We start from the raw sequence: 221170 nt of genomic DNA, 5'->3' as shown, positions 1-221170 counted from the left end.
GCCCCCGCCCGGCACCCCTGTTTTTTCCGGGGCCGCGCCGGCCGGGCGGGGTCCGGGCCGGCACGGCGCTGCCCGCGGAGGGGCAGTTCTGGTGGCGATCGTTCCTGTCATCCTTTCCGGCGGCACCGGCACGCGGCTCTGGCCCCTGTCGCGGGAGAGCTATCCGAAGCAATTCTGGCCGCTGGTCTCCGACCGCACCATGCTGCAGGAGACCGCCGAGCGCGCCGTGGGCCCCGGCTTCGCGCCGCCCGTCGTGGTGTGCAACGAGGCGCACCGCTTCCTGGTGGCGGAGCAGCTCCGCGCCACCAAGGCGGCCACGCCACGCATCCTGCTGGAGCCGGTGGGCCGGAACAGCGCCCCCGCCATCGCCGCGGCGGCGCTGCTGCTGCGGCAGGAGGATCCGGAGAGCGTGCTGTGGCTGATGGCGGCCGATGCCGCCATCGCCGACGTGCCGGCGCTGCATGCGGCGCTGGACCGCGCGGTGGTGGCAGCCAAGGCCGGGCACATCGTCACCTTCGGCATGCGGCCGACGGCGCCCGAGACCGGCTATGGCTATATCGAGGCCGGGGCGGAGCTGGGCGAGGCGCCGGGGGTGCTGGCCGTCGCCCGCTTCGTCGAGAAGCCGGATGCGGCGAAGGCGGCGGATTTCCTCGTCGGCGGCCGGCATCTCTGGAATTCCGGCATGTTCGTCGCCACCGCCGCGACCCTGCTGGCGGAGCTGGAGCGCTTCGCGCCCGAGGTGGTGCGGGCGGTGGCCGGGGCGCTGGAAGGGGCGAAGCGGGACCTCGACTTCGTCCGGCTGGGGGCGGAGGCCTTCAGGGCGGCGCCGGCGATTTCCATCGACTATGCGGTGATGGAGAAGACCGCGCGGGCGGCGGTGGTGCCCGCCGCGATCGGCTGGTCGGATCTCGGGAGCTGGGCCTCGCTGTGGGAGGCGGCGCCGCGGGACGAGGCGGGCAATCACGCCCAGGGGCCGGTGGAGCTGGTGGACAGCCGGGGCTGCTATGTGCGCTCCGAGGGGATCCTCACCGGCGTGGTCGGGCTGACCGACATGGTGGTGGTGACCACCGAGGATGCGGTGCTGGTGATGCCCCGCAGTCGCGCCCAGGACGTGAAGCTGCTGGTGGACCGGCTGCGCGCGGCCGGGCGGCCGGAGGCGACGCAGCACCGCCGGGTGTACCGCCCCTGGGGCCATTACGAGGGGCTGATCCAGGGCGAGCGCTTCCAGGTGAAGAAAATTCAAGTTCGGCCGGGGCAGAAGCTTTCCCTGCAGAAACACTTCCACCGGGCGGAGCACTGGGTCGTGGTGAACGGCACCGCCGTGGTGCACCGGGATGGCGAGGAGATCCTGCTGCGGGAGAATGAGAGCGTCTACCTGCCGCTGGGCTGCGTCCACCGGCTGGAAAACCCTGGCATGATCCCGCTGACCCTGATCGAGGTGCAGGTCGGCGCCTATCTGGGCGAGGACGACATCGTGCGGCTGGAGGACACTTACGGCCGGAGCTGAACCGGGCCGCCGCCGCTGGGGGCCGGCCTTTCTCCGGGCTGGCCGGCCCGGCGGCGGCCGGGGAGCCTACTCACAGAGTATTAACGGGACGTGGAGGGACGTTTCGGCTACTCTCGCGCGAAGGTTGTTCAACCACGAGCGGTACGCGTAAAACGTGTGGATCATGTCCCCCCGAGCCCGAACCGGCGTCATTGTGGTCATGGTCCTGCTGCTCGGGCTGCTGGCCTCGCTTGCCGGCGGCGTCGTGCACTTCTCCGAGGCCGGGCGTCCGCCGGGGAGTGAGAGCGCGGCGCGGCAAGGCGGGGAAAATCAGGTGCAGCCTTACGACCCGCTGCGCTGACCGCCTTCGCCGCGGGCGGCTGCACCACCGTCGGCGGCAGCCGCCACGGCGGCCACAACCCACCCGGCACGCCCCAGCCCAAACCAACCGCCACACCTGCCCCGCGCCAGGCCCCCCGCATCACGCGACGGCCGGCACATTCTCAACAGGAATGGGAACCCCGGGGAATGGGCGCGGTAGGGATTGAACCTACGACCCCCGCCGTGTGAAGGCGATGCTCTCCCGCTGAGCTACGCGCCCGAGGTCAGGGCTTCCTAGGGGGTTCGCCCTCGGCAGTCAACATCATGGGGCCATAGGGAGCCGGCCGGGCTCGCGCGGCTCCGCCATGCCGTGGCGTGGGATTGACACAGGCCCCGGGGGCCGATGTTCAGGCTGCAGGCCTGGCGATGATGGCCGAGAACGTGCCGGTGGCGGATTGCCCTTTGCGGCGCAGCATGCCCCTCCCCTATCATCGCCGCATGCGGAGATGCCTGCGGCCATCCCTGCTCTGCCTTGCGATGCTTGGCGCCATGCCGGCCCAGGCGGCGCCGCTGCTCGCCCGCTACGAGGTCAGGGCGGCCGGCCTGCCGGTGATGGAGGTGGAGGCGCTGCTGGAGCTGGACGGGCCGCGCTACTGGGTGCGCACCCGCATCCGCACCGTCGGCGTCGCCGCCCTGTTCTCCACCAGCGACCAGGTGACGCTGGCGACCGGCGCCTGGCAGGGCGTGGTGCCACACCCGGAGTCCTACCGGGTGGCCGGGATGTGGCAGGGCGGCCCGCGCCAGGTGGCGATCGACTGGACGCAGGCCGGCATGCCGCGCCTGCAGGCGCTGGTGCCGGCGGAGACAGGCGAGCGGGAGGCGGTGCCGGACTCGCTGCGCCGGGGCACGATGGACGCGCTCTCCGCCCTCGCCCTGCTGGCCCGCACCGTGGCCGCCACCGGGCGCTGCGACGCCACCGCCCATGTCTATGACGGCCGGCGGCGCGCCGACTACACCGCCCGGACGGAAGGGCCGGCGCCGATCCCGGAAGGAGCCGGCTGGCGGGGCCAGGCGCTGCGCTGCGGGCTGGAAGCGAAGCTGATCGCTGGCCGCCGGACCGACCAGGACCCGGAGGAAGCGCAGCGGCCGCAGCCGGCCACGGCCTGGATGGCCGATCTCGGCCAGGGCCGGCCGCCCTTGCCGGTGGCGGTGGACCTCCCCTCCCGCTGGTTCGGCAGCGTGCGCGCGCGGCTGCTGGGGGTGGAGACGCCGCCGCCCCAGCTCCTCGCCTCAGAGCTGGCGGAATTCCCCCAGCAGCGAAGGTAGCGCGGCGGGGGTTGCGGCGATGGCGGCGGCGCCCTCGGCCATCTCCGGCAGGCCATAGCCCCAGGCGGCGAAGATGGCGGGCAGGCCGGCGCCCCGGGCCGCGGCGACGTCGTTGCGGTGGTCGCCGATCATCACCGCCTGGGCCGGCGTGGCGCCGGCGGCGGCGATGGTCGCCAGCAAATGGGCCGGATCCGGCTTGCGCGTGGGAAAGCTGTCGCCGCCGCCGATGGCGGCGAAGCGGGCCGGCAGGCGGAGGGCGGCGAGCAGCGCCTCGGTCGCCGCCACCGGCTTGTTGGTGCAGAGGGCGAAGCGCCAGCCGGCAGTCGCCAGCGCCGCCAGCGCCGCGGGAATGCCGGGAAAAGGGCGCGTTTCCGCCGCGGCATGGGCGGTGTAGTCCGCGGTGAAGGCGGCGAGCGCGGATTCCTCGAAGGCCAGGCCGCGGGCGGCGGTGGCGCGCTGGACCAGGACGCGGACCCCATCGCCGATCATCCGCGTGACCTCCGCCCGGGTGAAGCCGGGGCGGCCGAGTCGGGCCATCAGCCGGTCCAGCGCGGCGTGGATGTCGGGCGCGCTGTCGACCAGCGTGCCATCGAGGTCGAAGACGGCGAGGGGCGGCATGGCGCCAGCCTCGCCCGGCCGGGCGGCGGACGCAATGCGGCAGCGCGCTGCGGGCCCCATGGCCAGGCGCCGCGCCCGGACATGCTGCCCGGGCGCGACCGGTGGCCACATCGTCCGGGGCGCGGCCGATGGCGCGATGCGCGGGGATGATCGCTGGCCGCACCGTCCGGACGCGACCCGTGCCCGCATCGCCCAGGCGCGACCCGTGGCCGCCGCCCCGGCACGCCCCGATGGCGGCAACGCCCCGGCCCAACCCAGGGCCACGGCGTATCGCGGAGAGATCGCTTGCCTCCGCCGCGCCGTCCCGTCACATGCGGCAATCCATCTTGACCGGGCAATCCTTGCCGGCCCCGCCCGCGACCGCCTATCGGAGAGACAAGATGCCTGCCGCCGCCATCATCCTCGCCGCCGGTCTCGGCACGCGCATGCGGAGCGCCGTCCCGAAGGCCCTGCACCCGGTGGCCGGGCGGCCGATGCTCGGCCATCTCATCGCCAGTTGCGAGCAGGTCTTCGACCGCATCGTGGTGGTGGTGGGGCCGGACATGCCGGCGCTGGAGAAGGCGGCGCGGCCGCATGCCACGGTGGTGCAGGCGGAGCGGCTCGGCACCGGCCATGCGGCGCTGCAGGCGGCCCCGCTGCTCGCCGATTTCCCGGGCGACGCCGCGGTGCTCTATGCCGACAATCCGCTGATCCCGCCCGCCACGATCCGCCGCCTGCTGGACCGGCGGGCGGAGGCCGGGCTGGCGCTGCTGGCCATGCGCCCGGCCGATCCCGGCCGCTATGGCCGCGTGGTGCTGAACCCGGCCGGCGAGGTGGCGCGGGTGGTGGAATGGGCGGATGCGACGGAGGCGGAGCGCGGCATCGCCCTCTGCAATGCCGGCGTGGTCTGCGCCGAGGCTGCCTCGCTGTTCCGCTGGCTGCGGGAGGTGCGGCCGCACAATGCCAAGGGGGAATACTACCTGACGGACATCGTCGGCCTGGCGGTGGCCGAAGGCCAGAGCGTGGTGGCGGAGGAGGCGGCCGAGGCCGACCTCGCCGGCGTCAACAGCCGGGCCGAGCTGGCGGTGCTGGAAGCCACGGTGCAGCAGCGGCTGCGCGAGGCCGCCATGGCCGGCGGCGCGACCCTGCTGGCGCCGGAGACCGTCTTCCTCGCCTGGGATACCAGGCTGGGCCAGGACGTGACCGTCGGGCCGAACGTCGTCTTCGGCCCCGGGGTGACGGTGGAGGATGGCGTCGAGATCCGCGCCTTCTCGCATCTCGAGGGCTGCCTGGTGCGGCGCGGCGCCATCATCGGCCCCTTCGCCCGGCTGCGGCCGGGGACGGAGATCGGCGCCGCCGCGCATGTCGGCAATTTCGTGGAGTTGAAGGCGGCGCTGCTCGGCGACGGTGCGAAGGCGAACCATCTGAGCTATCTTGGCGACGCAACCATCGGGGCCGGATCGAATATCGGCGCCGGGACCATCACCTGCAATTATGACGGCGTTAACAAGCATCGGACGGAAATCGGCGCCGGCGCCTTCATCGGCAGCGACACCGCGCTGGTGGCGCCGGTGAAGGTGGGCGACCGTGCCCTGGTGGCGGCCGGCAGCGTCATCACGGAGGACGTGCCGGCGGATGCGATGGCGATCGCCCGCGGAAGGCAAGCGGTGAAGCCGGGGCGCGGCTTCCGCGGGAAGCGGCCGGAGGCGGGGAAGGCGGCGGACGGCCTGGTGCGGCCGGTGCACAACAAGGAGAGCTGAGCGGATGTGCGGCATCGTCGGGGTGATCGGCAAGGCTCCGGCGGCGCCGCTGCTGCTGGAGGCGCTGCGGCGGCTGGAATACCGCGGCTATGACAGCGCCGGCATCGCCACCCTGGTGGATGGCCGCATCGAGCGGCGGCGGGCCGAGGGCAAGCTGGGCAACCTGGCCGCGGCGCTGGAACGCGCGCCGCTCTGCGGCACCACCGGCATCGGCCATACCCGCTGGGCGACGCATGGCGCGCCCACCGAGCGCAACGCGCACCCGCACAGCACGCATCGGGTTTCCGTGGTGCATAACGGCATCATCGAGAACCATGCCGAGCTGCGCGCCGAGCTGGAAGCCAAGGGCGCCGTCTTCGAGACGGAGACGGATACCGAGACTTTTGTTCGCCTGGTGGATGACTACCTGGCGCATGGCGAGGGGCCGCAGGCCGCCTTCGCCGCGGCGCTGCAGCGGGTGCATGGCGCCTTCGCGCTGGCCGCCATCTTCGCCGGGCATCCGAAGCTGCTGCTGGCGGCGCGGCAGGGCGCGCCGCTGGCGGTGGGGTTCGGCGAGGGGGAGATGTTCGTCGGCTCGGACGCGCTGGCGCTCGCCCCGCTGACCCGGCGCATCGCCTATCTGGAGGAGGGCGACTGGGTCGCCATCACCGAGGAGGGCGCGCGCTTCCACGATGCGTCGCATGCGCCGGTGGAGCGGCAGATCGTCATCACCGCCGTCTCCGGCGCCGCGGTGGGCAAGGGCAATCACCGCCACTTCATGGAGAAGGAGCTGCACGAGCACCCGGCAGTACTGGGCGACACGCTGCGGCAGTATCTGGACCCCGGCACCCAGGCGGTGCGGCTGCCGCGCCTGCCCTTCGACCCGGCCGAGGTGCCGCGGCTGACGATTTCCGCCTGCGGCAGCGCCTTCCTCGCCGGCATGGTCGGGCGCTACTGGATCGAGCAGCTGGCGCGGCTGCCGGTGGATGCGGATGTCGCCAGCGAATTCCGCTACCGCAACCCGCCGCTGCCGGCGGGGGGCGCGGCGATCCTCGTCTCCCAATCCGGCGAGACGGCGGACACCATGGCGGCGCTGCGGCTGCTGAAGGAAGGCAAGCAGCGCGTGCTCGCCGTGGTGAACGTGCCGGAGAGTTCGATGGCGCGGGAGAGCGATGCGGCGGTGCTGACCGTCGCGGGGCCGGAGATCGGCGTCGCCTCCACCAAGGCCTTCACCGCGCAATTGGCCGTCATGGCCTGCCTCGCCATCGGTTTCGGCCGGGCGCGCGGGCATGTCTCGGCCTCGGATGAGGCGAAGCTGACCGCGGCGCTGCTGGAAGTGCCGAGCCATGCGGCGGAGATCCTGGCGCGGGATGCCGAGATCCAGGCGCTCGCGGTGGAGGTGGCGAAGGCGCGGGACGTGCTGTTCCTCGGCCGCGGCTCGCTGTTTCCCATCGCGCTGGAGGGCGCGCTGAAGCTGAAGGAGATCAGCTACATCCATGCCGAGGGCTATGCCGCCGGTGAGATGAAGCACGGGCCGATCGCGCTGATCGACAGCAAGGTGCCGGTGATCGCGCTGTGCCCGACGGGACCGTTGTTCGAGAAGACGGCGAGCAACCTGCAGGAAGCGGCGGCGCGCGGCGGGCGGATCATGGCCTTCACCGATCCGGATGGCGTCGCGCCGCTCTCGCGCTTCGCCGAGCGGGTGATCGCGCTGCCGCGCGTGGGGGCGTTCTCCACGCCGATCCTGCACGCCATTCCGGTGCAGTTGCTGGCCTACCACGTCGCGGTGCTGAAGGGCACGGATGTGGACCAGCCGCGGAACCTGGCGAAGAGCGTGACGGTGGAGTGACCATCTTGGGGAAGGGCGTCGCGCCGTAAGGCGCGCCTCACGGCGCGACCCTTCCCCAAACCCCTACCCGCAAAGGGCCGAAGAGCCCTTTGAACCCTCGAATTTCAGACCCGTCGGTCGAGACGCAAAACTCAAGGTTTCCAAAGGCCCTTCGGCCTTTGGCAGAGGGAGCTCGAGGGGGACAGCGTCCGCCTCGATCACGCCGCCCGCCGCCTCGCCAGCGCCGCCTGCACCGCCGCCGGTTCCGGCCCGCCCGCCATCCAGTCCAGCAGCTCCACCGTATGCGCCACGGGCAGCGCGTCGCCGGCCAATTGCGTCAGGCAGCCGATATTCCCCGCCGCGATCAGGTCGGCGCCGGTGCGCGCCAAATTGCCCAGCTTCCGCTCCCGCAACTGCCCGGCGATCTCCGGCTGCAGCAGGTTGTAGGTGCCGGCGCTGCCGCAGCAGAGATGCCCCTCCGCCGGCTCCTTCACCTTGAAGCCCGCCCGCGCCAGCAGCTGCTTCGGCGGCGCCACGATCTTCTGCCCATGCTGCAGCGAGCAGGCGGCATGGTAGGCCACCGCCAGCCCCGCCGGCGCCTCCCGCTTCGGCGCATAGCCGAATTTCACCAGCAGCTCGGAGATGTCGAGCGCGATGGCCGAGATGGCCTCCGCCCTTTCTTTCCAGGGCGCCGGCTCCTCGCGGAACATGAAGCCGTAATCCTTCACCGTGGTGCCGCAGCCGGAGGCGTTCACCACCACCGCATCCAGCCCCTCCCCTGCCAGCTCCGCATGCCAGGCTGCGATATTGGCGCGGGCCAGCGCCATGGCCGGGTCGTGGTCGCCCATATGGTGGTTCAGCGCGCCGCAGCAGCCCTGCCCCGCCGTCACCACCACCTCGATCCCCATCCGCGTCAGCAGCCGGATGGTCGCGGCATTGATCTCCGGCGCGATCACCTGCTGGGCGCAGCCGGTCAGCAGCGCCACGCGGCCGCGCCGCTCGCCCTCCGCCCTGTGCACCTGCGGCGCGGCGGCGGGATCGGCGGCCGGCAACCGCGCCGGCGCCAGGCGCAGCATCGCCCGCAGCCGTTGCGCCGTCATCGAGCCGCCGGGGATCAGCCCGGCGAAGGGCCGCGCCAGCCTTGCCGCCAGCAGCGCCAGGCGGAACCGCCCCGGATGCGGCAGCACCCGTGCCAGCACCCGCCGCAGCAGCCGCTCCGGCCAGGGGCGGCGGTAAGTGTCCTCGATATAGTGCCGGGCATGGTCGACCAGGTGCATGTAGTGCACCCCCGAAGGGCAGGTCGTCATGCAGGAAAGGCAGGAGAGGCAGCGATCGACATGCCGCACCACCTCCTCGGTGGCGGGGCGGCCGCTCTCCAGCATGTCCTTGATGAGGTAGATGCGGCCGCGCGGGCTGTCCAGCTCGTCGCCCAGCAGGGCGAAGGTGGGGCAGGTGGCGGTGCAGAAGCCGCAATGCACGCAGGTGCGCAGGATCTGGTTGCTCTCCCGCGTATCGGGGTCCTTCAGCTGGTCGGCGGTGAAGCTCGTCTGCATGCGGCCTCGCGGTTCGAGCCCTCGGTATAGGCCGGGCCCGCCTTCCAGGCCAGCCGCCGGGCGCCTGCCATCCGTCGCCTCCCACGCCTCCCGTTGCCCTTCCGCGGCTTTGCCGCGGAAGGCTGTGCGAGGCGCCGCTCGGCCGGGGAAACCGGCCCCCCGCGGCGTTGCGCCGCAACGTCCTGGGGATCAAGTCAGCGCGACGCGGGCGTCGCCTTGGCCTCCGCCACCGCCTGGCGCAGCAGCAGGACCAGCGCCTTGGCCAGGCAATCATTCAGCTTGTCGGCGGTCGCCACCTTCGCCTCCCGCGGCGCCCGCTCCAGATCCACCTCCTCGGCATCCGCCCAATGGCGCATCACCTCGTAGCGGCGGAACAGCGGCACGGCATGGGCGGCGGCGACCAGCCGGATCGCCTCGCGATAGGCATCCACATTGGAATTGGTACGAAGGAAGCGGGAGAATTGCGGGTCGATCAGCACCGCATCGCCGCCCGCCGCCCTCACCTTGTCGAGGCCGGCATGCAGGGTCTCGACCATCTCCTCCACCTCCAGCCCGCGCGCCGCCTCCACCGTGCCGGTCTGCCACAGCACCAGGTCGAAGCCGTGCTTCGCCAGCTCCTCCCGCAGCAGGGCGGCGCTGTCCTGGGCGGTGGCGGCGCGCTGGCCGCGCACCACGAATTCCAGCCGCAGGCCGGGGCGGCGCGCCGCCAGCATGGCTTCCAGCCGGGCCGGCCAGGCGGCGGCGGGGCCGCTGGTGCCGGGCCCGAGGACCGAGGCGGAGCCCACCACCAGCACCCGCAGCGCGCCGGCGGCGGCGGCGCGGGCCACGGCGGGCAGCGGTGCCCCGGGCTCCAGCAGCTCCGCCGGCGCGCCGCAGGCCGGCGCCTGTGCCGCCAGCCCATGGGGCAGCAGGCACAGCGACAGCAGCAGTAGTAGGCGGGACCAGCTCCGGCGGGTCATGGCGCGGAATTGGTAAGAGAGGCGGCAGCCCTGGGCAAGGCGGCAGCGTCCTGGCCGGGCGGCGGCCGGGTCGCCGCCTCCCGCAGCCGGTACCAGGCGCCGATCGCCCCTACCCCCACCAGCAGGGCCAGCCCGGCCAGGTTCACCGCAAGCTGCATCGGCCAGCGGTCGGAAAGCTCCAGCGCCAGCCGGCCGAGGAAGGAGAGGAAGATGCCGACGCAGAACACCGGCAGCCCGTGCTGGCCCATCAGCACGAAGGGCAGCGCCGCGCGGCTCCGCACCCAGCCGGCGCCGATCGGCACCAGATGGGCGAGGAGATAGGTGAGCGCCAGGATCGAGACCAGCCGCAGCGGGTGCAGCCCGGTCTTGTCCACGGCGGATAGCAGCTCCGCCACCCGCTCCGGCAGCAGCAGCGCCGTGGTGTCGGATTCGGCCTGGGTGATGAGGCTGGCCGCGGCGCCGAGCAGCAGCAGCAGGCCGGCCAGCACCGCCAGGGCCGGGTGGAAGGGCACCGCCAGCCGCCCGGCCGGCCGGCCCTCCGGCGGGCGCGGCACATAGCCCAGGGCGCAGCCGATGAAGAACAGGAATTGCCAGGCCAGCGGGTTGAAGAACCAGCCGCCGCCGGTCCAGCTCGGCAGGTTCACATCCGCCAGCCGCACCGCCAGGTACAGCCCGGCGGAGAGCCCCAGCAGCAGCCCCGGCACCCGCAGCAGCGGCAGCGCCGGCAGCAGCAGCATCAGCAGCACGATGTAGAGCGGCAAGATGTCGAGGAAGGCCGGCTGGAAGCGCAGCAGCAGCGCCTGCAGCAGCGCCAGGTAGGGCTGCTCCGCGAACACGTCGAGGTGCAGCTCGTCCAGATAGGCGGTGGTGTCGAGCGCCGCGGCGGAATAGCCGACCTGGGCGGTGAAGACGACGAAGAGGAAGATATGCGCGACGTAGAGCGTGCCGATCCGCCGCGCCAGGGAGGCGGCGGCGAAGGTGAATCCGCGCCGGTCCAGCTCCGAGCCGTAGGCCAGGCCGGCGGCATAGCCGGCCAGCAGCACGAAGGCCTCGGTCGCGTCGCAGAGCGCAATGTTGCGGAGGGTGAGGAGGCCGAGCCAATTGCCCGGCACATGGTCGATGAAGATGCAGGACAGGGCGAGGCCGCGGAACAGGTCCACCCTAAGGTCGCGCCGGCGCCCGGTGCGGGCGGCCGGGCTTTCCGCGCCGCGGACGAGACTCCGCATCGACACCTCCGGCGCCGATGGATGCGGGAGAGGGCGGCGGCATGCAAGCCCCGATCGCCTTTCGCCGCGATGATGAATCCTTCAACCGTCCCGGGGCGTTGCCAGGCGCATGGCTGACCCGGGCGGCGCGGGGACGCCTGCGCCCGATTCGCGCTGGCCAAGCGCGGGCGGCCGCGCCATTTTGGCGGGATGCGTCTCGTTTTTGCTGCCATGCTCCTGGCCGGGCTGCTGGCCCTGGCCCCCGCCCGGGGCGAGGAAGGCTGGCCACAGCCCTGCCCGGCCGCGCCGAACCAGTACCTGGCCCTGCCGAAGGCACACGCCGCCCTGGCGGCGGGGAAGAAACTCACCATCCTGGCCTTCGGTTCCTCCTCCACCGAGGGCTCCGGGGCCAGCGACCCGGCCCATGCCTATCCCGCCCAGCTCGAGGCCCGGCTGCGCGCCGCCTTCCCCGGCCATGAGGTGCAGGTGCTGAACCGCGGCAAGGGCGGGCAGGAAGTCGCCGAGATGCTGGCGCGGCTGGAGGGCGACGTGCTGGCGGCGCACCCCACCCTGGTGATCTGGCAGGCCGGGGCGAATGCGGTGCTGCGCGGCATGGCGCCGGAGCAGTTCAGCGCCGCCATGGCGCTCGGCATCGCCCGCATCCGCGCCAGCGGAGCGGAGCTGGTGCTGATGGACAGCCAGCGGGCGCCACGCATTCTCTCCGCGCCGAATTGGGAGCGTTTCGATGCGGCGCTCGGCCAGCTTTCGCTGGACAGCCAGGTGCCGCTCTTCTCCCGCGCCACGCTGATGCGCGCCTGGGCGGAGGCAGGGACGCCGAGTGACGCGATGCTGGGCCCGGACGGGCTGCACCACAATGACCGTGGCTATGCCTGCCTGGCGGAAGCCCTGGCGCGGTCGCTGACCGAGGCGCTCGGCCCGGCACGGATCGCGGGGCGCTAGGTATCTCCCCACGCCGCCGCTGCGCGGCGCCGCGGGGGCCCCGGAATCGCTGGACTCCCCGCGTCTCGCACGGCCTGCCGCGGCAAAGCCGCGCAGGACAACAGGCAGCGCGGTTGCGGTGGGCGCGGTTGCGGTGGGCGCGGCCGCGGCCCCGGGCGGCGAAAGGCCCCCTGTCCCTCACCCCCTCGCCCGCAAGATCAGCCCCGCCGAGGTCACCGGAAAGCCCCGCACCGAAAGCCGGAGATGCGGCGGAAACACCACGCCCAGCGGCGAGCTCGCCTCGCCGAAGGGCGCCAGATCCACGAAGCGGTCCAGCATCCCGGCGCCATGCCCCTCATCCAGCGGCAGCAGGGTGTGGCCATGTGCCGCCACCCGGGCCGCCAGCGCCTCGACGTGCCGCCGCTGGTACAGCACCGTCACGCCGCGGCCGATGGTGCCGCCCAGCCCGTCCAGGTTGAACTCCGTGGTATGCACCGCGATGCCGCCCGGCCTCAGGCATTCCATCGCCTGCTCCACGAAGCGCCACCCCGCCTCCAGGCTGCCGAGATGCTCCAGGGCGCAGACCGACCACAGGCAGTCGAAGCCGCCCTGGCGCAGCTCGGCCGGGATGGCGGCCATGTCCGCCGGGCGGAAGCTCACCAGCCGGTCGAATTCCTCCCGCGCCAGCAGCTCCGGCCGGAACAGCGCCGCGGCGGCGCTGCCATGCTGGCCGGTCTCGATCCAGTCGCGGGCGCGGGCATCCTCGCCGGCCAGGTCGGTGGCCACCACCTCCACCCCCTGGGCGGCGAGGATCGCCGGCAACGCCTCCCGCCCCACCGCGAAGCCCAAAGCGCGGCGGCCGGGGGCGAGCATCCCCGCCTCCCACAGCGCCTGCAGGACGAAGCCATCCTCCCACAGCTTGCGGTGATAGACCGGCGGCGTGCCCAGCACCCGGCACCAATGGCGGAACCAGGGCGCCTCGATATCCGCCTGGCGGCAGGTGCGGCTGGTGAGCCCCGCTTCGCTCGGCCCCTCCGGCACCGGCGCGGCGGGACCGGCGAGGCCGGCGGCGTAGTGCCGCTGCGCCAGCTCCGCCCCCAGCACCTTCACCGACCAGCGGGTCAGCTCATGCTCCCGCTCCCAGAGCAGGCGGGTATCGCCCAGCAGTGGCAGGCGGCGATGACGCTGTCGCCAGCGGGCGAGGTGACGGAGCAGGCGGGCGATCATCCAGGCGATGTGCAGCGGCGGCGGCAAACTGTCCATCGGGCGGAACGGGCTCCGCCCCCGAACCGCCGGCTGCCCCCGCACCCTGTCGGTGGGCGAATGCCGCCCCCTCCCCCGCTGGCGGGGGAGGGTTGGGGTGGGGGTGGCTTCCCGCGCGACCTGCGGCCCCCGGCCCGATGCTTGCCGATCAGGGCGGCCGGCACCCCCACCACCACCCCCAACCCGACCCTCCCCGCCAGGCGGGGGGAAAGCAGGCCGGTCAGCTATCCAGCCGGATCCCCAGCTCGCGGATCAGCGGCCGCCATTCGGCGCTCTCGCGCTTCACGAATTCCTGGAACTCCGCCGGGCTCCAGGGCGCGCTCTCGATGCCGAGGTCGTGGAACCGCACCTGCACGTCAGCCGCCGCGACGCCGGCGCGCAGCCCGTCGGCCAGCTTCTCCACCACCGCCGCCGGCGTGGCGGCCGGCACGCTCATCCCCTGCCAGCCATAGGCGATGGCCGTGGGGAAACCCAGCTCCCGCAGCGTCGGCACCTCGGGCGCCTTCGGGCTCCGCGCCTCGGAGAAGCAGCACAGCGTCTTCACCCGGCCCGAAGCGATGAAGGGAATGCCCGTCGCGCAGTCGATCACCACGCTGTCCACATTGCCGGAGAGCAAATCCTGCATCGCCGCCGGCCCGCCGCGATAGGGCACATGCGTCGCCTGCAGCCCGGTGCGCCGCTTCACCATCTCCATCGCCAGATGGTGCGGCGAGGCCACCGCCGGCGTCCCGTAATTCGGCGCCCGCGCCTTCGATTGGGCGACGAACTCGGCAAAATCCTTCACCGGGCTGTCCGGCCGCACCACGATGAAGAGCGGGAAGCGGCCGATGAAGCCCACGCCGCGGAAATCGCGGTCCGGGTCATAGGGCAGCCGGCTGTAGAGCGCCGGGTTGTAGGTCAGGATGCCGTTGTCGACATGCATCAGCGTATAGCCATCCGGCGTGCTGCGGGCGACGGCCTCGCTGGCCACCACCGCGCCGCCGCCCGGGCGGTTCTCCACCACCACGTTCTGGCCGAGCCGCGTGGCGATATGCGCGCCGATCAGCCGGGCGAAGGTGTCGCTGGCGCCGCCCGGCGGGTAGCCGACGACCCAGCGCAGCGGCCGGTCCGGGAAGCCCTGCGCCCGCGCCGGCCCCGGCATCGCTGCCAGCCCCGCCAACCCCGCCACCAGCTCCCGCCGTCCCAGCATCGCGCCCAGCCCCGCTTTCATTCGCCGCCGGCATCTAACCGGAATTGCCGCGCCGCGTCACCGCCCCGGGCGGGAAGCCGGCTTGCGAGCCGCCCGGGCGCGCCCGTAGCGCCGGCCCGCCCGGGGCGGTGAAGCCCGGCTCAAGGACCGCCGCCGGAGCGGCCGCCATGGTCAGCCCGGCACGGGCCCGGCGAGGCCCAGCAGCGCGATCATCGCCGGCAGGGTGATGGCGGAGAGCAGATGCTGCAGGGTGATGATCGCCGCCATCAGCTTCGCGTCGCCGCCCATGGCGCGGGCCATGACATAGCTGGTGGTGGCGGTCGGCAGCGCCATGAAGATCAGCGCATTGGCCAGCGCCAGCGGCGCCAGCCCGAAGACATGGCCGAAGAGGAGGGTCAGCGCCGGCATCCCCAGCAGCTTCAGGCAGGCCGTCGCCAATTGCAGGCCGAGCCGGTCCTTGAGCGTCGCCAGCGACAGCGCCGCCCCGACGCAGAGCAGGCCGAGCGCGATCGAGGCCTGGCCGAGCGTCGCCAGCAGCGGCCTGAGGCCGGGCGGCAGCCCGCCCAGCGCCGCCACCGAGAAGCCGATGATGCAGGCCAGCAGCAGCGGGTTGGTGGCCAATTGCCGCGCCACCCGCCCCGGCGTGGGCCGCGCCCCGTCCGGCCGGCCGAGGGCGAAGACCAGGATCGTCAGCACCTGCACGCAGGGCACGATGAGGCCGGTGGCGACGGCGCCGAGGCTGGTGCCGGCGCCGCCATAGAGCCCGGCCACGACGGCGAAGCCCATGAGCTGGTTGAAGCGGATGCCGCCCTGGAAGACCGAGGTGGCGGCCGGGTGCAGCGTGCCGAAGGCGCGCGCCAGCACCAGGCTGAGCCCGCCGCCCAGCAGCAGCGCCAGCCAGATGACCAGCGCCATGGCGCCGAGCGGCAGCGCCGCCAGATCGACGGCGGAGATGGCCGAGACCAGCAGGGCGGGCAGCAGCGCCCAGAAGACCAGGCGCTCGATACCCGCCCAGACGGCGTCCTCCCGCAGCAGCCAGCGGCGCAGCAGCGCGCCGGCCAGCAGCATGCCGAAAGGTGGCAGGAAGACGTTGAGGTAGAGGATCAAGGCCCGGCCCTTCTGGAGCGCGACCGCGCGTCATGCGGCCGCCGCGCAGCGTGAATCATGCGGCGGGGCAAAAGGCCAGAGCCCCGGGCTGGGATGGAGGGGGCGAAGGGCTTGCGCCCCGGCCACGCCGTGCGGCCGGGGAGGAGGATCGCGCCGGCTGGGCCGGCCAGCGGAGCCGCGCCTTTTTTGCACCGGGCTTCAGGCCGGTTGCCCGGGCAGCCCGGTCGCTCCGGCGGCGCGGCTCGACGCGCCCTGCAGGCCGCGGCGCCCTGGGGGGCCGGCCTCAGGCGCCAGTGCCGCCGGGCAGCCCGCCGCCGGGCGGGCTGGCGATCTCGGAGAGGCAGGCCGCCTCCGTCCGCGGCGCCGGGCCATTGGCCCTGGCGGCGGCATGGGCCACGCGCAGCCCCGCCCGCCCCTCCCGGTACAGCACCAGGTCGAGGGCGCAGGCGGCGGCGGTGTAGAGCCAGATCTCGCCCGGCCCTTCCGGCCGGCGCAGCGCCGGCTCGCCGAGGCGGAGCCGCAATTCGGCCGGGTTGAGGCCGAGCAATTCGGCGGCGCTGGCGGGCGGGCCGGCCTGGCCGCTACGGGTCGGGCCGGTACGGGACGGGCCGGTAAGGACGGGCTGCAGCAGCGGCGCGGCGGGCTCGGCCGGCGGCCCGGCCGCTGCCGCGACGGCGACGGGCGCCGGTGCATCGGCCAGGCCCGCCGAGGGTCGGACCACCCCCGGCCCCGCCCCGGCCCCGATGGCCGCCAGGCTGGCCTGGCCGCTCTCCAGCGCCTGCTGCAACGCCTCCCCCTGGGTTCCGGCCGCGCAGCCCAGCAGCGGCAGCAGCAGCAGCAGGCGAAGGCGGGACAGCGGCGGCGCCATGGCGGGCGGGGTCCGGCGGGAAAGGCCAGGCCAGGGCCTGGCCCGGTTGCGACGGTGGGGTCAGCTCTCCGCGGCGGCGGCCGGCAACCGTACCGGCGGGGCGGCGCCTTCCGTGATCATCTCCATCTTGCCGGAGACCTGGCCGCCCTCCTCCACCTGCAGCTTGCGGTAGCGGGCGGTGCCGGTCACCCGGCCGGTGGCGCGGATGACGAGGCTGCCGCGCGTGGTGATGGTGCCGTCGAACAGGCCGGCGATCTCGGCATCCTCCACCTGCACCTCGCCCTTGAAGACGCCGGCCTGGGCGACGAAGAGCTCGGTCGCCTGGATCATCTGGCTTTCCACCGTGCCTTCCACCACCAGCCGCTCGGCATCCGTCACGGTGCCCTGGAGGCTGATGCCGCGCCCGACGACCAGGGTGCGGCGCTCCGCCGTCTCGGCTCGCGGGGCCGGCCGGGCCGGCACGCCCACCGGGGCCGGGCGGGCGCCGAGGGTCGGGACGGGGGCGGCGGTGGGCTTGGGGGCGACGGTCATGGCGGGCGCGTCCTTGGATGATGGGCGGAAGGGCGGCACGCCGAGCTCGGCATCGCGAGCCGCGCTCGGCGCCGGGGCCTGAGGCACGGCCGGCTGGGGCGCCGCCCCCTCCTCACGCTTTCGGCTGAAAATGGACATGAAGCCTTCCCTCGATCGGCAACTGGCGGGGTTCTCGGCACGGTCCGCGCACGCGGCCCCGGTGCCCCCGGGCTAACATGCGCCCTCCCCCGCACACAACACGCGGCACCTTCATCCGGTGATTTCCGTCGCGGCGGCACGCCTGTCCGCATGCAGCAGGTGAGTCATCGCCGCGGTGCCGAGCACCGGCACCAGCAGATTCACCCCCGGCAGTAGAGCGAGGCCGCCGAACACCGCGCCGAGGGCGAGCACCTTCGCCTCGCTCTGCCGTCGCAGCCGCTGCGACTCGGCAACCGTGCAGCGCCGTTGCGCCACCCCTTCGAACAGCCCATGGCCCAGCGCGACGGCCGAAATGCCCCAGAGCAGCAGGGCGCCGAGCGGCGGCACCAGCAGGCCGAGCGGCAGCGCCAGCAGGGAGAGCAGGCCGAAGCGCAGCGCCAGCCCAAGTCCCGCCCAGGCCTGGGCGGCGAGGCCGGCCCCGGCGGCGGGCGGCAGGTCCGGGTAGAAGCGCCGCTCCACCGCCGCCGCCACCGGGTCCAGGAACAGCCCGGTCAGCGCCAGCACCGCCGGAACGAAGAGCCAGATGGCGAGGCCGAAGGCGGCCAGCCCGCCCAGGGCGCCGATGATGGTGGCCAGCCACCCCTCCCCGCCCACCAGGCTGGCGCTGAGCCAGGCGCCGAGCGCCGCGAGGCCGAGGAAGGCGGCCAGCGCGGCGAGGCAGCCCTTCAGCAGCGGCCAGAGGAAGGCCGGGTCGCCGATCTGGCGCAGGGTGAGGGCGAGCGGAGCGAGCATCGGGGCGTTCCGGAGGTTACGGCAGGAGGTTGCGGCGTCCGGACACGGGGGCTATCCCGCCCGGCACCCGGCCGCAACGCCGCCAGATGCGAGGTTGTCCCCAGATGAGCGAGCCCTCCCTCGATATCCTCGGCATCGGCAATGCCATCGTCGATGTGCTGGCCCGCGCCGAGGACGGATTCCTGGAGCGGGAGAACCTGGCCAAGGGGGCGATGCGGCTGATCGGCGCCGAGCAGGCCGACTCGCTCTACGCGAAGATGGGGCCGGGGGTGGAAAGCTCCGGCGGCTCGGCGGCCAATACCTGCGCGGTGGCGGCAGCGCTCGGCGCCCGGGTCGGCTTCCTCGGCAAGGTGGCGGATGACGCGCTGGGCCAGGTCTTCGCCCATGACATCCGCGCGGCCGGGGTGCATTTCCCCACCGCGCCGCTCAAGGCCAAGGGGGAGGGCTACGCGCCGACGGCGCGCTGCCTCATCCTGGTCACCCCGGATGCGCAGCGGACGATGAACACCTATCTCGGCGCCTGCGTGCAATTCTCCGCGGCCGATGTGGACCCGGCGGAGGTGGCGCGGGCCAGGGTGCTGTACCTGGAAGGCTATCTCTTCGACCCGCCGGCGGCCCAGGCGGCCTTCTACGAGGCGGCGCGGATCGCCCACCAGGCCGGGCGGCAGGTGGCGATCAGCCTTTCCGACGCCTTCTGCGTGGAGCGCCACCGCCAGGCCTTCCTGCGCTTCGTGCGGGAGGAGGCGGATATCCTCTTCGCCAATCAGAGCGAGCTGGCGGCGCTGTACGAGACGGAGGATTTCGCGGCGGCGGCGCGGCTGGCGGCCGCGGATGTCGGCCTGGCGGCGCTGACCCGCAGCGAGCAGGGCAGCATCATCCTGGCCGGGGAGGAACGGCATGCCGTGCCGGCGGCGCCGGTGAAGGTGGTGGACACCACCGGGGCGGGCGACGCCTATGCGGCGGGGTTCCTGGCGGCGCTGACCCGGGGCCTGCCCTTGCCGGAATGCGGCCGCTGGGGGTCGGTGGCGGCGGCGGAGGTGATCTCGCATTTCGGGGCAAGGCCGCAGGCGGATCTGCAGGCGCTGGTGGCGGGGAAACTGCCGCCGGGGGCGCGGCCGGTGGCTGATACGCTGGGGTGATTGGCGGGCGCCGCCCTTACCGCCGGCAGCAGGCACTCCTTCTGCACCTCCGCGGGGGGCGGCCCCCCCAACCCGGTGTGGGTTTTGGGCCCGTGGGTTCAGCCAGCAGACTCAAGGCGGGGGGCCGAGGAGCCGAAGCCCCATCTCAGGCGATGCCAAGCAGCCAGATCAGCCCGAGGCTCAGGCCGGCCAGCACCAGCAGCGCACCCAGGGCGGCGGCGCTGACCCGGCCGCTCAGGCGCTTCAGGCTGCGCAGGTCCACGCCGAGGCCGAGCGCCGCCATGGCCGCGACGCTCAGCCCATGCGCCAGCGTGCCGAGCGGGGCCGCCGCCGCCTCCGGCAGCAGCCCCGCTGCCCGCGCCAGGGCCAGGCCGAGAAAGCCCAGGATGAACCAGGGTACGAAACGGGTCAGGGACCGCACGCCACCGGCCGGCGTGCCACAGCGGCCCCAGAGCGAGAAGAGCAGCACCATCGGCCCCAGCATCAGCACCCGCAGCAGCTTCACCGCCGTCGCGAGCTGCACGCTGAACGCCCCGGCCGGCGCCGCCGCCGCCAGCACCTGCGGCACGGCATAGACCGTCAGCCCCGCCATCACCCCGTATTGCGCCTGGGAGAGATCCAGCACCGGGATCAGCAGCGGCAGGGTCAGCACCACCAGCACGCCGAGCACGGCGGTGAAGGCGATGGCCGCCGCCACGTCGCGCGCCTCCGCGCCGATCACCGGCGCCACCGCGGCGATGGCGGAATTGCCGCAAATGGAATTACCGCAGGCCACCAGCATCGCCAGCCGCGGCGAAAGCCCCAGCGCCCGCGAAAGCCCGTAGCCGAGGCCGAGGGTCAGCAGCACCAGCAGCGCGACGGCCGGCACCAGCCCGGGCCCGGCGGCCGCCACCAGCCGGCCATCCAGCGTGGCGCCCAGCAGCATCACCGCCACTTCCAGCAGCGTCTTGCCGGTAAAGCCGATGCCCGGCTGCCAGCCCGGCCCGATCTGCCAGAAGCTGCGCAGCACGCATCCCAACAGGATGGCGATGACCAGCGCATCCAGCGCCCGATGCCCGGTCAGCGCCCATTCCACCCATTCCAGCCCGTAGGCGGCCAGCGAGACGGCAAGGCAGAGCAGCACCCCCGGCGCCAGGCGCTGGAGGTGGGAGGCGACACTCGACATGGAGCTGGGGTCCCGCGACGGCGCCGGGAAGCGCCCCGGCCCCTATGCTGAAGACCCGGCCGGTCTATAACTCAAATACATTATCTCCATACATCCATGGCGTCTGGTTATGGCCCTCAACCTGCATCTGCTCCGCCTTTTCGCCGCCGTTGCGGCCCATGGCGGCTTTTCCCGCGCCGCCGCCGCGCTGCATCTCAGCCAGCCCGCCATCTCCAAGGGGGTGCGGGAGCTGGAGGGGCGGCTGGGCAGCCCGCTGCTGGAACGCGGCCCGGGCGGGGTGCGGCTGACCGAGGCCGGCCAGGTGCTGGCGCGCCACGCCGCCACCCTCTTCGCCGCGGAGCGGGCGGCGGAGGAGGAGCTGGCGGCGCTGGCCGGGCTCGACCGCGGCACGCTGCATCTCGGCGCCAGCACCACCATCGCGACCTACCTGCTGCCGGAGATCGTCGGCGCCTTCCACCTGGCGCATCCGGCGGTGGAGCTGCGGCTGACCAGCGCCAATACCCTGGCGATCGCCGAGACGCTGGCGGCGCGGGAGCTGGATATCGCCCTGGTGGAGGGGCCGGTGGAGCTGCCGGGGATCGAGGCGGCCTTCTGGCAGGAGGATGAGATGGTGCTCATCGCCTCCCCCGGGCACCGTCTGGCGGGGGAGGCGGCGCCGGTGCCCGCCGCCGCCCTGGCCGCGGAGATCCTGCATGTGCGGGAACCCGGCTCCGGCAGCCGGGAGGTGGTGGATACCGCCCTGGCCGCGCATGGCGTGGTGCCGCGGCAGCGGCTGGAGATCGGCAGCACCGAATCGATCAAGCATCTGGTGGCGGCGGGGCTCGGCGTCGGCATCGTCTCCGCCGCCGCGGCCTTCGACCAGATCGCCCTCGGACGGCTGCGGGTGATTCCGCTGCGGGACCTGGTGATCCGCCGCAACCTCAACCGCCTGCGCATCCCCGGCCGCCAGCCCAGCCCTGCCGCCCGCGCCTTCGACGCGCTGCTGGATGCCGGCGGCGCCTTCCTCGGCCGCCGTGGCTAGAGCGGGATCGGTTGAGCTGCGCTCACCCGCCCCGCTCTAGCTCATTGTTCGGTCGCGTGATTCACGGTTTCGGTCGATTCGACCTCAACCGATCACGCTCTAGAGCAGCTTGTCTCCGATCAGGTGATTTCCACCTGATCGGATATTGCTCCAGGGGGGGCAGGCGGCGCGGCGCCTCCGCCGCGGCCCGGGCCGAAGCCCCGCCATTTCCCCTCGCATTTCCCGCGCCGAACGCCTATCTGTGCGCCGCAACATGCCGCCAGCCCGCGCCGCCTGGCCCACGCCCCCCGAGACAGGGCGCTGGGACGGCGCGGTTTTGCGTTGCGGCACTCAGTGGAATCGGATCCCCGATGGAACTCCGCAACGTCGCCATCATCGCCCATGTCGACCATGGCAAGACCACCCTCGTCGACCAGCTCCTGAAGCAGGCCGGCGCCTTCCGCGCCAATCAGCAGGTGGCCGAGCGCGCGCTCGACCGCAACGACCTGGAGCGGGAGCGCGGCATCACCATCCTGGCCAAGTCCACGGCAGTGGAATGGAAGGGCGTGAAGATCAACATCGTGGACACGCCCGGCCACGCCGATTTCGGCGGCGAGGTGGAGCGCATCCTCTCCATGGTGGATGGCGCCGTCGTCCTCTGCGACGCCGCCGAGGGCCCCCTGCCCCAGACGAAGTTCGTGCTGACCAAGGCGCTGGCCCGCGGCCTGAAGCCGATCGTCGTCATCAACAAGGTGGATCGCCAGGACGCCCGGCCGGACGAGGTGCATAATGAGGTCTTCGACCTCTTCGCCGCCCTCGGCGCCACCGATGAGCAGCTCGACTTCCACACCCTCTTCGCCTCCGGCCGCCAGGGCTGGGCGGACACCTCGCTCGACGGTCCGCGCAAGGACCTGGCGCCGATGTTCGACCTGATCCTGAGCCATGTGCCGGCGCCGAAGGTGGAACTCGACAAACCCTTCGCGATGAACGCGACGATCCTGGAGAGCGACAATTTCCTCGGCCGCATCCTGACCGGCCGGGTCGAGCAGGGCGTGGCGCGGGTGAACATGCCGGTGCGGGTGCTGCGCCAGGACGGGACGGTGGTGGAGAGCGGGCGCCTGACCAAGCTGATGACCTTCTCCGGCCTGGAGCGCGTGCCGGTGGAGGAGGTGCAGGCAGGCGACATCATCGCCATCGCCGGCCTCGCCGACGCCACCATCCCGGACACCATCGCGGCGCCCGAAGTGACGGAGCCGGTCCCCGCCATTCCGGTGGACCCGCCGACCCTGGCCATGACCTTCCGCATCAATGACGGCCCGCTCGGCGGCCGCGAGGGCAAGAAGGTGACCAGCCGGCAGATCCGCGACCGGCTGTTCAAGGAGACCGAGGGCAATGTCGCCATCAAGGTGAAGGTCTCGGACGAGGTCGATGCCTTCGAGGTGGCCGGCCGCGGCGAGCTCCAGCTCGGCGTGCTGATCGAGACCATGCGCCGCGAGGGCTTCGAGCTGACCATCGGCCGTCCCCGCGTCCTCACCCGGTTGAACGAGGCGACCGGCGAGCGCGAGGAGCCCTACGAGGAAGTCCTCGTGGACGTGGATGAGGGCTATTCCGGCGTGGTCGTCGAGAAGCTCTCCATCCGCAAGGGGCAGATGCAGGACATGCGGCCCTCGGGCGGCGGCAAGATCCGAATCACCTTCGAAATCCCGTCGCGCGGCCTGATCGGCTACCATGGCGAGTTCATGACCGACACCCGCGGCACCGGGCTGATGAACCGCCTCTTCCTCGGCTACCGGCCCTGGGCGGGCGTGATCCCGGGGCGGCGCAACGGCTCGCTCATCTCCAACGAGGATGGCGAGGCGGTGCAGTACGCGCTGTTCTATCTGCAGGAGCGCGGCACGCTCTTCGTCGATCCTGGTGTCAAGGTCTATGAGGGGATGATCCTCGGCGAGCATTCGCGCGAGAACGACCTCGACGTGAATCCGATCAAGGAGAAGAAGCTCACCAACATCCGCGCCGCCGGCAAGGATGAGGCGCTGCTGCTGACCCCGCCGCGCCGGATGAGCCTGGAGCAGGCGATCGCCTATATCGAGGATGACGAGCTGGTGGAGGTGACGCCCTCCGCCATCCGCCTGCGCAAGCGCTACCTCGACCCGCATGAGCGGAAGAAGCACGCCCGTCGCGCAGAGAGCGAGGCGGCCTGAGGCACTCCCCACGACGTTGCTGCGCAACGTCGTGGGGGCCCCGGACTACGCCCCGCGTCATCGCTGCGCGATGCCGCAGGGGCCCTTCGAGGCGCTCCAAGAGCGGCGCCTCGCACAGAGCCTGCCGCGGCAAAGCCGCGGCAGGGCAACGACAGGGTGGGGTTGAGGCGGAGCGCCTGAAGCCGGGCGGCGGTGGCGGGCTCAATTCAGCCGCTGCCGCAGCTCCTCCATCACCAGGCGGATGCGGCGGGCCGCCTCGCCTTCCGGTTCCAGCTCCAGCGAGCGTTCCAGGCAGGACAGCGCCGCCGAGATGCGGTCCAGGCGCTGGTTCATCAGCCCCGCCTCCCGCCACAGCACCACCGCGTCCGGCGCCAGGCGCAGCATGTCCTCGGTGCAGGCCAGCGCGCCGGCCATGTCGCCGCTGCGCAGCCGCCGCAGCTTGATGTTGTTCTGCAGCCGCAGCAGCACCTGGCGCTTGTCCATCGGGCGCAACAGGCCGGGGCGCAATTCCGCCCGCTCGCCCTCGATCCGCTTGATCAGGATGCGCAGGTCCGGCGCCGAGAGGCCCGTGCCGCCATCGAAGACATCGACGATGGCCTGGCCGCTGCGCCCCTCGATCGCCAGCAGGAAATGGCCGGGGAAATCGATGCCATGCGCCGCCCAGCCCGCCGCCTCCGCCGCATGCAGCCAGATGATGCCGAGCGCGACCGGCAGGCCCAGCTTCCGTTCCACGACGCGGATGAGGTTGGCATTCGCCAGATCCTCGTAATTGCGGCTGTCGCCGGCAAAGCCGAAGCGGGCGTGGATCACCTCCGCCAGGGCGGCGCGGCGGCGTTCCGCATCGCCCGCATCGGCTTCCTGATCCGCAGTGGCGGCGGCGACGGCGGCCTGGGCCAGGCTGGTGAGCTGTGCCGCGGCGCCGCGCCAATCCGCCTCCGGCGCATCGATGCGCGCAAGCTGCAGCGCCACGGCGCCAAGGTCGAGCTCCGCATCGGGCAAGGTGCCTGCGGCCTCCAGCGCGGCCCGCGCCTCGGCCTCTGGGGTCTGAGCCATGCGCGCACTCTTGCCCCGGGGCGGCGCCAGGGCAAGCGCCACGCGTGATCAATGCGAAGCGGGAACCATCCGGCCCAGCTTCCGGCCGCCGAAGATGTGGACATGGAAATGCGGCACTTCCTGCCCGGCATCCGCACCCATGTTGGAGAGGATGCGGTAGCCTCCCGCCTCCAGCCCCAGCGCCCTGGCGGTGGCGGCAACGGCGCGCCAGAAGCCGGCGATCAGCTCCGCCGGCGCCGCCGCGTGGAAATCCGCGGTGCTGACATAGGGGGCCTTGGGGATGACCAGCACATGCACCGGCGCCTGCGGGTGGATGTCGTGGAAGGCCAGGGCCCACTCATCCTCATGGACCTTCTTGCAGGGAATCTCGCCGCGCAGGATGCGGGCGAAGATGTTGCCCTCGTCATAGGGGGGCAGGCCGGTGACGGACATCGGTTGCGGCTCCTCTGCTTGGCGGGGGCCCCGCCCCCGGAACCCCCGCCGGGGAGGGGACCCCTCCCCGGGCCCCGGTGTGAGTCGGCGGGTTCAACCCGCGGGTCTGAAACTCAGACCGGGGTCCGGGGCCAGGTCCCGGCCCCGGCGGGGATCGAACGCATGCGTTCGATGGGGGCAGCGCCCCCTGCGAGGCTCAGAACTCCCGCGGCGGCCGCGGCCGCCTTGGCGGACGCGGGCCGGTACCGAACTGGTCCTGCTGGTGAGACGGCATCCGCCGTTCCCGCGGCGGCGGCGGCGGCGCCGCCAGATCCGCCTCCAGCTCCTTGATCTTGCCGGCGATGGAGGTGCGCAGCTCCGGCGAGGTGTGCGGCTTCAGGCTGCGGATGGTTTCCTTCAGCTCCGCCAGCAGGCGCACCTTCTCCTCCCGCGTCCGCTTCAGCGGTCGGTTGTCGGAGAATTGGCCGTCATAGGAACGCATGTGACTGTGACTCCCCGGGCATGGTTATGGGCGGGGCGTCAAGCGCCCCGCCGCTTGCCGGCGCAGCCTAGCAGATCGCCGCGCCGGGTTTCGGAAAAAGCCGCGCCTCAGATATCCAGCATCAGCCGGCGTGGATCCTCGATGCTCTCCTTCACGCGGACCAGGAAGCTGACCGCTTCCTTCCCGTCCACGATGCGATGATCGTAGGAGAGGGCGAGATACATCATCGGCCGCACCTCGACCTTGCCGTTCACGACCATCGGCCGCTCCTGGATCTTGTGCATGCCGAGGATGCCGCTCTGCGGCGGGTTCAGGATCGGCGTGGACATCAGGCTGCCGTAGATGCCGCCATTGGTGATGGTGAAGCTGCCGCCCGCCATCTCCTCCAGCTTCAACTGCCCGTCGCGGACGCGCTTGCCGAAGCCGCCGATGGTCTTCTCGATCTCGGCGAAGCCCATCTTGTCCGCATTGCGCAGCACCGGCACCACCAGCCCGTTCGGGCCGCCGACGGCGATGCCCATATGCACGAAGTGCTTGTAGATGATGCTGTCGCCGTCGATCTCGGCGTTCACCGCCGGAAATTCCTTCAGCGCCGCGACGCAGGCCTTCACGAAGAAGGACATGAAGCCGAGCCGGACGCCGTGCTTCTTCTCGAAGACGTCGCGGTATTCCGTGCGCAGCGCCATGGCGGCGCCCATATCCACCTCGTTGAAGGTGGTGAGCATGGCGGCCGTGTTCTGCGCCTCCTTCAGCCGCCGCGCGATGGTGATGCGCAGGCGGGTCATCTTCACCCGCTCCTCGCCCGCCTCCTCGGCGCGGGGCGCGGCGGGCTTGGCGGCGGGGGCAGGCGCCGCCGCCGGGCGGGCCAGGAAGTCCAGCACGTCGCCCTTGCTGATGCGGCCATCCTTCGCGGTGCCGGTGCCGATCTGCTCGGCCGTCACGTTGTTCTCCGCCATCATCTTGGCGGCGGCGGGCAGCGGCGCATGGGTGCCGGAAACGGGCGCGCCGGGCACCGCCACCGGGCCGGCCGGCACGCGCGGCGCTTCCACCTTGGGCTGCGCCGCGGCGGCGGGCGCCGGGGCCGGCGCCGCCGGGGCGGGCTGCGGCCTGGCCGGGGCAGCGCCGGCGCCGGCGCCGCCGATCACGCCCAGCACCGCGCCAGGCGCCACTTCCGCGCCCTCATCCGCCGAGATGGATTCGATGACGCCGGCGGCCGGCGCATTCACCTCCACCGTCACCTTGTCGGTCTCCAGCTCGACCAGCGGCTCATCCACCGCCACGGCCTCGCCGGCCTTCTTCAGCCAGCGCGCCACCGTTGCGCTGGAAACGCTCTCGCCCAGGGTGGGCACCAGGATATCCGTCGCCATATCTCGCTACCTTCCCGCGCCGCGCTGCGCCTTAAAGGCCCAGCGCCTGCCGCACCAGGGTTTCCTGTTCCTGTCCGTGCACCTTGGCGAGGCCGGTGGCCGGGCTCGCCGCCTCGCGGCGGCCGACGAATTCCGGCCGCTTCGCCGCGATGTCCAGCTCCTTCAGCACCTTCTCCAGCCGCCGGTCCATATAGGTCCAGGCGCCCATATTCTCAGGCTCCTCCTGGCACCACACCACCTCGGCGCGCTTATAAGGCGCCAGCGCGGATTTCAGGCCGGCGGTCGGGAAGGGATGGAGCTGCTCCACCCGGATCAGCGCCACATCCTTGATGCCCTTGTCGCGGCGTTCCTGCAGCAGGTCGTAATAGACCTTGCCGGTGCAGAGCACGACCCGCTTCACCTCCTCCTCCGGCGCGATCGCGTCGATCTCCGGGATCACGTAGCGGAAGGCGCTGCCCGGGCCGAAATCCGCCAGCGAGGAGACCGCCAGCTTGTGCCGCAGCAGGGATTTCGGCGTCATCAGGATCAGCGGCTTGCGGTAGTTCGCCTTCAACTGCCGCCGCAGCGCGTGGAAGTAATTCGCCGGCGTGGTCAGGTTGCAGACGCGGAGATTCCGCTCGGCGCAGAGCTGCAGGTAGCGCTCCAGCCTGGCGGAGGAATGCTCCGGCCCCTGCCCCTCGTAGCCATGCGGCAGGAGCATCACGAGGCCCGACATGCGCAGCCACTTGGTCTCCGCGCTGGCGATGAACTGGTCGATGATGACCTGGGCGCCATTGGCGAAGTCGCCGAATTGCGCTTCCCACAGCACCAGCGTGTGCGGGTCGGCCAGCGAGTAGCCGTAATCGAAGCCGAGCACGCCGAATTCGGAGAGCAGGCTGTTGAAGGCTTCGAATTTCGGCTGGCCGTCGCGGATGTTGTTCAGCGGGACGTATTCCGCCTGGGTCTTCTGGTCGACGAGATAGGCGTGGCGATGGCTGAAGGTGCCGCGCTGGACATCCTCGCCGGAGAGGCGCACGCGATGGCCTTCCAGCAGCAGCGTGCCGAAGCCGAGCGCCTCGCCGGTCGCCCAGTCGATGCCCTCGCCGCTCTCGATCGCCTGCTTCTTGGCCTCGAGCTGGCGGGTGATCTTCGGGTTGACGGAGAAGCCCTCCGGCACCCGCGCCAGCGCGCTGCCCACCTCGCGCAGCGTCTCCAGCGGGACGGCGGTGGCGTGGAGCTGCTCCACCTCCTCGCCCACCGCCACGGCCTTCAGCCCGGACCAATGGCCTTCCAGCCAATCCGCCTTGTTCGGCTTGAAGCTCTGCGCCGCCTGGTGCGCTTCCTCAAGCTTCTGGTTGAAGGCGTCCAGCACCGCCCGGCTCTCCTCGGCCGGCACCGTGCCCTCGGCGGCCAGGCGCTCCGCATAGAGGGTGCGGGTCGTCTTCATCTCGCGGATCCGGCCATACATGATCGGCTGGGTGAAGGCCGGCTCGTCGCTCTCATTATGGCCGTGGCGGCGGTAGCAGACGATGTCCACCACCACGTCGGTGGCGAATTGCTGGCGGAATTCGGCGGCGAGGCGGGAGACGAAGACCACCGCCTCCGGGTTGTCGCCATTCACATGCCAGATCGGCGCCTGCACGCTCTTCGCCACATCGGTGCAGTAGAGGCCGGAATAGGCATGCACCGGCACGGTGGTGAAGCCGATCTGGTTGTTGGTGACGATGTGGATGGTGCCGCCGGTGCGGTAGCCGATGAGCTGGCTCATCGCCAGCGTCTCATACACCACGCCCTGGCCGGCGAAGGCGGCATCGCCATGCAGCAGGATGCCCATGACGGAATGCCGGGTCTTGGTGTCCCCCGACATGTCCTGCCGCGCCCGCACCTTGCCGGCGACCACCGGATTCACCGCTTCCAGATGTGAGGGGTTGGGCTGCAGCGAGAGATGCACCATGCGCCCCGCCACCTCGACATCCGTGCTGGTGCCGAGGTGGTACTTCACGTCGCCCGAGCCCTGGACGTCGTCGGGGTTGGCGCCGACGCCCTTGAACTCCGAGAAGACCTGGGTGAAGGGCTTCTTCACCACGTTCACCAGCATGTTCAGCCGGCCGCGATGCGCCATGCCGATGGCGATCTCGTTCACCCCCGCCGCGGCTGCGGTCTCGATCACGGTCTGCACCGCGGGGATGGTGCTCTCGCCGCCTTCCAGGCCGAAGCGCTTGGTGGAGACGTATTTCCTCGCGCAGAAAGCCTCGAAGCCCTCGGCTTCCGTGAGCTGGGAGAGGATGCGGCGCTTCGCCGCGGCGTCGAAGGCGCGGACCCAGGGGGCGCCTTCCATGCGCTGCTGGATCCAGGATTTCTGCTCCGGATCCTGGATATGCATGAACTCGACGCCGATCGGCCCGCAATAGGTGGCGCGGCAGACTTCGAGGATCTGGCGGACCGAGGCGGTCTCCAGCCCCAGCACGCCGTTGATGAAGATCGGCCGGTCCAGATCGGCCTCGGTGAAGCCCCAGAAGGCGGGGGAGAGTTCCTGGTGCGGCTTCGGCTGCTGCAGGCCGAGCGGGTCGAGCTGCGCTTCCAGATGGCCGCGCACCCGGTAGCTGCGGATCAGCATCAGGGCGCGGATGGAATCGAGCTGCGCGGCGCGGATGGCGGCCGGGTCCGCCGCGGCGGCGGGGGCGGGTTTGCCGTCCTTGCCCCTGGCGGTGGGCGGCGCCTCCGGCTCCGGCGCGAAGCCGCCGCGCGGGCGGGGCGCCCAGGAGGCGCCGAGCGCATCGGTCAGCACGGCGCGCGCATCATCGTTCAGCGCGGCGAAAAGCTCGGCGAAGGAAGGATCGACGCTGCCGGGATTCTCCACCCAGCGGGCATAGGTATCGGCGAGATAGGCGGCGTTGGCGCCCGTCATCGCGCTGGCGAGAATGTCCACTCCGGCCATGTTCTTCTCCCTGCCGGCCCATCCTCGGCCGGCGGTGCACTGCATCATGCGCGGAAGCCGCGCGGGGATGCCGCGCGGGGCACGCGCGGACCTGAACAGCGTTCCGGCGCCGCGCGGACCTCAGATAGGACGCCGGCGCCGGTTAACATAGGGTCTCACCCCCGCTTTTGCGGCGGGTTCGGCCCGCCGCCCTGGCATTCCCCCTTGCCCTGGCGCCTGGCGAAGGGCCGGGACGCTTTCCGGGGCCGGTCCCGCCGGGACCGCGCCCTCCCCACACCTAGCCCTTCAGCGCCCGCACCATGGTGGAGCCGAGCGCCGCCGGGCTGTCCGCGACATGGATGCCGGCCGAGGCCATGGCTTCCATCTTCGCCGCCGCCGTGTCCTTGCCGCCGGAGATCACCGCGCCGGCATGGCCCATGCGGCGGCCCGGCGGGGCCGTGGCGCCGGCGATGAAGCCGACCACCTTCTTGTTCGGCTTGCCCGGGCCGAAATTCTCGCGGCGAAGGTATTCGGCGCCGATCACCTCGGCCTCGCCGCCGATCTCGCCGATCATGATGATGGACTTCGTCTCGTCGTCCTTCAGGAACATCTCCAGCACATCGATGAAGTCCAGCCCCTTCACCGGGTCGCCGCCGATGCCGACGCAGGAGGACTGGCCGAGCCCGGCCGCCGTGGTCTGCGCCACCGCCTCATAGGTGAGGGTGCCGGAGCGGGAGACGATGCCGACCGAGCCGGCCCGGTGGATATGGCCCGGCATGATGCCGATCTTGCACTGCTCCGGCGTGATGACGCCCGGGCAGTTCGGCCCGACCAGCACGGATTTGGAGCCGCTGAGCGCCCGCTTCACCCGCACCATGTCGAGCACCGGAATGCCCTCGGTGATGCAGATGACGAGGGGGATCTCGGCGTCGATCGCTTCGAGGATGGCGTCCGCCGCGAAGGGCGCCGGGACGTAGATGACCGAGGCATTGGCCTGGGTCTTCTCCACGCACTCCGCCACCGTGTCGAAGACCGGCAGGTTCAGCTCCGGGTGCATGGTGCCGCCCTTGCCCGGCGTGGTGCCGCCGACATAGGTGGAGCCATAGGCGATGCCCTGGCTGGCATGAAAGGTGCCCTGGGCGCCGGTGAAGCCCTGGGTCATCACGCGGGTGTTGCGGTCGACGAGAACGGCCATGGCGTTACGCCCCCTTCACGGCGGCGACGACCTTCTGTGCGGCGTCAGCCAAATTGTCGGCGGGGATGATGGCGAGGCCGCTCTCGGCCAAGATCTTCTTGCCGAGCTCGACATTCGTGCCCTCGAGCCGCACGACGAGCGGCACGGACAGCGACAGGTTCTTGCTGGCCTCAACGATCCCCGAGGCGATCATGTCGCACTTGGCGATACCACCAAAAATGTTCACCAGGATCGCCTTGACGTTGGCGTCGGAGGTGATGATCCGGAACGCCTCCGTCACCCGCGCCGCATTCGCCGTGCCGCCAACGTCCAGGAAGTTCGCGGGCGAGGAGCCGTAGAGCTTGATGATGTCCATGGTCGCCATGGCAAGGCCGGCGCCGTTCACCATGCAGCCGATCTCACCGTCCAGCGCGACGTAGTTCAGCTCGTGCTTGGTGGCGTCCAGCTCCTTCGGGTCCATCTCGCTGTCGTCGCGCAGGGCCTCGAGGTCCTTGTGGCGGAACAGCGCGTTGTCGTCGAAGGAAACCTTGGCATCCAGCGCCACGATGTCGCCCGCGCCGGTGACGACCAGCGGGTTGATCTCGACGATGGCGCAGTCGAGTTCGAGGAAGGCGCCGTAGAGGCTGGTGACGAACTTCGTGAAGCTGCCCACCTGCTTGCCGGTCAGGCCCAGGCCGAAGGCCAGCTTCCGCGCATGGAAGCCGGAGATGCCGGAGGCGGGATCGACATGTACCTTCAGGATCTTCTCGGGGTGGTTCGCCGCCACCTCCTCGATCTCCATGCCGCCCTCGGTGGACGCCATGATGACCACGCGGGAGGTGGAGCGATCCACCAGCAGGCCGAGATACAGCTCCCGCTTGATGTCGCAGCCGGCCTCCACATAGACGCGGGACACGAGCTTGCCGCCCGGCCCGGTCTGCTTGGTGACCAGCGTATGGCCGATCATCGCCGCCGCGGCCGCCTTCGCCTCCTCCGGCGACTTGGCCAGGCGGACGCCGCCCTTGCCGTTCGGGTCATCGGCGAAGCGGCCGGCGCCGCGGCCGCCCGCATGGATCTGCGACTTCACCACATAGACCGGCCCGGGCAGCTTCTTCGCCGCCGCCTCCGCCTCCTCCGGCGTCCAGGCCACATGACCTTCCAGCACCGCGACACCGTAGCGCCGCAGCAACTCCTTCGCCTGGTATTCGTGGATGTTCATGCTGGGCTGGCTCCGCCGGAGGAGGGATGGATCAAACGCCGAGCTTCTTGAAGTCCTCGATCAGCTTCTTCACCGCATCGCAGCTCTTGTCGAAGGCGGCCTTCTCCTCCGGCGTGAACTGCACCTCGACGATCTTCTCCACACCCTTCTCGCCGATCACGACGGGTACGCCGACATAGAAGCCCTTCTGGCCGTACTCGCCATTCAGCAGCACGGCGCAGGGCAGCACCCGCTTCTTGTCCAGCAGGTAGCTCTCCGCCATGGCGATGGCGCTGGCTGCCGGCGCGTAGAAGGCGGAGCCGCGCTCCAGCAGCTTCACGATCTCGCCGCCGCCATTGGCAGTGCGGTTCACGATGGCGTCGATCTTCTCCTGCGTCGTCCAGCCCATCTTGATGAGGTCTGGCACCGGGATGCCGGCGACGGTGGAGTAGCGGGTCAGCGGCACCATGGTGTCGCCATGGCCGCCGAGCACGAAGGCGGTCACGTCCTCAACGCTCACCCCGAATTCCTGGGCGAGGAAGAGGCGGAAGCGGCTGCTGTCCAGCACGCCGGCCATGCCCACCACGCGCTCCGGCGGCAGGCCCGACTTCTGCTGCAGCACCCACACCATCACGTCCAGCGGGTTGGTGATGCAGATGACGAAGGCGTTCGGGGCGTAGGTCTTGATGCCCTCGCCCACCTTGGCGATGACCTCGGCATTCTTGGTCAGCAGATCGTCGCGGCTCATCCCCGGCATGCGCGGGAAGCCGGCGGTCACGATGCAGACATCGGCGCCGGCGATGGCGGCGTAGTCGCCGGTGCCGGCCATGGCGGAGTCGAAGCCGTCCACGGGACCGGACTGCATGATGTCCAGCGCCTTGCCCGCGGCAACGCCCGGGAAGACGTCGAACAGGACGACATCGCCCAGTTCCTTGAGGCCGATCAGGTGAGCGAGGGTGCCACCGATATTGCCGGCGCCGATCAGCGCGATCTTCTTGCGGGCCATGACGCGTCCCTATGCCTGTGGGGGCTATGCGAATGCTGCGCCGCTTCCTAGCCCGGCCCGGAAAGGGCGACAAGGCGCGGTGCTGGCGGCGCTGCCCTGCGCGTCGGGTGGGGCCGGCACAGTCGGGTAAGGGCAGGAAAAACAAGGAAAAGATCGGGGGCGCTGCCCCCGAACCCCTGCCGGGGAGGGAACCCCTCCCCGACCCCGGTCGGAGTCCTGGACCCGGGGGGTCCAACCAGCAAACCCAAGGGAAAAGCACCGCAGGTGGCCCCCGGGGAGAGTCAGGCGCAGAGCCTAAACGCCGCCTCGGGCAAATGCTAATATTTTCGGCATTCGCCCGATATTCCCGGCTTACAGCCCAAATATACGCCGTATAAGCTAAGGTTCTGCCCACTCTCGCGTCACTTTCTGCCCGGGCACCGCGATTCGGCGCGCCAAGCCGGTTGGCGGCCCGCCCCGCCCGTGATCCCCTTCGGATACCGCCGCATCGAAAAGGGGCCTTCCGCCATGCCCAGGCGCATGCACCTCGCCCTCGACATCTCCTGGACCCAGGTGGAGACCCTCTGGCGCGACCCGGGAAGCTGGGTCGGCCCCAACTACCCCGATCCCGGCCTGTTCGAGGAAGTGGCCCGCACCTGCGAGCGCGGGCTGTTCGACATGATCTTCTTCGGCGACGGCACCGGCATCCCGAACACCTGGAAGGACGACATCGAGGACGCCGCCCGCTGGGGCGTCGCCTGGCCGCGCATGGACATGTCGCCCTGGATCACCCTGATGTCCCGGGTGACCAGCCATGTCGGCTTCGGCCTGACCTATTCCTCGACCTTCATGCACCCCTTCTACACGGCGCGGCTGCTGAACAGCCTGGACCATGTGACGAACGGGCGCATGGCGTTCAACGTCATCACCTCCCAGCGCCGCTCCGACTACCAGAATTACGGCCATGACGAGCTGGTGGAACACGCCGTCCGCTACGACCGGATGGAGGAGTTCGTCGATGTCTGCAAGGCGCTCTGGGCCAGCGTCGAGCCCGGCGCCTTCCTCTGGGACCGCAAGACGGGGCAGGTGGCCGATCCGGCGAAGGTGAAGCCCATCCACCATGAGGGGCGCTTCTTCAGGGTGCGCGGGCCGCTGAACGCGCCGTCCTCGCCGCAGGGGCGGCCGGTGATGATCCAGGCTGGCGGCTCCCCCCGCGGCACCCGGGCCGCGGCGCATGTGGCGGACCACGTCTTCGCCGCCACGAAATCCCTGCCGCTGATGGCGAAGCAGCGGGCGGAGCTGGACGAGATCCTGCGCGAGAAGGGCCGCGACCCGTCCCAGGTCGGCATCGTCTGGTCCACCAAGGCGATCGTCGCCGAAACGGCCGCCGAGGCCGCGGCGATGAAAGAAAAGATCATCGAGGCAGTGCCGGAGGAAGCGGTCGGCGTCTGGCTCTCCCACAATAGCGGCTTCGACATGTCCACCCTGCCCTCCCGCTTCACCCTGCGGGAATTACAGGAGCGGATCGTGGCGGCGAATGCCTCCCCGGTCGGCTTCGTCGGGCTGCTGATCGCCGAGCATGGCGAGGATGGCGAGGTGACGCGGGAGGAATTCTTCCAGCACGGCCTGCGCGCCGCCACCGGCTACAGCAACACCCGCACCGGCACCGCAGCGCAGATCGCCGATCGGCTGGAGGAGGTGTTCGAGGCGACGGGCGAGCGCGGCGGCTTCATGCTGGGCCACAGCCAGGGCGGGCCGCGGGTGCAGCTGCAGAACCTGGTGACGCTGCTGGTGCCGGAGCTGCAACGCCGCGGCCGCTTCCGCCGCCACTACGAAGGCCGGACCCTGCGGGAGAATCTGGCGCCATGAGCGATATTCCCGCCCCTGGGCCCACGGCCGGCGCCGCACCTGGCGCTGCCCCCCTGGCCCGCCGCCTCGCCCTGCCGGAGCCGGCGCGGCTGCTGAACATCCTGCTGCCCCTGCTGCTGCTGGCCGGTGTCGGCTTGGCCTGGTGGGGGGCGGTGAAATTCTTCGCCATCCCGGAATACCTCCTCCCCTCCCCCATCGCGGTCGCACAGAAGATCGCGGAGGACGCCCCGCTGTTCTGGCGCCACACCAAGGCGACGGCGGCGGTGGTGCTGCTGGGCTTTCTGGTCAGCGCCGTGCTCGGCATCGGGCTGGCGCTGGCGGTGGTGCTGAACCGCACGCTGGAGCGGATGCTGATGCCGCTCATCGTCGGCTCCCAGACCATCCCGAAGGTCGCCATCGCGCCGCTTTTCGTCGTCTGGCTGGGATTCGGCCTGCCGCCCAAGGTGGCGGTCACCTTCCTGATCTCCTTCTTCCCCGTGGTCGTCGCCTCCGTTACCGGGCTGAAGGCGGTGGAGGCGGACATGCTGGACCTGGTCCGCTCCATGGGCGCGGGCGCGGTGAAATCCATCCTGAAGGTGCGCATTCCCACCGCGCTGCCGCAGATCTTCGCCGGGCTGAAGATCGCCATCTGCTCCGCCGTGGTGGGCGCCATCGTGGCGGAATTCGTCGGCTCGGATGTCGGGCTCGGCTATCTGCTGCTGACCTCCACCGCGACCCTGGACGGGCCGCTGGTGTGGTCCGCGCTGCTGATCCTAGTGGCGATGGGCATCGCGCTCTTCGTCGCCGTCGTCCAGCTCGAGCGGCTGGTCATCCCCTGGCACGTCTCCATCCGCAACGCCGGCTGAGGAGCAAGAGATGAGTTTCCGTATCACCCGGCGCGGGTTCGGCGCCACGCTGCTCGCCGCGCCGCTCGTTGGCCCCTTGGCCGCCCCGGCCGTCGCGCAGGGCCGCACCGCCGCCAGCCTGCGGCTGGACTGGGCGCTGTCCGGCTACCAGATCCCCTTCTACTGGGGGGTGGAGAAGGGCTTCTTCGCCGAGGAGGGCATCGAGCTCGACGTCCGGGACGGCTCCGGCTCGGCCAAGGCGGTCAATCTCGTCCAGGCGAAGGAGGACACCTTCGGCATGGCGGATTGCATGGTGACGGCGAATTCCGTCGCCCGCGGGGTGAAGGCGAAGAGCATCTTCGTCATCGTGCAGAATGGCGGCTCGGCCATCGTCTCCTGGGCGGAGAAGCCGATGCGGACGCCGCAGGAGATGATCGGCCGCAGCCTCGCCGCCGCGGCGGACCAGAAGACGACGCTGGACCTGCTGCTCTCGGCCAACGGCATCCGCCCGGACCAGGTGACGCTGCGCATCGTCGCCGTCGCGGCGCGCAACACGGTGTTCTACCAGGGGCAGGTGGAGGGCATCGTCAGCACCGTCATCGGCTCGCCCATGGACATGGTCGTCGCGGCGCGGGAGGGGAAGGGCAAGCCGATCCACATCATGCCCTTCGCCGATTTCGGGGTGAAGTCGATGAGCCAGGGGCTGCTGGTGCATGACGACACCATCGCGCAGAACCCGGACCTCGTCCGCCGCTTCACCCGCGCCGCCTCCCGCAGCGTCGCGGATTGCGTGCCGGCGGCCAACCATGACGCAGCGACGGACGTGGCGATGCGCCGCTCCCGCGCCCCGGCCAACCGGCGGGATTCGGTGAAGCTGCAATGGGAGCTGACGGTGCCGCGCCTCTATACCGCGGCGACGGAGGGCAAGCCGCTGGGCTTCACCACCGATGGCGATTGGGAGAATTGCCTGAACCTGCTGGTGCAGAGCGGCGCCATCACCGCGAACCAGAAGGTGCCAGTGAACACCATCTACACCAATGCGTTCATCCCGGCATGAGCGAGGTGCTGGAAGCAGCCCGGACGGTGACCGCCGGGAGGCCGGTGATCGCGCTGGAGGGGGTCGATCTCGCCTACCGCTCGAAGCGCGGGGCGGTGACGGCGCTGAGCGGCATCGAGCTGGCGGCGGCGCCGGGGGAGTTCCTGGCGGTGGTCGGGCCGTCCGGCTGCGGCAAGAGCACGCTGCTGAAGCTGGTCTCCGGCCTGCTGATGCCGAGTGCCGGCGCGGTGCGGGTGAAGGGGGCGGGGGTGACGGGCCCCTCGCCGGAGGTCGGGATCGTCTTCCAGTCGCCGCTGCTGATGCCCTGGCGCAGCGTGCTGGAGAACATCCTGCTGCCGATCGAGATCCGGGGCATGGACAAGGCGGCCTATCTGCCGACGGCCAAGGCGCTGATCGAATTGGTCGGCCTGTCCGGCTTCGCCGACCGGCATCCGTGGGAGCTTTCGGGCGGCATGCAGCAGCGCGTCGGGCTGTGCCGCGCCCTGGTGCATGACCCGGAGCTGCTGCTGATGGATGAGCCCTTCGGCGCCTTGGATGCGATGACGCGGGAGCAGATGAACGGTGAGCTCCAGCGCATCTGGATGGAGCAGCGCAAGACGGTGCTGCTGATCACCCATAGCATTTCGGAAGCCGTCTATCTGGCCGACCGCGTGCTGGTGATGAGTCCCCGCCCCGGCCGGATCATCGGCGACATTGCGGTGGATTTGCCGCGCCCCCGGACGCTGGACATGACGGAGACGGTGGGTTTTGCGCAGGTGGCGAACCGGGTGAGGCGTGCGTTGAGTGCGTCGGGCGGTATTGACTAGACGGCTCCGGACTCAAGGTTTCCAATGGCCTTTCGGCCTTTGGTAGGGGGAGTTTGAGGGGGACGACGTCCCCCTCAAACCGTCCGCAGCGCCTCGTAGGCTGCCCTGACCAGCACCGGCCCATGCTTCCGTTCCAGCCTGCGGATGGTGAAATGCGCCGTGGCGATGCCGCGGAAGTGCTCCAGGAAGGCGAGGTTCACCGCCGCCCCGCCTGCCGCGCCGATCACCGGCGCCGCCTGGGCGGAAAGCTTCACCGCGACCGGCGCCCCGAAGCGCGCCGCGACGGCGCCGAGGAAGCCCGGCAGCAGCCCGGCCAGCCCTCGCCCCACCGCGCCCTGCAAGGTTTCCGCCAGGGCCAGGCGCAGGGCGAAATAGCCGCTTTCCGCCGCGTCATCCGTCGGGTCCCTGCCGCCCAGGGCGAAGACCTTCAGGCATTCCGCCTGGGCTTCGGCGCGCGACAGGTCTTCCCCCTGCTCCGCCGCGATGGCCGCCACCTGGCGCAGCAGCAGGGTGGTGGAGACGGGCAGTTCCAGCAGCGTGCCCGGCAGGCCCAGCGCCCCGCCGGCAACGCCGGAAGCCGCCAGCAGCCCGCGATGCAGCCAGGCGCCGGAGAGCGGCGTGGGATTGCGCGCCGGATCGCTCTTCAGCGCGGTGCGCATGGCCACTTCCAGCGCGCGCTGCACCGCCGCCATCAGCAGGCGCTGGGCCGGCAGCGGCAATTGCCGCCGCAGCGAGTCGACGGAGCTGCCGACCAGGCTGGCCAGGCGCATGGGGAGGGAGACGCCCTCCAGCACCGCCAGGGCGGATTCCAGCTCCTGCTGGGCCTCGGGCGGCAAGGTGGCGGGGACGGGCAGGGTTCGGTCGCTCATCGGCAGGGCAACAACCTTCGGGATGGCGCCGGGTTCGCCGGCCCGGCAGGATGTGGGGAGGAGCCCGGAGACACGCCATGGATGGCAGCCTCGCCCCCAGCCAGATCCGCACCGCCTGCCCGCATGACTGCCCCAGCGCCTGCGTGCTGGAGGTGGAGAAGCTCTCGCCGACGCGGATCGGCCGGGTGCGCGGCTCGGCCGCCTATGACTACACGGCCGGCACCTGCTGCGCGAAGGTGGCGCGGTATGCGGAGCGGGTGCATCACCCGGGGCGGCTGGCGCGGCCGCTGCTGCGGGTGGGCGCCAAGGGCGAGGGGCGCTTCGCCGAGATCGGCTGGGACGAGGCGCTGGACCGGGTTGCGGAAGCGTTCCGCGCCGCCGCGGCGGAGTACGGTCCGGAGGCGGTCTGGCCCTACCACAGCGGCGGGACGCTCGGCGTGCTCTCCCGCTGGGGGATCGACCGGCTGCGGCATGTGATGGGGTATTCGCGGCAGATCTCCACCATCTGCATCACCCCGGCGCAGATGGGCTGGAAGGCCGGCATCGGCGCCGCCCGCGGCAGCGACCCGCGGGGGGTAGCGGAGGCCGACCTGATCCTGATGTGGGGCGGCAACCCGGTCGCCACCCAGGTGAACCTGATGAGCCATATCCAGCGGGCGCGGAAATCGCGCGGGGCGAAGCTGGTGGTGATCGACGCCTATCGGTCGCCGTCCATCGAGGCCGCCGATCTGGGGCTGGTGCTGCGGCCGGGCACGGATGCGGCGCTGGCGCTGGCGCTGATGGCGGCGGCGCTGGAGGCGGGGGCGGCGGACCGGGACTTCCTGGCGCAGCACACCGACTGGTCGGCGGAGGTGGAGGCGCATATCCGCAGCCATTCCATCCCCTGGGCGGCGGAGGTCACGGGGCTCAGCGAGGCGGCGATCGCGGAGCTGGCGCGGCTCTACATCGAAACGCCGCGGCTGTTCCTGCGCGCCGGCGTCGGCTTCACCCGGCACCGCAACGGGGCGGCGACCATGCATGCCGTCTCCTGCCTTGCCGCCCTGACCGGCGCCTGGGCGAAGGAGGGCGGCGGCGCCTTCTTCTACGCGCTGGATGGCTGGGGGCTGGATACGCGGCTCGCCTGGGCCAGCGACCGGATCGACCCGAAGGTGCGGGTGCTGGACCAGTCCCGCATCGGCGCGGTGCTGAATAGCGAGGCGGAGGCGCTCTGCGGCGGGCCGCCGGTGAAGGCCATGCTGATCCAGAACGCCAACAGCGCGGAGGTGGCGCCGGACAGCCATGCGGTGCGCCGCGGCCTGGCGCGGGAGGACCTGTTCCTCGCGGTGCATGAGCAATTCCTGACGCCCACCGCCGCCTTCGCCGATATCGTCCTGCCGGCGACCACCTTCCTTGAGCAGAACGACATCACCATGGGCCTCGGCCACACGGCGCTGACCGTGGCGCCGCAGGTGATCGCGCCCTATGCCGAGGCGCGGTCCAACCATGCGGTGGTGCAGGGGCTGGCGGCGCGCCTCGGGGCGGAGCATCCTGGCTTCGGGATGAGCGATGTCGAGATTCTGGATTCGACGCTCCGCGCCTCCGGCCATGGCGGCTGGGCGGAGGCGGTGGCGCAGGGCTTCCTGCCGGTGGCGAATGCCATCCCCTCGGGCCCGGCCTTCGCCGGCTTCCCGCAGCCGGACGGGCGCTTCCGCTTCCGCCCGGATTGGGCGGCCCTCGGCCCCTATGGCGGGGAGATGCCGTCCCTGCCGAGCTACTGGCAGAAGCTGGAATGGGCGGGGGCGGACACGCCCTTCCGCCTGATCACCCCGCCGGCGCGCAGCTTCCTCAACACCAGTTTCACCGAAACGCCGGGTTCCAAGAAGCGCGAGGGGGCGCCGGTGCTGCGGGTGAACCCGAAGAATGCGGCGCGGCTCGGAATCACCGATGGGGCGACGGTGCGCATCGGCAATGCGCGCGGCGCGCTGACGCTGAAGGCGATGCTGTTCGACGGGGTGCTGGAAGGGGTGCTGGCGCTGGAAGGCATTTCTCCCAGTGCCGATTTCCCGGAGGGCATCGGGGTGAACGCACTGGTCGGCGCGGACCCGGTGGCGCCGGCCGGGGGCGTGGCGTTTCACGATATCGCGGTGTGGCTGCGGCCGGCTTAGCCGATAGCTGTTCCTACTGCCCATCTGCCGCCGGAGAGGGCTGTGCCTTCCGTCAGGAACCCTGGCGCGACCGGATGTTGTCGCGAAGCCAAGCGGCGAAGCCTTCCTCCGGCAGGTCGCCGGCGGCGAGGTCGAGCATGGCGGCGATAGCCTCGCCCTCGGCCAGCTCGGTCACCACGCCGTTCCGATCCAGGAAAACAATGGCAGCGATGAAGGCGGTACGCTTGTTGCCATCGGCGAAGGGATGGTTGCGCACGATCCCGCCGGCATAGCCTGCCGCCAGCCGGCAAAGATCCCCTTCGCCTTCATAGGCATGCAGGTTCTGCGGACGGGCCAGCGCACTGTCCAGCAGCCCGTGATCTCGGACACCGGCCAACCCGCCATGCTCCGCCAGGGCCGCGCGGTGCAACAGCAGCAGAACTTCGCGGTCCAGCCAGTGCGGCTCGCCACTCACTTTGCCAATTCGCGCAGGACATTGCGGTATTTGCGCATCACCTCGCGCCCGATGCGCAACTGCTCCTCCTGCTCGGCGGTCAGGCGCGTCAGCGTCAGGCCTTCGGGAGTCTCGATCGCATGCAGGGTATCCCCCTCCTGCAGGTTCAACCGCGCCAGCAACTCCTTCGGCAGCACCACCCCCACCGAATTCCCGATCGCGCGCAGCTTCAGCGTGGCCATGGCGGCAGCCCCTTCGTGTCCACGCAGGTTATAACACCCCCGGCCCATCCCAGGCCAGGGAAAGTTATAACACTCGTATCTACAGAATATACCGGCTGAGATCCGCGCTCCCCGCCAGCGGCGCCACCTTCTCCTGCACATAGGCCGCATCCACCGGCACCGTCTCGCCGCCGCGGTCGCTGGCGGTGAAGCTGATTTCCTCCAGCAGCCGCTCCAGCACCGTCGCCAGGCGCCGCGCGCCGATATTCTCCACCTTCGCGTTGATGTCGGCCGCCAGGTCGGCGATGGCGTCCACCGCATCCTCCTTCACCTCCAGCGTCACCCCCTCGGTGCCCAGCAGCGCGACATACTGCTTGATGAGGGAATGCTCCGGCTCGGTCAGGATGCGGCGGAAATCCTCCCGCGTCAGGGCGGAGAGCTCCACCCGGATCGGCAGCCGGCCCTGCAGCTCCGGCAGCAGGTCGGAGGGCTTCGACAGGTGGAAGGCGCCGGAGGCGATGAAGAGGATGTGGTCCGTCTTCACCGGCCCATGCTTGGTGGTAACGGTGGTGCCCTCGATCAGCGGCAGCAGGTCGCGCTGCACGCCCTCGCGGCTGACATCGCCGCCCCGCACCCCGTTCTCCGAGGAGCCGCGGGCGATCTTGTCCACCTCGTCGAGGAAGACGATGCCGTTGTTCTCGGCGTTCGCCACCGCCTCGCGGGTCAACTGCTCCTGGTCCAGCAGCTTGTCCGCCTCGTCCTTCAGCAGCGCCTGGCGCGCCTCGGCGACGGTCATCTTCCGCGCCTTGGTGCGGCCGCCGAACATCTTGCCCAGCATGTCCTGCATGTTCTGCATCTGCAGCCCTTGCGCGCCCGGCAGGTCGATCATGCCGATCGGCATGCCGCCGCCGGCATCGGCCACCTGCACCTCCACCTCGCGGCTCTCGAGCTGGCCCTCGCGCAGCATGCGGCGGAATTTCAGCCGCGTCTCGCCGGAGGCCCCCTCGCCCACCAGCGCCGTCACCAGCCTTTCCTCCGCCGCCAGCTCCGCCTTGGCCTGCACGCCCTTGCGGGAGGCTTCGCGCGTCTGGGTGATGGAGACCTCGACCAGGTCGCGGACAATGCTCTCCACGTCGCGGCCGACATAGCCGACCTCGGTGAATTTCGTCGCCTCCACCTTCAGGAAGGGCGCGTTGGCCAGCTTCGCCAGGCGGCGGGCGATCTCCGTCTTGCCGCAGCCGGTCGGGCCGATCATCAGGATGTTCTTCGGCACCACCTCCTCGCGCAGCCCCTCCGGCAGTTGCTGCCGGCGCCAGCGGTTGCGCAGCGCGATGGCGACGGCCCGCTTGGCGTCATGCTGGCCGACGATGTAGCGGTCCAGCTCCGAGACGATCTCGCGCGGGGAGAGGTTCACGGCTTCCAGCATCAGGCGGCGTCCAGGGTTTCCAGCACGATATTGCCATTGGTGTAGACACAGATGTCGCCGGCGATCTTCATGGCCCGGCGGCAGATCTCCTCGGCGTCCATCCCCTCCACCGGCAGCAGCGCCCGGGCGGCGGCCAGGGCGTAATTGCCGCCGGAGCCGATGCCGATGACGGCATCCTCCGGCTCCAGCACATCGCCCTGGCCGGTCAGCAGCAGGGAGCGGCGGGCGTCGGCGACGGCCAGCAGCGCTTCCAGCCGCCGCAGGTAGCGGTCGCTGCGCCAATCCTTGGCGAGTTCGACGCAGGCGCGTTCGAGCTGGTCCGGGAAGCGTTCCAGCTTCGCCTCCAGCCGTTCCAGCAGGGTGAAGGCATCGGCGGTGGCGCCGGCGAAGCCGGCCAGGACCTTGCCATTGGCGATGCGGCGGACCTTGCGGGCATTGCCCTTCACCACGGTCTGGCCGAGGGAGACCTGGCCGTCCCCGGCCATGGCGACCCGCCCGCCCTTGCGGACGGAGAGGATGGTGGTGCCGTGCCAGCCGGCGAGGTCCGGTGCGGCCTGGGAGTAGGGGGTAGGCATGGCAGCCATGTGGCCCTTTCCCCCGCCGGCGGCAACCGGGGCGGGCCGAACGGCCGATCCGCCCTCCTTCCCCGCCCTCCTTCCCCGCCCTCCTTCCCCTTGGCCTCCTCTCTTCACCCCTTTCCCCACTCGCCTCCCCCTCCCCTTCCATCCCGGTTGCTCCGCCCCCCCTGCCGGCGTATCTCCTCGCCGATGTCCGCCCCTCGCACCGCCACCCTCACCCGCACCACCTCCGAGACCGCCATCACCGCCACCATGGTGCTGGACGGCACCGGCGCGGTCAGCGTCGCGACCGGCATCGGTTTCCTCGACCATATGCTGACGGCGCTAGGCCGCCACGCCCTCATCGACCTGGACATCCAGGCGGCGGGCGACCTGCATATCGACGACCATCATACGACTGAGGATGTCGGCATCGTCCTCGGCCAGTGCCTGCGCCAGGCGCTGGCGGAAAAGCGCGGCATCCGCCGCTACGGCCACGCCCTCATCCCCATGGATGAGGCGCTGGCGGAAGCCGCCATCGACATTTCCGGCCGCCCCTTCCTCGCCTGGTCCGTGCCCTTCCAGCGCGACAAGATCGGGACGATGGATACCGAGCTGTTCGAGGAATTCTTCCGCGCCTTCGCCTTCAATGCCGGCATCACCCTGCACCTGACCTTGAAGGCAGGCACCAACGCGCACCATGTGGCCGAGGCCTGTTTCAAGGCGCTGGCCCGCAGCCTCCGCATGGCGGTGGAGCTGGATCCGCGGGCCGCGGATGCGATTCCCTCCACCAAGGGGGTGCTGGAGGCCTGATGCGCGTCTGGACCGTCCATCTCCCGCCCGAGGCCGAACGCCTTGCGCGGGCCGGCAGCGTGCCGCCCACCGGCCCGGCTGCCGCCGCGCCCGCCCCCCGGCCTGGCCCGGCGGCGCGGCCCGCTTTGATGCTGCGGGAAGGCTTCGCCTGGGGTGCCTTCCTGTTCGGCCCGTTCTGGCTGCTGCGCCACCGGCTGTGGTGGGGGGCCATGGCCTGGCTCGGCCTGGTCCTGCTGCTGGCCGTCCTGGCGCCGGGCTGGGCCGTGCTGCCCAGCCTGCTGGCCGGGCAATTCCTGCTCGGCGCCATGGCGCAGGATCTCCGCGCCGCCGCCCTCGCCCGCCGCGGCTACGCCCTGGGCGCCGTGGTCGCCGCCCGGGATGAGGCGGAGGCGCTGCGCCGCCTGCTGGCCGCCCGCCCCGCCCTCGCCCTCCCCCTGGCCGCCCCTCTCGCCGCCGCCTCGGCATGAGCGCGAAGCTGCCCATCGCGGTGGTCGATCCCGGCTCCGGCAACCTCGCCTCCGTGATGCGGGCGCTGGAACGGGCCGCCGCCACCGCCGGTATCCCCATCGCCGCCGCGGTGACGCGGGAGGCGGAGGCGGTCCGCCGCGCCGACCGCATCATCCTGCCCGGCCAGGGCGCCTTCGCCGCCTGCATGCGCGGCCTGCTCGCCTTGCCCGGCATGGTGGAAGCGCTGAACGAACGCGTCGCCGCCGGCGCCCCGCTGCTCGGCATCTGCGTCGGCATGCAGGTGATGGCGGAGCGCGGCCTCGAGCACGGCGTGACCCCGGGCCTCGGCTGGATTGCCGGGGACATGGCGCCGATGGCGCCGAAGGATGAAGCCGGCGCCCCCCTGCCCCTGCCGCAGATGGGCTGGAACACGCTGGATTTCCCCGCCGGCCGCCACCCTTTGCTGGCCGGCATCGCCCCCGGCGAGCATGCCTATTTCGTCCATTCCTACGCCCTCCAGGGCGGCCGGCAGGAGGAGCTCCTGGCCACCACCGACTATGGCGGCCCGGTCGTCGCCATGGTCGGACGCGGCAATATCGCCGGCACTCAGTTCCACGCCGAGAAGAGCGCGACGGTCGGGTTGCGCCTCCTCGGCAATTTCCTGCGCTGGACGCCATGAGCGAGACCTCTCCCACCCATCTCCTGGTCGAACGCGTCACCGAGCTTTCCGACCACGACATGGCGGAGCTCTGCGAGGCGACCGATGCCGCCATCATCGAGGGCGGCGGCTTCGGCTGGATCGAGCCCCAGGGCCGCGCTGCCCTGGAACGCCATTTCCGCGGCGTGCTGCTGGTGCCGGAACGGGAGCTGTTCATCGCCCGGCTGGACGGCATGGTGGTGGGCAGCGCCCAGCTCGTCCGCCCGCCCCGCAACAATGAGGCGCAGGCGATCGGCGCCACCCTGACCCATGCCTATATCGCCCCCTATGCCCGCGGCCATGGCCTCGCCCGGCTGATGCTGCGGCGGGTGGAGGAGCGCGCCGCCGCCCTCGGCCACCGCGTCCTCAACCTGGATGTGCGGGAGACGCAGCAGACCGCGATCAACCTCTTCGAGGGCATGGGCTATATCCGCTGGGGCACCCATCCCGCCTATGCGCGGGTGCGCGGCCAGACCGTCGCCGGCCATTACTATTACAAGCCCCTGGAGCCGGGCCGTGGCCGCAGCACCGGCCAGGTGCTGGGGCTGAACCAATAGGTCCCGCGATGGCGAAGCTCACCCTCTACCCCGCCATCGATTTGAAGGGCGGCCGGGTGGTCCGGCTGAAGCGGGGCGAAATGAACCAGGCCACGGTCTATGGCGCCGACCCCGCCGCTCAGGCCGCCGGCTTCGCGGCTGCCGGCTTTGCCTGGGTGCACGTGGTGGATCTGGACGGCGCCTTCGCCGGCCGCCCGGCCAATGCGGCGGCGGTGCAGGCGATCCTCGCCGCCGTGCAGGGGGGGGCCGGGGGCGTCGCCGGGGGCATCAAGGTGCAGCTCGGCGGCGGCATCCGCAGCATGGCAACGGCCGAGGCCTGGCTGGCCAGCGGCGTCAGCCGGATCATCCTCGGCTCGGCGGCGGTGAAGGACCCGGATTTCGCCCTGGCGGCCTGCCGCGCCTTTCCCGGGCGCGTGGCGCTGGGCATCGACGCCAAGGGCGGCATGGTGGCGACCGAGGGCTGGGCGGAGGTGAGCACCCTGCCGGCCGAGACAGTGGCGAAGCGCTTCGAGGATGCCGGGGCGGCGGCCATCATCTACACCGATATCGACCGCGACGGGATGCTGGGCGGGGTGAATGTCGCGGCGACGCTGGCGCTGGCCCGTGCCGTGCGGCTGCCGGTCATCGCCTCGGGCGGCGTCGCCTCGCTCGCCGATCTGGAAGCCCTGGCGGCGGTGGCCGCCGAGGGGATCGAGGGCGTCATCATCGGCCGCGCGCTCTATGACGGGCGGGTGGATCCGGCGGCGGCGCTGGCCCTGACGGGGGGCTAGAGCGGTTTCACGCTGACTGTGCAGCGCGGGGGCTCCTGGCCTCGATCCCCTCCCGCCGCAACGCCGCCTGGGCGGCACTCCAGAACAGCTCGATGCTGAATTCGAAGCGTTGGATGGTCGCGTCCACCAGCAGGTCGTCGCTGGCCGGGTCGCGGGCCAGGGCCGCCCCGAACCGGTCCAGCGCCTGGGCGACCTGCCCGAGCCGCTCCCGCAGCGCCGCCACCGCCTCGCCGCTCATGCCGCCCGCCGCTCGAACAGCGGCACATGGGTGCGCAGGATCGCCTGCCGCAGCTCGCTGCCCTCCGGCAGCGCATCGAAGCGCACCAGATCGATGGACAGCAGCGTATCCGCCCCTTCCACGATCGCCTCCGCCGCCGTCCAATCCGCCGCCGTCGCCCGGGGGCAGAGCAGCGCCAGGTCGATATCGCTCCGGTCCCGCGCAAAGCCGCGCGCCCGGCTGCCGAACAGCCAGATGGCCTCGACAAAGGGCAGGTCGCGCAGCGCCTGCAGGAAACGGTATTCAGTCAGGGGTCGTTCCATTGGCGCAGGTCATGGCCCGGGGATAGGCTCCGGCCAGCCTATCAGGGGGAAACGTCCCATGCGAATGCCCGCCCTCGCCCGCCGCGCCCTGCTCGCGGCCCTCCTCGCCGCGGCACCCGCCCTGGTCCCCGCCCTGGCCCAGGCCGCCGAGCTCCTCGTCATGACCTCCGGCGGCTTCGATGCCGCCCTCGGCAAGCTCGCCCCGCAATTCGAGGCGGCGACGGGCCACCGCATCACCATCATCCGCGGCTCCTCCATGGGCGTCTCCCCCACCGCCATCCCGGCCCGGCTGGAGAAGGGCGAGACCACCGATGTCGTCGTCCTCGCCGCCCCGGCGCTGGACCGGCTGGTGACGGCCGGCCATGTCCTCCCCGGCAGCCGCACCGATCTGGTGGAATCGACCATCGGCATGGTGGTCCGCGCCGGCGCCCGCCACCCGGACATCTCCACCGTGGATGCCCTGCGCCGCACCCTGCTGGAGGCGAAATCCATCGGCTATTCCGCCAGCGCTTCCGGCACCTACCTCTCCAACGAGCTATTCCCCCGGCTCGGCGTCGCCGAGCAGGTGATCCCGAAGGCGGTGCGGGTGGTGACGGACCGCGTCGCCAGCCGCGTCGCCCGCGGCGAGCTGGAGATCGGCTTCCAGCAGGTGAGCGAGCTGCTGCCCGAGCGCGGCACCGACTTCGTCGGCGAGATCCCGCGCGAGGTGCAGCAGGTGACGATCTTCTCCGCCGGCCTTGCGGCGAAGTCGCAGCAGCGGGAGCTGGCGCGGCAATTCATCGCCTTCCTGCAGGGGCCGGAAGCGCGGCCGACCATCGCCGCCACCGGGCTGATCCCGCTGCCGCGCTGACGGCATGCGCTGACGACCGGATAATGACGCGGCAACATCGCTTGACCTGGGCGCGCATCCCCGCCATGGGGGCCGACCGGCGCGCTCTTCCTGGCGCGTCGCGTGGCGCGCCCCTTGCGTGCCTTGCCGGAGGCCCCCCAAGCGATGCTCGCATTGCGCGTCATCCCCTGCCTGGACGTGAAGGAAGGCCGCGTCGTGAAGGGCGTGAACTTCGTCGCGCTGCGCGATGCCGGGGACCCGGTGGAGCAGGCCCGCGCCTATGACCGCGAAGGCGCGGACGAGATCACCTTCCTCGACATCGGCGCAACGCATGAAAATCGCGACACGATGTACGACGTCGTCTCCCGCACCGCCGCCGAGGTCTTCATTCCGCTGACCGTCGGCGGCGGCGTGCGCAGCGTGGAGGATTGCCGCCGCCTGCTGCTCGCCGGCGCCGACAAGGTCAGCATCAACAGCGCCGCGGTGGCGGAGCCCGAGCTCGTCACCCGCGCGGCGGAGGCCTTCGGCAGCCAGGCGATCGTCGTCGCGGTGGATGCGCGGCAATCGGCACCGGGGCGGTGGCCAGGGGGATGGGAAGTCTTCACCCATGGCGGCCGCCGCGGCACCGGCATCGATGCCGTGCAATGGGCCGCGCGCATGGCGGCGGCGGGCGCCGGGGAGATCCTGCTGACCAGCATGGACCGGGACGGCACGAAATCCGGTTTCGACCTGGAGCTGCTGCGCGCCGTCCGCGCTGCGGTACCGGTGCCGATCATCGCCTCGGGCGGCGTCGGCACGGTGCAGCATTTCGTCGAGGGGGCGAGGGCCGGGGCCAGCGGGCTGCTCGCCGCCAGCGTGTTCCACTATGGCGAGTTCCGGATCGGGGATGCCAAGGCGGCGCTGGCCGCCGCCGGCCTGCCGGTGCGGCCGCTGCCGGCGGAGGCCGCCTGATGCCGAAAAGCCCGAAGAAGAAAGCCGCCAAGGCGGCCAGCCTGCCGATGCCGGAAGCGGTGGCGGCGCCCGCCAAGACCAAGAAGCCGCCGAAATCCGTCCGCTCGGTGGAGAAGCGCATCCTGGCGCCGCTCGACATCCCCGCCGCGGATGGCGACGCCACGGTGCTGGACCGGCTGTGGCAGACGGTGGAGCAGCGGCGCCTTTCCGGCGATGTGAACCATTCCCATTCCGCCCGGCTGATGGCCCGCGGCACCGCCAAGGTGGCGCAGAAGCTGGGCGAGGAAGCGGTGGAATGCGTCATCGAGGCGACGCAGGGCCACCGGGCCGAGACGATCCTGGAGAGCGCCGATCTGCTCTACCACCTGGTGGTGGTGTGGGTGGATGGCGGCATAAGGCCGGAGGAGGTCTGGGCGGAACTGCACCGGCGCCAGGGGATCAGCGGAATCGTCGAGAAGGCGGCGAGGCCGAAGGGGATCGTCAGGGCGGCGAGGACGACGAAGCTGCCGTGAGGTGACGGGGCTCCGCCCCCACGCCCCCGGCAGGAGGCGCTGCCTCCTGCACCTCCGCCGGGGACCGGACCGGTCCCCGGACCCCGGTCTGGGTTCCAGACCCGTGGGTCCAACCAGCAGACTCAGGGCGGGGTCCGGGGCCAAGCCTCAGCCCCGGCGAGGGGTGGCGGCACTGCCGCCAACGGGCAGAGCCCCTGCCGGGGCCCGGGGCAGCGCCCCGCCTACCGCTGCGCCTCGATCGCGTCCCAGATCGCCCCGGCCAGGTTCACCCCGTCGAAGCGGGCGATCTCCTGCAGCCCGGTCGGCGAGGTCACGTTGATCTCCGTCAGATAGCCGCCGATCACGTCGATGCCGACGAAGATCAGCCCGCGCCGCTTCAGCTCCGGCCCGATGGCGGCGCAGATCTCCTGCTCGCGCGGCGTCAGCGTGGTCTGCTCCGGCCGGCCGCCGACATGCATGTTGCTGCGCGATTCGCCTGCCGCCGGCACGCGGTTGATGGCGCCCATCGCCACGCCATCCACCAGGATGATGCGCTTGTCGCCCTGGCGCACCTCCGGCACGTAGCGCTGCACCATCAGCGGCTCGCGCGAGCGTTCGGTGAACATCTCGATCAGGCTGTTCAGGTTGGAATCGCCGGGCTTGATGTGGAACACCCCGGCGCCGCCATTGCCGAAGAGCGGCTTGATGATGATGTCGCCATGCTTCTCCCGGAAGCGCAGGATCTGCCGCCGGTCCGCCGTCACCAGCGTCTCCGGCATCAGCTCGGGGAAATGCAGGACGAAAAGCTTTTCGGGGGCGTTGCGGACGCTGGCCGGGTCGTTCACCACCAGGGTCTTCGGGTGGATGTGCTCCAGCAGGTGGGTGGCGGTGATGTAGGCCATGTCGAAGGGCGGGTCCTGGCGCATCAGCACCACGTCGCAGGTGGCGAGGTCCAGCTCCGCCGTCTCGCGGAACTGCCAATGGGCGCCGTGCTTGCGCTCCACCGTCACCGGCTCCGCCTGCGCCACCAGCCGGCCGCCGGCCAGGGCCAGGTCGCGGACATGGTAGTGGTACAGCGTGTGGCCGCGCGCCTGGGCTTCCAGCATCAGGGCGAAGGTGCTGTCGGCGTCGATGTTGATGGACTGGATCGGGTCCATCTGCACGGCGACGCGGAGGCTTCGGGACATGGCGGTCTCCATGGCAGACCCCCCTTGGGGGGTTTGTCGCACCGTTGCTGCCATGCCCTTGGGGCGAACGCCAGAGGCCGTCGCCATCTGTCGGCCGGTTGAACCCACGGGTCCAGGACTCAGACCGGGGTCCGGGGCCAGGTCCTGGCCCCGGCGGAGGTGCAGGAGGCGGCGCCTCCTGCTGGGGGCGCGGGGGCGAAGCCCCCGATTACTCCGCCGCCGCCGCGGCGGACCCAGCCTCCGCCCCGGCCCGCCGCGCCAGCAGCAGCACCACCCCTGCCAGCACCAGCACCGCCGCCTGGGCGCCGATTCCCTGCCAGCTCGGCGAGACGCCGATATCCACGACCCAGTCGGGCAGGTCCGCCGGCTCGAACCCCACCATCGCCTGTTCCTGGAATTCCTGGATGGCGGCGCCGACCAGGCGCGCGGCCATGAGCAGCAGGAAGAGCGAGGTGGCCTTGAACAGCGGCCCGAGCGGCAGCCGCACCGCCGCCCGGTTCAGCACCACCCACAGCACGGCGAGCCCCAGCGAGGCCACCAGCAGCCCGACCACCATGCCGCCCCAGCCACCATCCTGCGCCAGGGCGGCCAGGAAGAGGATGGTTTCCGCCCCTTCCCGGAACACCGCCAGGAAGCTGATGGTGCCGATGGCGATGGCAACGCGCCTGGCCGCCAGCGCCGCCTCCGCCTGGCGCTGCAGACTCTGCTTCCAGCCGCGCGGGTCGGAGCGCCGCCAGAGCCAGCCGCCGGTCCAGAGCATGATGGCGGCGGCGAGCAGGCAGGTGATGCCCTCCACCGTGTCGTCATGCACCCCGTCGCGCCAGGCGATGTAGGCGGCGGCGGTGGCCAGGCTGGCCAGCAGGCCGAGGCCGGCGCCGCCCCAGAGGGCGCCCATCCGCTCCGGCGCCATGCGGCGCAGCAGGGCGGCCAGGGCGGCGAGGACCAGGATGGCTTCCAGCCCTTCCCGCAGCAGGATCAGGGCGGCTTCGACGGCGTTCGACATGGTGGCCTGCAGCTTCTCTGCAATTGCGAATGATTATCAATTGGACCCTAGCGCCGAACCCCGTTCGCGTCGCGTGAAATTCCGCTCATGCGCGATGGATCGCCCCTGTCGGGGTCAGACGGGCAGGGTCACCAGCGCCAGCAGCCCCCCGGCCGGGCGGTTGCGCAGCACCACGTCGCCGCCATGGCCGCGCAGGATGTTGCGGGCGATGGGCAGGCCGAGCCCGGTGCCGCCGGTCTCCCGGTTGCGGCTGCCCTCCAGCCGCTTGAAGGGCTGGAACACCGCTTCCAGCTCGCTCGGCGGAATGCCGGGGCCCTCATCCTCGATGCGGATCTGCGCGGGCTGGCCAGGGGCGGCGGGGGGCAGCACCGTCACCTGCGCGGCATTGCCATAGGCCAGGGCGTTGCCGATGAGGTTGGCCAGCGCCCGCTTCATCGCCACCGGCCGCACCTGCACCACCAGCCGCTCCGCCCCAGCATAGCTCAGCGCCTCGGCCTGCTCCGGATGGGCATCCGCCGTCTCGTCCAGCACGGTGCGGCAAAGTGCCGCCAGGTCAAGGGCGGAGGTCGGCTCGGCCGCGGAATCGTCCCGGGCGAAGGCCAGGGTGGCGGCCACCATCGCCTCCATCTCCTCGAGATCGGCCAGCATCTTCCGCCGCTGCTCGTCATCCTCCATGAACTCGGCGCGGAGGCGCAGCCGGGTGATCGGCGTGCGGAGGTCATGCCCGATGGCGGCCAGCATCTGGGTGCGGTCGCTGACGAAGCGGCGGATGCGCTCCGCCATGGTGTTGAAGGCGCGGGCGGCGGTCGCCACCTCGCTTGGCCCGGCCTCGGGCAGGGGGGGCGCGTTCACGTCGCGGCCCAGCCGGTCGGCGGCCTCGGCCAGCACCCGCACCGGCCGGGTCAGCCGCCGGGTCGCCCACCAGATCAGCAACCCGCCGGCCAGGGTCATGGCCAGGAAGGCGACGAGGAAGGTTTCCGAATGCCAGGGCCGCGGCGGCGGCAGCAGGATGTGCAGGTTGAGCCATTCCCCGCTCGGCAGCCGCAGGGAGACCAGGAATTCCGGCGAGCCCGGCCCGCCCCAGGAGGTGATGACGTCGCGCGGCCGGAAGCGCGGCGGGCCGAGGCCGATGACATCCAGCCGCAGCATGCCGAGAATGGGCGGCGGCAGGGCGGGCTGGTCGCGCCGCGCTCGGGGCTTGTCCTCCAGCGTCACCTCCAGCCCCTGGGGCATTTCCAGCTCGGCCAGCATTTGCTGCCGCCGCTCCGGCGGGGCGAGGATGACGGTGCGCCAGGCGCTGATGGCGCGCGCCGAGATCTCCCGCCCCTGGGAGAAGCGCTGCAGATCCACCCGGTCCAGCGCATGGATGGTCAGCCCCAGCGCCTGGATGACGGTGAGGGAAAGCAGCAGCACCAGGGAGGTGCGGCCGGCCAGGCTCTGCGGCCAGAGCCAGGGCAGCCGCCAGCGGGAAGAGCCTGGGGAAGAGCCCGGGGAGGAACCGGGGGCCTGGCCCGGGGAGGGCGGCGGCTCGCCCGCCTGCTGGTTCCGGGACCGCTCGGGCGCGGCCCCGCCCGCCTCGCTGTCCGAGGTGGCGGCGCTCAATTGCGGTCCACGGTGGCGGCCAGGACGTAGCCGCCGCCGCGCACCGTCTTGATGAGGTTGGGGTTGCGCCCGTCATCCTCCAGCTTGCGGCGGAGGCGGGAGACGGCGACGTCGATCGCCCGGTCGAAGGGCCCGGCCTGGCGGCCGCGCAGCAGATCCATCAGCATGTCGCGGGTGAGGACGCGGTTTGGGCGCTCCACCAGCACCTGCAGCAGCTCGTATTCGCCGCCGGTCAGCGGCACCTCCACCCCGTCCGGGTTCACCAGGCGGCGGCGGGCGGGTTCCAGCACCCAGCCGGCGAAATGGATGGCCTTGGGCGGCGGCTCCTTCGGCCCGCTGCCCTCGCCGCTGGCGCGCCGCAGCACGGCGCGGATGCGGGCCAGCAATTCGCGCGGGTTGAAGGGCTTTCCCAAATAGTCGTCGGCGCCGAGTTCCAGGCCGACGATGCGGTCGGTCTCCTCGCTCATCGCGGTCAGCATCACGATCGGCACCTCGGCCTGGCTGCGCAGCCATTTTGCCAGATCGAGGCCGCTTTCGCCCGGCAGCATCAGGTCCAGCACCACCAGATGGTAGCGGCCGAGCGGCCAGAGCTTCCGCGCCTCCTTGGCGTCCCGCGCGGCGGAGACGCGCATGCCCTGGCGCTCCAGGAAGCGGGAGAGGAGGTCGCGGATCTCCCGGTCATCGTCGACGACCAGGATATGGGGCTGAGGTTCCATGGCTGCCGTTACATAACAATCCTGCGGGGATTTCACCTGCCCGATATTTCCCCAAGTTGCCGACTCCCGTGGCAGTAGCAGAGTGTTGCAATTCGGCACGCCCTGGGGGTTCTGGCGGCAACATGGCGGGCCGACGTGGGGGGTGTGGCCCCGACCCATCCCCGTCAATGGGCCGATGCGCTACAGGCGGCGGGGATGGTTCCCCTCTCCTCCCGTCCATCCCCGCCGCCCCCCTCCCCGTTCCCCTTGCCGCCCCCCTGGGCGGTGGCCGGGCTGGCGGCGCTGGTGGCGGCCGACCCGGCGCTGGCGCCGATCGAGGCCGCCGCCGGGCCGCTGCCCTGGCGCAGCCGGCAGCCGGGCTTTCCCGGGCTGCTGCGGGCGATCTGCGGCCAGCAGATCAGCAACCAGGCGGCGGCCGCGATCTGGAAGCGGCTCTCCGCCCTGCCGGGGGCGCTGGAGCCGGCGGGGCTGCTGGCCATGGACGACGCGACGCTGTGCGGCGTGGCCGGCCTGTCCCGGCCCAAGGCGGCGCATGCGCGGGCGCTCGCCACCGCCTGCCTGGACGGGCGGCTGGACTTCGCCGCGCTGGCGGCGCTGCCGGATGCCGAGGCGGTGCGGTGCATGGTGGCGGTGAAGGGGCTCGGTCCCTGGACGGCCGAGATCCACCTGCTCTTCGCCGAGCAGCGCCCCGACATCTTTCCAAGTGGCGACCTGGCCCTGGCGGCGAGTGCCGCGCATCTGCTGGGGCTGGCGGCGCGGCCGACGCCGAAGCTGCTGGCGGCGATGGCGGCGGCGCGCTGGGCGCCGTGGCGGTCGCTGGCGGCGCGGCTGTTGTGGCACCATTGGCGCTTCGTCACCGGGCGGCCGGTGGTGGAGGATGGGTAGGCCGACCCGACCCGTCCTCCGGACCTCCATGGTCCCCGCCCGTCGCCGAGGGCATGGCCCATTGTCGCCTCGCCCGCCCCTCGCTGGCCGAAGGCGCTTCTCGGCGCCTTCGAGACCGTCGAAGGCGACCTTTCGCCAGAGCCATGGGGCCCGATTTCAAGTCAAGGGTGCCACGCAGCGGCACCGCGCTCGCGCGGCGAAATCCTTGACTTGAGATCGGCCCCATGGCCTGGGCCTGGGCGGCGTCGCGCGTGCATGGGCGCGCCCGGACGGAATGTCCTTGATGGTGCGGCCCCCGGGGATGGTGAAGCCCGAAGCGCCGCTGGTGGCCTGCTTGTCCGCTGCGTTCGCTGGAAATCCAGCGAACTTCGCGGACAGGGCATCAGAGCATTTTCAAACCCGGCGGAATCGCCGGACGACTCGGAAAATGCCGCTAGAGCGGGATCGGTTGAGCTGCGCTCGCCCGCCCCGCTCTAGCTCATTGTTCGGTCGTGTGATTCACGGTTTCGGTCGATTCGACCTCAACCGATCACGCTCTAAACAAAGGGCTGAAGCGGGTTCGCCGAGTGCAGGCGAGGTGAAGCCGCTCTAGGGCTCGCCCAGCACGGCGTCGAGCGGCCAGGGGATCGGCTCGCCCTCCACCACGAACTCCACCTCGCCCTCATCCTCCCCATCCCAGGCCCGGGACAGCGCCAGCCCCAGCACCGCCAGCCAGGCAGAGCCGCCCAGCGCCGCCGTGACATGCGCCTGCAAGGTGCCGCGGTCGTCATGCAGCCGCAGCACGTGATGGGTCCAGATCACCTCGCCCTGGCTGCCCTCGCCATCCTTCGCATCCGGCGTCAGGATGCGCAGCACTTCCCGCACCCTGCCATCGGTGCGGATCAGCCGCGCCACCCGCCAGGGCTCCTCCACCGTGTTGTGGGTGGTGTATTCGGGCTCGATCGGAATCATGCGCGCCTCATCCGGGAGGCGGGCCGCCGCCGGGCGCGCAACGCTGCTCCCCCTGCCTCGCCCAGGGCATGATCCCTTCGCTCGCGCTCGCGGCTCATGCCCCGGATCCTTGTTCGGTCGCGTGATTCGCGCCCACGGCGAGTCCACCGGAAGCGATCACGCCCTACAGGGGCGGGGCGGCATCGAAACCATCCGCCACCACCCCACGCGGTTGAATGTACGCATAGGGTACACGCGGCAGGAAGCGTCCCGTGCCTGGTTTCGCCTGCACAACGCCGTCACGCATCACCACCTCGCCGCGGCGCAGTGTCGCCACCGGCCAGCCGGTGACCTCCAGCCCCTCATAAGGCGTGTAGTCGATCGCGTGCTGCATCAGCGCGTTGGTCAGAACCATTTTCTTCGCCGGATCCCACAAGGCGAGATCGGCATCCGCGCCGACCGCGATCACGCCCTTCCCCGGCAGCCCCATCAGCCGCGCCGGGTTGCTCGCCGTCAGCCGGACGAATTCGTCGAGGCCGATTCGCCCCTTGGAGACGCCCTCCGAGAACAGGATGGGCAGCCGGGCGGCCAGCCCCGGAATGCCGTTGGGGATGTCGCGGAAGGACGCCCCGTGCCCGCTCGCCTGCTTGCCGGCGCCGGGCCTGTTCATCGAGAAGCCGCAATGGTCGGAGGAGACGACATCCAGCGTGCCACGCCGGATCATCTCCCAGATCTGCGCCTGCTCCTCCCTGCTGCGCGGCGAGGGGCTGCACATGAAGGCGGCGCCGGCGAAGCCGGGCCGGTCCATGTCGGCCGCGGTCAGCGCCAGGTATTGCGGGCAGGTCTCGCCCCAGACCTTCACGCCGCGATACTGCGCCCGGGCGATCTCCTCCGCCGCCTCGGCGCAGCTCACATGAAAGACCTGGATCGGCTGGTCCACCAGCTCCGCCAGGGCGATGGCGCGGTGCGTCGCCTCCCGCTCCACCACCGGCGGGCGGGACCAGGCATGGTATTTCGGCGCGGTCAGCCCGGCCTTGAGCAGCGCCTCCGTGCGCCAGTTGATCGCCGCGTAATTCTCGCAATGGACGGTGACGAGGCAGCCATGCCGCCGCGCCGTGACCAGCACGCGGAGATATTGCTCATCGGTCAGGTGCAGCGGCTCATAGGTCAGGAAGACCTTCAGGCTGCGGATGCCCTTCGCGACGATCTGCGGCACCTCCTCCTCCAGCACGCCGGGGAAGGGGTCGGCGATGATCTGGTGGAAGCTGTAATCCAGCATGCCGCGCGCGGCGCGCTGCTCGTAATCGGCGAGGCGCGGCAGGATGCCCTCGCCCTTCCATTGCGGCACGAAGCAGACGACGGAGGTGGTGCCGCCGGCGAAGGCCGAGGTGCTGGCGGAGACGAAGCTCTCTTCCTGCACCGTCACCTCGGGCGGCGCCGCGCCCTCCTGGGCGCTGGTGTAGCCGCCGCGGGCGGGTTCCTCGATATGGCAATGGGTGTCCACGCCGCCGGGCAGCACCAGCAGCCCGCCGGCATCGAGGACGGACTCGGCATCGGTGATGCGCTCCGCCAGCGCGGCGATGCGGCCGGCCTTGATGCCGATATCGCAGCGCGTGGTGCCGAAGCCGGTGGCGACCAGCCCGCCCCGCACGACCAGATCATACTCCGCCATGGCTGCCTTCCCCGCTTTGCGCCGCGGATGATGCAACCCGCGCGCCGCGGGCGCCAAGCCGCTTCCCCGCCCTTGCCCGCCCCTGGGCGGCGCGCCGGCGCCCCGGCCGCGCCTTGGTCTGCGCTTCGTCCTGCATCCGCCCGCGGCCCTGGTCGGCACGCCACCCGGCCCCTCCGCCGCCTTGGTCGGCCTCCGGACCGGCATCGGTCGGCGCCCTGCCCACCATCCTGGTCGGCACCCTGCCGCCTCCTGGCCGGCACCCCGTCCGGCGCCCGCCCACCATCCTGGTCGGCACCCTGCCGCCTCCTGGCCGGCACCCCGTCCGGCGCCCCGCCCACCATCCTGGTCGGCACCTGCCGCCTCCTGGCCGGCGCCCCGTCGGCGCCCCGCCCACCATCCTGGTCGGCACCTGCCGCCTCCTGGCCCGGCGCCCCGTCCGGCGCCCCGCCCCACCATCCTGGTCGGCACCCTGCCGCCTCCTGGTGGACGCCCCGTCCGACGCCCGCCCACTTCCCGGTCGGCATCCCATCCGGCACCCCGCCCCCGTCCTGGTCGGCGCCTCGTCCGGCACCCCGCCCGCCGAGTTGTCCGGCAACACCGCTCGCCCCTGGGCAAGGGCGCGGCGGGACGGCACTCTGCCCGGCATGGCAATGAGCGCGTTCCTGGTCGCTTGCTGGCTGGCCGGCGGCGTGCTGGCCCTGCTGGGCTGCGCCTGGACCCTGTACCTGCTGCGCCGCCCCCAGCCCCAGCCAGCGACCGAGCCGCCCGTGCTGGTGGTGGTGCCGGTGCGCGGGGCGGTGGGGCTGCCACGCTTCCTGGAAGGGCTGGCGGCGCAGGATTGGCCGGGCTTCCGCGTGGCCTTCGCCGTGGAATCGGAGGCCGACCCGGCCGTGCCCCTGCTGCGCGCCGCCCTGCCGGGGCGCAGCCGGTTGGTCGTCGCCGGCCCGGCCGGGCAGCGCGGCCAGAAGGTGCAGAACCTGCTCGCCGCCCTGCCCGCCCTGCGGCCGGAGGATGCGGCGCTGGTGACGCTGGACGCGGACACCGCCCCCCCGCCCGGCATGCTGCGCGCCCTGCTGCGGCCGGTGCTGACGGGGCAGGCGGAGATCGCCTCCGGCTATCGCTGGACCCTGGCGGCCCCCAGCAGCGGATGGATCGCCGGCTGGGCGGCGCAAAGCCTGGCGCTGATCGAGGCCTGCATCGGCGCCCTGCCCCGCTGCGCCGCCTGCAACCTCTGCTGGGGCGGGGCCACGGCGATCCGGGCGGACGCCCTGGCGCGGCTGGACCTGCCCCGCCTCTGGGACCGGGCGCTCTCGGACGATCTGACGCTGACCCGGGCCGCGCGGCGGCTGGGCATGGTGATCTACGCCCCGCTGATGGTCCGCCCGCCGGGCGAGGTCTCGGGCGATGCCGCGACCAGCCTGGCCTTCGGCATCAGGCAGTACCGCCTGCTGCGGCTGCATCTGCCCTGGGCCTGGGCGCTGGCCGGGCTGGCGGCCTGGCTGCCGGTGCTGGGGGTGGGGGCGGCGCTGCTGGGCGGCCATTGGGCCGCTTTCCCGGTGGCGCTGGGGCTGCAGGCCGGGCGGGGCTGGCTGCGCCGGCGTCTCGCCGCCCTGGTGCTGCCGCCGGCGGCCGCCGCGCGCGTGCCGGCATGGCAGCCCTGGTTGGCCCCGCCCGCCGCGCTGCTGCACCTGGCGGCCTGGCTGGGCAGCGCCCGGGGGCGGGAGATCGCCTGGGCCGGGCGGCACTACGCGCTGGATGCGGCGGGCGACGTCACCCGCATCGCGCCCGAGCCGGCGGCGGAGACAGGCCCGGCACGTCCCCCAGCCCCTCTCACGCCCCCGTGAACCGCACCCCTGCGGGCTTTACCGCGACGCCCCGCAGGCGGAAAATTCCACCCCCGTTCCACCCGGCCGAGGCCGCCCGCATGCGCGCAGCCCTGCTTCTGCTCCCGCTCCTCCTCGCCACCCCGGCGCCGGGCCCGACCCTGGCCCAGATGGTGCCGCGGGAACGGCCGAGCGGCACCTGCCGTTACGACGTCGCTTTCGAGCATCTCGGCATCCACAACGTCATCGGCGCCGGCAATTACTACCATGCGATCGTCATCCTCGGCGGCCCGCGCGGCGCCGCCTTCGAGGGCAACCCCTCCGGCCGCGCCCCCGGCTGGGGCGTCCTGCTCGGCCGCCAGCGGGATCTGGCGCGGGAACCGCTGAAGCCCGGCCACATCCTGCAGGATGGCGGCACGCTCTATGACAATTGCCCGCGCCTGATCGCCCGCGCCCAGGCAGTGGCGCGAGAGGTGACGGCGGGCCGCCTGCCCTACACCCCGGTGCCGGAACTCAACATCAACGGGGTGAACAGCAACAGCTTCGCCTATTACCTGGTGCGCAAGCTGGGCGGCGTGCCGCCCGCCGCGCCCTTCCCGCCTGCCTATGGTTGGGTGCCGGGCTACAATGCCGGCATCGCCGATTGAGACGCGCCGCCACCGGCAAGAGGCCCCGCCGGAGCAAGCGCCAGCGACTCCGCCCGCCCGCCTTGCCCCGCCTCTCCCCCGGCCGCTAAACCCATCCGCATGGCCCCCCGCCCCGTTCGCATCGCCTCTTCGCTGCTCGCCGCCGATTTCGCCCGCCTCGGCGAGGAAGCCCGCGCCGTCGCCGCCGCCGGCGCGGATTGGCTGCATCTCGACATCATGGACGGCCATTTCGTTCCCAATATCAGCTTCGGCCCGGTGGTGGTGAAGGCGCTGCGCCAGCACGCCGCCATCCCTTTCGACGTCCATCTGATGATCAGCCCGGCCGACCCCTACATCCCCGCCTTCGCCGAGGCCGGCGCCGACATCATCAGCCTGCATCCGGAAGCCGGGCCGCATCTGCACCGTTCGCTGCAATCCATCCGGGCGCTGGGCAAGCAGGCGGGCGTGGTGCTGAATCCGGCGACGCCGGTCAGCGCGGTGGAGAACGTGCTGGACCTCACCGACCTCATCCTCGTCATGTCGGTGAATCCGGGGTTTGGCGGCCAGGCCTTCCTGCCCTCCCAGCTCGCCAAGATCGCCACGCTGCGGGCGATGATCGAGGCTTCGGGGCGGGAGATCGCGCTGCAGGTGGATGGCGGCGTCACCGCCGAGACCGCGCCGCGCTGCATCGAGGCGGGCGCCGATGTGCTGGTCGCCGGCACCGCGGTGTTCGGCAAGCCGGATTATGCCGCCGCGATTGCCGCGTTGCGCGAAGGCGCACCCGCAAAAATGCGCGAAGGCGCACCCGCAAAAATACGCGAAGGCGCACCGGCAGGAAGGCGCGAAGGTGCAGCCGCAGAAATGCGCGGCGGCGCACCTGCCGGATCGCGCGGCAGCGCGCCTGCCGCGCAGCGCGACAGCGCGCCTGCCGGCGCGACGCGGGGGCAGGGCTGATGCGGGACCTGCTGCGCGGCACCAGGCGATTCCTCTCCGGCCTCAAGCCGGTGAAGGTGCCGGACGCCCCGGCGCGGGCCTTCCGCGACCTCTGGCCCGGCGATGCCGCGCGCGGCGCCAAGCTGCTGCGCGGCGAATTCGAATGGCTCGGCACCACGCGGCGGCTGGACCCGGTCTCCGGCGACCCGGCGGAGGGCTGGGACGCGGCTTCCGGCCCCGTCATCTGGCGGGCGGCGGCGCATGGCTTCGCCTGGCTGCGGGATCTGCGCGCCCTCGGCACCGACCCGGCCCGGATGCGCGCCCGCGACCTGGCGGAGGATTGGCTGCTGCGCGGCGCGCAGGAGCCGCTGGCCCAGGCGCCGGAAGTGGCGGCGGCGCGGGTTTCCGCCTGGCTCGGCCATTGGGATTTCTTCGCCAACACGGCGGAGGACGGCTTCCGCCGCAAGCTGCTGGTCCGCCTCGCCCAGGATGCCCGCGGCGTGGTCGCCGCCTTGCCCGCCGAGGCGATGCATCGCGGTGCCCTGGTCACGCTGAAGGGCGCCATCGCCGCCGCCGTGGCGCTGGAGGAAGAATCCTGGATGCAGCGCGCCCTGCGCTTCCTGCCGGGCGAGCTGGAGCGGCAATTCCACCCCGATGGCGGGCATGTCGAACGCTCCCCGGCGCAGCTCCTGCTGGCGCTGCAGGATCTGATCGAGATCCGCAACCTGCTGCACGGCGCGGGTATCAACGCGCCGCCTTTGCTGGCCACGGTGCTGGAGCGCGCCGGCCAGGCGCTGCGCCTGTTCCGCCATGGCGATGGCGGCCTCGCCCATTTCAACGGCACGCGGGAGGACGGGGCGGCGCTGGTCGATCTCGTCCTGACCCAGGGCCAGGCGCGCGGCCGGGCGCCGCTGCTGCTGGAGGAGACGGGGTTCCACCGCTTGCAGGCCGGGCGCACCGTCGTCATCGCCGATGCCGGGCCGCCGCCGCCCGGCCGCGCCAAGGACGGCCCCTCCGGCCTGCCGCGCGGCGCCGACCGCACCAGCCATGCCGGGACGCTGGCCTTCGAGATGTCGGTGGGGCGCGACCGGCTGGTGGTGAATTGCGGCGCGGCGCCGGCGGCCGAGAGCGAATGGCGCGACGCGCTGCGCGCCTCCGCCGCGCATTCCACCCTGGTGCTGGCCGATACCAACAGCAGCGAACTGCGCGAGGAAGGGCTCGGCCGCCGGCCGGAGCGCGTCGAGGCCGACCGGCATGAGGCGAATGGCGCGCAATGGCTGGAGGCCAGCCATGATGGCTGGCGCAAGCCCTTCGGCGCGCTGCATCGCCGACGGCTGTACCTGGCCGAAACGGGCGACGATCTGCGCGGCGAGGACACGCTGGAGGTGAGCGAGGGCGGCGCGCCGCTGCCCGGCTTCGTGCTGCGCTTCCACCTGCACCCGGCGGTGGTCGCCAGCCTGCAGCAGGATGAGAGCGCGGTGCTGCTGCGCCTGCCCTCCGGCCAGGGCTGGCGGCTGCGCGCGAAGGGGGCGCGGGTCGGGATCGAGGACAGCGTGCATCTTGGCGCCGAGGCGCGGCGCACCAGCCAGATCCTGCTCCAGGCCGAGGCCGGGGAGGACACCATCCAATGGGCGATCAGCCGGGTGGGGGCGGGCGAGGCGCCGACGGGCTGAACGGCGGGGAACCGGTCATAGCGAAAGGTTCCCGCTGGCGGCGAGGCTGCGCAGGAGCGCTTGCGTTCGGCATTTTCGGAAGATTGACCTATAACCCGGACCCCTGGCAGGCGATATAGGAATATAATCCTTACTATTTCCATTCAAACGGCTATCGGGCTGGCCAGGAGGTGCCGCCGATGGCCTTGGTCATATCGACACCGAATGATCTACGGAACGCTGTCGGAGATCCGCGCTACTGGCAGCAGGGCAACCCGGAGCGGTCGGCCTTCAGCGCCTGGGTGACGCGCGGATTCCAGGCGATGTACGGCGGCGATGCTCCGGCCGAAGGCCGGGGGGATGGTCTTCGTCCGGGCCTATACCCGAACCCGCGACGGGCATACCGAGCATGTCGGCGCCCACACCCGCCATGCCCCGGCGCGTCAGGGCGACGAGGCAGGGCTCGAGGGCGATCAGACGGGACCGACCCGCCTCGCCGCGGCACAAAAAGTCGGGCCAAACGGCGAGCCCTTGCGGCTGGGGCAGCGGCCGGAGCCCGTGCTCGGCGGTGGCAGCCCGATACGGAGCGGGGCGCCGCCGCAATCGCCGCCGCAGTCATTGCCCGCGGCGCCGAGGCCGTTGCTGCCTTCGCCATCGACACCGGACGGCTCCGTTCCGCCGCCCAACGCGTGCCGGATTGGAATAACAGGGTGAAGTTCCGCGAGGGCGGCGCTGAACAGCGTCAAGCCGATTTTCAGGCATTGGGTCCCACCAATATCCGGACCAACAGCGATGGCGTAACGGTTGGCAACCTGCCGGACGGAACGCGAATCATCCTGCGCACGAGCCGCGACAACGGAATGACCCTTGAGCACCGTTCGGACTCAAGGGGCATCATCTTCAAGCTCCGCTACTGATCGATCCGGAGACTGCCATGACAACGCAAGATCGTGCCGATCCGCCCAGCCTCGCCATCGCTGAGTATCTCGATGCGGCCAGCTTCGAACGCGCCGGGGACGCCGCGTTGCAGCGACGCCTCCAGGAGCTGGCCTGGGCAATGGTCGAGCCGCTGCCGGACCGCGCGAAAGGCACCGAACTGCCGGTCCTCGCCTCGACCTGGCTGCGGGCGCATGGCTGGTCCGTGCTCCTTCTTCCCCGCGACGAGGAGGAGAGATGATCGACCCGCGCATCGCGGCAGCCATCCTCGCTCGCGGTCAGCGCCGGGTGCTTGGTGCCTCCGTCGATCCCGGCCGTCCCGCGCCCAGGGCGGTCTGGCGGTTTCCGCCGGACGCCTATCGGCGCTACCTCCTCGGCCACACTGGCGGACTCAATCTGGTCTTCCCCGAGGACCGCAGCTTCGCCCTGCTCTCCGACGATGATAACAGCATCGCCATCGGCGGCCCGGCCGACTTCGTCCGCGATGCCGTGGGCGGCGATGTCGCCGCCGCGCGGCAGCTCTTCGACCGCTGGCCCTTGCACCCGGAACGGCAAGGTGGGCCACCCGCCTGGTACCGGCAGATGATGGCGCATTACGCGCCCTTCCTGCTGGGCGGCTGAAGCCGTAAGGGGGGCGCCATGGCCGCCCCCCCGCTGAAGATCGCCGAACTCACCAATGTGGATTTCTCGCTCCGCCACTTCCTGTTGCCGCTGATGCGCGGCGCCCGGGCGCGGGGGCATGAGGTGGTGGGGCTCTGCGCCGAGGGCCCGCTGCTGGACCTGCCGCGCGCCGAGGGCTTCCGCATCATCCCCGTCCCTATGGCGCGCAGCCTGAACCCGCTGGCCCAGGCGCGCTGCCTCGCCGCGCTGCGGCAGGTCTTCGCGCGCGAGCGCTTCGACCTGGTGCATGCGCATATGCCGATCAGCGGGCTGCTGGCGCGCGCCGCGGCGAAATCCGTGGGCGTGCCGCACATTGCCTATACCTGCCACGGCTTCCTGTTCAACCAGCCCGGCCCCTGGTGGCGGCGCAAGCTGTCCCTCGGCCTGGAATGGGCGGCCGGGCGCATCACCGACACCTATCTGACGGTCAGCGAGGAGGAGGCCGGCGATGCCCGCCGCCTCGGCATCCACCCGCGTGCCACCGCGGTGCTGAACGGCCGCGATCCCGCGCTCTTCCACCCGGACGCCGGGGCCCGCGCCGCGGTGCGGGCGGAGCTGGGCGCGGCGCCCGGCGATTGCGTCATCGTCGCCGTCTCCCGCCTCGTCCGCCACAAGGGCTATCCGGAGCTGCTGGCGGCCATGGAGCAGGTGCCGGAGGCGACGCTCTGGGTGGTCGGCGAACGCCTCGCCTCCGACCATGGCGAGGACCTCGACCCCGCCTTCGCCCGGGCCGAGGCGGTGCTGGGGCGGCGCTTCCGCCGCCTCGGCTACCGGCACGACGTGGCGCGAGTGCTGGCGGCGGCCGATGTCTTCACCCTGCCCTCGCATTTCGAGGGCCTGCCGATGTCGGTCATCGAGGGCATGCTGTGCGGCTTGCCGGTGGTGGCCACCGATATCCGCGGCCCGCGCGAGATGGTGGTGGAGGGGGAGACGGGCTTCCTGGTGCCGCCCATAACGGTCGCGCCCCTGGCGGCGGCGCTGCGGCGCCTGGCGCGCGACCCGGCGCTGCGCGCCCGCATGGGCGAGGCCGGCCGCGCCCGGGCGATGGAGCGCTTCGACGAGGCGAAGGTGGTGGCGCGGACCTTGGACCTGCTGGGGCTGTGAAAGGATGGGGGCTCCGCCCCCATACCCCCGGCAGAGGGCGCTGCCCTCTGCACTCCCGCCGGGGACCGGACCGGTCCCCGGACCCCGGTGTGAGTTTTGCGGTTCAACCTGCCGACTCACACCGGGGTCCGGGGAGGGGTCTCCTCCCCGGCGGAGGTGCAGGGTCGCGGAGAGCCCCCATCACCCCTCCCACAACACCGACCGGTCGATCGCCGCCAGATTCGCCCGCCCGGTCAGCGCCATCGCGATCTCCAGCTCCGTGCGCAGGATCTTCAGCACATGGATCACCCCGACCGGCCCGCCCACCGCCAGCCCGTACACGCAGGGCCGCCCGACCAGCACCGCCTGCGCGCCCAGCGCCAGCGCCTTCAGCACGTCCGTGCCGCGGCGGATGCCGCCATCCATCAGCACCGGCAGCCGGCCGGCCACCGCCTCCGCCACCCCCGGCAGCGCCTCGATGCTCGCCGGCAGCGTGTCCAGCGCCCGCCCGCCATGGTTGGAGACGATGATCCCGTCCACCCCCTCCGCCATCGCCCGCGCCGCATCCTCCGCCGCCATGATCCCCTTCAGCAGCACCGGTAGCCGCGTCAGGCCGCGCAGCCAGGCGATGTCCCGCCAGGTCGCCGCGCTGTCCAGCATGCCCCGGAACACCTCGCTCTCCGCCGGGCCGGCGCGGTTCGGCGGCGGCGGCGCCATCTCCCGCAGATTGACCGGCTCGATCCCCGCCGGCAGGCGGAAGCCGGCCCGCTGCTCGGTGTTGCGCAGGCTGACCGGGGCATCGACGGTGACCACCAGCGCCTGGTAGCCGGCCGCCTCGGCGCGGCGGATCAGCGCCGCGGTGAAGCCGCGGTCGGGCTGGATGTAGAGCTGGAACCAGAGCGGCCCCCGTGCCCCTTGCGCCTTGGCCACTCCGGCGATGTCCTCCAGGCTCTGGCTCGCCTGGGTGCTGACGACCATGCCGGCGCCGATCGCTGCGGCGCCGAAGGCCATGGCCGTCTCGCCATCCGGATGCACCAGGCGCTGGAAGGCCACCGGGGCCAGCAGGATGGGGAAGGCCAGCTCCTGCCCGAACAGCGTCAGCCGCGTATGGGCGCCGGCCATCTCCGCCAGCACCCGGTTCCGCAGGCGCAGCCGGCCGAACGCCGCGCGGTTGGCGGCGAGGGTCAGCTCGTCGGCGCTGCCGCCGGCGATATAGGCCCAGGCCTCGGCCCCGATTCGCCGGCGGGCTTCCTGTTCATAATCCGCCAGCGCGACGGTGCCGGCGGGGATGGGCGGGGACGCGTACATGCCGAAGGGCCTTCCCTGCGCTGCGGCGCCGGCCCCCGGGCGCGATGCGGTGGCGCCCGCAGGCTGCCTGGGCCGTTTCCGGCCGCCTACCTCACGCTGTTCGGCGAAGCGCCGCAAGCGGTGTCGCCCCAGGCCCGTATCGGCCTAACCGCGCCAGGCGGAGACGGGGCCGGATGTGCCTGAGCCGGCGATTCACGGCCTGGGCGCAGGCAGCCAGCCTCCCCGCCCCAGCCCCGCGCAAGGCGGGTGGCGTGGTGGCGGGGCTGCCCGGCGCATGCCGCGGCGGCGCCAAACACACGACCTGCCCGGCCCGCCACCCTGCCCTGATGACTCTCCGCCCGCGGCCCGCGACCCACCGCCACGCCCCCGGCGCAGTGACAATTCTGCAACATCAACGAGGGGAGTATTCGCAGGTGCAGCAGCGCCCGGCCCGTCGGTGCCGTTGGCCGATTGCTCGATTGTCATTCTGCAACTAAGAGTGACTCGCATTTGCAGAGTATGAGGGACGGAATGACACAACGCGCTCAGCTCCTAGGCAGCGCCTCCCAGGCCGCGCTGACGGTCGGGCTGGCCCTGGCGATCGCCAGCACCGCCAAGGCCCAGACCCCTGCCGCCCCGGCGCCGGAAGCCCCGACGGTCCGCCTGCCGCAGCTTGAGATCGAAGGCCAGGAGCCGCCCAACACGCTGCGCCGCAGCACCGGCGTCTCCCGCCTGCCCGGCACCGTCCAGGACACCCCGCAGACGATGAACGTCGTTCCGCGTGAACTCCTGGAGCAGCAGAACGTCGTCACCCTGGACCAGGCGTTGCGCAACGTCCCGGGCATCACCGCCACCATCGGCGAGGGCGGCGGCGGCGTGAATGGCGACCAGTTCCGCATCCGCGGCTTCACCTCGCAGAACGACGTCTACACGGACGGGCTGCGCGATTTCGGCACCTACACCCGCGATGCCTTCAACTACGAGAATGTCACGGTGCTGAAGGGCCCCTCCGCCACCAGCTTCGGCCAGAACACCATCGGCGGCGCCATCAACATCGCCACCCGCACGCCGCAGCTCGGCAGCTTCTACGCCGGCAGCCTCTCCATCGGCCAGAACTCGCTCTACCGCGGCACCATCGACGTCAACCAGCAGATCAACGAAACCACGGCGATCCGGCTGAACGCCATGGCGCATTACAACCGCCTGCAGGATCGCAGCGACGTCGATTCCGGCCGCTGGGGCATCGCCCCCTCCATCGCCTTCGGCCTCGGCACCAACACCACCTTCACGGTGGAGTACATGCATTTCCAGGATAACCGGACGCCGGATTACGGTGTGCCGGTGGTGACGCCGCCGGGTGGGACCATCGGCAAGCCGGTGACCGAATTCGGCGTGCCGCGCCAGTCCTGGTACGGCTGGAACCTGGACCGCGACGACGTATCGGTGGACCGGGTCACGGCGCGCTTCCGGCATGTCGCGAATGACTGGCTCACCGTCTACAACGACACCCGAATCGGCTTTGCCACCCGTGAGTTCGCGGCGACGCCGGCGAGCTGTCCCGCCACCTCGCCCACCTTCTGCCTGCCGACCCTGTTCGGCCCCAACCCGAGCTCGGCCGTGGCCAGCCGCGGCGGGCCCGGCCCGTTCCGCCAGGAAACCTGGGGGGCGCAGAACGTCACCACCGCGGTCGCCCGCTTCACCACCGGCCCCTTCCGGCATGAGGCGACCCTCGGCCTCGACGCCTGGTTCCAGAACGACGAGCGCACCAGCTTCTCCTACAGCCCGAGCGCCCGGCCGACACCGAACCTCTTCAACCCCAGCCACTCCTCGGCCGGCTACACGATCCTCCCCGGCACCGGGGCGAATGTCCGGGAGATCAACCAGCGTCACCTCGGCTTCTTCCTCACCGACCGGCTCTGGCTGACGCCGCAGCTCTCCGTCATCGGCGGCGTCCGCGTCAGCAACTTCGACATCGACCAGAAGCTCTACGGCAACGCCAACCCCACCACCAAGCTCTCCTCCAACTCCACCTTCGCCGATCCGCGGGCCAGCCTGGTGTGGGAGCCGACGCCGAGCCAGACCTACTACTTCTCCTACGCCACCTCGACGAGCCCGCCCGGCTCCTTCGTCAACACGCTGCAGAACACCTTCTCCGCCACCACGCCGCTGGAGCCGGAGCGGAACACCAGCTACGAGATCGGCGCAAAGATCGGGCTGTTCCAGAACCGCCTCGGCCTCTACGGCGCGCTGTACCGGATCGAGAAGGGCAACGCCTTCCTGACCGATCCGAACACCGGCGACCTGCTCCAGACCGGCGACGAGCAGCGCAACCAGGGCGTCGAAATCGGCCTGACCGGCCTCATCACCCCGGACTGGGCGATCAACGCCAACTACACCTACATGGACAGCGAAACGACACGGTCCGCCACGGCGGCCAATGTCGGCAAGCGGGTGCAGTACGTGCCGCGGCACGCTGCGGCCTTCTGGTCCACCTACGAGTTCTTCCGCGACACGCCCTACCAGTTCACCTTCGGTGGCGGCATCACCTGGCGCAGCCAAGCCTACCTGAATGCCGGCAACACCGCGGAGGTGCCGTCCAACTTCACCCTGGATGCGCTGATCTCCCACAATTTCGGGGATCGCAGGCAGTGGCGGGTGGCGCTGAATGCCTATAACCTGACGGATGAGCTGAACTACGACAACCTGTTCGGCAACCGGGTGAATCCCTCGGCCGGCCGGACCTTCATCGCCAGCCTCGCCGTCGTCTACTGAGCTGGGTCGCGCCGTCCCCCTGGCGGCGCGACCTGTCCTCCGCCCGCCGCGCCTCCCTTTCCATCCGGGTGCGGTGAGCGGAGAACCCGGACGGCCCATGCGGGCCGCCCGCCCTGGAGCATGCGGCCTTCGCCTTCGCTCACGCCGCATGCTCCAGGCCCTCGTCCGGTCGCGTGGTTCACGCTGCCGGTGGAGGCGATCCCACGCGCTCTGGCGCCTGCCGCGTTTGCCTCCATTTGCGCCGCACGCTTCGGCCCTGGCCTCGCCGCGCGCTTCGCGCTTCCGGTTGTGCCAGGTCCGGGCGATTGCGCCCGGCGCACGCGGCCGCCGGCCTCGCCCCCGCCGCCCGCACCGGGCCTTTGTCAGACCGCGTGATTCGCGCTTCCGGCCGGGGCGGTTTCAGGCGATCACGCTCCGCACGGCCGCCCCGGCCGCGCCAGCCGCAGGAGCCCTGCCCATGCTCGTCCAGATCCGCCAGGTGCTGACCCGGGAGGAAGTGGCGCATTGCCGCAAGGTGCTGGAAGCCGCAGCCTGGGCCGATGGCCGCCAGACCGCCGGCGAGCAATCCGCCAAGATCAAGCTGAACCTGCAGATCCCGGAGAACAGCCCGGCCAGTCGGGAGCTCGGCGACCTTGTCCTGCGCGCGCTCGGCCGCACGCCGATGTTCTCCTCCGCCGCGCTGCCGCTGCGCGTCTATCCGCCGATGTTCAACCGCTACGACACGGGCATGCATTTCGGCGCGCATGTGGACAACGCCATCCGCTACGTCCCGGGCACCAACGGCTTCCGCATGCGGGCGGATGTCTCGACGACGCTCTTCCTCACCGACCCCGATGCCTATGAGGGCGGCGAGCTGGTGGTGGAGGACACCTATGGCAGCCATGCGGTGAAGCTGCCGGCCGGCGACATGGTGGTCTATCCTGCCACCAGCCTGCACCGGGTGAACGAGATCACCCGCGGCAGCCGCTGGGGCTGCTTCTTCTGGAGCCAGTCCATGGTGAAGGATGACGGCCAGCGCGCCTTCCTCTACGACATGGACATGGCGATCATCGGCCTGCGCCAGGCCCTGCCGGACGACCACCCGAGCGTGCTGGCGCTGACGGCGAGCTACCACAACCTGCTGCGGCGCTGGGCGGAGATGTAGGAGTAGGCGGGGGCTCCGCCCACAACCCCGGCAGCCGTGCGATTCAGGGGTTCGGTCGATGCGGCCTCAACCGATCCCGCTCCAGGCCGCCACCTCCACCGGCGCGCCGCCCTGGGCGAGCGACTGCACGATGGCCTCGAAAGCGGCGACATTCGCCACCGCATGGTCGAGCGGCAGGGGATAGGGGGCGCGCCCTTCGGCCGCGGCGGCGAAGGCTTCCAGCTCCGCCCGCAGCGTATCCGCCTTCGGCGCGGTAAGCCGCTCCGGCACGCGGCCGCTCTCGCGCAGCACCACCTCCGTCTCGCTCACCGCTTCCACGCTGCCGCGCTCGCCGAACAGATGCAGCCGCCAGACCAGCGGCGTGGCCCGCACCATGGCCAGCGTGCCGGAGATGCCGCAGGCGAATTCCAGCAGCACCGAGAGGCTGTCGAGCGGCCCGGGCGGCGGCTTCCGCATCACATGCAGGGTGGAAACGCGCTTCGCCGGCCCGACCAGGGCGGTGAAGGCATCGATCACATGCACCCCGGTACCGGTCATGCCGCCGGCCGGCGATTCCTCCGGATCGGCGCGCCAGGGGGCGAAATTGCGGGAGGAATTCTCGTTGCTCGAATGCCCCTCGATATGCAGCAGCGTGCCCAGCCGTCCCTCCGCCAGGATGCGCTGCATGAGGAGGAGGCTCGGCAGGAAGCGACGGTTATGGCCGACTGCCAGCGGCACGCCGGCGGCCTGGCAGGCGGCCACCGCCGCCACGGCATCTTCCCGCGTCAGGGTCAGCGGCTTCTCGCAGAACACCGGCAGGCGCCGCGCCGCCACCGCCTCGATCAGCGCGCGGTGGGAGCGGTGCGGGGTGGCGATGACCACGGCCTGCACCTCCTTGTCCGCCAGCATCGCCTCCAGGCTGGTGGAGAAGCGCAGCCCGTATTCGGCGGCCACCGGCGCGCCGGCCGCCGCATGGCGGCTCATGGCATGGACGAAGCGGATGGCGCTGCTGCCGCGCGCCGATTTCAGCAGCTCCTTGCCCCACCAGCCGGTGCCGATGATGCCCGCGGTGATCATGGCGCGTTTCCTTCCCCGATAGGGCTGATAGGCTAAGCCCAATCGCCCGGGGCCGGAAACCGACGGGCGCGCTGTCGGAGGAAACGACCGGAATGCGCCGCATCCTGGCCCTGCTGCTGGCCTGCCTGGCCGCCTCGCCCGCCCGGGCGGCCTGGCCGGAGCGTCCGGTCACCGTCATCGTCCCCTTCGGCCCGGGCGGCGGCGCCGACATCGCCGCACGCAGCCTGGGCCGCTGGCTGGAGGGCAGGCTGGGCCAGCCCTTCGTCATCGTGAACCGCGCCGGCGCGGGGGGCGAGATCGGCTTCGCCGCCCTCGCCCGCGCCGCGCCGGACGGGTACACGATCGGCGTCGTCACCCTGCCCAACCTGGTCACCATCCCGATCGAGCGGCGGGCGCAATATGCGGTCGAGCAGCTCATCCCCATCGCCAACCTGGTGGACGATGTGGGCGGCGTCTTCGTCCGCGCCGACAGCCGGTTCCGCAGCCTCGCCGATCTGGTCGCCGCGGCGAAGCGGGAGGCGGGCGCCGTCTCCTTCGGCACCACCGGCATCGGCACCTATGCGCATTTCGGCATGCTGGCGCTGGAGGCGCAGGCGGGGGTGACGCTGACGCCGGTCGCCTATAGCGGCACCGCGGCGATGCGCGCGGCGCTGCTGCAGGGGGACCTGCAGGTGGCGGGGATCAGCATGACCGATGCGGTGGCGGAGCTGCAGGCCGGGCAGGTCCGCGCCCTCGGCCAGATGGCGGCCGAGCGCTGGTCCGGCGCGGCGGAGGTGCCGACCTTGCGGGAGCAGGGCTTCGACGTGGTGCTGAGCTCCATGCGCGGCTTCGCAGCCCCGGCCGGCATGCCGGCGGCGGCGCTGCGGCGGCTGGCGGCGGAAATCGCGGCGGCGGCGGCCGACCCGGAATTCCGCCGCCTCGCGGAGCGGCAGGCGATGCCGCTGCACTACCTGGACGAGGCGGGCTTCGCGGCGGAGATCGCGGCGCAGCAGGCGCGCTTCCAGGCGCAGTGGCGGGCGAAGCCCTGGCGGGAGTGAGGGGAGTGCGCGGGGCGGCCAAGGATTGGGGGCTCCGCCCCCAAACCCCCGGCAGGAGGTCGTCGCGGGCAGTGCCCGCGACCCTGCACCTCCGCCGGGAGGAAGAGCTTCCCCCGGACCCCGCCGGGAGTTTGCGGTTCAGCCATCGGGGGCGCAACCCGGACCGGGATCCGGCGCCAGGTCCTGGCCTGCGATCGGCCTGGGCGGGCGGCAGGGCGCGCCAGCCGCGCATCGCCCGGCCTCGCCGCCCCGCCCTTCAGCCGCTACTTCGTGACGAAGGCCTTCTCCACCACATAGGTGCCGGGCTTGCTGTTATTGCCCTCGACGAAGCCGCGAGCTTCCAGCAGGGCGGTGACGTCGGCGTTCAGCGCCTCGGAGCCGCAGATCATCACCCGGTCCTGCTCCGGCGACATCACCGGCAGGCCGAGATCGGCGAAGACCTTGCCGCTTTCCATCAGCGTGGTGATCCGCCCCTGCACCGGAAAGGGCTCCCGCGTCACGGAAGGGTAGTAGATCAGCTTGCCGCGCAGCATCTCGCCGAGGAATTCATGCGCCGGCAGCTCCTTCGAGATGTAGTCGCGATAGGCCAGCTCCTTCACCTCCCGCACCGTGTGGCAGAGCACAACCCGCTCATACTTCTCGTACACGTCCGGCTCGCGGATCAGCGACATGAAGGGGGCGAGGCCGGTGCCGGTGGCGAGGAACCACAGGGTCTTCCCCGGCAGCAAATTCTCGGTCAGCAGCGTGCCGGTGGGCTTCCGGCCGATCAGCACCGTATCGCCCGGCCGGATATGCTGCAGGCGGGAGGTGAGCGGGCCGTCCTGCACCTTGATGGAGAGGAATTCCAGCTCCTCGTCCCAGGGCGGGCTGACCATGGAATAGGCCCGGACCAGCGGCTTGCCGTTCACCAGCAGGCCGATCATGGCGAATTGCCCCGCCACGAAGCGCAGCGCCGGGTCCCGCGTGCAGCGGAAGGAAAACAGCCGGTCCGTCCAATGATGCACCCAGGTCACGGTCTCGCCGAAGAAGGCGGGGGGGATGGCGGGCTTCGGGGCCGGGGCGATCATGTCCATGACCGCGCTTCATGCTGCAGCGCGGCGGGAATCGCAACCAGGCAGGACGCGGATCCGCCATGCGAATCCTCTTGCGGGGCGGCAGATGAACATTACATTGCACTCAGGTCATCAAAATGGCCTGGGAGGCTCCGATGCCCGTCTTCGAATGGCCTGTTCTGGACCTGAATGAGGTCGTCGCCTGGGCGCTGATCGCCGGCGGCTTCGCCTATTGGGCTGCCCGCACCCTCGGCCCCTCCGCCGCGGCGGTCACCGCCGCGCTGGTGGCGCTGGCGGTGAAGACGGCGCTGTTCGAGGCGAGCTAGCGTCCCGAGTCCGCAGTCCTGCGGATTTCGCGGGCAGGACACCAGCCCCGGCGCGGCGTCGGCCCGCCTGCCTCGGCCTTCCCGATGGCGGCAACGGGCCCCTCGCCGGCCCCGGCTAAAGCTGTGCCGCGATGGCGGCCTTGTCGATGACGGACCAGACCTGCACGATCCGGCCCCCTCGGAATTCGTAGAACACGTTCTCCGCGAAGACGACGCGCCTGCCATTGACGGGGAGGCCGAACAACACCCCTGCCGGATGGCAGTCGAAGCGCAGCCGGCTGGCGAGGCGCGGCGGCTCGGCCAGCAGCAGCTCGATCTCGAAGCGCAGATCCGGAATCGCCCGGACATCCGCCTCCAGCATCGCCCGGTAGCCCGGCAGCCCGAGCGGCCGGTCGTTGTGCCGCACCTCCGGATCGACGAATTGCGCGAGGTCGGGCCAGTCCCGCCGGTTCAGGCAGGCGATGTAGCCGCGATAGGTGTCGGCGAGGTCGGCTGGCGTCATCGGGCGGTCTCCGGACCCATCCTGGGCAAGAAAGGACGGCGTGCCGGCCGGGTTCGCCTCCGACGGTGACGGGCGTCGCCCGGCCGCCATCGCCAGGCCGCGGCCGCGGCCGCGGGCGACAGCGGCCGGCGCCCGGCCCGGCCTGCGTAAGACCCGGGCCACTGACCCGCACCCGTCACGGATCCGACACGCCACTGACACGCCCCGCCATTAGACCCCCGCCATCACCGATGGGGGAATGACATGCGCGCCATCCTGCTCGCCGCCGGCCTGGTCGCCGCGGTCTCCGGCACCGCCCGGGCCGATCAGCGCTTCGACGCCACCCTGGCCGGCCATGCCATCCTGCCCGCCGCCACCTTCGCCCAGCCCCCCGCCGATGCCCCGCCGGCCCTCGCCACCTCCGGCCGCTTCACCGGCCCCGGCAATCTCCGCATCGAGCAGCGCGGCAGCCTGCCGGGCGATACCGGCGCGGTGCATGGCCGCCGCCCCACCGGCCTCTCCCTGCCCTTCCAGGGCCAGCCGGTGCAGGGCTTCTCCGGCATCAAGCCGGTGGCGGGCGAGGCCGGCGCCTATTGGGTGCTGACCGACAACGGCTTCGGCAACCGCCGCAACTCCGCCGACACCATGCTGATGTTCCACAAGCTGCGCCCGGATTTCCGCGCCGGCACCGTCGCGGTGGAACGCACCATCTTCCTCTCCGACCCCAACCGGGTCGTGCCCTTCCCGATCGTCAACGAGACCTCCGACCGCCGCTACCTGACCGGCGCGGATTTCGACCCGGAGAGCATCCAGCCCGTGGCCGACGGCTTCTGGATCGGCGAGGAATTCGGCCCCTTCCTCATCAAGGTGGATCTCGAGGGCCGGGTGCAGCGCCTCGTCCCCACGAAGCTCGGGGAGGAGGAGATCCGCAGCCCGGACAACCCGGCGCTGCAGCTCCCGGCCAGCCCCACCGGCACCGTCGCCTTCCGCTCCCAGCGCAGCGGCGGCTATGAGGGCATGGCGCTCTCCCCGGATGGCAGCCGCCTCTACGCCCTGCTGGAGAAGCCGCTCTTCCAGGCCAATGGCCAGGTCGAGGGGCAGTTCCTCCGCATCCTGGAGCTGGACACGGCGCGCGGCGAATGGACCGGCCGCAGCCTGAAATACCGCTTCGAGCCAGGCGGCGTCTCGATCGGCGATTTCAACATGGTGGATGAGCGCCGCGCCCTGATCATCGAGCGCGACGACGGCGAGGGCGACCCCTCCCTGGCCTGCGCCGGAGGTCCGAATCGGCCGGCCGAAAACACCCCGCCCGCCTGCTTCCCCAGCCCGGCCCGGCTGAAGCGCATCTACCTGGTGGATCTGCAGGCCACGGACTCCGAGGGCTTCGTCCGCAAGATCGGCCATATCGACCTGATGGCGGTGCGCGACCCGGAAGGCCTCGGCCGCGGCCATGGCGACCGCGCCGCCAGCGTGCCGAATGACCGCTTCACCTTCCCCTTCTTCACCATCGAGAACGTGGCGGTGGTGGATGCCGACCACATCATCGTCGGCAACGACAACAACCTGCCCTTCAGCGCCGGCCGCCGCCTGACCGCCGCCGACAGCAACGAGCTGATCCTGCTGCGCGTGCCGGAACTGCTCCGCGCCCGCTGAGCCGGCCCTGGCCTGCGATCGACCTGAGCCTGCACACTGGCAGGCCAGGCCGTAATCGCCGGCGCAAAATGCCTGTACCGGGCTTACAGAGTCGGGCCGGTACGGGTCCAGGGCGGCTGCGCCGGCGCCCCTGCCGGGCGCGGCTGCCACGAAGAATTTCGCCGTGCCGCCGCGGCCCCGTTGCCGCGGCGCAGGCTTTGCGACACTTTCGGAGGGCTCACCGCCGGAGGAGTTGCGATGCCCGACCACAGCCCCGATCCCTTCGGTGCCTTCATCCCCGGGCCGCGCGCGGCGGTCGCCGGCGCCCCCGCCGGCCCGCTGCACGGCCTCGCCTTTGCGGTGAAGGATCTTTACGACGTCGCCGGCTACCCGACGACCTACGGCAACCCGGACTGGGCCCGCACCCACCCGCCGGCCGCCGCCACCGCCCCCATCGTCACCGCCCTGCTGCAGGCCGGTGCCAATCTCCGCGGCAAGACCAGGACGGTGGAGCTGGCCTATGGGCTGACCGGCGAGAACATCTGGCACGGCACGCCGCTGAACCCGAAGGCGCCGGAACGCTTTCCTGGCGGTTCCTCCTGCGGCTCGGCCGCTGCCGTCGCCGGCGGGCTGGTGGATTTCGCCCTCGGCTCCGATACCGGCGGCTCGGTCCGCATCCCGGCCAGCTATTGCGGCATCTTCGGCATCCGGCCGAGCTGGGGCGCGATCAGCCTGGCCGGCGCCTGCGGCCTCGGCCCCTCCTTCGACACGCCGGGCTGGTTCGCCGCGAGGGCGGAGGTGCTGCAGCGCGTCGGCGCCGTGCTGCTGCCGGAGGATGTGCCCGCCGCCACGGGCCCGCTGCTGAAGCCGGGCGAACCCTGGATGAATGCCGAGCCGGCCGCCGCCGCTGCCCTGGCGCCGGCGATGGCGGCCCTGGAAGGGCTGCTCGGCCCCACCATCAGCCTGGCGCTGGTGCCGGAGACTCTCGGCACCCTCTATGAGCATTTCCGCTGCGCCCAGGCGGAAGAAGCCTGGGCCACGCTGGGAAGCTGGGTGGCGGCCGCCAACCCGGAATTCGGCCCGGGGGTGAAGGAGCGCTTCGCCGCGGCGCGGGAGATGGACCCGGCCAAGGCGGCGGCCGGCCGCGCCTTCCGCCGCCCCTTCGCGGCGCGGATGCGGGCGCTGCTGGCCGGCGGCGCGGTGCTGGCCTACCCCACCTCCCCAAGCCCGGCGCCGAAGCTGACGGCCAGCCCGGCGGAGCAGAACGGGGTGCGGGAGCGGACCATGGGGGTGACGGCCATTGCCGGGCTGGCCGGCCTGCCGGAGGTGTCCGTGCCGGTCGGGCTGGCGGATGGCGCGCCGGTGGGGCTTTCGCTGGTGGCGGCGCCGGGGCGGGACCGGGCGCTGCTGGCGCTGGCGGCGAGGCTGGCGGGGGCGCTCGGCCTGGCGGGGTGAGAGGGTTGGGGGCGCTGCCCCCAAACCCCCGCCGGGGGGTGGACCACCCCCCGGACCCCGGTGTGAGCTTTAGACCCTTGGGGTGAAGCTGCCGGCTGGCACCGTCCAATCTGGAGGCTAGTGCGTGATCGCCGCAGGGCGGAACGCCCGGAGGCGTGAATCACGCGCCAGGACAAAGGGCTAGTGTCCTGCCCGCTGCGTTCCAGCGAACGCAGCGGACAAGCAGGCCGCTGAAAACCAAGGCTAGTGGCCTGAGAACGAAGTCCGCAGGACTGCGGAAGCGGGCCACTAGGCCCTGACCTTCCTGCGCACCAGCTTCTCCCCCTCCCGCACCCACAGCACCGTGCTCGCCACCGCCAGGCAGAGCAGCCAATCCCCGGCATCCAGCGGCACCGTGGAAAAGGCCTGCTGCAGCACCGGCAGGTAGAGCACCGCCGCGTGCAGCCCGAGCGACAGCCCCACCGCCCCCCAAAGCCAGGGATTGACGAAAAGCCCGGAGAAGGCGCTGCGCTCATCCGACCGCGCATTGAACACGTTGAAGAGCTGAAACAGGGTCAGGGTGGTGAAACCCATGGTCCGGGCCTGGTCCAGCCCGCCATCGCCGGGGATCAGCCCGCCCGGCAGCCCGGCATCCAGCACCAGCAGCGTCCCCGCCGCCATCACCAGCCCGACCAGGGCGATGCCCCACCACATCCAGCCGGTGATCACCCCCTCCCCCCGCGGCCGCGGCGGCCGGGCCATGAGCCCCCGATCGGCGGGGTCCAGGCCGAGGGCGAGCGCCGGCGCCCCGTCCGTCACCAGATTGATCCAGAGGATCTGCGTCGCCAGCAGCGGCAGCACCAGCCCGCCTTCCGCCTCGGCGGTCAGGCCGATCACCCCGGCCAGCAGCACGCCGAGGAACATCGTCAGCACCTCGCCGATATTGGAGGAGAGCAGGTAGCGGAGGAATTTCCGGATATTGGCGAAGATCGCCCGGCCCTCCTCCACCGCCGCGACGATGGTGGCGAAATTATCGTCCGCCAGCACCATGTCCGCCGCCTCGCGCGAGACATCCGTGCCGGTGATGCCCATGGCGATGCCGATATCGGCGGTCTTCAGCGCCGGCGCGTCATTCACCCCGTCGCCGGTCATGGCGACCGTCGCGCCGTCCCGCTGCAGCGCCTGGACGATGCGCAATTTGTGCTCCGGATCCACCCGGGCGAAGATCGAGACCTCCTGCACCGCCGCGTCCAGCGCGGCATCGGGCAGCCGGGCCAGCTCCGCCCCGGTCAGCGCCCGCCCGCCCTCGGCGATGCCGAGTTCCGCGGCGATGGCGGCGGCGGTCGCGGGGTGGTCGCCGGTGATCATCACCGGCCGGATGCCGGCGCCCTTCGCGCGGGCCACCGCCGCCTTCGCCTCCGGCCGCGGCGGGTCGATCATGCCGACCAGGCCGAGGAAGACGAGGTCCCGCTCGCTATCCGCGTCCAGCGCCGCCGCCCCGGCGGCGGGCATCGGGCGGCAGGCGATGCCGAGGGTGCGCAGCGCCTCCCCCGCCAGCGCCTCATTCGCCGCCAGGATGGCGGCGCGGCGTTCCGGCGTCAGCGGCCGCTCCGCCTCCCCCGCCAGCTCCGCCACGCAGCGCCCCAGCAGCACATCGGGCGCGCCCTTGGCGAAGATCACGCGCTGCCCGGCCTCGCCATGCAGCGTGCTCATCAGCTTGCGCTCGGAGGAGAAGGGTAATTCCGCCAGCCGGGGGAAGCAGGTCGCCAGCGCCGCCTCCTCCAGCCCCAGCTTGCGGGCGGCGACGAGCAGCGCGCCTTCGGTCGGGTCGCCCTGCACCGCCCAGCCGCCCTCGCGCGGCCGCAGCCTGGCATTGCTGGCGCATTCGGCGGCGGTGAGGCAGCGGCGCAGCTCGGCCAGCAGCGCGCCCTCCGCCGGACCGCCCGCCGCGCGCCGCACCTCGCCCTCGGGCGCGTAGCCGGTGCCCTCCAGATGCACCGTCCCGCTGGCGGTGACGATGCGGCGGACCGTCATCTCGTTGCGGGTCAGGGTGCCGGTCTTGTCCGAGGCGATGACATCGGCGGAGCCCAGCGTCTCCACCGCGGCGAGGCGGCGGATGATGGCGCGGCGCCGCGCCATGCGCTGCACCCCGATGGAGAGCACCGCCGTCACCACCGCCGGCAGCCCCTCCGGCACCGCCGCGACGGCCAGCGCCACGCCGAGGATGAGCACGTCGAACACCGCCCGGGCGCCATGCACCTCCTCGACCGCCAGGATGGTCCCGACCATCACCAGGGCGATGAGGATGACGAGGCGGCCGAGCATCCTGCCGGTGCGGTCCAGCGCCTTCTGCAGCGGCGTCGCCTCCTGCGGCGCCGCCTTCAGCAGCCCGGCGATGCGGCCGAGCTCCGTCTGCATGCCGGTGGCGGTGACGACCGCCTGCCCGTGGCCATAGGTGGCGGCGGTGCCGCTGAAGAGCATGTTGGTGCGGTCGCCGGGCGCCGCCTCGGCCTCCAGCGCGGCGGGGTCCTTCGTGACCGGCAGGCTTTCGCCGGTCAGCGCCGCCTCCGCCACCTGCAGCGCGGCGGCGTGCAGCAGGCGGGCATCGGCGGGGATGGTGTCGCCTTCCTCGACGAGGATGAGGTCGCCCGGCACCAGCTCGGCGGCGGGGAGGTCCTGCGGCTCGCCCTGCCGCACCACCCGGGCGCGGGCCGCCGACATCTGCCGCAGCGCCGCCACCGCCCGCGCCGCCCTGGCCTGCTGGACATAGCCCAGCAGGGCGTTGAGCAGGACGATGGCGAGGATCGCCAGCGCCTCATAGGGCAGGGCGGAGTCCCGCTCGGCCAGCCAGAGCCCGGCCGAGACCAGCGCGGCGGCCAGCAGCAGCAGGACGAGGACATCGCGGAACTGGTCGAGGAAGCGGAGCCAGGCGGAGCGTTCCGGCGCCGCGGCCAGCTCGTTCCGGCCGAAGCGGGCGAGGCGGCGCTGCGCTTCCGCCTGGCTCAGCCCCTGGCGGGCATCGGTGGCCAGGGCGGCGAGGACCGCCTCGGCGGGTTGCAGGTAGGGGGGTGGCTGGTCCTGTGGCGCGTGACTGTCCTGCATGGGATTCCCGGCCCTGGCATGATGCGGCCGGACCAGACCCGATGTCGGCCGGGCTGTCGAGGCTTGCCGGGGCGATTTCGAGGTCGCCGGCTGGCCCCCCCCGCCCCGGCCCTCCCCCCGCAAGCGGGGGAGGGAGGCGGCAGGTCCGAAACTCGGACCGGGGTTCGGGGCCAGGTCCTGGCCCCGGCGGGCGTGCAGAGGGCAGCGCCCTCTGCCGGCGGCCCGGGGGTGGAGCCCCCGATGTTCACCCCAGCCTGGGCATCGCCACCGCCATCCGCCCCACCCGGGCCTTGAACAGCCTTGCGTAAGCCTCCCCGCCGCTGATCCGCTTGCCCAGGTTCAAGACCGAGCCCTTGCCGGTGCCGTTCAGCACCGCCGCCTCCGCCGCCAGCGGCAGGTAGCCGCCCGCCTTGGCGTGGGCCAGCATGGCGGCGCAGGGGATGACCAGCTCGCTCTGCTGGAACAGCCGGTCCCAATCCGCATTGCTGCTGGCGGTCAGCACCGCCTCCGGCGCCTGGCCGGCCCAGCGCTCCCGGTACTCCGCCACCAGCGCCTGCGGCCCGGCATAGGCCTGGATGAAGCTGACCAGCGGCCGGTAGGCCTCGCGCCAGGTGGTCTGGATCAGGCCGCGGCCGCGGAATTTGCAGAAATCCGCTTCCATCACATAGCCGGTCACCGCCGGGTCCGGCTGGAAGGGGGTGCTGCCCTGCGGGTAGGCGGTGCCGTCCCAGACCCGGTCCTTGCTGCCCGCCAAGGCGGCGCCCAGCGGCTTCTTCCCATGCGCCGCGTTGAAGGCCGGGTCGCGGAACAGCCTGCCGGCGGTGATGTTGGGCGGCTGGTTGTAGGACCGCTTCACCCCGGGGATGGCGTCGAACAGATAGGCGAGGCCGGGATGCCCCGTCCGCCCCATTTTTTCGGTGATCGGCCGGAAGCTGCCCCCGGTTTCGTTGATCATGATGGCGGTGAGGGCCAGCACCTCCATCAGGCTGGCGGGGCGCTGGGCCAGCAGGGCGGTCCAGGCGGCGGCGAAGCCGGCGGCGGCGCCGGGCGCCATGTCCAGCTTCTGCCATTCCTCGCGCCGGGCGAGTTTCGCGCTGAACCAGGCGGTGAATTCCTGTCCCAGCACCTGCTGCAGGAAGGCCTGAAATTCAGGGCCGGAGGTGAAGCGGCGGGCGGCGGCGGTAGCGAAGGCGGCGGGGATGTCCATGGCGAGGGGGGCCTCCTCCTCCGGAACGTAATAGGAACATACTTCTGCCGCAAGAAAAACCGTTCCAGCTCCGGCGGCCACTTGCGAGTCCACTCGCAAGCGGGCCAGATGCCGCACCACTGGCCCGGACCCCCGCCATGCGCCGCCTGCTGCCTACCCTGCCGTTCCTCCTCCTTCTCGGCCTCGCACCCGCCGGGGCGGAGCCGGTGCGCTTCATCGCCTTCGGCGACATGCCCTATTGCCGCGGCATCACCACCGGGGAGTGCACCGATGTCGGCCGGCTGACCGCGCTGGTGCGGCAGTTCGGCCAGCAGGCACCGCACGACTTCTCCATCTTCCTCGGCGACACCAAGGGCGGGAACGAGCCCTGCTCCGAGGCCATCCTGCTGCGGCCCTTGCGCTGGCAGGGCGCGCCCGGCTGGATGGCGGTGGCGGAGAAGCCGCTGATCTACACCCCTGGCGACAATGAATGGACGGATTGCCGCGCCGGCCCGAACGACTCCCTGGATTGGGCGCCGGCGCTCGATCTGCTGCGGCGGCATTTCTTCGCCGGGCCGCCGCTGCTCGGCGCCGCGCGGCAGGAGGGGCTGCCGGAGAATTACCGCTGGACGACGGACGGGGTGCTGTTCGTCACCCTGCACATCCCCGGCAGCAATAATGGCCGCCCCGCCACCCCCGCCGACCCCTACCCGGCGCCGCTCCGCACCGGGGCGGCGGCGCAGGCGGAATACGACTCGCGCAACCGGCTGAACCTGGCCTGGCTGGCGGAGACGGTGCGGGCGGCGGCGGCGCCCGGGGTGCGCGGCCTGGTGATCGCCACCCAGGCCGATCTGTTCTACGCCGAGATCTGCGGCAGCGGCTGGGACAGCGGGCTGCGGGAGAGCCGCGAGGCGATCTTCGCCGCCGCCCGGGCGCTGGCGCCGAAGCCGGTGCTGCTGCTGCATGGCGACAGCCACCTGCTGGTGCATCAGGACGCCACGCACGACCCGCTGCGGGACATGCCGGCCAACCTCACCCGGCTGATGGTGCCGGGGGAGCGGGACGTGCAGGCGGTGGCGGTGGCGTTCGACCCGGGCGAGCCGGAACCGCTGCAGCTCCGGCTGCTGGGGGAGATCGGCACCCCGCCGCAGGAGGCGCCGCGCGGGTGCCCGGATTACGAGCGGCTGACGGCGGCGGCGCGGGCGCGGTGGCGCTGAGCCGGAAGGGGCTTTGCCCCTCCCGGACCCACCCCACCAAAGGCCGAAAGGCCTTTGGAAACCTTGAGTCTGGGCCTCGCGGGTCCAGCCGGCCGATGCCAGGGGCCAGGTGAAGGCCGAGAAGGGGCGCAGCGCCGGCCCTTCGTCAGGTCGGCCCGGAGGTCGTCAGTGGGCCCCTGCGGTCAGCCCGTGATCTGCACCTTGTTCGGGTAGAAGGCCAGGTGGGCGTCGATCGGGGCCACGGCGGGGTAGGGCGATTCATAGGTCCAGACGGCGTTCTCCGCCTGCTGCCCGCCGGCCTGGATGCCGAAGTAATTGCAGTCGCCCTTATAGGGGCAGTAGGTGGTGTGGTCGGTGCGGGCCAGCTTCTCCATCCGCGCATCCTCCCGCGGGATATAGAGGACCGGCGGGTAGCTGGCCTCCTTCAGCTCCAGGGCGCGGCTGGTCTCGGCGATCACCTCGCCGCCGAACCGCACCGTCACCTTGCCGGCATGCGGCGCGATGGTGATGGGATGGTCCGGTCCGGGCAGCTTCATCTCGGGCATGGGGGGAACTCCTGCTGTCCGGAAGCCGTGCGGCCTCCGGGGGCCACAAGGCCCTGGTGGCGAGCTCGGAGGGGGCAAGGCCCGCTGCGAGACCTGGCCAGCACTTGGCGGCGGACCCGCCGCCCCGCAAGTCACCCCACCCGATAGAACGCCTCCGCCGTCCCGCTGAGCGCCGGCCCGGCCAGCGCCTCCCCCAGCACGGCGCGCAGCAGCGCGATATCCGCCGGCGAGAAGGGCCGCGCCGCCCGCACCGAGGGCAGGTCGGTGGCGAACATCAGCGCGTGCGGCGCCCGCGCCGCGATGCGTTCCAGCGCCCGCGCCACGTCGAGCTGCACCCGGCCGAAACCCGTCGCCTTCACCCTGGCCCCCGCCGCGGCCAGGTCCAGCACCACCGGCAGCCCCGCCTCCGTCATGCCGAGATGGTCTATGGCCAGCGCCGGCAAGGCGGCGAGGGCCGTCACCGCCGGCGCCAGCATGGCGGCATCGGCATAGATCTCCGCATGCAGCCCGCAGGCGGCGGCGCGGGCGGCGTGCCCGGCGACGGTGAAGGGGTCCGGCCACTGGCCGCGATAGAGGCTGTAGCGCAGCCCGCGCACGCCAGCGGCTGCCAGCGCCGCCATTGCCGCCTCATCCATCCCGGCCTCGGCCTGGGCCACCACCACATAGCGCGGGCCGAGGGCGGCGGCGGCGCGCAGCAGCGGCCGGGGATCGCCGCCCTGCACGCTGCCGGCGACGATCGCCCCGCCGGAAAGGCCGAGCGCGGCGGCGGTCTCCTGGTACTCCGCCACCTCATAGGGCGGCGGCACATGCCCGGCATTGCCGGGCATCGGCACGTCGGCCGGAAAGACGTGGAAATGCGCGTCGAAGATGCCGGTCATGGCGGTTCCTGGTCCTGTCCTCGCCGATGATGGCGCTGCCCGGCTTCGGCCTCCGGTGCCGAGGACGCCATCGCGTCCGGGCGCGCAAATGCGCGCCCGACGCCGCGTCGGAGGCGCGCCCCCCGGCGCGACGCCGGGCGCACCCCAAGCCACCGCCACGGTCCGGCTTTCCTGTCAAGGACTTCGCCGCGTCGTGCGACTGGCCCGCCTCTGGCGTGACGCGCGGTGCCGCTGCGCGGCATCCTCCCGCCGCCGCCGACCGCCCCGGGGCCGGCGGCGGAGGTGCCGGGCCCGCGCGCATGGTCGCCTTCGACGGCGTCGAAGGTGCCTTCGGCCGGCTAGAGCAGATTGCCGGAGGGCGGCATCGCCCGGACGCGTGAATCTGCTCTACAATCCATAAGCTAGAGCGGTTTCGCGCTGCACAGTCAGCGTGAAACTGCTCTAGAGCGGGATCGGTTGAGCTGCGCTCACCCGCCCCGCTCTAGCTCATTGTTCGGTCGCGTGATTCACGGTTTCGGGCGATTCGACCTCAACCGATCACGCTCTAGGAGGCCTGGGGCTGGACGGCCTGGGTGTTCGCCCCGCCCAGCCCGCCCTTCAGCGTCACCGGGATGCGCATGTAGTGCACCCCGTTCGCCTCGGCCGGGGGGAAGCGGCCGGCGCGCATGTTCACCTGGATGGAGGGCAGCAGCAGCAAAGGCGGCGCCAGCTTCGCATCCCGCGCCTCCCGCTGGGCGACGAATTGCTCCTCCGTCATGCCGGCATGCACATGCGGGTTGCGCGCCCGCTGCTCCGCCACCGTGCTCTCCCAGGCGAATTCGTCGCGGCCCGGCGCCTTGTAGTCGTGGCAGGTGAGGATGCGGGTCTCCGGCGGCAGCGCCAGCAGCTTCTGGATGCTGCGCCACAGCGTCCGCGCATCGCCGCCGGGGAAATCGCAGCGGGCGGTGCCGTAATCCGGCATGAAGAGCGTGTCGCCGACGAAGGCCATGTCCTCCACCAGATAGGCGACGCAGGCCGGGGTGTGGCCGGGCACGTGCAGCACCGTCAGGGTGAGGCCGCCCAGGGCGAATTCCTCGCCATCGGCGAAGAGGCGGTCGAAATCGCCGCCTTCCGGCAGCACATCCCCGGCGCCGAAGACCGGGCGGAAGATCGCCTGCACCTCCCGGATATGCTCGCCGATGCCGATCCGGGCGCCGGTCTTGGCCTTCACATAGGGGGAGGCGGTGAGGTGGTCGGCATGCACATGGGTCTCCAGCACCCAGGCGATGCTGAGCCCTTCCTCCGCCGCGGCGGCCAGCACGGCGTCGGCGCTCCTGGTGTCCGCCTCGCCGCTGCGGTTGTCCCAGTCCAGCACCGGGTCGATGACGGCGCCGAGGCGCGTCGCCGGATCCCAGAGCAGGTAGGTGACGGTGTTGGTCGCCTGGTCGAAGAAGGCCCGGAGTGCAGCCGCCATCAACGCCTCCAGCTTAGGAATGACGGGGCAGGGTAGCAGATGGGCGGCGTGGCCGGGGGCGTCGTTGCGCGGCACGGAAGCAAGTTGAGGGGAAAGGAGGGGTTCCGCCCCCGCCGCCCGGGGAGAGGGCGCTGCCCCCTGCACCCCCGCCCGGGGTTGCCCCCCGGACCCCGGTCTGAGTTTCCGAACCGCGGCGTCAATCCTCCGGCAGGTCCAGGTCGCCGGGGCCGAGCGGCCGCTGCATCAGCACCAGATCCAGCCAGCGGCCGAATTTCAGCCCCGCCGCCCGCATCACCCCGGCCTTGCGGAAGCCCAGCGAAACATGCAGGCCGATGGAGCCGACATTCTCGGAATCGCCGATTAGCGCGAAGATCTGCCGGAAGCCGGCCGCCTCAGCGCGCTTCAGCAGCTCCGCCACCAGCGCCTTGCCCACCCCCTGGCCGCGGACATCGTTGCGGACATAGATGCTGTCCTCCGCGGCGAAGCGGAAGGCGGAGCGGTCGCGGAACTGGGCGTAATAGGCAAAGCCGATGATGCCCTGGCCCGGCTCCTCGGCCACCAGCCAGGCCCAGCCCTGGCCCTGCACCTTCTGCAGCCGGTCCGCCATCTCCGCGGCATCGGGCGGCACTTCCTCGAAGGTGCCGGTGCCGTGCAGCACATGGTGGGCGTAGATGGCGGTCATGGCCGGCAGGTCGGCCGGCTCGGCATCGCGGATCGGCATGCGCGGGCTCCCTGCCGGATTCGTATTCGCTTTAAGCGAAGCGCTTCTAGAGCATGGTCACGCCGGCTGGGAACAGTCAGGTGACCGTGTCCGGGAAATATGCAACCGGACAGATTGCCATTCCCGCCAGGACGGGGCTGCTTTGGCCCTGGGCTCCGCCCCCTGCCCGCGGGGGAGCTTCCCCGGTCCGCCGGGGCCAACTCTGGTCCGGCCCCCCAACCGGGATCCGGGGCGTGGCTGCCGGCCGTCCCCGGCGGGGGACAGGGCAGAGCTGCCGATCTCTTCCCCGGCTGCCCTTTCGATGGACAGGGCCCCGCCCCGGCGCTAGGGCCCCGCCGTGCCCCCTCTTGCTGACCTTCCGGCCCTCAGCCTGGCGGAGTTCGACTTCGCCCTGCCGGAGCGGCTGATCGCCCAATCCCCCGCCCGGCCCCGCGACGCGGCGCGGCTGCTGCATGTCCTGCCCGACGCCCTGGAGGATCGCGGCGTCCGCGACCTGCCCGCTTTGCTCGCCCCTGGCGACCTGATGGTGGTGAACGACACCCGGGTCATCCCCGCCCGCCTTCGCGCCCGGCGCGGCGAGGCGCGGCTGGAGATCCTGCTCAACCGGGCCGAAGCGGGCGGCATCTGGGAGGCGCTGGTGCGCAACGCCCGCCGCCTCCGCCCCGGCGACGTGATCCGCATCGAGGGCGCCGCGGACTGCACCGCCACCGTGCTCTCCCGCGGCGAGGACGGCACGGCGCGGCTCGATTTCGGCCCCGATCCGGCACGGCTGGCCATGGTACTCGACCGTGCCGGGGAGATCCCCCTGCCGCCCTATCTGGACCGGCCGGCGGGACCGCGCCCGGAGGACCAGGAGGATTACCAGACCCTCTTCGCCCGCCATCCCGGGGCGGTCGCCGCCCCCACCGCCAGCCTGCATTTCACGCCTGCGCTGATGCAGGCGCTGCGCGCCCGCGAGGTGGGGCTGGCGACGGTGACCTTGCATGTCGGCGCCGGCACCTTCCTGCCGCTGCGCGCCGAGGATCCGCGCCAGCACAAGCTGCATGCCGAATGGGGCGAGATCACGCCGGACGCGGCCGAGGCGATCAACGCCACGCGGCGGCGGGGCGGGCGGATCATCGCCATCGGCACCACCGCGCTGCGGCTGCTGGAAAGCGCCGCCTCGGACCAGGGCATCCTGCCCTTCCGGGGTCTCACCGACATCTTCCTGCTGCCCGGCCACCGCTTCCGCAGCGCCGATGCACTGCTTACCAATTTCCACCTGCCGCGGAGCACGCTCTTCATGCTCGTCTCGGGTTTTGCCGGCACGGCGCGGATGCGCGACGCCTATGCCCATGCGATCGCGCAGGGCTACCGCTTCTACAGCTATGGCGATGCCTCGCTGCTGTGGAGGGCGGCATGACCCTGCGCTGGACCCGCACCGGCCAGGACGGCGCCGCCCGCGCCGGCGTGCTGCACACCGCGCATGGCGAGGTGGAGACGCCGGTCTTCATGCCGGTCGGCACCGCCGGCACGGTGAAGGCGATGACCGCCGATGCGGTGCGCGCGACCGGCGCGCGCATGATCCTCGGCAACACCTACCACCTGATGCTGCGCCCGGGGGCGGAGCGGGTGGCGCGGCTCGGCGGGCTGCACCGCTTCGCCGATTGGCACGGGCCGATCCTGACCGACAGCGGCGGCTACCAGGTGATGAGCCTCTCTGAGTTGCGCGACATGGATGAGGGCGGCGTCACCTTCCGCAGCCATCTGGATGGCTCGAAGCATCGCCTCACCCCGGAGCGGAGCGTCGAGATCCAGCGGCTGCTGGATGCCGATGTCACCATGTGCCTCGATGAATGCACGCCCTTCCCGGCGACGGAGCAGCAGGCGGCGGACTCCATGCGGCTTTCCATGCGCTGGGCGAAAAGGTGCCGCGACGCCTTCGTGCCGAAGGATGGCTACGGGCTGTTCGGCATCGTCCAGGGCAGCACCTACCCCGGGCTGCGGGCGGAAAGCGTGGCGGCGCTGACCGAGATCGGCTTCGAGGGCTATGCGGTGGGCGGCCTCGCCGTGGGCGAGGGCCAGGCGGCGATGTTCGCCGTGCTGGACTGCACCACGCCCCTGCTGCCGCAGGACGCCCCGCGCTACCTGATGGGCGTCGGCACGCCGGCGGATATCCTCGGCGCGGTGCGGCGCGGCATCGACATGTTCGACTGCGTCATCCCGACCCGCAGCGGCCGCACCGGCCGCGCCTATACCAGCCGCGGCGTGCTGAACCTGCGCAACGCGAAACATGCCGAAGATGCGCGCCCGCTGGACCCCGATTGCGGCTGCCCCGCCTGCACCAGGCATTCGCGTGCCTATCTGCATCACCTCATCAAATCCGAGGAGATGCTGGGGCCGATGCTGCTGACCTGGCACAACATCCACTATTACCAGCACCTGATGCGCGGCCTCCGCGGCGCCATCCTGGAAGGGCGGCTGGAGGCTCATGCCGCCGCGCTGGAGGCCGCCTGGGCGGCGGGAGACGGCGCCCCGGCGGCAGGGATGGCGGCACCGCCGTCGGAGCCGGAACCAGCCGTCGCCGACGCGCCGCCCGAGGACGCCGCCACCGCCACGCTGGCCGAGGACCGGGAGGCCCTGCGATGACCGAAGCCACCACCGACACCTCCGGCCTGACCCTACTGGGCCGCCCCGCCGGCGTCCCGGCGAGCCCCGAGGCGGCGAAGCTGGAACGCGTGCCCAACCCGCATCCCGGGGAGCGCTATCTGGTGCGCTTCGCCGCGCCGGAATTCACCTCGCTCTGCCCGCTGACCGGCCAGCCGGATTTCGCCCATCTGGTGATCGACTACATCCCCGGCGACTGGCTGGTGGAGAGCAAGTCGCTGAAGCTCTACCTGAGCGCCTTCCGCAACCACGGCGCCTTCCACGAGGCCTGCACCGTGGCCATCGCCCGGCGGCTGGTGGCGGAGATTTCTCCGAGTTGGCTGCGCATCGGCGGGTACTGGTATCCGCGGGGCGGCATGCCGATCGACGTCTTCTACGCCACCGGCCCGGCGCCGGAGGGGGTGTGGGTGCCGGAGCAGGGGGTGCCGCCCTATCGGGGGCGGGGTTGAAATCCGCTACGCTGATAGCGTAGTAAGCCATGCCGGTGCGCTGGACCATCCGGGAGATCGAGGTCGAGCTCGTCGCCTCGGAAACGGAGCACCCGATCGCGACGCTGCTGGTGGCGACGCCGGCGGACCGGCTCCGGCTAATGGGCGTGCCGGAATGGATCGGCCGCCGGATAACGCTGCGCCGCGCCCATATCCAGGCCGATCACGGCTTCGGGCCGAACAGCCTCGGCCCCGCCGGGATGCGGCATCTGGCGTTGCTGGTGATGGAGGTTCTCGATGTCGACGAACTCGTCCTTGTGGGAGAAATTCGCACAACGGGTGCCGGTCCGGGACATCGACCGCGTCCCTACCGGTTCACCCGAGCGCTACCGGCTTGAGCCGACCGCCCCCCTCACCCGCACCATCTCCGCCGTCCATGCCCTGGCCCGCCGCCACATGCGCATGGCGGAGGCCAAGCGCGCCATCGAATGCCTGATGCATGGCGCCCCCGCCGTCATCGTCGAGGTGCCGATGGTGGAGGACAGCGCGGCGCTGGAAGCCGAGCTGCGCGACTGCCAGCTCGCCGTCACCCGCCTGCAAGCCGCGCCGGAGGAGCCGGATATCCGCGCCCTGCGCGACGCCATGCAGGTGACGCAGGAGGAATTCGCCCAGCGCTTCGGTCTCGACGTCGCCGCCCTGCGCAATTGGGAACAGGGCCGCACCCGCCCCGACACCGCCGCCCGCACCCTGCTCCGCGTCATCGCGCGGGACCCGGCGGCGGTGGAACGCGCCCTGACCGCGGGATGAAAGAGCCGATCCGGGCCGAGGCGCTCCGCCTCGGCTTCACCGAATGCCGCTTCACGACGGCCACCCTGCCGGCGGCGGCGCGCGCCCGGCTGGACCGCTTCCTCGCCGAGGGCATGCATGGCTCCATGGGCTGGATGGCGGAGCGCGCCGCGCAGCGCGGCCACCCGCAATCCCTCTGGCCGGAGGCGGTGAGCGTCATCGCCCTCGGCCTCTCCTACGCCCCGGCGGGCGACCCGCTGGCGACCCTGGCGCAGCCGGACCGCGCCACCATCAGCGCCTACGCCCAGGGGAAGGACTACCATGACCTCGTGAAGTCCCGCCTGAAGGCCCTCGCCCGCTGGATGGTGGCGCGCTGGCCGGACTCCGCGCTGAAGGTCTTCGTCGATACCGCGCCGGTGATGGAGAAGCCGCTCGCCGCCCAGGCCGGGCTCGGCTGGCAGGGCAAGCACACCAACCTCGTCTCCCGCCGCCATGGCTCCTGGCTCTTCCTCGGCGAGGTGATGACCACCCTGGCGCTGGAGCCGGACCCGCCGGAGCGCGACCATTGCGGCTCCTGCCGCGCCTGCCTTGCCGCCTGCCCGACCGACGCCTTCCCCGCCCCCTACCGGCTGGATGCCCGCCGCTGCCTCAGCTACCTGACCATCGAGCACAAGGACCCGATCCCCGAGGAATTCCGCGCCGCCATGGGCAACCGCATCTATGGCTGCGACGACTGCCTGGCGGTCTGTCCCTGGAACAAATTCGCCCGGGCCCATGCCGAGCCCGCCTTCGCCCCGCGCGAGGCGCTGACCGGGCGCCGCCTGGCGGAATTCGCCGCGCTGGACGATGCGGGGTTTCGCGCGCTGTTCAGCGGCAGCCCGATCAAGCGCATCGGCCGCAACCGCTTCGTGCGGAACGTGCTGATCGCCATCGGCAATAGCGGCCTGCCCGCGCTGCGCGCCACGGCCCAATCCCTGGCGGAGGACTCCGACCCGGTCGTGGCCGAAGCCGCCCGCTGGGCGGCCCAGCGCCTGGTGGCCTCAGCACCGCCCCCACCCTCCCACGCCTCCGGCGCGGGCCCGTTGGCGGCAGCGCCGCCAACCCCCCGCCCCGCGGGGGAGGGTTGGGGTGGGGGTGCGCCCGCCGCTATCCTCCCGGCATGACCGACCACGCCCTCGTCCTCTTCTCCGGCGGCCAGGATTCCGCCACCTGCCTCGCCTGGGCGCTGGAGCGTTTCCCGCAGGTCGAGACCATCGGCTTCGATTACGGCCAGCGCCATCGCGTCGAGCTCGAGGTGCGCGCCGCCTTCCGCGACCGCGTCGCCGGCGAGAACCCGCGCTGGGCCCCGCGCCTCGGCCCCGACCACCTGCTGACGCTGGACGCGCTGCGCGAGGTCTCCGACACCGCCCTGACCCGCGAGACCGAGATCACCATGCAGGCGAACGGCCTGCCCTCCACCTTCGTCCCTGGCCGGAACCTGCTCTTCCTCACCTTCGCCGCCGCGCTCGCCTATCGCCGCGGCCTGCGCCACCTCGTCGCCGGCATGTGCGAGACGGATTATTCCGGCTACCCGGATTGCCGCGACGACACGCTGAAGGCGCTGCAGGTCGCCATCAACCTCGGCATGGACCGCCGCTTCGTCCTCCACACCCCGCTGATGTGGCGCGACAAGAAGGCGACCTGGGAGCTGGCCGAGCGCCTCGGCGGTGCCCCGCTGGTCGAGGCCATCCGCACCGAGACGCATAGCTGCTACCTCGGCGACCGTTCCACCCTGCATCCCTGGGGCTTCGGCTGCGGCGCCTGCCCCGCCTGCGAGTTGCGCCGGCGGGGCTGGGAGGCCTATGCCCCGCCGCATGCCTAGCCTCGTCTTCCGCCGCCGCACCGCCACGGCCCACCGCCTGCTCTCCGGCGGCTCGGAGCCCTGCGCCGTGCCGCCTAGCCATGACGCGGCGGTCACCGTGATCCTCCGCGCCACCACCCCCGGCACGCCGGATGGCAGGGCGAACATGGTGGAGCCCTTCGCCCGGACGAAGCCGACCTGGCACCGCCGGATCGACCGCCATATGGACCATGCGCCGCAATTGGCCATCACCAGCGGTGAGCGAAACGCATCGCCGCACGCCGCAGAGCCGGCCGCATGAGCTACGCGGTGAAGGAGATCTTCGCCACCCTCCAGGGCGAGGGCGGCCAGGCCGGGCGGCCTTCCGTCTTCTGCCGCTTCGCCGGCTGCAATTTGTGGTCCGGACGTGAGGAAGACCGCACCGCCGCCACCTGCACCTTCTGCGATACCGACTTCATCGGCATGGACGGCCCCGGCGGCGGCCGCTTCGCCGAGGCCGCCACGCTGGCCGCCGCCATCGCCGCCGCCTGGCCCGGCGGCCCGCGCCACCGCCATGTCGTCTTCACCGGCGGCGAGCCGCTGCTGCAGCTCGACGCCCCGCTGATCGCGGCGGTGAAGGCGGCAGGCTTCGCCGTCTCGGTGGAGACCAACGGCACCATCGTCCCGCCCGAGGGCATCGACTGGCTCTGCGTCAGCCCCAAGGCCGGCGCGCCGCTGAAGCTGCGGGCCGGGCAGGAGCTGAAGCTGGTCTTCCCCCAGCCCGGCCTCGATCCGGCGGCGTTCGAGGCGCTGGACTTCCAGCATTTTTTCCTGCAGCCGATGGACAGTCCGCAGCGCCTTGCGCATACCCAGGCCGCCATCGCCTATTGCCTGCGGCATCCCCGGTGGCGGCTTTCCCTGCAGACCCACAAGCTCATCGGCATCCCATGACAGACGCCCGGCGCCGGGCCGAGGGCCTGCTCTTCCTCGCCGGCTTCGCGGCCTGCATCCCGGCGGCCAATTGGCTCATCCAGCATGTCGGCACCTTCTGCGTGCCGCAGGGTCCCTGCCTCATCCCCGTGGCGCCGGGGCTCATGGCGCCTTCCGGCGTGCTGATGATCGGCCTGGCTTTGGTGTTGCGGGATCTGGTGCAGCGGCGACTTGGCCTTCCTGCCGCGGCCGGCACCGTCATTGCCGGCGCGCTGCTCTCCGGCCTGGTGGCGCCGCCTTCGCTGGTCATCGCCTCCGCCGCCGCCTTCCTGCTGAGCGAAGCCGCCGACCTGCTGGTCTATACGCCCTTGCAGCGGCGGGGGCTGGTGCTGGCGGTCGCGGCCTCCAGCCTGGTGGGGCTGGTGGTGGACAGCTTCGCCTTCCTCTGGCTGGCCTTCGGCAGCCTGGACTTCCTGGCGGGGCAGGTGGTGGGAAAGCTGTGGATGGTGCTGCTGGCGCTGCCGCTGATCCATTGGCTGCGGCGGCGGGATGCGAGGCTGGGCGTCACGCCGGCGTAGTTGCGGGGAGCCCTGCTCCCTGCAAACTCGCCTCGCCGCAGGCCGAACGGCCTCTCGAAACCCTGGGTCAGCGCCTCAGCCGAGGTGCCAAGCAGCACCGGCCAGGCGCGCGACGCGCAGGCGGCAGCCATCTTCCCTGGCGTCGTGCTGCTGATAGCGGGCGTGAATACGCCCATTTGTGCGGCGAGGCACCGCCTGTCGCCCGTCCATGGCTTCGCCGCGGAAGGCCGTGCGCGGCGCCGAATGCGGAGCGAGGCCGGGTGCCCGCGGCGTTGCGCAGCAAATGGTGGGGCGGCTCAATCGTCCAGCATGTTCTCCTTCAGCGTGCGGTAGCGGTATTCCGTGCGGAAGCGGCCGCGGCGCTGCAATTCCGGCACCAGCAGATCGGCGATGCCGATGACGTCCTGCGGCATGGACACGACATGGCCCAGCATGAAGCCACCGCGCTCGCCGGTGGCGATGAAGGCTTCCTCCAGCCGATCGGCGATCTGCGCCGGCGTGCCGGCGAGCGTGGTCTCGTAATTCACCACGTCGCGCAGCCCGTGCTCGAAGAATTCGGCGCGCGTCAGCACCGTGTCCGGCCCCAGCTTCTGCGACAGCTCGTGCAGCAGCCCCATGGGCGAGGCCTGGCTGGCGACGATCTCCGCATGCAGCTCCCGCAGCGAGAAGCTGGCGGGCAGTTTCGAGAAATCGTAGCCGCAATTATAGGAGAGATAGGCGCCGACCGCCTCGGGCGGGATGGCCTGCAGCAGCAGGTCGCGCCGGCGCAGCGCCTCGGCTTCCGTCTCCGCCACCACCAGCGGCGTCTGCCAGAGGATGCCGCATGTCTGCGGGTCGCGGCCCAGCGCCACCAGCGCCTCATCCAGCTTCTGGCGCTGCTTCACCTGCAAGGCCAGCGCCATGTCGGCGCCGAAGACATGGTCCGCGACATAGGCCGAGGCACGGATGCCGCGCGGGGAGCCGCCGGCCTGGATCAGCATCGGCCGGCCCTGCGGCGAGGGCGGGGTGTTCAGCGGGCCGGTGACCTTGAAGAAGCGCCCCTCATGCCGGACGTCATGCACCTTGGCGGGGTCGCCGACCTGGCCGGTTTCGCGGTTCCACACCATCGCATCCGGCTCGGCGCTGTCCCACAGCTTGCGGCAGACATCGACGAATTCCTCCATGCGGTCGTAGCGCGCGGAGTGGTCCATCAGCTCGTCCATGCCGAAATTGGCGTAGTCCGAGCGACGGGTGGAGGTGACCATGTTCATCGCGATGCGGCCGCCGGTGATGTGGTCCAGCGTGTTCATCAGCCGGGCGATGTAATAGGGGTGCAGGAAGGTGGTGGAGTAGGTGAGGCCGAAGCCGACGCGCTGCGTCACGCGGGACATGGCGACGGCGATGGGCTGCAGATCCTGGCGCGGCCAGTTCACCCCCCATTCCACCGCGGCGTCGCGGCTGCCGCGCCAGGTATCCGGCACGCCGGTGCCGTCGCCGGAGAAGATGATGTCGAGGAGGCCGCGCTCGGCGATGCGGGCCAGCTCCTCATACATTTCGATATCGGGGAAGGTGCGGCCGGGCCAGGCGCCGGGCATGCGCCAGCGGCCCGCCATATGCGAGTAGGAGAAATCATAGCCCAGATGCATCCGCCGCTTGGCCATCGCCGCGCCCTTCACCCACTGGGGCGATATTGGCAAGCGGCGTGCCAGAACGAGGGGGACGCTGTCCCCCTCGAGCTCCCCCTGCCAAAGGCCGAAGGGCCTTTGGAAACCGTGAGTCTTCGACCCGTCGGTCGAGACGCCAAACTCTAGGATTCAAATGGGGTTGGACGCACTGCGTCCAACCGGCCCTTGGCGGGTGGAGTTGAGGAGGGTCGCGCCGCAAGGCGCGCCTTACGGCGCGACGCCCTCCTCAACCCGCCGCCAGGGCCGCCGCCACGCGCCGCGCAAACGCCGCCGGGTCCCGCGGCGCGTCGCCATCCTGCACCCGCGCCAGGTCCAGCAGCAGCCCCGCCTGCTCCGCCAGCGCCGCATCGCCTTCCGGCAATGCCGCCAGCTTGCGCAGCAGCGCATGGCGCGGGTTCACCTCCAGCACCGGCAGCGCGCCGGCGCCGCCGCGCCCGGCGCGGCGCAGCAGCCGCTGCATCTGCAGATCCGGCCCGTATTGCGGCGCCGCCAGCACCGCCGCGCTCTCCACCAGCCGGTCGGTGCCGCGCACCTCGGAGACCTCTTCCTTCAGCACCTCCTGCAACCGCGGCAGCAGCGAAGTCAGGTCCGCCGCCTCGCCCTCCGGGGCCGCGCCCTCGACCTTGGAGAGATCGACGCTGCCCTGGGTGATGCTGCGGATCGGCTTGGCCTCGAATTCGCCCAGGCGTTCGGGCCAGAAGGCGTCGATCTGGTCAGTCAGCAGCAGCACCTCCACGCCCTTGGCGCGGAAGCCCTCGAGCTGTGGCGAGGTCTTCAGCACCTCGGCATCGTCGCCGAGCAGGACATAGATCGCCTCCTGCCCCGGCTTCATCCGCCCGATATAGTCGGCCAGCGAAACCCAGCCCTCCACCGCCGAGGAGCGGAAGCGCAGCAGCGCAGCCAGGTCCTTGCGGTGCTCGGCATCCTCCCAGACGCCTTCCTTCAGCACCGGGCCGAAATTCTCCCAGAACCCGGCATAGGACTCGGCCTCCTTGGCATTGCTCTTCAGCTCGCCCAGCACGCGGGTGGTGACGGCGCGGCGGATGCGGGCCAGGGCCGGCGTCGATTGCAGCATCTCCCGGCTGACATTCAGCGGCAAATCCTCGGTATCCACCACGCCCTGCACGAAGCGCAGCCAGGAGGGCAGCAGCCCGGCGCTGTCGGTGATGAACATGCGGCGGACATGCAGCCGCACATGGCTCTCCCTATCGCCCTCCACCGCGGCGAAGGGCTTCATGCCGGGGATGAAGAGCAGGGCGGCGAACTCCACCGTGCCCTCGGCGCGCCAGTGCAGCGTGGCCCAGGGCGTGTCGAAGGCATGCGCCACATGGCGGTAGAATTCGGCGTACTGCTCCTCCGTCACCTCCGCCTTCGGCTTGCGCCACAGCGCGGTGCCCTCGTTCGCCGGCTCCTCCTTCCCGTCCTGCAGGATGGTGATGGGGATGGTGATGTGGTCGGCCCATTTGCGGATGATGCTCTGCAGCCGCAGCGGCTCCAGGAACTCCTCCGCATCCGGCTTGACGTGCAGGACGACGTCGGTGCCCGGCTCCTCGCGCGTCGCCGGGGCCAGGGTGTATTCGCCCTTGCCTTCGCTGGCCCAGAGCCAGGCCTCCTCGCTGCCGGCGCGGCGGGACGTCACCTCCACCCGCTCCGCCACCATGAAGGCGGAGTAGAAGCCGACGCCGAATTGCCCGATCAGGCTCGGCTTCTCCGCCGCCGGCGCCTCCGCCAGGCGGCGGGCGAAGGCCAGCGTGCCGGAGCGGGCGATGGTGCCCAGATGCTCCACCAGCTCCGCCTTGCTCATGCCGATCCCGGGATCGGAGAGGGTGATGGTCCGCGCCGCCTTGTCCGGGAGGATGCGCAGCTTCGGCTCGGCCGGCAGGCCCAGCGCCTTGTCGGTCAGCGCCTCGAACCGCCGGCGGTCCACCGCGTCCGCGGCGTTCGCCACCAGCTCCCGCAGGAAGATCTCACGTTCCGAATAGAGCGCATGCACGACGAGATCGAGCAGGTGCCCCACCTCGGCGCCGAATTCATGCCGCTCCAGGGTCTCGCTCACGGCCGCAATCCTCCGATGCTGTCAGGGCGTGGCCGCTTGCGGCGGATTCGCCGGAAAGCGAGACTCACACCATCCGATGATGGCCCGGGGCCTGCGGCGAAGGCGGCAGGCTCCAGGCGCGGGCGGCCGGCGATATGCGGCGGGCGCCGCCCGGTTTCAAGCCGCTGCCGCCAGCCGAGGAATGCCCTTGATGCCCGAGACCGCCCCCCGCCGCACCGCCCTGGTCCACCGCGTGCCGGCCCGCCATCCGGGCGATGCGGCCGCCGTCGCCGCGCTGTTCGACAGCGGCGCGATGCGGCCGGAGGAGGTGGTGGCGATCCTCGGCAAGACCGAGGGCAATGGCTGCGTCAACGACTTCACCCGGGCCTATGCGGTGGAGGCGCTGAGCTGGATGCTCGCCGCCCGGCTCGGCAGCTCGCCGGAGGCGGTGCAGGCGCGCATCGCCCTGGTGATGTCGGGCGGGACGGAGGGCGGGCTCTCGCCGCATTTCCTGGTCTTCGGCGTGCGTGAGGCCGCCGCGCCCGCCCGCCCCCCGGCCCTGGCGCTGGGCACCGGCTTCACCCCGGACCTGCCGCCGGAGGCGCTGGGCCGCCTCGCGCAGGTGCAGGCCACCGCCGCCGCGGTCCGCGCCGCCATGGCGGCGGCCGGCATAACGGACCCGGCGGATGTCCACTACGTCCAGGCGAAATGCCCGCTGCTGACCAGCGAGCGCATCGCCGCCGCCGAGGCGCGGGGTGCCACGGTGGCGACGGAGGACACCTACCATTCCATGGGCCTCTCCCGCGGCGCCTCCGCCCTCGGCGTCGCCCTGGCACTGGGCGAGGTCCCGGAGGCGGCGCTGACGGAGGCGGCGATCGGCGCCGACTGGTCGCTCTTCTCCGGCCGGGCAAGCTGCTCGGCGGGCATCGAGCTGCTGCGGGGCGAGGTGGTGGTGCTGGGCAACAGCCCGGCCTGGGCCGGCGACCTGACCGTCGCCCATGCGGTCATGCAGGACGCCATCGACCTGCCCGCCGTGCAGCAGGCGCTGCGCGGCGCAGGGCTGGAGCCCGGCAGCGGCCAGCTCCCGCCCGGGGAGGCCGCCCGCCTGGTCGCCGTGCTGGCCAAGGCGGAGCCCGCCTCCACCGGGCGCATCCGCGGCCAGCGCCACATCATGTGGGATGACAGCGACATCAACGCCACGCGGCATGCGCGGGCGCTGGTCGGCGGGGTGATCGCCGCGGCGGTGGGGCGGACGGACCTCTTCGTCTCCGGTGGGGCGGAGCATCAGGGGCCGGATGGCGGTGGGCCCGTGGCGGTGATCGCCCGGCGCCGCGGGTAGGGCCACCCTCCCCGCCGGTTCCGGCAGGCGGCGGAAAGCGCCTGGCCCGGTGGCCGCCTACCCCTTCCCTTTCCCCGCCATGGCCGGGCTTGCCCCGACGATCCCGCGAAAGTGCCGGGCAGGAAGCTGCCCGGGCACGACGCCGGGAAAGCCGGACCGCGTTCTTCCGAAGCCTGCCCTACCGCGCGGTGCAGGCCGGATCGTCCGGCATCTGCCCGGGGCCGCCGCCCAGCGCCAGCCGCCATTGCGTCCGCCCATCCGGCCGCACCGCGGCGCCCACCGTATGCGGCTTCTGGTCCACCGGGCCGGGCCGGTTCTCGTCCCGCACCTGGATGCGCATGCCGCCATTGGCATCCTGAAAGGGCGCCCCGATGCTGAGGGCGGGCCAGACCCGCAGCCTTGCCGTATCCACCCGCAGCGGGAAGCCGAAGCCGGCGGTCGGGATGGTGGTGTCCGCAAGCCGCGGCTGGCACTGCACCATCCGCCCGTTCACATACCACCAGGTGGTGGGGAAGGCGGCCGCCTTGCCATGCAGGGTGAAGCGGCCATTCGCCCAGGTCAGGGCGAATTCATTCCACACCCAGGGGACGTGGTAGGGGGAGCCGATGGCAAGCCCCACCAGATCCGTATGCTCCCCGGCGCGGAAGCGGATGAGGCCGTTGGCCAGCAGCCTCTCCCCCGCCGGCAGCTCCAGCACGCCATTGGGATGCCGCCCGGCATAGATGCCGGAGAGCATGCTGACCTCCCCCGGATAGGTGATGGGGTCGTTCAGCGGCGCGAATTCCGGGCCGCCGATCAGCGCGCCCAGATAGGTCGGCGGGAAGCGGTTGCGGTCGAAGGGTGGCGTCCAGCCGCCATCGGTGACGGCGTTGCCGATGCTGACCCGCAGCGGCTCGCCGCTTCGCGCATCCTGCGTCACCGTCACCCGGGCGGCGAGCAGGGAGCGGTAATCCTTCCTCGCCATGAAGGCCCGCACCGGGCCGAGCTGCCTGGGAGGCGGGGCATTCGCCGTGGCGATCAGGCCGAGATAGGTCTTCAGGATCCATTGCGGCTGGTAGGCCAGCACCTCCTGCGGCGCCAGGAACCCGTTGGCGAAGCCGAGGCCGAGGGGCTGGGTCTCGAAAGGGTTGGGCGTCGCGCTGATCCAGCCGATGGCGGTGATGTCGAAGCTGATGGTGGTGGTCTGCGGCGGGGGCGGCGGCGTCGGGGCGCGCTGCGGCGGCGGGCGGCCGCATTCGCCGCCGAAGGGGTTCTGGTTGCCGGTGCCGGGATAGCCATAGGGGCCGGGGCGCGCCGGCATGCCGGGGGAATTCTGGCAATAGACGGAATTGTCGTGGCGATAGCCCTGATGGCTCTGCGCCAGGGCCTGGCCGGCAAGCAGCAGGAAGACGAACAGCCAGCGCACGGGACCCTCCCGGCGGAGAAGATATCCTCGTACCCGGAACGGAACCACCGGGCATTGAGGGGAGCTCTGCTCCCCTCAAACTCCCCTCGCCAAAGGCCGAAAGGCCTTTGGAAACCTTGAGTTGGGCCTAGCGGGTAACTCAGGCCTTGGCCGATTGCGCACGCATTTGTGCAATGGTCTGGCGGTTCGTCACCTGCTCGGGGTTGGTGCGCACCTCCACCACGGCGGGCTTGCCGCTGGCCATGGCGCGCTGCACGGCGGGGACGAGCTGGTCCGTCGCCTCCACCACCTCGCCATGGCCGCCGAAGCTTTCGATGAACTTCGCAAAGTCCGGGTTGGTCAGCATGGTCGCGGAGACGCGGCCCGGATAGTGCCGCTCCTGATGCATGCGGATGGTGCCGTACATGCCGTTGTTGAAGACCAGGATCACCGGCGCGGCCTTGGCGTGGAAGGCCGTCGCCAGCTCCTGCCCGGTCATCAGGAAGCCGCCATCGCCGACGAAGCCGATGACGGTGCGGTCCGGATGGGTGATCTTGGCGCCGATCGCCGCCGGCACGGCATAGCCCATGGCGCCGTTGGTGGGCCCCAGGAAATCCTGGCCCTCGCTCACATGCATGAAGCGCGTCGGCCAGGTGGCGAAATTGCCGGCATCGGTGGTGAAGATGGTGTCCTTCGGCAGCGCCTTCTCCAGCGCCTGCAGCGCGACGGCCAGGTTCAGCGGCCCCTCATACTCCGGCGCCTTGGCCTGGGCCTCGCGCGCCGCGCGCAGCTCGGCCCGCCAGCCGCTCCAGGCCGGCTTCGCCACCGGCTTGGCCGCCTTGGCCGCGAGCGCGAAGGCGTTGAGGTCCGCGGTGATGCCGAGCGCCGGACGATAGACCCGGCCGATCTCCGCCTGCTCCGGATACACATGCACGATGGGCGTCGCACCGGCCATGTCGAACAGCGTGTAGCCCTGGCTCACCGGCTCCCCGATGCGGGTGCCGATGGCGAGGAACAGGTCGCAGCCCTTCGCCGCCTTCACCAGCCCGGCATCCGCGCCGACGCCGAGATCGCCGACGAAATTCGGATGGGTGCCGTCGAACAGCCCCTGGCGGCGGAAGCTGACGGCCACCGGGATGTCGTTGGCCACCAGGAAGTCGCGGATCGCGGCGCGGCCTTCCGGCGTCCAGCGGCTGCCGCCCAGCACCGCGAGCGGCTTCTGCGCCTTCCCCAGCAGCTCCATCAGGCGGGGGATCGCCTCCGGCGCCGGGTGCGGCGGCAGCACAGGGGCGGGGGCGAGGTCCTGCACCACCGCCATCTCCCGCTGCATCTCCTCGGAGATCGCCACCACCACCGGGCCGGGGCGGCCGGAGGTGGCGACGTCGAAGGCATGCGCCATCAGCTCCGGGATGCGCGCCGCGTCGTCGATCTGCGTCACCCACTTCGCCAGCGGGGCGAACATCTTGCGGTAGTCCACCTCCTGGAAGGATTCGCGATCCGTCTCCTCGAAGGGGATCTGGCCGACCAGCAGCACCAGCGGCGTGCTGTCCTGGAAGGCGACATGCACGCCGATCGCCGCATGGCAGGCGCCGGGGCCGCGCGTCACCACCGCGACGCCGGGCTTGCCGGTCAGCTTGCCATAGGCCTCGGCCATGTGGACCGCGCCCGCCTCGAACCGGCAGGTGGTGGTGGCGATGCGGTTGCGCTGGGCATAGAGCCCGTCCAGCAGGTCCAGATAGCTCTCCCCGGGGACGCAGAACACATGCTCCACCCCCTGGGCCACCAGCGCATCCGCCAGGATATGCCCGCCGAGCCTCGCTTCCGCCATCTGTCGCTCCCCCGGTCCTTACGATCCGTCCGGGCTGGTCTAGCGCGGCGCGGGCGGGGCGTCACCCGTGAGCGCTGCCCCCGGACGCCGCAGGGGGCGCTGCCCCCTGCACCCCCGCCGGGGGGTGGACCACCCCCCGGACCCCGGTGTGAGTCGGCAGGTTCAACCATCGTGTCGGAACTCAGACCGGGATCCGGGAGGTGGTCCAGTCCTCGGTGGGAGCTGGCGGCGCTGCCGCCGACGGGCAGTGCTGCCTGGCAAAGGTTGGGGGCGGAGCCCGCCGCTCGCCTCGTCATCCCTCCATGCGCCGCAAATCGCGATGGCATCCGCCGGCGTCAGCCTACCCGGCCCCGCTGCCTTCCGGCCGCGAAGGCGCGGAACATCGCCGGCGCCCGCTGCGCCAACGTCGGGAGGCGCGCCGGCCGAAAGGCCCCTGGCAATCATCAGCCCGGACCCGGCTGCCCTACCGGCCGGAATTGCGCCATGCTGGGGCCAGCACGGGAGGATGAATCCATGAAGGTCGGGCTGTTCCTGAACACCCAATTCCCCGAAGGCGACAGCCTGCCGGCGCGGCTGCCGGAGCTGGTCGCGCAGGTGCGGCTGGCGCGCCAATCCGGCTTCGCCTCGCTCTGGTTCCCGGACCACTACATCATCGGCCCGGTGCAGATGCCCCAGCCCATGCCCCTCCTCGCCTGGCTGCTGCGGGAGGCGGAGGGGATGGTGGTCGGCCCCAACATCCGCATCCTGCCCCTGCTGAACCCGGTGATGGTGGCGGAGGAGGCGGCGACGCTCGATCTGCTCTCCGGCGGCCGCTACGTCCTCGGCGTCGGCCTCGGCTACCGGGAGGCGGAGTTCACCGCCTTCGACATCCCGCTCAGCGAGCGCGCCGCCCGCTTCGGCGAGAGCATCGGCCTGATGCGCAAGCTCTTCACCGGCCAGCCTGTGACGCATGCGGGGAAATTCTACACCGTCCGCGACGCCGCGCTGAGCTGCCCGCCGGTGCGCCCCGGCGGCCCGCCCATCTACGTGGCGGCAACCGTCGAGGCAGCGGTGAAGCGGGCGGCGCGCATCGGCGATGCATGGCTGATCGTGAACGCCGCGACCATCGAGAGCGTCTCGGCGCAGATGGCCGTCTATCGCGCCGCCCTGGCGGAGACCGGCCGCACCCCGCTGGAATACCCCATCGCCCGCGAATGCTATGTCGGCGAGAGCCATGCCACGGCCTTCGAGGAATGCCGCGAGGCGCTGCGCTACAAATACGCCGCCTATGCCGCCTGGGGCCTCGGCGGCGGCCAGGCGGCGCCGACCGATGAGGCGATGTTCGGCATGCCTTTCGCGCAATTCGTGAAGAACCGCTTCATCATCGGCGACAAGGTCTCGGTGAAGGAGGAGGTGGCGCGCTACCGGGAGACGCTGGGCGTGGACCACTTCATCATGCGCGTGCAATGGCCGGGCCTCTCGCAGGAGAAGACCCTCGGCAGCATCCGCCGCCTGGGCGAGATCTTCGCCTGAGCCCCCGGGGGCCGGCATTGCCCGGCGGCACGGCCCGGCGCCCGCGGGTGGGCGCGCTGACCGGCCCGAGCCCGCGCAGGCAGCGCCGGCCGGCGCCTTGCACGGGTCGCCGATCGGCCCCGCTGGTATCGCAACCGGGGTCCGGGGAGCGGTCCGACCCCCGGCGGCCGATCGGCGGCGCTGCTGCCAATGGAGGCAGCGCCCCTGCCGGAGGTCCGGGGGGCGACGTCTCCAACCTCCTCCCGCGCCTCAAAGCCGCCGCGGCGGCCCCTGCCCGGCCGCGGCGCCCAGGACGTAATCCTCCGGCTGCGCCAGCTCCACCCGGTCCCGCCCCCGGGCCTTGGCCCGGTACAGCGCGGCATCCGCGGCGTTGATCGCCGTCGCCACCGTGCTGCCGGCCGGTGCCATGGCCAGGCCGATGCTGGCCGTCACCCGCAGCTCCAGCCCGCAGGCCGGGATGGCGGTGCTGGAGAGCGCCAGGCGCAGCCGCTCCGCCACGTTCAGCGCGTATTCCTGCGGCGCCCCGGCCAGCACCGCGAGGAATTCCTCGCCGCCATAGCGCGCCACCACGTCGGCGGCGCGCAGATGCGCCTTCAGCCGCTGCGCCACCTCATGCAGCGCGGCATCGCCGGCAGCATGGCCATGGCGGTCATTGATCGGCTTGAAGCGGTCCACATCCAGCAGCAGCACCGCGGCGTCGCCGGCGCGCAGCACCCCTTCCAGGTGGCGCAGCACGTAGCGGCGATTGCGCAGCCCGGTCAGCGTATCCGTCACCGCAAGCTGCAGGGAGCGGTCCAGCTCCTCCCGCAGCATTTCCTGGTAGCGCTTGCGGCGGATCTGGTTGCGGCTGCGGGCGCGCAGCTCATTGGCGTCCACCGGGCGCAGCACATGGTCGTTGGCGCCCAGCTCGAAGCCGCGCAGCACCACGTCCCGCTGCGCCCGGTCCGCCACCAGCAGCACCGGCAGGTCGCGCGTCGCCCCCTGGGCGCGCAGGCGGGAGGCGAGGCGCAGCTCCTGCGCCCCCGGCCCGGCCAGGCAGATCACCGCCAGGTCGAACCGCGCCATCGCCAGCGCCTCCAGCGCCGCCGCCCCGGCCGCGCTGCGCGCCTGGATGCCGTCCGCCGCCAGGGTGGCGCCGATCGCCGCCGCTTCCTCGGCATTCTCCGAAACCACCAGCACCCGCGCCCCGGCCACCCCGGCCTCCGGATCCGCCGGCGGGTCGAAGCCCAGGTCCCGCGCCGTCTCGGAGCGCAGCCGCCAGGCATCCTGCACCTGTTTCACCCGCAGCAGGGCACGCAGCCGGCCGAACAGCGTTGCATCGTCCACCGGCTTGGAGAGGAAATCATCCGCCCCCGCTTCCAACCCCCGCACCCGCTCCGCCTGGTCCACCAGGGCGGTGACCATGACGACGGGGATATGGGCGGTGGCAGGGTCGGCCTTCAGCCTGCGGCAGACCTCGTAGCCGTCCATCTCCGGCATCATGACGTCCAGCAGAATGACATCCGGCGCGGAACGGGCGACGGCGGCCAGCGCTTCCCGCCCCGATGCCGCCAGCGCGACGTCGTAATATTCGTTCAGCAGCTTGGCTTCCAGCAGCCGCAGATTGGCGGTGATGTCGTCGACAACGAGGATCCGGGCGGTCATGTGACCGGTCCGTGAAATCTGTGTGCAGGGGCTGCTACACTGGCCGACGCCCCCTCCCCCACCCGCATCCCTGACCCTAGTGGTGCGGGGCGGCCGGCGAGCGGGCCGGATGAACAGCAACGGAGAGCACCATGTCGGGATGGACGGCAAGCCGGTCGGAGCGGGCGGAGGGAGGGTCCAATGCCCTGCTGTTCTTCCGGCGCTGGCTGGCCAACCCGCTGCAGATGGGCTCCGTCATTCCTTCCTCCCCCGCCCTCTGCCGCCGCATCGCGGCGCTGGTGGAGCGCCGGGCGGACGAGGTGGTGGTGGAGCTCGGCGCCGGCACCGGCGTCGTCTCCCGCGCCCTGCTGACAGCCGGCGTGCCGGCCGAGAAGCTGGTGGTGGTGGAGATCGTGCCGGAAATGGCCGAGCACCTGCGGGATTCCCTGCCCGGCGTGCAAGTGGTCTGCGGCGACGCCTTCGCGCTGCCGGAGGCGCTGCCGGAACGGCTGCACGGCAAGATAGGCACGGCGATCTGCGGCATCCCCCTGGTGCTGCTGCCGCTGGAGCAGCAGAAGCGCTTCGTCGCGGCCGTGGAAAGCGTGGCGCCGGGGCGTGGCTTCCTCCTCTACACCTACTGCGTCACCTCGCCCCTGCCCTATCGCGCGTTGGGGCTGACGGCGCGGCGCGAAGCCTGGACCCCGCTGAACTTCCCCCCGGCGAGCGTCTGGCGGTACAGGCCGGAAGCCAGATGAGCGGCGAAGCGGGCGCGTGGCAAGCGGCGTTTTGCCCGCAGCCTCCGCCTCCGCCTCGGAACCCGGCATCACCACGCCTCAGGACAGGGCACGGAGGAGGCAATTCCACCGGCCGGTCGGCGGGCTGGATACCATGGTTTCCCAGCCCGGTAGAAGGGCGGCGGGCGCATCGGGGCGGCCACGCAACAAAAATAGGAGTGACCGGCGCAGGGCGCAAGAAGCCACGCGGCGCCGGGGGAGGGCGGGCGGGACGCGGCGCGGCCCGCAGCACCTGACGGCACCGTTCCGCCCCGGCTTGCGGCGCGCGCGGGCGGCTCGCGGACCGGCCGGGGCGCCCGCCCGCCGCCCGGGCCCGGCCCGCCGCATGGCGCCGGCGGTCCCGCCGCTGCCGCCTGCCCCGCCGCGGCGGCGCCGCAGCCCTGGTCACGCCCTCGCCGGCCCATCGCGGGATGCTTTCCGGAACCGGTCCTCATCCCGAGGAGAGCGCGACCTCCGTGCCATCCGCCCGGCGCAGCCGCGCGACCAGCCTGGCATGCGGGCCGGGGCGGAGCTTCACGGCATCCTCCAGCCCACGCTCGGCCAGCGCCGCCTTCACCGCATCCACCTCCGGATGCTCCGCCTCCAATTGCACCAGCCGCACATGGCTGTCCGGCAGCCGGGCGGAGGCGCCCTCCCCCTGCCACTGAATCAGGGCGGGGATGAGGTTGTCCATGTCCTGGCGCTGCGGCGGGAAGGCCATGCGCCAGGAGAGGTCGCCGCGGCGCATCGCCACCACCTTCCCGCCCCGGTGGCCGAGCCTGGCCACCACCGCATCCAGCACCGGGGTGCGGGCCACCCAGGCGATGAGCCGTGGCTCGGCTTCCAGCGCCAGGCGCAGGCTGGGGTCGTCCAGGTCGAAGGGGCGGGCATGGGCCGGCTCAGGCTGTGCCGGGTCCGGCGCGATCACCTCCAGGTACACGCCGCTGCCGAGGCCGAGTAGCATGTTGTGGGTGCCGAAGCCGGGATGCTGGCCGCCCGGCCGGGGCCGCACGCCGAGATGCTGCTCGACGAAGGCGGCGCCTTCCTCCAGGGTCCGCGCGCCCAGCACGATGTGGTCGATCTCGGCCATGGTCCCGGTCCCCGATCCTCTCCCTGGCGGCGCGCTCAGCGCACCGCGAATTGCGTCCTGCCGAACATCACCTCGCGCTCGGCATCGGTGATGGCGCCGCGGCGCTGGCGCTCCGCCAGCACGGCGACGCCGCGCTGCACCGCCGGGCGCGCGGCGATGGCATCATGCCAGCGCTGCAGGGCAGGGTAATGCGCCAGATCAATTCCCCGCCGTTCCGGATTGCGGATCCAGGGGAAGGTGGCGATGTCGGCCAGGCTGTAGTCAGGCCCGGCCAGCCAGGCGCTCTCCGCCAGCCGCTTCTCCAGCACCCGGTGCAGCCGCGCCACCTCGCTGGTGTAGCGCTCGATGGCGTAGGGCAGCTTCTCCGCCGCGTAATTGGCGAAATGGCCGTACTGGCCGAACATCGGCCCGACGCCGCCCATCTGGAACATCAGCCATTGCAGGCAGCGGTAGCGCGCCTCGGGCGCCGGCGGCAGCAGGGCGGAGCCGGCCTTCTCCGCCAGGTAGAGCAGGATGGCGCCGCTCTCGAACAGGGCGAAGGGCTTGCCCGCCGGCCCCTCCGGATCGACGATCGCCGGGATCCGGTGGTTCGGGGTGATGGCGAGAAATTCCGGGCGGAATTGCTCGCCGGCGCCGATGTTCACCGGCACCACCCGCCAGGGCAGGCCGAGCTCCTCCAGCAGGATGTGCACCTTGTGGCCGTTCGGGGTCGGCCAGGTCCAGACATCGATGGGCGCCGCCATGGCGGGTCTCCTGCGGTCCGGCGGGAAGCATGGGCTGCGGCGCCGGCGCGGTGCAAGCGGCGCCGCCCTTGCCGCCCGGTGTCCCCCATTGCCGGCGGCCTCGGCCGCACGCCATTCCTTGCCCGCACCGGCCCGGCCTGCCCGCACCGTTGGCCGGCAGGCGAAACGGCGCGGACCGGAACCAGTGGCCCGAGAACGAACTCGCAGGACTTCGGAAGCGGGACACTAGCCCCCCTTTCGGATCGCGAGGCCGATCGAGGTCGTCACGTAGCGCCCGACCTTCAGCTTCAGATGCGGCAGGGCATAGGGCGGCAGGTCCACATGCTCGTCCAGCTTCTCCGCCCCCGGGTGGAAATTCAGCGGCAGCGGCGCGTGGCCCGCCGCCACCAGCCGGGCCATCAGCGCCTCCACGTCCCGCTTGCGGTAGAGGCAGAGATTCGCCGCCTCGAAAGTGTCCTCATTGGAGGAGAGGTTGAACTCCGTGGTGTGGATCGCGAGACCGCCCGGCCGCAGCGTGGCCAGGCTCGCCTCGACGAAGCGCAGCCCGTGCTCGAGCGAGCCGAGATGCTCGAAGGCGCAGGAGGACCAGCAGAGATCGAAGCCGGTGAGGCCGGCCGGGATGGCGTTCATGTCCACCGGGGCGAAGCGCACCTGCCGGTGGAAGGCGGCATTCTCCACGATGCCCGGCCGTTCCAGCCCGCTCAGCCCCTGGGCGTGCTGGCCGGTGCTGTCCCAGCCCTGGCCGGCGATCAGCTCCGCCGGCGCATCCGTCGCCAGCACCTGTAGCCCGTGGCGGGCAAAGAGGGCCGGCAGCGGCTCCTGCCCCACCCCGAAGCCGAGGGCCTTCACCCCCGGCTGCAGCATCCCCTGCAGATCCGCCACCGCGGCGACGTAGCAGAATTCCCAGATCTTGCGGTGCTCCTGCGGCGGCAGGCCCAGCCGGGCGCACCAGCTTGCGAAGGCCGGGCCGCGCAGCTGCGCCGCGGTGCAGAGCTGGGAGACGGGGAAGTTCAGGCTCGGCGGGGCGAAGCGGGCGGGAATGCCGGCCGGCGGCGGCTCCAGCAGGAAGAGCGGCGCGGCATAGGCGGCGGAGGCGGGTTGCAGCGATTCGTAATAGGCCTGGAACTCCCCGGTGAGGGAGAAGGCGCGGCGGACGGATTCCAGGCTCGGGTGGCCGCGGTGGAATTGCACCTCCGCCTCGTCCGTCGGCTCGCGGCCGATGAAGAACCGGATGGCCCAGAGCGCTGCGTCGCGCTCCACCAGCGGGCGCGGCGGCGGTGCCTCCTCCCCGTCTCCGGCCGCGCTCATCCTGCCTCCCCGCGGCGGGCCGGGGCGCGCAACCCCTGGTTGGTCCTGGCCATGCGCATCATCTCCTGCTGTGGCGGCAGTCTTGGCGGTTTCCCGGCCATGCCGCAACGGCCGGAAGGGGCTGCGGCGGCACCGCCGGCGGGCCTATCCTGGCGCGTCGGGCTTCGGCGGGGGCGGGAGATGGCGGGCGGGATCGCGGGAGGAATGTCGGCCTTCGGCCGGCTGCTGGCGCTGCAGCAGGGTAATTGGGCAGCGCTGGTGGCGGCGCAGCGCAGCGCGCTGGAAGGGCTGGTGGAGCTCTGCCAATGGCCGGCGCCGCTGCCCCTGCCCGCCCCGCCGCGCGATGCCGGCAGCGCCATCGCCGCACCGATCGACGCGGCCCGCGCGGCGCTGGAACAGGGCACCGCCCAGGCCCATGCGGTGCTGGAGATCGCCGGGCGGCGGAATGCCGAGGTGGCGGAGATCCTCCGCAGCCGCACCCTGGACGCGCTGGAGGAATGGCGGGGGCTGCTGCTGGCGGCGGGCGGGCTCGGAAGATGAGGTGGCTCGGGCTGTTTCTCGGCGCGCTGCTGCTGGCCCGGCCGGCGGCGGCGGAGGCGCCGCTGCCGCGGCTCGGCGCCGATGCGGCGCAGGTGACGGTCTCCGGCCTGTCCTCCGGCGCCTTCATGGCGGCGCAGCTCCATATCGCGCATGCAGAGGGGATTGCCGGCGCGGCGATCATCGCCGGCGGGCTCTATGGCTGTGCGGTGGAGAGCCTGGATGCGCGGGGGGTGCTGCGCTCCCTGGTGGCGCTGGCGACCGGGCCCTGCATGCGCGTGCCGGCGCGGCTGCGGCCGGCGGAGGCCTATGCCGATCTGGCGCGGCGGCTGGCGGAAGCGGGGCGGATCGACCCGGTGGCGGCGCTGGCGGGGGCGCGGCTCTACGCCTTCACCGGCGACGCCGATACGGTGGTGCGCAGCGAGACGGTGCGGCGAGCGGTGGCGCTGTACCGGGCGCTGGGGGTGCCGGCAGAAAGCATCCTGGTGCATGACGGCGCCCTGCCCGGCGGGCACCCCGGCCATGGCTGGGTCACCGAGGCGGCGGGCGGCGCCTGCCCGGCCGAGGCCCCGCCCTTCGTGAATGATTGCGATTTCGACCTGGCCGGAGCGCTGCTGCAGGCGCTGTACGGGGCGCTGGCGCCGAAGGGGAAGGCAAGGGAGGCCGGGCTGATCCGCTTCGGCCAGGCGGAATTCGGCCCTGGCGGTCCGCAGCGCCGGCACGGGCTGGGCGAGGTGGGCGCGATCTACGTGCCGGAGGGCTGCGGCGCGACGGCGCCGGGCTGCCGGCTGCATGTGGCGCTGCATGGCTGCCGGCAGTCGCTGGAGGCGGTGGGCGAGGCCTTCCTGCGGCAGAACGGGCTGAACGACTGGGCGGAGAGCAACCGGATCATCGTGCTCTACCCGCAGGCGGCGGCGAGCTCCACCCGCGACTTCCAGCCGCCGCGGCTGACGGATGCGTTCAACGCCAATCCGCAGGGCTGCTGGAATTGGTGGGGGTATGGATACGATTCGGAATACCTGACGAAGGAAGGCGTCCAGGTGCGGGCCTTGTGGGGGATGGTGCAGCGGGTGACGGGGCGGGGGAATTGAGGCTGGCGTCGCGGCCTCGGGCGCGATGCCTACGCCGCCGAGATCGCGCAGGTCCAGCGGGATCGCCCGGGCATCCGGGTGGTGGTCTATGACCACTCGTTCAAGGGCGACCGGGCCTGGTTCCGGTTCGCCTTCCATTGGACCGACCCGGCGAGCGGCGAGGCCCGCAGCCGGGCCGGGATGCAGGCCTACCGCATCGAGGATGGCAGGCTGGTCGAGACCTGGCTGTCCATGCAGCCCCTGGGCTCGAGCTGGACGGGCAAGCCGCAGGAGCGTTGGACCAGCCCACCGCCGTAAGGCTTGGGTTCGCGGCAGGGTCGTCGGGTCTGAAGCTCATGGTTTCCAAAGGCCCTTCGGCCTTTGGCGGATCGGACGCACTGCGTCCGATGGTCGAGGAGGGCAGAGCCTTCCTCGATCCTCAGGCGTTGCCGTTGAGATACCCCATCGCCGCCTGCACCCCGCCCGGCTTGTGCGGCACCCCCGCCGCCGCCAGCCCCATCTCCACCCCGCCCAGCGTGCCGATGAGGGAGAGCGGCCCGAAATCTCCGAGATGGCCGATGCGGAACACCCGGTCGTTCAGCTGCCCGAGGCCGTTGCCGAGCGACATGTTGAACTTCTCCAGGATCGTCGCCCGTAGCGCATTGGCGCTGTGCCCTTCCGGCACCCGCACCGCGGTCAGGGAGGAGGAATAGTGCCGCGGCTCCTCGCACTGGATCTCGAGGCCCCAGGCGCGCACCGCGCGGCGGGTCGCCTCGGCGAAGCGGTCATGCCGGGCGAAGACGCTTTCCAGCCCTTCCTCCAGCAGCATGTCCACCGCCGCGTCCAGCCCGTAGAGCAGGTTGGTTGCCGGCGTGTAGGGGAAATAGCCGGTGGCGTTGGCCGCCAGCATCGGCTTCCAGTCCCAGAAGCTGCGCGGCAGTTTTGCGGTCTCGCTGGCCTTCAGCGCCTTCTCGCTGATGGCGTTGAAGGAGAGGCCGGGCGGCAGCATCAGCCCCTTCTGGCTGCCGGCGACGGTGACATCCACGCCCCACTCGTCATGGCGGTAGTCGATGGAGCCGAGCGAGGAGATGGTGTCCACCAGCAGCAGCGCCGGGTGGCCGGCGGCGTCGATCGCCTTGCGCACCTCGGCGATGCGGCTGGTGCAGCCGGTGCTGGTCTCGTTGTGGACGACGGCGACGGCCTTGATCTCGTGGTTGCGGTCCTCGCGCAGCCGCGCCTCGATGCCCGGGGCGTCGGCGCCGCGGCGCCAATCGGTCTGGATGAACTCGGCTTGCAGGGACAGCCGCTCCGCCATCTCCCGCCAGAGATGGGCGAACCAGCCGGTCTCGCACATCAGCACGCGGTCGCCGGGGGAAAGGGTGTTGCACAGCGCGGCTTCCCAGGCGCCGGTGCCGGAGGCGGGATAGATGACCACCGGCTGCTCGGTCTTGAACACCGCCCGGAGCTTGTCCAGGAGCTGCTTGCCGAAGCGGCCGAAATCCGGGCCGCGATGGTCCATGGTCGGGTTGTCCATGGCGCGCAGCACGCGGTCCGGGACGTTGGTCGGGCCCGGGATCTGCAGGAAATGCCGGCCGGCGGCGGGCTTCGACTGGTAATAGGCCATGGGGCCCTCCCTTGCTGCCGGGGTTATGGCGCGATCCATGCGGGATCGCCAATGAGATCCCCTTGTTAGATTGATGAGGATTATAGATCGGACAGGACGCAGCGCCGCCGATACTCTGCCGCCAGCCCAAGGTGAGGAAAGCTGGCAATGGCCCTGGCGATCATGCTCCGCGACCATGGCGGGCCGGACATGTTGCGGCCGGAGGCGGTGGAGCCCGGCCGGCCCGGCCCCGGCGAGTTGCGCCTGCGGCAGACCGCCATCGGGGTGAATTTCCACGATTGCTATGTCCGCTCCGGGCTCTACCGCACCCTGCCCCTGCCCGGCGTGCCGGGGATCGAGGCGGCGGGGGTGGTGGAGGAGGTGGGGCCGGGCGTCACCGGCTTCGCCCCGGGCGACCGCATCGGCTACGTCACCGGCGGCTACGGCGCCTATGCCTCGGCGCGGCTGCTGCCGGCGGCCCAGGCGCTGCGCCTGCCGCCCGGGGTGACCGACCGGCTGGCCGCCTCCGTGCTGCTGAAGGGGCTGACGGTGGAGATGCTGCTGCGCCAGGTGCATCGCGTCGAGGCCGGGCAGACCCTGCTGGTCCATGCGGCGGCGGGCGGGGTCGGAAGGCTGCTCTGCCAATGGGCGGCGCATCTCGGCGCCACGGTGATCGGCACGGTGGGCTCGGCCGCGAAGGAGGCCATCGCCCGCGCCGCCGGCTGCCGCCATGTCATCCGCTACCGGGAGGAGGATTTCACCGCCCGGGTGCGGGAGATCACCGAGGGGCGCGGCGTCGATGTCGCCTATGATTCGGTAGGGCGGGACACCTTCGAGGGCTCCCTCGCCTGCCTGGCGCGGCGCGGGCATCTGGTGAATTTCGGCCAGGCCTCCGGCCCGGTGCCCGCCTTCGAGGTTGCGCGGCTGGCGGCGAAGTCCAACAGCCTGTCGCGGCCGATCGTCTTCCACTACATCGCGGAGCGCTCGGCGCTGGAGGTGGCGAGCGCGGCGCTCTTCGCCCTGCTCGGCAGCGGCGCGGTGCGGGCGGAGACGGGGCAGGCCCTGCCGCTGGCCGAGGCAGCGCGGGCGCATGAGCTTCTCGAATCGCGGCAGGCCGAGGCTCCCCTCATCCTGCTGCCGCAGGATTCCGACGCATGAATGTCATCACCGAGACCCGCTCCCGCATCGGCGACAGCGCCCTGGCGGCCAGGCTGCGGCGCGAGACGGCGGGCGAGGTGCTGTGGAGCGCCGCCGATCGCGGCCGCTACGCGACGGATGCCAGCATCTACCAGATCGAACCTGTGGGCGTGCTGGTGCCGCGCAGCCTCGCCGATGTGGAGGCGGTGCTGGCGATCTGCCGGGAGGCGGGCATCCCGGTGCTGCCCCGCGGCGGCGGCACCAGCCAATGCGGCCAGACGGTGAACCGCGCCCTGGTGCTGGACTGCACGAAATACCTGAACCGCGTGCTGAGCGTGGAGGACGGGACGGCGCGGGTGGAACCCGGCATCACCCTCGGCGCGCTGAACGCGGCGATCGCGCGTACGAAGCAGTTCTTCCCGGTCGATCCCTCCACCTGGCAGCGCTGCACCATCGGCGGCATGGCCGGCAACAATAGCTGCGGCAGCAAATCCATCCGCTACGGGCTGATGGCGGACAACGTCACCGCCATCGACGCGCTGCTGGCGGATGGCGGCCGCTTCCGCTTCGGCGAGCTGCCGGACAATCTCGGCGCCGAGGTGCCCGCCGGCATTGCCGACCTGATCCAGCGGCTGCGCGCCCTCGGCGCGCGGGAGGCGGAGGAGATCGCCGCGCGCTTCCCGCACCAGCTCCGCCGCGTCGGCGGCTACAACATCGAGAGCCTGACGCCGGCGGCGCGGGCCGAGGGCCGCGGCAACCTCGCCCGGCTGCTGGTGGGCAGCGAGGGGACGCTGGCCTTCTCGGCGGCGCTGGACCTGCGGCTATGGCCGGTGAAGCCGCGCAAGGTGCTGGGCATCTGCCAGTTCCCGACATTCCGCCGCGCCATGGATGCCGCCCAGCATCTGGTGACGCTGGACCCGGAGGCGGTGGAGCTGGTCGATCGCACCATGATCGATCTCGGCCGAAGCATCCCGCTGTTCCGCGCCACCATCGACCGGATGCTGATCGGCGAGCCGGACAGCCTCCTCATCGTCGAATTCCATGGCCAGGAGGATGGGCCCCTGCTGGCGGCGCTGAACCGGCTGGAGGAGATGATGGGCGATCTCGGCCTGCCCGGCCAGGTGGTGCGCGCCACGGAAGCCGGCTTCCAGGCGGCGATCGCGGAGGTGCGCGAGGCCGGCCTCAACATCATGATGAGCATGAAGGGTGACGGAAAGCCTGTCTCCTTCATCGAGGATTGCGCCGTCTCCCTGCCCGATCTCGGCGACTATACCGAGCGGCTGAACGGCGTCTTCGAGAGGCACGGCACCAAGGGCACCTGGTACGCCCATGCCAGCGTCGGCTGCCTGCATGTCCGCCCGGTGCTGAACATGAAGGACCCGGGCGACGTGCGCCGCATGCGCGCCATCGCCGAGGAATGCTTCGCCCTCGTCCGCGAATACAAGGGCAGCCATAGCGGCGAGCATGGCGACGGCATCGTCCGCTCCGAATTCAATGAACCGATGTTCGGCCCCCGCATCGCCCGCGCCTTCGAGACGGTGAAGGATGCCTTCGACCCGGCCGGGCTGCTGAACCCCGGCCGCGTGGTGCGGCCGCCGAAGATGGATGACCGGACGCTGTTCCGCTACTTCCCGGAGTACAGGGCGGACGACGCCATCACCCCGGTCCTCGACTGGTCCGCCTGGCCCGGCCCGCAAGGCGGGCTGCTGGGCGCCGTTGAGATGTGCAACAACAACGGCACCTGCCGGAAATTCGATGCCAACGTCATGTGCCCCAGCTACCGGGTCACGAAGGACGAGCAGCATCTGACGCGCGGCCGGGCCAATACCCTGCGCCTGGCGCTGACCGGGCAATTGCCGGGCGGCCTCGCCTCGGATGCGGTGCAGGACGCGCTGGCGCTCTGCGTCTCCTGCAAGGGCTGCAAGCGGGAATGCCCGACTGGCGTGGACATGGCGAAGCTGAAGATCGAGGCCATGGCAGCGCGGGCCAGGGCGCGCGGCCTCTCGGCCAAGGACCGGCTCATCGCCACCATGCCGCGCTGGGCCCCCTACGCCGCCATGCTGCCGGCGCTGGCCAATGCTCGCGAATGGCTTCCCGGCCTGCCGCGGCTGACGGAACGTTTCCTGGGCTTCGCCGCAGACCGCCACCTGCCGCGCTTCCGGCGTGACGCCTTCCACGATGCGGAACTGCCGGCACCGAGCGGGCGGGAGGGCGAGGTCATTCTCTACCCCGACCTGTTCAACCGCTATTTCGAGCCGGCGAATCTCCGCGCCGCCGCCCGCGTGCTGTCCGCCGCCGGCTACCGCCCCGTGGTGGCGCGCCCGCAACGCGGCGCCAGGCCGCTGGATGAGGGCCGCACCCTGCTGGCCGCCGGGCTGGTGGAGGAGGCCCGCGCCGAAGCCCGCCGCACGCTGGAAGCGCTCGCCGCCTTCCCCGCGCCGGTCGTCGGGCTGGAGCCTTCCTCCCTGCTCACCCTGCGCGATGAATTCCCCAGCCTGCTGCCCGGCGCAGCAGCGGAGGCGCTGGCCGGCCGCGCCCTCCTGCTCTCCGAATTCCTGGCGCGGGAAAAGCCGAAACTGGCGCTGAAGCCGGTCGCGCCGGCGGCGCATCTGCATGGGCATTGCCACCAGAAGGCCTTCGGCGCCTTCCCCGCCGCCGCGGCCATGCTTTCCATGGTGCCCGGGCTGAAGGTGCAGCCCATCGCCTCCTCCTGCTGCGGCATGGCGGGCAGCTTCGGCTATGAGGCCGCGAATCTCGCCACCAGCAAGGCGATGGCGGAGCTTTCCCTGCTGCCCGCGGTGCGCGCCGTGCCGGCGGGGGAGCTGATCGTCGCCGACGGCACCTCCTGCCGCCACCAGATCAAGGACCTGGCGGGGCGGGAGGCACTGCACGGCATCCGCGTATTGGAGATGGCCCTGGCATGAGCAGCCCCGAAGCAATCCTCGCCTTCTGGTTCCAGGGCGACCGGCACGGGTTCCGGGAGCGCTGGTTCACGCCGGACAACGCCTTCGACGCCGCCATAGGCGCGGGTTTCGGCGCGCTGGTGCCGGCGGCGCGGGATGGCGCGCTGGATGTCTGGGCGGAAACCCCGGAGGGCGCCCTCGCCCTGCTGCTGGTGCTGGACCAATTCCCGCGCAACCTCTTCCGCGGCGATGCGGCGGCCTTCGCCGGGGACGCCCATGCCCGCGCCGTCGCCCGCCGCGCGGTGCTGCAACGGCGCTTCGACCTGCTCCTGACGCCGACCGAGCGCTCCTTCCTCTACCTGCCCTTCGAGCATGGCGAGGCGATGGCGGATCAGGATCTTTCCGTCGCGCTGTTCGAAGGGTTGCGGGACGCTCCCGTGCATCGCGCCCCCGGCGGCACCATCGACTATGCTTGGCGCCACCGCGCCGTCATCCGGCGCTTCGGCCGCTTTCCCCATCGCAATGCCGCGCTGGGCCGGGACAGCACGCCGGCCGAACGGGCCTGGCTCGCCGCTGGCGGGGGCTTCTGATCCGGCGGTTCGGGCCGCCGCATCAGCAATTTTGTGCCTTTCGGCCGGGGGCGCGTGGCGTCTAGAGCGGGATCGGTTGAGCTGCGCTCACCCGCCCCGCTCTAGCTCATTGTCCGGTCGCGTGATTCACGGTTTCGGTCGATTCGACCTCAACCGATCACGCTCTAACGCGGGGGCAAAGCCCCTCTACCGCTGCGCCACCCTCTGGTTGCCCGCCGGCACCTCGATCGGCCGCACCTCCACCGGCACCACCCCCTGCTCCCGCATGCCCAGCTCCCGCGCCGTGCGCGGCGTCAGGTCGATCACCCGCCCCCGCAGATGCGGCCCGCGGTCTTCCACCTGCACCACGGCGCTGCGGCCGTTCCGCAGATTCGTCACCTGCGCCCGCGTCCCCAGCGGCAGCGTCCGGTGGGCCGCGACATTGGAATTCGGGTTGAAGCGCGCGCCATTCGCCATGCGCCTGCCGTTGAAGCGCGGGCTGTAATAGCTGGCCCGGCCGCGCTGCACCTGGGGTTGCGGCCGTGTCGCCGCCCGGGGCTGGGCCTGGCTCGGCCGCCGGGTCTCTGCCCCTCGCGCATGCCGCTCCGCCGCATTGGCCTGGGATAAGGGGCCGTGCTCGACACTCGCGCCGAGGACGGCCAGGGCCAGCAATGCGGCCCATCCGGTCTTGCGTGTCATGGCGGTCCGATACGCGCGGGGGCTGGAAAGGTTCGGCCCGCGTTGGTCGTTTCCCCCGCCGGTGGGGGCGGTGCTAAGCCTCCTTCCACCATGACCGTGCAGACCCTCACCATCCCGGAGGCGGAGGCCGATACCAGGCTCGACCGCTGGTTCCGCCGCCGTTTTCCGCAGCTTACCCAGGGGGCGCTGCAGAAGATGCTGCGCAGCGGCCAGATCCGGGTGGATGGCAAAAGGGCGGAGGCGAATACCCGCCTGCAGGCCGGCCAGGCCATCCGCATCCCGCCCCTGCCGGAAGGCCCCGCCCCGAAAGCCGAGCCGAAGCCCGTTTCCGAGCGCGATGCGCGCGAGCTGGAGCGGATGGTGCTCTACCGGGACGAGAGCGTGCTGGTGCTGGACAAGCCGCATGGCCTCGCCGTGCAGGGCGGCCCCGGCATCGCCCGCAACCTGGACGCGATGCTGGATGCGCTGCGCTTCGATGCGGAGGAGCGGCCGCGCCTGGTCCACCGGCTGGACCGCGACACCTCCGGCGTGCTGCTGCTGGCCCGCAGCGCCGCCGCCGCGGCTTTCCTCGCCAAGGCCTTCCGCGGCCGCGACGTGGAGAAGACCTATTGGGCGGTGGTGGTGCCGCAGCCGGAGGCGACGGAGGGCCGCATCGACCTGGCCCTGGCGAAGCAGGGCGGGCCGCGCGGCGAACGTACCGTGGCGGTGGACGACCCCGGCCAGGGGGTCCGCGCCATCACCGATTTCCGCACCCTGGATGCGGCGAAGCGCCGCGTCGCCTGGCTCGAACTCAAGCCGCTGACCGGCCGCACCCATCAGCTCCGCGTGCATTGCGCCGAGGGACTCGGGACGCCGATCCTGGGCGATGGCAAATACGGCGGCGCCGCCGCGCATCTCGAAGAGCTGCCCAGCCAGCTCCATCTGCATGCCAGGGCGCTGCGCCTGCCGCATCCGGAAGGCGGGGTGCTGGAAGCCGCGGCGCCCTTGCCGCCGCATATGCGGGATACCTTCGCCTATTTCGGCTTCGAGGTGCCGAAGACGCCGAAGCCGCGGCGCCTGGCGGCGCCAGGGAAACGTTGAGCGGAAGACGTTGAGCGGAACGCGCCGCGCCGGAAGCGCGGCGCCGAACCGCCGGGCGGAAACGCCGAACGCGGGAGAGAATGATGGCCGGGACGCAAGGGAAGCGCCGAATCTGGCTGCGCTGGGTGCTGCTGGGCCTCGCCGTGCTGGTGGTGGTGCCGGTCGCCGGCGTTGCCGTGCTGCTCGCCACGCTGGATCTCAACGCGCAGAAGCCGCGCATCGCCGCCGCGGTGCGGCAGGCGACGGGGCGGGAACTGACCCTCGCCGGCCCGATCAGCCTGAAACCCTCCCTGGTGCCGACCCTGGCGGTGGAGCAGGTGGCGCTGGCGAACCTGCCCGGCGGCTCCCGCCCGCAGATGCTGGAAGTACGGCAGGCGGAGCTGGAGCTGGCCCTGCTGCCGCTGCTCTCCCGCCGGGTGGAGGTGCGGCGGCTGGTGCTGGTCGGCCCCGACATAGTGCTGGAGACGGACAAGGACGGCCGGCCGAATTGGGCCTTCGCGCCGGAAGGCGGCGCCCCCGCCGCGCCCCCCGGCCAGGTTACGGTGCCGGCCGAGCCGGGCGGCGGGCCGGGCTTCCAGGTTTCCGTGCAGCGGGTGGCGATCACCGAGGGCAGGCTCACCTGGCGGGACGGCGCCAGCGGGCAGAGCCGGGTGCTCGCCATTCCCCGCTTCGAAGCCAGCGCCCAGGGCGGCCCGATCGGCTTCGGCGGGGAGCTGGCGCTGGACGGCACCGCCTTCCGCCTCAGCGGCGAGACCGGGCCGATGGAGGCGCTGTTCGGCGCGCCCGCCGCTACCCCCCCCGGCACCCCCTGGCCGGTGAAGCTGGCGCTGGACGCCGCCGGGGCCAGGCTGGCGGTCGATGGCAGCCTTGCCGAACCCCTGGCCGGGCGCGGCTGGCGCGGCGCCATCAGCGCCCAGGTGCCGGTGCTGGAAGCGCTGGCGCCGCTGCTGCCCGGCGTCACGCTGCCGCCGCTGCACGGCATCGACCTGGCGGCGAATGTGGCAGAGGCGGCGGGCGCCCCCGGCGGCTTGCCGACGATCTCCGGCCTACGGCTGACGGTGGGCGAAAGCGCGCTGGACCCGCTCTTCCCTGGGCTGAAGCTCGCCGCCGCCAGCCTCGCCCTGCCGCAGCCCGACCAGAACGGCCAGGTCGAGCTGCGCGGCAGCCTCGGCGCCCTGCCCTTCACCCTGGCGGGCACGCTCGGCGCCCCCGCCCCGCTGCTGGCCGGCAGACCCGGCCCCTGGCCGCTGGACCTGACCCTGACCGCGGCGAATGCCGAGGCCAGGATCCAGGGCGCCATCGCCGAGCTGGCGAAGCTGGCCGGGGTGGATCTGGCCCTGAGCCTGAAAGTGCCGGATCTGGGGCCCTTCGCTGCCCTGGCCGGCACGCCCCTGCCGCCGGTGACGAATATCGCCCTGCAGGCCAGGCTGGCGGAGCGCGATCCGGGCTTCGCCAATGGCGCGGTGCTGCGCGGGCTGCACCTCACCTCTTCGGCCTTCGACGCGGCGGGCGACCTCACCGTGCAAAGGGCGCCGCGCCCCGGCGTCCAGGGCTCGCTGGCCTCCAGCCGGATCGACCTGGACGCGCTGCGGCCGCCGCCTTCCCCGGCCCAGCCGGGCGCCGCCGCCCCTGCCCCGCCCCGCCCCGCCGCCGCCGATGGCCGGGTGATCCCGGACCTGCCGCTGAAGCTGGACGCGCTGAGGGGCTTCGATGCCGGGCTGCGCTGGGAGATCGGCGAGCTGCACACCGGCGGCGTGGCCATCCGCCAGGTGCAGCTCGTCCTGCAGGCGGAAGCGGGCCGCGCCCAGCTCCACCTGCCCGGCGCCACCCTGCCGGGCGGGCAGCTCGCGGCCCGGCTCAATGCCGATGTCACCCAGGATCCGCCCCGCCTGGCGGGCGCGGTCTATTCCGAAGGGCTCGACCTGCCGCCCTTGCTCGCCGCGCTGGGCGCCCCCGCCGGCACCGCCGGCAGGCTGGAAATGGATATCGACCTGGCCGGGCGGGGCCGCGACCTGCGCGCCGTGGCGGGCAGCGCCGATGGCCGCATCGCCCTGGCGCTGACCTCCGGCCATGTGGAGCAGGGCTCGGGCAGCGCGCTGGCCCGGGCGATCGGCGAGCTGCGCCAGGCCGTGCCGCAAATGGCCGGCATCGCCCAGGGCCGCATCGAGATCGCCTGCGCCGCCGCCCGCTTCGCGGTGCAGGAGGGCGTCGCCCACAGCCAGGCCCTGCTGGTGGATGGCAGCCTGGGCAAGGTCGGCGGCGGCGGCACCGCCAATCTCCGCGACGAGACCCTGGCGCTGCGGCTGGAGCTGGACCTGGCGCTCCCCATCCCCGGGGTGAATCTGGTGCGCATCCGGGCGCCGGTGCCGGTCACCGGGCGCTTCGCCGCGCCCCGGCTGGACTACGGCGCGGCGGCGGGCAGCGGCGTGCTGGGCACGGCGGAAGGGCTGCTGCGCACCCCGAGCAACCTGGCCGATGGGCTGCTCGGCGCGCTGGGCGGGCCGCGCGGCGCGGTGCCGGGGGCGGGCGGCAACCTGCCGGAATGCGGCCCGGCGCTGGCCACGGTGCGCGGCGGCCGCGCCGGCCCGGTGCCGCAGAGCGCCGCGCCGCGCGCCCCCGCCAGCCCCGCCGCGCCGGGCACCAGCCCGCAGACCGGCCAGCGCCCGGGCCAGGACCAGGGCGAGGCGGCGCAGCAACTCCTCCGCGGCTTGTTCGGGCGTTAACGACAGGCGAGGAGGGCGCGATGAAACGCTTCTGGAGCGAAGCCGCGGCGGCGCCGCGGGAGGAAGGCTGGGGGGTGCTGCTGGATGGCCGCCCGGTGCGGCTGCCGGGCGGCGCGCCGCTCGCCGTCCCCGCCGCGCCCCTGGCCGCCGCCATCGCCGCGGAATGGCAGGCGGCGGGTGGCGAGAAGGGCGGCGAGATGCGGATGGAGGATGTGCCCCTCACCCGCCTGGCCGGCACGGCGCAGGAGCGGATCGCCGCCGAGCCCGCCGCCATGGTGGCGGGGCTGGCGAAATATGCCGAGACCGATCTGCTCTGCTACCGGGCGGAGGAGCCGAAGCTGGCCGCCGCCCAGGCGGCGCAGTGGCAGCCCTGGCTGGACTGGGCGGCGCGGCAGCTCGATGCGCCGCTGCTGGTGACGGCAGGGCTGATGCCGGTGCCGCAGCCGCCGGAAGCGCTGGCCGCGCTGCGCCGGGCGGTGGCAGCGCGCGCGCCGCTGGAACTCGCTGCGCTCGGGGTGCTGGTGCCGGCCTTCGGCTCCCTGGTGCTGGCGCTGGCGGTGGCGGAGGACGCGCTGGAGGCCGGGGCGGCGCATGCGCTGGCGACGCTGGATGAGCGCCACCAGGAGGAATTCTGGGGCCTCGACGCCGAGGCCGCGGCGCGGCGGGAGAGGGTGGCGGCGGAGGTGGCGGTGGCGGCGCGGCTGCTGGCCTTGCTGCGGCAAGGCGCATGAACGCCCGGCATCTCCGCGTCGAGGGGCGGGTCCAGGGGGTCGGCTATCGCGACTGGATGGTGCAGGAGGCGACGCGGCTCGGCCTGTCCGGCTGGGTGCGCAACCTGCCGGATGGCAGCGTGGAGGCGGTTGTGGCGGGGCCGGAGCCGGCGGTGCAGGCGCTGCTCACCGCCTGCCGGCGCGGGCCGACTCTGGCCCGGGTGGACCGCATCGAGGAGAGTTTCGTCGAGCCGCCGGACATGCCGGGCTTCCATCGCCGGTGAGGACGCCACCTGCCGCTGCCTGCCATCCGCCGCGAGCGGTCCAGAGGCCGGGCCACCCGGCCAGCCCGGATTTCCGGCGCCGGTGAGATACGCCCCTTCCTGCCGCGAGCCGTCCGCGGCGAGCGGTCCAGGGCCAACCCGCCCGGCCACCCGGCCAGCCCGGGTTTCCGGCGCCGGTGAGGTACGCCACCTCCTGGCACATGCCATCCGCCGCGAGCGGCCCAGGGGGCCGAGCCGCCGGGCCACCCGGCCAGCCCGGATTCCGGCGCCGGTGAGGTACGCCCCTTCCTGCCGCGAGCCGTCCGCGGCGAGCGGTCCAGGGCCAACCCGCCCGGCCACCCGGCCAGCCCGGGTTTCCGGCGCGGGTGAGATATGCCCCCTCCTGCCGCGAACAACCGTCCGTCACGAGCGGTACCCGCCAAGCCACCGGGCCATTCGGCATGCCTGGGGGCACCGGCGGTGAGGCGCCTCACCCTCGGTCTCGCCCTGCTGCTGGCCGCTCTGCCCGCCCGGGCGGAGACGCTGCGCGTCGGCCCCGGCCAGCGCTTCCCCACGCCAAGCGCCGCCGCCGCTGTGGCCCGGCCCGGCGACCAGGTGGTGATCGCCGCCGGCGAATACCGCGACTGCGCCGTCTGGCGCGCCGCCGATCTCGGCATTTCGGCCGAGGGCGGGGCGGTGGTCATCACCGGCCCGGCCTGCGCCGGCAAGGGCCTGTTCGTCGTCTCGGCGCCACGGGTGACGGTCACCGGCCTTACCTTCCGCGGCGCCGCGGTGCCGGACGGCAATGGCGCCGGCATCCGCGCCGAGGGCGGGACGCTCACGGTCCGCCGCAGCCGCTTCGAGGGCAACGAGAACGGCATCCTCACCGGCCCGGACGAGGCCGCCACGCTGCGCATCGAGGACAGCGTCTTCCTCGGCAATGGCGCGCTGCGGCCGGGGCGGGACTGCGCCCATGGGGTCTATGCCGGGCGTCTGGGCGCGCTGGTGATCCTGCGCAGCCGGTTCGAGGGGACGCGGATCTGCCACCATGTGAAATCCCGGGCGCTGCGGACCGAGCTCCTCGACAGCCAGATCCTGGACACGCCGGCGGGCGAGGCGAGCTATCTGGTGGACATTCCGAATGGCGGGGCGCTGCTGCTGCGGGGCAACCTGCTGCGCAAGGGGCCGCGCACCGGCAATGCGGCGACCGCCGTGGCGCTGGGCTTCGAGCGGGGGCGGAACCCGCCCGGGCCAATATTGGTGGAGAATAACCGCTTCGAGAACCTGCTGCCGCGGCCGACCCGCTTCGTGACCAGCCGGTTGGAGCAGCCGGCCGTGCTGCGCGGCAACCGGCTGAGCGGGCCGGTGGTGGCGCTGGAGGGGAAAGGGCAGGTCGGGCCGTAAGGGGGCTTCACGCCCCCGCCTCCGTCGGCAGTTGCGGGCAGCGCCGGCGCCCCTCTGCCCGGCCCTGGCGTAAGTCTGCCGGTTCGGCCGTCGGGTCCAAAATTCACGCCGGGTTCCGGGCGGCCCACGCCCGGGCGGGGATTGGCGGCACTGCCGTCACCGGGCAGCGCCCCTAGAGCGGTTTCACGCTGACCGTGCAGCGCGAAACCGCTCTAGCTTATGGCTTGTAGAGCAGATTCACGCCTCCGGGCGATGCCGCCCTCCGGCGATCTGCTCTAGTGGCGGTGGGAGCGAAGCCCAAAAAACAGCAGCAGCTTCCGCGCCCGGCCTGCGTTATGCTGCGTCGCAACATACGCCAGTACCAACATACGCCAGTACAAGGATGCGCCTGCCATGACCATGGTCCCTACCCCGCCAGGCCGCGAATTCTTCACGCGCGGCGCCGAGACCATGTCGCGCGTGCTCGGCCAGGCCCAGGCCCTGGCCGATGTCGCCAACCGCCAGGCCGGCGCCCTGCTGCCCCGGCTGCGCCCCGCCGCCCCGCCGCCGCCCCTGCCGCGGGACCCGATGACCCTGCTGAGCGACGCTGCCGCCTATGCGGTGGATGCGACCCAGCGCGGCCTGCTGTTCTGGGACACCATGCGCCAGGCCGGCAATGCCTTCGCCGAGCATGAGGCGGCCGGCTGCCCGCCCGTGCTGGTCTTCGACTGGCAGATGGAGCTGGATGGCCGCACCCTGCCCCGCCCCTGCAACTACGCCCTGGTCCGCATCACCCCGCCGGCCGACATGCCGCCGACCGATCCGGCGCTGCGCCCCTTCGTCATTATCGACCCGCGCGCCGGCCATGGCGCCGGCATCGGCGGCTTCAAATCGGACAGCCAGGTGGGGGTGGCGCTGCGCCGCGGCCATCCGGTCTATTTCGTCATCTTCTTCCGGGACCCCGAGCCGGGCCAGACCGTACTCGACATCACCACGGCCGAGACCGCCTTCCTCCGCCGGGTGCATGAGCTGCATCCGCGGGCGCCAAAGCCCGTCGTGATCGGCAATTGCCAGGGCGGCTGGGCGGTGATGATGCTGGCGGCCAGCCACCCGGACCTTTGCGGCGCGCTGGTGCTGAACGGCGCCCCCCTCTCCTACTGGGCGGGCGAGCGCGGGCGGAACCCGATGCGCTATCTCGGCGGCCTCGCCGGCGGCTCCTGGCCCGCCGCGCTGCTGGCCGATCTCGGCAACGGAAAGTTCGACGGCGCCAACCTGGTGCTGAATTTCGAGGCGCTGTCGCCCGCCAACACCTGGTTCAAGAAATACTATAACCTCTACCGCCACGCCGACGCTGAGGCCGAGCGCTTCCTGGAATTCGAGCGCTGGTGGGGCGGCTACTTCCTGATGAACCGGGACGAGATCCGCTGGATCGTCGAGAACCTGTTCATCGGCGACCGCTTCGCCCGCGGCGAGATTTCCGCCGGCGGCGGCGCCACCTTCAACATGCGGGCGGTGCGGTGTCCGGTCATCGTTTTCGCGTCCGCCGGCGACAACATCACGCCGCCCGGCCAGGCGCTGCGCTGGATCGCCGACGTCTACCGGGACGAGCAGGAGATCAAGGCGCTCGGCCAGACCATCGTCTATCTGATGCATGACGAGATCGGCCATCTCGGCATCTTCGTCTCCGGCGCGGTGGCGCTGAAGGAGCATACGGAAATCGCCGAGACGCTCGCCCTGATCGACAGCGTTGCCCCCGGCCTCTACGAAATGCTCATCACGCGGGAGCCGGGCGCCAATAGCTGGTCGGTCGAGCTGAAGGAGCGCTCCATGGCGGATATCCGGGTGCGCAGCGGGGAGGCGAAGAACGAGGCCTTCCCGGCCGTCGCCAAGATCTCCGCCCTGAACCAGTCGATCTACGACCTGGCCGTGGCGCCGGCGGTGCGGCAATTCGCCACCGAGGAGGGCGCCGAGCTGCGCCGCCAGCTCCACCCCATGCGCCTCCGCCGCAGCCTGGTGAGCGACAGGAACCCGCTGATGACCGCGGTGGCGCCGCTGGCGGAGCTGGCCCGCAGGCACCGCAAGCCGGCCGCCAGGACCAACCCCTTCCTGGCCTGGGAAGCGATGTGGGCCGGCGCGGTGGAGCAGGGCATCGACGCCTGGCGGGACTGGCGCGACGCCTGGACCGAGGTCGCCTTCCACGGCGCCTATGGCTTCCTGGCCGCGCTCGGCGTGGCAGGCGGCGAGACGCCGGAGGAAGCGCCCTCCGCCGCCGCGCTGGCGGATGCGCCGGAGGTGCGCCAGGCGCTGGCCCGCATCGAGGCCGGCGGCTATCCGGAGGCGGTGGTACGGATGATGATCCTGCTGGCCCAGGCGCGGGGCGGCGTGCGCCGCTCCCGCCTCGCCCGCTCCAACGCCCTGCTGCGGAATGAGGAACCCTTCGCCGACCTGACGGACAGCGCCCGCCAGGCGCTGATCCGGGAGCAGACCGTCATCGCCAGCATGGCGCCCGCCGAGGCGCTGGCGACCCTGCCGAAGCTGCTGCCCAACCCCGCCGACCGGCGCCGCGCCATGGCGGCGGTGGAAGGCGTGGCGGGGCCGGAGGAGGAGCTGGGCGAGGCGGCGCTGGCCATGCTCACCCAGCTTCGCACCACGCTGGGCCAGGCGCCGCAGGAGGTGGTGCCCTTCCACGCCACCGCCATCCCCCACGGCCTGTAAGGCCCTCTCCCTCCCCCGCTACGCGAGGAGGGCCGGGGCGGGGGTGCTTCCCCGCCCCGCTGGGCTTGGTCCGGACCGGCCGCCTACCTCCCCTTGAACACCGGCTTCCGCTTCTCGTTGAAGGCCCGGATACCCTCCATCCGGTCCTCGGTCGGGATGAGCTGGTAATAGGCCTCGATCTCGAAGAGCATGCCGCTGGCACGGTCCATCTGCAGGCCCTGGGTGATGGATTTCTTCGCCTGGCGCACCGAAAGCGGCGCGTTGGATGCGATGGTCTGGGCGGTTTCCAGCACCGCCGGCAGCACTTCCTCCGGCGGCAGCAGCTTGTTCACCATGCCCCATTCCAGCGCCTCCTTCGCACTGAAGGGGCGGCCGGTCAGGATCACCTCCTTGGCACGGCGCTCGCCGATCGTCCGCGGCAGGTTCTGGGTGCCGCCGGCGCCGGGCATGATGCCGAGCGTCACCTCCGTCAGCGCGAAGCGCGCCGCCTCGCTGGCATAGGCGAAGTCGCAGCAGAGGGCGAGTTCCAGCCCGCCGGCGAAGGCCGCGCCGTTGATGGCGCCGAGCAGCGGCAGCGGGCAGCCCAGCACGGTGCGCGCCATCCGCTCGAACAGATAGTGCTGCTTCGCGAATTGCGCATCCGTCATGCCGTCGCGTTCCTTGAGGTCCGCGCCGGCGCAGAAGGCGCGCCCCCCCGCCCCGGTCAGCACGACGCAGCGGAAGGCGCCGGGGTCGGCCTCCAGCGCCTGGAACACCGCGACCAGCTCCTGCCCCATTTCGGTCGTGAAGGCATTGGCGCGCTCCGGCCGGTTCAGCATCACCTGCAGGATGCCCGGCGAGGGCTCGGTGAGGAGCAAGGTGGAATAGGCGCGGTCCAGCAACATGACGATCCTCTCAGCTCGTTGGCCGGACGCTAGAGCATTTTCAGCCCCGGCGGAATCGCCGGGCGGTGCGGAAAATGCGGCCGAACAACGGGCTAGAGCGGTTTCACGCTGACTGTGCAGCGCGAAACCGCTCTAGCTTATGGATTGTAGAGCAGATTCACGCCTCCGGGCGATGCCGCCCTCCGGCGATCTGCTCTGGAGCGGGATCGGTTGAGCTGCGCTCACCCGCCCCGCTCTAGCTCATTGTTCGGTCGCGTGATTCATGGTTTCGGTCGATTCGACCTCAACCGATCACGCTCTAGGGCGGCTGCGCGCCGGCATGGCGCGGCGCCGCCCCGGCTGCCTGCGCGCGGGGTTGGAAGACGGGCCGGAAGCGCCTAGGCTGTCGACCGTCCAAGACAAAGGAACAAGCCATGCAGGCGGATCTGGTCATCCGGGGCGGCACCATCGTGGATGGCACGGGCGCACCCGGCTTTACGGCGGACCTCGCGGTGAAGGATGGCCGCATCGCGGAGATCGGCCCCCATCTGTCGCGCGGCGCGCAGGAGATCGACGCGACGGGCAGGCTGGTGACGCCGGGCTTCGTCGACATCCACACCCATTACGACGGGCAGGCGGTGTGGGACAGCCATCTGGCTCCTTCCGCCCTGCATGGCGTGACGACCGCGGTGATGGGCAATTGCGGCGTCGGCTTCGCCCCCGTGCATCCGGGGCAGGAGATGAAGCTGATCGAGCTGATGGAGGGCGTCGAGGACATCCCCGCCCCCGTGCTCAGCCAGGGCCTCGACTTCAAATGGGAGAGCTTCGCCGAGTACCTTGCGGTGCTGGAGGCGAAGCCGCGCGACATCGACATCTGTGCCCTCGTCCCGCATGCCGCGGTGCGCGTCTATGTGATGGGCGAGCGGGCGCTGGCGCTGGAGAGCGCCAACCAGGGCGACATCGCTGAGATGCGCCGCCTGGTGGCGGAGGCGGTGGAGGCCGGCGCCTTCGGCTTCTCCACCAGCCGCACCATCAGCCACAAGACGCTGAAGGGCGATTTCACCCCGACGCTCAGGGCGCAGGAGGAGGAGCTGGCCGGCATCGCGGACGGGCTGCGCCGCGTCGGCAAGGGCTTCCTCGAATTCGTCTCGGACTTCAACCAGCCGGATCCGGCGACCGAATTCGGCCTGATCCGCCGCGTGGTGGAGCGCAGCGGCCGCCCGGCGGTCTTCACCCTGACGGCGCGGCATGACCGCACCGAGCATTGGAAGGAGCTGCTCGCCCTGTCCAACCGCGCGGCGTCGGAAGGCGTGCCCATCCGCCCGGTCTTCCCGCCGCGGCCCATCGGCATCCTGATGGGCCTTTCCGGCAGCCAGAACCCGTTCAGCGGCACGCCGAGCTACAAGGCGATCGCCCATCTGCCGGTGGCGCAGCGCGCCGCCGCCATGCGCGACCCGGCGGTGCGCGCCCGCATCCTCTCCGAGGACCGCTTCGCCGGCAGCAATTTCCCGCTCATCGCCCGGCTGTCCTTTGAGCGCATGTTCCCCTTCGGCGATCCGCCCGACTACACCCCGCCGAAGGAAAGCAGCATCGCCGCCCAGGCCGCGCGCAGCGGCCGCACACCGGAAGAGATAGCCTACGACATGCTGCTGGAGGATGAGGGCCAGGGCTTCATCTTCTGCGCCCTGACGAATTACGCCTATTACGATCTCTCCCCGAGCGAGGAACTGCTGCGCCACCGGAACACCATCGTCGGGCTCTCCGATGGCGGGGCGCATGTCGGCTTCATCTCCGATGGCAGCTTCCCCAGCTTCGTGCTGGCCTATTGGGGCAAGCAGCGCGGCCTGGCGGTGGAGGAGCTGGTCCGCCGCCAGACCAGCGACACGGCGAGCGCCGCCGGCCTGCCGGATCGCGGCAGGCTGGCGCCCGGGCTGCGCGCCGACATCAACGTCATCGACTACGAGGCGCTGGCGCTGGAGATGCCGCGCATGATCCAGGACCTGCCCGCCGGCGGGCGGCGGCTGATGCAGCGGGCGCGCGGCTATGATGCGACCATCGTCGCCGGCGAGGTCACCTATCGGCACGGCGAGGCGACCGGTGCCTTGCCGGGAAGGCTGGTGCGCTGTACGCACTGAGCCAGGCATGGCGATCGACCGACATCTGAAACTGCTGCTGCTGGCGTTGAGCGCGATGTTCGCGCAGCAGACCTTCGCCTCCATCGGGCGGGGTCTGCCAGCGGTGGTGGCGCCGGTGGTGATCGCCGACCTGCATCTCGATGCCGCCTGGCTCGGCACTTATTTCAGCCTTTCGGCGCTGGCCGCGCTGACCTTCCAGCTCGGCTGCGGCAGCTTCCTGATCCGCCACGGCGCGCTGCGGCTGAGCCAGGTGGCGCTGGTCATGCTGGCCATCGGGCTGGCCGCCGGCGCCAGCGGGCATGTGCTGCTCTTCATCGTCTCGGCGGTGATCGGCGGCGGTGGGGCGGCGGTTTCCACGCCGGCCAGCTCCCACCTGCTCGGCCGCTACTGCCCGCCGCGCATCGCGCCGCTGATCTATTCCATCAAGCAGACGGCGGTGCCGGCCGGGCTGCTGCTGGGCGGGCTGCTGGGGCCGGCCCTGACGCTATGGACCGGCTGGCGCGGCACGCTGCTGATCGCCGCCGCGGCCTGCCTGGTGCTGGTGCTGCTGCTGCAGCCGCTGCGGCGGGAATTCGATTCCGACCGCGAGCCGACGCGCCGCTTCCGCATGAAGGATTTCGGCACGACGCTCGGCACGGTGACGGCGACGCGGGAGTTGCGCACGCTTTCCATGGCCTGCTTCGCCTTCAACGGGCTGCAGACCGTCTTCACCGCCTATTTCATCATCTTCCTGACGCAGCACGGCCAGGACCTGGCGGCGGCGGGGGCGCTGTTCTCGCTGACCATGCTGGTGGCGGTGCCCTGCCGCATCCTCTGGGGCTGGCTCGGCAGCGGCATCGTCGCGCCGCGGCTCATGATGTCGGTGCTGGCCTTCGGCATGGCGGCGAGCACGGCGCTGCTGGGGCTGAGCGGCGAGGGCTGGCCGCTCTGGGCGATCGGCGCCACCGGCATCGTGCTGAGCGCCACGGCGATGTCCTGGCACGGGGTGCTGCTGGCGGAGACGGCGCGGCTGGCGCCGGACAACATGCATGGTGCGGCGACGGGGGGCGTGCTGTCCTTCGGCCAGGTGGGCGCCTTCCTGATGCCGCTGGCCTATTCGCTCTGCCTCAGCGCGACGGGCAGCCATGGCGTGGGATTCATCGTCAGCGGGGTGCCGGCGCTGCTGGTGGCGGTGGCACTGCTGCGGGGCGGTGGGGATGAGGAACGGGCGAGAAGGGAGGTGGCGGCGGCGGCTTGAGGGGAGCTCTGCTCCCCTCAAACTCCCCTCGCCAAAGGCCGAAGGGCCTTTGGAAACCTTGAGTTTTGCGTCTCGACCGTCGGGTCCAGACTCGAGGGTTCAAAGGGCCTTTCGGCCCTTTGCGGGGAGAGTTTGAGAGGGGCAGAGCCCCTCTCAACCCACCGGCGCAGTCTTCGCCATCGCCGGCAATTCCACCACCTTCGCGTACCAGGCTTCCAGCTTCGGGTGCCCCGGCCGCCACGGCTCATGCGGGTAGCGGAAATCCAGGTAGCCCAGGGCGCAGGCCACGGTGATCTCGCCGATCGTCGTCAGCAGGCCGAGCTTCTCCGCCTCCGCCTCCAGCACGTCCAGCGCGCGCGCCACCTTCCCCTGCTGGATGGCGATGTATTCCTTCCGCCCGTCATCCTGCGGCAGCGCCACTTCGCGCCGGCGCGGCTGGCTGGCATCCAGGATGCCGTCGCCCAGCGCCTGCAATTGCAGCGCCTTCCATCGCGCCGGCCCGGCGGGCGGGAACAGCTTCGGCGCGTCGCCGATGCTGTCCAGGTATTCGCAGATCACCGGGCTGTCGTAGAGCGGCACGCCGTCATCGGTGAGCAGCGAGGGCACCTTGGAGAGCGGGTTGAGCGGCAGCAGCGCCGGGTCGGTGGTGCCGACCTTCCAGAGCTCGATCTTGCCGTCGATGCCACGGGCGATGGCGCAGGCGGTGCATTTCCGCACATAGGGGCTGGCGGGGGAGAAGGCGAGTTTCATGGTGGAGTTCCGTCCCTTTCACTCTGCATCGGTCAGCGAGATGAGACCGTAACCCGTCAACAGCCCCGCATGATAGTGGCGGTGTTGCCGGAGGACGCGCGGCGTCAGCGCCCCGCGCATGGCGAGCCAGAGGATCACCTCGATGGCTTCCGCCCCGCCGCGGCGCATGTATTCGGCATTGGGCAGGGCGGTCAGCGCCGCCGGGTCCTTCTCCAGCAGGTCGAGGAATTCATTGTCCCACTCCGGCGCCACCGCGCCGAAGCCGGGGCCGTGAAGCTGGTGCGACATGCCGCCGGTGCCGAGCACCAGCACGCGCCGCGCGCTGCCCTCGGCTGCGACGGCGCGGCGCAGCGCCTGGCCCAGCGCGAAGAGCCGCCGCGCCGGCGGCACGGGCTGCTGGATGACGTTCACCGCAATCGGCACTACCGGCACCGTCCAGGGCGGCGGCAGCAGCAGCGGCAGGCAGGAGAGCAGCCCGTGATCCACCGGCAGCTCCTGGCAGATGGTCGGGTCGAAGCCCTGCTCCACCAGGCTTTCCGCGATCTGCCAGGAGAAGGCGGCATCGCCTGGCAGCGGCGGCAGGTCGCGCGGCCCGCGCCCCTCATCCGCCACCGGATAGAGATCGGCCGCGCCCAGCGCCAGGGTCGGGTAGCGGTCGAAGCGGAAGGCGTTCAGGTGGTCGTTATAGATTGCGATGACGAGGTCCGGCTTCGCTGCCGCCAGCCAGCCCCGCACGGGGAGATAGCCGTCGAAGAAGGGCTTCCATTCCGGATCCTGCTGCTTGCCCGCATCCCAGGCCATGGCGATGGAGGGCGCGTGGGAACAGCCGATGCCGCCGATGATCTGCGCCATGGCGCTCAGCCCCCCTCACTGCCCCTCGGCCGCTTCGTGGCCATGAATTCCGCCACGCTCTGGCCGCGCATGGCGGCGCCCATCTCCACCAGATTGGTGCCGAAGACGCTGCCTGCCTTGGCCAGCGCATAGATGCTCGCGCCATACTCCAGCAGCGCGTTCCAGTCGCGCGCCGCCAGCAGCGTGCGTTCCTCCGCCGTCAGCCCGTGGCGATCCATGTAGCCTTTGGCGTCTTCAGCGTAGGCAGCCCGGTTGGCGGCGTCCGTGAAGCTGACGAGGAAGCGGTTCAGCCGGTAGCCGCGGCGGGAGCGTTCGCCGGTGAAGGGGGTCATGGCAGCGTCTCCCGAAACCAGTCATGGGCGGGGTCGGCGTCGCGCCGCTGCAATTCCGCCAGCAGGCCGGTGATGCGCTCGCGCAACTCCGCCTTGCGGGGATAGATATTGCAGAGCGTGCCGGCGAGGCGCACCGGATCGCCGGTATAGTAGCGCTCATACAGCCGCTGCCGGCCGGAAAAGGAGGAGATGCAGGCATCATAGGCCAGGCGGTTCAGCCTGATCCGCTCCCCCGCATCGCCGACCGCCGCCTGCATGTACTGCTCCACGATCGGCCCTGCGCCGCTGGCCAGCTCTGCCTGCGACGGCACGCCGATCAGCCCGCTGGCGCCGAGGATCTGCACGATGTCCTGCATGCGGTGGAACATGCGGGCGAAATCCAGCCGCGTGACCCAGAGCGGCATGGGGTCCGGCGCCACCGTGCCCCAGGGCGTCGTCACGGGGTTGGCTTCGGAGGCGGTGATGCAGGCGCGCATCGTCTCGGTGAACAGGATGATTTCGGCCAGCATGCCCTGCACATGGGCGTAGCCTTCGATGTTGATCGCCCGCGCGATGGAGAAGGCCAGGCCCAGCATGAACTCGCACTTCGCCAGCGACTTGATGGCGGCCTGGTGCCCGGTCTGCGGCCCGGCGAAGGTCTTCTGGTAGAGGCCGTTGGCGATTTCCGGGCTGCGATGGATGAAGACGCGCTCCCAGGGCACCAGCACATCCTCGAACACCACCATGGCGTCATTCTCGTCCAGCCGCAGCGCCAGCGGATGATCGAGCAGCGAGGGCGAGGTCACCGGCGAGACCGGCGGGCGGGAGACGAAGCGCATGCCCGGCGTCGCCGTCGGCAAGGCGAAGCCGAAGGCGTAGTCCAGCGCCTCTGGCGCATTGTTGATGTAGGTGGAGGGCATCACCACGATCTCATCGGCGAAGGCCGCGAGGGTGGAGAGCATGCGCGCGCCGCGGATGACGATGCCGGCATCCGTCTCCTTCACGATCTTCGCCGCCAGGTCCTTCTCCTGCCGCTCGACCGAGGTGGAGCGATCGACCTGCGGGTTGATGAGGACATGCGTCATCACCAGGTCGTTCTCGCGCACATGCTCGTAGAAACTGCGCATATTGCGGCCGAATTGCGCGCCATGGGCGGCGAAGACGCTCTCCGCCGCGCCGAAGGCGGCGACGAAGCAATTCATGAAGTCCGGGCTGCGGCCGAACATGCCCTGGGTGGCGTTCATCCAATGGCCGATGGCGACGCGGCGGCGCCTGAGGTCCTCCACCGATTTCGGCTCGATATGCGAAAGCCCGACGAGCTGGCCGCTGGCGGGGGAAGTGTATGTCATTTCCGCCTGCAGCGCCTGATGGTGCTGCATGTCCAGCAGTTCCGCCACCGTACGGGCGGCACCGGCGAAGCGGCGGTCGCGTGTCACATCGGCGATGCGCTCGCCTTCGATCCAGATTTCCCGGTCATCCCGCAGCCCTTCGAGGTATTGCTTCCCCGTGCGGATGCCCATGGCGCCTGCTCCGTTGCCGATCCGGCGAGCCTAGCGGAAGCCCGGCTAGCCCGCCACACTGCCCGAGCAGCAGAGGGGAGCCGTCATGGCCGATATCCAGCGTTTCGCCCCGCCCCAGGACGGGCGGGCGTTTCCGCCGCTTTCGATGGCGGTGCGGCATGGGAGGATGCTGTACGTTTCCGGCATCGGTCCGGTGGCGCCGGGCGGGGCGATTGCCGCCGGGAATTTCGAAGCCCAATTCGCCGAGGTGATGCGCGGGCTGGAGGCGGTGCTGGCGGAGGCCGGCACGGACCTCACCCGCGTGCTGAAGACCACCGTGCTGCTGACCCGGGCGGAGGATCTGCGGACCATGAACCGCCTTTACGCCGCTGCCTTCCCGGCCGCGCATCTGCCCGCCCGCACCACCTGCGTGGTGGCGGCGCTGCCGGTGCCGGAATTCCTGCTGGAGATCGAATGCGTCGCGGCCCTCGACTGACGCGGCAGCGAAGGCCCTGAACGGGGCCATCGACGGCGTCGAAGGCCATCCTTGCCTGGGGCCACGATGCCGCCAGCGAGTTAGGCCGGAGCCGCGCGAAGCGCGGTGCGCCTTCGGCGCAGCCTTGCCTCGCTGGCGGCACCCTGGCTGGCGCTTAACGCCGCCCGCCGGTGTCGGGCGCGCGACATGCGCGCCTGACCGACGGCGATGGTGGTTCAGCCCAGCGTCATCCCGCCATCCACCACCACCGTCTGCCCCGTCACCATCGCCGCTCCCGCCAGCAGGAACAGCATCACCTCGGCCAGATCATCCGGCGTGCAGCGCCGCTTCAGCAGCGCCTTGTCGATGGAGGAGCTGCGCTGCTCATTCGTCCATTCGATCATCCAGGAGGAATCCACCGCCCCCGGCGCCACCGCATTCGCCCGCGCCTCGGGCGAGAGCGTCCGCGCCAGGTTCTTCGTCAGGCTGATGACCCCCGCCTTGGTCGCGCCATAGGCCATCGAGGAGCCCGGGTTATCCAGGCCGGCGATGCTCGCCGTGCTCACCACCGCGCCATGCGCCGCCTTCAGCGCCGGCGCCGCCGCCTTCACGCAGCGGAAGACGCCCAGCAGGTTCACCTGCAGCACAGTCTCCCACAGCTCTTCCGTCAGCCGGTCCAGCTCCTTCGGCCCGATCGTCGTGCGCGTGCCCGGCGTGCCGGCATTGCAGGCGAGATAGTCCAGCCGGCCGAGATCCTTCACCGCCGTCAGCACCATGCGTTCGCAGTCGGTGGCATCGCCCACATTGCCCGGCGCGCCGATCACGTCCAGCCCGGCATTGCGCAGCTTCTCCACCTGCTCCGGCCCGCGCGTGTCGTCCACCAGATGGTTGATCGCCACCTTGGCGCCGTTCCGCGCCAATTGCGTCACCAGCGCCAGGCCGATGCCGGAGGCGCCGCCCGTCACCAGCGCCGTCTTGCCCTTCAGGTCGTAGGTGATCATAGCTTGCGCTCCATCCCCGCCATGGTGCCGATCTCCCGCATCGCCTGCTTCAGGGCGATCAGCTTCTTGTCGCGTGCCTCGAACAGCGCCGCCGGGTCGCCGGGCCAGTCATAGTAGCCGGCGCCCGCCAGCACGCCGGTGCGGCCTTCCGCCACCAGCCTATCCAGCACCGGGCTGTTCGGCGTCGGCTCGGGCGGGGCGTAGCTGTTGTTGCGCTTCACCGCCTGCATCAGCGCCAGGCCGGTGAAATCCGCCTTGGCGTAGAAGCCGAGGATCGGCAGCCGCAGCGCCAGCCCATGGATGATGGCGGCGTCGATCTCCTCGGCGCTCGCCACGCCCTCATCCAGCAGCGCCTGCACTTCCAGCCCGATCGCCGCCTGGATGCGGTTGGCGACATAGCCGGGCACGAATTTCTTCAGCCCGATGGGCTGCTTGCCCATGGCCCGCAGCATGTCGGAGACGCCCTCGACCACACCCGCCTCGCACTCCGGCCCCGGGATCACATCCACCAGATCCACCAGATAGGGCGGCGTGTACCAATGCGCGATCATCGCCTTGCGCTGCCGCGCGGCCGGGATCAGCGGGAACACGTCCAGATGGCTGGTGTTGCTGGCGAAGATCGCCTCCGCCGGCGCCAGCTTGTCGAGCTGCTCATACAGCGCGCGCTTCGCCTCCGGCACCTCGATGATCGCCTCAACGATCAGCTCCGCCCCATCCACCGCCTCGGCCAGGGACTCATGCCGCGTCACTGCCTGGGCGAGATGGCCCGAGGTCCAGTCGGCAGGCGCCTCGCCGCCCGCCACCAGGGTCGCCAGCGCCGTCTCCATCAGCCCCTGGGCGCGCGCCAGCGTTGCCGGATTGCTGTCGGTCAGCCGCACCCGGTGCCCGCCCAGCGCAAACACCAGCGCCAGCGCATGCCCCATGGTGCCCGCGCCGATGACCGCCACTCTTGCCATGCCTATGCTCCCTCCTCCGGCGTCCAGGGCTCCGGCGCCCGCGCCTCGATCTCGGTGACGACATCCACCACCACCGTCTCCTCGCTGGCCAGCGCCTCCTCCAGCGCCGCCGCGATCTCGCCCGGCCTTTCCACGCGGAGGCCCTTCAGCCCGAATTGCCGCGCCACCGCGGCGAAATCCGTGGGGCCGAAGCGCAGCACCTGCTCCGCCGCCTTCGGCCGGTTGCCCGCCTGCTTCAGGTAGTTCGGCCAGCCCTGGCCGAAGCCGGAATTGTTGTTCACCACCAGCACCACGGCAATGCCGCGCCGCTTCGCCGTCTCCAGCTCCGGCAGATGGTAGTAGAGCGCGCCATCGCCGGACCAGGCCATCACCTTGCGCTGCGGCGCCGCGCATTTGGCGCCGAGCGCCGCCGGAAAGGCCCAGCCCAGGGAGCCGGCGGCGCGCAGATAGGTCTGGGTCGGCGCCAGCTCCACCAAGGTGCCGGTCCAGATGCCGGAATAGCCGGTATCGGCGACGAGGATGCCATCCGAGGGCAGCGCCTTCGTCACCTCCGCGCAGAGCCGCGCCGGGTCGATGGCGGCGGCCTCGCTCGCCAGCCGCGGTGCCATGGCGCGGCGCCATTCCGCCATCACCCCCTGCGCCCAGCGGAGGAAATCGGGGCTGCGCGTCCAGCCCTCCAGCTCCGCCACCAGCGCGGCAAGGCTCGCACGCGGATCGCCCAGCAGCGTCACCTCGGCCTCGTAGCTGCGGTGGAATTCCAGCGGATCGGCGTCGAGTTGCACCACCCGCGTGCCCGGCTTCGGCACGCGCCAGGTATGCGTCACCTGGTCGCCGGTATCGCAGCCGATGAACAGCACCAGCTCCGCCGCATGCACCACCTGGTTGGCCGGCGGCGCCGAGTAATTCCCCACCACGCCCACCGCCAGCGGATGCGTCGTCGGGATGATGCCCCGTGCCCCCAGCGAGGTCGCGATCGGCGCCTGCAACGCCTCCGCCAGCGCCAGCAGCTCCGCCCCGCAGCCGGACAGCACGGCGCCATCCCCGGCGACGATCACCACCTTCTGCGCCGAGCGCAGCGCCGCGACCGCCGCTTTCACCTCCTCTGGCGCCGCCACCGGCCGATGCGACGGCGCCCGCCACAAGCCCAGCGCGGCTGGCGGTGCACCCGCCTCGCCACGCTCCACGAACTCGCCCATCAAGCCGTTGAGATCGAGATGCACCGGCCGTGGCGGCACCGCCACCGAAGCCGCCCAGGCCTGGCGGAATTGCCGCGGCAGATCCGCCGCCTCCTGCACCATGGCGGCGAATTTCGTGACGGGCGCGAAAAGCGGCGCATGCGCCACTTCCTGATAGGCGTTGCGATGCTGCTGCCCGAGCGGCTTGTGCCCCGTCAGCGCCAGCACCGGGCTGCGCGCCAGATACGCATCCTGCAGCCCGGCCGCGAGATTCGCCGCCCCCACCGATTGCGCCGCCACCACCCCCGGCCGGCCGGCGACGCGGCCATAGGCATCCGCCATATAGACCGCGGCCTTTTCGGTATGCGCCAGCACCGGCTGCACGCCCACCCGTTCCAGCTCCAGCAAGGTGCGGCGCAGCACGGCATCGACGAAAAACAGGTGGGTCTGGTCCGATTCCTTCAGGCTGCGCGCCAGCCATTCCGCGCCGTTCATTGCCAAGGACCCCTTGCCCGTCTCCCGTGGCGGGCGATACTGCGCCAGCAATGGAGGAAACCCAATGGCCGATCTGCTGATCCAGCAAGGGCATGGCGCCGGGACCCGCTACCAGGATACCGAAAATCCCGCCGATATCTGGCACTGGCTGGAAAACCCGCCGGCCGACGCCAAGGGCGGCATCCCCTACGCCTTCATCGCCTCGCTCGGCGATGTGAGCAAGGCGGCGCCCTTCCTCTATACGGTGGAGCTGGACATCGCCGAAGCGGATTTGCCGGAGATCTTCCGCTGGTATGAGGAGGAGCATCTGCCCATGCTCACCTCCTGCCCCGGCTGCATCGGCGGCACGCGCTATCGAAGGCTGGATGGCGGCGCACCCAACCTGCTGGCGGCCTATCGCTTCGAGCGGGCGGAGGTGAACCAGACGCCGGAATGGATCGCGGCGCGCAGCACGCCCTGGACGGAGAAGGTGCGGCCGCTGTTCCGCAGCTCCCGGCGCTATGTGCGACGGCTGCTGAGCTGAGGCAGGGTCCGCGCCCTCCCGCTAGAGCGGCTTCACGCTGACTGTGCAGCGCGAAACCGCTCTAGCTTACGGATTGTAGAGCAGATTCACGCCTCCGGGCGATGCCGCTCTCCGGCGATCTGCTCTAGCCTCACGGCGCGGCGCGGCGGCGACCGCCCGTGCGGCGCCGCCGCAAGGCCGCGCCCGCTCCCGCATGGCGGCCGGGCGCCGGCCGCCGCGTCCAGGAGCGGGCAGAGCCCCTCTCGGCCTACTCCCGCGCGAAATCCGGCGAGTTGATGACCTCCGTCCACTTCGTCATATCCGCGGCGATGCGCGCCTTCATCGCCTCCGGCCCCCGCGCCGCAGGCGCCGTCGCGGTGCTCGCCAGGTCGCGCAGCCGGCCCTGCAGCCCGGGATCCGCCTGCGCCGCCTCCACCGCCTCCGCCAGCTTTGCCAGGATCGGCGCCGGCGTGCCCGAGGGCGCGGCGAAGCCGTTCCAGATCACCAGGTCGAATCCCGGCAGCCCGCCCTCGGCGAAGGTCGGCACATCCGGCAACTGGGCGATGCGCTGCGGCGCGCTCACCGCCAGCGCCACCGCCGTGCCGCCGCGATGCCCCGGAATCATCGTCACCGTCTGGTCGATCACCGCATCCACCAGCCCCGCCGCCAGATCGTTCAGCGCCGGCCCGGCGCCGCGATAGGAGACCAGCGTGCCCTTCGCCTTCGCCAGGAACAGCAGGTAACCCGGCGCCAGATGGCTGGTGGTGCCGAGCCCGGCGGTGCCGAAAGTGACCTTCTCCCCCTCCGCCCGCAGCTTTTCCAGCAAGGCGGGCAGGGTGCGGATGCTGCCGCGCGGGCTGGCGGAGAGCACCATGGGCACGTCGGCGACGAGGGAGATGGGCGCCATGTCCCGTCGCGGGTCGAAGCCGCCCTGCGGGTTGAGGATGCTCCCCACCGCCATCACCCCCATGTTGCCGAAGGAGATGGTGTGGCCGTCCGGATCCGACCGCGCCGCGCGCTGCATGCCGATGAGGCCGCCGGCGCCGCTGACATTCTCCACCACCACCTGGCGACCGAGCGGGGGCGTCATCGCCTGGGCGTAGAAGCGTGCCAGCGCATCCAGCGTGCCCCCGGGGGCGGAGGGAACGATGATGGTGACGTTGCGCTGCGGGAAGCCCTGGGCCCGGGCCAGGCCCGGCAGGCTGAGGCCGGCGAGGGCCAGGGCGGCGCGTCGGCTGAAGGTGGCAGGCATGCACGTATCCTCTTTCGGCGCGGCGCTCGGTCCCGGCCCCGCAGCGGGCACCATGCCGCATCCGGCGGCCTAGATTAAGTCGTCGCTGGCGAATTGGCCGAGGTTCAGCACCAGCAGGGAATCGCCATTGCCGAATTCGATAAGCAGGTTGCCGCCGACCGCGCTGCTGCGGGCCTGCACCGCCGCGTGCAGGCTGGGATGGCCGCCGATATCGAAGCCGGGCAGGCTGATCCGGTCCTGCCCCTGGTGGAAGTCGAGGATGACGTCATGTCCGCCGCCGGGCGCGAAGACGAAGACATCGCGGCCGGTCTCGCCCAGCAGCCTGTCATCGCCCGCCGCGCCGGAGAGGGTGTCGTCGCCCGCCCCGCCCAGCAGCCAGTCCGCCCCGCCACTGCCGGTGATGGCGTTGTTCAGCGCATTGCCCGCGGCGAAGCCAAGGCTGCCCTGCAGGATCAACCCCTCCACGCTGGCCGGCAGGAAGTAGCCGGCGCCGTCGAAGGCGGCGATGACGGTATCGCTTCCCTCCCCCGCCAGCTCGATGACGCGGTCGGCCGGTGCATCCACGCGGTAGAGATCGTCCCCCATTCCCCCGCGCAGCTCATCCGCCTCGCCGAGGCCGCTTGCGCCGTCCAGCGTGTCGTTCCCGGCGCCGCCCACCAGCAGGTCGGCAGCGAAGTCAGGGCCGCCGGAGAGGGAATCATCGCCCTCCTCGCCATGCAGCATGTCGGACCCGGCGCCGCCGAGCAGCGTGTCACTGCCCACGCCGCCGGTCAGCAGGTCGGTGCCGGCGCCGCCATCCAGCCTGTCCTCGCCCTCGAGGCCGAAAAGGCTGTCGCTGCCGTCATCGCCGCTGATGGTGTCGTTGCCGGCGAAGGCGACGAGGAAATTGGCCTCCTCATTGCCGGTCAGGCTGTTGGCCAGCGCATTGCCCATGCCGAAGAGCCGCCCCGCGCCGATGGCCAGGATCAGATTCTCGATATTGGCGCCGAGATAGAAGCTGGTGCTGGCCACCAGCGTGTCGATGCCGCCATTGGCAGGCTCGGTGATGATGTCACCGGCGGTGTCGACGTAATAGGTGTCATTGCCGAGGGTGCCGTTGAGGCGCTGCCCGCCGGGCGAGTCATAGACCAGGATATGGTCGATGCCGGCCATCGCCTGGGTGTTGCGGTTGGCGAGGTTGCTGGCGGTATCGGCCAGGGTGATGTGGTCCGCCGTCGCCAGGGCGATGCCGTCCAGGGCCTGGTACTGGGCGTAGCTCAGCGTCAGCGCGTCATCCACCGCGTCGATCGCCGTCACGCCGTGGCTGGCCAGGGCGGCGATCTCCGTGCTGCTCAGGCCGGCGATGCTGGCGCCGGAATCCGCAAGGGTGAGGAGATCGTCGCCGGAGAGCGCGACGCTGCCGAGGGAGGCAAGCTGCTCCAGCGTCAGGCGGAGCCTGTTGTCCGTCGCATCGATCCGGTCCACCCCGGCGGCGGCGAGGCCCGCGACCTGCGCGGCGGTGAGCGCCGCGAAATGCGTGCCGAGATCGGCCAGGGTGACGCTGTCCCCGGCGCGGAGCCCGATGGGGCCGAGGCCGAGATACTGCCCGATACCAAGGGCGAGGCTGCCACCCATGGCCGCCAGCTTCTGCACCCCGTGATCCGCCAGCTCGCCGAGTTCCGCGGTGGTGAAGCCGAGCGTCGCCGCATCCGCCCGCACCACAAGCGTCGCGGCGCTGCCGACGAGGCCGAGCACCCGCTCGCCATCGAGGATCTGGTCCTGGCGCAGCACCAGCTCGGCATTGTCGGCAAGCTGGATGGCGGTGAGCTTGCCGGCGGCGTTCAGGCTGGCGAAGGCGGCGGCGATGTTGGCGACGCTGTCCAGCACCGCTATGCCGAGCACGGCGGCATCGCTTTCCGCCGCCGCGACGGCAGCGGCCGCGGCGCCGCTGACCGTGAGCCGCGCGCCATCCTGCAGCAAAGCGAGGGTCGCGCCACGGGCCTGGTACTGGGCGTAGGTGACGGGCAGCACGAAGCTGTCCAGCAGGTGAATCTCGGTGAGCTTCCCCGCCATCGCCAGGCTGTCCAGCGCCGCCGCGACATGCGCCGCGGTGTCGCTGAGGGTGAAGGCATCCACCGCTGCATCGGCCTGCACCGCGGCGGCCTGGGCGGCGGTGGCATCCGTGACCGTCAGCCCGGGGCTGCTGGCGAGCAGCGCCACCGCCGCCGCATTGCCGGCATAGGCGGCGTAGCCGAGGGTGACCGGCGCCGCATCCGTGACCGTGATGGCGGTGAGCCTGGTGGCGCCGGCCAGCGTGCCGAAGCCGGCGGCGAGGTTGGCGGCGGTATCGGCCAGGGTGAAGCCATCGACCCTGGCATCGGCCTGGGTGGCGGCGGCCTGGGCCAGGGTGACGCCGGCGACCTGGATGGCGATGCTGCCTTCCAGCCTCGCCAGGGCGGCGGCGGCGTCGGCAAGCTGGTCATAGCCGATGGTGAGGGTGCTGCCGCTGCTCAGCGCAATGGCGGTGATCTTGCCATAGCCCGCCAATTGTTCCAGCGCGGCGGCCAAATTGGCGGCGCTGTCCCGCACCGTGAAGCCGGTGACATGCGCTTCCGCCTGCGCCGCCTCCGCCGCCGCGGCGGCAAGGCCGGCGACGGTGAGGGTGTAGTCGCCCGGCAGCTTGCCGAAGAGCGTGCCCGGGCTGGCATATTGCGCCGCGGTCAGGGTCAGCGGGCCGCCGCCCAGCACCGCCAGGGCGGTGAGCTTGGCGGCGGATTTCAGCGCCTCGAACGCCGCGGCGATATTGGCCGCGCTGTCCAGCACGGCGAAGCCGGTGATTCGGGCATCCCCCGCCAGGGTGGCGAGCTGGGCCGTGGTGGCGGCGCCGACCTGCAGCGTGGTGCCGGCCGGCAGCAAGGCGAGGGCGGCACCATCCGCCAGGTATTGCGCCTGGGTCAGCGCCAGGCTGCTGCCATCCTCCAGCAGGATGCCGGTGAGCTTGCCGGCCCCGGCCAGCGCATCCAGCGCGGCGGCGATGGCGGTGGTGCTGTCGCTGACGGTGAAGCTGGTGATGGCGGCATCCGCCTGCAGCGCGGCCACCGCCGCGGCCGGCACCGCCGCCACGGTGATGGCGGGCGCCCCGCCCAGCAGCGCCAGCGCGGTGCCGGCGGCGAGGTACTGGCTGTAGCTCAGGGCGATCGGGACGCTGTCGGTCAGCCAGATACCCGTCAGCTTCTCCAGCCCGTTCAGCCCGGCAAGGGCGGCGACCACATTCGCCGTGCTGTCGCGCAAGGTGAAGCTGGCGGCGAGGTCGCTGGCCTCCACCGTCGCGGCCGCGGCGGCGGCGACGCCGGTGACGGCGATATCCGCCCCGGCGAGCTTGCCGAGCACCCAGGCCGCGCCGGCCCAGGCGGCGTAGTCCAGCGTCAGCAGGCTGCCATCGCTGAGGGTAACTTCGGTGAGCCCGGCGAGGCCGTTGAGCGCCGCGAGCGCCGCCGTGACATGGGCAATGCTGTCCTGCACCGCATAGGCGATGACGTGGTCATTCGCCTCCAGCGCCGCGGCGCCGGAAGCGGTGGCGCCGCTGATGCGCAGCGTGTATTCGCTGGGCAGCTTCGCCAGCGCCGCGCCATCCGCGGCGAGCTGGGCGGCGGTGATGGCGAGGGGCGCGGCATCGGTCAGGGCGATGGCGGCGAGCTTGCCGGAGGACGCGGCCGCAGCCAGGCTGTCCAGCGCCGCCGCCACCTGCGCCGCGCTGCCGCTGACAGCGAATTCCACCACATGGGCATTGCCCTGCAGCGCGGCCGCGGCGGCGGGAGGCACGGCGGCAAGGCTCAGCGTGTAGCTGGCGGGCAGCCGGGCCAGGGTGGCGGCGCCGGCGGCGAAATCCGCATAGGGCATCGCCAGGGCGGCGCTGTCCGTCAGCGCGATGGCGGCCAGCTTGCCGGCGCTGCCCAGGCTGGCGAAGACAGCGGCGACGGCGCTGGCGGAATCCGCCAGGCGGATGCTGTCCACCGCGCCATCCGCCTGCAGGGCGGCGACGGCGCTGGCCGGGGCGGCGGTGACTTCCAGCCGGTAGCCGCTGGCGACGCCGTCGAACACCGTGCTGCCGGCCTGGCGGTTGGCATGGTCGATGCTGAGCGGCACGTCGCCGAGGGCGGCGACCTGGCCGGCATCCCAGGCGAGATCGCCGACCGTCACCACCACCGCATCGATGCCAGCGGCAACCAGCGCCGCGATCTGGCCGGGCGACAGCGCGGCGAGGGTGACGGCGGTATCCGCCAGCACCACCCGGTCCGCGGCGGTGAGCGCCATGCCGCCCAGCGCCTGGAGCTGGGCGACGCTGAGATTGAGCGTCTCCGTGCCGGAATCGAGGGCGGCGACGCCGGCGCCGGCCAGCCCTGCCAAGGCCGCGGGCGACAGCCCTTCCAACACGCTTTGCGCATCGGCCAGGATGACCGTGTCGCCCGGCGGCAGCCCCGTGGACCCCAGATACTCGGCATAGGTCCAGCGGAGAATCGGCATTGGGTCCTGTCGGCCAGAAGGGGGCGGGCGTGCCGGAGCACGGCCCGCGGGCCACTATCGCCGAGGGGGATTAAGCCGGGGTTGACGGGCCCACCGCTCCCCGGGGCGGGATCGCGCTGGGGAAGCGCAGGATCACGCCTTGGGCTCGGGCTCGATCGCGTGACCCATGCGCGCGGTTCCGGCCGCGCGGGACCGCGCCCCTGGAGCGCGATCGCCTGAGGTGGAAGCGCCGAAAAGCGTGAATCACGCGATCAAGCAAATAGCCGGAGCGGGATGCGAGCGGAGCTCAACCTACTCCGCTGGAGCATTTTCAAGTCCGGCGGAATCGCCGGACGATCAGGAAAATGCGACAGGACAAAAGGCTAGAGTGGGTTCACCGAGCACAGGCGAGGCGAAGCCGCTCCAGTGTCCTTGCCCGCGAAGTTCGCCGGATCTCCAGCGAAGGCAGCGGACAAGCAGGCCACTGAAACAGAAGCTGGTGGCCCGAGAACGAAATCCGCAGGACTGCGGAAGCGGGACACTAGAGCGGTTTCACGCTGACTGTGCAGCGCGAAACCGCTCTAGCTCATGGATGGTAGAGCAGATTCACGCCTCCGGGCGATGCCGCCCTCCGGCGATCTGCTCTAGCGCAGCGCGTCGAGCGCCAGGTTGAGGCGGAGCACGTTCACCCGCGGCTCGCCCAGCAGGCCGAATTCGCGGCCTTCCGTCTGCACTGCCACCAGCGCCGCCACCCGCGCCGCCGGCAGGCCGCGCGCCGCCGCCACCCGCGCCACCTGCCTCGCGGCATTCTCCGGACTGATATGCGGGTCCAGCCCGGAGCCGGAGGCGGTGACGGCATCCGCCGGCACGGCGCCGCCGCCCAGCGCCGCCTGGCGCTCCTTCACCGCCTCCAGCAGCGCCTGGGAAGTGGGCGCGGCCTGGGAGGCGGCGCTGGCGGCCGCGTTGTAGGGCGAAGCGGTGGTGCTGCCGGGATTCTCCGGATCCGGCGCCGTGGTGGCGGAGGGGCGCGGGTGGAAATAGCGCGCCGAGGCGAAGCCCTGCCCGATCAGGGCCGAGCCCACCACCTTCCCGTCACGCTCGATCAGGCTGCCGCCGGCGGCCGCGGGGAAGAGCGTGCCGGCAAGGCCGGTGAAGCCCAGCGGCACGGCGAGGCCGAGCAGCAGGGTGAGGAGGCCGACCACGGCAAGGGCCGGCCGCAGGATGGCGATCATGGTTCAGGCGATCCCGAGGAGCTGGAGGAGAAGGTCGATCAGCTTGATGCCGAGGAAGGGCGCGAGGATGCCGCCCACCCCGTAGAGCAGCAGGTTGCGCCGCAGCAGCGCGGCGGCGCCGATGGCCGAATAGCGCACGCCGCGCAGCGCCAGCGGCACCAAAGCGACGATGATGAGGGCGTTGAAGATCACCGCCGAGAGGATGGCGCTTTCCGGCGAAGCGAGATGCATGACGTTCAGCGCCTGGAGTTCCGGATAGCTCGCCACGAAGATCGCCGGCAGGATGGCGAAATACTTGGCCACGTCATTGGCGATGGAGAAGGTGGTCAGTGCGCCGCGGGTGATGAGGAGCTGCTTGCCGATCTCCACCACCTCGATGAGCTTGGTCGGATCGCTGTCGAGATCGACCATGTTGCCCGCCTCGCGCGCCGCCTGGGTGCCGGTCTGCATGGCGAGGCCGACATCCGCCTGCGCCAGGGCCGGCGCGTCGTTGGTGCCGTCGCCGGCCATGGCGACCAGGCGGCCTTCGGCCTGGGCGCGGCGGATATAGGCAAGCTTGTCCTCCGGCGTCGCCTCGGCGATGAAATCGTCCACCCCGGCCTCGGCGGCGATGGCGGCGGCGGTCAGGCGGTTGTCGCCGGTCACCATCACGGTGCGGATGCCCATGCGGCGCAGCGCGTCGAAGCGGGCGCGCATGCCGGTCTTGACGATGTCCTTCAGCTCGATGGCGCCGAGCAGCCGGCTATTCTTCGCCACAGCCAGGGGCGTGCCGCCGCTGCGGGCGATGCGGTCCACCGCGCTGCGGAAGGCGACGGGGGCCTCGCCGGGAGCCCCCTGCAGCAACGTATCCACCGCGCCCTTGCGGTAGCTGCCTTGCGGCAGGTCCAGGCCGGAAACCCGCGTCTGGGCGGTGAAGGGCACCACCTTCGCGCCTGCCGGCAGCGCCATCGGCTCGACGCCGTAGCGTTCCCGGGCGAAGGCCAGGATGGAGCGGCCCTCCGGCGTTTCGTCGGCCAGCGAGGCGAGCACCGCGGCTTCCGCCAATTCTCGCTCGCCGACGCCCGGCGCCGGCAGGAAGGCGGCGGCCTGGCGGTTGCCGAAGGTGATGGTGCCGGTCTTGTCCAGCAGCAGCACATCGACGTCGCCCGCCGCCTCCACCGCCCGACCGCTGGTCGCCAGCACGTTGAAGCGCACCAGCCGGTCCATGCCGGCGATGCCGATGGCCGAGAGCAGCCCGCCGATCGTCGTCGGGATCAGCGTCACCAGCAGCGCCGCCAGCACCGGCACCGAAGGCGCCTCGCCGTTCCAGCTTGCGAAGCCGACCAGCGTGGCCACGGCGATCAGGAAGATGATCGTCATGCCGGCCAGCAGGATGTCCAAGGCGATCTCGTTCGGCGTCTTCTGCCGGCTGGCGCCCTCCACCAGCGCGATCATGCGGTCGAGGAAGGTGGAGCCCGCCGCCGCGGTGATGCGCACCACGATCCAGTCGGAAACCACCAGCGTGCCGCCGGTGACGGCGCTGCGGTCGCCGCCGCTTTCGCGGATCACCGGCGCGCTTTCGCCGGTCACGGCCGCCTCGTTCACGCTGGCGATGCCCTCCACCACCTCGCCATCGGAGGGGATGAGGTCGCCGGCCTCGACCAGCACCAGGTCGCCCGGGCGCAACTCGGTGGCGTTGCGCGGCTGCCACAGGGTGCGGTCATCGCCGCGCAGCAGCAGCTTCGCCATCGCCTCGCTGCGGGCGCGGCGCAGGCTGTCCGCCTGGGCGCGGCCCCTGCCCTCCGCCACGGCTTCCGCGAAGGTGGCGAAGAGCACGGTCAGCCAGAGCCAGGCGGCGATGCCGGCCTGGAAGCCCCAGGGCTCGCCGAGCCAAAGGGCACGGGCGGCGAGGATGGTGACCAGCATGGCCACCACCTCGGTCACGAAGATGACCGGGTTGCGCACCAGGTGGCGCGGGTCGAGCTTGCCCCAGGCGGCCAGGGCGGCATGACGGAGGATGGCCGGATCGCCCAGCGCGGCGCCGGCGCGCCGGTCGCGGCGCGTGGTGCCCTGATGGGGCGTCTGCGTGATGTCCAGCATCGGCGGGGCCTCAGAAGGTGCGGCCGGCGGCGAGCACGAAATGCTCGGCGAGCGGCCCGAGGGCGAGGGCGGGCATGAATTGCAGCCCGCCGAGGATCAGGATCACCCCGGCCAGCAGCCCGGCGAAAAGCGGGCCATGGGTCGGGAAGGTGCCGGTGGAGGCGGCGAGCTTCGGCTTCAGCGCCAGGGCGCCGGCAATGCCCATCACCGGCACCACATAGGCGAAGCGGCCGAGCAGCATGGCGAGGCCGAGGGTGGTATCCAGCCAGGGCGTGTCCGCCGCCAGGCCGCCGAAGGCCGAGCCGTTGTTGCCGGCCGCGGAGGTATAGGCGTAGAGCATCTCCGTCAGCCCGTGCGGGCCCTGGGCGGGGATGGAGGCGACGGCGGCCGGCAGCACCAGCGAAAGGCTGGCGAGGCCGAGGATGGTCGCCGGCAGCACCAGCACCGCCAGCATGGCGAGCTTCACCTCCCGCGCCTGCACCTTCTTACCGAGATATTCCGGTGTGCGCCCGACCATCAGCCCGGCGACGAAGACCGCCAGCAGGGCAAAGACCAGCATGCCGTAGAGGCCGGAGCCGACGCCGCCCGGCAGCACCTCGCCGAGCTGGATGAGGAAGAGCGGGATGAGGCCGCCAAGCGGGGTGAAGCTGTCGAACATCGCATTCACCGCGCCGCAGGAGGCGCCGGTGGTGGTGGCGGTGAAGAGCGCGACGAGGGGCAGGCCGAAGCGGAGATCCTTGCCCTCCATATTGCCCTGCGCCGGGTCAATGCCGAACGCCAGATGCAGCGGGTTGCCGCCCGCCTCCGCCCCATAGATCAGGCCGGTGGCAACAACGACATAACCGAGCATGACGGCGAGCAGCGCCCTGCCCTGCCGCCTATCGCCGACCAGGTGGCCGAAGGTCAGCGCCAGGCCGAAGGGAATGATCTGCTGGGCGATGATCTGCAGCGCGGCGGCGAGCGCGCCCGGCCCCTCAAAGGGATGCAGCGCATTCACCCCGAAGAAGCCGCCGCCATTGGTGCCGAGATGCTTGATCGCGACCTGGAAGGCGGCAGGGCCGAGCGGGATGGTCTGAGTCGCGCCCTCCAGCGTCGTCGCCTCGACATAGGGCGAGAGGGTCTGCGGCATGCCGAGGGCGACGAAGGCGAGGCCGAGCACCAGGCTGATCGGCAGCAGCAGGTAGAGGCAGATGCGCACCAGATCCGCCCAGAAATTGCCGAGCTGGCTGACCCCGCCCGCGGCAAAGGCGCGGCAGACGGCGAAGGCCAGGGCGATGCCGGTGGCGGCGGAGAGGAAATTCTGCACCGTCAGCCCGGCCATCTGGCTGAGATAGGACATCGCCGCCTCGCCGCTATAGGCCTGCCAGTTGGTGTTGGTGACGAAGCTGATGGCGGTGTTGAAGGCCAGGTAAGGCGACAGCCCGTCGAAGCCCTGCGGATTGAGCGGCAGCGCGCCCTGCAGCCGCAGCAGGGCGTAGAGCAGCGCGAAGCCCGCGGCATTGGCGGCGAGCATGGCCAGGGTGTAGCCGCGCCAGCCCATGCCGCGCACCGGGTCGATGCCCGCCGTGCGATAGATCAGCGCCTCCACCGGCGCGAGGAAGCGGAGGCGGCCATGCGCCACCGCCGCCATGTACCGCCCGAGCGGGATCGCCGCGGCGACCGCCAAGGCGAGGACGAGCGCGATCTGCGCCCAGCCGATCCAGCTCATGGCTCAGAGATCCTCGGGGCGCAGCAGCGCCCATAGCAGGTAGATCAGGAGGAAGGCGGCGACGGCGCCGCCGAGCAGCAGCGGCAGCATCAGACGCGCTCGCAGCCCAGCGCATAGGCCGCCATCAGCGCGAAGCCGCCCAGGCCGAGCGCCAGGAGCAGGAGGTCGAGCATGGGAATCACCTGTACCCCGGGGGATCCGGGTCCGGCGCAGGACTAGGGGCGCGGCGCGTAAAGCCGCCATGCGAGAGGCCGGGGCGGGGCATAAAAACCGCATAAAATCCGCAGCGCCGGCGAGGCCCGCCTGCTAACCACCGCCCGATGCCAGAGGAGCCCCCCCGCCCCGATCCGGACGCCCTGCTCGCCCTGGCGCGCCAGGAGGGGCGCGGGCGGCTGAAGGTTTTTCTCGGTGCCGCGCCGGGGGTGGGCAAGACCTTCGAGATGCTGGCCGAGGCCCGCCGGCGCCAGGCGGGCGGCGCGGGCGTGCTGATCGGCATCGTCGAGACCCATGGCAGGGCGGAGACCGAGGCGGCGATCGGCCCCCTGCCCGTGCTGCCGCGCGCCCGCCTCGCGCATCGCGGCCAGGTGATCGAGGAATTCGACCTCGACGCCGCCCTCGCCCGCCGCCCCGGCATCCTGCTGCTGGACGAGCTGGCGCACAGCAATGCCCCCGGCAGCCGCCACCCCAAGCGCTGGCAGGATGTGGCGGAGCTGCGCGAGGCAGGCATCGAGGTCTGGACCACGATGAACGTCCAGCATCTCGAAAGCCTCTCCGAGGCCGTCGCCCGCGTCACCGGCGTGCGCGTCGCGGAAACCGTCCCGGACCGCGTGCTGGCCGAGGCGGATGCGGTGGAGCTGATCGACATCCCGCCGGCCGAACTCATCGAGCGGCTGCGCCAGGGCAAGGTGTACCGGCCGGACCAGGCCGGAAGGGCGCTGCGCGGCTTCTTCCGCGAGGGCAATCTGGCGGCGCTGCGGGAGATGGCGCTGCGCCGGGTGGCGGAACGCGTCGATGCCGACGTCACCTCCTATATGCGCGCCAATGCCATCGCCGGCCCCTGGCCGGCCGGCGAGCGGGTGATGGCGCTGGTGGGCCCGGACCCGGCGGCAGAGCAGGTGGTGCGGGCGGCGCGGCGCATCGCCGATGCGCTGAAGGCGCCGCTGGTGGCGCTGCATGTGGAGCGGCCGACCGGGCGCGAGGCGGGCGACCCGGGCCCGGCGCTGCGCCTGGCGGAGAGGCTGGGGGCGCTGGCGGAGACGGTGGTGGCGGGGGATTTGCCCGGTGCCATCCTGCGGGAAGCCCGGGCACGCAACGTGGCGCATCTGGTGATGGGGCGCGGCCGCCCGCCCTGGTGGCGGCGGGCGCTGGGCCGGACGCTCTCTGCCCGTCTGCTGCGGCAGGCCACGGATTTCACCCTGCATTTGGTGCCGCTGCCCGGCGCCCGGCCGCTTCCGCCGCCCGAGCCGCGCGGCGTCCCGCCCTGGCTGGGCTGGGCCGCCACGCCGGGGCTGGTCGCCGCCGCCACCTTCGTGGCGCTGGCGGTGGAGCAGGACGTGCCGGAAGGCGCGCTCGGCATGGTCTATCTGGTGCCGATCGTCGCCGCCGCGGTGGGGTTCGGGCCGCTGCAGGGGGGGCTGGCGGCGCTGCTCGGCTTCCTCGCCTGGAATTACCTGTTCCTGCCGCCGCGCTACGAGCTGGCGATCGCCAGCCCGCAGGATGTGGTGGGCGTGGCGGTCTTCGCCCTGGTGGCACTGCTGCTGGCCGGCACGGCGGGGGGGCTCGGGCGTTCCGTGCGGGCAGCACAGGCGCGGCTGCTGGGGCTGCGGCGGCTGGTGGAATTCAGCCGCCGGCTGGGCGCGCCGGGGGACAAGGCGGATCTGGTGCAGGCCATTGCCGAGGAAGCCTCCCGCATCGCCGGCGGGCCGGCCTGCGTGCTGCTGCCCCTGCCCCCCTTGCCGGGCGAGACGGTGCCGGAGCCGGTGCTGCGCGCCGCGGTGCCGTTGGAGGCCACGCCGGACGAGGCCAGCATGGCCGCCGCCCGCTGGGCCATGGCACAGGGCAAGCCGGCGGGGCGGGGCACCGACACCCTGCCCGAAGCCGCCTGGCAATTCCGCCCCATGCGCACCGCCAGGGGCATCGCCGGGCTGGTCGGGCTGCAGCCGCCGGAGCGCCGGCTGGAAGGCGAGGCAGACCGGGCGCTGGCGGCGCTGCTGGATCAGGCGGCCGTTGCTCTGGAACGGGCGGAGCTGATGGAGGAGCGTGCCCGGGACGAGGCACGGGCGGAGACGGAGGCGCTGCGCACCGCCCTGCTCACCTCGCTGGGGCATGATCTGAAGACGCCGCTCACCGCCATCCGCGGCGCCATCGGCACGCTGCGCGGCGCCGGGCCGGGCCTGCCGGAGCCGGTGCGGGCGGATCTGCTGGCCGCCGCCGAGGAGGAGACCGAAAGGCTGACCCGCTGGATCGGCAACATCCTCGACATGGTGCGGATCGAGAACCGCCAGATCCAGCCGCGGCGGGAGGTGGTGGAACTGACCGAGGCGCTGGAGACCGCCGCCGCCCGGGCCGGCCGCACCGCGGGACGGCGGATCGCGGTGGAGGCGCCAGGCCGGCCCATCGTCCCACGGCTGGATCCTGCCCTGCTGGACCAGGTGCTGGCCAATCTGCTGGACAATGCGCTGAAATTCTCCGGGCCGGCGGGCCAGGTGACGGCGCGGGCGCGGCGGGAAGGGGCGGAGGTGATGATCGCCATCGAGGATGACGGGCCGGGCATTCCACGCGACGAGCTGCGGCTGGTCTTCGACCCCTTCTTCCGCGCCCGGCGGGCGGACCGCATCGCCGCCGGCAGCGGGCTGGGCTTGGCCATCTGCCGCGGGCTGGTGCAGGCCATGGGCGGGCGGATTGCCGCCGAAAGCCCGCTGACGCCGGATGGCAGGGGCACCCGCATGACCCTGCGCTTCCCGGGAAGATGAGCGAGGGCGCATGAGCGAGCTGGCCGCCCCCCGGGTACTCGTCATCGACGACGAGCCGCAGATCCACCGCTTCCTCGCCCCGGCGCTCGCGGCCTCCGGCTACGCGCCGCTGCGGGCGGAAACCGGGGCGGAAGGGCTGAAGCGCGCGGCGGAGGAGGCGCCGGCGCTGATCCTGCTTGATCTCGGCCTGCCCGACATGGATGGCAAGGGGCTGATCCCTCGGCTGCGCGGCTTCACCGCCGCGCCGATCGTCATCCTCTCCGCCCGCGACCAGGAGGCGGAGAAGGTGGCGGCGCTGGATGCCGGGGCCGATGACTACGTCGAGAAGCCCTTCGCCCTGGCGGAGCTGCTGGCCCGGCTGCGGGCGGTGCTGCGGCGCGGCGGCGGCGCGGCCCCGGCGGCGGTGGTGCGCAGCGGGCCCCTGGAGGTGGATTTCGCCCGCCGCACCGCGCGGCTGGAGGGCCAGGCGCCGCTGAAGCTGACGCCGCGGGAATGGGATCTGCTGGCCGCCCTGGCCCGGGCCGGCGAGGGCCGCGTGGTCACCCAGCGGCAGCTCCTGACCGCCGTGTGGGGGCCGGCGCATCTGGAGGATGCGCAGTATCTGCGCGTCTATATCGGGCATCTGCGGCAGAAATTGGGGAAGGCGGCCGGGCTGATCCGGACGGAACCGGGGATCGGCTACCGCTTCGGAGCGGCGGAGGAGGAAGGGGGTTGAGCAGGTGGGCGCACTGGCCGTTCCCCCGGCTTTGCGATACCAGGGCGAGGCGCCTTGGATGGGTGGCCGAGTGGCTTAAGGCAGCGGTCTTGAAAACCGCCGTAGGTGCAAGCCTACCGTGGGTTCGAATCCCACCCCATCCCGCAAGCTCGGCTTTGGACCGCCGGCCAGCCTGATCCGCTCGGCGCGATCCCGATCCCGCTTACGCACCCGCTCAGTGGGTTGTGGCGTAATGTGGCGTGGGATATCGTACCTGTAGTTCGCGGCATCGTCGGTCCCGGCGAGCCATTTTGAGCCGTCGCCGCGATGGCTGGCTGCCGCGGCGGATCGACTAGCTTCCTCGCTTCCGACGGGTTCTGTTGCCTGGGCCTCGTGCGCCCGGTGCCGTTCCTCGGCGGGGTGGGCCGGGGCCTCAGGCGGTCGCCGGCAGGCGGGCGAAGAAACGGCGGCGGACGGAGCGTTCGGTATCGCCGAAATAATCCTGCCACCAGCCCTCGGTGCTCAGCGGCTTCGGCGGCGCCTCCGGCCGCCGCCATTGCAGCGACTCCCGGAATGCATGGTGGCTGTAGAGCCGCATGAACTCGCCAAGATAGATATCGGCGACGCGCGTATTGCCGGCGACGACGATCATGTTCTCGTCGTTCTCATCGGTCGAGGCGTCGCTGAAATTCGCGGAACCGGCCACGACCACCGGGTGGCTGGACAGCGGGTCCACCAGCATGAACTTGTTGTGGACATACCTGACATTGCTGTTCAGCCCCGACAGGCGCTCCTTCACCCAGCCATCGATCTGGTTCGTGGCGATCAGCGCGCCGATGGCAAAGGTGTTCTCCGGCATGTTGCGGAGCTGCTGGATCGCCTGCTCCTCCGCCGCCCGCTTCGGATCGTCCTTGCCCATCGGCCGGGTCTTGCGTTCGAGGAGGGCCAGCCGAAAGGGCGCCTGCGCCGTCCGGTAGACCTCCTTGAAGACGTCATGCATGCCGAAGGCGAAGGTCATGAGGAGGCCCTCGCGGCCCTGCCTCGCCAGATCGGCATACCAGGCGAGCGCGTCGAGATTCGGCCGCGGGCTGAAGATCACGCTCGTTCCGGCCGGCAGCGGCAGGGCCGGCAGCGGCGTCATCGCCTCGATGGCGGGGCGCAGCTCCCGCGACGGCGGGTCGGCCTCGAGCGCGTTCCAGTAATCGAGGAACCTGGCCGCCACGGCCGGCTCCTCGACCAGATGGGCGACATTGGAGTGGCCGAAGATGCCGCCTTCGGAAAAATTCGTGCCGCCGGTCCATACGGCGACCGGCCGCCCGGACTCCAGCTTCACGATGAACTTGTTATGGGCGATCGCCGAGGGGTTGGCCTGGCGCTCGGTGCAGGCCGCCCGCAGGCCGATCTCCCTGACGGCCTTGCGGTTATCGTCGCGGGGCTGGGCCTTCCTGGCATCATAGATGATGCGGACGTCGACGCCGCGGTCGATCGCGGCCTTCACCACCTGGAGGAAGGGCCGGTAGTGGAATTCATAGGCGGCGATCCGCAGCGCATGCCTGCCGGGCACGGCGCTTTCCACGAAGCCGACCATGGCCTCGTAAAGGCCGCGCGACAGCCAGATGAAGGCCTGGTCGTTGGCGACCTGCTCCGGCGCCCGGTTGCCGAAGCGCCGGACATATTCCTGCGACGCGGCGACCCCGCGGTTGAAATAGACGTCGTGGGTGCCCCCCTCCGGGCTTTCGGTCGTGATGAAGATCTCCGTCGCGGCGTGGCGGAGGAGGTTACGCGGCGTACCCTTCAGCGCGGTGACGGTGTAGGTGTATCGCCGCCCCGGCAGGGCGGAATAATCCGCCCATTGGAAGCTCTGGATCGGGTGCCGGTCGGTCGGGTAGGCGGCGCCGGCCGGGAAGCCGGGATCGGTTTCGGCGAAGGTCTTCATCCCCTCCAGGTAGCGCGCCGTGCCGGCCTTATGGTCGATACGGTGGATCGAGAAGCCCAGCAGCCCGCCGCAATCGGCCCGGGGCAGGCTCATGCCGAGCATCACGACATAGGTCCCCGCCACCGCATGGACCCTCAGCCCACCCGTCGTTCGGGTCGCCCGCATGCGATGCCCCCGGCACATTTACGATTTACGAATTGTACCACTCGGACCCGTTACGGAGAAGCCGCAACGGCGACCGAATGTCCATCGCACCGCAGAGGGCGGCCGCCGGGCGGGACGGCATGCCCCGCCCCGTAACCTCCGGCGCCGGGCAGGCGGTGCCCGGCGGCAGCAGGTGGTCCCCGAAGGGGCCTGGCGCGTGGTGGCCCCTACCCTTTCGGCCAGTAGGCTTCGGCGACCGCCATGGAGGGCGGATCCACCACCTGCGGCACGCCGCCCTTCCACTGCACGGTGACGAGCTGCGCATCCACCAGCCGGCCGCGCTCATCGTATTTCAGCCGCTTGCTGGGGAAGAACAGCGCCGGGCCCTCATTGCGGATGTCGAAGGCGCGGATCGCCTCCGCCACCTTCTTCCGGTCGGCGGAGCCGGCGCGCTCCATCGCCTCGCGGAGGATCATCATATGCGCGTAGGGGAAGATGCTGTCATGGCCCATCCAGGGCTCCCTGGTGCGCTCCTTGAAGCGGGTCACCAGCGCGTCCTGGTCCTTGCCCGGCCAATTGGCCATGCAGACCATCAGCCCTTCCAGGATCTGCGGGCTGGTGAGCTGCACCAGCTCCGGCACCGCCATATGGCCGCCATTGCCGATGGTCGGCAGCTTCGCCTGGCCGAGGCCGTATTCGTTCAGCTTCTCCACCAGCAGCTTGTCGTCCGGGACGTTGGTGGCGATCACCAGCAGGAAATCCGGCCGCGCGCTGCGCACCTTCTGGATCAGCGGCGTGGCGTCGGAGAGCGGCGGGGTGAAGGTCTCGTCCACCACGATGCGCAGCCCGTGCTTGGCGGCTTCCGTGGCGCGCACCGGCCGCACGAAGCTCTGCGGCGAGGCGGTGCTGTCGGAAATCATGCCGAGGCGCGTCGGCTTCTTGCCGGTGGCCCGCTCGGCGAGCTGCATCAGGGTCGGCAGGATCGCGATGGCTTGGTTGTCATTGGTCGGCGAGGATTGGAAGATGTAGCGGAAGCCGCGGCTGGTCAGGCTGTCGGCATAGGAGAGGGTCAGCCAGGGAATCTCGGCCCGCTCGGTCACCTCGGTCACTGCCAGGGTGAAGGAGGAGAGCCAGGCGCCGGTGCCGCCGGCCAGGTCGGGCTCCTGCGCCACCAGGCGCTGGGCGGCGTTCTTCGCCTTCTCCGTGCTGTCGCCGGCATCGTAGATGACCAGCTTCATCTTCGCCCCGCCCAGCGAGCGCACGCCGCCGGCGGCGTTGATGTCGTCGATCGCCATCTCCGCGCCCATCTTCATCAGCAGCCCCTGGCGCGCCCAGGGGCCGGAGATGGGCGCCAGCAGCGCGACCTTCACCTCGGACGGCGCCTGGGCGCGGGCGCGGCGGCCGCCCAGCGTGACGGCGCCGGCGCCGGCACCAAGCGCCAGCGCATCGCGGCGGGTGATGTTGCTCGTCATGTCGTTCCTCCCCCTGGTCGTGGTCAGTCTTCCTCACCGATCCCGAGATAGGAGCGGCGGACGCGGTCGTCGCTGAGCAGCGTCTGGTACGGCCCCTCCAGCACGATGCGGCCGGTCTCCAGCACATAGCCGCGGTCGGCCAGCTCCAGCGCCTCCGCCACGCGCTGCTCCACCAGCAGGATGGTGAGGCCGGCCTCCCGGTGGATCTGCGAAATGCGGTCGAAGATCATGTCGGCAACGGCCGGCGCCAGGCCCATGGAGGGCTCGTCCAGCATCAGCAGCCGCGGCGCGGAGGCGAGGCCGCGGGCGATGGCCAGCATCTGCTGCTCGCCGCCGGACAGCGTGCCGGCAAGCTGGCTTTCGCGCTGCGCCAGGATGGGGAAGAGGCTGTGGATACGCTCCAGCGTCTCCGCCCAGCGCTGCCGCCCCGCCTCGGGATAGGCGCCCATCTCGATATTCTCGCGCACCGTCAGGTTCTTGAAGACCTGCCGGCCTTCCGGGACATGGGCGATGCCGAGATGCGCCCGCGCCGCCGCCGGCCGCGCCAGCAGATCCTCCCCGGCGAAGCGGATGCCGCCCGCCTCCGGCCTGACGATGCCGGAAATCGCCTTGAACAGCGTGGATTTGCCGGCGCCGTTCGGCCCGACCACGGTGACGAATTGCCCCTCCTCCACCAGCAGCGAAACGCCGGAAAGGGCGCGGAGGCCGCCATAGGCGACGGAGAGTCCGGTTATGTCGAGCATGTCTTCGCCAGCCATTTGCGGCCGAGATAGGCCTCGATCACCGCCGCATCCTCCACCACCAGCCGCGGCGCGCCCTCCGCCAGCTTGCGGCCGCGGTCGATGACGACGAAGCGGTCGGCGAGCTTCAGCATGGCATGCATGGTGTGCTCGATGATGACGATGGTCATGCCCTCCTCACGCAGCCGCCGCAGCACTGCCAGCACCTCCTCGCATTCCTCGCGGCCGAGGCCGGCCAGCGTCTCGTCCAGCAGCAGGAGGCGCGGCTGGCCGGCGAGCGCCCGGGCCAGCTCCATCAGCCGCAGCCCCTTGTTGGTGAGCTGCCCGGCCGGCCGCGCCGCCTGGGCGGACAGCCCGACGCGGGCCAGCGCATCCTCCGCCGCGGCGGTGGCCGCCGCGCCGGTGAGGCCGGCGCCGTAGGCCCCGATCAGCACGTTATCCAGCAGCGGCAATCTCGGAAAACTGCGCACCACCTGAAAGGTGCGCCCCACCCCCATGCGGCAGATGGCGTGCAGCTTGCGGCCGGTGATCTTCTCGCCATCCAGCCAGGCGGTGCCGCTATCGGCCGGCAGCACGCCGTTCACCAGGTTGAACAGCGTCGTCTTGCCGGCGCCGTTCGGGCCGATGATGCCGAGGATCTCTCCCGGCGCGACCTCGAAGGAAACGCCGTCCACCGCACGCAGCCCGCCGAAGCTCTTGCCGATGCCCTCGACGCGCAGCAGCGGCCCGGCGCCGGCCGGCGGGACGCGGAGCGGCGCCGGGCTGCGCAGGGGCGGTGGCGGCGGCACGGCGGGGCGGGCGAAGCGGTCGCGCAGCGTCCAGAACACCCCCTCCGGCGCCAGCAGCATGACGCCGATGATGGCGACGCCATAGACCACGCCCTGGATGCCGGGGATGACATTGCCCAGCTCGGCATGCAGCGTCTCCGCCAGCGGGATCAGCACCGCGGCGCCGACCAGCGGCCCCCAGACGGTGCCGACGCCGCCGAACAGCGCGACCGTCAGCGCCTGGGCCGAGGTGAGCATGCCGAACACCGCCTCCGGCGTCACCACCAGCAGGATGCAGGCATAGAGCCCGCCCGCCGCCGCGGCGATGCCGCCGCTGAGCACCAGCGCCGCCATCTTCCAGCGCCGGAGATTGACGCCGGAGGCCTCGGCCGCCAGCTCATTCTGCCGGATCGCCATCAGGGTCAGGCCGAAGCGGGAATTCTCGACGGCGAGGGAGATGCCGAAGGCGAGGACGAGCAGCCCGAGCGCCACCCAGGTGAAGCCGCGCGGATCGGTGAATTGCAGCCAGAGCAGCGGCGCCTCCCGCTGCATCGGCAGCGAGACCTCCTGCCAGCCGAGGAATTGCGCGACGTAGAGCAGCACCAGCGGGAAGGCGAGCATGGAGAGGGCGAAGTAATGCCCGCGCAGCCGGAAGGTCGGCAGGCCGATGAACACCGCGGCGACGGCCCCGAACAGCGTGCCGAGCGGGATGCCGAGCCAGGGCGTCAGCCCCCAGCCGCCCATGCTGTGGGCGACGGTGAAGGCGCCGATGCCGAAGAACACCGCATGGCCGAAGCTGATGAGCCCGACATAGCCGGAGAAGAGGTTCCAGGAGAGCCCCATCACCGCCCAGATCGGCACCAGGGTCAGCATCAGCTGGTAGTAGCTGTTGGTGACGAGCCCGGAGAGCAGCAGGTAGACCGCCAGCAGCGCGGCGAAGACCAGCGCGTCGCGGCGGAGGCGGGGAAGCGCACCGGGCCTCATGCGCGATCCGCCGAACGGCCGAACAGCCCCTGCGGCCTGAGCACGACGATCAGCAGGAAGACCACGAAGATCGCCGCGTTCTGCAGCTGCGGCGGCAGCGCCAGGGCCGAGAATTGCTGCACGAAACCGATGGTGACGCCGCCCCAGAAGGCGCCGAGCAGGCTGCCCATGCCCCCCAGCACCACGCCGGCATACATGATGACGACGAAATCCAGCCCCATGAAGGGCGTGAAGGAGAGGTAGGTGGCGACCAGCCCGCCGGCGATGGCGGTGACGCCGCTGCCGAGGGCGAAGGCGATGCGGTGCGCCCGGTCCACGTCGATGCCCATATAGGTCGCGGCCGTCGGGTTGTCCGCCGCCGCCCGCAGCGCCCGGCCGAGCCTGGTGCGGTCCAGCAGCAGCCAGAGCCCGATGACGGCGGCGATGGAGAGCAGGCAGGCGATCAGCCGCGCCTTGTTCAGGAAGATGGTGGTGTCGCCGATGCCGATCTCGATCAGCCAGGCGGAGGAGGAAAGCGGCGTCGTCACCGCCCGCGGCGTGGAGCCGAACAGGATCTGCCCGCCATTCTGCAGGATGAGCGCCACGCCGAGGGTGACGATGAGCTGGCCGAAATGCCCCTCATCCAGGCTGCCGGCGGTGCGCAGGCCGGAGACCCGGGCGAGCAGGAAGCGGTGCAGCACCCAGCCCAGGGCGAAGATGATGGGCCCGGCCAGCACCGCCGCGACGAAGGGCGCGGTGTTGGGGCCGAGGAAGGCCAGCACGCCCCAGCCCACCACCAGGTAGAAGGCGGCATAGGCGCCCAGCATCAGCAGGTCGCCCTGGGCGAAATTCACCACCCGCATGATGCCGAAGATCAGGCTGAGCCCGACGCACATCAACCCGTAGATGCAGCCGATGACGAGGCCCGCGACGCAGGCATTCAGCGTGTTCTCGAGCAGGATCAGCGCATCCATCGCGCGCGCCTTTCCCGCCGCAGGGCCCGGCCGTGCAGCATGCTTGATACGTTTCCCGTCGCCGCCGGCTTGGTGCCGGCCGCTTCCGGACCGATCCTGACAGGGTTTGGTCCCGCGCAACAGGGGGTGACGGCGGTCCCCGGTTCCGGCAGGCTGGCGGATAAAGACCACGGGAGGAAGCGAGCGATGTTGATCGGGTTCAACCTGCCGGTCAGCGGGCCGATGGCCGCGCCTGCCACGATGCAGCGCATGGCGCAGCTCGGCGAGCGGATCGGCTTCGACTACCTGACGCTGACCGACCATGTGGTGCTGCCGGATACCAGCGTGCCCGGCTACCCCTATTCGGAGAGCGGTGCCTTCTACTCACCGGAGCCGGGGCGGCGGCATGAGCAATTGACCGCCGCCGCCTGGGTAGCGGCGAAGACCGAGCGCATCCGCCTGGTGCTGGCGGTGCTGGTGGTGCCGCACCGGCCGGCGGTGCTGGCGGCGAAGATGCTGGCGACGCTGGACGTGCTCTCCGGCGGGCGGCTGACGGTCGGCGTCGGCGCCGGCTGGCTGCAGCCGGAGCTGGAAACCGTGGCGGTGACGCCCTTCGCCGAGCGCGGCGCGGTGACGGATGAGTATCTGGACGCCTTCCGCGCCCTGTGGACGCAGGAGAAGCCGGCCATCGCCGGGAAATATGTCCGCTACCAGGATCTGGTGTTCGACCCCAAGCCGGTGCAGAAGCCGCACCCGCCGATCTGGGTGGGGGGCGAGAGCGGGCCGTCCATGCGCCGCGCCGCCAGGGTGGGGGATGCCTGGTACCCGATCGGCAGCAACAACGCACATCTGCTGGACACGCTGCCGCGGCTGGAGGCGGGCATCGCGAAGCTGCGCAAGCTGGCGGCGGCGGCGGGGCGGGATCCGGCCTCGGTCGGCGTGGTGTACCGGGTGAAGCGGCATGGCCAGGCGGCGCCGCCGGCCAGCGACGGCCATCGGCGGCTGTTCACCGGCAGCATCGACAATGTGCTGGTGGACATCGCGGCGCTGCGGCGGCTTGGCGTGACCGGCCTCGATTTCGATTTCGAGGGCCGCGATGCCGACCTCGCCGCCGAGCAGATGGAGCGCTTCAAGGGCGAGGTGCTGGCCAGGATCTGACGGCGGCTTCGACCCGACGGGGCGAAACTCAAGGGTTCCAAAGGCCCTTCGGGTTTTGGCGGGGAGAGGTCGAGAGAGGTCGCGCCGCAAGGCGCGCCTTACGGCGCGACGCCCCTCTCGAAGGGTCATTCCGCCCGAATGCCGAGTTGCCGGATCAAGGGCTGGAACAGCGCCCGCAGCTCCCGGAGCTGGGTCGCGAATTCCTCCGGCCCGCGCGGCGCCACCTCCATGCCGATGCTGGCGAAGCGCTCGCGCAGCTCGGGCGTGGCGAGGCCGGTCTTCACCTCCTCGAACAGCCGCTCGACGATCGGCTTCGGCGTGCCGGCCGCCACCATCAGCCCGTTCCAGCCGCCGATATCGTAGCCCGGCACCTCCGCCGCCTCCGCCAGGGGCGGCACGCCGGGCAGCAGGACGCTGGGCTGCGCCAGGCTCTGCCCCAGCACGCGCAGGCTGCCGTCGCGCACCAGCGCATTGGCGGCGGCCGGCGTGTCGATGGCGTAGTCCACCTGCCCCGCCAGCAGCGCCGAGAGGGCCGGCCCACTGCCCTGGAAGGGGATGTGCAGCGCATCGATGCCCGCCTTGGCGTTGAACACCGCCGTCAGCAGATGCTGCGCCCCGCCGATGCCGGAGGAGGGGTAGGTGTACTTCCCCGGATTGGCCTTCAGCAGCCGCACGAAGGCGCGGGCATCGGCGGCCGGGAAGCCCGGCTTCACCAGCAGCATGTAGGGGGCGAGGCCGAAGGAGACGACCGGCGCCAATTCCTTGTCCACGTCATAGGGCGTGCGGTTCACCAGCGGCCCGAAGGTGATGGGCCCGATCGAGGCGGAGAGCAGCATATGCCCATCCGCCGGCCCCTTGGCGACGAGGTCCGTGCCGATCATCCCGCCGGCGCCCGGCCGGTTCTCCGGCACCACGGGCTGGCCGAGCGGCCCGCTCAGCACATTGGCGATCAGCCGGCCGATGACATCCGTCGCCTGCCCGGGCGGCCAGGGAATGATCATGCGCAGCGGCTTGGCGGGCCAGGGCGCCTGGGCGGCGGCGGAGCGCGTGGCGAGGAGCGGCGCAAGGGCCAGCGGCAGCGCGCGGCGGGGCAGCATGGACGGTCCTCCGGGATTGTTGCGGTCGATGCTGCCTGAGCGGCGGCGTCGCGTCCAGGCGCGGCGGTGCCGGCACCCCGGCTTGACCGCGCGGCATATCCGGCGACGATAGGCGAAGAAGAACAGCTTGGGGGAAACGGCGATGAGCGACGTCAAGATCCTGGCCAGCGGCCTCGGCTTCCCGGAAGGGCCGGTGGCAATGGCGGACGGCTCCATCATCCTGACGGAGATCAATGGCGGCTGGGTGACGCGCGTCGATGTCGACGGCAAGGTGACGCGCCTGGGCAAGCCGGGCGGCGGGCCGAACGGGCTGGCGCGGGCGCCGGATGGCTCGCTCATCCTCTGCAACAATGGCGGCAGCAAGTACCTGCCGGACAGCTTCATGGGCCAGGGCCCGTCCGACGACTACGAATACGGCTCCGTGGAACGGGTCGATCCCGCGACCGGCGCCCGTACGCTGCTCTACAAGGAGGTCGCCGGCCACAAGCTCTCGGCGCCGAACGACCTGGTGTTCGACCGGCATGGCGGCTTCTACTTCACCGATCTGGGCAAGCGCTACCACACCTCGCGCGACCATGGCGGGCTGTACTACGCCATGCCGGACGGCTCCCGCGTGGTGGAGATCGCCTACCCGATCCTCAGCGCCAACGGCGTCGGCCTCTCCCCGGACGAGAAGACCGTCTATGTTGCGGATACCGAGCCGGCGCGGCTCTGGGCCTTCGACATCGAGAGCCCGGGCGTCTTGAAGAAGCAGCCCTTCCCCTCGCCGCATGGCGGGCGCTATCTCGGCAGCGCGCCGGGCTTCTCGCGCTTCGACAGCCTGGCGGTCACCGCCTCCGGCAATATCTGCATCGCCACGCTGGTGACGGGAAAGATCACGGTCTTCGCCCCGGATGGGCGGCTGCTGGACCAGGTGGCGATGCCGGACACCCACCCGACCAATATCTGCTTCGGCGGGCCGGATATGCGCACCGCGACCATCACGCTTTCCGGCGAGGGCAAGCTCGGCCAGATGCACTGGCCGGAGCCGGGGCTGAAGCTGAATTTCCAGCAATAGGGCTGCACGCCGATGAGCGATTTCCGCAAGCTGAAGGACCGGATCGCCGTCGTCGGCGTCGGCAACACCTCCTACGGCAATTTCCCGCATACCGACGATTACGGGCTGGGCGCGGAGGCCTTCCGCCGCGCCATCGCCGATTGCGGGCTGGACAAGAACAAGGTGGATGGGCTCGGCGTCTGCCGCCTGCCCTATTATGCGCGGATGGGCGAGATCCTTGGCCTCGCCCCGCGCTGGACGGTGCAATTCCCGCCGCACGGCCGGATGTCCGCCATGGCGATCATCGAGGCGGCGGCGGCGCTGGAAGCCGGGCTCTGCGACTATGCGGCGCTGATCTACGCCAATATCGGCCGGTCGCGGCGGGTGAATTATGGGGGCGAGGAAAGCCCTGGTGTCTGGGATCCCTTCGGCTTCACCTCCCCCGGTGCGGCGCATGCGCTGATGTTCCAGCGCCATCGCGCGCTCTACGGCACCACCACGCGGCAGCTCGCCGAGGTCTCGGTCGCCTTCCGTCACCATGCGGGGTTGAACCCGGATGCGGTGATGAAGCAGCCCATCACCATCGACGACCATGAGGCGGCGCGGCCGATCACCGAGCCGCTGCGGCTGCTGGATTACTGCCTGATCAATGACGGCGCCGTCTGCCTGATCCTGACGACGAAGGAACGCGCCCGCGACCTGAAGCAGCAGCCGGTGCTGATCTCCGGCTTCGGGGCGCGAGAGGCCTACAGGCAAAGCTCCATCGCCAATTTCGATCTGAATTTCTGGTATGACGAGGTGCGCGACGTCGCGGCGCAAACCTATGGCATGGCCGGGGTCGGGCCGCAGGATGTCGATGCGCTGATGTGCTACGACAATTTCTCGCCGACCGTGCTGTTCAGCCTGGAAGGGCTCGGCTTCTGCGGCCAGGGCGAGAGCGGTTCCTTCGTCGAGGGCGGCACGCTCCGCCTCGGCGGCAAGCTGCCGACCAATACGGATGGCGGGCACCTCTCCTGCTCCTACATGCAGGGCTGGGCGCTGAATGTGGAGGCCGTGCGGCAGATCCGCGGCCAATGCGGCGAGCGCCAGGTGAAGGATGCCGAGGTGGTGCAATTCGTCGCCGCCACGCCCTGCTCCCGCTCCATCATCTACACGCCCGGCTGAGGGAAACGCCCATGTCCACGCCGAAGCCGCGCCCGCATATCGATACGATCAGCCAGGGCTTCTGGGATGCCGCGCGCGAGGGCCGCCTGACGGTGCAGCGCTGCGACGATTGCGCGCATCAGCATTACCCGGGCACGCCCGTCTGCCCGAATTGCCTTTCGGACAAGCAGAGCTGGGCGCCGGTCTCCGGCCGCGGCACGCTGCTCTCCTGGGTGCGCTTCCATCGCGCCTATTGGGACGGGTTCCGCGACGAGCTGCCCTACAACGTCATCCTGGTCGGGCTGGAGGAAGGGCCGCTGATGCTCAGCAATCTGATCGGCGCGGAGCCGGAGGCGCTGAAGATCGGCGACCCCCTGCAGGTGAGCTTCGAAGCGATGGATGAGGCCACCACCCTGCCGAAGTTCCGCCCGGCATGAGCGCGCAGGAACAGGCGCTCCCGGGGCAGCTGCCCGAGGATGCGCCGGGACTGCTCGCCGGCATCCGCGTGGTGGAGGAGGCGGACGAGACGGCCGAGTATTGCGGGTTGCTGCTCGCCGGCCTCGGCGCCGAGGTGGTGAAGCTGGAGCCGCCGGAGGGCGCGCCGACGCGGCGCATCGGGCCCTTCCTGGGGGATGAGCCGGGGCCCGAACGCTCCCTGCATTTCTGGGCCTATAACCGCGGCAAGCGCTCCGTCATCGGCAAGGTCGAGACGACGGAGCTGCTGGCCGAGGCGGATATCCTCCTCACCTCCCGCCGCGACCTCGACGTGGCGGCGCTGCGGGCGAAGCACCCGCACCTGCTGATCGCCCGCATGACGCCCTTCGGCGATCACGGGCCGTGGAAGGATTTCAAGGGCAGCGACCTCGTCCATCTCGCCCTCAGCGGCATCATGATGAATTGCGGCTACGACCCCGACCCGGCGCTGCGCTACGACCTGCCGCCGATCGCGCCGCAGCTCTGGCACGCCTACCACATCGCGGGCGAGCAGCTTCTCGTCGGCCTCCTCGCCGCGCTGATCCACCGGCTGCATACCGGGGAGGGCCAGGACCTCTCCTGCGCCGTGCATGAGGCGACATCGAAGAACCCCGAGCTCGACGTCATGTCCTGGGTCATGCGACGCGCGCCCCTGTTCCGCATGACCTGCCGCCATGCCGGCGAGCACCCGACCCATTCGCCCACCATCGGCCACACCAAGGATGGCCGCTGGTGCATCTCGACCGGCGTCTCGGTGCGGGACCAGGCGAATCTCGTGCCCTTTCTCGAAGGCTATGGGATGCAGGCGGATCTGGTGGCGCCGGGCAAGGATGCCGACCGCAATGCGCGGAACGTACCGGGCTCGGCCGGACCCAACGAGAAGTCGGCGCATATCCTGGAGATCATCCACCGCTTCATCCGCGCCCATAGCTGGGCCGACCTGCCCTGGCGGGAGGCGCAGGCGGCAGGTCTGCTCTGGGCGCCGCTGCGCAAGCCGCATGAGAATGTGGCGGATGCGCATTGGCAGGCCCGCGGCACTTTTGCGGAGGTAGCGCATCCGGAGCATGGCCGCAGCTTCACTTACCCGGTCAGCCGCTGGCTCTCCACCGAGACGCGCTGGCAGGCCGGCGCGCGCGCGCCGCTGATCGGCGAGCATGACGGCCACCGCTTCGCCCCGCGCGCCGCCAGCGTGCCGGCGAAACCGCGCAGCGACGCCGCGCCGAAGCTCTCCGCCCACGGCAAACCCTTCCCGCTGCAAGGCGTGCGCATCTTCGACTTCTCCTGGTTCCTCGCCTCCGCCGGCGGCACCCGCCTCGCCGCCGCACTCGGCGCCGATGTCATCAAGGTGGAGTGGAAGGAGAACCCCGACACCCGCCTCGCCGCCATGGCGCCGGTGGACGGCCGCGCCGCCCGCGCAGCGGCGACGGCGCCGCTGCCGCCGGTCTCCGACCCCGATATGGGCGGGCAGTTCAACAACAAGAATGCCGGCAAGCGCGGCCTCTCGCTGAACATCCGGCACCCGAAGGGGCTCGAGATGGCGCGGCGCATGATCGCGCAGTCCGACATCGTGGCGGAGGGCTTTTCGCCCGGCGTGCTCCAACGCCTCGGCCTGGGCTATGAGGCGCTGAAGCAGATCAAGCCGGACATCATCTATGTGCAGCAGAGCGGCATGGGCGGCATCGGCCGCTATGGCCGCTTCCGCACCATCGGCCCGGTCGCCGCCGCCTTCGCCGGCACCGCCGAGATGTCCGGCCTGCCGGAACCCGCCATGCCGGCGGGCTGGGGCTATTCCTATCTCGACTGGATCGGCGCCTATGGCTTCTGCATGGCCATCCTCGGCGCCGTCTTCCACCGCGACCGCACCGGGCGCGGGCAATGGATCGACTCCTCGCAATGCGAATCCGGCATCATGCTCGGCGCCGTGCCGGTGCTGGACCACTCGGCCAATGGCCGGATCTGGACGCGCATCGGCAACCGCTCGCCCTACAAGCCGGCCGCGCCGCATGGTGCCTTCCGTTGCGCAGGCGAGGATCGCTGGCTCGCCATCGCCTGCTTCACCGAGGCGGAGTGGCATGCGCTGGCGCGCCTCGCCGGCCGGACGGATTGGCTGGAGGATCCGCGCTTCGCCACCCTCGCCGCCCGGCTGCTGCACCAGGAGGCGCTGGAAGACGCCGTCTCCGCCTGGACGGCGACGCAGGAGGCGCATGCCGCCATGCTCGCCCTGCAAAACGCCGGCGTGCCCGCAGGCGTCTGCCAGAACGCCGAGGATCGCTGCGACCGCGACCCCCAGCTCGCCGCGCTCGACTGGCTGACGGAGATCGAGGGCACGAAGATCGGCCGCTGGCCCGTCACCGAACTGCCCGCGGTGAAATTCTCCGCCACGCCCGGCCACGCCGCCGGCATCACTCAGCGCGGCGCCCCCGGCTATGGCGAGGACAATGAACGCCTGCTAGGGGAGATGCTCGGCTACAGCAGGGCCGAGGTGGCCGCGCTGGCCGAGGAGGGCGTGATCTGATCTTCGTCGGCGATATCCACCGCCGCTGGGAGCATGTGGAGCGCGGCCTGGCCCGCCTGGACCGTCCCCCCGAGGATGTGGTGCTGCTGGGCGACATGGAATGCCATCAGCCGCTGGACGCGCTGGTGGCGCCCATCCTCGCCACCGGCGCGCGGCTGCACTGGATCCACGGCAACCACGATGCCGATGGCGGCCCGGAAATGTGGGCGAACCTCGCCGATCCGGCGCTGAACCCCCTCACCGCCGCCGGCGCGCTGCATGGGCGCGTCGCCACCATCGGCGGGCTGCGCGTGGCGGGGCTGGGCGGCACCTTCCGTGCCCGGGTCTGGGTGCCGCCGGCGCCGCCGCGGCTGCACGGGCGGGCGGAGCTGGACGAGGATATCGCCGCCCTCGGCCCGGAATGGCGGCCGGATGCGCGCGCCACGCTGCACGCCTCCCTGGCCACCATGGCGATCTGGCCGGAGGATGTCGCGGCCCTCGCCGCCCAGCGCGCCGACATCCTGGTGACGCATGAGGCCCCCAGCAGCCACCCCGCCGGCATCGCCGTCATCGAGGCGCTGGCGCGCGACATGGGCGCGAAGCTGATCGTGCATGGCCACCACCATATCGGCTACCGCGCCCGCGCGGCGGATGGGCTGACGGTGCAGGGCGTAGGTGCGGCCTGGGGCATCGACCGGCACGGCGTCACGCACTGGACGGGCGAGGCGGAGCGCTGGCTGGGGCGGAAGCCGGCGGGGTGGGATTTCCAGAATTGAGGGAGGGCTCTGGTTGCGGCAGTGCCGCAACCCCTCAAGCTCCCACCCGCAAAGGGCCGAAAGGCCGCCAAGACAGTTGCTCGGAACCCTTGAGTCGGCGGGCGGAACCGGGCGCCACATTCTTGCGCCGTCGCCATGCCAGGCTGTCGGTAATTTCCACGGAGGGTCAGCCATTCTTCCCGGCTCTCAACCAACGGCCACTGCCGCCTCGCCGCGGGCCACGGCCTGCATGCTGGCGGCGGGGCTCTTCAGCCTCATCCTCTTCTTCCGCCACCAGCTCGCCGATGGCTTCACCCTGCTGCTGGGGGACAGGCATGACGCGGTCATCGCCCTCTCCATCATGGAGCATTGGTGGAACGTGCTGCGCGGGCTGCAGCCCTGGGACGTGACCAGCTACTTCCACCCCGTCCCCGGCACGCTCGGCTACAATGATGGCTACCTGGTCTTCGGCCTGCTCTACAGCCTGCCGCGGGCGCTGGGCGCCGATCCCTTCCTGGCCGGGGAGCTGACGAATATCGGGCTGCGGGCGGTAGGCTACCTGGCGATGTTCGCGCTGCTGCGGCGGGCGGCGGGGCTGCCCTGGCAGGCGGCGGTGCTGGGCGCGGTGCTCTTCACCATCAGCAACAACCTCTTCATCCGCGGCAGCCATGCGCAATTGTTCAGCGTGGGGCTGGTGCCGCTGCTGGCCTGGCTGGCGCATGGCACGGCCGCCGCGCTGCTGGCAGGGCGGCCGTGCGCCTTGCTGGGCTGGGGCGCCGGCTTCTGCCTGGGTTTCGCCGCCGCGCTGCTGACCGGCTTCTACATGGCCTGGTACTGCGTCTTCTTCGCCGCTGCCCTGCTGCCCGCCTGGCTGCTGGTGGCGGGGGGGGCGGCGCGGCAGGCGCTATGGCACGGCCTGCGCCGCTGCTGGCTGCCGCTGCTGGCCCTGGCGGTACTGGCGGTGGCGCTGAACCTGCCCTTCCTCCTGCTCTATTTGCCCAAGGCCGCCGAGACCGGCATGCACCCCTGGCCCCTGGTGCTGAGCCTCACGCCCGGCCTGCTGGACGTGATCCATGTGGGCGAGCGGAACCTGTTCTGGGGCTGGCTGGTGAAGGCGCTGAACGACGCCTTCCGCCCCGGCTTCCCCTTCTGGTCGGAACAGATGACCGGCTTCCCGCTGCTGCTGCTGGCCGTGTTCCTGGCCTCGCTGGCCTGGCTGGCGGGGCCGGCGCGCGGGGTGGACCCGGCGCGGCGGCGGCTGCTGCGGGCGGTGGCGATCGCCACGGTCATCACCTGGGCGCTGACGCTCCGCTTCGGCGACACCACCGGCTGGGCGCTGATCTATGACTACTTCCCCGGCGGCAAGGCGCCGCGGGTGGTGGCGCGGTACCAGATCTTCCTCGCCGTGCCGGTGGTGCTGCTGGCGGTCTCCGCGCTCGCCGCCTGGGCGCCGCGCTGGCCGCGCCCGGCAGTGGCGGCGCTGGGCGCGCTGCTGGTGGCGGAGCAGGTGAATCTCTACGCCCCGCTCTTCGTCGACCACCCGCTGGAAGCGGCGCGGCTGGCGGCGGTGCCGCCGCCGCCCGCCGAGTGCCGCGCCTTCTACGTCTCCGCCGCGCGGCAGCGGAGCCGGTTCGGCGAGGAGGTGGACAACCCCTACAACCACAATACGGAGGCGATGCTGGTGGCGGCGGTGCGGCACATCCCGACGATCAACGGCATCTCCACCTTCAACCCGCCCGGCTGGCCGGACGGCATCCCGACGGATGCGGCGTATCAGGCGGCGGTGCGGGGCTGGGTGGAGCGCTGGGGGGTAGCGGGGCTGTGCGCGCTGGATCTGCAGCGGTTTACGTGGAGTAGGTGATGGGGGCTTCGCCCCCAAACCCCCAGCAGGGGCGCTGCCCCTGCACCCCGCCGGGGAGGGGACCCCTCCCCGGACCCCGGTGTGAGTCGGCAGGCTGAACCAGCAAACTCGTCCGGTCCCGCGGAGCCCCTGCCTACCCCAGCCGCCCCGCGCCCCCGGCACCGAGATGCGCCAGCTCCCCGCCGCAGAACACCGCCACCACATGCGGTCCGGCCGGATCCACCACCACCACATCGCCGCGCAGCCCCGCGGCCAGCCGCCCGCGGTCCGCCAGCCCGGCAGCCGCGGCCGGATTGGCCGAGACCAGATCCCAGGCCGCCGCCAGCGACATCTTCCCGCGTCGCGCCATGGCGAAGGGCGCTTCCAGCAGCGCCGGCCAGTGGTAGTCGGAGGCCAGCACCGTCACCAGCCCGCGCTCCGCCAGCGGCGCCGCGCTGGCCCAGCCCAGATGGCTGCCGCCCCGCACCACATTGGGCGCGCCCATCACCACATGCTCGCCGGCCGCCCGGGCATCGGCCGCGACCTCCTCCGCCATCGGGAATTCGCAGATCCGGGCGCCGAGGCCGCGGAACAGAGCGCGGTCCTCCAGCGTGGCGTCGTCATGGCTCAGCATCGGCAGGCCGCGCGCGGCGGCCGCCTCCGCCAGCTTCCGCCGCGTCGCCGGCACCTCCCCGCGCTTCGCTGCAACGCCCTCGATCAGCGCGCGGAAGGCCTCCGGCGCCAGCCCGGCGCGGCCGGCATATTTCGCCACCTCCTTCGCATTGCCGAGCTTCTTCAGGATGGCCGGCGTGTGGTCGTTGAAGCCGATCAGATGCACCCGCCCGGCGGCGATATCCAAGAGCGCATCCGGCAGGGCGTCGAGGTTGTCCGCCTCGAACCGCAGATGCACGCGCAGGTCGATCGCCGGCCGCGCGGCGTCCAGCGCCGCCATCAGCCCGCGCCAGGCTTCCAGGCTGCGCAGCCCCGGCTCCCAGGAAAGCGTCACGCCCATATAGGCGGTGGTGATGCCGAGGCCGAGCAATTGCGACGCCGCATCCCGCACCGCCAACCCCATGGGAAAGCCGATGCCCGGCCGCGGCTGGATGCTGCGCTCATGCGCATCGCCATGGATGTCGATGAGGCCGGGCATCACCAGCAACCCGCGCGCATCGAAGGCACGGCCGCCGCCGCCCGCCGCGATGACGCCGCCTGCCAGATGCAATTCGCCCGGATCCAGCGTGCCGTCCCGCAGCACCTGCCCGCCCGCGATCCTCCAGCCCATGCTCAGCTCTCCACCACGATCTGCATGCGGCCGGCGGCGTAGCGGGCGATGCTCGCTTCCACCGGCGAGCCCGCCGCATCCACATTCACCGATTCCGTCACCAGCACCGGCCGCGACCGCGCCTGTTCCAGCAGCACCGCCTCTTCCGGCGTCGGCATCCGCGCGGTGATGCGGGTGACGAGGCGGCGGTAATCCGGCACGCCGAGCTGGGAGAGCGCCTTGGTGATGGAGGCATCCTCCGCCAGCAGCGCGGCGATGCGGGGGAAGCGGTCCACCGAGAACCAGTGCGCCCCGATCACCACCGGCCGCCCATCCACCAGCCCCAGCCTTTCCGCCACCACCACGGGCTTGCCGCGGCGCAATTTCAGCAGCTCGGCGATGCTGCTGTCCGCCACCGTCTCCTCCAGCCGGACGATGCGGCCCTGGGGCTCGCGGTTCTGCCGCCGGATGGTTTCGGAGAAGCGGGTGCGCGGCCCCACCGGGTAGTCCAGCACATCCTCCGCGACGAAGCTGCCGCGGCCCTGTTCCACCCGCACCAGGCCGCGGCTTTCCAGCTCCTCCATCGCCCGGCGCACGGTATGGCGGTTGACGCCGAAGCGGGCGGTGAGCTCCGCTTCGGTGGGCAGGCGGGTGCCGGGGTGCAGGCTGCCGCCGGCGATCTCGTTTTCCAGCGTGCCGGCGATCTGCCGCCACAGCGCGACGCCCTGGCCGCGCGCTAGGGCCGGCACCGTGGCGGACGCCGCCGCCGGCGTGCCGGCGGGCTGGCTGCGCGAAGGCTTTGTCATGGAGATGTCAACCATGGCCGAGACCTAGCGTGGCAATAAAACCTTGCATAGCCCACTGGACATGCGGATGTCTAGATGATTATCCTCCGCCCCATGAGCAGCACCCCTCCCCCCCTCACCCCGGAACAACAGGTCCGCCGCCACTGGATGGGCGTGCTGGCGCGGGCGGATGGCGCGGCCATCGCCGCAAGGCTGGACGCCGCCCCGCCCCTGCCGGAGGCTACCCGGCTGCGCGGGCCGGAAACCGGGCTGGTGATGGCGCGCGGCCGCCAGGGGGGGGACGGCGCGCCTTTCAATTTGGGCGAGATGACCGTCACCCGCTGCTCGGTGCGCGATGCGGCGGGGCGGGTGGGCCACGCCTATGTCGCCGGGCGGGACCAGCTTCAGGCGGAGCTGGCGGCGCGGCTGGACGCGGCGTTGCAGGACCCCGCGCTGCGCCTCGTCCTGCTGGACGCGGTGATCGCCCCCCTGGCGGCCGAGCAGGCGGAGCGTGCCGCCGCCGTCGCAGCCAAGGCGGCGGCGACCAAGGTGCAGTTCTTCACCATGCAGACGATGCGTTGAGGGGGCGTTGAGATGACCGAGCTGACCCCCGGCTTCGCCGACCCCGTCCTCGGCGCCCAATCCTGCTTCCGGGCCATCCTGGAAGCCATGTCCCGCCCCGGGCGGCTGCAGCGCGTGGCGGGCATCGAGCAGCCGCCGGCGCCGCTCGGCCTGGCGGCCGCCGCCGCGCTGCTGACGCTGGCGGATGCCGATACGCCGGTCTGGACCGATGCCGGCGCCGCCGCCGAGGCATGGCTGCGCTTCCATGCCGGCTGCCCGCTGGTGGCCGAGCCCCGGGAGGCCAGCTTCCTGCTGGCGACCGGCCGGATACCGTCCCTCGCCACCCTGGCCCAGGGCAGCGAGGAGGAGCCGCACCGCTCCGCCACCCTGATCGTCGAGGTGAAGACCCTGGCCGAGACGGTGGGCTGGAAGCTGACCGGCCCCGGGATCGAAACCGAGCACCGGCTGCAGGTGGCCGGCCTGCCGGCGGATTTCCCCCGGCAATGGGCGGCGAACCGCGCGGGCTTTCCGCGCGGCGTGGATGTGGTGCTGACCGCCGGCCCCTGGCTCGCCGCCCTGCCGCGCACCACCCGGATCGAGGAGGCGTAGATGGCCTATGTCGCGGTGAAGGGCGGCGAGCGCGCGATCGACGCCGCCCATGCCTGGCTGGCCGAGGCGCGGCGCGGCGATGCCGCCCAGCCCGAACTCAGCCTGGAGCAGATCGAGCAGCAATTGGGCCTCGCCGTGGACCGGGTGATGGCGGAGGGCGCCTGCTACGACCGCGGCCTCGCCGCCCTCGCCGTGAAGCAGGCGCGGGGCGACCTGATCGAGGCCGCCTTCCTGCTGCGCGCCTACCGCACCACCCTGCCCCGCTTCGGCGCCAGCCTGCCGATGGACACCGGCGCCATGCGCATCCGCCGGCGGATCAGCGCCACCTACAAGGACCTGCCCGGCGGCCAGGTGCTGGGCCCGACCTTCGACTACACCCATCGGCTGCTGGATTTCGCCCTCGCCGCCGGCGGCACCCCGCCCCCCGCGCCGATGGCCGCGCCGGAGGGGGAGGCGACGCCGCGCGTCACCGGCATCCTCGCCCAGGAAGGGCTGATGGCGCCGGAGGCAAAGAGCGACGCCGAGCCGCCGGACCTGACGCGCGAGCCGCTTTCCTTCCCCGCTGACCGTCCGCTGCGCTTGCAGGCCCTGGCGCGCGGCGATGAGGGTTTCCTCCTCGCCATGGGCTATTCCACGCAGCGCGGCTACGGCAATGCCCACCCCTTCGTCGGCGAGATCCGCATGGGCGAGGTGGCGGTGGAGATCGCGCCGCCCGAGCTCGGCTTCCCGATCGAGATCGGCGAGATCACCGTCACCGAATGCCAGATGGTGAACCAATTCGCCGGCTCGAAGACCGAGCCGCCGCAATTCACCCGCGGCTACGGCCTGGTCTTCGGCCATGGCGAAAGGAAGGCGATGGCCATGTCCCTGGTGGACCGCGCCCTACGCGCCAAGGAGCTGGGCGAGGAGGTGGACGCCCCGGCCCAGAGCGAGGAATTCGTGCTGTACCATTGCGACAATATCGAGGCGACCGGCTTCGTCGAACACCTGAAGCTGCCGCATTACGTGGATTTCCAGAGCGAGCTGGAGAAGGTGCGGGAGATGCGCGCCACGGTGTTCCGGGAGGCCGCGGAATGAGCACCATGCGATCGGCGGAGGGCGGAGCCCCCCTCGGCGGCGAGCACCGCAGCCGTGAATCGCATGGTCCCACAGCCACGCGATCGGCGGAGGGCGGAGCCGCCCCCGGCGGCGAGCACCGCAGCCGTGAATCACATGGTCCCACAGCCATGCGATCGGCGGAGGGCGGAGCCGCCCTCGGCGGCGAGCAGCGGAGCCGTGCATCGGATGGTCCCACGACCATCGAAGCCGGCTATAATTTCGGCTACCTGGACGAGAACACCAAGCGGATGATCCGCCGCGCCCTGCTGAAGGCGGTGGCGATCCCCGGCCACCAGGTGCCCTTCGGCTCGCGCGAGATGCCGCTGCCCTATGGCTGGGGCACTGGCGGCATCCAGGTGACGGCGAGCGTCATCGGGCCACAGGACCGGCTGAAGGTCATCGACCAGGGGGCGGACGACACCACCAACGCCGTCTCCATCCGCCGCTTCTTCGCCAAGGTCGCCGGCGTCGCCACCACCGAGCACACGGCGGAGGCGACCATCATCCAGACCCGCCACCGCATCCCGGAGGTGAAGCTGCGCGAGGGCCAGATCCTGGTCTATCAGGTGCCCATGCCGGAACCGCTGTTCCGGCTGGAGCCGCGGGTCTCCGAGACCAAGCGCATGCACGCGCTGGCCGATTACGGGCTGATGCATGTGAAGCTGTATGAGGACATCGCCCGCCACGGCCATATCGCCATCAGCTACAATTACCCGGTGATGGTGGGCGGGCGGTATCTCATGTCGCCCTCGCCCATCCCGGCCTTCGACAATCCGAAGATGCACCGCATGCCGGCCTTGCAGCTCTTCGGCGCGGGACGGGAGAAGCGGATCTACGCCGTGCCACCCTATACCAGCGTGCACAGCCTGGATTTCGAGGACCATCCCTTCCAGCCCATCCGCGCCAATGCCGCCTGCGCGCTCTGCGGCGCGCGGGACAGCTATCTGGACGAGGTGGTGACGGATGATCAGGGCGGGCGGATGTTCGTCTGCTCCGACACGGATTACTGCAACACGCGGCAGGGCTCGCGGGAGGCGGCGGAGTGATGGCGATGCAAACCTCCCACACGCCGGCCCACCCCCACCCTGCCGGCGGCAGTGCCGTCACCCCCCCGCCAGTGGGGGAGGGCCGGGGTGGGGGTGTCGCCGCAACCGATGCCCCGCTTCTCGAAGCCCAGGGCCTCACCCTCCGCTACGGCCCCATCACCGCGCTCGACGATGTCGGCATCGAGATCTTCCCCGGCGAGGTCGTCGCCATCGTCGGCGAGAGCGGCTCCGGCAAATCGACCCTGCTCCGCGTCCTTTCCGGGTTGCAAAGGCCGGAAGCCGGCACCGTCACCTATCGCGCGCCGGATGGCGGGGCGGCCGATATCCACAGGATGGGCGAGGCCGCGATGCGCCGCCTGCACCGCACGGATTGGGGCTTCGTTCACCAGAACCCGCGCGACGGCCTCCGCATGGGCGTCTCCGCCGGCGGCAATATCGGCGAGCGGCTGATGGCGACCGGCGCCCGCCATTACGGCAGCATCCGGGACGCCGCCACCGAATGGCTGCGGCGCGTCGAGATCGACCCGGCACGCATCGATATGCTGCCGCGGCAATTCTCCGGCGGCATGCAGCAGCGTCTGCAGATCGCCCGCACTTTGGTGACGCATCCGCGGCTGGTCTTCATGGATGAGCCGACCGGCGGCCTCGACGTCTCGGTCCAGGCCAGGCTGCTCGACCTCATCCGCGAACTCGTCGCCGATCTCGGCCTCGCCGTGCTGCTGGTGACGCATGACATCGCCGCCGCCCGCCTGCTGGCGCACCGGCTGCTGGTCATGCGCCATGGAAGCGTGGTGGAGCAGGGGCTGACCGACCGCGTGCTGGACGACCCGCAGCATGAATACACGCAACTCCTTGTCGCATCGGTGCTGGCCGCATGAAGACCTTGCATGAAGCCGGGCCGATTCCGACCTCCGCGCCGTCCGATGCTCCGGTCATCGGGCCGCCGGCGATACACACCCAGGGCCTGGGCAAGACCTTCACCCTGCACCTTCAGGGCAGCACCCGCATCCCCGTGCTGCGCGACGTGGAGCTGGCGGTAGCGCCCGGCGAATGCGTGGCGCTGTCCGGCCCCTCCGGCGCCGGCAAATCCACGCTGATGCGCTGCCTCTACGGCAATTACGCCGCCGGCGAAGGCCGCATCCTGCTGCGCCATCGCGGCCAGGAGATCGACCTCGTCACCGCCGATCCGCGGCTGGTGCGGGAGATAAGGCGGGAGACGCTGGGCTATGTCAGCCAATTCCTCCGCGTCATCCCGCGCGTGCCGACGCTCGACATCGTCGCCGAGCCGCTGCGCGCCCGGGGCATGCCGGCCGAGGAGGCCCGCGCCCGCGCCGCCGCGCTGCTGGCGCGGCTCAACCTCCCTGCCTCCCTGCACAGCCTGCCGCCCGCCACCTTCTCCGGCGGCGAGCAGCAGCGGGTGAACCTGGCGCGCGGCTTCGCGCCGCATTACCCGGTGCTGCTGCTGGACGAGCCCACCGCCAGCCTCGACGCCGCCAACCGGGACGTCGTGGTGGCGCTGATCGCCGAGGCCAAGGCCAAGGGCGCCGCCATCATCGGCATCTTCCACGATGCCGAGGTGCGCGACCGCGTCGCCGACCGCCTCTTCCATGTCTCCCCCATGCAGGCTGCCGCATGACCGAAACCATCCTGACCAATGCGAGGCTGATCCTGCCGGATGCGGTACTGCCCGGCACGCTGGTGCTGCGCGACGGGCTGATCGCCGAGGTGCAACCCGGACGCAGCGCGATTCCCGGCGCCATCGATCTCGGCGGCGACCACCTGATGCCCGGCATCGTCGATGTCCATACCGACAACCTCGAACGCCAGGTGCTGCCGCGCAGCAATGCCCGCTGGCCCAGCCGCTCCGCCATGCTGGCGCATGACGCGCAATGCGCCGCGGCCGGCGTCACCACCGTGCTGGATGCGCTCTGCCTCGGCGATCTCGGCTTCGACCCCGGCCGCGGCCAGACCTTCCGCGACGGCGTGCGGGATCTGGATGCGCTGGCCGATCTCGGCCTGTTCAAGGCCGAGCATTTCCTGCACCTGCGCTGCGAGTTGCCGGCGCAGGACATGCCGGCGGCGCTGGAGAGCGTCGCCGACCATCCGCGCGTGGTCATGGCCAGCCTGATGGACCACTCCCCCGGCATCGGCCAGTACCGCGACGTCGAGCGCTACCGCGCCATGCGCCAGCGCCAGACCCAGCAGGGGCTGGAGGCGGTGGACCGCCGCATTGCCGAGCTGCTGGAGCAGCGCGCCCGGCTGCGCGAGCCGCAGCGCCGCTGGCTGCTGGACCGCCTGGCGCATCGCGAGCTGCCGCTCGCCAGCCATGACGACGACAACGCCGAGGACGTCATCCGCAATGCCGAGGACGGCATCCGCATCAGCGAATTCCCGGTGGTGATGGAAGCCGCCCAGGCGGCGCGGCGCATCGGGGTGGAGGTGATCGCCGGCGCGCCGAACATCGTCCGCGGCGGCAGCCATTCCGGCAATGTCAACGCCGCGGACATGGTGCGGGAAGGCGTGGTGGATGCGCTGGCCAGCGACTATGTCCCCGCCGCCCTGGTGGAAGCCGCCTGGCGCTGCGCGGCGGAGACCGGCATCTCGCTGCCGGACTCCGTCGCCATGGTCACGGAAGCGCCGGCCCGCATGGCGCGGCTGACGGATCGTGGCCGCCTCGCCCCGGGGCTGCGCGCCGATCTCGTGCAGGTGCATGCGCGGGACGGCATGGCGGTGGTGCGCCGGGTCTGGCGCCAGGGGGAGCGGGTCGCGTGAATAACGCGCGGGAAAGTGGCGTGAGTAACGCGCGGGAAAGTGGCGTGAGTAACGCGCGGGAAAGTGGCGTGAGTAACGCGCGGGGAAATCGCGTGCTCGCCGCGCGGAGGACCCGCCCATGATCGGCGCCCCGGCGCCGGAGGCGCGGCTGGCGCTCTACTGGGCGCCGGAGCTGGAGGACCCGCTGCACCGCCTCGGCTCCACCTGGCTGGGGCGGGATGCGGAAACCGGCGCGGCGCTGCCCCAGCCTGCCCTGCCCGGCCTCGATCTGGCGGCGATCACCGCCGACCCGCGCGGCTACGGGTTGCACGCCACGCTGAAACCGCCCTTCCGCCTGGCGCAGGGCTGGGCGGAAGCCTGCGACCGCGCCGCCGCCCTGGCCGCCTGCACCGCCCCCTTCGCCCTGCCGCCACTCGCCGTCACCGACCTGGACGGCTTCCTGGCGCTGCGCGAGACGGCGCCCTGCCCTGCCCTCCACGCCCTCGCCGATGCCTGCGTGCAAGCCCTGGACGCGTGCCGCGCCCCGCCGACCGAGGCGGAGCTGGCCCGCCGCCGCAAGGCGAAGCTCAGCCCCGCCCAGGCGGCGCTGCTGGACCGCTGGGGCTATCCTTACGTCTTCGGGGAATGGCGCTTCCATGTGACGCTGACGCGCCGCCTGACGTCGGCGGAGAAGGCGGTGGTGCTCCCCGCCGTCACCGAATTCCTGGGCGAGGCGCCGGCGCGGCCGCGCGTCGTCCGTGAGCTCTGCCTCTTCACCCAGTCCGGGCCAGGCGCACCCTTCCTGATCGCCGAGAGGCTGCCCCTCTCAGGCTGAGCGCAGCGCGTCCAGCACGGCGGCGATGCCCGCTTCCGGCGTGCCGTCATTCACCACCCGCGTCACCGGCAGCCCGGACGGCAGCGGCGCTTCCCGCGCCAGCCGCGCCGCGATATCCGCCACGCTCTCCCGCCCCCGCGCCGCCAGCCTGGCCGCCAGCACCGCAACCGGCGCGGTGATCTCCAGCACCCTCAGCGGCAGCCGCGCCGCGGCCTCCTCCAGCACGGTGCGGGACAGGTTGGCCACCACCACCCGCCCGGCCGCCAGGTCCCCGGCGATATCCGCCGGAATGCCGTAGCGCAGCCCATGCGCCCGCCAGGACAGCGCGAATCCGCCGGCCGCCTGCCGCGCGGCGAACGCCGCCTCGGTCAGCGCCTCATGGTCCTCGCCCCCCGCCGCCGCCGGGCGGGTGATGCAGCGGCGGACGAAACGGAAGCGCGGATCGCCCGCCAGCGCCGCCCGGGCGCCGGCCATCAGCGTATCCTTCCCCGCCCCCGAGGGCCCGACCACCCCAACCAGCACCCCGGCTTCTCCCGGATTGACCGCGCCCTCTCTGCCTGTCCCTATCGGGGCCGTCCAGCAGATGAGGCCGCCGCATGTTCACCACCCGCCCCGAAATTGCCGGCAGTTTCGGCGCCGTCGCCTCCACCCACTGGATCGCCTCCCAGGTCGGCATGGCTGTGCTGGAGCGCGGCGGGAATGCCTTCGACGCCGCCGCGGCCGCCGGCTTCACCCTGCAGGTGGTGGAGCCGCATCTGAACGGCCCGGGCGGCGACTGCCCCATCATCCTGCATAGCGCGAAGCTTGGCGCGCAGCAGGTCATCTGCGGCCAGGGGCCGGCGCCGGCCGCCATGACGGTGCAGAAGCTGAAGGGGGAGCTGGGGCTGGACCTCGTCCCCGGCACCGGCTTCCTCTGCGCCCCCATCCCCGGCGCCTTCGACGCCTGGGCGCTGATGCTGCGCGATCACGGCACCTGGACGCTGGCCGAAGTGCTGGAATATGCCATCGGCTATGCCTCTCGCGGCGCGCATGTGGTGCCGCGCATCTGCGCCACCATCGAGACGGTGCGTCCCCTTTTCGAATCCGCCTGGCCGAGCTCGGCCAAGCTCTGGCTGCGCGGCCTGACGCCCGGCGGCACCTACACCAACCCGGAGCTGGCCGAGACCTGGCGCCGCGCGATCCGCGAGGCGGAGGCCGTGGGCGCCGACCGCGAGGCGCAGATCGAGGCCGCCCGCAACGCCTGGTATGGCGGCTTCGTCGCCGAGGCGATCGACCGCTTCGGCCGCGAATTCGCCGCCCTCGACACTTCCGGCCGCCGCCACCATGCGCTGCTGACCGCCGACGACATGGCCGGCTGGCGCGCCACGGTGGAAGCGCCGCTGGCGGGCCAGTACCGCGACCGCACCGTGCTGAAATGCGGCCCCTGGAGCCAGGGGCCGGCGATGCTGCTGACCCTCGCCTTGCTGCAGGGTTTCGACGTCGCCGGCATGGACCCGGTCGGCGCGGAGTTCGTCCACACCGTCACCGAATGCATGAAGCTGGCCTTCGCCGACCGCGAGGCCTGGATCGGCGACCCGGATTTTTCCGACATTCCGATCGAGACCCTGCTGTCCAAACCCTATACGGATACCCGCCGCGCCCTGATCAGCCACACGGCAAACAATGAATTCCGCCCCGGCAGCCCGGATGGCCGGACCCCGCGCACCGACTACGCCGCCGCCGTGACCCGGGCGAAGGAAATGGCCATGGCCGCCGGCACCGGGGAGCCGACCGTCTCCCGCCTCGGCGCCTCGGGCGGCGACACCTGCCACATCGACGTCATCGACCGCTGGGGCAACATGGTCTCCGCCACCCCCTCCGCCGGCTGGCTGCAAAGCTCGCCCGCCATCCCCGGGCTCGGCTTCTGCCTCGGCAGCCGCTGCCAGATGTTCTGGCTGGACGAGTCGCTGCCGAATGGCCTCAGGCCGGGCAAGCGGCCGCGCACCACCCTCTCCCCCTCCATGGTGCTGCGCGACGGCACGCCCTGGATGAGCTTCGGCACCCCGGGCGGCGAGCAGCAGGACCAGTGGCAGAGCATCATGCTGGCCCGCATGGTGGACCACCGCTTCGGCATCCAGCAGGCGATCGACCTGCCGAGCTTCCATTCCGAGCACTGGATCAGCAGCTTCTGGCCGCGCGGCGCCAAGCCCGGCAAGCTGGTCCTGGAAGGCCGCTTCGCGCCGGAAGTGCTGGCGGCGCTGCAATCCCGCGGCCATGCCGCCGAAATGGGCGGGGAATGGAGCGAAGGCCGGCTGACCGGCGCGCGGCTGGAGCCGGATGGGCAGATCTTTGCCGGCGCCAACCCGCGCGGCATGCAGGGCTACGCCGTCGGGCGATGAGGGCGGCGGTCCTGGCACTGCTCCTGCTGGCGGGGTGCGACCTGCTCGACCCCCGCCCCGGGCCGATCCGCGCCATGTCCCCCATCCCGAATCCGTCCGCGGCACCGCCGGAGCGGCCGGCGGCGGTCGGGGCAAGGGCGCGGCGGAACCCCTGGCTGACGCAATTCTGGGCGGAGCTGACCCCCGCCCGGCAGCGCCAGGTGGCCGCCAGGCTAAGCCGCGCCCCCTACAACAAGAGTGCGGAGGAGGCGCCGGCGACCTGGGACGTGATGGGCCTGGCGGACCGGGAGGCGCTGATCTTCGGGCGCAGGGCAGGCGGCTGAACGCCCCACGCAACCGCTTCGCGGCTTTGTGGCGCCCAAAGCCCAAAGGCCGCGGCAGGGCAACCGGATGGGGCGGGGCCGGGGGCTATTCCGTGACGAAGCGCGTCTGGTTGGCCTGGCGGTTCCAGAACAGCGTCACCCGGCTGACCGAGCAGAGATCGACGCCGCGGAATTCGGAGGTGTCGCCATCATCATAGACCACGCGGATGTCCCAATTGCATTCGCGGGTGTTGCGGCCGAAGCGGACATTCAGCGTGCGCTGGTGCTGCAGTACGCCCTGGCCCAGCAGATCCCGCCCCCAGGAGGAAGAGGAGGACGCGCCGACATACACTTCATTGATGGTGTAGCCGGTACGGTTAACCAGGGTGAAATCCTGCTGGCCCTGCGCCATGGCAGGGGCGGCGGCCAGGCCTATCAGGCCGGTCATTGCGAGAAGCGCGCGACGCATGTTGTCCTACCCCGTGAAGCTGGCCCCGTGAAGCTGGCTGGCGGCGCTCCCGCAGCGCCGGTGCTGCGGGACGCGGCAGCTTCCGTTGCGGACACAAAAGAAGCGTGAAGGCCATAGCCGGATGAAGGAAATGACATGCGCCCCGGCGGAGACCCTGGCCCGGCTGCGCCTGGCCCGCACGGAGGGCATCGGCCCCCTCACCTTCCGCCGGCTGCTGGCGCGCCACGGCAGCGCCGCCGCCGCGCTGGACGCGCTGCCCCGGCTCGCCGCCCGCCGCGGCGCGCCCTTCGCCCTCCACCCGGAAGCCGAGGCGCGGCGGGAGGCGGAGGCGCTGGCCAGGCTCGGCGGCCGCTTCCTGCATCTGGGGGAGCCGCCCTACCCGGCGCTGCTGGCGATGCAGGAGGATGCGCCGCCCGTGCTTGCCCTGCTCGGCGACCCGGCGGCGCTCTCCCCCCGCGCCGTCGCCCTGGTCGGCGCCCGCAACGCCTCCGCCGCCGGGCGGCGGCTGGCGGAGGAGCTGGCCGCCGCCCTGGCCAGGGAAGGGCTGGCGGTGGTCTCCGGCCTCGCCCGCGGCGTCGATGCCGCGGCGCATCTCGGCGCGCTGCGGGAAGGCCGGACCATCGCCTGCGTCGCCGGCGGGGTGGACCTGCCCTACCCGCCGGAGCATGCCGGGCTGCAGGCCCGGATCATCGCCGAGGGCGGCGCCGTGCTGGCCGAGGCGCCGCTCGGCACCGCCCCCCTCGCCCGCCACTTCCCCCGGCGCAACCGGATCGTGGCCGGCCTCGCCCTCGGCGTGGTGGTGGTGGAGGCGGCGCTGCGCTCCGGCAGCCTCATCACCGCCCGCCTGGCGCTGGAGGCGGGGCGGGAGCTCTTCGCCGTCCCCGGCTCCCCGCTCGACCCCCGCTGCCGCGGCTCCAACGACCTCATCCGCCAGGGGGCGCATCTGACGGAGGGGGTGGAGGATGTGCTGGCCCACCTGCCGGAGGCGCCCCGGGAGGCGCCGCTTTTCGCCCCGGGCCGCGGCTGGCCACCGCCGGAACCGGTTGCGGCGCCCCTGCCCGACTCCCCGGAACCGCTGGGCGCCGCGGAACAAGTTCTTGAATTGCTTGGACCGACGCCGATCGCGGTTGACGAGGTGATGCGGCGCTGCCACCTGTCCCCCTCCGCGGTCCAGGCGATCCTGCTCGATCTCGAACTGGCCGGGCGGGTGGAAATGCTGCCGGGGAACCGCGTGGCGCGCCTCGGTCCGGCCTGAAAGATCTGGCACGAGACCCTCCCGAGCCATCAATCGCGTGGCCAGAACGGCCCAGTGGATCCCTGCTCCATGCCCGACGTCGTCGTCGTCGAATCGCCCGCCAAGGCCAAGACCATCAACAAATATCTCGGCCGCGACTTCACCGTGCTGGCGAGCTTCGGCCATGTCCGCGACCTCCCCCCGAAGGACGGCTCCGTCCGGCCGGAGGAGGATTTCGCCATGGATTGGGAGAGCGAGGACCGTGGCGAGCGGCAGGTGAACGAGATCGCCCGCGCGCTGAAGGGCGCCCGCCGCCTCTTCCTCGCCACCGACCCGGACCGCGAGGGGGAGGCGATCTCCTGGCATGTGCGGGAGATGCTGGCGCGGAAGGGCGCGCTGAAGGGCCTCGAAGTCCGCCGCATCACCTTCAACGAGATCACCAGGCGGGCGGTGCAATACGCCATCGCCCATCCGCGCGAGCTGGATGCGCCGCTGATCGACGCCTATATGGCGCGCCGCGCGCTGGACTACCTGGTGGGCTTCACCCTCTCCCCGGTGCTGTGGCGCAAGCTGCCCGGCAGCCGTTCGGCGGGCCGCGTGCAATCCGTCGCGCTGCGGCTGATCTGCGAGCGCGAGGCCGAGATCGAGGCCTTCCGGGCCCGCGAATACTGGACGGTGGAAAGCCGCTTCCTGACGCCCCAGGGCGCCCCCTTCACCGCCCGACTCACCCACCTGAACGGCAAGAAGCTCGAGCAATTCGACCTGCCGAACGAGGCCGCCGCCATGCGCGCCAAGGCGGCGGTGGAGGCTGGCGAGTTCAGCGTGCTGTCGGTGGAGAAGCGCCGGGTCAAGCGCCACCCGCCGCCGCCCTTCACCACCTCCACCCTGCAGATGGAGGCCAGCCGCAAGCTCGGCATGGGCGCGCAGGTGACCATGCGCACCGCCCAGCAGCTCTATGAGGGCGTCGAGATCGGCGGCGAGACCGTCGGCCTGATTACCTATATGCGGACCGATGGCGTGCAGATGGCGCGGGAGGCGATCGCCGCCATCCGCGACCATGTGAAGGGCGAATTCGGCGCCGACTACCTGCCGGCCGCGCCGCGCGAATACCAGAGCAAGGCGAAGAACGCCCAGGAAGCGCACGAGGCCATCCGCCCGACCGATGTGCGCAACACGCCGGAGCGCGTCGCGCCCTATCTGGATGAGCGGCAGCGGCGCCTCTACGAGCTGATCTGGAAGCGCGCCGTCGCCTCCCAGATGCAATCCGCCGAACTCGACCAGACCACGGTCGAGATCGCCGACCTGGCGAAGCAGACCATCCTGCGCGCCACGGGCTCCGTCATCGCCTTCGACGGCTTCCTGAAGCTGTACCGGGAAGACGAGGATGACCGCGCCGCCGATGCCCGCGCCGGCATTACCGGCGTCGCCGCCGCCAGCGACGACGAGGAAAGCCGCACCCTGCCGCCCATGCGGGAGCGGGACCCGCTGAAGCGCGGCGAGGTGACGGCGAGCCAGCACTTCACCCAGCCGCCGCCGCGCTACTCGGAAGCCTCTCTCGTCAAGAAGCTGGAGGAGCTGGGCATCGGCCGCCCCTCCACCTACGCCTCCATCCTGCAGACCCTGCAGGACCGGGACTATGTGAAGCTGGAGAAGCGCCGCTTCATCCCGGAGGATCGCGGCCGCCTCGTCACCTCCTTCCTGGTGAAATTCTTCGAGCGCTATGTCGATACCGGCTTCACCGCCGCGCTCGAGGAACAGCTCGACGAGATCTCCGACGGCAAGGTGGATTGGCGGGAGGTGATGCGGGCCTTCTGGGAGGCCTTCAAGAAAGCCGTCGATGCCACCAAGGATCTGAAGATCAGCGATGTCATCGACGCGCTGGACGAGGAGCTGGGGCCGCATTTCTTCCCCGAGCGCGGCGACGGCGTGGACCCGCGCGCCTGCCCGGCCTGCGGCAGCGGCCGGCTCGGCCTCAGGCTGGGGCGGACGGGCGCCTTCATCGGCTGCTCCAACTACCCGGATTGCCGCTACACCCGCCCGCTGATCGCGCCCGGCGCCGAGGGCGAGGGCGCCACCGGCCTGACGGAAGGCCCGCGCGAGCTGGGCCGCGACCCGGCGACCGGCGAGATGGTGACGGTCCGCCGTGGCCCCTACGGCGTCTATGTCCAGCTCGGCGAGGGCGGCGTCGATGAGCGCGGCAAGCCGACCAAGCCGCGCCGCGCCAGCCTGACGCGGGACATGGACCCGGACACGCTGGACCTGGAACGGGCGCTGAAGCTGCTCTCCCTGCCACGGGTGATCGGCCAGGATCCGGAGAGCGGCGAGGAGATCCAGGCCGGCCTCGGGCGGTTCGGGCCGTACATCAAGGTCGGCTCCATCTTCCAGTCGCTGGAGCCGGGGGATGACGTGCTCAGCCTCGGCATGAACCGGGCGATGGAGCTGCTGGCCAAGGCGCGCGCCAAGGTGCGGGTGCTGGGGCCGCACCCGAAGGACGGCGTGACGGTGGAGGTGAAGAAGGGGCGCTTCGGCCCCTACGCCCAGCACGGCAAGACCGTGGCGAACCTCCCGCGCAGCGTGGCGATGGAAGAGATCACGCTGGACGAGGCCGTCGCGCTGCTGGCGGAGAAGGGCAAGGAGCTGGCGCCGAAGGGGAAGGCCGGGGCGAAGGCCAAGGCGAAAGCCGCGCCGAAGCGCGCGGCCGCGGCGGAGGCGCCGGAAGCCGTTCCCACCGCTCCGCCGACGCCGCGCAAGACGGCTGCGGCCAAGCCCAAGGCCAAGCCGGCGGCGAAGACAGCCGCGCCGGCCGCGAAGAAGCCGGCGGCGAAGAAGAGCAAGGGGTGATGGGGAAGATCGGGGGCTCCGCCCCCGAAACCCCCGCCAGGGGCGCTGCCCCTGGACCCCGCCGGGGGGTGGACCACCCCCCGGACCCCGGTGTGAGTCGGCAGGTTGAACCGCAAACTCGGACCGGGGTCCGGGGCCAGGTCCTGGCCCCGGCGGGGGCTTGGGGGCAGCGCCCCCAATGACCACGCCGCCACCCCGCCCCCTGCCCAGCAAGGCCGAGATCCGCCGCCTGCTGGCCGAAAGCCCGGACCGCCTCGGCAAGAACGACATCGCCCGGCATTTCGGCCTGACCGCGGAACAGCGTCCCGCTCTCCGCGTGCTGCTGAAGGCGCTGGAGGCCGAGGGCGCCTTCACCCCGCCCCCGCGCGGCGACCGGCTGCCGGAGGTGCTGCCGGTGGAAATCTTCGGCATCGACCTGGATGGCGAGCCCCTCGCCCGCCCACTGGGTTGGAAGGCGGAGCAGGGCCGCGCTCCCGTCATCTACATGCGCCCGGAACCGGCCGGCCAGGCGGCGCTGGCTCCCGGCGAACGGGTGCTGGCCCGGCTGAGATTCATCGGCGGCGGCAAATACGAAGGCCGCAGCATGAAGCGCATCGGCGGCGGCACGCCGGCGCGCATCCTGGGCGTCTATGAGGCAGGCCGGATCATCCCCACCGACCGCCGCCACAAGGCGGAATGGCAGGTGCCCCTCGGCGAATCCGGTGGCGCCGAGCCCGGCGAGATCGTCTTCGCCGAGCCCCTGCCCGGCCGCCACCTGGGAGGCACCGATTCACCCTCCACGCCTGCGGCGTTCCGCGACCGGGGCCGGCTCGGCCCCCGCCCCGCCCGCATCGTCGAACGCCTCGGCCGCATGGGGGAGGCGCGCTCCGTCTCCCTCCTCTGCATCCATGCCCATGGCATTCCGGACCTCTTCCCCGCCGAGGCGCTGCGCGAGGCGGAGCGCGCCCGTGGCGTCAGCGAGACGGGCCGCGAGGATCTCCGACCCCTCCCGCTCGTCACCATCGATGGCGAGGATGCGCGGGATTTCGACGATGCGGTCTGGGCCGAGGCCGATGGCCCAGGGGGCGAAAGGGGCTGGCGGCTCCTCGTCGCCATCGCCGATGTCGCGCATTACGTCACGCCGGGCTCGGCCCTGGACCGCGAGGCCTGGACGCGCGGCAACAGCGTCTATTTCCCCGACCGCGTCGTGCCCATGCTGCCCGAGGCGCTCTCCAATGGCTGGTGCAGCCTGAAGCCCGGGGAGGATCGCGGCTGCCTCTTCGCTGAGCTCCGCATCGACGCCGCCGGCCGCAAGCTTTCGCATCGCTTCGGCCGCGGCCTGATGCGCAGCGCCGCCCGCCTGACCTATGAGGAGGTGGAAGCGGGCGCCGACCCCGCCGGCATCCGCGATGCCCTCTACGGCGCCTTCCGCGCCCTCGCCGCCGCCCGCGAGGCGCGCGGCACCCTCGATCTCGACGTACCGGAACGCCGCGTCCGCCTTTCCCCCGAGGGCCGCGTGCTGGCGGTGGAACCCCGCACCCGCCTCGACAGCCACCGGCTGATCGAGGAGTTCATGATCCTCGCCAATGTCGCGGCGGCGGAGGAGCTGGAAAGGCTTGGCCAGCCCTGCATGTACCGCGTGCATGACCGGCCGGCGGACCGCAAGCTGGAAGGCCTCCGGCAATTCCTCGGCAGCTTCGGCATCACCCTGCCGCCCGGCAATGAGCTGCATCCCCGGAATTTCGCCAAAGTGCTGGAGACAACGCGCGACACGCCGGAAGCCCCGCTGGTGCATGAGGCGGTGCTGCGCAGCCAGTCCCAGGCGGCCTATGCGCCGGACAATATCGGCCATTTCGGCCTGGCCCTGGCGCGCTACGCCCATTTCACCAGCCCCATCCGCCGCTACGCCGACCTGCTGGTGCATCGCGCCCTGATCCGCGGCCTGAAGCTCGGCACCGGCGGGCCGCCCGATGGGCTGACCGAGGAAGAGGCGGCCCGCTTCCCGGACAGCGGCGAGCACATCACCGCGACCGAGCGCCGCGCCGCCGCGGCCGAGCGCGACGCGGTGGAGCGCTACCTTGCGGCCTTCATGGCACAGCGCGTGGGAGAGGTGTTCGCCGCACGCATTTCCGGAGTGACACGCTTCGGCCTCTTCGTCACCCTATTGGCGAATGGCGCGAGCGGACTCGTGCCGCTCAATTCTCTGCCGGATGATCGATGGGTGCTGGACGAAGGCCGTCAGGCCTTGGCCGGGGAAAGGTCTGGTCTGCGCTTCGCCCTGGGCGAGGCGGCGGAGGCCCGGCTTGCGGAGGCGAATCCGCTGACCGGCGGCATGGTGTTCCACCTGCTGCAGGGCATGCCCCCCGTCCCGCGGCGGCGGCGGCGCTAGAGCGGTTTCACGCTGACTGTGCAGCGCGAAACCGCTCTAGCCCTTTGTTGATCGCATTTTCCGAGTCGTCCGGCGATTCCGCCGGACTTGAAAATACTCTAGCTCCCCACGCAGCCGCGGCGCGGCTTTGGGGGGGCCCTGGGGAATCGCTGCCTTCCCATCGCCTTGCGCAGCCCGCCGCGGCAAAGCCGCGTCAGGGCAGCGGGCGGCGCGGCCTCCTCGCCGCGCCCCTGGTCCTGGCGCTGCTGCTGGCGCCGCTGCGGGCGCTGGCGGTCGAGGAGCCGGGCTTCGTGCGGGACCAGGTGCAATCCGTCCTCGCCATCGCCCTCGGCATGGTGCTGGAACGGCATCTGGAAGCGGCGAGCCCGGCGGAGCTCGGCCTCTGGTCGCTGCGCGGCCTCGCCGTGCTGGATCCGGAGCTGAAGCCGGAGCTGCGCGCCGGCACCCTGCTGCTGTCCCGCCCGGAACGGCCCGTCGCCAGCCGGCCGGTGCCGAACCCGCCCCCCGGCACCGCGCCGGAAGCCGCGGCGGTGCCGCTCGGCCTGGCGCTGGCGGCGCTGTTCGAGGCGGGGTGGCGCGCCTCCCCGGCGCTGCGCCGGGCGGGGCAGGAGGCCATGCTGCGCTCCGCCTTCGACGAGCTGTTCAACCACCTGGACCCCTATAGCCGCTACGTCTCCCCGGCCGAGGCGCTGGCCGCCCGCACCCGCCGCGTCGGCCAGGCCGGGCTCGGCTTCAGCCTGGCGGCCGGCCGGGGGCGGGCAGTGGTGGTGGCGGCGCTGGCGCCGGACGGGCCGGCCGCCCGGGCCGGGCTGCGCCCCGGGGACCGGCTGCTGGCGGTGGAAGGCGTGCCGGTTTCCGCCCGCAACCTGGCCGAGGCCGCGCTGCTGCTGGAAGGCCCGGCCGGCACCCCGGTGGCGCTGCGCCTGGCCCGCGGCCGCCGGCGCTTCGAGGTGCTGCTGCACCGCATCCCCCATCTGCCGGAACCGCTTTCCGCCGAGCGGCGGGAGGAGGTGCTGTGGATCCGCCTGCACAGCTTCTCCGGCCTGACGGAGGCGCGGCTGGCCGCGGCGCTGCGGGAGGGGATGCGCCCCTCGCGGCCGCGCGGCGTGGTGCTGGACCTGCGCGGCAATCGCGGCGGGCTGCTGGGCCAGGCGGCGGCGGTGGCGGGGAATTTCCTCAGCGACGGCGTGCTCGCCCAGACCGCCGGCCGCCACCCGGAGGCGATCCGGGTGTGGGAGGCGAGCGGGCCGGATCTGGCGGAGGGGCTGCCGGTGGTGGTGCTGGTGGATGGCCGCACCGCCTCGGCGGCGGAGATCGTGGCGGCGGCGCTGGCGGACCGGGGCCGGGCCGTGGTGGTGGGCAGCGCCACCATGGGCAAGGGGCTGATCCAGATCGTCGTGCCGCTGCCGAATGGGGCGGAGCTGCTGGTGAGCTGGTCCCGGGTGCTGGCGCCGCGGGGCTGGCCGATTCAGGGGCTGGGGGTGCTGCCGGCGGTCTGCACCAGCCTCGGCACGGAGGCCACCGAGGCGGCGCTGGCGCGGCTGCGGCGGGGGGAGGACTCGCCCATGGCGGCGGTGCTGGCGCGGGCGCGGGCGCTGCGGGCGCCGGTGCCGGAGGCGGAGATCGCCACGCTGCGCAGCGCCTGCCCGCCGGCGGAGGGAAGGGCCTCGGATGAGAGCACGGCGCGGGCGCTGCTGGAGGTGGCGGAGGCTTATGCGGCGGCGATCGGGAAAGACCGGTGACGGCCCGGCAGGGGCGCCGGCCCTGCACCCCGCCGGTGGTTGCCGGCAGTGCCGGCCCCCTCCCCGGACCCCGGTCTGAAATTTCGGACCCGAGGGCTCAACCTGCCGCATCGGACCGGGGGGGGTACGGCGAGTGGTCCGGCCCGCCGGCCGGGTCCAGGAGCAGCGCCCCTGGCGGGGGTTTGCGGGCGACGCCTCCATTTCCCCTTGACCCTCACGATTTCCCCGCTAGCTTGCGCCCCCTCCCCTTACCGGCCGCCCAGCGGCCCGCAGAGTTACAGGGCTCGTCATGGCCAAAGCCAACACCATCCAGATCAAGCTGGTCAGCAGCGCCGAGACCGGTTTCTTCTACGTCACCAAGAAGAATGCCCGCACCGCCACCGGCAAGCTGGAACTGAAGAAGTACGATCCGGTCGTGCGCAAGCACGTCGTCTTCCGCGAAGCCAAGATCAAATAGTCGCGGCCGGGCCTCGGCCTGGCACCGCACGACGATGCGTCGTTGGCCGGGCCCTGCCCGGCCTTTTCGCGTTGGAGGGGGTCTCAACTCCTGTCCGCCGGATCTCCGGCACGGGGAGCGGACGGGGCGGGCCGGCCGCCGCAACGCAAAGGCCGCTGCGGGATCGCGGGCCCGGAACCTACGCCGGCAGCACCTCCAGCTTCAGCGGCAGCACCTCGCCCAGCCACATCGCATGGGCCGAATGATCGGCGCGTTGCCGCCCCGTCTCCGGATGCAGCAGCACCGTCAGCCCCCGCCGGTTGAGCGCCAGCCAGGGCACGAAAGCGGGGAACAGCCCGGGCCCGAAGGCCACCTGGTACATCGCCCGTGGATGCGGCCCCACCGGCCCATCCCGCCAGCGGCCGAGCACCGCGGCGGGGAACAGCGCCGCGATCTCCGCCCGGATCGCCGCCGCCAGGGCGCGCTCCTCCGGCGTGGCGTAGTAGAGATGGGCGTGCCAGCCCAGGATCGGCCCGCCGGTCCCCGCGCCGGGGCCGCCGGCCTGGCCCGGTGGGGGTCCCCCGTCGCCCGGCGCGCCGCCGGCCACGCTCACATCCCCAGCGCGCGGCGGTAGAGGTCGAGCAGCGTCTCCTGCTCCTCCACCTCCGCGGGCTCCTTCTTCCGGATGGAGATGATCTGGCGGATCACCTTCACGTCGAAGCCGGCGGATTTCGCCTCGGCGAAGATGTCCTTGATGTCGCCGGCCAGGGCCTTGCGCTCCTCCTCCAGCCGCTCGATCCGCTCGATGATCGAGCGCAGCCGGTCCACGGCGATGCCGCCCACCTCCGGATCATCGGTCCGTGCCCGGTTCGCCGCTGCCTCAGCTTCGCTCATCCCCACTCCCCCAGAGAAGAAGGGCGGGGAGATACCCGGCCCGAGGGGGGTGGATCAATGACCTCTGGCGGCGCCCGCCCCGCCGCCCTTGCCGCTGGACGACCCCACCCTGCCCCGCCGCGGCCCTCGCCAGCCGGCCGGGCCATGCCCCAAGGCGGCCAGCTCCGGGCCGCAGGCCATGAAGGTGCAGCCGCGGCGCCTTCTGCGCGCGCGGACGCCGGGGCAGATGGCGCTCCCCGCCCCCGCCACCGGGCAGACAGCCCCGGCGCCTCAGGCCTCGGCGGCGACATGCCACGGGCCCCTTCCTTTTCCTTGGCGGCCGGCCAGCGCGGCCCGCTGGCGGCCAGGTGTCGGGTCAGGGGGTATGCGGCGCCGCGGCGGCGAATTTCGCCTTCTGCTCGGCCGTCGCCTCCTTCTGGTACTTCGCCTGCCACTCCTTGTAGGGCATGCCGTAGATGATCTCCCGCGCCTCCGGGTCGCTCAGCGGGATGCCCTTCGCCTCGGCCTCGGCCCGGTACCATTTGCTCAGGCAATTGCGGCAGAACCCGGCCAGGTTCATCAGGTCGATGTTCTGCACATCGGTACGCTCGCGCAGATGCTGGACCAGGGTGCGGAAGGCGGCCGCCTCCAGCTCGGTGCGGGTCTTGTCGTCGATCTCGGGTGTGGCCATGGGGTCCTCCTCGCGCGGCGCCGGCTTCGGTCGCGGTCAATTTGGGGCAAGGGGCGCGGGGCTGCCAGAGGGGGCCGTAAGGGGAGCCTGGCAGAAGGGGCTTGCCGGGCTGACAAGAGGGTTGCCGGAGCGGGGTGCCAAGGGGAGCGCCAGGGCGCGAAGGCGGCTGCCAGAGGCTGCCGGAGGAGGGCGCCAGAAGGGCACCATGCCACCGCAATAACGCGAAGGCGGCTGCCAGAGGCTGCCTCAGGGTCCCAAACGGGTTGCAGAAGCGGCTGCCAGCGGGGCGGCCGGGGCCTGGGCGCCGGAAGCGGTCCCACCCCCCGCCGCAACTGGACGCCGCGCCGCCGCTGCGGGAGATAGGCAGGGCAGCAGGGGGGGCAAGGCATGGCCTGGGATGACGCAACCGCGCGGGCGGCGCTCCGGCGCCTCTTCCAGGCCGGGCTGGCGGCGGCCGACCCGCTGGTGGCCCTGCCGCCGCATCTGCCGGCACCGCCGCAGGGCGGCCGCACCCTCGTCATCGGCCTCGGCAAGGCGGCGGCGAAGATGGCGCTGGCGGTGGAGCGGGCATGGGCCGGGGTGCCGCTCACCGGCCTCGCCCTCTGCCCGCATGGCGCCGACCTGCCGGAGCCGCCGCCCGGCCGCCGCATCGCCATCCGCTTCGGCGCCCATCCCGTGCCGGACGAAGCCGGCGCCGCCGCGGCGGCCGAGATGCTGGCACTGGTCCGCGGCCTCTCGCCCCAGGATCTGGTGCTGTTCCTGGTCTCCGGCGGCGGCTCCTCCCTCTCTACCCTCCCCGCCCCCGGGCTGACGCTGGAGGACCTCAAGGCGGTGAACCGGGAGCTGCTGCGGAGCGGCGCCCCCATCACCGAGATGAATTGCATCCGCAAGCATCTGAGCGCCTTTTCCGGCGGCCGGCTGGCGGCGGCGGCGCATCCGGCGCGGGTGGTGACGCTGGCGATTTCCGACGTGCCGGGGGATGACCCGGCGGTCATCGCCTCCGGCCCCACCGTCCCGGACCCGACCAGCTTCGCCGAGGCCCGCGCCCTGGTCGCGCATTACCGCATGGCCCTGCCGGAGGCGGTGACGCGCCACCTGGCGGCAGCCGCGGAGGAAAGCCCGAAGCCCGGCGATCCCCGCCTGGCCGATACCGAGCTGCGGATGATCGCCACGCCCCTGCTGGCGCTGCAGGCCATGGCCGAGGCGGCGCGGGCGGAAGGGCTGGCGCCGCTGATCCTGGGCGATGCGCTGGAAGGCGAGGCGCGGGAGATGGGGCGGGTGCTGGGCGGCATCGCCCTCTCCGCCGCCGCCCATGGCCTGCCGCTGCGGCCCCCCTGCGTGCTGCTCTCCGGCGGGGAGGCGACGGTGACCATCGCCGGCCCGGCCGGCGAGGGCGGGCGGGGGACGGAAACCCTGCTCGGCCTCGCCCTGGCGCTGGACGGGCACCCCGATATCTGGGCGCTGTGCTGCGACACGGACGGCATCGACGGGAAATCCGATTGCGCCGGCGCGATCGCCACGCCGGAAACCCTGGCCCGGGCGCGGGCGCTGGGGCTGGACCCGCGGGCGGCGCTGGCCGGGCATGACAGCACCGGCCTCTTCCGCGCGCTGGGCGATCTGGTGGTGACCGGGCCGACGCTGACCAATGTGAACGATGTGCGGGCAGTGCTGATCCGCTGAGATGTTCTTGATATGTTCGAGAAACGGCGCTAAGCAGGCGCCATGCCCCTTCAGGCCTCGCCTTCGCCGCCGCCCTTGCTCGGCCTGACCCGCTGGGAATGGGATGGCGCGGGCATCCGCTTCCGCATCTGGGCCCGGCCGGTCATCGGCCGCGGCGGACGCGAGGTGGTGCCGGTGACGCTGCTTTGGCGGCAGCAGGATGGCAGCACCGGCATGGCGCGCTGCGGCGGCTTCGTGGAGGCGATGGAACAGGCCGCCCGCATCGCCGGGACCGCCGGCTGACGCGCGCTCGCGGAGGCTTGGCGGCGCTGCCGTCAGCGCGGTGGGGTGTGCCGCGCGCGCTGGCTCGAGGAGCCGGAGAGGCCGTCCGCTGCGCGTTGGCCTGAGGATCGGGGTTGCTGCGCATCGGCTTGAATACGAAGGAAGCCAGCCCCGCCGCGTGCCGGCTCGATGGCCCGGGGGACGTCCGCCCGCCCCGCCGCCCGCTGGCTTGAGAGTCCCGGCGAGGCCGCCCGCCTCGCGCCGGCTTGCAAGGTTCTGGGACTCCGTCCTTGATGGCCGTACCATCGTGCCCCGCCGGCTGGACCGCGCCCGCCCCCCACGCGCCCCGGCACCGGAGGTTGCATCCGCCAGGCGCAACCCACCGCCCGCGGCTGACACGCCGCTGCCTCCCAGCCGTCAGCCCTTCGTCGCCATCCGGTCAGGCCGCTTTCCCCAAAGCTTCACTGTTCCGCCACTGCCGCCTCCGCCACATCCCAGGGACGCGGATGGGAAGCCAGCATGCGGCGAGTCGTCATCACCGGCCTGGGGCTGGTCTGCCCGCTTGGCCAGGGGATCGAGCCGGTCTGGCGCCGGTTGCTGGCCTCGCAGACCGGCATCGGCAGCCTGACGGCCTTCAACGCGGATGGCCTGCCCTGCCGCGTCGCCGGCCAGGTGCCGCCCGGCGTGTGGTCCGAACTGCCCGCCCGCCAGGCACCGGACCGCGCCGACCGGGCCGGGCAGCTCGCCCTCATCGCCGCCCGCCAGGCCCTGGCGGATGCCGGCTGGACGCCGGCGGAGGCGGCTGCGCTGGAAGGCAGCGGGATCTCCATCGGTTCCGGCTGCGGCGCGCTGGACAGCATCCATGAAGGCGCGCAGCGGCTGCAGAACGGCGTCGCCAGGCGCAGCCCGCACAGCGTGCTGCCGGGGGCGCTGATCCATCAGCTCGCCACCCGCCTCGCCGAGACCTTCACCTTCCTCGGGCCGCGCCGCGCCGTCTCCACCGCCTGCTCCTCCGGCGCGCATGCGCTGGGCGATGCGGCGCGGCTGATCGCCTGCGGCGAGGCGGAGGTGATGCTGGCCGGCGGCGTGGATGCAGCGATCAGCGAGCTCGGGATCGCCGGCTTCGCCGCGGCGCGGGCGCTCTCCACCGGCTTCAACGACACGCCCGGCCGCGCCTCCCGACCCTGGGACCGGGAGCGGGACGGCTTCGTCATGGGCGAGGGCGCCGGCATGGTGCTGCTGGAATCCCTCGAGCATGCGCGGCGGCGCGGGGCGCGCATCCATGCCGAGATCGTCGGCTACGGGCTGTCCGGCGACGCCTACCACGTCACCGCGCCGGCGGCAGGGCATGCCGGGGCGGAGCGCGCCATGCGCGCGGCGCTGCGCCAGGCCGGGATGGCGCCGGACGAGGTCGGCTATGTGAACGCGCATGGCACCTCCACCCCGCTCGGCGACGATCTGGAGCTGGAGGCGGTGGAGCGGCTCTGGGGCGCGGCGGCGCGGGGCCTGGCCATGTCCTCCACCAAATCCGCCACCGGCCACATGCTGGGGGCGGCGGGGGCGGCGGAGGCGATCTTCTGCGTGCTGGCCCTCCGCGACCAGGTGGCGCCGCCGACCCTGAACCTGGATGCGCCGAGCCGCGAGAGCCCGATCGACCGGGTGGCCTGGGTAGCGCAGGACAGGCCCATAAGAGCGGCGATGTCGAACAGCTTCGGGTTCGGCGGGACGAATGCCAGCCTGCTGTTCCGGGCGGCCTGATGGAGGAGGGCGTCGTGGCCGTGCCGCGACCCCGTCCTCGAACTCCTCCCGCCAAAGGCCGAAGGGCCTTGGAAACCATGAGTCTTGGACCCCGACGTCGAGACGCAAAACTCGAGGGTTCGAAGGGCCCTTCGGCCCTTGGCGGGGAGAGTTTGCGAGGCGTCGCGCCGTAAGGCGCGCCTTACGGCGCGACGCCCCTCTCAAGGCCGCACCAGCGCATGCGGAAAGCTCGGCAGCAGCAGCTCCGCCAGCAGCCCGGCCAGCACCGGCAGCGCCAGCGAGGCGATCAGCCGGATGATGATGAAGCGCGGCCCCAGCACCGGCCATTCCCAGGCGATCACCCGGTGGAAGCCGAGGATCGCCCAGCCGGAGATCAGCGCCACCATCTGCGGCCCGCCCGCCCCGGCCTTCATGAAGGTCAGCACCAGGGGAAAGGAGACGAAAGGTCCGCCCGGGATGAAGCCGCCGGCCAGGGAGGCGATGACGAGGCCGGGCAGCCCGCTCTCCGGCCCCAGCCAGCCGGCGCCGATATCGGCCGGGATCAGCTCCGCCAGGAAAGCGGCCATGGGCAAGGCGAGGGCCAGCAGGGGCAGCACGCGCACCACCGTCTCCCCGGTCTCCCGCAGCGCCCGCTGCGCCGTCGGCACGCCGCGCCGCAGGGTGAAGCCGAAGGCGATGGCCGCGGCAGCGAGGAGGAGGATCTGCCCTGGCGTCATGCCGGGCCCATCCCGGGCGGCGACCAGCTTATGGGCACCCGTCGCGCCAGGGCGCCGGCGATGAAGGGCAAAGGCAGGCCGCAGAGGAAGCGCAGCAAGGCGAAATCCGCGCCCAGCAGCGGCACCTCCCAGACCAGCACGCGCTGCAGCCCATTCAGCGCCCAGGCGACGATGAAGGCGATCAGCGCGCCCCGGTCCGCCCCGCCCTGGGCCAGCACCAGCACCAGGGGGAAGGCGGCCATCGGCCCGCCCGGCATGGCCATGCCGGCGACCGTCGCCAGCAGCAGCCCGCGCATGCCGCTCTCGGAGCCCATCCATTTGGCCAGCACGCCGGTGGGGACGAGCTGCTTCAGGCTGCCCGCCAGCAGCAGGCCCGCCAGCATGGCCGGCAGGATCATCAGGAACAGCCCGACGGCGTTGCCGAGCGCATGATGGAAGGCGGCCGGGCCGCGCAGCCGATAGACCAGGGCGCCGGCCAGCAGGCCGATGGCGCCGATGACCACGGCGCTGGAATGGCGGCGGAGGAAGGGCAGCATGCCGGCGCAGGCTGCGCCCAAGCGCCGCCGGCGGCAAGCCACCCCGGTTCCGGATCGCCGCCCCGCCGCCCGGTCGCGCGGCGCCGATGCGTCGCGGCCCAGGCCGCCGGCCTGCCGCAACGCCGCGTGCGGAATGCCGGAGCATCCTCAGGCCAGGCGGGTCGCCCGTCGCCTGGGCATGCCATGAACGAAAACCGGGAGCGGTTCGTGCCGGCATGGCCAGCGGGACGCCGCACCGGTGCCCTGCCCGCCAGCTTCGCCGCATTTCCGGCGAACCAAGCGGAGAAGCAGGCGGTTGCAAAAAACAAGGCCCGGCGGCCTGAGAACGAAGCCCGCAGGACTTCGGAATCAGGCCACTACAGCCGCACCGCCTCCGTCCGGTAATGCTGCTCCGCGGTCTGCTGGATTTCCGTGTCCAGCACGAAGGCGGCGGCAACGGCCAGCAGGGCGGCGAGGACGATGCCGGTGAGGACGGCTTTCACGGCGGGCTCCTTTCGGATGCGGCTCCGCTCAGCCTATGGGTGCGCCGCCGGTCCGTTGCAAGGCCTGCTCCGCTGTCGCCAGCTCCTCGGCCGTATTGGCGTTGAAGAAGGGGTCCAGGGGCTCGGTCGGCCATTCCGCCGTGGCGCAGCCGAAGCGGGCCGTCCAGCGGTCGATCTTGCGTTCGCCGGCCAGCAGGGCGGCGCGCAATTCGCCGCGCAGCGCCACGGGCCAGAGGCCGATCGGCGGGTGGGTCCAGCCGCCCGAGGCGGCGCAGGCCAGCAGCACCCCCGCTTCCTGGCGCGCCGCCTCCAGCCGCGCCGCCAGGTCCGGCGGCAGGAAGGGCCCGTCCCCCGGCACGGAGAGCACCGTCGCCACCCCCGGCCGCTGCGCCGCCGCCCAGTCCAGCGCCGCCAGCACGCCGGCGAGCGGCCCGGGGTAGTCCGGCAGCGGGTCCGCCAGCACGGGAAGGCCGAAGGCGGCGAACCGCGCCGGATCGCCATTGGCGTTCAGCACCACCTCCCCGACCTGCGGCACCAACCGTTCCAGCACATGCGACAGCAGCGGCCGCCCCGCCAGCAATCGCAGCGGCTTGTCCCCGCCGCCCATCCGCCGCGCCAGCCCCCCGGCCAGCACCACGCCAAGCAAGCCCTTGTTCCTATGTTCGGTCAAAGGCGCTGTTCCTCCGTCCCGGCCATGCGCTTGCGGTGCGGGGTGGTGGGGTCGGGGTCAAGGATCGCCGCCAGGCGACCGGCGCAGCCGGCGCGAAGCGTCCTTGAGGCCGGCCCCGCCACCCCGCAATGCTCGCCGCATCCGGGCGCGCTCACCCGCCCTCAGCCTCCCGGCTGTTCTTCCGCCAGTGCTTCGCGCTTTCCTCCTCGACATAGGCGAGGTCCGCGTCGAACACGATCCGCCCCTCCCCCGCCAGCGCGGTGAACCGCTTCCCCTTGCACCGCCCGATCAGCGTCAGCCCCACCTCCCGCGCCAATTCCACCCCCCAGGCGGTGAAGCCGCTGCGGGAGACGAGGATCGGGATCCCCATCCGCACGGTCTTGATCACCATTTCCGAGGTCAGCCGTCCGGTGGTGTAGAAGATCTTGTCCCCGCCCGCGGTCCCGGTGCGGAACATCCACCCCGCGATCTTGTCCACCGCATTGTGCCGGCCGACATCCTCCATATAGGCCAGCGGCCAGTCGCGCTCGCAGAGGGCGCAGCCATGGATCGCCCCTGCCTCCAGGTAGAGCGTCGGCAGGGTGTTGATGCGGTGCAGCAGCCGGTAGAGGTCCGAGGTGCGGATCTCCGCCGCTGCCGGCAGCCGCGCCGCGGAAAAATCCTCCATCAGGTCGCCGAAGGCAGTGCCCTGGGCGCAGCCGCTGGTCAGGGTCTTCTTCTTCAGCTTCGCCTCGTAATCGGTGCGGCGTTCGGTGCGCACCACCACCACCTGCAGATCCTCATCGTACTCCACCGCTGTCACCCGGTCGTCCGGCCGCAGCATGCCCTGGTTCAGCAGGTAGCCCAGCGCCAGATCCTCCGGCCGGTCGAGGATCGTCATCATGGTGACGATCTCCTGCCCGTTCAGGAACAGCGTCAGCGGCCGCTCCACCGTCACGCTCGCCTCGATGCGCGCGCCGGTGTGATCCAGGCCGGTGACGCGGCGGGTCAGGCGGGGGTCGGCGGGGTCCGGCCGGACCAGCAGCCGGGCATCCTCATTCGCATCCATGGAGGAGAGGGTGGGGTGGCGGCCCCAGCGGCGCAACCGCCCGCCGCCCCCGGACGTTCGCCCGCGGAAAGGAGCCATGGAAAGGAGACCCCCATGCCCCTCTACCGCTTCCCCACCGAGAGCGGCTACGGCCCGGCCGCCAGCCGGCCTGCCGCCAGCGCCGTGCTGGCCCGGTTCGACGTGCTCGGCCTGCCCCGCCAGGGCGTCTCCGTCCGGCTGGAAGGGGAGAAGCTGGTCCTGGAAGGCGAGGTGGAGGACGGCGCGACGCAGGAACGCCTGGTGCTGGCCGCCGGGAACCTGCCCGGCATCGCGGTGGTGGAGGACCGGCTGACGCCGCGCCACCGGCCGGGGCTGCTGGCGAGCCTCGGCAGCTTCGCCCAGCTTCCCGCCGGCAGCGCCAGCACCGCCGCGGCGGCGGAAGCGGTGCATGCGGCGCAGCCGGAGCCGGAGGAGCGCTTCGGCGGCGGCGGCAGCCTGTTCCACACCGTGGCGCCGGGCGAGACGCTGGAGTCGATCGCCGCCCGGCACTATGGCGATGCGCGCCGTGCCGCGGCGATCCTCGAGGCCAACCAGCCCATGCTGCAGCGTGCCTCGGCCGTGCGGGCCGGGCTGGTGCTGCGGTTGCCGGAGAAGTAGCGGGTGATGGGGGCTTTGCCCGCAAGCCCCAGCCGAGGGCGCGGCCCTCTGCACTCCCGCCGGGGGTGGATCCCCCCCGGACCCTGGCCTGAGTTTTTAGAGCGGTTTCACCTCGCCTGCGCTCGGCGAACCCGCTCGCCGGAAATCCAGCGAACTTCGCGGGCAGGACGCTGGTGTCCCGATTCCGCAGTCCTGCGGACGTCGTTCTCGGGCCACTAGCTTTTGTTTTCAGTGGCCTGCTTGTCCGCTGCGTTCGCTGGAAATCCAGCGAACTTCGCGGGCAGGACACTAGAGCGGTTTCACGCTGACTGTGCAGCGCGAAACCGCTCTAGCTTATGGATTGTAGAGCAGATTCACGCCTCCGGGCGATGCCGCCCTCCGGCGATCTGCTCTAGCTTGCGACCTCGTCCGCCATGCGGGCGCCGCGGGTGCCCATCGGGCGCTCCGGGCCGGTCGTCGTGTCGCGCGCCGTCTGATGCTCCATCTCGGCATCCAGCTCGGCGCCCACCAGCATCACCGTGGCGGAAAGCCAGATCCAGGTCATGAAGCCGATGGCGGCGCCGAGCGAGCCATAGGTCTCGTTGTAATTGCCGAAATTCTCGACATACCAGGAAAAGCCCAGGGAAACCCCCAGCCAGCCAAGCGCCGCGACGGCGCTGCCCCAGCTCACCCAGCGCCAGCGCGCCCGCTCCCGGCTCGGCCCGTAGCGGTAGAGGCAGGCGAGGAAAACCCCGACCGCCAGCAGCAGCACCGGCCAGCGCGCCAGGCGCAGCACCGCATCCAGCACGCCGTCCAGTCCGAGGAAGGCCAGCGCCACCGGCAGCACCACCACCGCCGCCATGGCCAGCAGCAGGAACAGGATGCCCGCCAGGGTGAAGGCCATGGTCACCATCAGGCGATGGAAGAAGCCGCGCTTCTCCCGCTCGCCATAGACGATGTTCAGCGCATCGACGATCGCCTTCATCGCCTGGTTGGCCGACCAGAGCGAGGTGGCGAGGCCGATCAGCGCGCCGAAGCCCAGGGCGCTGTCGCCCTTCGAGGTGATACGCCGCACCTGCTCCTCGATGATCTCCATGCCGCCGCCCGGCACGACGGCGCCGACCGTGCCGAGATGCTCGCCGATCGTCCCGGGTTCGGCGAAGAGGCCGTAGAGCGAGACCAGCGCGGCCAGGCCGGGGAAGAGCGCCAGCAGGGCGTAGAAGGTGACGCCCGCCGCCTCCGTCAGCACCCGGTCATCGGAGACCTCGGAGACCGTCCGCTTCAGGATTGCCCACCAGCCGCGCGGCGGAATCGCCTCCGGCCGTGCCGCCTCATGGCCAAGCTCCGGGCGAAGGACGGAGCGGTCCGGCGGGGCTGCCGGGGGCGGCGCCTGCCATGCCGGCAGCGCTGCCGGGCGGGGCTGCGCCCTGCGGCCCGGGGCGGCCAACAGCAGCAGGCCGCCTGCCGCCAGCGCCCCGAGGAGGAGGGGGCTGGGCTTCGACTCCTGCATCATGCGCGGTCTCCGCTGGCGTTGGATCGTCGGCAGGCGAACGCCACCGGGCCACGATCGTCGCGAGTTGCGGCCTCCGCCCCGCCAAGGCATGTCGGACGCTCCTCATGTCCCGGCTCCGAGGTTCTGCCGATTTCGGAGTCGGGCACACGAGGCTTCACTTCAGTGGCCGCCTGCCCGCTCCGCTGGAAGTCCAGCGAGCATCGCGGCGGGACCCCAGGAGACGTGCCGATGATCCGCCTCGCCCGCCGCACCCTGCCGCTGCTCGCCGCCGGCCTCGCCGCGCCGGCTTTCGCCCAGACCTATCCCGACCGGCCGATCACCCTGGTGGTGCCCTTCCTCGCCGGCGGCTCCACCGACATCGCTGCCCGCATCCTCGCCGAGCGCATGTCGGTGAAGCTCGGCCCGCAGGCGCGCATCGTGGTGGAGAACCGGGCCGGGGCGGGCGGCTCGGTGGGCAGCGAATGGGTGCGGCACCGGCCGGCGGATGGCTACACGCTGCTGCTCGCCTCCGCCTCCGCCCTCGGCACCAACCCGGCGGCGCTGCCGCAGCAGACGCCCTACGACCCGGTGGAGGATTTCACCCAGATCGCCGTCATCGGCGGCGGGCCGATGGTGATGGTGGTGCCGGCGGCCTCGCCCTTCCGCAGCGCGAAGGAGCTGCTGGAAGCGGTGAAGGCCGCGCCCGGGAAATACACCTGGGCGACCAGCGGCGCCGGCGGCATCGGCCATCTGACGGGCGAGGCGATCAAATCCGCCTATGGCGGGCTGCGGGCGGAACACGTGCCCTATCGCGGCGGCTCCGCGGTGATGGAGGCGCTGGCCAAGGGCGAGGTGGATTACTCGCTGGAGGTGCTGGCCTCCACCGCGCCGCATATCCGGGACGGGCTCTCGCGCGGGCTGGCGGTGTCCTCGCTGCGGCGGCACAAGCTGTTCCCGGAGATCCCGACGCTGGACGAGATCGGGCTGACGGGATTCGACATCACCACCTGGAACATCCTGGTGGCGCCGCGCGGCCTGCCGGCGGCGCTGGCGGAGCAGCTTGCGCAGGCGGCCGGGGCAGTGCTGGCGGAGCCGGCGGCGGCGGAGCGGATGACGGCCGCCGGGGTGGACCCCGCGGCGCCAGGCACGCCGGCCGGCAGCCGGGCCTTCCTGGTGGCGGAGGTGGCGAAATTCAAAGGCATCGTGGAGAAGGCCGGGATTCGGCTGGGGCGCTAGCTCGGGGCGCTGCCCCCGAACCCCCGGCAGGAGCTTAAGAATAAAAGGGCAAGACATCAGCCCGGTAGGAATGGGGGCTCTGCCCCCAAACCCCCAGCAGGAGGTCGTCGCGGGCAGTGCCCGCGACCCTGCACCTCCGCCGGGGAGGGGAAGAGCTTCCCCCCAGACCCCGCCCTGAATCTGCTGGCTGAATCGTCGGGACCAAAACTCAGACCGGGGTCCGGGGTCCGGGGACCGGTCCGGTCCCCGGCGGGTGCAAAGCCCCCTACTCAGGGCCCGGGGGCGAAGCCCCCGCCCGCTTCACTTCCCGCGCGTCAGGAAGGCCGGCGCGTTGTCGCGGAAATCCCCATCGCGCCAGCTCCGGTCCCGCCGCCCGGCATCGCCCGCCGGCCGGCGCCGCGTGGCCTCGGCACCGCTGCTCGGCTTCGCCGCCGGCGCGCCGCGCCCGCCCTGGTGGTGCTGCCCCTTGGCCTGGCCGCCGCCATGGCCGTGGCGCTGGCCACCGCCCGGCGCCCCGCGTCCACGCCCGTGCGGCTGCCCGCCGCGCGCCGGCCGCACTACCGCCATCGGCGCCTTGGTCAGGGAGCCGCTCTTGTCCTCCCGCCGGTCCTCATCCGGCACCTTCTGCCGGATCACCTTCTCGATCGCCCAGAGCTTCTCGAGATCGTCGGCGCAGACCAGCGCCACCGCCTCGCCGCTCGCCCCGGCGCGCGCGGTGCGGCCGATGCGGTGGACATAGGTCTCCGGCACCTCGGGCAGGTCGTACTGCACCACATGCGTCACGCCATCCACATCGATGCCGCGCGCCGCGATATCGGTCGCCACCAGGATCGGCGCCCGGCCGGATTTGAACTCCGCCAGGGCGCGCTCCCGCTGCCCCTGGCTCTTGTTGCCATGGATGGCGTTGGCCGCGAGCCCATCCTGGTCGAGCTGCTTCACCACCTTGTCCGCGCCGTGCTTGGTGCGGGTGAAGACCAGTGTCCGCCCGACGCCCTCGCTGCGCAGCAGTTCCGCGAGCAGCACGCGCTTCCGCGCCTGCTCCACATGCAGCACGCGCTGCGCCACCCGCTCGGCGGTGGAGGAGACGGGCGCCACCTCCACCTTCGCCGGCTCGGTCAGCATCTCCCCGGCCAGCTTGCCGATCTCGGCCGGCATGGTGGCCGAGAAGAACAGCGTCTGCCGCCCCGCCTGGCCAGTGGCCGGAGCAGCCGGCGGCGCGCCCGCGGCTCCCTGCGGCCGGGCCGCGCCCTTCGGCCCCGGCGGCACCGCCCGCAGCAGGCGCCGGATGGCGGGCAGGAAGCCCTTGTCCAGCATCTGGTCGGCCTCATCCAGCACCAGCACCTCCACCCGGTCCAGCCGGGCGTCGCCGGCATCCAGATGGTCCTGCAGCCGCCCCGGCGTCGCCACCAGGATATCGATGCCCTGGGCCAGCGCCCGGCGTTGCGCGCCATGCGGCACGCCGCCGAAGATCACCGCGACGGACAGGCCGAGATGCTTGCCATAGGTGCGAAAGCTGTCGCCGATCTGGCTGCACAGCTCACGCGTCGGCGCCAGTACCAGCGCCCGGCAGCCGCCGCGCGGCGGCCGCCCGCCGCGCCCGGCCAGCCGGTGCAGCACCGGCAAAGCGAAGGCCGCGGTCTTGCCGGTGCCGGTCTGGGCGATGCCGAGCAGGTCCTGCCCGGCCATCACATAAGGAATCGCCCGCGCCTGGATCGGCGTCGGAGTGGCATAGCCGGCCTCTTCCAGCGCCCGCAGCAGGGGCGCGGCCAGGCCGAGTTCAGAGAATTGCGTCACACAGACATCCCGGTCGCGCGGCACCCGGCCCTTCGGCCGCAGGCTGCCGCGGGGTTGCATGGGCGGAGACCCCGCGTGCCTGGGTCGATCCGAAGGGAGAAGAGCATGCGCGGCCCGACAGTCCGTCCCGCCAGGACCCGCCCGGCGCGCCGCCCATGGGGGCGCGAATGCCAGGAAGCCGCGGGGGCCGCTCACGCGGCCGGGGCGCCACCGGGGCCTCGGCCACCGGCGCCGCAGAAATGCGCCTTCGCAGGCGCGGAATCAAGCGCATTCGGCAGGATGGCGCCAGGATGGCTTGCAATCCTCGGTGGAGAGCGCAGAGCTATACCGAGATCGTCATGAACTACCGCCCCGACCTCGTCGTCTACACCGTGCTGCTGGGCAGCTACGAACCGCTGAAGGAGCAGCCGGCCCGCGCCGGCTCCATGGCGCGGTTCGTCTGCTACACGGATAGCCTGGGCCTCCGCAGCGAGAGCTGGGAGATCCGCCCGGTCACCCCGCTGCTGGCGCAGGACCCGGTGCGCAGCCAGCGTTGGCTGAAGCTGGCGCCGGAGACGCTGCCGGAGGTCGCGGCCGCCGCCGCCTCCCTCTACATCGACAACAGCGTGAGGCTGCGTGCCCCGCCCGAGGCGCTGCTGGCGGAGATGCCGCAGGGCGCCGCCCTGGCGCTGGCGCCGCACAGCTACCGCCGCAGCCTGGCCGAGGAATTCCAGGCCGTGCTAGCCGAAGGGCTGGACGAGCCGGGCCGGGTGCTGGAGCAGTATCTGCACCTGGCGGCGGAAGCGCCGGCTTTGCTGCAGGCGCGGCCCTGGTGGTCCGGCCTGATGCTGCGGCGGCACGGCGCCCCGGGGCTGGATGCCGCCATGGCCGCCTGGCGCGCCCTGGTGTTGCGCTATTCGCGGCGGGACCAGCTTTCCGGCAACCTCGCCTTCCATCGGGCGGGGCTGGGCGTGGCGCCGCTCGCCCTGGATAACTTCGCCTCCCCCTTCCATAGCTGGCCGCATACCGAGGGGCGGCAGGTGGCGCGCCGCCAGGCGGACGGCCCGCTGGGCGCCGCCTCGCCGCTTCTCGCCGGGCTGTGGGACGGCATGCTGGCCAGCGCCATGGTGCCGGCGGAGCTGGCACGGCTGCGGCAGCGCGTGGTGGAGCTGGAGGCGGAGATGTACGGCATGCGCCGCAGCCGGTCCTGGCAGGTGACCGCGCCGCTGCGGATGGCGGGACGGCTGCTGCGACGGCCGGCGCCGGTGCTACGGCCGGCGGCGGGGGATTGATCCGGAGGAAGCCCGGGACCCCGCCCATGGAAGATCGGGGCTCTGCCGCTGGCGCCCGGTGCGAGTCGGCCGGTTGAACCGGCAGACTCAGACCGGGGTCCGGGGGGGGGTGGTCCACCCCCCGGCGGGCGTGCAGAGGGCAGCGCCCTCTGCTGGGGGCATGGGGGCGAACCCCCATAATCCGCGCCCATGGGCGCCCCCCCAACCCGCACGCAACCCTTGCCAATCAAGCCACTCCGGGCCGAGTGTGGCGGCATGCGCCGGCTGTTTGCCCTTCCGCTCCTCCTCCTGCCGCTTGCCGCCCTCGCCCAGGGCGCCCCCCCGGCCCCGCGCGGGGCCGAGGCCCGCAAGGCCGAACTCGACCGCGCCTTCGAGGCGTTGCACGGCGCCCCGGACGAGGCCGGCGCCGCACTGGTGGAAACCCGCATCCGCCAGCTCTGGGCCCAGGCCGCTTCCCCCGCCGTCACCCTGCTGCTGCGCCGCGGCGCCCGGAATATCGAGGCGCAATTGCCCGAGGAGGCGCTGGAGGATTTCGACGCCGCCATCACCCTCTCCCCGGAATTCGCCGAGGCCTGGCACCTGCGCGCCCAGGCCTATCTGCGCGCCGGGGACATCCCGGCCGCGGTGCGCGACCTGCGGGAGGTGCTGCGGCTGGAGCCGCGGCACTGGGCGGCGCTGCTGACCCTCTCGGCAGCGCAGGACGCCGCGGGGGATGCGGCGGGCGCACTGCGCAGCCTGCAGGCGGCGCTGGAGATCAGCCCGAAGACGCCCGGCGGCGCCGACAAGCTGCGGGAATTGCGGCGGAAGGCGGAGGGCGAGGCCCTGTGACCCCTCCGGTGCGGGATGCATCGGACGCAACCCAGCCATCCGGCAAAATGAATCGCCGGTAAGGTTTCCCGCATTATCCTGGGTAAGGCTTGTTGCGTCCCCGCCCGCCGGAAGGATTCCCCGTGCCGGAACTGCTCGAGATGCTGCCCTGGGCCTTCGGCCTCGTCGCCGCGGCGGCGGCCATTACCCGGATGCGCTGAGCGGGCCGGGGCGGGTCAGGGCGCCAGCCGCCGCCCCTCCTTCCAGCCATAGGAAAGCCAGTGGCCGGCGGCATCCACGCCGGCCGCCGCCACATCCGGGTTGGCGGCCAGGTATTTCTGCGGGTCGAAGCCGGCGGGCAGCGCCTTCGCCGGGGGGCGGACGGCGGCGATGAAGGCTTCGGGTATTTCCCGCCCCAGATAGCGGTGCGGCACCACCTCGCCGGTCCGCAGATCCCGCACCTGGCGGAACGCCACATGGCCGAGCGCCGGGTCGCTGTCCATCGGCGTGACATAGGCGCAATCCTCGAAGAAATAATGCGTCACCTGCGACCAGCGGGTGCGCCCCCGGTCGGCCTGGGGCAGGCCGCCATGCAGCAGATTCGCCGCCCAGATCAGCGCCTGGCCGCGGCGCGGGGTGAACAGCGCCGGGCGCAGCCCATGCGCCTCGATCAGCGCCGCCCACAGCGCCTCATAGATCGTCTGGTTGGCGGCCCCCGGCGCCGCCGCGGCGCAATTCCCCACATGCTCGTTCACATAGAGCGGCAGGCGGTGGCTGCCGGGGTAATAGACCAGCGGCCCGGCATCCGGGTGGATATCCTCCAGCGCCACCCAGACGCCGCACATGAAGCGCTCCGGCAGGCTGCTGAAATGCACGCTGTCGGTATGCACCGCCTGCTGGCTGCCCACCGGGAAATTCAGCGTCTGGAAGGGGAAGGCCGGCCGGCCGTAGAGCGTGCCGAGCAGCGCCAGCAGCCTGGCGTTGCAGGCGATCTCCCGCACCGCCGGGCAATGCTGCCAGGCCTGTTCCGCCCGCAGCCCGCCGGTCCGGCCGGCCTGGAAATTCGCCAGGGGGAAGCCGGGGCCGAGGGCGGCGATGACGCTTTCCGCCAGCCGGTCGAAATCCGGATCGGGGAAGTCGAGCACGGCGAAGCCCTGCTCGGCCAGGTCCCGGGCGATGCGGCGGGTCTCGGCATCGGCGCCGGCGGCGTCCAGCAATTGTGGCAGGAAGGGGGATTCCACCGCCGGCACGCCCGGCAGCGGGTTGGCGAAGGACATGCGGCGGGCCTCCGGGCGGCCATCTGATGCCAGGGCAATGGGCGGATGGCCCTGGGCGCGGCCTCGCCCCATCTTGAGCGCATGCCCGATACCCAGTCCATCCCCGACCCCGAGGCCGCGCGCTGGGACGCCGTCCTGGCCCGCGACCCCAGCCCGGCCTGCGGCCCCTTCCTCTATGCGGTGACGACGCAGGGGGTGTTCTGCCGGCCCGGCTGCCCCTCCCGCCCGCCGCTGCGGCGCAACACCCGCTTCTTCGCCGATGCCGCCGCCGCCGAGGCCGCGGGCTTCCGCGCCTGCAGGCGCTGCGACCCGAAGGGGGAGCGGGCGGCGCTGCACGCCGCCGCCATCCGCGCCGCCTGCGACCTGATCGAGGCGAGCGAGAGCCTGCCGGGCCTCGCCGCCCTGGCCGACCGCGCCGGCTATGCGCGGCACCATTTCCTCCGGCTGTTCAAGGAGATCACCGGCGTGACCCCGCATTCCTACGGCCAATCCGTGAAGGCCCGCCGCCTGCAGGCGGCGCTTGCCGCCGGCGACCGGGTCGCCGAAGCCGTCGCCGGCGCCGGCTATGGCAGCGAAAGCCGCGTCTATGGCGCCCCCGGCCAGGTGCTGGGCATGACCCCTGGCGCCGCCCGCCGCGGCGGGGCGGGGGAGGTGATCTGCACCGCCACGGCGATGAGCGCCCTCGGGCCCCTGATGGTCGGCGCCACGGAGCGCGGCATCTGCTTCATCGGCTTTGCCGAGGGCTTCGAGGCGCTGGAAGGCGATCTCCGCCAGCGCTTCCCGGAGGCGCGGGTGGAGCCGGCGCCCGAGGCCCTGGCCGAAGCGGTGCGCGAGGTGGTCGCCTTCCTCGAGGAACCCAAGGCCGCGCTCGCCCTGCCGCTGGATCTGCGCGGCACCGCCTTCCAGCGCCGGGTGTGGGAGGCGCTGCAGGCCATCCCCTTCGGCGAGACCCGGACCTATTCGGACGTGGCGCAGTCCATCGGCGCGCCGCGGGCGGTGCGGGCGGTGGCGCGGGCCTGCGCCCAGAACCATGTCTCCCTGGCCGTGCCCTGCCACCGCGTCATCGGCCGGGATGGCGACCTGACCGGCTATCGCTGGGGCGTGCCGCGCAAGCGGGCGCTGCTGGCGAAGGAAAGGGCGGGCGCCGGCAAGGGCTGAGCGCCCGGGCACCGAAAGGTTACGAAAGATTGCAAGACCGGCCCGGCTTGCGCAGATTGCCCCAGCCAGCAGGGAGTCGGGGCCGGATGGACATCGTCGCACGCGCCAAGGGGCTGATCATGCGCCCGGCGGAGGAATGGGCGGCGATCGCCGCGGAGCCGGCGGACACCAAGAGCCTGTTCCTGAACTACGCGGTGCCGCTGGCGGCGATCCCGGCGGTGGCGGGCTTCATCGGCTCCCTGCTCTTCGCCCGGATGCTGGGCGGGATGATGGCCGGGATGGGGGTGCATGTCGGCCCCTTCGCCCTGCTGCTGAACGCCGTCGCGGGCTATATGCTCGGCCTGGCCGGCGTCTGGGTCTGGGGCAAGATCATCGAGGCGGTGGCGCCGCGCTTCGGCGGGCGCGGGGATGAGATTTCCGCCATGAAGCTGGCGGTCTACAGCCCGACGGCGCTGTGGCTGGCCGGCATCTTCACCCTGCTGCCGCCGCTCGCCGTGCTCGGGCTGCTCGGCCTCTACAGCCTCTACATCTTCTGGAAGGGCGTGCCGGTGGTGCTGGGCGTGCCGGAGGAGAAGCGGCTGGTCTTCACCCTGGCGGTCATCGTCATCGGCTTCGTCGTCAACCTGGTGGCGGGGATGTTCGCGGGGCTGTTCCTGCGGTTCTGAGGCCGGCCGCTGCGCCGACCCGCCGCGCCGACCCGGGGGCGCCTTGCCTCCGGCCCCGGCCAGGGTCCTCAGGTCCTGGTCCCGCAGGCCAGAGTCCGGCACCCTACGGCCGAACCCGCCGGCTATTTCACCGCCGCCACCCGGAGGGAATTGGTGGTGCCCGGCGTGCCGAAGGGCACGCCCGCCGTCACCACGATCTCCTGCCCCTGGGTGGCGAAGCCTTCCTGCTGCGCGGCGCGGAGCGCGCGGGTCACCATCTCCGACATGGAGTGGATCTCGCTGACCACCAGCGAATGCACTCCCCAGACCACCGCCAGGCGCCGCGCCGTGGCTTCCGAGGGCGTCAGGCCGAGGATCGGGCAGTCCGGCCGGTCCCGCGCCACGCGGAAGGTGGTGCTGCCGGTGGAGGTGAAGGTGGCGATCACCTGCGCCCGGATGGTGTGCGCCACCTGCACGGAAGCCGCCGAGATGGCGCCGGCGCTGGTCGCCTCCGGCGCCGGCCGCTCGGCATCCGTCAGGGCGCGCCAGCCCGGATCCTGCTCCACCCGCGCCACGATGCGGTCCATCATGTTCACCGCCTCATAGGGGTACTGCCCCGCCGCGGTCTCGGCGGAGAGCATCACCGCATCGGCGCCGTCGAAGACGGCGGTGGCGACGTCCGAGGCCTCCGCCCGGGTCGGCGCCGGGGCGGCGATCATGCTCTCCAGCATCTGGGTGGCGACCACCACCGGCTTGCCCAAGGCGCGGGCGGCGCGGACGATGCGCTTCTGGATCAGCGGCACCTCCTCCGGCGGCAGCTCCACGCCGAGATCGCCGCGCGCCACCATGACGCAATCGGTCAGCGCCAGGATGGCGTCGAGATTCTCGACCGCCTGGGGCTTCTCCATCTTCACCATGATGAGGGCGCGGCCGCCGGCGATCGCCTTGGCCTCCGCCACATCCTCCGGCCGCTGGACGAAGGAGAGGCCGACATATTCGATCCCCTGGTCGAGGACGAAGGCGAGGTCCTCCCGGTCCTTCTGCGTCAGGGCCGGGATGGGCAGCGCCACGTCCGGGACGTTGACGCCCTTGCGGTCGGAGAGCGGGCCGCCGACCAGCACCTCCGTCTCCAGATGGTTCTCCCGCACATGGGTGACGCGCAGCCGCAGCTTGCCGTCATCCAGCAGCAGGGTGGTGCCGATCTTGGCGGCTTGGATGATCTCCGGATGCGGGAGCTGGACGCGGCGGACATCGCCCGGCGTCGGGGAGAGGTCGAGGCGGAAGGCCTGGCCGGGCTGGAGCTGCACCCGGCCGGCCTGGAAGCGGCCGACCCGCAGCTTCGGCCCCTGGACATCGGCGAGGATGCCGATGGGCCGGCCGACCTTCGCTTCCACCGCGCGGATGATGGCGATGCGCTCGGCATGGTCGGCATGGGTGCCGTGGGAGAAATTCAGCCGGAAGACATCGGCGCCGGCGCGGTGCAGCCGCTCGATCATCTCGGCGCTGCTGCTGCTGGGGCCGAGGGTGGCGATGATCTTGGTGCGCCGCCGGCGACGCAGGGAGATGCGGGAGGGCATGCGGGGCAGTCCTTGCGGCGGCGGGTGGAGGTCCGGGCGGAGCTGGTGCGGCGCCAGGTCCAGCAGCCGGGCGAGTTCCGCAACGCGCTCGGCGGGCACGCGCTGCCATTGCGAGACGGCGGCGGGGGAGATGCCGAGGCCGCTGGCGATGCGGGTGACCATGCCGCGGCGGGCGAGGAGTTCTTCCAGGGTCGGGTCGCGCATGGCCGTAACTTACTAAAGTTAAGCTCACGGCGTCTTGCTTAAATTTATCGGACGCCACGGTTTTCACGCCGCTGCAACCCGGCTGGAGGCCTCCCGCCGCTGGCGGAGGAGGTCAGGTGGGGTCGGCCGGGCCTCTGCCAGCGGGCAGTGCCCCTGTCTCGCCGGAGCACCCGGCCCTGGCCGGTTGCGCCCGGTCCAGGCAGGCCGTCCTGCGCCCTGGCACCATGCGTGCGCCCACCTGGCGTCCGCGCCTGCCGATGCTGCCGGCATCGGCGGCGCCCGCGTCCTGCCCGCGCCACCGGCACCGGCGGCGTCCGCGTCCGGTCAGGACCCACCCCCTGCCAGGGCTTTCTCGGGGCAGACGTTGCGCCGGTCGGCCAGGTCTGCGCCAGACGCCGCCCGACTGACCAATAAGCCGGCAATTCCGGGCCGGGACGGGCATTCCGGCCGTTGTAATCCGTTTCGCCACGGCAGCCCGCCCGGCATCATGCGGTGCCGCCCGCCGCATCCGGGGAGCCCGCATGCCGACCCTGACCCGCCGTGCCGCCTTGGTCGCCCCTTTGGTCGCCCTGCCCTGGGCCATGCCCCTCCCCCGTCCCAGCCTGGCCCAGCCCGCCTGGCCCAGCCGGCCGATCCGCATCCTGGTCGCCTGGCCGGCCGGGGGCAGCACGGATTCCGTCATGCGGCTGCTGGCCGCGCCGATGCAGGCGGTGCTGGGCCAGCCGGTGGTCATCGAGAACCGGGCCGGCGCCACCGGCAGCATCGGCGCCGCCGCCGCCGCACAGGCCGCGCCGGATGGCTATACCGTGCTGGGCGATGCCAGCTCCCAGGCCGCCAACCCCTCGCTGCTGAAGGGCCTCGCCTTCGACTACGCCACCGCCTTCGCCCCGGTGACGCAGCTTTGCGTGGCGCCGGCCCTGCTGCTGGTGCGGGCGGAGGACGGGCCGCCCGACCTGGCGGCGCTGCTGGCGCGGATGCGCCAAGGGGGCGGCACCTATTCCTCCTCCGGCATCGGCGCCGCGGTGCACCTGGCGATGGCGGCGCTGCTGCGCCAGGCGGGGGTGGCGGCGACGCATGTGCCCTATCGCGGCAGCCCGCAGCAGGTGCAGGCGGTGCTGGCCGGCGAGGTGCTGACCACCTTCTGCACCGTCCCTGCCGCCGCCGGGCTGGTGCGGGATGGCCGGCTGCGGGCGCTGGCCGTCTCCTCCGCCCGGCGCCTGCCCGCCTTCCCCGAGGTGCCGACCGTGGCCGAGCAGGGCTTCCCCGGCTACGCCGTCACCGAATGGCTGGCGCTGTTCGTGCCCGCCGGGACGCCGGCGCCGGTCATCGACAAGCTGGCCGAAGCGGCCAAGGCCGGGCTGGCCGAGCCAGCGGTGCAGGCGCGGCTGGAATTGCTGGGCATGGCGGCGGCGGCGGCGGGCCCGGCGGCGCTCGGCGCCTTCGTCGCGGAGCAGCGGGTGAAGCTGGCGGAGGTGATCCGGGCGGAGGGCATCCGGCTGGAGTGAGCCCGCCGCCCGGGAACGGGAGCGCCGGCCCCTACGCCATGCCCATAGGCCATGAGAGGCACGCCGGGTCCGCGGGTGGACCTGCGCTCCCGCGGCCTCCGGACAGGGGCCAGGACGTTGCCGCCAAGGGCCAGCGCCGGGCTTCCCCACCGGGCAGGGCACCGGCCATTCGCCCCCTTGCCCTGCCACCCGGCCGCCCGCCGCGCGTTGCCTGCCGACACCTCGAAGGGAGGCGCCTCGCATGCGTCAGACCATCCTCGCCCAGGGCCCGGACCGCCGGGTGATCGAGACCGATGATTACGGCACCAGCCTGCTGGCCCCCGACGGCGCGCTGGTGGAACGGCACGGCACGGACCACCATGCCGAGGCGCTGGCCCGCCTCCGCGCCGAAGGCTGGCAGGTGACCTCCGACCGCTTCCTCCGCCCGAAGATCGCCGCCCCGTCCGATGGCGGCACCCCCGGCCTGGCCGATGCCCCCGGCCCGGCTGGCACGGTCACCGACGGCCATTCCGGCTAGCGTCGCGATTCCGCAGTCCTGCGGGCTTCGTTCTCGGGCCACCAGCTTTTGGTTTCAGCGGCCTGCTTGTCCGCTGCCTTCGCTGGACATCCAGCGAACTTCGCGGGCAGGGCACTGAGGCATTTTTAATTTCGGCGGAATCGCCGGACGACCCGGAAAATTTGCGACAGACCGAAAAGCCAGGACGGGCTCACCGGGCACAGGCGAGGTGAAACAAGTCCAGGCTCCTGCGCCCGGAGCGGACAAGCAGGCCACTGAAAACAAAGGCCAGTGGCCTGAGAACGAGGTCCACGGGCCTCCCGACTCAGGCCGCCGGCGCCCTCTTCGGCCGCGGGATTCACGCTCCCGCGGCGAGGCCGCCACCGGCGATCGGGCTCCAAGGTGAGCGGCTTACCCGAAATTTGACGTTTTTCCGGGCTGGATAGCGCTTATTGGTTGGTCGCGGCGGCCGTGGCGCCGGGCAGCTTGTCCCGGGCTGCGGCTGCGTGGCACTTCTGCCCCGCATCCACCGCCCGGGGGCTGCCCGCCGACCAGGGTCGGCCACCAGAACGAGGAGGTTTTGCTTGCCCATCAAGCCGCTCAAGAAGGCTGTCCTCCCCGTCGCCGGTCTCGGCACCCGCTTCCTGCCCGCCACCAAGGCGATGGCCAAGGAGATGCTGCCGGTCGTCGACCGCCCCCTGATCCAGTACGCGATCGACGAGGCCCGCGCCGCCGGCATCGAGCAATTCTGCCTCATCACCGGCCGCGGCAAGACCGCGATCGTCGAGCATTTCGACGTCGCCTACGAGCTGGAACGGACGCTCGCCGAACGCGGCAAGACCGACATCCTGGAGGAGCTGCGCAGCCTCTCCATCGAGCCTGGCGCCATGATGACGGTGCGCCAGCAGGTGCCGATGGGGCTCGGCCACGCCATCTGGTGCGCCCGCGCCTTCGTTGGCGACGACCCCTTCGCCATCCTGCTGCCGGATGACCTGATGCAGTGCGACCCGCCCTGCATGGCCCAGCTCGCCGAGGCCTATCAGGAGACCGGCGGCAATGTCGTCGCCATCGAGGAAGTGCCGCGGGAGCGGGTGAACCGCTACGGCGTGCTGGACGTGGCGGAGGACAAGGGACGGCTGGTCTCGGTGAAGGGGCTGGTGGAGAAGCCGCCGGTGGACAAGGCGCCCTCCAACCTCACCATCATCGGCCGCTACGTGCTGATGCCGGAGGTGATCGGCTACCTCTCCAAGATGGAGCGCGGCGCCGGCGGCGAGGTGCAGCTCACCGACGGCATGGCCAAGCTGATCGGCACCCAGCCCTTCCACGGGCTGCGCTATACCGGCCGCCGCTTCGATTGCGGCGACAAGGCCGGCTTCCTGGAAGCGCAGATCGCCTTCGCCCTCGGCCGGCCGGACATGGCGCCGGCGGTGCGGGAATTCCTGAAGCGCTACGCCTAGTGGCCCGAGAACGAAGTCCGCAGGACTTCGGCATCGGGATATTAGCCGGCGGCGGCGCCATGCAGCGGCCCCGGGCAGGGGGGATCCGCGGAAAAGGCCGGGCGCCGCGGCCCGGCCCAGGCCCGCGCCGGCGGTCCGGGGCGGCAGCGCGCCGGGCCTTCGTTCCAGGGCCGCCTGCCGCTATTCTCCCTGGCCTGCCGGTTCCTTTCGTCCCTGGGCAAAGCCCGGGGGCGTCAGGCGGCAGGCCACTAGGCTGAGGACAGGGTTTATGCGCATTGCCATGGTCGGGGCCGGTTACGTCGGCCTGGTCTCCGGCGCCTGCTTTGCCGAATTCGGCACCGATGTCTGCATCGTGGACACCGATGCCGGCAAGATCGAGGCGCTGCGCGCCGGTCGGATCCCGATCTATGAGCCGGGACTCGACAAGCTGGTGGAGGAGAATGCGCGGGATGGCCGCCTCTCCTTCACCACCGAGCTGGCGGAGGCGGTGCGTGGCGCCGATGCCGTCTTCCTCGCCGTCGGCACGCCGACCAGGCGCGGCGACGGCCATGCCGACCTCACCTATGTCTATGCCGCGGCGGAGCAGGTGGCGAAGGCCGCTTCCGGCCCGCTGGTGCTGGTGACGAAATCCACCGTGCCGGTCGGCACCGGGCAGGAGGTGCTGCAGATCGTCCGCCGGGCGCGGCCGGACCTCGCCATCAGCGTCGCCTCCAACCCGGAATTCCTGCGGGAAGGCAGCGCCATCGGCGATTTCATGCGGCCGGACCGGGTGGTGATCGGGGTGGAGGACGGGCCGTCCGGCGAGCGCGCCGCCGCCGTGCTGCGCCGGCTCTACCGGCCGCTGAACCTCATCGAGGTGCCGATCCTGGCGACGCGGCTGGAGACCGCGGAGCTGATCAAATACGCCGCCAACGCCTTCCTGGCGACCAAGATCACCTTCATCAACGAGATCGCCAATCTCTGCGAGAAGGTCGGCGCCGATGTGCATGACGTGGCCCGCGGCATGGGACTCGATGGCCGGATCGGCCGGAAATTCCTGCATGCCGGGCCGGGTTATGGCGGCTCCTGCTTCCCGAAGGACACGCTGGCGCTGGCCCGCACCGCGCAGGATTACGGCGCGCCGGTGCGGCTGGTGGAGACCACCATCGCGGTGAACGAGGCACGCAAGGGCGAGATGGCGGAGCGCGTCGTCGCCGCCTGCGGCGGCGCGGTGGCCGGCAAGACCATCGCCGTGCTCGGCCTGACCTTCAAGCCGGAGACGGACGACATGCGGGATGCGCCCTCCCTCGTCGTCGTCCCGCGGCTGCTGGAAGCGGGCGCCGTGATCCGCGCCTTCGACCCGCAGCCGGCCCATGCCCGGCAGTTGCTGCCGGGCGCCGTCGCCTTCTGCGCCTCCGCCCTGGATGCGGCGAAGGGTGCCGATGCGCTGGTGCTGCTGACCGAATGGAACGAGTTCCGCGCCCTCTCGCCGGAGAAGCTGAAGGCGGCGATGGCGGGGGACGTGCTGCTGGACCTGCGCAATGTCTATGACCCGGAGGCGATGCGCGCCGCCGGCTTCCGCTACCAATCGATCGGGCGTCCCTGAGGGCGCCGCCGGGGAGACACAGAATGACCGTCTTCAGCCATCGCTTCGACCCGACGGTGCTGCGCGAATACGATATCCGCGGCATCATCGGCGAGACCTTGCGGCCGGAGGATGCCTTCGCCATCGGCCGCTGCTTCGGCACGCTTGTGGCGCGCGCCGGCGGCAGCAAGGTGGCCGTCGGCTATGATGGCCGGCTGTCCTCCCCGGATCTGGAGCCGCAGCTCGTCGCCGGGCTGCGCGCCTGCGGGCTGCAGGTGCTGCGCGTCGGGCTGGTGGCGACGCCGATGCTCTACTTCGCCGCCTATCAGCTCGGCACCGATGGCGCCGTCATGGTGACCGGCAGCCACAACCCGCCCAACTACAACGGCTTCAAGATGATGCTGGGGAAGAAGCCGTTCTACGGCAAGCAGATCCAGGAGATCGGCCGCATGGCGGCGGAGGGCGACGTGGTGCCCGTCGCCACCGAGGGCAGCGACGAGAAGGTGTCGATCCTCGACGATTACGTGGCGCGGGTGCTGCGCGATTACGATGGCGGCGACCGCCGCCTGAAGGTGGTGTGGGATCCGGGCAACGGCTCCGGCTCCGAGGTGACGAAGGCGCTGGCCGGCAAGCTGCCGGGCGAGCACACCGTCATCTTCGGCGATGTGGACGGGACCTTCCCGAACCATCATCCGGACCCGACGGTGGCGAAAAACCTGGAAGCGCTGATCGCCGAGGTGGCGAAGCAGGGCGCCGATCTCGGCATTGCCTTCGACGGCGATGCCGACCGCATCGGCGTGGTGGATAATGAGGGGCATATCCTGTTCGGCGACCAGCTTCTGGTGGTGCTGGCGCGGGACGTGCTGAAATCCAAGCCGGGCGGCACCATCATCGCCGACGTCAAGGCGAGCCAGGTGCTGTTCGACGAGGTGGCGAAGGCGGGCGGCCAGCCGCTGATGTGGAAGACCGGGCATTCGCTGATCAAGGCGAAGATGGCGGAGACCGGCTCGCCGCTGGCCGGCGAGATGTCCGGGCACATCTTCTTCGCCGACAAATGGTATGGCTTCGACGACGCGCCCTATTCCGCCGTGCGGCTGCTGGGCATCGTCGCACGGCTGCCGACCTCGCTGGCGGCGGTGCGGGCGGCGCTGCCGCAGGTGATCAACACGCCGGAGCTGCGCTTCAACTGCGAGGAAAGCCGGAAATTCGCGGTGGTGCAGGAGGTGAAGGAGCGCCTCGCCGCGGCCGGGGCCAAGGTGCAGGACGTGGACGGCGTGCGGGTGCTGACGGAGGATGGCTGGTGGCTGCTGCGCGCCTCCAACACCCAGGCGGTGCTGGTGGCGCGGTGCGAAGCCAGCAGCGAGGCGGGGCTGGAACGGCTGAAGGCGCAGCTTGCGGAGCAGATCCAGGCTTCGGGGCTGGCGGTGCCGGATTTCTCGGGGGCCAACGCCGGGCATTGAGGCAGGCTCCGCCTCCCTCAAACTCCCTCCGCAAAGGGCCGAAGGGTCCTTTGAACCCTGGAGTTTTGCCCGAGAGGGGGCAGAGCCCCCTCTCGGCACCTATTCCGGCAACCTGACAGCCTTCGCCACCTGCTCCGCCCGGTCCAGCGCCCGGTCCAGCGCCGCCATGGTGGCGCCCAGATCGGTGCTGGCATCCTTCTCCCAGGCCCGCATCGTCGCCAGCCACACCGCCGTCAGCCCCTTGGCCCGCGCCAGCCCCGGCAGCCCGGCCGTGCTGATCCCCGCCGCTTCTAGCATCCAGGCCATGGAGCGCGGCAGCGCCGTCAGCAGGAACAGCCCCAGCAGCGGATCCCGCCGCACATCCCGCAGCAGCCGCAGCACGCCCTCCCGGTGGGGCTGCATGGCGTCGATTCGGCGCATGATGACGTCGAAGAGGCGGTCCCGCGCGCTGCTGGTCGGGTCCGCCACCGTCCCTTCCAGCACAAGCTGGTCCACCACCCGCCCGTGCAGGCATAGCAGCGCCAGCGGCCCCGGGCAGCGGCGCCGGATCTCCGCCGGCGCCACGCCGCTGGCCTCGGCGATGCGGCGCATCGTCACCCCGTGCCAGCCATGGGCCGCCACCACCTGCCACAGGCCAGTGACCAGCTTGGTATCGGTCTCGTCGCTCATGCCCGGAAGTGTGGGGTCGCCGGCGCCCGGCGTGAAGCCCCGCCGGGCGCTGTTTCGGCACCCTGGCGTTCCCGTCCTCCGGCGCGCGCGCGCCGGCCCCCTACCGGCCCGACCGTACCAGGCTGATAGGAGCCCAGCCATTCCTGCGCCGACCCCCTATCGGCCCGACCGTGCCGGCCGATCCCCAGCCATTCCTGCGTCGGCGATTCACGGCCCGAGCCGTGCCCATCTCCGGTGCGCAGGCTCATGCCAACGGGGCCGATTCGCTGGCCGGCACCAGGCTTGCAGGCCGCGGCGGAGAACGCCCTGCCTGAGTCAGCGATCAAGGCCGTGGGTATCAGGCCGATCGCGCGCTATTCCACCAGCCCTTCCGCCCGCAGCCAGGCCAGGCTCCGCGTTCCCGCCGCTTCGGGCAGGCGGGCCAGCGCGTCCAGGTCCGCCGGGTTGTCGATATCCATGGCGATCCCCGGCAGGGGGACGATCCGCGGCTCGATCCCCTTCGCCCGGGCCGCGGCGAGGTGGGGGGTGTAGCTGTCCTCCCCGAAGCGCAGCGGCACGGCCAGAGGCGGCGTCAGGATGATGGCGTTCGATCCTTGCAGATCATGCGCCGGGGCGATGGTGAAGGCGGGCGCTTCGCCATGCGCGGCCAGCAGCGCCTCGACCTCCGCGGCGGTGATGGCGGGGATGTCGCCCGGCAGGGTCAGCATCCCCTGCCCTTCCGCCGCCAGGATGCGGGCGGCGGCGGTGACGCTGCCGGTATGCCCGTCCCGCGCGCCCTCGGTGATCACCCTTGCGCCGATTCGCCGCGCCTGCTCCGTCGCCCAGGGGTCCAGCGTGACCAGGGCGATGCCGGCCAGGCCCCTGGCGGCGGCGAGGGCCGCCAGCACCTCCCCGATCATCAGCCGCATCAGCGCCTGACGCTGCGCGGAGGACAGGCGGGGGGAGAGGCGCTGCTTCGCCCCCTCCAACTCCTTCACCGGCAGCACGGCCCAGATGCTGCTCATGCGCGGCAGGCCTCGGCGGCCGCCAGCACCGCCTGGGCCAGGGCGATCTTGTCCGGCAGGCCGCGCATCAGCGTGGGCGCGCGGAACACCCGGGCGGCGATGCCGGTGGCGTCATCCGCCGGTTCCATGACGTAGCCGGTCAGCAGCTCGCCATAGCGCCGCGCGACGCCAGCGGCAGAGACCGCCTCGCCCAATTCGGAGAGCATCTTCGCCGTCGGCCCCTTCACCGCCTGCCCGCCGATGATGGGGGAGACGGCGATGACCGGCGCGCCGCAGTCCCGGATGGCGTCGCGCAGCCCCGGCACCGCCAGGATCGGCTCGATGCTGATGAGCGGGTTGGAGGGGCAGATCACCACGGCGCGCACCGTGCCGCTGGCCAGCAGCGCCATGGCCTCCGGCTGCGGCGCGGCGTCCCTGGCGCCACGGAATTGCACCGCGCGGATGGCGGGCCGCGCCTGCTGGCCGACGAACCAATCCTGGAAATCCACCCAGCCCTGGATGGTCAGCACCCGCGTCCGCACCGGATCGTCGCTCATCGGCAGGATGCGCGGGCGGGCGCCGAGGCGGCGGCAGAACTCCGCGGTGATGGCGGAGAGCGTCTCGCCGCCGCGCAGCCGCCGCGTGCGCTCCACATGCGTAGCCAGGTCGCGGTCGCCGAGGCGGAACCAGGTGGCGCCGCCCAGCGCGCCCACCGCCTCCATGAAGGCCCAGCTCTCGTCGCGGCGGCCCCAGCCGGTCTCCGGGTTGTCGAGCCCCGCCAGGGTGTACATCAGCGTGTCGAGATCGGGGGAGATGGCGAGGCCGAGATGCTCGAAATCATCGCCGGTATTGGCGAGGATGGTGAGCTGCTCCGGCGGCAGGACATGGGAGAGGCCGAGCGCCAGCTTGGCGCCGCCAATGCCGCCGGACAGTGCAAGCACCGTGCCGCCTGACGGCGGCCGCGGCCGGTTCACGCTCTGGGCCTTCGGCCCTCCGCGATCGGACGCGATCATCGGAACAGGTCTTCGCTCGCAGGACGGACGAGGGTGGCGGCAGGGTTGGGCGGCGCCGTCCATTCCAGCCCGCGGAGCAGCACCACCGGCTGCGCCTCCGCCCCCTGCCCCATCAGCAGGCCGGCGGCGGCGGCGATCTCGTCGGCGAAGCCGGTCAGGCTGACATGCAGGGTGCGGCCGAACATATCCGGCTGGCCGCGCAGATCGACCAGCGAAGGCAGGCCGGCGGCGCCGATCGCCACCCCCACCGTGCCGCGCCGCCAGGCCCGGCCGAAGCTGTCGCTGATGACGACGGGCAGGCCGAGCGCGGCGCTGAGCGAAGCCGCGGAACCGTCGGGGTCCACCGGCAGCAGCAGCGCCTGCGGCTCCTGCTCCGGTCCTACGACGTTCGACTGGTCCAGCCCGCCATTCGCCATGACGAAGCCGAGCCTGTGCTCGACGATGATGAGGTTGGGGCGGGAGCGGACGACGCGTACCGCATCGCGCAGGATCAGCTCGACCAGCCGGGGGTCCTTCCCCGTCTCCGCCGCCAGGGCGATGGCGGCAGCGGAGGGCGACACCTCCGCCAGCCGCACCGCGCGGCCCTCCGCCTTGCTGACGATCTTCTGCGCGACGACCAGCACATCGCCCGGCTGCACCGCCAGCCCGGCGCGGGCGAGGCCGGCCGCGATCAGCGCCGCGAGATCGTCGCCGGCCTGGATTGGCGGCAGGCCGGGCAGGGCGTGGAGGGCGA

194 protein-coding genes, 2 tRNA genes and 3 pseudogenes (1 of these 199 cut by a window edge) are annotated in these 221170 nt (G+C 71.9%); 106 read left to right on the top strand and 93 right to left on the bottom strand.

The window, feature by feature from the left end; all coding sequences use genetic code 11:
- Positions 1 to 91 precede the first annotated feature (91 nt).
- Positions 92 to 1507: a mannose-1-phosphate guanylyltransferase/mannose-6-phosphate isomerase gene (locus E5N76_RS09640; protein ID WP_328593056.1), complete on the top strand. Its 1416-nt coding sequence runs from the start codon at positions 92 to 94 to the stop codon at positions 1505 to 1507.
- Between the two features lie 199 nt (positions 1508 to 1706).
- Positions 1707 to 1847 carry a hypothetical protein gene (locus tag E5N76_RS29440; RefSeq protein WP_187830079.1) on the top strand — a complete coding sequence of 47 codons (141 nt, stop codon included), beginning with the start codon at positions 1707 to 1709 and terminating at the stop codon, positions 1845 to 1847.
- Positions 1848 to 2015: 168 nt separating this feature from the next.
- On the opposite strand, the gene E5N76_RS09635 is transcribed toward E5N76_RS29440, so the two are convergent.
- Positions 2016 to 2087: transfer RNA gene (locus E5N76_RS09635), tRNA-Val, on the bottom strand.
- Positions 2088 to 2305: 218 nt separating this feature from the next.
- Between E5N76_RS09635 and E5N76_RS09630 the strand changes: the two genes are divergently transcribed.
- Positions 2306 to 3133: a DUF3108 domain-containing protein gene (locus E5N76_RS09630; protein ID WP_187830078.1), complete on the top strand. Its 828-nt coding sequence runs from the start codon at positions 2306 to 2308 to the stop codon at positions 3131 to 3133.
- Here the strand turns inward: E5N76_RS09630 and gph are convergent.
- Complete coding sequence (gph, locus tag E5N76_RS09625) at positions 3098 to 3751, bottom strand: phosphoglycolate phosphatase (RefSeq protein WP_149537074.1); 654 nt, start codon at positions 3749 to 3751, stop codon at positions 3098 to 3100. The genes E5N76_RS09630 and gph overlap by 36 nt on opposite strands.
- A 380-nt stretch (positions 3752 to 4131) precedes the next feature.
- Between gph and glmU the strand changes: the two genes are divergently transcribed.
- Together glmU and glmS are read left to right on the top strand one after the other, a co-directional pair.
- Positions 4132 to 5490 carry a bifunctional UDP-N-acetylglucosamine diphosphorylase/glucosamine-1-phosphate N-acetyltransferase GlmU gene (gene glmU / locus E5N76_RS09620; RefSeq protein ID WP_149537073.1) on the top strand — a complete coding sequence of 453 codons (1359 nt, stop codon included), beginning with the start codon at positions 4132 to 4134 and terminating at the stop codon, positions 5488 to 5490.
- A gap of 4 nt (positions 5491 to 5494) precedes the next feature.
- The gene (gene glmS, locus E5N76_RS09615) at positions 5495 to 7318 is read left to right on the top strand and encodes a glutamine--fructose-6-phosphate transaminase (isomerizing) (protein WP_149537072.1); all 1824 of its coding nucleotides are present in this window, start codon (positions 5495 to 5497) and stop codon (positions 7316 to 7318) included.
- 197 nt (positions 7319 to 7515) lie between these two features.
- On the opposite strand, the gene glcF is transcribed toward glmS, so the two are convergent.
- The 3 genes from glcF to E5N76_RS09600 all read right to left on the bottom strand — a co-directional run bounded on the left by glcF (position 7516) and on the right by E5N76_RS09600 (position 11035).
- Complete coding sequence (glcF, locus tag E5N76_RS09610; RefSeq protein ID WP_149537071.1) at positions 7516 to 8850, bottom strand: glycolate oxidase subunit GlcF; 1335 nt, start codon at positions 8848 to 8850, stop codon at positions 7516 to 7518.
- Between the two features lie 194 nt (positions 8851 to 9044).
- A complete protein-coding gene (locus tag E5N76_RS09605) occupies positions 9045 to 9809 on the bottom strand; it encodes an SGNH/GDSL hydrolase family protein (RefSeq protein WP_149537070.1) in 765 nt (254 codons plus the stop codon).
- Positions 9806 to 11035: an OpgC family protein gene (locus E5N76_RS09600; RefSeq protein ID WP_149537069.1), complete on the bottom strand. Its 1230-nt coding sequence runs from the start codon at positions 11033 to 11035 to the stop codon at positions 9806 to 9808. Before E5N76_RS09600 ends, E5N76_RS09605 begins: the two co-directional genes overlap by 4 nt.
- Before the next feature lie 189 nt (positions 11036 to 11224).
- Here E5N76_RS09600 and E5N76_RS09595 point away from each other — a divergent pair, with 189 nt between their 5' ends.
- Positions 11225 to 11974, top strand: coding sequence for an SGNH/GDSL hydrolase family protein (locus tag E5N76_RS09595; protein WP_149537068.1), 750 nt, complete (start codon positions 11225 to 11227; stop codon positions 11972 to 11974).
- 177 nt (positions 11975 to 12151) lie between these two features.
- On the opposite strand, the gene E5N76_RS09590 is transcribed toward E5N76_RS09595, so the two are convergent.
- The 6 genes from E5N76_RS09590 to E5N76_RS09565 all read right to left on the bottom strand — a co-directional run bounded on the left by E5N76_RS09590 (position 12152) and on the right by E5N76_RS09565 (position 17841).
- Positions 12152 to 13216 (bottom strand): SAM-dependent methyltransferase, encoded by a 1065-nt coding sequence (locus E5N76_RS09590; protein WP_235907639.1) that lies wholly within the window; start codon positions 13214 to 13216, stop codon positions 12152 to 12154.
- A gap of 220 nt (positions 13217 to 13436) precedes the next feature.
- Positions 13437 to 14426, bottom strand: coding sequence for a Bug family tripartite tricarboxylate transporter substrate binding protein (locus E5N76_RS09585; protein ID WP_235907638.1), 990 nt, complete (start codon positions 14424 to 14426; stop codon positions 13437 to 13439).
- A 150-nt stretch (positions 14427 to 14576) separates the two neighbouring features.
- On the bottom strand, positions 14577 to 15512 hold the full coding sequence (locus tag E5N76_RS09580) for an AEC family transporter (protein ID WP_149537067.1): 936 nt from the start codon (positions 15510 to 15512) through the stop codon (positions 14577 to 14579).
- A 283-nt stretch (positions 15513 to 15795) separates the two neighbouring features.
- Positions 15796 to 16380 carry a hypothetical protein gene (locus E5N76_RS09575; RefSeq protein WP_149537066.1) on the bottom strand — a complete coding sequence of 195 codons (585 nt, stop codon included), beginning with the start codon at positions 16378 to 16380 and terminating at the stop codon, positions 15796 to 15798.
- Between the two features lie 60 nt (positions 16381 to 16440).
- Complete coding sequence (locus E5N76_RS09570) at positions 16441 to 16911, bottom strand: bactofilin family protein (protein WP_149537065.1); 471 nt, start codon at positions 16909 to 16911, stop codon at positions 16441 to 16443.
- A 249-nt stretch (positions 16912 to 17160) separates the two neighbouring features.
- The gene (locus tag E5N76_RS09565) at positions 17161 to 17841 is read right to left on the bottom strand and encodes an EI24 domain-containing protein (RefSeq protein WP_149537064.1); all 681 of its coding nucleotides are present in this window, start codon (positions 17839 to 17841) and stop codon (positions 17161 to 17163) included.
- 104 nt (positions 17842 to 17945) lie between these two features.
- Here E5N76_RS09565 and E5N76_RS09560 point away from each other — a divergent pair, with 104 nt between their 5' ends.
- The gene (locus E5N76_RS09560; RefSeq protein ID WP_149537063.1) at positions 17946 to 18980 is read left to right on the top strand and encodes an adenosine kinase; all 1035 of its coding nucleotides are present in this window, start codon (positions 17946 to 17948) and stop codon (positions 18978 to 18980) included.
- 145 nt (positions 18981 to 19125) lie between these two features.
- Here E5N76_RS09560 and E5N76_RS09555 read toward each other — a convergent pair whose 3' ends face one another.
- Positions 19126 to 20145 (bottom strand): YeiH family protein, encoded by a 1020-nt coding sequence (locus tag E5N76_RS09555; RefSeq protein ID WP_149537062.1) that lies wholly within the window; start codon positions 20143 to 20145, stop codon positions 19126 to 19128.
- A gap of 109 nt (positions 20146 to 20254) precedes the next feature.
- On the opposite strand from E5N76_RS09555, the gene E5N76_RS09550 reads away from it, so the two are divergent.
- Together E5N76_RS09550 and typA are read left to right on the top strand one after the other, a co-directional pair.
- Complete coding sequence (locus tag E5N76_RS09550) at positions 20255 to 21166, top strand: LysR family transcriptional regulator (RefSeq protein WP_149537061.1); 912 nt, start codon at positions 20255 to 20257, stop codon at positions 21164 to 21166.
- A gap of 350 nt (positions 21167 to 21516) precedes the next feature.
- Positions 21517 to 23346, top strand: a complete 1830-nt coding sequence (gene typA, locus E5N76_RS09545; RefSeq protein ID WP_149537060.1) for a translational GTPase TypA — start codon at positions 21517 to 21519, stop codon at positions 23344 to 23346.
- 201 nt (positions 23347 to 23547) lie between these two features.
- On the opposite strand, the gene E5N76_RS09540 is transcribed toward typA, so the two are convergent.
- The 8 genes from E5N76_RS09540 to mdh all read right to left on the bottom strand — a co-directional run bounded on the left by E5N76_RS09540 (position 23548) and on the right by mdh (position 32953).
- A complete protein-coding gene (locus E5N76_RS09540) occupies positions 23548 to 24399 on the bottom strand; it encodes a SirB1 family protein (RefSeq protein WP_149537059.1) in 852 nt (283 codons plus the stop codon).
- Positions 24400 to 24447: 48 nt separating this feature from the next.
- Positions 24448 to 24831, bottom strand: a complete 384-nt coding sequence (locus E5N76_RS09535) for a histidine triad nucleotide-binding protein (RefSeq protein WP_149537058.1) — start codon at positions 24829 to 24831, stop codon at positions 24448 to 24450.
- A 196-nt stretch (positions 24832 to 25027) separates the two neighbouring features.
- Positions 25028 to 25312 (bottom strand): hypothetical protein, encoded by a 285-nt coding sequence (locus E5N76_RS09530; protein WP_149537057.1) that lies wholly within the window; start codon positions 25310 to 25312, stop codon positions 25028 to 25030.
- A 107-nt stretch (positions 25313 to 25419) separates the two neighbouring features.
- Positions 25420 to 26679, bottom strand: coding sequence for a 2-oxoglutarate dehydrogenase complex dihydrolipoyllysine-residue succinyltransferase (gene odhB / locus E5N76_RS09525; protein ID WP_149537056.1), 1260 nt, complete (start codon positions 26677 to 26679; stop codon positions 25420 to 25422).
- A 31-nt stretch (positions 26680 to 26710) separates the two neighbouring features.
- Positions 26711 to 29596, bottom strand: coding sequence for a 2-oxoglutarate dehydrogenase E1 component (locus E5N76_RS09520; protein WP_149537055.1), 2886 nt, complete (start codon positions 29594 to 29596; stop codon positions 26711 to 26713).
- Between the two features lie 277 nt (positions 29597 to 29873).
- Positions 29874 to 30770, bottom strand: coding sequence for a succinate--CoA ligase subunit alpha (gene sucD, locus E5N76_RS09515; protein ID WP_149537054.1), 897 nt, complete (start codon positions 30768 to 30770; stop codon positions 29874 to 29876).
- A gap of 4 nt (positions 30771 to 30774) precedes the next feature.
- Entirely contained in the window at positions 30775 to 31968 is a 1194-nt protein-coding gene (sucC, locus tag E5N76_RS09510; protein ID WP_149537053.1) for an ADP-forming succinate--CoA ligase subunit beta, read from the bottom strand.
- Positions 31969 to 31999: 31 nt separating this feature from the next.
- Positions 32000 to 32953 (bottom strand): malate dehydrogenase, encoded by a 954-nt coding sequence (gene mdh / locus E5N76_RS09505; protein WP_149537052.1) that lies wholly within the window; start codon positions 32951 to 32953, stop codon positions 32000 to 32002.
- A 507-nt stretch (positions 32954 to 33460) separates the two neighbouring features.
- Between mdh and E5N76_RS09500 the strand changes: the two genes are divergently transcribed.
- From E5N76_RS09500 to E5N76_RS09485, 4 genes are read left to right on the top strand one after another with little or no spacing between them, the layout of a single operon-like run.
- Positions 33461 to 34801, top strand: coding sequence for an NtaA/DmoA family FMN-dependent monooxygenase (locus E5N76_RS09500; protein WP_149537051.1), 1341 nt, complete (start codon positions 33461 to 33463; stop codon positions 34799 to 34801).
- Positions 34798 to 35646: an ABC transporter permease gene (locus tag E5N76_RS09495; RefSeq protein ID WP_149537050.1), complete on the top strand. Its 849-nt coding sequence runs from the start codon at positions 34798 to 34800 to the stop codon at positions 35644 to 35646. Before E5N76_RS09500 ends, E5N76_RS09495 begins: the two co-directional genes overlap by 4 nt.
- A 10-nt stretch (positions 35647 to 35656) precedes the next feature.
- Complete coding sequence (locus tag E5N76_RS09490; protein WP_149537049.1) at positions 35657 to 36682, top strand: ABC transporter substrate-binding protein; 1026 nt, start codon at positions 35657 to 35659, stop codon at positions 36680 to 36682.
- Positions 36679 to 37488 carry an ABC transporter ATP-binding protein gene (locus tag E5N76_RS09485; protein ID WP_149537048.1) on the top strand — a complete coding sequence of 270 codons (810 nt, stop codon included), beginning with the start codon at positions 36679 to 36681 and terminating at the stop codon, positions 37486 to 37488. Before E5N76_RS09490 ends, E5N76_RS09485 begins: the two co-directional genes overlap by 4 nt.
- A 74-nt stretch (positions 37489 to 37562) precedes the next feature.
- Here E5N76_RS09485 and E5N76_RS09480 read toward each other — a convergent pair whose 3' ends face one another.
- A complete protein-coding gene (locus E5N76_RS09480) occupies positions 37563 to 38357 on the bottom strand; it encodes an EcsC family protein (RefSeq protein WP_149537047.1) in 795 nt (264 codons plus the stop codon).
- Between the two features lie 77 nt (positions 38358 to 38434).
- On the opposite strand from E5N76_RS09480, the gene E5N76_RS09475 reads away from it, so the two are divergent.
- Complete coding sequence (locus tag E5N76_RS09475) at positions 38435 to 40501, top strand: molybdopterin-containing oxidoreductase family protein (RefSeq protein ID WP_149537046.1); 2067 nt, start codon at positions 38435 to 38437, stop codon at positions 40499 to 40501.
- A 52-nt stretch (positions 40502 to 40553) separates the two neighbouring features.
- On the opposite strand, the gene E5N76_RS09470 is transcribed toward E5N76_RS09475, so the two are convergent.
- The 4 genes from E5N76_RS09470 to hslV all read right to left on the bottom strand — a co-directional run bounded on the left by E5N76_RS09470 (position 40554) and on the right by hslV (position 43165).
- Complete coding sequence (locus tag E5N76_RS09470; RefSeq protein WP_149537045.1) at positions 40554 to 40955, bottom strand: type II toxin-antitoxin system death-on-curing family toxin; 402 nt, start codon at positions 40953 to 40955, stop codon at positions 40554 to 40556.
- On the bottom strand, positions 40952 to 41176 hold the full coding sequence (locus E5N76_RS09465; protein WP_149537044.1) for an AbrB/MazE/SpoVT family DNA-binding domain-containing protein: 225 nt from the start codon (positions 41174 to 41176) through the stop codon (positions 40952 to 40954). The genes E5N76_RS09470 and E5N76_RS09465 overlap by 4 nt, the downstream gene beginning before the upstream one ends.
- A 79-nt stretch (positions 41177 to 41255) precedes the next feature.
- Positions 41256 to 42581 (bottom strand): ATP-dependent protease ATPase subunit HslU, encoded by a 1326-nt coding sequence (gene hslU, locus E5N76_RS09460; RefSeq protein ID WP_149537043.1) that lies wholly within the window; start codon positions 42579 to 42581, stop codon positions 41256 to 41258.
- Entirely contained in the window at positions 42581 to 43165 is a 585-nt protein-coding gene (gene hslV, locus E5N76_RS09455; protein ID WP_408021700.1) for an ATP-dependent protease subunit HslV, read from the bottom strand. Before hslV ends, hslU begins: the two co-directional genes overlap by 1 nt.
- A 183-nt stretch (positions 43166 to 43348) precedes the next feature.
- Between hslV and hisB the strand changes: the two genes are divergently transcribed.
- From hisB to hisA, 5 genes are read left to right on the top strand one after another with little or no spacing between them, the layout of a single operon-like run.
- Positions 43349 to 43951 (top strand): imidazoleglycerol-phosphate dehydratase HisB, encoded by a 603-nt coding sequence (gene hisB, locus E5N76_RS09450; RefSeq protein WP_149537042.1) that lies wholly within the window; start codon positions 43349 to 43351, stop codon positions 43949 to 43951.
- Positions 43951 to 44418: a DUF2628 domain-containing protein gene (locus E5N76_RS09445; protein ID WP_149537041.1), complete on the top strand. Its 468-nt coding sequence runs from the start codon at positions 43951 to 43953 to the stop codon at positions 44416 to 44418. The genes hisB and E5N76_RS09445 overlap by 1 nt, the downstream gene beginning before the upstream one ends.
- Complete coding sequence (gene hisH / locus E5N76_RS09440) at positions 44415 to 45077, top strand: imidazole glycerol phosphate synthase subunit HisH (RefSeq protein WP_149537040.1); 663 nt, start codon at positions 44415 to 44417, stop codon at positions 45075 to 45077. Before E5N76_RS09445 ends, hisH begins: the two co-directional genes overlap by 4 nt.
- Positions 45074 to 45652, top strand: coding sequence for a GNAT family N-acetyltransferase (locus tag E5N76_RS09435; RefSeq protein ID WP_149537039.1), 579 nt, complete (start codon positions 45074 to 45076; stop codon positions 45650 to 45652). Before hisH ends, E5N76_RS09435 begins: the two co-directional genes overlap by 4 nt.
- Before the next feature lie 8 nt (positions 45653 to 45660).
- A complete protein-coding gene (gene hisA, locus E5N76_RS09430; protein WP_149537038.1) occupies positions 45661 to 46422 on the top strand; it encodes a 1-(5-phosphoribosyl)-5-[(5-phosphoribosylamino)methylideneamino]imidazole-4-carboxamide isomerase in 762 nt (253 codons plus the stop codon).
- A 7-nt stretch (positions 46423 to 46429) separates the two neighbouring features.
- On the opposite strand, the gene E5N76_RS09425 is transcribed toward hisA, so the two are convergent.
- A complete protein-coding gene (locus E5N76_RS09425; protein WP_149537037.1) occupies positions 46430 to 46660 on the bottom strand; it encodes a nucleotidyltransferase substrate binding protein in 231 nt (76 codons plus the stop codon).
- Entirely contained in the window at positions 46657 to 46962 is a 306-nt protein-coding gene (locus E5N76_RS09420; RefSeq protein WP_149537036.1) for a nucleotidyltransferase domain-containing protein, read from the bottom strand. The genes E5N76_RS09425 and E5N76_RS09420 overlap by 4 nt, the downstream gene beginning before the upstream one ends.
- 58 nt (positions 46963 to 47020) lie before the next feature.
- Here E5N76_RS09420 and E5N76_RS09415 point away from each other — a divergent pair, with 58 nt between their 5' ends.
- The 3 genes from E5N76_RS09415 to E5N76_RS09405 all read left to right on the top strand — a co-directional run bounded on the left by E5N76_RS09415 (position 47021) and on the right by E5N76_RS09405 (position 49254).
- Positions 47021 to 47812 carry a substrate-binding domain-containing protein gene (locus E5N76_RS09415; RefSeq protein ID WP_149537035.1) on the top strand — a complete coding sequence of 264 codons (792 nt, stop codon included), beginning with the start codon at positions 47021 to 47023 and terminating at the stop codon, positions 47810 to 47812.
- Positions 47813 to 47956: 144 nt separating this feature from the next.
- The gene (hisF, locus tag E5N76_RS09410) at positions 47957 to 48742 is read left to right on the top strand and encodes an imidazole glycerol phosphate synthase subunit HisF (RefSeq protein WP_149537034.1); all 786 of its coding nucleotides are present in this window, start codon (positions 47957 to 47959) and stop codon (positions 48740 to 48742) included.
- On the top strand, positions 48742 to 49254 hold the full coding sequence (locus E5N76_RS09405) for a phosphoribosyl-ATP diphosphatase (protein WP_149537033.1): 513 nt from the start codon (positions 48742 to 48744) through the stop codon (positions 49252 to 49254). The genes hisF and E5N76_RS09405 overlap by 1 nt, the downstream gene beginning before the upstream one ends.
- A gap of 221 nt (positions 49255 to 49475) precedes the next feature.
- Here the strand turns inward: E5N76_RS09405 and gshB are convergent, their stop codons facing one another.
- From gshB to E5N76_RS09385, 4 genes are all read right to left on the bottom strand, one after another.
- Complete coding sequence (gene gshB / locus E5N76_RS09400; protein ID WP_149537032.1) at positions 49476 to 50420, bottom strand: glutathione synthase; 945 nt, start codon at positions 50418 to 50420, stop codon at positions 49476 to 49478.
- Positions 50421 to 50628: 208 nt separating this feature from the next.
- Positions 50629 to 51423, bottom strand: coding sequence for an FTR1 family protein (locus E5N76_RS09395; protein ID WP_149537031.1), 795 nt, complete (start codon positions 51421 to 51423; stop codon positions 50629 to 50631).
- Between the two features lie 114 nt (positions 51424 to 51537).
- Positions 51538 to 53025, bottom strand: coding sequence for an ATP-binding protein (locus E5N76_RS09390; protein ID WP_408021699.1), 1488 nt, complete (start codon positions 53023 to 53025; stop codon positions 51538 to 51540).
- Complete coding sequence (locus E5N76_RS09385) at positions 53022 to 53741, bottom strand: response regulator (RefSeq protein ID WP_149537030.1); 720 nt, start codon at positions 53739 to 53741, stop codon at positions 53022 to 53024. The genes E5N76_RS09390 and E5N76_RS09385 overlap by 4 nt, the downstream gene beginning before the upstream one ends.
- Before the next feature lie 246 nt (positions 53742 to 53987).
- On the opposite strand from E5N76_RS09385, the gene E5N76_RS09380 reads away from it, so the two are divergent.
- Positions 53988 to 54626 (top strand): DNA-3-methyladenine glycosylase family protein, encoded by a 639-nt coding sequence (locus E5N76_RS09380; RefSeq protein ID WP_207791924.1) that lies wholly within the window; start codon positions 53988 to 53990, stop codon positions 54624 to 54626.
- Positions 54627 to 55214: 588 nt separating this feature from the next.
- Here the strand turns inward: E5N76_RS09380 and E5N76_RS09375 are convergent.
- Positions 55215 to 55577: a hypothetical protein gene (locus E5N76_RS09375; protein ID WP_149537028.1), complete on the bottom strand. Its 363-nt coding sequence runs from the start codon at positions 55575 to 55577 to the stop codon at positions 55215 to 55217.
- 163 nt (positions 55578 to 55740) lie between these two features.
- The gene (gene hydA / locus E5N76_RS09370; protein WP_149537027.1) at positions 55741 to 57228 is read right to left on the bottom strand and encodes a dihydropyrimidinase; all 1488 of its coding nucleotides are present in this window, start codon (positions 57226 to 57228) and stop codon (positions 55741 to 55743) included.
- A 650-nt stretch (positions 57229 to 57878) separates the two neighbouring features.
- On the opposite strand from hydA, the gene E5N76_RS09365 reads away from it, so the two are divergent.
- The 8 genes and pseudogenes from E5N76_RS09365 (at position 57879) to E5N76_RS09330 (ending at position 64962) form a co-directional block, all read left to right on the top strand.
- Positions 57879 to 59072: a glycosyltransferase family 2 protein gene (locus E5N76_RS09365; protein WP_207791923.1), complete on the top strand. Its 1194-nt coding sequence runs from the start codon at positions 57879 to 57881 to the stop codon at positions 59070 to 59072.
- An 80-nt stretch (positions 59073 to 59152) separates the two neighbouring features.
- Positions 59153 to 59698, top strand: a complete 546-nt coding sequence (locus tag E5N76_RS09360) for a hypothetical protein (RefSeq protein WP_149537025.1) — start codon at positions 59153 to 59155, stop codon at positions 59696 to 59698.
- A gap of 99 nt (positions 59699 to 59797) precedes the next feature.
- Positions 59798 to 60448, top strand: a pseudogene (rpe, locus tag E5N76_RS09355) (ribulose-phosphate 3-epimerase); the annotation flags it as partial.
- A 182-nt stretch (positions 60449 to 60630) separates the two neighbouring features.
- Positions 60631 to 62283, top strand: coding sequence for a heparinase II/III family protein (locus tag E5N76_RS09350; protein ID WP_187830077.1), 1653 nt, complete (start codon positions 60631 to 60633; stop codon positions 62281 to 62283).
- Between the two features lie 689 nt (positions 62284 to 62972).
- The gene (locus E5N76_RS09345; RefSeq protein ID WP_149537023.1) at positions 62973 to 63179 is read left to right on the top strand and encodes a hypothetical protein; all 207 of its coding nucleotides are present in this window, start codon (positions 62973 to 62975) and stop codon (positions 63177 to 63179) included.
- A 17-nt stretch (positions 63180 to 63196) separates the two neighbouring features.
- On the top strand, positions 63197 to 63439 hold the full coding sequence (locus tag E5N76_RS09340; protein ID WP_149537022.1) for a hypothetical protein: 243 nt from the start codon (positions 63197 to 63199) through the stop codon (positions 63437 to 63439).
- Positions 63436 to 63819 carry a hypothetical protein gene (locus E5N76_RS09335; RefSeq protein WP_149537021.1) on the top strand — a complete coding sequence of 128 codons (384 nt, stop codon included), beginning with the start codon at positions 63436 to 63438 and terminating at the stop codon, positions 63817 to 63819. Before E5N76_RS09340 ends, E5N76_RS09335 begins: the two co-directional genes overlap by 4 nt.
- Before the next feature lie 33 nt (positions 63820 to 63852).
- Positions 63853 to 64962, top strand: coding sequence for a glycosyltransferase family 4 protein (locus E5N76_RS09330; protein WP_149537167.1), 1110 nt, complete (start codon positions 63853 to 63855; stop codon positions 64960 to 64962).
- A 180-nt stretch (positions 64963 to 65142) separates the two neighbouring features.
- On the opposite strand, the gene E5N76_RS09325 is transcribed toward E5N76_RS09330, so the two are convergent.
- A complete protein-coding gene (locus E5N76_RS09325; RefSeq protein WP_149537020.1) occupies positions 65143 to 66249 on the bottom strand; it encodes an alpha-hydroxy acid oxidase in 1107 nt (368 codons plus the stop codon).
- A gap of 510 nt (positions 66250 to 66759) precedes the next feature.
- On the opposite strand from E5N76_RS09325, the gene E5N76_RS09320 reads away from it, so the two are divergent.
- Together E5N76_RS09320 and E5N76_RS09315 are read left to right on the top strand one after the other, a co-directional pair.
- Positions 66760 to 69000 (top strand): TonB-dependent receptor, encoded by a 2241-nt coding sequence (locus E5N76_RS09320; RefSeq protein WP_149537019.1) that lies wholly within the window; start codon positions 66760 to 66762, stop codon positions 68998 to 69000.
- A gap of 457 nt (positions 69001 to 69457) precedes the next feature.
- A complete protein-coding gene (locus E5N76_RS09315; protein ID WP_149537018.1) occupies positions 69458 to 70144 on the top strand; it encodes a Fe2+-dependent dioxygenase in 687 nt (228 codons plus the stop codon).
- Between the two features lie 66 nt (positions 70145 to 70210).
- Here the strand turns inward: E5N76_RS09315 and E5N76_RS09310 are convergent, their stop codons facing one another.
- Entirely contained in the window at positions 70211 to 71200 is a 990-nt protein-coding gene (locus E5N76_RS09310; protein WP_149537017.1) for a Gfo/Idh/MocA family protein, read from the bottom strand.
- 92 nt (positions 71201 to 71292) lie between these two features.
- Here E5N76_RS09310 and E5N76_RS09305 point away from each other — a divergent pair, with 92 nt between their 5' ends.
- Positions 71293 to 72237: a tripartite tricarboxylate transporter substrate binding protein gene (locus E5N76_RS09305; protein WP_149537016.1), complete on the top strand. Its 945-nt coding sequence runs from the start codon at positions 71293 to 71295 to the stop codon at positions 72235 to 72237.
- A 263-nt stretch (positions 72238 to 72500) separates the two neighbouring features.
- Here E5N76_RS09305 and E5N76_RS09300 read toward each other — a convergent pair whose 3' ends face one another.
- Complete coding sequence (locus E5N76_RS09300) at positions 72501 to 73304, bottom strand: ferredoxin--NADP reductase (RefSeq protein ID WP_149537166.1); 804 nt, start codon at positions 73302 to 73304, stop codon at positions 72501 to 72503.
- Positions 73305 to 73444: 140 nt separating this feature from the next.
- On the opposite strand from E5N76_RS09300, the gene E5N76_RS29435 reads away from it, so the two are divergent.
- Entirely contained in the window at positions 73445 to 73615 is a 171-nt protein-coding gene (locus E5N76_RS29435) for a hypothetical protein (RefSeq protein WP_187830076.1), read from the top strand.
- A gap of 115 nt (positions 73616 to 73730) precedes the next feature.
- On the opposite strand, the gene E5N76_RS09295 is transcribed toward E5N76_RS29435, so the two are convergent.
- Complete coding sequence (locus tag E5N76_RS09295) at positions 73731 to 74117, bottom strand: ester cyclase (protein ID WP_149537015.1); 387 nt, start codon at positions 74115 to 74117, stop codon at positions 73731 to 73733.
- Between the two features lie 243 nt (positions 74118 to 74360).
- Here E5N76_RS09295 and E5N76_RS09290 point away from each other — a divergent pair, with 243 nt between their 5' ends.
- A complete protein-coding gene (locus tag E5N76_RS09290; protein WP_149537014.1) occupies positions 74361 to 75749 on the top strand; it encodes an esterase-like activity of phytase family protein in 1389 nt (462 codons plus the stop codon).
- Positions 75750 to 75986: 237 nt separating this feature from the next.
- Positions 75987 to 77183, top strand: a complete 1197-nt coding sequence (locus E5N76_RS09285) for an amidase (RefSeq protein WP_149537013.1) — start codon at positions 75987 to 75989, stop codon at positions 77181 to 77183.
- 288 nt (positions 77184 to 77471) lie between these two features.
- On the opposite strand, the gene E5N76_RS09280 is transcribed toward E5N76_RS09285, so the two are convergent.
- Together E5N76_RS09280 and E5N76_RS09275 are read right to left on the bottom strand one after the other, a co-directional pair.
- Complete coding sequence (locus E5N76_RS09280) at positions 77472 to 80264, bottom strand: cation-translocating P-type ATPase (RefSeq protein ID WP_149537012.1); 2793 nt, start codon at positions 80262 to 80264, stop codon at positions 77472 to 77474.
- 244 nt (positions 80265 to 80508) lie between these two features.
- Entirely contained in the window at positions 80509 to 81471 is a 963-nt protein-coding gene (locus tag E5N76_RS09275) for a hypothetical protein (RefSeq protein ID WP_149537011.1), read from the bottom strand.
- Between the two features lie 137 nt (positions 81472 to 81608).
- Here E5N76_RS09275 and E5N76_RS09270 point away from each other — a divergent pair, with 137 nt between their 5' ends.
- Positions 81609 to 82667 carry a hypothetical protein gene (locus tag E5N76_RS09270; protein ID WP_149537010.1) on the top strand — a complete coding sequence of 353 codons (1059 nt, stop codon included), beginning with the start codon at positions 81609 to 81611 and terminating at the stop codon, positions 82665 to 82667.
- A 182-nt stretch (positions 82668 to 82849) separates the two neighbouring features.
- Here the strand turns inward: E5N76_RS09270 and E5N76_RS09265 are convergent, their stop codons facing one another.
- From E5N76_RS09265 to E5N76_RS09250, 4 genes are all read right to left on the bottom strand, one after another.
- Complete coding sequence (locus E5N76_RS09265; RefSeq protein ID WP_149537009.1) at positions 82850 to 83212, bottom strand: DUF427 domain-containing protein; 363 nt, start codon at positions 83210 to 83212, stop codon at positions 82850 to 82852.
- Between the two features lie 131 nt (positions 83213 to 83343).
- Complete coding sequence (locus E5N76_RS09260) at positions 83344 to 84090, bottom strand: amidohydrolase family protein (protein WP_149537008.1); 747 nt, start codon at positions 84088 to 84090, stop codon at positions 83344 to 83346.
- A 544-nt stretch (positions 84091 to 84634) separates the two neighbouring features.
- Complete coding sequence (locus E5N76_RS09255; RefSeq protein WP_149537007.1) at positions 84635 to 85543, bottom strand: MBL fold metallo-hydrolase; 909 nt, start codon at positions 85541 to 85543, stop codon at positions 84635 to 84637.
- Positions 85544 to 85739: 196 nt separating this feature from the next.
- Positions 85740 to 86264 carry a GNAT family N-acetyltransferase gene (locus tag E5N76_RS09250; protein WP_149537006.1) on the bottom strand — a complete coding sequence of 175 codons (525 nt, stop codon included), beginning with the start codon at positions 86262 to 86264 and terminating at the stop codon, positions 85740 to 85742.
- Positions 86265 to 86601: 337 nt separating this feature from the next.
- On the opposite strand from E5N76_RS09250, the gene queA reads away from it, so the two are divergent.
- From queA to E5N76_RS09205, 10 genes and pseudogenes are all read left to right on the top strand, one after another.
- Positions 86602 to 87666 (top strand): tRNA preQ1(34) S-adenosylmethionine ribosyltransferase-isomerase QueA, encoded by a 1065-nt coding sequence (queA, locus tag E5N76_RS09245; RefSeq protein ID WP_149537005.1) that lies wholly within the window; start codon positions 86602 to 86604, stop codon positions 87664 to 87666.
- Positions 87663 to 88820 (top strand): annotated as a pseudogene (gene tgt / locus E5N76_RS09240) (tRNA guanosine(34) transglycosylase Tgt); the annotation flags it as partial. The gene queA and the pseudogene tgt, both read left to right, overlap by 4 nt.
- Before the next feature lie 68 nt (positions 88821 to 88888).
- Positions 88889 to 89359, top strand: a complete 471-nt coding sequence (queF, locus tag E5N76_RS09235; RefSeq protein ID WP_149537003.1) for a preQ(1) synthase — start codon at positions 88889 to 88891, stop codon at positions 89357 to 89359.
- Between the two features lie 29 nt (positions 89360 to 89388).
- Complete coding sequence (locus E5N76_RS29430; RefSeq protein WP_187830075.1) at positions 89389 to 89736, top strand: hypothetical protein; 348 nt, start codon at positions 89389 to 89391, stop codon at positions 89734 to 89736.
- Positions 89678 to 90145, top strand: coding sequence for a helix-turn-helix domain-containing protein (locus E5N76_RS09230; RefSeq protein ID WP_187830074.1), 468 nt, complete (start codon positions 89678 to 89680; stop codon positions 90143 to 90145). Before E5N76_RS29430 ends, E5N76_RS09230 begins: the two co-directional genes overlap by 59 nt.
- Entirely contained in the window at positions 90142 to 91287 is a 1146-nt protein-coding gene (queG, locus tag E5N76_RS09225; protein WP_149537001.1) for a tRNA epoxyqueuosine(34) reductase QueG, read from the top strand. The genes E5N76_RS09230 and queG overlap by 4 nt, the downstream gene beginning before the upstream one ends.
- Positions 91284 to 91985 carry a 7-cyano-7-deazaguanine synthase QueC gene (queC, locus tag E5N76_RS09220; protein ID WP_149537000.1) on the top strand — a complete coding sequence of 234 codons (702 nt, stop codon included), beginning with the start codon at positions 91284 to 91286 and terminating at the stop codon, positions 91983 to 91985. The genes queG and queC overlap by 4 nt, the downstream gene beginning before the upstream one ends.
- Positions 91978 to 92265, top strand: a complete 288-nt coding sequence (locus E5N76_RS09215) for a hypothetical protein (protein ID WP_149536999.1) — start codon at positions 91978 to 91980, stop codon at positions 92263 to 92265. The genes queC and E5N76_RS09215 overlap by 8 nt, the downstream gene beginning before the upstream one ends.
- Positions 92262 to 92894 carry a 7-carboxy-7-deazaguanine synthase gene (queE, locus tag E5N76_RS09210; protein WP_149536998.1) on the top strand — a complete coding sequence of 211 codons (633 nt, stop codon included), beginning with the start codon at positions 92262 to 92264 and terminating at the stop codon, positions 92892 to 92894. The genes E5N76_RS09215 and queE overlap by 4 nt, the downstream gene beginning before the upstream one ends.
- Positions 92891 to 93451 (top strand): VUT family protein, encoded by a 561-nt coding sequence (locus tag E5N76_RS09205; RefSeq protein ID WP_149536997.1) that lies wholly within the window; start codon positions 92891 to 92893, stop codon positions 93449 to 93451. Before queE ends, E5N76_RS09205 begins: the two co-directional genes overlap by 4 nt.
- 296 nt (positions 93452 to 93747) lie before the next feature.
- On the opposite strand, the gene E5N76_RS09200 is transcribed toward E5N76_RS09205, so the two are convergent.
- Both E5N76_RS09200 and htpG read right to left on the bottom strand, forming a co-directional pair.
- Positions 93748 to 95127, bottom strand: a complete 1380-nt coding sequence (locus E5N76_RS09200) for an NtaA/DmoA family FMN-dependent monooxygenase (RefSeq protein WP_207791922.1) — start codon at positions 95125 to 95127, stop codon at positions 93748 to 93750.
- Positions 95128 to 95341: 214 nt separating this feature from the next.
- Positions 95342 to 97171: a molecular chaperone HtpG gene (htpG, locus tag E5N76_RS09195; RefSeq protein WP_149536996.1), complete on the bottom strand. Its 1830-nt coding sequence runs from the start codon at positions 97169 to 97171 to the stop codon at positions 95342 to 95344.
- A gap of 190 nt (positions 97172 to 97361) precedes the next feature.
- Between htpG and atzD the strand changes: the two genes are divergently transcribed.
- Positions 97362 to 98489, top strand: coding sequence for a cyanuric acid amidohydrolase (gene atzD / locus E5N76_RS09190; RefSeq protein ID WP_149536995.1), 1128 nt, complete (start codon positions 97362 to 97364; stop codon positions 98487 to 98489).
- Positions 98490 to 98667: 178 nt separating this feature from the next.
- Here atzD and E5N76_RS09185 read toward each other — a convergent pair whose 3' ends face one another.
- A complete protein-coding gene (locus E5N76_RS09185) occupies positions 98668 to 99894 on the bottom strand; it encodes a hypothetical protein (RefSeq protein ID WP_149536994.1) in 1227 nt (408 codons plus the stop codon).
- Between the two features lie 139 nt (positions 99895 to 100033).
- Entirely contained in the window at positions 100034 to 101701 is a 1668-nt protein-coding gene (locus E5N76_RS09180; protein WP_149536993.1) for a thiamine pyrophosphate-dependent enzyme, read from the bottom strand.
- A 483-nt stretch (positions 101702 to 102184) separates the two neighbouring features.
- Here E5N76_RS09180 and E5N76_RS09175 point away from each other — a divergent pair, with 483 nt between their 5' ends.
- Complete coding sequence (locus E5N76_RS09175) at positions 102185 to 103213, top strand: LLM class flavin-dependent oxidoreductase (RefSeq protein WP_187830073.1); 1029 nt, start codon at positions 102185 to 102187, stop codon at positions 103211 to 103213.
- 249 nt (positions 103214 to 103462) lie between these two features.
- On the opposite strand, the gene E5N76_RS09170 is transcribed toward E5N76_RS09175, so the two are convergent.
- Positions 103463 to 104857: a PleD family two-component system response regulator gene (locus tag E5N76_RS09170; RefSeq protein ID WP_149536991.1), complete on the bottom strand. Its 1395-nt coding sequence runs from the start codon at positions 104855 to 104857 to the stop codon at positions 103463 to 103465.
- Between the two features lie 131 nt (positions 104858 to 104988).
- Between E5N76_RS09170 and E5N76_RS09165 the strand changes: the two genes are divergently transcribed.
- Positions 104989 to 105591, top strand: a complete 603-nt coding sequence (locus E5N76_RS09165; protein ID WP_149536990.1) for a class I SAM-dependent methyltransferase — start codon at positions 104989 to 104991, stop codon at positions 105589 to 105591.
- Positions 105592 to 106060: 469 nt separating this feature from the next.
- On the opposite strand, the gene E5N76_RS09160 is transcribed toward E5N76_RS09165, so the two are convergent.
- The 3 genes from E5N76_RS09160 to E5N76_RS09150 all read right to left on the bottom strand — a co-directional run bounded on the left by E5N76_RS09160 (position 106061) and on the right by E5N76_RS09150 (position 108750).
- Positions 106061 to 106699 (bottom strand): VOC family protein, encoded by a 639-nt coding sequence (locus E5N76_RS09160; RefSeq protein ID WP_149536989.1) that lies wholly within the window; start codon positions 106697 to 106699, stop codon positions 106061 to 106063.
- 35 nt (positions 106700 to 106734) lie between these two features.
- Positions 106735 to 107442, bottom strand: coding sequence for a glutathione S-transferase N-terminal domain-containing protein (locus E5N76_RS09155; protein WP_149536988.1), 708 nt, complete (start codon positions 107440 to 107442; stop codon positions 106735 to 106737).
- A gap of 225 nt (positions 107443 to 107667) precedes the next feature.
- Positions 107668 to 108750, bottom strand: a complete 1083-nt coding sequence (locus E5N76_RS09150) for a methyltransferase domain-containing protein (RefSeq protein ID WP_149536987.1) — start codon at positions 108748 to 108750, stop codon at positions 107668 to 107670.
- Between the two features lie 204 nt (positions 108751 to 108954).
- Between E5N76_RS09150 and E5N76_RS09145 the strand changes: the two genes are divergently transcribed.
- The 3 genes and pseudogenes from E5N76_RS09145 to E5N76_RS09135 all read left to right on the top strand — a co-directional run.
- Entirely contained in the window at positions 108955 to 109290 is a 336-nt protein-coding gene (locus E5N76_RS09145) for a hypothetical protein (protein WP_149536986.1), read from the top strand.
- Positions 109287 to 110378 carry an extracellular catalytic domain type 2 short-chain-length polyhydroxyalkanoate depolymerase gene (locus E5N76_RS09140; protein ID WP_149536985.1) on the top strand — a complete coding sequence of 364 codons (1092 nt, stop codon included), beginning with the start codon at positions 109287 to 109289 and terminating at the stop codon, positions 110376 to 110378. The genes E5N76_RS09145 and E5N76_RS09140 overlap by 4 nt, the downstream gene beginning before the upstream one ends.
- A 30-nt stretch (positions 110379 to 110408) precedes the next feature.
- A pseudogene (locus tag E5N76_RS09135) lies at positions 110409 to 110675 on the top strand (nuclear transport factor 2 family protein); the annotation flags it as partial.
- A 121-nt stretch (positions 110676 to 110796) separates the two neighbouring features.
- Here the strand turns inward: E5N76_RS09135 and E5N76_RS09130 are convergent.
- The gene (locus E5N76_RS09130) at positions 110797 to 111981 is read right to left on the bottom strand and encodes a pyridoxal-phosphate-dependent aminotransferase family protein (protein ID WP_149536983.1); all 1185 of its coding nucleotides are present in this window, start codon (positions 111979 to 111981) and stop codon (positions 110797 to 110799) included.
- A gap of 147 nt (positions 111982 to 112128) precedes the next feature.
- Here E5N76_RS09130 and E5N76_RS09125 point away from each other — a divergent pair, with 147 nt between their 5' ends.
- From E5N76_RS09125 to E5N76_RS09115, 3 genes are read left to right on the top strand one after another with little or no spacing between them, the layout of a single operon-like run.
- Positions 112129 to 113118, top strand: coding sequence for a quinone oxidoreductase family protein (locus E5N76_RS09125; protein ID WP_149536982.1), 990 nt, complete (start codon positions 112129 to 112131; stop codon positions 113116 to 113118).
- Positions 113115 to 116021, top strand: a complete 2907-nt coding sequence (locus E5N76_RS09120; RefSeq protein WP_149536981.1) for an FAD-binding and (Fe-S)-binding domain-containing protein — start codon at positions 113115 to 113117, stop codon at positions 116019 to 116021. The genes E5N76_RS09125 and E5N76_RS09120 overlap by 4 nt, the downstream gene beginning before the upstream one ends.
- Positions 116018 to 116590 carry a DUF924 family protein gene (locus E5N76_RS09115; protein WP_149536980.1) on the top strand — a complete coding sequence of 191 codons (573 nt, stop codon included), beginning with the start codon at positions 116018 to 116020 and terminating at the stop codon, positions 116588 to 116590. The genes E5N76_RS09120 and E5N76_RS09115 overlap by 4 nt, the downstream gene beginning before the upstream one ends.
- Positions 116591 to 116776: 186 nt before the next feature.
- On the opposite strand, the gene E5N76_RS09110 is transcribed toward E5N76_RS09115, so the two are convergent.
- Positions 116777 to 117268 carry a septal ring lytic transglycosylase RlpA family protein gene (locus tag E5N76_RS09110; RefSeq protein WP_149536979.1) on the bottom strand — a complete coding sequence of 164 codons (492 nt, stop codon included), beginning with the start codon at positions 117266 to 117268 and terminating at the stop codon, positions 116777 to 116779.
- A 90-nt stretch (positions 117269 to 117358) separates the two neighbouring features.
- On the opposite strand from E5N76_RS09110, the gene E5N76_RS09105 reads away from it, so the two are divergent.
- From E5N76_RS09105 to E5N76_RS09080, 6 genes are all read left to right on the top strand, one after another.
- On the top strand, positions 117359 to 118348 hold the full coding sequence (locus E5N76_RS09105; protein ID WP_149536978.1) for an RluA family pseudouridine synthase: 990 nt from the start codon (positions 117359 to 117361) through the stop codon (positions 118346 to 118348).
- A gap of 83 nt (positions 118349 to 118431) precedes the next feature.
- The gene (locus E5N76_RS09100) at positions 118432 to 121071 is read left to right on the top strand and encodes an AsmA family protein (RefSeq protein ID WP_187830072.1); all 2640 of its coding nucleotides are present in this window, start codon (positions 118432 to 118434) and stop codon (positions 121069 to 121071) included.
- 20 nt (positions 121072 to 121091) lie between these two features.
- Complete coding sequence (locus tag E5N76_RS09095) at positions 121092 to 121802, top strand: ATP12 family protein (RefSeq protein WP_149536976.1); 711 nt, start codon at positions 121092 to 121094, stop codon at positions 121800 to 121802.
- Positions 121799 to 122065, top strand: a complete 267-nt coding sequence (locus E5N76_RS09090) for an acylphosphatase (protein WP_149536975.1) — start codon at positions 121799 to 121801, stop codon at positions 122063 to 122065. Before E5N76_RS09095 ends, E5N76_RS09090 begins: the two co-directional genes overlap by 4 nt.
- 459 nt (positions 122066 to 122524) lie before the next feature.
- Positions 122525 to 123448, top strand: a complete 924-nt coding sequence (locus E5N76_RS09085) for a right-handed parallel beta-helix repeat-containing protein (RefSeq protein ID WP_149536974.1) — start codon at positions 122525 to 122527, stop codon at positions 123446 to 123448.
- 393 nt (positions 123449 to 123841) lie between these two features.
- On the top strand, positions 123842 to 126142 hold the full coding sequence (locus tag E5N76_RS09080) for a DUF3141 domain-containing protein (protein WP_149536973.1): 2301 nt from the start codon (positions 123842 to 123844) through the stop codon (positions 126140 to 126142).
- A gap of 83 nt (positions 126143 to 126225) precedes the next feature.
- Here the strand turns inward: E5N76_RS09080 and E5N76_RS09075 are convergent, their stop codons facing one another.
- Entirely contained in the window at positions 126226 to 127026 is an 801-nt protein-coding gene (locus E5N76_RS09075) for an enoyl-CoA hydratase/isomerase family protein (protein WP_149536972.1), read from the bottom strand.
- 413 nt (positions 127027 to 127439) lie between these two features.
- On the opposite strand from E5N76_RS09075, the gene E5N76_RS09070 reads away from it, so the two are divergent.
- Positions 127440 to 129140, top strand: a complete 1701-nt coding sequence (locus E5N76_RS09070; RefSeq protein ID WP_149536971.1) for an N-acyl-D-amino-acid deacylase family protein — start codon at positions 127440 to 127442, stop codon at positions 129138 to 129140.
- A 7-nt stretch (positions 129141 to 129147) separates the two neighbouring features.
- Positions 129148 to 130377 (top strand): MFS transporter, encoded by a 1230-nt coding sequence (locus E5N76_RS09065; RefSeq protein ID WP_187830071.1) that lies wholly within the window; start codon positions 129148 to 129150, stop codon positions 130375 to 130377.
- Between the two features lie 153 nt (positions 130378 to 130530).
- Here E5N76_RS09065 and E5N76_RS09060 read toward each other — a convergent pair whose 3' ends face one another.
- Genes E5N76_RS09060 through E5N76_RS09045 form a run of 4 tightly spaced genes read right to left on the bottom strand, consistent with a single transcriptional unit; the run spans position 130531 to position 133810 of the window.
- Positions 130531 to 131127 (bottom strand): glutathione S-transferase family protein, encoded by a 597-nt coding sequence (locus E5N76_RS09060; RefSeq protein ID WP_149536969.1) that lies wholly within the window; start codon positions 131125 to 131127, stop codon positions 130531 to 130533.
- 18 nt (positions 131128 to 131145) lie between these two features.
- Positions 131146 to 131979, bottom strand: coding sequence for a class III extradiol dioxygenase family protein (locus E5N76_RS09055; protein ID WP_149536968.1), 834 nt, complete (start codon positions 131977 to 131979; stop codon positions 131146 to 131148).
- A 5-nt stretch (positions 131980 to 131984) separates the two neighbouring features.
- Positions 131985 to 132311 (bottom strand): protocatechuate 3,4-dioxygenase, encoded by a 327-nt coding sequence (locus E5N76_RS09050; RefSeq protein ID WP_149536967.1) that lies wholly within the window; start codon positions 132309 to 132311, stop codon positions 131985 to 131987.
- On the bottom strand, positions 132308 to 133810 hold the full coding sequence (locus E5N76_RS09045) for a 4-hydroxyphenylacetate 3-hydroxylase family protein (RefSeq protein WP_149536966.1): 1503 nt from the start codon (positions 133808 to 133810) through the stop codon (positions 132308 to 132310). The genes E5N76_RS09050 and E5N76_RS09045 overlap by 4 nt, the downstream gene beginning before the upstream one ends.
- A gap of 85 nt (positions 133811 to 133895) precedes the next feature.
- On the opposite strand from E5N76_RS09045, the gene E5N76_RS09040 reads away from it, so the two are divergent.
- The gene (locus E5N76_RS09040; RefSeq protein ID WP_149536965.1) at positions 133896 to 134285 is read left to right on the top strand and encodes a RidA family protein; all 390 of its coding nucleotides are present in this window, start codon (positions 133896 to 133898) and stop codon (positions 134283 to 134285) included.
- 215 nt (positions 134286 to 134500) lie between these two features.
- Here E5N76_RS09040 and E5N76_RS09035 read toward each other — a convergent pair whose 3' ends face one another.
- From E5N76_RS09035 to E5N76_RS09025, 3 genes are read right to left on the bottom strand one after another with little or no spacing between them, the layout of a single operon-like run.
- Positions 134501 to 135265: an SDR family NAD(P)-dependent oxidoreductase gene (locus E5N76_RS09035; RefSeq protein ID WP_149536964.1), complete on the bottom strand. Its 765-nt coding sequence runs from the start codon at positions 135263 to 135265 to the stop codon at positions 134501 to 134503.
- Positions 135262 to 136221 carry a 3-hydroxyacyl-CoA dehydrogenase family protein gene (locus E5N76_RS09030; protein WP_149536963.1) on the bottom strand — a complete coding sequence of 320 codons (960 nt, stop codon included), beginning with the start codon at positions 136219 to 136221 and terminating at the stop codon, positions 135262 to 135264. The genes E5N76_RS09035 and E5N76_RS09030 overlap by 4 nt, the downstream gene beginning before the upstream one ends.
- A gap of 2 nt (positions 136222 to 136223) precedes the next feature.
- A complete protein-coding gene (locus E5N76_RS09025) occupies positions 136224 to 137891 on the bottom strand; it encodes a thiamine pyrophosphate-binding protein (RefSeq protein ID WP_149536962.1) in 1668 nt (555 codons plus the stop codon).
- Between the two features lie 64 nt (positions 137892 to 137955).
- Between E5N76_RS09025 and E5N76_RS09020 the strand changes: the two genes are divergently transcribed.
- On the top strand, positions 137956 to 138414 hold the full coding sequence (locus tag E5N76_RS09020; protein WP_149536961.1) for a DUF4286 family protein: 459 nt from the start codon (positions 137956 to 137958) through the stop codon (positions 138412 to 138414).
- 247 nt (positions 138415 to 138661) lie between these two features.
- On the opposite strand, the gene E5N76_RS09015 is transcribed toward E5N76_RS09020, so the two are convergent.
- From E5N76_RS09015 to kdpF, 6 genes are all read right to left on the bottom strand, one after another.
- Complete coding sequence (locus E5N76_RS09015) at positions 138662 to 139645, bottom strand: Bug family tripartite tricarboxylate transporter substrate binding protein (protein ID WP_149536960.1); 984 nt, start codon at positions 139643 to 139645, stop codon at positions 138662 to 138664.
- Between the two features lie 69 nt (positions 139646 to 139714).
- Entirely contained in the window at positions 139715 to 144148 is a 4434-nt protein-coding gene (locus E5N76_RS09010) for a calcium-binding protein (RefSeq protein WP_149536959.1), read from the bottom strand.
- A gap of 623 nt (positions 144149 to 144771) precedes the next feature.
- On the bottom strand, positions 144772 to 145359 hold the full coding sequence (gene kdpC, locus E5N76_RS09005; RefSeq protein WP_149536958.1) for a potassium-transporting ATPase subunit KdpC: 588 nt from the start codon (positions 145357 to 145359) through the stop codon (positions 144772 to 144774).
- A 3-nt stretch (positions 145360 to 145362) separates the two neighbouring features.
- Positions 145363 to 147438 (bottom strand): potassium-transporting ATPase subunit KdpB, encoded by a 2076-nt coding sequence (kdpB, locus tag E5N76_RS09000; protein ID WP_149536957.1) that lies wholly within the window; start codon positions 147436 to 147438, stop codon positions 145363 to 145365.
- A 10-nt stretch (positions 147439 to 147448) separates the two neighbouring features.
- Complete coding sequence (gene kdpA / locus E5N76_RS08995) at positions 147449 to 149146, bottom strand: potassium-transporting ATPase subunit KdpA (RefSeq protein WP_149536956.1); 1698 nt, start codon at positions 149144 to 149146, stop codon at positions 147449 to 147451.
- A 3-nt stretch (positions 149147 to 149149) separates the two neighbouring features.
- A complete protein-coding gene (gene kdpF, locus E5N76_RS31365; RefSeq protein ID WP_149537164.1) occupies positions 149150 to 149236 on the bottom strand; it encodes a K(+)-transporting ATPase subunit F in 87 nt (28 codons plus the stop codon).
- Positions 149237 to 149466: 230 nt separating this feature from the next.
- Between kdpF and E5N76_RS31000 the strand changes: the two genes are divergently transcribed.
- From E5N76_RS31000 to E5N76_RS08975, 3 genes are all read left to right on the top strand, one after another.
- Positions 149467 to 152118 carry a sensor histidine kinase gene (locus E5N76_RS31000; RefSeq protein WP_149536955.1) on the top strand — a complete coding sequence of 884 codons (2652 nt, stop codon included), beginning with the start codon at positions 149467 to 149469 and terminating at the stop codon, positions 152116 to 152118.
- Between the two features lie 10 nt (positions 152119 to 152128).
- Positions 152129 to 152833 carry a response regulator gene (locus E5N76_RS08980; RefSeq protein ID WP_149536954.1) on the top strand — a complete coding sequence of 235 codons (705 nt, stop codon included), beginning with the start codon at positions 152129 to 152131 and terminating at the stop codon, positions 152831 to 152833.
- Between the two features lie 56 nt (positions 152834 to 152889).
- Positions 152890 to 152976, top strand: a tRNA-Ser gene (locus E5N76_RS08975).
- A gap of 269 nt (positions 152977 to 153245) precedes the next feature.
- On the opposite strand, the gene E5N76_RS08970 is transcribed toward E5N76_RS08975, so the two are convergent.
- The 5 genes from E5N76_RS08970 to E5N76_RS08950 all read right to left on the bottom strand — a co-directional run bounded on the left by E5N76_RS08970 (position 153246) and on the right by E5N76_RS08950 (position 159808).
- Positions 153246 to 154913, bottom strand: coding sequence for a phospholipase D-like domain-containing protein (locus E5N76_RS08970; RefSeq protein ID WP_149536953.1), 1668 nt, complete (start codon positions 154911 to 154913; stop codon positions 153246 to 153248).
- 206 nt (positions 154914 to 155119) lie between these two features.
- Complete coding sequence (locus E5N76_RS08965) at positions 155120 to 156364, bottom strand: ABC transporter substrate-binding protein (protein WP_149536952.1); 1245 nt, start codon at positions 156362 to 156364, stop codon at positions 155120 to 155122.
- 23 nt (positions 156365 to 156387) lie between these two features.
- Positions 156388 to 157107 carry an ABC transporter ATP-binding protein gene (locus tag E5N76_RS08960; RefSeq protein WP_149536951.1) on the bottom strand — a complete coding sequence of 240 codons (720 nt, stop codon included), beginning with the start codon at positions 157105 to 157107 and terminating at the stop codon, positions 156388 to 156390.
- Positions 157095 to 158855, bottom strand: coding sequence for a branched-chain amino acid ABC transporter ATP-binding protein/permease (locus tag E5N76_RS08955; protein ID WP_149536950.1), 1761 nt, complete (start codon positions 158853 to 158855; stop codon positions 157095 to 157097). The genes E5N76_RS08960 and E5N76_RS08955 overlap by 13 nt, the downstream gene beginning before the upstream one ends.
- Positions 158852 to 159808, bottom strand: coding sequence for a branched-chain amino acid ABC transporter permease (locus E5N76_RS08950; RefSeq protein WP_149536949.1), 957 nt, complete (start codon positions 159806 to 159808; stop codon positions 158852 to 158854). The genes E5N76_RS08955 and E5N76_RS08950 overlap by 4 nt, the downstream gene beginning before the upstream one ends.
- A 186-nt stretch (positions 159809 to 159994) precedes the next feature.
- On the opposite strand from E5N76_RS08950, the gene E5N76_RS08945 reads away from it, so the two are divergent.
- Positions 159995 to 160945 (top strand): TIGR03619 family F420-dependent LLM class oxidoreductase, encoded by a 951-nt coding sequence (locus E5N76_RS08945; protein WP_187830070.1) that lies wholly within the window; start codon positions 159995 to 159997, stop codon positions 160943 to 160945.
- A 125-nt stretch (positions 160946 to 161070) separates the two neighbouring features.
- Here the strand turns inward: E5N76_RS08945 and E5N76_RS08940 are convergent, their stop codons facing one another.
- Positions 161071 to 162042, bottom strand: coding sequence for a Bug family tripartite tricarboxylate transporter substrate binding protein (locus E5N76_RS08940; RefSeq protein ID WP_187830069.1), 972 nt, complete (start codon positions 162040 to 162042; stop codon positions 161071 to 161073).
- 142 nt (positions 162043 to 162184) lie between these two features.
- Between E5N76_RS08940 and E5N76_RS08935 the strand changes: the two genes are divergently transcribed.
- The 6 genes from E5N76_RS08935 to E5N76_RS08910 all read left to right on the top strand — a co-directional run bounded on the left by E5N76_RS08935 (position 162185) and on the right by E5N76_RS08910 (position 169805).
- Entirely contained in the window at positions 162185 to 163099 is a 915-nt protein-coding gene (locus E5N76_RS08935; RefSeq protein WP_149536946.1) for an SMP-30/gluconolactonase/LRE family protein, read from the top strand.
- Between the two features lie 12 nt (positions 163100 to 163111).
- The gene (locus E5N76_RS08930) at positions 163112 to 164242 is read left to right on the top strand and encodes a thiolase family protein (RefSeq protein WP_149536945.1); all 1131 of its coding nucleotides are present in this window, start codon (positions 163112 to 163114) and stop codon (positions 164240 to 164242) included.
- A gap of 11 nt (positions 164243 to 164253) precedes the next feature.
- On the top strand, positions 164254 to 164658 hold the full coding sequence (locus E5N76_RS08925; protein WP_149536944.1) for a Zn-ribbon domain-containing OB-fold protein: 405 nt from the start codon (positions 164254 to 164256) through the stop codon (positions 164656 to 164658).
- On the top strand, positions 164655 to 167210 hold the full coding sequence (locus E5N76_RS08920; RefSeq protein WP_187830068.1) for a CaiB/BaiF CoA-transferase family protein: 2556 nt from the start codon (positions 164655 to 164657) through the stop codon (positions 167208 to 167210). The genes E5N76_RS08925 and E5N76_RS08920 overlap by 4 nt, the downstream gene beginning before the upstream one ends.
- Positions 167207 to 167965 carry a metallophosphoesterase family protein gene (locus tag E5N76_RS08915; protein ID WP_149536943.1) on the top strand — a complete coding sequence of 253 codons (759 nt, stop codon included), beginning with the start codon at positions 167207 to 167209 and terminating at the stop codon, positions 167963 to 167965. The genes E5N76_RS08920 and E5N76_RS08915 overlap by 4 nt, the downstream gene beginning before the upstream one ends.
- Before the next feature lie 229 nt (positions 167966 to 168194).
- Positions 168195 to 169805: a hypothetical protein gene (locus tag E5N76_RS08910; RefSeq protein WP_149536942.1), complete on the top strand. Its 1611-nt coding sequence runs from the start codon at positions 168195 to 168197 to the stop codon at positions 169803 to 169805.
- 133 nt (positions 169806 to 169938) lie between these two features.
- On the opposite strand, the gene E5N76_RS08905 is transcribed toward E5N76_RS08910, so the two are convergent.
- Together E5N76_RS08905 and phnF are read right to left on the bottom strand one after the other, a co-directional pair.
- Positions 169939 to 171066: an alpha-D-ribose 1-methylphosphonate 5-triphosphate diphosphatase gene (locus E5N76_RS08905; RefSeq protein ID WP_149536941.1), complete on the bottom strand. Its 1128-nt coding sequence runs from the start codon at positions 171064 to 171066 to the stop codon at positions 169939 to 169941.
- A 2-nt stretch (positions 171067 to 171068) separates the two neighbouring features.
- Complete coding sequence (phnF, locus tag E5N76_RS08900; RefSeq protein ID WP_149536940.1) at positions 171069 to 171851, bottom strand: phosphonate metabolism transcriptional regulator PhnF; 783 nt, start codon at positions 171849 to 171851, stop codon at positions 171069 to 171071.
- A gap of 93 nt (positions 171852 to 171944) precedes the next feature.
- Between phnF and phnG the strand changes: the two genes are divergently transcribed.
- The 8 genes from phnG to E5N76_RS08860 all read left to right on the top strand — a co-directional run bounded on the left by phnG (position 171945) and on the right by E5N76_RS08860 (position 178730).
- On the top strand, positions 171945 to 172412 hold the full coding sequence (gene phnG, locus E5N76_RS08895) for a phosphonate C-P lyase system protein PhnG (RefSeq protein ID WP_149536939.1): 468 nt from the start codon (positions 171945 to 171947) through the stop codon (positions 172410 to 172412).
- Positions 172413 to 172424: 12 nt separating this feature from the next.
- Positions 172425 to 173000: a phosphonate C-P lyase system protein PhnH gene (phnH, locus tag E5N76_RS08890; protein ID WP_149536938.1), complete on the top strand. Its 576-nt coding sequence runs from the start codon at positions 172425 to 172427 to the stop codon at positions 172998 to 173000.
- On the top strand, positions 173001 to 174077 hold the full coding sequence (locus E5N76_RS08885; protein ID WP_149536937.1) for a carbon-phosphorus lyase complex subunit PhnI: 1077 nt from the start codon (positions 173001 to 173003) through the stop codon (positions 174075 to 174077). It abuts the gene before it with no gap.
- A 149-nt stretch (positions 174078 to 174226) separates the two neighbouring features.
- Positions 174227 to 175144 carry an alpha-D-ribose 1-methylphosphonate 5-phosphate C-P-lyase PhnJ gene (locus tag E5N76_RS08880; RefSeq protein ID WP_149536936.1) on the top strand — a complete coding sequence of 306 codons (918 nt, stop codon included), beginning with the start codon at positions 174227 to 174229 and terminating at the stop codon, positions 175142 to 175144.
- Positions 175144 to 176022, top strand: a complete 879-nt coding sequence (gene phnK, locus E5N76_RS08875; protein ID WP_235907636.1) for a phosphonate C-P lyase system protein PhnK — start codon at positions 175144 to 175146, stop codon at positions 176020 to 176022. The genes E5N76_RS08880 and phnK overlap by 1 nt, the downstream gene beginning before the upstream one ends.
- Positions 176019 to 176780 carry a phosphonate C-P lyase system protein PhnL gene (phnL, locus tag E5N76_RS08870; protein WP_149536935.1) on the top strand — a complete coding sequence of 254 codons (762 nt, stop codon included), beginning with the start codon at positions 176019 to 176021 and terminating at the stop codon, positions 176778 to 176780. Before phnK ends, phnL begins: the two co-directional genes overlap by 4 nt.
- Positions 176777 to 177916, top strand: a complete 1140-nt coding sequence (locus tag E5N76_RS08865) for an alpha-D-ribose 1-methylphosphonate 5-triphosphate diphosphatase (RefSeq protein WP_149536934.1) — start codon at positions 176777 to 176779, stop codon at positions 177914 to 177916. The genes phnL and E5N76_RS08865 overlap by 4 nt, the downstream gene beginning before the upstream one ends.
- A gap of 118 nt (positions 177917 to 178034) precedes the next feature.
- Positions 178035 to 178730, top strand: a complete 696-nt coding sequence (locus E5N76_RS08860) for a DUF1045 domain-containing protein (RefSeq protein ID WP_149536933.1) — start codon at positions 178035 to 178037, stop codon at positions 178728 to 178730.
- On the opposite strand, the gene phnN is transcribed toward E5N76_RS08860, so the two are convergent.
- Entirely contained in the window at positions 178722 to 179252 is a 531-nt protein-coding gene (gene phnN / locus E5N76_RS08855) for a phosphonate metabolism protein/1,5-bisphosphokinase (PRPP-forming) PhnN (RefSeq protein ID WP_207791920.1), read from the bottom strand. The two genes, E5N76_RS08860 and phnN, sit on opposite strands and share 9 nt — an antisense overlap.
- Positions 179253 to 179326: 74 nt before the next feature.
- Here phnN and E5N76_RS08850 point away from each other — a divergent pair, with 74 nt between their 5' ends.
- Both E5N76_RS08850 and E5N76_RS08845 read left to right on the top strand, forming a co-directional pair.
- Positions 179327 to 181108 (top strand): gamma-glutamyltransferase family protein, encoded by a 1782-nt coding sequence (locus tag E5N76_RS08850; RefSeq protein ID WP_149536931.1) that lies wholly within the window; start codon positions 179327 to 179329, stop codon positions 181106 to 181108.
- Complete coding sequence (locus E5N76_RS08845) at positions 181105 to 181431, top strand: hypothetical protein (RefSeq protein ID WP_149536930.1); 327 nt, start codon at positions 181105 to 181107, stop codon at positions 181429 to 181431. The genes E5N76_RS08850 and E5N76_RS08845 overlap by 4 nt, the downstream gene beginning before the upstream one ends.
- 85 nt (positions 181432 to 181516) lie before the next feature.
- Here the strand turns inward: E5N76_RS08845 and E5N76_RS08840 are convergent, their stop codons facing one another.
- The gene (locus tag E5N76_RS08840) at positions 181517 to 181858 is read right to left on the bottom strand and encodes a hypothetical protein (protein ID WP_207791919.1); all 342 of its coding nucleotides are present in this window, start codon (positions 181856 to 181858) and stop codon (positions 181517 to 181519) included.
- A gap of 151 nt (positions 181859 to 182009) precedes the next feature.
- On the opposite strand from E5N76_RS08840, the gene dprA reads away from it, so the two are divergent.
- From dprA to rpmG, 5 genes are all read left to right on the top strand, one after another.
- Positions 182010 to 183134, top strand: coding sequence for a DNA-processing protein DprA (gene dprA / locus E5N76_RS08835; RefSeq protein ID WP_149536928.1), 1125 nt, complete (start codon positions 182010 to 182012; stop codon positions 183132 to 183134).
- Between the two features lie 69 nt (positions 183135 to 183203).
- A complete protein-coding gene (gene topA, locus E5N76_RS08830) occupies positions 183204 to 185954 on the top strand; it encodes a type I DNA topoisomerase (protein WP_149536927.1) in 2751 nt (916 codons plus the stop codon).
- A 178-nt stretch (positions 185955 to 186132) separates the two neighbouring features.
- A complete protein-coding gene (locus E5N76_RS08825; RefSeq protein WP_149536926.1) occupies positions 186133 to 188322 on the top strand; it encodes a ribonuclease R family protein in 2190 nt (729 codons plus the stop codon).
- A gap of 290 nt (positions 188323 to 188612) precedes the next feature.
- Entirely contained in the window at positions 188613 to 190064 is a 1452-nt protein-coding gene (locus E5N76_RS08820) for a S41 family peptidase (protein ID WP_149536925.1), read from the top strand.
- Positions 190065 to 190353: 289 nt separating this feature from the next.
- Positions 190354 to 190521, top strand: a complete 168-nt coding sequence (gene rpmG / locus E5N76_RS08815; RefSeq protein ID WP_149536924.1) for a 50S ribosomal protein L33 — start codon at positions 190354 to 190356, stop codon at positions 190519 to 190521.
- Positions 190522 to 190699: 178 nt separating this feature from the next.
- Here the strand turns inward: rpmG and E5N76_RS08810 are convergent, their stop codons facing one another.
- The 3 genes from E5N76_RS08810 to E5N76_RS08800 form a co-directional block, all read right to left on the bottom strand.
- Positions 190700 to 191107: a DOPA 4,5-dioxygenase family protein gene (locus E5N76_RS08810; RefSeq protein WP_235907634.1), complete on the bottom strand. Its 408-nt coding sequence runs from the start codon at positions 191105 to 191107 to the stop codon at positions 190700 to 190702.
- A 2-nt stretch (positions 191108 to 191109) separates the two neighbouring features.
- Positions 191110 to 191394, bottom strand: a complete 285-nt coding sequence (locus E5N76_RS08805; protein ID WP_149536923.1) for a DUF2312 domain-containing protein — start codon at positions 191392 to 191394, stop codon at positions 191110 to 191112.
- A gap of 355 nt (positions 191395 to 191749) precedes the next feature.
- The gene (locus E5N76_RS08800; protein WP_149536922.1) at positions 191750 to 192064 is read right to left on the bottom strand and encodes a DUF1244 domain-containing protein; all 315 of its coding nucleotides are present in this window, start codon (positions 192062 to 192064) and stop codon (positions 191750 to 191752) included.
- 387 nt (positions 192065 to 192451) lie between these two features.
- On the opposite strand from E5N76_RS08800, the gene E5N76_RS08795 reads away from it, so the two are divergent.
- The 3 genes from E5N76_RS08795 to fabF all read left to right on the top strand — a co-directional run bounded on the left by E5N76_RS08795 (position 192452) and on the right by fabF (position 195763).
- Positions 192452 to 193744: a glycerate kinase type-2 family protein gene (locus tag E5N76_RS08795; RefSeq protein ID WP_149536921.1), complete on the top strand. Its 1293-nt coding sequence runs from the start codon at positions 192452 to 192454 to the stop codon at positions 193742 to 193744.
- A gap of 42 nt (positions 193745 to 193786) precedes the next feature.
- Positions 193787 to 194026, top strand: a complete 240-nt coding sequence (locus tag E5N76_RS08790; protein ID WP_149536920.1) for a hypothetical protein — start codon at positions 193787 to 193789, stop codon at positions 194024 to 194026.
- A 498-nt stretch (positions 194027 to 194524) separates the two neighbouring features.
- Positions 194525 to 195763, top strand: coding sequence for a beta-ketoacyl-ACP synthase II (fabF, locus tag E5N76_RS08785; protein WP_149536919.1), 1239 nt, complete (start codon positions 194525 to 194527; stop codon positions 195761 to 195763).
- 200 nt (positions 195764 to 195963) lie between these two features.
- On the opposite strand, the gene E5N76_RS08780 is transcribed toward fabF, so the two are convergent.
- The 5 genes from E5N76_RS08780 to fdhD form a co-directional block, all read right to left on the bottom strand.
- Positions 195964 to 196479: a permease gene (locus E5N76_RS08780; protein WP_149536918.1), complete on the bottom strand. Its 516-nt coding sequence runs from the start codon at positions 196477 to 196479 to the stop codon at positions 195964 to 195966.
- Positions 196476 to 197015 (bottom strand): permease, encoded by a 540-nt coding sequence (locus tag E5N76_RS08775; protein ID WP_149536917.1) that lies wholly within the window; start codon positions 197013 to 197015, stop codon positions 196476 to 196478. Before E5N76_RS08775 ends, E5N76_RS08780 begins: the two co-directional genes overlap by 4 nt.
- A gap of 356 nt (positions 197016 to 197371) precedes the next feature.
- On the bottom strand, positions 197372 to 197497 hold the full coding sequence (locus E5N76_RS30995; RefSeq protein WP_268921295.1) for a hypothetical protein: 126 nt from the start codon (positions 197495 to 197497) through the stop codon (positions 197372 to 197374).
- 28 nt (positions 197498 to 197525) lie between these two features.
- Complete coding sequence (gene mobA / locus E5N76_RS08770; protein ID WP_149536916.1) at positions 197526 to 198167, bottom strand: molybdenum cofactor guanylyltransferase MobA; 642 nt, start codon at positions 198165 to 198167, stop codon at positions 197526 to 197528.
- A gap of 151 nt (positions 198168 to 198318) precedes the next feature.
- Positions 198319 to 199215 carry a formate dehydrogenase accessory sulfurtransferase FdhD gene (fdhD, locus tag E5N76_RS08765; RefSeq protein WP_149536915.1) on the bottom strand — a complete coding sequence of 299 codons (897 nt, stop codon included), beginning with the start codon at positions 199213 to 199215 and terminating at the stop codon, positions 198319 to 198321.
- Positions 199216 to 199308: 93 nt separating this feature from the next.
- On the opposite strand from fdhD, the gene E5N76_RS08760 reads away from it, so the two are divergent.
- The gene (locus tag E5N76_RS08760; protein WP_149536914.1) at positions 199309 to 199851 is read left to right on the top strand and encodes a LysM peptidoglycan-binding domain-containing protein; all 543 of its coding nucleotides are present in this window, start codon (positions 199309 to 199311) and stop codon (positions 199849 to 199851) included.
- A gap of 391 nt (positions 199852 to 200242) precedes the next feature.
- Here the strand turns inward: E5N76_RS08760 and E5N76_RS08755 are convergent, their stop codons facing one another.
- Complete coding sequence (locus E5N76_RS08755) at positions 200243 to 201343, bottom strand: YihY/virulence factor BrkB family protein (protein ID WP_149536913.1); 1101 nt, start codon at positions 201341 to 201343, stop codon at positions 200243 to 200245.
- 228 nt (positions 201344 to 201571) lie between these two features.
- Between E5N76_RS08755 and E5N76_RS08750 the strand changes: the two genes are divergently transcribed.
- Positions 201572 to 202558: a Bug family tripartite tricarboxylate transporter substrate binding protein gene (locus tag E5N76_RS08750; protein WP_187830066.1), complete on the top strand. Its 987-nt coding sequence runs from the start codon at positions 201572 to 201574 to the stop codon at positions 202556 to 202558.
- Between the two features lie 300 nt (positions 202559 to 202858).
- Here E5N76_RS08750 and E5N76_RS08745 read toward each other — a convergent pair whose 3' ends face one another.
- A complete protein-coding gene (locus E5N76_RS08745) occupies positions 202859 to 204352 on the bottom strand; it encodes a DEAD/DEAH box helicase (RefSeq protein WP_149536911.1) in 1494 nt (497 codons plus the stop codon).
- Positions 204353 to 204642: 290 nt separating this feature from the next.
- Here E5N76_RS08745 and E5N76_RS08740 point away from each other — a divergent pair, with 290 nt between their 5' ends.
- Both E5N76_RS08740 and E5N76_RS08735 read left to right on the top strand, forming a co-directional pair.
- Positions 204643 to 205623 carry a hypothetical protein gene (locus E5N76_RS08740; protein WP_149536910.1) on the top strand — a complete coding sequence of 327 codons (981 nt, stop codon included), beginning with the start codon at positions 204643 to 204645 and terminating at the stop codon, positions 205621 to 205623.
- A gap of 255 nt (positions 205624 to 205878) precedes the next feature.
- Positions 205879 to 206451, top strand: coding sequence for a tetratricopeptide repeat protein (locus tag E5N76_RS08735; protein WP_149536909.1), 573 nt, complete (start codon positions 205879 to 205881; stop codon positions 206449 to 206451).
- Positions 206452 to 206666: 215 nt separating this feature from the next.
- On the opposite strand, the gene E5N76_RS08730 is transcribed toward E5N76_RS08735, so the two are convergent.
- Positions 206667 to 207707, bottom strand: coding sequence for a phytanoyl-CoA dioxygenase family protein (locus tag E5N76_RS08730; protein ID WP_149536908.1), 1041 nt, complete (start codon positions 207705 to 207707; stop codon positions 206667 to 206669).
- 81 nt (positions 207708 to 207788) lie between these two features.
- Here E5N76_RS08730 and ada point away from each other — a divergent pair, with 81 nt between their 5' ends.
- Positions 207789 to 208865: a bifunctional DNA-binding transcriptional regulator/O6-methylguanine-DNA methyltransferase Ada gene (gene ada / locus E5N76_RS08725; protein WP_149536907.1), complete on the top strand. Its 1077-nt coding sequence runs from the start codon at positions 207789 to 207791 to the stop codon at positions 208863 to 208865.
- 86 nt (positions 208866 to 208951) lie between these two features.
- On the top strand, positions 208952 to 209530 hold the full coding sequence (locus tag E5N76_RS08720; protein ID WP_149536906.1) for a YIP1 family protein: 579 nt from the start codon (positions 208952 to 208954) through the stop codon (positions 209528 to 209530).
- Positions 209531 to 209652: 122 nt separating this feature from the next.
- Here E5N76_RS08720 and pyk read toward each other — a convergent pair whose 3' ends face one another.
- Positions 209653 to 211086, bottom strand: coding sequence for a pyruvate kinase (pyk, locus tag E5N76_RS08715; RefSeq protein WP_235907642.1), 1434 nt, complete (start codon positions 211084 to 211086; stop codon positions 209653 to 209655).
- Between the two features lie 725 nt (positions 211087 to 211811).
- Here pyk and E5N76_RS08710 point away from each other — a divergent pair.
- The 5 genes from E5N76_RS08710 to pgmG all read left to right on the top strand — a co-directional run bounded on the left by E5N76_RS08710 (position 211812) and on the right by pgmG (position 217772).
- Entirely contained in the window at positions 211812 to 212795 is a 984-nt protein-coding gene (locus E5N76_RS08710) for a Bug family tripartite tricarboxylate transporter substrate binding protein (RefSeq protein WP_149536904.1), read from the top strand.
- A gap of 241 nt (positions 212796 to 213036) precedes the next feature.
- Positions 213037 to 213312: a hypothetical protein gene (locus E5N76_RS08705; RefSeq protein ID WP_149536903.1), complete on the top strand. Its 276-nt coding sequence runs from the start codon at positions 213037 to 213039 to the stop codon at positions 213310 to 213312.
- A 563-nt stretch (positions 213313 to 213875) separates the two neighbouring features.
- The gene (galU, locus tag E5N76_RS08700; protein ID WP_149536902.1) at positions 213876 to 214748 is read left to right on the top strand and encodes a UTP--glucose-1-phosphate uridylyltransferase GalU; all 873 of its coding nucleotides are present in this window, start codon (positions 213876 to 213878) and stop codon (positions 214746 to 214748) included.
- A gap of 268 nt (positions 214749 to 215016) precedes the next feature.
- Positions 215017 to 216333: a UDP-glucose dehydrogenase family protein gene (locus E5N76_RS08695; RefSeq protein WP_149536901.1), complete on the top strand. Its 1317-nt coding sequence runs from the start codon at positions 215017 to 215019 to the stop codon at positions 216331 to 216333.
- A 23-nt stretch (positions 216334 to 216356) separates the two neighbouring features.
- A complete protein-coding gene (gene pgmG, locus E5N76_RS08690; protein WP_149536900.1) occupies positions 216357 to 217772 on the top strand; it encodes a phosphoglucomutase/phosphomannomutase PgmG in 1416 nt (471 codons plus the stop codon).
- 99 nt (positions 217773 to 217871) lie between these two features.
- Here the strand turns inward: pgmG and E5N76_RS30990 are convergent, their stop codons facing one another.
- The 4 genes from E5N76_RS30990 to cofE form a co-directional block, all read right to left on the bottom strand.
- Complete coding sequence (locus E5N76_RS30990) at positions 217872 to 218441, bottom strand: TetR family transcriptional regulator (RefSeq protein ID WP_149536899.1); 570 nt, start codon at positions 218439 to 218441, stop codon at positions 217872 to 217874.
- Between the two features lie 353 nt (positions 218442 to 218794).
- Positions 218795 to 219445 carry a 2-phospho-L-lactate guanylyltransferase gene (gene cofC / locus E5N76_RS08680; protein WP_149536898.1) on the bottom strand — a complete coding sequence of 217 codons (651 nt, stop codon included), beginning with the start codon at positions 219443 to 219445 and terminating at the stop codon, positions 218795 to 218797.
- Positions 219442 to 220437 carry a 2-phospho-L-lactate transferase gene (gene cofD, locus E5N76_RS08675; protein ID WP_149536897.1) on the bottom strand — a complete coding sequence of 332 codons (996 nt, stop codon included), beginning with the start codon at positions 220435 to 220437 and terminating at the stop codon, positions 219442 to 219444. The genes cofC and cofD overlap by 4 nt, the downstream gene beginning before the upstream one ends.
- A protein-coding gene (gene cofE / locus E5N76_RS08670) for a coenzyme F420-0:L-glutamate ligase (protein ID WP_235907633.1) crosses the window boundary here: on the bottom strand, positions 220434 to 221170 show its 3' portion. It continues 49 nt past the right edge of the window; the window shows 737 of its 786 coding nt (coding positions 50-786); its start codon lies beyond the right edge, outside the window; it ends in the stop codon at positions 220434 to 220436. The genes cofD and cofE overlap by 4 nt, the downstream gene beginning before the upstream one ends.

The sequence above is a fragment of the Siccirubricoccus phaeus genome (assembly GCF_008360935.1).
Classification (GTDB): domain Bacteria; phylum Pseudomonadota; class Alphaproteobacteria; order Acetobacterales; family Acetobacteraceae; genus Siccirubricoccus; species Siccirubricoccus phaeus.
The sequence above is the reverse complement of the archived record's forward strand: the minus strand, read 5'-3'. Positions and strand labels throughout refer to the sequence as shown.

What these genes read in the sequence shown, in the direction of transcription:
- E5N76_RS29440 (WP_187830079.1), top strand. Translation starts at nt 1,707, where the DNA reads ATGGTCCTGCTGCTCGGGCTGCTGGCCTCGCTTGCCGGCGGCGTCGTG.
- E5N76_RS09630 (WP_187830078.1), top strand. Translation starts at nt 2,306, where the DNA reads ATGCGGAGATGCCTGCGGCCATCCCTGCTCTGCCTTGCGATGCTTGGC.
- gph (WP_149537074.1), bottom strand. Translation starts at nt 3,751, where the DNA reads ATGCCGCCCCTCGCCGTCTTCGACCTCGATGGCACGCTGGTCGACAGC.
- glmU (WP_149537073.1), top strand. Translation starts at nt 4,132, where the DNA reads ATGCCTGCCGCCGCCATCATCCTCGCCGCCGGTCTCGGCACGCGCATG.
- glmS (WP_149537072.1), top strand. Translation starts at nt 5,495, where the DNA reads ATGTGCGGCATCGTCGGGGTGATCGGCAAGGCTCCGGCGGCGCCGCTG.
- glcF (WP_149537071.1), bottom strand. Translation starts at nt 8,850, where the DNA reads ATGCAGACGAGCTTCACCGCCGACCAGCTGAAGGACCCCGATACGCGG.
- E5N76_RS09605 (WP_149537070.1), bottom strand. Translation starts at nt 9,809, where the DNA reads ATGACCCGCCGGAGCTGGTCCCGCCTACTACTGCTGCTGTCGCTGTGC.
- E5N76_RS09600 (WP_149537069.1), bottom strand. Translation starts at nt 11,035, where the DNA reads ATGCGGAGTCTCGTCCGCGGCGCGGAAAGCCCGGCCGCCCGCACCGGG.
- E5N76_RS09595 (WP_149537068.1), top strand. Translation starts at nt 11,225, where the DNA reads ATGCGTCTCGTTTTTGCTGCCATGCTCCTGGCCGGGCTGCTGGCCCTG.
- E5N76_RS09590 (WP_235907639.1), bottom strand. Translation starts at nt 13,216, where the DNA reads ATGGACAGTTTGCCGCCGCCGCTGCACATCGCCTGGATGATCGCCCGC.
- E5N76_RS09585 (WP_235907638.1), bottom strand. Translation starts at nt 14,426, where the DNA reads ATGAAAGCGGGGCTGGGCGCGATGCTGGGACGGCGGGAGCTGGTGGCG.
- E5N76_RS09575 (WP_149537066.1), bottom strand. Translation starts at nt 16,380, where the DNA reads ATGGCGCCGCCGCTGTCCCGCCTTCGCCTGCTGCTGCTGCTGCCGCTG.
- E5N76_RS09570 (WP_149537065.1), bottom strand. Translation starts at nt 16,911, where the DNA reads ATGACCGTCGCCCCCAAGCCCACCGCCGCCCCCGTCCCGACCCTCGGC.
- E5N76_RS09565 (WP_149537064.1), bottom strand. Translation starts at nt 17,841, where the DNA reads ATGCTCGCTCCGCTCGCCCTCACCCTGCGCCAGATCGGCGACCCGGCC.
- E5N76_RS09560 (WP_149537063.1), top strand. Translation starts at nt 17,946, where the DNA reads ATGAGCGAGCCCTCCCTCGATATCCTCGGCATCGGCAATGCCATCGTC.
- E5N76_RS09555 (WP_149537062.1), bottom strand. Translation starts at nt 20,145, where the DNA reads ATGTCGAGTGTCGCCTCCCACCTCCAGCGCCTGGCGCCGGGGGTGCTG.
- E5N76_RS09550 (WP_149537061.1), top strand. Translation starts at nt 20,255, where the DNA reads ATGGCCCTCAACCTGCATCTGCTCCGCCTTTTCGCCGCCGTTGCGGCC.
- typA (WP_149537060.1), top strand. Translation starts at nt 21,517, where the DNA reads ATGGAACTCCGCAACGTCGCCATCATCGCCCATGTCGACCATGGCAAG.
- E5N76_RS09540 (WP_149537059.1), bottom strand. Translation starts at nt 24,399, where the DNA reads ATGGCTCAGACCCCAGAGGCCGAGGCGCGGGCCGCGCTGGAGGCCGCA.
- E5N76_RS09535 (WP_149537058.1), bottom strand. Translation starts at nt 24,831, where the DNA reads ATGTCCGTCACCGGCCTGCCCCCCTATGACGAGGGCAACATCTTCGCC.
- E5N76_RS09530 (WP_149537057.1), bottom strand. Translation starts at nt 25,312, where the DNA reads ATGCGTTCCTATGACGGCCAATTCTCCGACAACCGACCGCTGAAGCGG.
- odhB (WP_149537056.1), bottom strand. Translation starts at nt 26,679, where the DNA reads ATGGCGACGGATATCCTGGTGCCCACCCTGGGCGAGAGCGTTTCCAGC.
- E5N76_RS09520 (WP_149537055.1), bottom strand. Translation starts at nt 29,596, where the DNA reads ATGGCCGGAGTGGACATTCTCGCCAGCGCGATGACGGGCGCCAACGCC.
- sucD (WP_149537054.1), bottom strand. Translation starts at nt 30,770, where the DNA reads ATGGCCGTTCTCGTCGACCGCAACACCCGCGTGATGACCCAGGGCTTC.
- sucC (WP_149537053.1), bottom strand. Translation starts at nt 31,968, where the DNA reads ATGAACATCCACGAATACCAGGCGAAGGAGTTGCTGCGGCGCTACGGT.
- mdh (WP_149537052.1), bottom strand. Translation starts at nt 32,953, where the DNA reads ATGGCCCGCAAGAAGATCGCGCTGATCGGCGCCGGCAATATCGGTGGC.
- E5N76_RS09500 (WP_149537051.1), top strand. Translation starts at nt 33,461, where the DNA reads ATGCCCAGGCGCATGCACCTCGCCCTCGACATCTCCTGGACCCAGGTG.
- E5N76_RS09495 (WP_149537050.1), top strand. Translation starts at nt 34,798, where the DNA reads ATGAGCGATATTCCCGCCCCTGGGCCCACGGCCGGCGCCGCACCTGGC.
- E5N76_RS09490 (WP_149537049.1), top strand. Translation starts at nt 35,657, where the DNA reads ATGAGTTTCCGTATCACCCGGCGCGGGTTCGGCGCCACGCTGCTCGCC.
- E5N76_RS09485 (WP_149537048.1), top strand. Translation starts at nt 36,679, where the DNA reads ATGAGCGAGGTGCTGGAAGCAGCCCGGACGGTGACCGCCGGGAGGCCG.
- E5N76_RS09480 (WP_149537047.1), bottom strand. Translation starts at nt 38,357, where the DNA reads ATGAGCGACCGAACCCTGCCCGTCCCCGCCACCTTGCCGCCCGAGGCC.
- E5N76_RS09475 (WP_149537046.1), top strand. Translation starts at nt 38,435, where the DNA reads ATGGATGGCAGCCTCGCCCCCAGCCAGATCCGCACCGCCTGCCCGCAT.
- E5N76_RS09465 (WP_149537044.1), bottom strand. Translation starts at nt 41,176, where the DNA reads ATGGCCACGCTGAAGCTGCGCGCGATCGGGAATTCGGTGGGGGTGGTG.
- hslU (WP_149537043.1), bottom strand. Translation starts at nt 42,581, where the DNA reads ATGCTGGAAGCCGTGAACCTCTCCCCGCGCGAGATCGTCTCGGAGCTG.
- hslV (WP_408021700.1), bottom strand. Translation starts at nt 43,165, where the DNA reads ATGGCTGCCATGCCTACCCCCTACTCCCAGGCCGCACCGGACCTCGCC.
- hisB (WP_149537042.1), top strand. Translation starts at nt 43,349, where the DNA reads ATGTCCGCCCCTCGCACCGCCACCCTCACCCGCACCACCTCCGAGACC.
- E5N76_RS09445 (WP_149537041.1), top strand. Translation starts at nt 43,951, where the DNA reads ATGCGCGTCTGGACCGTCCATCTCCCGCCCGAGGCCGAACGCCTTGCG.
- hisH (WP_149537040.1), top strand. Translation starts at nt 44,415, where the DNA reads ATGAGCGCGAAGCTGCCCATCGCGGTGGTCGATCCCGGCTCCGGCAAC.
- E5N76_RS09435 (WP_149537039.1), top strand. Translation starts at nt 45,074, where the DNA reads ATGAGCGAGACCTCTCCCACCCATCTCCTGGTCGAACGCGTCACCGAG.
- hisA (WP_149537038.1), top strand. Translation starts at nt 45,661, where the DNA reads ATGGCGAAGCTCACCCTCTACCCCGCCATCGATTTGAAGGGCGGCCGG.
- E5N76_RS09425 (WP_149537037.1), bottom strand. Translation starts at nt 46,660, where the DNA reads ATGAGCGGCGAGGCGGTGGCGGCGCTGCGGGAGCGGCTCGGGCAGGTC.
- E5N76_RS09420 (WP_149537036.1), bottom strand. Translation starts at nt 46,962, where the DNA reads ATGGAACGACCCCTGACTGAATACCGTTTCCTGCAGGCGCTGCGCGAC.
- E5N76_RS09415 (WP_149537035.1), top strand. Translation starts at nt 47,021, where the DNA reads ATGCGAATGCCCGCCCTCGCCCGCCGCGCCCTGCTCGCGGCCCTCCTC.
- hisF (WP_149537034.1), top strand. Translation starts at nt 47,957, where the DNA reads ATGCTCGCATTGCGCGTCATCCCCTGCCTGGACGTGAAGGAAGGCCGC.
- E5N76_RS09405 (WP_149537033.1), top strand. Translation starts at nt 48,742, where the DNA reads ATGCCGAAAAGCCCGAAGAAGAAAGCCGCCAAGGCGGCCAGCCTGCCG.
- gshB (WP_149537032.1), bottom strand. Translation starts at nt 50,420, where the DNA reads ATGTCCCGAAGCCTCCGCGTCGCCGTGCAGATGGACCCGATCCAGTCC.
- E5N76_RS09395 (WP_149537031.1), bottom strand. Translation starts at nt 51,423, where the DNA reads ATGTCGAACGCCGTCGAAGCCGCCCTGATCCTGCTGCGGGAAGGGCTG.
- E5N76_RS09385 (WP_149537030.1), bottom strand. Translation starts at nt 53,741, where the DNA reads ATGGAACCTCAGCCCCATATCCTGGTCGTCGACGATGACCGGGAGATC.
- E5N76_RS09375 (WP_149537028.1), bottom strand. Translation starts at nt 55,577, where the DNA reads ATGATTCCGATCGAGCCCGAATACACCACCCACAACACGGTGGAGGAG.
- hydA (WP_149537027.1), bottom strand. Translation starts at nt 57,228, where the DNA reads ATGGCGGAGTATGATCTGGTCGTGCGGGGCGGGCTGGTCGCCACCGGC.
- E5N76_RS09365 (WP_207791923.1), top strand. Translation starts at nt 57,879, where the DNA reads ATGAGCGCGTTCCTGGTCGCTTGCTGGCTGGCCGGCGGCGTGCTGGCC.
- E5N76_RS09360 (WP_149537025.1), top strand. Translation starts at nt 59,153, where the DNA reads ATGCGCGCAGCCCTGCTTCTGCTCCCGCTCCTCCTCGCCACCCCGGCG.
- E5N76_RS09350 (WP_187830077.1), top strand. Translation starts at nt 60,631, where the DNA reads ATGCGGGACCTGCTGCGCGGCACCAGGCGATTCCTCTCCGGCCTCAAG.
- E5N76_RS09340 (WP_149537022.1), top strand. Translation starts at nt 63,197, where the DNA reads ATGACAACGCAAGATCGTGCCGATCCGCCCAGCCTCGCCATCGCTGAG.
- E5N76_RS09335 (WP_149537021.1), top strand. Translation starts at nt 63,436, where the DNA reads ATGATCGACCCGCGCATCGCGGCAGCCATCCTCGCTCGCGGTCAGCGC.
- E5N76_RS09325 (WP_149537020.1), bottom strand. Translation starts at nt 66,249, where the DNA reads ATGTACGCGTCCCCGCCCATCCCCGCCGGCACCGTCGCGCTGGCGGAT.
- E5N76_RS09320 (WP_149537019.1), top strand. Translation starts at nt 66,760, where the DNA reads ATGACACAACGCGCTCAGCTCCTAGGCAGCGCCTCCCAGGCCGCGCTG.
- E5N76_RS09315 (WP_149537018.1), top strand. Translation starts at nt 69,458, where the DNA reads ATGCTCGTCCAGATCCGCCAGGTGCTGACCCGGGAGGAAGTGGCGCAT.
- E5N76_RS09310 (WP_149537017.1), bottom strand. Translation starts at nt 71,200, where the DNA reads ATGATCACCGCGGGCATCATCGGCACCGGCTGGTGGGGCAAGGAGCTG.
- E5N76_RS09305 (WP_149537016.1), top strand. Translation starts at nt 71,293, where the DNA reads ATGCGCCGCATCCTGGCCCTGCTGCTGGCCTGCCTGGCCGCCTCGCCC.
- E5N76_RS09300 (WP_149537166.1), bottom strand. Translation starts at nt 73,304, where the DNA reads ATGATCGCCCCGGCCCCGAAGCCCGCCATCCCCCCCGCCTTCTTCGGC.
- E5N76_RS29435 (WP_187830076.1), top strand. Translation starts at nt 73,445, where the DNA reads ATGCCCGTCTTCGAATGGCCTGTTCTGGACCTGAATGAGGTCGTCGCC.
- E5N76_RS09295 (WP_149537015.1), bottom strand. Translation starts at nt 74,117, where the DNA reads ATGACGCCAGCCGACCTCGCCGACACCTATCGCGGCTACATCGCCTGC.
- E5N76_RS09290 (WP_149537014.1), top strand. Translation starts at nt 74,361, where the DNA reads ATGCGCGCCATCCTGCTCGCCGCCGGCCTGGTCGCCGCGGTCTCCGGC.
- E5N76_RS09285 (WP_149537013.1), top strand. Translation starts at nt 75,987, where the DNA reads ATGCCCGACCACAGCCCCGATCCCTTCGGTGCCTTCATCCCCGGGCCG.
- E5N76_RS09280 (WP_149537012.1), bottom strand. Translation starts at nt 80,264, where the DNA reads ATGCAGGACAGTCACGCGCCACAGGACCAGCCACCCCCCTACCTGCAA.
- E5N76_RS09275 (WP_149537011.1), bottom strand. Translation starts at nt 81,471, where the DNA reads ATGGACATCCCCGCCGCCTTCGCTACCGCCGCCGCCCGCCGCTTCACC.
- E5N76_RS09270 (WP_149537010.1), top strand. Translation starts at nt 81,609, where the DNA reads ATGCGCCGCCTGCTGCCTACCCTGCCGTTCCTCCTCCTTCTCGGCCTC.
- E5N76_RS09265 (WP_149537009.1), bottom strand. Translation starts at nt 83,212, where the DNA reads ATGCCCGAGATGAAGCTGCCCGGACCGGACCATCCCATCACCATCGCG.
- E5N76_RS09260 (WP_149537008.1), bottom strand. Translation starts at nt 84,090, where the DNA reads ATGACCGGCATCTTCGACGCGCATTTCCACGTCTTTCCGGCCGACGTG.
- E5N76_RS09255 (WP_149537007.1), bottom strand. Translation starts at nt 85,543, where the DNA reads ATGGCGGCTGCACTCCGGGCCTTCTTCGACCAGGCGACCAACACCGTC.
- E5N76_RS09250 (WP_149537006.1), bottom strand. Translation starts at nt 86,264, where the DNA reads ATGCCGATCCGCGATGCCGAGCCGGCCGACCTGCCGGCCATGACCGCC.
- queF (WP_149537003.1), top strand. Translation starts at nt 88,889, where the DNA reads ATGACCGAAGCCACCACCGACACCTCCGGCCTGACCCTACTGGGCCGC.
- E5N76_RS29430 (WP_187830075.1), top strand. Translation starts at nt 89,389, where the DNA reads ATGCCGGTGCGCTGGACCATCCGGGAGATCGAGGTCGAGCTCGTCGCC.
- queG (WP_149537001.1), top strand. Translation starts at nt 90,142, where the DNA reads ATGAAAGAGCCGATCCGGGCCGAGGCGCTCCGCCTCGGCTTCACCGAA.
- queC (WP_149537000.1), top strand. Translation starts at nt 91,284, where the DNA reads ATGACCGACCACGCCCTCGTCCTCTTCTCCGGCGGCCAGGATTCCGCC.
- E5N76_RS09215 (WP_149536999.1), top strand. Translation starts at nt 91,978, where the DNA reads ATGCCTAGCCTCGTCTTCCGCCGCCGCACCGCCACGGCCCACCGCCTG.
- queE (WP_149536998.1), top strand. Translation starts at nt 92,262, where the DNA reads ATGAGCTACGCGGTGAAGGAGATCTTCGCCACCCTCCAGGGCGAGGGC.
- E5N76_RS09205 (WP_149536997.1), top strand. Translation starts at nt 92,891, where the DNA reads ATGACAGACGCCCGGCGCCGGGCCGAGGGCCTGCTCTTCCTCGCCGGC.
- atzD (WP_149536995.1), top strand. Translation starts at nt 97,362, where the DNA reads ATGCCCGAGACCGCCCCCCGCCGCACCGCCCTGGTCCACCGCGTGCCG.
- E5N76_RS09180 (WP_149536993.1), bottom strand. Translation starts at nt 101,701, where the DNA reads ATGGCGGAAGCGAGGCTCGGCGGGCATATCCTGGCGGATGCGCTGGTG.
- E5N76_RS09175 (WP_187830073.1), top strand. Translation starts at nt 102,185, where the DNA reads ATGCTGGGGCCAGCACGGGAGGATGAATCCATGAAGGTCGGGCTGTTC.
- E5N76_RS09170 (WP_149536991.1), bottom strand. Translation starts at nt 104,857, where the DNA reads ATGACCGCCCGGATCCTCGTTGTCGACGACATCACCGCCAATCTGCGG.
- E5N76_RS09165 (WP_149536990.1), top strand. Translation starts at nt 104,989, where the DNA reads ATGTCGGGATGGACGGCAAGCCGGTCGGAGCGGGCGGAGGGAGGGTCC.
- E5N76_RS09160 (WP_149536989.1), bottom strand. Translation starts at nt 106,699, where the DNA reads ATGGCCGAGATCGACCACATCGTGCTGGGCGCGCGGACCCTGGAGGAA.
- E5N76_RS09155 (WP_149536988.1), bottom strand. Translation starts at nt 107,442, where the DNA reads ATGGCGGCGCCCATCGATGTCTGGACCTGGCCGACCCCGAACGGCCAC.
- E5N76_RS09150 (WP_149536987.1), bottom strand. Translation starts at nt 108,750, where the DNA reads ATGAGCGCGGCCGGAGACGGGGAGGAGGCACCGCCGCCGCGCCCGCTG.
- E5N76_RS09145 (WP_149536986.1), top strand. Translation starts at nt 108,955, where the DNA reads ATGTCGGCCTTCGGCCGGCTGCTGGCGCTGCAGCAGGGTAATTGGGCA.
- E5N76_RS09140 (WP_149536985.1), top strand. Translation starts at nt 109,287, where the DNA reads ATGAGGTGGCTCGGGCTGTTTCTCGGCGCGCTGCTGCTGGCCCGGCCG.
- E5N76_RS09130 (WP_149536983.1), bottom strand. Translation starts at nt 111,981, where the DNA reads ATGGCCTATTACCAGTCGAAGCCCGCCGCCGGCCGGCATTTCCTGCAG.
- E5N76_RS09125 (WP_149536982.1), top strand. Translation starts at nt 112,129, where the DNA reads ATGGCCCTGGCGATCATGCTCCGCGACCATGGCGGGCCGGACATGTTG.
- E5N76_RS09120 (WP_149536981.1), top strand. Translation starts at nt 113,115, where the DNA reads ATGAATGTCATCACCGAGACCCGCTCCCGCATCGGCGACAGCGCCCTG.
- E5N76_RS09115 (WP_149536980.1), top strand. Translation starts at nt 116,018, where the DNA reads ATGAGCAGCCCCGAAGCAATCCTCGCCTTCTGGTTCCAGGGCGACCGG.
- E5N76_RS09110 (WP_149536979.1), bottom strand. Translation starts at nt 117,268, where the DNA reads ATGACACGCAAGACCGGATGGGCCGCATTGCTGGCCCTGGCCGTCCTC.
- E5N76_RS09105 (WP_149536978.1), top strand. Translation starts at nt 117,359, where the DNA reads ATGACCGTGCAGACCCTCACCATCCCGGAGGCGGAGGCCGATACCAGG.
- E5N76_RS09100 (WP_187830072.1), top strand. Translation starts at nt 118,432, where the DNA reads ATGGCCGGGACGCAAGGGAAGCGCCGAATCTGGCTGCGCTGGGTGCTG.
- E5N76_RS09095 (WP_149536976.1), top strand. Translation starts at nt 121,092, where the DNA reads ATGAAACGCTTCTGGAGCGAAGCCGCGGCGGCGCCGCGGGAGGAAGGC.
- E5N76_RS09090 (WP_149536975.1), top strand. Translation starts at nt 121,799, where the DNA reads ATGAACGCCCGGCATCTCCGCGTCGAGGGGCGGGTCCAGGGGGTCGGC.
- E5N76_RS09080 (WP_149536973.1), top strand. Translation starts at nt 123,842, where the DNA reads ATGACCATGGTCCCTACCCCGCCAGGCCGCGAATTCTTCACGCGCGGC.
- E5N76_RS09075 (WP_149536972.1), bottom strand. Translation starts at nt 127,026, where the DNA reads ATGTTGCTGGACCGCGCCTATTCCACCTTGCTCCTCACCGAGCCCTCG.
- E5N76_RS09070 (WP_149536971.1), top strand. Translation starts at nt 127,440, where the DNA reads ATGCAGGCGGATCTGGTCATCCGGGGCGGCACCATCGTGGATGGCACG.
- E5N76_RS09065 (WP_187830071.1), top strand. Translation starts at nt 129,148, where the DNA reads ATGGCGATCGACCGACATCTGAAACTGCTGCTGCTGGCGTTGAGCGCG.
- E5N76_RS09060 (WP_149536969.1), bottom strand. Translation starts at nt 131,127, where the DNA reads ATGAAACTCGCCTTCTCCCCCGCCAGCCCCTATGTGCGGAAATGCACC.
- E5N76_RS09055 (WP_149536968.1), bottom strand. Translation starts at nt 131,979, where the DNA reads ATGGCGCAGATCATCGGCGGCATCGGCTGTTCCCACGCGCCCTCCATC.
- E5N76_RS09050 (WP_149536967.1), bottom strand. Translation starts at nt 132,311, where the DNA reads ATGACCCCCTTCACCGGCGAACGCTCCCGCCGCGGCTACCGGCTGAAC.
- E5N76_RS09045 (WP_149536966.1), bottom strand. Translation starts at nt 133,810, where the DNA reads ATGGGCATCCGCACGGGGAAGCAATACCTCGAAGGGCTGCGGGATGAC.
- E5N76_RS09040 (WP_149536965.1), top strand. Translation starts at nt 133,896, where the DNA reads ATGGCCGATATCCAGCGTTTCGCCCCGCCCCAGGACGGGCGGGCGTTT.
- E5N76_RS09035 (WP_149536964.1), bottom strand. Translation starts at nt 135,265, where the DNA reads ATGATCACCTACGACCTGAAGGGCAAGACGGCGCTGGTGACGGGCGGC.
- E5N76_RS09030 (WP_149536963.1), bottom strand. Translation starts at nt 136,221, where the DNA reads ATGGCAAGAGTGGCGGTCATCGGCGCGGGCACCATGGGGCATGCGCTG.
- E5N76_RS09025 (WP_149536962.1), bottom strand. Translation starts at nt 137,891, where the DNA reads ATGAACGGCGCGGAATGGCTGGCGCGCAGCCTGAAGGAATCGGACCAG.
- E5N76_RS09020 (WP_149536961.1), top strand. Translation starts at nt 137,956, where the DNA reads ATGGCCGATCTGCTGATCCAGCAAGGGCATGGCGCCGGGACCCGCTAC.
- E5N76_RS09015 (WP_149536960.1), bottom strand. Translation starts at nt 139,645, where the DNA reads ATGCCTGCCACCTTCAGCCGACGCGCCGCCCTGGCCCTCGCCGGCCTC.
- E5N76_RS09010 (WP_149536959.1), bottom strand. Translation starts at nt 144,148, where the DNA reads ATGCCGATTCTCCGCTGGACCTATGCCGAGTATCTGGGGTCCACGGGG.
- kdpC (WP_149536958.1), bottom strand. Translation starts at nt 145,359, where the DNA reads ATGATCGCCATCCTGCGGCCGGCCCTTGCCGTGGTCGGCCTCCTCACC.
- kdpB (WP_149536957.1), bottom strand. Translation starts at nt 147,438, where the DNA reads ATGCTGGACATCACGCAGACGCCCCATCAGGGCACCACGCGCCGCGAC.
- kdpA (WP_149536956.1), bottom strand. Translation starts at nt 149,146, where the DNA reads ATGAGCTGGATCGGCTGGGCGCAGATCGCGCTCGTCCTCGCCTTGGCG.
- kdpF (WP_149537164.1), bottom strand. Translation starts at nt 149,236, where the DNA reads ATGCTGCCGCTGCTGCTCGGCGGCGCCGTCGCCGCCTTCCTCCTGATC.
- E5N76_RS31000 (WP_149536955.1), top strand. Translation starts at nt 149,467, where the DNA reads ATGCCAGAGGAGCCCCCCCGCCCCGATCCGGACGCCCTGCTCGCCCTG.
- E5N76_RS08980 (WP_149536954.1), top strand. Translation starts at nt 152,129, where the DNA reads ATGAGCGAGCTGGCCGCCCCCCGGGTACTCGTCATCGACGACGAGCCG.
- E5N76_RS08970 (WP_149536953.1), bottom strand. Translation starts at nt 154,913, where the DNA reads ATGCGGGCGACCCGAACGACGGGTGGGCTGAGGGTCCATGCGGTGGCG.
- E5N76_RS08965 (WP_149536952.1), bottom strand. Translation starts at nt 156,364, where the DNA reads ATGACGAGCAACATCACCCGCCGCGATGCGCTGGCGCTTGGTGCCGGC.
- E5N76_RS08960 (WP_149536951.1), bottom strand. Translation starts at nt 157,107, where the DNA reads ATGCTCGACATAACCGGACTCTCCGTCGCCTATGGCGGCCTCCGCGCC.
- E5N76_RS08955 (WP_149536950.1), bottom strand. Translation starts at nt 158,855, where the DNA reads ATGAGGCCCGGTGCGCTTCCCCGCCTCCGCCGCGACGCGCTGGTCTTC.
- E5N76_RS08950 (WP_149536949.1), bottom strand. Translation starts at nt 159,808, where the DNA reads ATGGATGCGCTGATCCTGCTCGAGAACACGCTGAATGCCTGCGTCGCG.
- E5N76_RS08945 (WP_187830070.1), top strand. Translation starts at nt 159,995, where the DNA reads ATGTTGATCGGGTTCAACCTGCCGGTCAGCGGGCCGATGGCCGCGCCT.
- E5N76_RS08940 (WP_187830069.1), bottom strand. Translation starts at nt 162,042, where the DNA reads ATGCTGCCCCGCCGCGCGCTGCCGCTGGCCCTTGCGCCGCTCCTCGCC.
- E5N76_RS08935 (WP_149536946.1), top strand. Translation starts at nt 162,185, where the DNA reads ATGAGCGACGTCAAGATCCTGGCCAGCGGCCTCGGCTTCCCGGAAGGG.
- E5N76_RS08930 (WP_149536945.1), top strand. Translation starts at nt 163,112, where the DNA reads ATGAGCGATTTCCGCAAGCTGAAGGACCGGATCGCCGTCGTCGGCGTC.
- E5N76_RS08925 (WP_149536944.1), top strand. Translation starts at nt 164,254, where the DNA reads ATGTCCACGCCGAAGCCGCGCCCGCATATCGATACGATCAGCCAGGGC.
- E5N76_RS08920 (WP_187830068.1), top strand. Translation starts at nt 164,655, where the DNA reads ATGAGCGCGCAGGAACAGGCGCTCCCGGGGCAGCTGCCCGAGGATGCG.
- E5N76_RS08910 (WP_149536942.1), top strand. Translation starts at nt 168,195, where the DNA reads ATGCTGGCGGCGGGGCTCTTCAGCCTCATCCTCTTCTTCCGCCACCAG.
- E5N76_RS08905 (WP_149536941.1), bottom strand. Translation starts at nt 171,066, where the DNA reads ATGGGCTGGAGGATCGCGGGCGGGCAGGTGCTGCGGGACGGCACGCTG.
- phnF (WP_149536940.1), bottom strand. Translation starts at nt 171,851, where the DNA reads ATGACAAAGCCTTCGCGCAGCCAGCCCGCCGGCACGCCGGCGGCGGCG.
- phnG (WP_149536939.1), top strand. Translation starts at nt 171,945, where the DNA reads ATGAGCAGCACCCCTCCCCCCCTCACCCCGGAACAACAGGTCCGCCGC.
- phnH (WP_149536938.1), top strand. Translation starts at nt 172,425, where the DNA reads ATGACCGAGCTGACCCCCGGCTTCGCCGACCCCGTCCTCGGCGCCCAA.
- E5N76_RS08885 (WP_149536937.1), top strand. Translation starts at nt 173,001, where the DNA reads ATGGCCTATGTCGCGGTGAAGGGCGGCGAGCGCGCGATCGACGCCGCC.
- E5N76_RS08880 (WP_149536936.1), top strand. Translation starts at nt 174,227, where the DNA reads ATGCGATCGGCGGAGGGCGGAGCCGCCCTCGGCGGCGAGCAGCGGAGC.
- phnK (WP_235907636.1), top strand. Translation starts at nt 175,144, where the DNA reads ATGGCGATGCAAACCTCCCACACGCCGGCCCACCCCCACCCTGCCGGC.
- phnL (WP_149536935.1), top strand. Translation starts at nt 176,019, where the DNA reads ATGAAGACCTTGCATGAAGCCGGGCCGATTCCGACCTCCGCGCCGTCC.
- E5N76_RS08865 (WP_149536934.1), top strand. Translation starts at nt 176,777, where the DNA reads ATGACCGAAACCATCCTGACCAATGCGAGGCTGATCCTGCCGGATGCG.
- E5N76_RS08860 (WP_149536933.1), top strand. Translation starts at nt 178,035, where the DNA reads ATGATCGGCGCCCCGGCGCCGGAGGCGCGGCTGGCGCTCTACTGGGCG.
- E5N76_RS08850 (WP_149536931.1), top strand. Translation starts at nt 179,327, where the DNA reads ATGTTCACCACCCGCCCCGAAATTGCCGGCAGTTTCGGCGCCGTCGCC.
- E5N76_RS08845 (WP_149536930.1), top strand. Translation starts at nt 181,105, where the DNA reads ATGAGGGCGGCGGTCCTGGCACTGCTCCTGCTGGCGGGGTGCGACCTG.
- E5N76_RS08840 (WP_207791919.1), bottom strand. Translation starts at nt 181,858, where the DNA reads ATGACCGGCCTGATAGGCCTGGCCGCCGCCCCTGCCATGGCGCAGGGC.
- dprA (WP_149536928.1), top strand. Translation starts at nt 182,010, where the DNA reads ATGACATGCGCCCCGGCGGAGACCCTGGCCCGGCTGCGCCTGGCCCGC.
- topA (WP_149536927.1), top strand. Translation starts at nt 183,204, where the DNA reads ATGCCCGACGTCGTCGTCGTCGAATCGCCCGCCAAGGCCAAGACCATC.
- E5N76_RS08825 (WP_149536926.1), top strand. Translation starts at nt 186,133, where the DNA reads ATGACCACGCCGCCACCCCGCCCCCTGCCCAGCAAGGCCGAGATCCGC.
- rpmG (WP_149536924.1), top strand. Translation starts at nt 190,354, where the DNA reads ATGGCCAAAGCCAACACCATCCAGATCAAGCTGGTCAGCAGCGCCGAG.
- E5N76_RS08805 (WP_149536923.1), bottom strand. Translation starts at nt 191,394, where the DNA reads ATGAGCGAAGCTGAGGCAGCGGCGAACCGGGCACGGACCGATGATCCG.
- E5N76_RS08800 (WP_149536922.1), bottom strand. Translation starts at nt 192,064, where the DNA reads ATGGCCACACCCGAGATCGACGACAAGACCCGCACCGAGCTGGAGGCG.
- E5N76_RS08795 (WP_149536921.1), top strand. Translation starts at nt 192,452, where the DNA reads ATGGCCTGGGATGACGCAACCGCGCGGGCGGCGCTCCGGCGCCTCTTC.
- E5N76_RS08790 (WP_149536920.1), top strand. Translation starts at nt 193,787, where the DNA reads ATGCCCCTTCAGGCCTCGCCTTCGCCGCCGCCCTTGCTCGGCCTGACC.
- fabF (WP_149536919.1), top strand. Translation starts at nt 194,525, where the DNA reads ATGCGGCGAGTCGTCATCACCGGCCTGGGGCTGGTCTGCCCGCTTGGC.
- E5N76_RS08780 (WP_149536918.1), bottom strand. Translation starts at nt 196,479, where the DNA reads ATGACGCCAGGGCAGATCCTCCTCCTCGCTGCCGCGGCCATCGCCTTC.
- E5N76_RS08775 (WP_149536917.1), bottom strand. Translation starts at nt 197,015, where the DNA reads ATGCTGCCCTTCCTCCGCCGCCATTCCAGCGCCGTGGTCATCGGCGCC.
- fdhD (WP_149536915.1), bottom strand. Translation starts at nt 199,215, where the DNA reads ATGGATGCGAATGAGGATGCCCGGCTGCTGGTCCGGCCGGACCCCGCC.
- E5N76_RS08760 (WP_149536914.1), top strand. Translation starts at nt 199,309, where the DNA reads ATGCCCCTCTACCGCTTCCCCACCGAGAGCGGCTACGGCCCGGCCGCC.
- E5N76_RS08755 (WP_149536913.1), bottom strand. Translation starts at nt 201,343, where the DNA reads ATGATGCAGGAGTCGAAGCCCAGCCCCCTCCTCCTCGGGGCGCTGGCG.
- E5N76_RS08750 (WP_187830066.1), top strand. Translation starts at nt 201,572, where the DNA reads ATGATCCGCCTCGCCCGCCGCACCCTGCCGCTGCTCGCCGCCGGCCTC.
- E5N76_RS08740 (WP_149536910.1), top strand. Translation starts at nt 204,643, where the DNA reads ATGGCTTGCAATCCTCGGTGGAGAGCGCAGAGCTATACCGAGATCGTC.
- E5N76_RS08735 (WP_149536909.1), top strand. Translation starts at nt 205,879, where the DNA reads ATGCGCCGGCTGTTTGCCCTTCCGCTCCTCCTCCTGCCGCTTGCCGCC.
- E5N76_RS08730 (WP_149536908.1), bottom strand. Translation starts at nt 207,707, where the DNA reads ATGTCCTTCGCCAACCCGCTGCCGGGCGTGCCGGCGGTGGAATCCCCC.
- ada (WP_149536907.1), top strand. Translation starts at nt 207,789, where the DNA reads ATGCCCGATACCCAGTCCATCCCCGACCCCGAGGCCGCGCGCTGGGAC.
- E5N76_RS08720 (WP_149536906.1), top strand. Translation starts at nt 208,952, where the DNA reads ATGGACATCGTCGCACGCGCCAAGGGGCTGATCATGCGCCCGGCGGAG.
- pyk (WP_235907642.1), bottom strand. Translation starts at nt 211,086, where the DNA reads ATGCCCTCCCGCATCTCCCTGCGTCGCCGGCGGCGCACCAAGATCATC.
- E5N76_RS08710 (WP_149536904.1), top strand. Translation starts at nt 211,812, where the DNA reads ATGCCGACCCTGACCCGCCGTGCCGCCTTGGTCGCCCCTTTGGTCGCC.
- E5N76_RS08705 (WP_149536903.1), top strand. Translation starts at nt 213,037, where the DNA reads ATGCGTCAGACCATCCTCGCCCAGGGCCCGGACCGCCGGGTGATCGAG.
- E5N76_RS08695 (WP_149536901.1), top strand. Translation starts at nt 215,017, where the DNA reads ATGCGCATTGCCATGGTCGGGGCCGGTTACGTCGGCCTGGTCTCCGGC.
- pgmG (WP_149536900.1), top strand. Translation starts at nt 216,357, where the DNA reads ATGACCGTCTTCAGCCATCGCTTCGACCCGACGGTGCTGCGCGAATAC.
- E5N76_RS30990 (WP_149536899.1), bottom strand. Translation starts at nt 218,441, where the DNA reads ATGAGCGACGAGACCGATACCAAGCTGGTCACTGGCCTGTGGCAGGTG.
- cofC (WP_149536898.1), bottom strand. Translation starts at nt 219,445, where the DNA reads ATGAGCAGCATCTGGGCCGTGCTGCCGGTGAAGGAGTTGGAGGGGGCG.
- cofD (WP_149536897.1), bottom strand. Translation starts at nt 220,437, where the DNA reads ATGATCGCGTCCGATCGCGGAGGGCCGAAGGCCCAGAGCGTGAACCGG.